The following is a 181,193-nucleotide window of genomic DNA, read 5'->3' as shown; positions in this document are numbered from 1 at the left end:
CGTTCCCAGCGGACCGCGAGGCGGCGGTATTGATGCAGCAGGGCAAGGGACTGTTCGACTATCCACCGCCCGGAGACTTTGTCGCGGGTGCCGCGGCGCGGGATGTAGCCGGTGATCCCTCGTCGGCGCAGCTCGTCGTGGACGCGCGGGTAGTCGTAGCCCTTGTCCGCGATCAGGGTGGTGATCCGTCGGCGCGGCCGGCCGGGGCATCCGCGCAGGGGTCGGACCTTGTCGGGCAACTCGGGCAGCAGCAGGTGGTCGCCCGAGTTGGCGCCCGACAGTGTGATCGCGAGCGGTAATCCGTTGCCGCAGGTCAGGATGTGGTGTTTCGATCCTGTCCTGCGGCGGTCGACTGGACTCGGTCCGGTGTCGGCGCCCCTTTTTTCGCCCGCACATGCGAGCCGTCGGGAATCACCCGGTCGAAATCGATCAACCCGGCGCGGTGGCAGTGAGCGAGCATCGTCTCGTGCAGGGCCTCGAACACCCCCAACTGCTGCCAGTCCCTCACCCTGCGCCAACAGGTCATCCCGGACCCGAAACCGAGCTCCTGGGGCAGGTCCTCCCACCCGATCCCGGTGAACAGGACGAACAGGATGCCCTGTAACATCAACCGATTGTCCATCCGCGTCGGACCCGGTGTCCCAGGCTCGCGGGCGGGCAGTAGCGGCTCGATCACTGCCCACAACTCGTCCTCCACAATCCACGGTGCCGCCACGACGAAACATACTGCCCTGCAAGCAGAGTCGACGCCAACCTTCCGAACCTGTTAGGAGCTCTTACTCAACCGATCCCGCCGATTCCACAACGCCATCTCCAACGCGTCCAGCGCCAGTCCGGTTTTCAGCGAATCCGACACCTGCCAGCCGACGACAGCCCGCGAGAACACGTCGGTCACGAACGCCACGTAACAGAATCCACGCCCAGCGAGCTCCACATACGTGATCGCAACCCACAGCTGGTTCGGCACCGGAGCGCGGAAGTTCCTGTCCACCAAGTCTTTCAGACGCCGGTCTTCGCTCCCTGGCACTGTCGTGCGTGGCTTGCGCCGCGTCGGCACCAAGCCCGCGAGACCATGGGCGCGCATCAATCTCTCCACCCGGCCGCGGCCCACCTCGACACCCGCGCGCACCAACTCCCGCCACATCTTCCGGGCACCGTAATCGCGCCGGCGTCCCCGATCGACCTCCCGCAACCGGTGGATCTCCGCCAGAATCTGGCGCATCACGCACCGCCCGTCGCGACGGCTCCCGCTCCCGCTCCGGCTTCTTCGCGGCGAAATACGTTTGCTGCCGAAATTCCAGCACATCACAGATCTCGGTCACCGTGAACCGGCCCCCGGCCCGATACTCATTGATAAACCTCACCCTTCGGCGGTGGCGGGTCCATCTCCCTGGCGAATAAAGCCGAGGCCGCCTTCAGAATCTGATTTGCCCGCTCCGGCTCACGGTTGCGCGCCTCCAACTCGCGAATCCGCGCATCCTTCGCCTCCGGCGACTCCGGAACCGGAACAGGCTCACCAGCCACGGCTCGCGACACCTTCGCTTGTTTCACCCAGTGCCGCAACGGACCACCCATACCGTTGATCCTCTCCAGATCCAACGGTCTCCAACAAACCCACAGCGCCGATTCGGAATCGGGATTCTGGGCGGACCTCGGGCGCAGCATGCTCACCGGCATACCGCTCGTGATCGCCTGTCTGCCTACGATTCTCATCCTTCTGTTCGCGCATTTGCTGGATTGGCACGACGATATCGTTCACCCCGACGGCTCGATCACCCTCGGCTACACCACAATCATCCTGGTGGTGAACACGGCGTTGCTGTTCGGTTGGGGATTGCTGGCAGCCCGAGCAGGCGGCTATTCCGCGTGGAAAGCGGCGGCGATCGGGCTGGGAAATACGATGCTCGGCTTGGCGGTCTTTGTGGTGAACTCGCTCAACCAGTAGCGGCCGAGGCGGCATACGGCCCCCGATAGACCCGCACTTCGGCTGTCAGACCAGCCGATCGGCGGGGCGGAAACCGGAACTTGCCGGATGTTCCGGCGACGCGGCGGCCGCGACATTGGTTGTATGACCTCGATACAGCACCCGGAGAAGACCTCGTCTCCGCCTGCCGGACCACCGGCGGAAGACGCCGCACCAGCCCCACCCGGTCCATCGACTGCGCGACTGGTGGGCCTCGACGTGGCGAGGGCGCTGGCGGTGTTCGGTATGTACACCGTGCACATTGGCCCCTCACAGACGAGCGGCGTCGGCGGCTGGTTTCGGTATGTGGTCGAAGGGCGCTCTTCGATCCTGTTCGCCACCCTCGCCGGGTTCTCGCTGATGTTGATCGCCGGCCGTCGAGAGCCGAAGACCGGTGTGGCCGGACGACAGGCGAAAGCACGAATCGCGATTCGTGCCCTTGTCCTGTTGGCGATCGGTACCGCGATGGCGATGGTCTACGGCGACGTCGTGATCCTCGCCTTCTACGGCGTCTACTTCCTGCTTGCCCTGCCGTTGGTCAAGATGAGTGCCAAGAAGCTCGCGCTCATCGCGGCCGGGCTCGCACTCGTCACCCCCCAGCTGGCCTTCCTCCTGAAGAAGGTCTTCGCAGGGTCGGTCCTGCAGACCATCAACGCCTACGACCCGCTCGAGAAGCTCAGCAACGTCGGCGTGCTCGATCTGCTGCTCACCGGCATGTACCCGACGATAACGTGGATGCCGTTCGTGATCGCCGGTATGGCGCTGGCTCGCCTCGATCTGGCGACCGGTGCGGTGCGAAGGCGGGTTGCTGCGCTCGGCGCCGCGCTCGTCGTACTCGGCTACGGTCTGTCACGGCTGCTGGGCGGTGCGGACGCGCTGAAGAGCATGGCAGGTTCTATGCCGCCCTCGGACGTGGACATGAGTGCGAAGATGGACTCGAGCATGGGACCGTTCGGTGCACAGGGTCCGGGTTCGTTGCTGTTGGCCGGACCGCACAGCGGTACGACCTTCGACATCGTCGGCAGTCTCGGTGTCGCGATCCTCGTGATCGTCGGCGCGACAGCGGCGCTGGAGCGGTTCGGGTTGCTGAGGCGACTTGCGGTGCCGATCATCGCTGTGGGCAGCATGTCGCTGACCTGCTACGTGGGCCACTTCGTCGTGCAGGGCGCCGTGGGAATGCACATGGGCCCCACCGCCGCGCAGTCGTGGATACCGCTGCTCTGGTTCATCCTCGGGGCAACCGTGTTCGCCACGGTATGGTCGCGCTTCTTCAAGCGCGGACCGCTCGAGTATCTACTCAACGCGGCAACCAAACCAGCGAAATACATCCGCTGAGGTCTTCAGGCCGGGTGGGCTCGTCGACCGGCGTGCCCACCCGGCTTCGCACGTCGTATGGGCCTCTAGCGCAGCCGCGACACCCCTGTCGCCACTGCCGAACCTGCACCGTGGAAGATCACGCTTCCCAACACCACGATCACCATCACCGACAGCGTCGTCTCAGCCGCTTGGCCGTCCAGGACGTTGAATGCCATCAGCCCGAACACGATCGAGGCCGTGCCACGGGGACCCAGCCAGCCGGCGAGCAAACGATCACGCCTCCAACCTCCCGGCCACAGCGCGAGCACCGACGCCACAACGATCAGTACCTGATTCAGCCCGCTACCTCTCCGTGCCGGTCCCGATCACGTCCAACCACCTCGGCGCTGCCTGCGATCTTCGTGGCTGGCAAACCAGGCCGGTCATCACACGACACGCTGACCGGCGACCTGCCCCGAACCGCCCGCGGCACCCGTGCCCGGCTTGCGGACACGGGTGCCGTTCGCCGCATCAACGCGCCGTGGCCCGCTCCTCGATCCGCAGCGCGCTCACCAGCTCGCGGTACAGCTCGTCGGTGTCCACGAGCTCGGCGTGCGAGCCCTGAGCGCGAATGCCGCCGTCCTGCAACACCACGATGTGGTCGGCGTCGACCACGGTCGACAAACGATGGGCGACCGTGACCACCGCGCCGACCCACGACCGCTGCCGCACACACTCGTGGATCGCGGCCTCGGTGATGCCGTCGGCGTGCGCGGTGGCCTCGTCGAGCAACAGCACATCGGGTGCGCCGAGCAGTGCCCGCGCCACCGCGATGCGCTGACGTTGACCGCTCGACACCGAGGACGAACTCAGCGGGGTGTCGAGCCCGTTCGCCTGTGCGGCGATCGTCTCCCGCAACCGGGTCGCCCGGATGACCTCGGCGAGGTCGTCCTCGGACGCGTCGGGGCGGGCGTAGAGCAGGTTCTCCCTGATCGTTCCCGGAACCACCGGAGTGTCCTGTTCCACGTAGGCCAACCTGGCCCGGACCCCGGCGTGGCCGTAGTCGCTGTAGGGCCGTCCGTTCAGCAGCAACTGTCCCTCGCGTGGTTCGAGGAACCGCATGATCAGCGACAGCAGCGTAGTCTTGCCCGATCCGGACGGGCCGACGATCGCCACATGCCCGGTGCGCGGGATGACGAGATCGATGTCGCGCACAGCATCGTCTCGTCCGTAACCTGCTGTGACGCCACGCAATTCGAGTACCGGAAGGGAATCGCCGACCGCGTTGGCGGCGATCTTCGGTGTGTCGATGTCGGATTCGATCTCGAGCTGCTCCATCTCCCGGATGCGCCCGGCCGCGGCGATGCCGCCCTGCAGGGTCATCACATGCTGGCCGAGCCCAGTTACCGGTTCGATCAGCGCGAACGCGTACAGCAGGAAGGCGATCAGGCTCGACAACGCGAGCGAACCCTGGCCGACCCGCCCCGCGCCGACGGCGACGACAACGACGATCGCGATCTCCACACCCGCCCAGGTGATCGCCGACGCGATGGCCTCGCGGCGGACCGCGCGCAGCGCGTGCCCGGTCGAGGCCTCCGCCTCGGCGATGATGCGCCCCGATTGGCGCTGCTCGGCGCGACTGGTCTTCACCGTGCGGATCGCGTGCAGGGAGCCCTCGAGTGCGGCGCCGACAGCGCCGAGGCGCTGCTGAGCCCGCTGCCGTTCGGTGGCCACAGCCGGCATCAGCGCCAGGAACAGCACACCGACCGCACCGATGGCCACCAGCGTGGTGACGAGCAGCATCACATCGAGCACGGCCATCAGCACCAGGGTGCCGACCAGCATGATCACGCCGTTGATCAAGCCGAGCAGGCTGGCGGAGGCGGCCTCCTGCAGCAGAACGGTGTCGGAGGTGACCCGGGTCACCAGTTCACCGATGGGGCGTCGATTCAGCGAAGGAATGGTCGCCTGGAAATATCTGCGCACCAGCGACTTACGGGCGGTGAGCACCACACGTTCGCCGATCGTGCCGAGCAGCATCGTCTCCAGACACAGCACGGTCGCACTGAACACCGACAGTCCGAGCAGCACCGCGACCGGAGTCGTGAGCGTGGCACCGGATCCGACGGCGTCGAGGATCCACTTCGTGATCATGGGGGTGGCCAGGCCGGCTGTCGCGCCCAGGACACCGAGGACCGATCCGACTGCGAGGGCACGACGATGCGGCGCGACGAACGACCACAGGACCCGGAGCCGGGCAAAGGTGGGCGACGTTTTCTTCATGCCATCGAACGTAAGCTCCCGACTGCCGCTCCCACACCCCCGCAGCGAACTCCCAGCCACACGGCGGAGCGAGACCAGCCACCCGGCGGAGACGACTCGGCTACTGGGTCGACCGGCCTGGCGGCACCGGTGCGACGCCTCGCCGGCGGAGACGGGCACCCGCGGCGAGGGGGGGTCTTCCACGGGTGCCCGTCTTCTAACGCGCCCGGTCGGGCGCTGCCTGTCACCGCTCTTGCCGGTAGCGGTGACCGTGCGCCGTGCCTGATTCACAGCGCACCTTCGATTCTGCGATCCAGGTGCCCGGACGGGAACCCGCCGACCGGCGGTATCGCCCCCGGCCGACGTCGGGTGCGCGGCCAGCGAGCGCGACGGCGGCCGTCAGGAACGCGGCAGGCGAAGTTCGACGCGGAAGCCGCCTTCCTCGGTAGAGCCGGTGCGCAACCGGCCCTGCAGCAGTTCAGCGCGCTCGGCCAAGCCGATCAGGCCATGACCGGAGCCGGGCAAGGGAATCGCCGTCCGGGTGGGCGGCGAATTGCTGACGATCACTCCGACGTGATCGGCATCGGAGAACAGCTCGATGCGAGCGTCGGCGCCGGGCGCGTGCTTGCGGACGTTGGTCAGCGCTTCCTGCACCGTGCGGTAGATCGCCCGCTGCGCCGCGCCGGTGATGTCGGCGGGCAGCGTGCCCGCCAGGTCGACGGGCAGTGCGCTGGATTCGATCAGGCTGTGCAGGTCCGCCAGCGTCGGCTGCGGAGTGAGTTCGGAGGTCTTTCCGCCGGAGGCACGCAACAACGTCACCAGATGCCGGAGTTCCTCGAGAGTCGTCACGCTCAGCTGCCGGATCGTGCGTGCCGCGTCCCTGGTATCGGTATCGGGTGCGGCGACCATCAAGGCGCCTGCCCGCACGGCGATCAGGCTGACCTGATGGGAGACGACGTCATGCATCTCGCGTCCTATCTGCGCCCGTTCCCTGGCGAGAACGGCCTGGGCGTGCAACCGGCGCTCGTGGTCGCGCGCCTCCTCGATCTCCATCAGTCGCTGGGCGAGTTCGTCTCGGGCGCGCACCAATTGGCCGAAGAAGACCGGAGCGATGGCGGTCCCGGCCGTATAGGCGAAGTAGGCGATGGCATCGGTACGCGACAACTCGAAGAACGGGCTCGACGACGCGGCGACAAGGCCGGCCACCACCGCGCACCCCACCGGCAGATAGCGATTGGCGGACAGTTTCGCCAGTGTGTAGAGCGCGACCGCGGGGGCGACGACGAGTTCGGTCAGGGCCAGAGCCGGAATCGTCAGCGCGAAGCTGAGCAGCAGCCATCGCCGCCGGAAGACGAGACCGAAGCAAGCGAGCGCGGCGATCGTCAGTTGGTCGGGATCGTATTTTACGCTACCGAACCACGCGTCGGCGGCCGCGAGCAGCACCAGCGCGGTATCGATCACCCACAGCGGCGCACGCGTGCGCGGCATCATCGATCCTCGCGCCGATCGGTCAGCAGCCCGGCCCGTTGGGCGACCAGCGCCGCCTGCACCCGGCTGGCGACGCGTAGCTTGGCCAGGATCGCGCTGACATGATCTTTCACCGTTCCTACGCTCAGAAAGATCCGCTGCCCGATATCGGCGTTCGACAGCCCCTCCGCCAACAGCACGAGGACGTCTCGTTCGCGCTCGGTCAGCCGGTCCAGCCGGGCGACCTCGTCGTCGGTCGCGGCCAGCCGGCTCAGGGCGTTGTCCTGATGCAGCAGTGTCGCAGCGGCTTTCGGAGACATCACCACTCCCCCTGCCGCCAATGTGCGGACCACCTGCGGCAGTTGGTCCGGTTCGGTGTCCTTCAGCAGGAATCCCGCCGCGCCGGAACGCAGCGCGGTGACGACGTACTCATCGGTGTCGAAAGTCGTCAGCATCGCCACCACCGGGGGTGCGCTCATCGCGCGCACCTCGTGCAACACCGTCAACCCGTCCACGTCCGGCATCCGGATATCCAGCAACACCACGTCCGGCGCTTGCGCGGCGATCAGCGCGAGCGCACCGCCGCCGGAACTCGTCCCGACCACCTCGATATCGGGCGCGGCCCCCAGGATGAGCTCGAATCCGGAACGGACCAATGCCTCGTCGTCGACGATGATCACTCGAATCATGAATTGACCTGCTTCGCTGTCGTACCGGATGTGCCGATGGCGCGGCCACCTACGACCGTACCGCTGAGCATCTGTTCACCTTCGGATATGCGTGGCGCCCTCGGCAATGCGTCGAGCAGCGTTCGAATCCAGCCGAAGGACCGGTTGCGTTCCCCCGGTCGACGGATGGCCGGGCCCGTCGAGCGGTGCCTACGCTCGCTGCGATCGCAGGTCCTCACCGCTGGTCACGGCGGCGATCCTGGTCATCCCGGTGTATGTGCGCGCACCGCTTCAGCATCTGATGAGGGTTGGACATGAACAGTTATTCCGGTACCCGCCACCGCATCCGGGCCGCGGGGCTCGGAGCCGCCGCGCTGACAGCGCTCGGCGTACTCGCCACCGGCACCGCGAGCGGTGACACCGTCGTTCCGTTGCCCGACGGTGAGCGTCTCGGTCTGGGTGTCAAGATCACCCGCACTCAGGAGCGCGCGGTGATCTCGCCGTCGCTCGCCGCCAACGGCGCCGGGCGCGTCGCCTGGTTGTCGGGCACCGTCATCGCCGATGTCAGCGCGACTCCGACGGGCAAGGTCGGGCCGAACAACGGCGCTGCGGACAGACCGGGCACCAACAATTCCTCGACACACGGGGCTTCGCGGGTCACCACCGGCTACATCGTCGGCTGCCAGGTCAGCATCGGCGACGAGGCGATCTCAGCGGGTGTGTCGGGTGGCGTCAGCACCGGCGGGGTGAACGCGGGCGGATCGATCGGGGTGAAGCTCGGTCCGGGCGAGGTGGCGTTCGTCGCGGTGGGAGGCAAGGACATCCTAGAGCCGGGCGTCTACGCCGTCGAATACCAGGACGCCGAGTTGCAGATCCAGGGCTGCGCAGGCTACGCCCAGGCCCGCGCGTTCACCGTGGTCGAGATCATCGGTGACCACTACTCCAAAACCTCACTGTACGGAATGCCGTTCAGCATCGGCTGAGCCGAATACGACCTCCGCTCAATAGCATTCAACCCCGAGGGAAAGCAACCATGATCGATCGCAAGACCGCGGTGCGCCTGGCCGGTGCCGGTGCCGCCGCGACCATAGCGCTGGGCCTGTGCTCCACCGGCGCGGCCAACGCCGACACTTTCGTACCGCTGCCCGGCGGCGAGATCTCCCGCACGCTGACCGACGGCACCGTGGTGACCGTTCGCCTGGTCGGCGAATCCGCCACCATCAACCCCTCCATGGGTTCGACTCCGGTGCATCGCAACACCTGGGTCTCCGGCAGCGCCCAGGTGGAACTGTCCGGCCCCGGCGTCAGGAGCGGCGCCATCTTTCCGGGGTATGTCGTCGGGTGCCAGGTGAACATCGGCGGCGGCGGGGTGACCGGCGGCGTCGACGCCAAGTCCGATTGGGAGGGGAAGAAACCCGAGATCGGCGGCAAGACCGGCGGCAACCTGTCACTGGGTCCCGGCCAGGCGAAGGCGATGTACCTGCTCGATCTGGAAGAAGCCGACGACTACGGCGATGAATCGCACAAGACCCGCAACAAATTCAGCGGCACGAGTGGCAGCGTCACCTGGTCCGATTCCACGATCGGATTGTCCGGCTGCGCGGGCTACGCCCAAGCGCGCGCCTTCGTCAAGGTGAAGGTGTCCACCGATGCGGTCAGCTCCGTGGTGACCCTGTGGGGTCAGCCGTTCAGCATCGGCTGAGGCCAGCACACCGATCGCGGGGGTACCAGTGAATTTATACACTGATACCCCCGCTGCTCACAGCTCAACGGTGTCGCCGTACACGGTGACCGTGCTGTCCGCGGTCGAGGTACTGATCGTCGCCGCGGTGACCGAGCGCATCGTGACCGGGCCGAGACAGGCATCGACCTTGATGGTGACCCCTTCGGCGGTGATCGAGCCTCGCGACGCGGTCAGTGGCTTCTTCCCGATCTCGATGGTCGATACCTTGCCGGGCACGAGCGTAGCGGAGATGTTCGGCGTCAACGACGCGCGCGCACCGAGCGTCGCACCCGAAACCGCTACCCCGGCGTTTCCGCCGAGCGAGGCGCCGACACCCAGTCGCAGACCGCTGGAAACATCGACGGCGCAACCGATCTGATAGCTCAGGGTCAAAGTCCCGTTCACCGCATCAGGCAGGTTCACCCCGGCGACCTCGGCAGCGGCCTTCACCGCGACCACGCCTTCACGGCTCAGGGGCGAGTTCGCCCGGTTGGGCCTGCGGTCGAGATTCTCACCCGTCTTGCTGATGGTCAGCGTCCAGCCGTCGTCTGTCACGGTCTGGCGGAAGGTGTCGACCACCGGATCGGCACCGGCTACACCCCCCCCCCCCGCTACCGCGGCGAGTTGAATCGAACCGAGCAGTACACCGGCGCAGAGCGTCGCCGTACGTCGTGTGTGTGTGTTCATCTTGATCACGTCCATGTTTGTCTGCGGCCGACGCTGTCGATAGATGCCTCACAGCTGTCAACGGCGGCTGAATCCTGACCCCTTTCCGGCAGGTGAAAGTTGACCCCTCGGCCGGTGGTTCTTGGTTGGTTGTCAGTCTTCAGTTGTGCCGGCGGGCGGGACGCGGCCGAGGTCGCGGTCCTTGAGCCGGTAGCTGTCGCCCTTGAGGGCGATGACCTCGGCGTGGTGGACGAGGCGGTCGATCATGGCCGCGGCGACGGTGTCGTCGCCGAACCCCGCAAACGCCCAGGACGGGCCGCCGGCTAACCCGAGGAACGGGCTCGCTACGCTCGCAGCGAGGCACGTCTGCTGGAGGAATTCCGTGACGGCAGCCTGGAGGAATTAGCTGACGGTCCACACCAAACCGGCGCGTCCCGGCGATCGCGCGGTTGGGTGACCGATCATGGCTGACCCATGCTGGCGCGGTGACCGTGCGTGTAATCGACGCCGAGATCACCGTGCGCTGCGCGGGCGGACCACGCCGGGTCGAGCGGTACCGGTTGATCACCACACTGACCGACGACAAACGTTACCCCGCAAAGGAATTGGTGGATCTCTACCATCAACGGTGGGAGATCGAAACCAGCTATCTCGAACTGAGATCGACCATCCTCGGTAGGCGGATGCTACGCCCGCACCCCGGCCGGGGGTCACCCAAGAGGTCTACACCCTGCTGATCACCTACCAGGCGCTGCGCACCGCCATCGCCGACACCGCGTGGCCACAACAGGTTTCAGCCCCGACCGGGGTAGTTTCACCATCGCCGTGCATGCCGCCCGCGACGACCAGCTGATCCACGCCGCCGGAGTCCTGGCCACCACCGCGATCGACCTGATCGGCACCATCGGCCGCGCAGTCGCGTCCAGCCCGACCGCCGCGTCCGATGGGAGACGTGATCCGGTAACGGTCGGCGATCTCTTTCACGGGAGGAACCTGCTCTTCTTACCGTGCCAAGAGATCAGCACGGTGTCGCGGGCGCGGGTGGCGGCCACAAACAGCAGGGACCGGGCGCGTTTGAATTCCGCCCGATACCGCACCGGGTCGGCTTGTTTCATCTCGAGTACGCGTTTGGCGGGCACCAGGCTGTCGGCCACCCCAGCCAGGATCATGCGCTGGTATTCGAGACCCTTGAACCTGTGCATGGTGCCCACATGCACAGGGGCGTCGAGGTCCTGCGGTCCATCGGGGCCGATGACTGAAGCATGGATATCGTTGCTTTCCAGGCGTTTTACCACGTCGCCAACCATCCACCGCTCCGGCACAGCGACCGCGACGGAAGTAGTGGGCCAGCCTACGATCACCTCGGTGATCCCGTCGAGCTCGGCTTCCCAGGTCGGGTGGGACCGCAGCACAGGATTCCCGCCGCGGAGCACGGAGCGGAACCCAGCGAGGTCGTCGCTGCCTTCGTCGAGATCATCCCAGTCTTCCTCGCCGAGCAGTACCGAGGCGAGGCCGAGGATTTCGTGGGTGGTGCGGTAGCTCAGGGTGAGTTTGGCTGAACGTCCGCGGATGTTGGTGCCCAATTGCCCGAGCGAGACGTAGTGGCCGTAGAGCCGTTGATGGGTGTCACCGGCGATAAAGAGATCGTTGCGACCTTCGGCGACCATCGCGCGCAGCAGGCGCCAATGCGTGGGGTCGAGGTCTTGGGCCTCGTCGACCACGATGTGCCGATAGCGCCGAGGTGCGTCGCTGTCGTTTCGCACACGTTCGGTTTCCAGCTGGGCAGCCCGTTCGGACACCTGCCGGAAAGTCCACACCTGCTGGGCGTCGAGCCGCTGCACATACAGTTCGACCAGCCGCCAGATCACCGCGCGCGATTCCCGGCCGATACGCCTGCCCCGACCTGAGCGCCGGGCCTTGAAATATTGGGCGCGCGTGGCCACCCCTTGCCCGAGAATCACCTCGGTCCATTCATCGTGCAGGAACTCGGGATCCCATTCGAGGACACCCTCCTCGAGGAGCAGCTGCCGCCACTCCTCGACTGCCTTCGCGTCTGGAATCGCCCGCCGCCGAGACCCGCCGGACGACTCCGAGACGACCTTCCCGGCGAGCTTGTCGACCGGGATGATTTCGACGCGATCGAGGACCTCCGGTCCCCCGAGATCGACGAGCCGCTGGCGCAGATCGGCGGCGAGGTTGGTGTTGAACGTGGTGAGCAGGATGTCTTGTCCGCCGCCCGGCTCGAGTTCACGGGCCAGCCGCACCACTCGGTGCAGCGCGACGATCGTCTTCCCGGTCCCCGGTCCCCCGCTCACCCGCGCGGGCCCCTTGTAATCGCGTTGGACGATCGTGCGCTGCGTAGGGTGCAGGAACGTCTTCCACCGCTGGAAATCGCCACCTTCCAGGACCTCCTGCAGTGCGGTGTCAGCCGTGGTCACCGTCGCAGGCCGGGCCAGCGCGGACTGGTAGTCCTGAGCATCGATCGGTTCGGCAGCCGCCACGGGTGTGGTGACCTGCTCCATCACCTCTTCGGGCGTTTTCCCTACGAACAGCTCGAGCAGGACTTCCCCGGTGAGCTGGGGAGCGTAGGAGATGAGGGCCTGTAGCTCGTCCTCGGTGGTGAGCTTTGCGATCAGTGGCAGCAGCGGCTCTGCCACGCCGAGTTCGAGCAGGGTCTCGTCGGAGTACTTCTCGAACAACCCTGTCACCGTGGGAGTTTCATCCTCGGGCTCGGGCACGACGGTTTCGGCGGAGACCAGGTCGACGAATTCGATACCGCCGCTGACGGGGTTGATCTGGTATCGGTACCGGTCGAGGTTGTCGTAGACCTCCTGCCGCGATTTCACCGCGACGATCACGTAGTCCTGGTTGCCGGCGTGCAGTAGCAGCGCCCGGTAGTCGTCGTTGACTCGCGCCGAGTACAGCGGCGAGTTCACCTTCAACTGTTTGAACCGCAGGCCCGTCGTGGTGGGATCGTGCCGGAACTTGTGCTGGAAGTCGTAAATCGCGCCCTTCACCGGCCGCGGCAGCTTCATGATCTCGTCATACGCTTTGTCGAGCATGCGTAGTGTCGCGCCGCTCATCGTGTCCCTCCCATCCGTTCGGCGAGCTCGGCCGCCGTCCAATCAGCCGCAGTACGTACTTCCCAGCCGGCTTCCTTGAAAGCGGCGGCACATGCGTCCGCTTCCGGGTCACTGGAAAGCACAACTCCGACTTCGCCTGCGGGCCAGGCCAATTCTGCCTGCCAGGCTTGATCGCCGAGTTCGTATCCAACCGTCGGCACCGGCACGCCACGCGCCGCGAGCTCGTGAGCGAGTTCGGCGAGACCTGGTTCATCGGGGTCTATCAGGTCGAGCTGTTCACGCCACTCGTCCGGTATCGCGGTGCTCACCACCGCGGGCTCGGGTTCCGGGGCCTTGTCGTGGGGCCGTGGCGGTGGCGGCAGCGTTCGGTCGACGAGTTCGTCTTCCAACGGCAGCAGGCTCAGTGCGGTGAGGATGCCCGGTCCGCCCGCCGCGGCCAGTGCGTGCGCATCGAACTCGGGCAGCGTCGACAGTGCCAGCTGGCCGCTGTCACCGGCACCGCAGTCGAGGAATTGCAGGAGATTTCCCCAATACAGCCAGTTCGCCCAGCGCTTCTTGTGGCCGGTCTGATCGGTGGTGATCGTGGTGTCTCGGTCGTCGAGGACGGTCATCGCGCTCCAGGCCGGGGTGGTGGTCCGCTGATCCAGGACGATGGCGAGATGCCCGGCCGTCACGGTGGCGATCTTCCCGGCCGCGGGGGCGGGAAGTCGCTCACCGCGTAGCGCGGCCCCGAGCCGTTCGGCGACGCCGTCGGTATCGGAGGTGCTCTGGGCCGTGGCAGTCTTCACGGCCCCCGCGACGACGGCCTCGGCTCGGACGAGCCAACGCTTCTGATCCGGATCTGTCAGATACTCCAGTAGCGTGTCGACCGGATTGGTCCACATGGTCCGTACCAGATCGTCGGGGTCCGCGCCGGTCTTGCCGTAGACCGCACGCGCGACGTTCTGCGCATTGCCCTGATACGGCGCGACCAGAGGTTCCCGTGACGTGTTCGGTGCGAACCGGCGCTCCTCCCACGCCTCGATATCGTTCCATGTGATCTGGAAGACCAACCCCCGATGCGCCCGCAGCCGGGCCCGTTTCCGGGCGTCGTCGGCGATCCGGTTGTGCGTCGGGGAAGCATGGAATTCGTACCCGTCGAGGTAGACCGAGATCTCCTGGGGATGATCGCCGATCAGCCGGAACAGCACATCCGGGCGGGTACCGCGGATAGTGTTCTGCAGCAGCATCTTCCAGTGTCGTGAACTCCCGTCGGGCCCGACAATACGCAGATCGGCGGTACGTTTGCCGTTCACGAGTCCGGCGCGCACGAGAGTGCCCGGAGTGTCCTCACGGGCCGCCCACTTCTCGAGGCCGTCGAGAAAGCGCGCCTCCAGTTCGCTCTCCACCTGATCCCACAGCGAGATGTGATCGGTATCCGATACCGCCGCGACCTGCCAGTCCGTGAGCAGTTCGTCGAGCATCTCGAGCGCCTCGACCCGGCTCACCTTGTCGTACATATCTGGCCGGTCGTCGGGCACATGCGCCAACAGGCACCGGTGGCAGGCCGCCTTGGGCGGGTCCTCGTGCTGGCAGCCGCAGTCGCGCACGATGGTGCGGGCGGCTTCGAGCACCTCCCGGAATTCCGCCGATTCGGAGAGCCGATGCAGATATCCGGTGCCACCGGGCAGGGCGTCGTGCAGTACCAGGAAGCGCCGACGCCGACCGGTGTCGTGATCGGGCATGGTGGCGGTGACGATCCTCAGATGGTCGGGATCACCGCCGTATTTGCGGGCGACCCCGGCCATCAGCGCCGCCTGGAACGTCGCGGTCTTCTCCTCGGCGCGCAACGTCGCCACGGGCAGCAGGATGCGCAGCGCCTCGGTGTCGAGTTCGTGGGCGAGGATCAGCGCGAGGTAGTCGGCGTCCTTGGCCGACCGCCGGTAGGTGCACCAGGGCCGGTGATGTTTGCGGGCCGGATCCCAGATCGACGGCGCGACCAGTGCGTTCGACGAGGCGGGGGGCGGTCCGTCGGTGGTGGTCCCTCCGCACGCCGGACAGGTGTAGAAGGGATTCAACCGCACGCCTTCTCCGGCAAAGGCGTCGGTCGCGGGGCGGTCGTAGCGGGTGGCGCCGAGATTGAAGCGACGGATCATCGCGTGACGGGTGAAGTCGACGCCGAACACCGCGGTGGTATGCCGCCAGGACCCTTCGGCGATATCGGCAGGGTCGATATCGACGGCCGCGACCACCTCGTAGTAGGCGCGTTTGCGATCGTCCTGATCGTCGCGGATCCGGGCGTCGTCGCGGCGATCGTGCGCGGTGACCCGCACCGGCCGCAGCACCTTGTGCAGCACCCCGACCTCCCCGATGTCCTGCGCCCGGCACCGCGGACAGGGCGAGGTGTCGGCCACCGCGCGAGTGGTGCGGACATACCCGCAGTCCGGGCACACCCGCCAGTACTGCCACACCTGCCGGTTCGACGTCCCCACATCGAGTCCGCTGACGAAATGCTCGTAGCCGCGCATGTAGAAGGTATTGCCGGGGGCGAGTTCGGTGAGCGCCACCTGCGCGGGCCTGCGGTATTCCCTGACCTCGCTGTGGTAGTTGCGATCCCCATCGGGCCCGGTGTCATCCCAGGTGATGGTGGCTTCCAGAGTGGTCGATGAATCGATGAGCGAATAGTTCGGCAGTAGCCCGAGTTCGACGAGCGCGCCCTGGGCGTTCTGCGCGCCGATCTCGCCGATCCGCCGGTTCACCGCGCCGCGTTCCTTTTTCAGCGACTGTTTGACGATCCGGTTGTCCGCGTCGTCGAGCGAGTTCGCGATCGCGGTGTCGATGAGTTGGACGCGGTCGCGAAGGTCGGCGAGGCGTTCTTCCCACTGCTCTTCGGCGTGGGCCGTAGCGTCGGCGAGCCCGGCCACCGCGAAGTTGCGCAGGTCGTCGGACGCGGCCGCGAAGGCGGCGGCGTCGCTGTCGGCGGGGCCGCGCACTTCGGCCCCGAACAGGTCGAGGAACGGCTCGACCGCGCCGCAGGCGAGGGCGGCGGGCACGAAGGTCGCCAGCCAGCCCGTGGGACCGAACAGCGCCGAGGCTCGATGCGGCAGCGGCAGCACGCCGGGTATCCGGCCCCGGGCCGCGAGGTCCACCAGATGCGCGAAATACTGCCGGCGCAGGATCTCCACCGCCGCGAGATAACTTCCCGGCGGAACGATTTCGCCGTCGATCATGGACAGCGGCTGATCGAGGAAATACAGATCACGGGCCCGGCGGCCCACCAGCGTCACCAGGAACGCGTTACCCGTGCGCCGACCCGCGCGCCCGACCCGCTGCACATAGTTCGCCGGACCAGGCGGAAGCGAGGCGAGCACCACCGCGGAGAGCTCGCCGATGTCGATACCGAGTTCCAGGGTGGGAGTGCAGGACAGCACGTTCGGATCGTTGTAGCGCCGACCGGATTTGAACTGCTGTTCCACCTGTTCGCGCTGACTGCGTGTGAGCGCGCCGGTGTGCTCGGCGGTCACCACGCGCAACGGCGTCTCACCTTGGTACAGGTTCCGGTAGTAGTCGTTTTTGTCCAGGAGTCCTCGCACCGACAACGTGCCACCGCAGCGGTAGCGCGGGCACGGATGCCCGAGCCAGTCGTCGGCGTTCTCCGGGTGGACGGTCTGCTGCCAGGAGCACCGGTCGCACCCGAGGCCGGCGTCCGCCACCTCGTCGTCGTCGAGATACCGCACGCGGATATGTCCGGGCTGCAGGCCGTACAGCTGCGTGGACCCATCGGCGGCGACCCGCTTGGCCAATACATTCTCGGTGGCAAGCAGCGGGAGCAGCCGGGCCAGGAAATCGCCGGACTGCCCGCGCGCTAACCCGAGACACCGGGCCGCCCAGTCCTGCATCCAGCTCTGATCGGATTCGATACCGTCGAATTCGGAACCCTTCCTCGCCCGATCGCGCACGAACGCTGGCGCGGATAGGCCGTTCGGAAACGCGGGCATCCCGTCGGGCCTGCGGCCCCAGATCGTGCCGAATCGTTTCGTCCCCGCCACCGCGAGCCAGGTGTCCAACCAGCGGTGTTTGATCGCGCCGCGATAGCGCATCCGTTCGAGCAGTCCCCGCACGAACACCAGATACCGTGCAGGCGACTGTGTTTCGATCTGCCCGGAAACCTGCATGTGGGCGTCCCGCGCGAGCCCCGCAATCACCTCGGGATCATCGAGCACCACCTCGGCGGACACCGTGCCGGTGAGTTCAAGGGTGCGGCCCTGCCGGGACCGCAGGCCGAATTCGAGGATGGTCTGGAAGGCCAGCCGTTCTCCGATGAGATCCCAGGCTTGCGGGGTGCCGCTGGTTTCCTCCGCGAGGATGGCGTCGATCTCGGGCTGATCGTGCAGATCGGGCGGCACCACCGCGGGCAGCGATTCGGCTTCGGTGGCCGCGGCGGCGAGTTCGGCGATCAGGTCGTGCAGCAGGATCGGCGCTTCCGGGTCGAGCCTGCTGGTGATGAGGCGGCGAAGCGAGAACGTGTAGGAGCGGTTGGCGACAAATCCCGCCCGATGCGCGGCATCCTGCACGGAATCGTTGAACAGCAGCGTTTTCCGCTGATCCGGCTCGAGTTGCCCGCGCGAGAACAGCTGGGTGATCGCCACCGACGCGAGGCTGGCCAGCCCTGCGCCGAGGAAGCGAATACCCTGATCCATCCCGCAGGCCGGGCAGCGGTCTTGTGCCGCATTGCGGTTGGACTCCACGCTGGTACCGACATCACCCAGCACATATACCGTGGTGTCCCCGGCCGGCGCGGCGGGATCCGCCGGTCGCACGTGACCGTTATCCAGTACCAGCAGCCCGCGCACACCACCAGAAACGCCCGCGGCGACCTCCTCCTCGGTCGCCTTGATGAACGGACGCACCCGCTTGCTCTCGGACCCGACGCTGGAGCGGTAAATCTTGTCCGGAGCCAGCACCAGTTCCGCCGGATCCCGTTCCGGCGAATAGGCCGCCCACCCCGAACGTCCGCAATGCCGACAATAGACGGCAGGCAGCATCAGCCGCCCCATCGAATTCAGCATCGAATCCTCGTCGAGGACCGGCGCTTCCCCTTCCCAAGCGAACGCCGGCACCGCATCGACCATGCGCAGCAGCCGCGACACACCCCGCGCCCACACATGCGTTTCGATGAGCAGCAGTGGCTTCCCTGGATCGTCGGGATCCCGGGCTACCGACAGCAGCGCGATGAACCGGGCCAGCGCCGACGCCGCCTTGCGCGGGTTGTCACGGATCACCGCACCCCAGCTGTAAGCACCGCGTTTGGGCAGCGATTCCAGAATTTCGGGCAGCGTGCGCGGACGCCCGCGCGGCGGCTGCTCGTCGAGGATTTCCAGCACCGCGTGCGTGAGAATATGTTTGCGCAGCCGACTGCCCAGTTCCGGCGGGTTGAGCCCGGACATCCCGGTGACGACCTCGGCAATCTCGTCGATCGCTGTCGGAAAGCGCAGGGGGTCGGCGCAGGAGAGCAAGTCGTCCGGGGAAGGCAGCGGCAGCCCGAGGTCGAGGTCGTCGACGAAATCCGTGACGGCGAGCCGGTTCTCCCCGATCACCGACCCTTCGTCGAATACCACCCCGAACACTTTCCGCGCGACCTCCCGAATCGCCACACTGTCCCCGCCCTCACCGAGCGTGGCGGAGGTAGCGACCGGGCAGATATCGCCCAGCGGTTCCCCGGGCCGGGAGTGCCCCGTGGCGGCGGCCAAGCGCCGCAACAGCATGGCCACATCGGTGGCCTGGGCGCCGTCGTAGGTGTGGAATTCGTCCACCACCACATAGGCAATCCGGGCATCCGCCCACAGCGGCAAATCATCGGCCCGCTGCAACAGCAGGTCGAGCATCTTGTAGTTGGTGATGAGGATATCGGGTGGATTTCGCCGGATCTCCGACCGCATGGTCATCACCTTCGGATAACCGACCTCAGGGGTGTCACCGATATAGAGCGCCGCGGTCACCTCCTCCATCCCCGTCTGCGTGAGCAGTTCGTTGATGCGCTGCGCCTGGTCGGTGGCGAGCGCGTTCATCGGGTACAGGAAAACGGCCTTCACACCGTGATGCCCGGCGGCGCGTTCCCGGCGGCAGTGGTCGAGGACCGGGATGAGGAACGATTCGGTCTTGCCGGACCCGGTGCCAGTGGTGATAAGCGACGGTTCGGCCTTCTTACCGTTGGTGCTCAACCGCTCCCATGCGTTGGCCTGGTGTAGGTGGGGGACGAAGCCGGCGGGGATCCACTGGAGGGGGTTCTGCCACGTCTGCTCGTCGACCTTGCGGAACTTGGTACGGATGCGGAGGTAGGGGCCGCGGAAGATGCCCTGTCGAGGGTGTTCGAGGAAACGCTCCAGCGCCTCGCGGACTGGGGGTTCCGCGAGGGCGAACGTCGTTGTGAGGTACTGGGTGAGACTCTTCCGAAGCTCTTCTGCCGCCAGCGTTGGTTTCATGCAGGGGTCACCTCGCTGTCGGATTCACTCGGGACGGAGTATCCTGCCGCACGGAGACGGTCGGCGAAGTGGGCGTGTGCTTGGCGGTATTCGACCTCGCGATCCGCCCTGTAGAAAGGCGCCTGGTAGCTGTCTGGAGCCGGGCCGTTGGTTTCCAGATCGAGGTGGTCTACAAGCTGCTTGAAATGTTCCTTGGTTTGGCCATGGCCGTAAGCATTGAAATTCTCCGCGATCCGCCTTCCGTCTGCATCGAACCACATCGCGCTTTCGTATGTGACCAACTGAGGGAATCGCGCCTTGTAAGCCGCAAGAAGTTCCTCAACGCCCATTCCCAGCATTAGCGCAACGATTGCATCGATTTCGATCAGCGCGGTGCGTCTCTGATGTTCCGTTCTTAATGGTGTCTCTTCATTCCATGTTGGGCCAACGGATCCGAGAGGCAGGAGTTTGTTCTCGCAGATATTCCAGTGATCACTTTTCCAATCCTCATTATAGAGACGGCTCCACAGGTCTACGTATGCACGGGTTAGGCAATTGAGTCGCATCGTGCGCAAAATAAGTTGCTCGGCGAGCGGATGATCCACCGAGGGTGCAGGCATCCTGCGAGCGCTCGATGCGCTCAGATGTCCTTGTCCAGCGACACGCAGGAGATAGTCAATAGGCAGCCCAGTCCAGAATCCGGCAAACAGTACGGTTTCTCGATCGTGAGGCAACGCCATGCTGCGCACCAGGTTGACATGCGTTGGACCAGGCGGGATAATAACTGGATAGAGGCTACGTTCGGTATTATTGGGAATCATCTCTCGCCATGCAACCCGATAGAAATCGGTGTATACTCCACTCTTTCCTTTGAAAGTCCAGCGATCCTGTGAATTAATATAGGTTTCCCTATCACAAGCACGTGAAAAATCTGTGGAAGGAACAGCGTCAGCTGGCAACACAGTCAGGTCAACAACAGGATCATTTCGACCCATTAGCGGAGGCTGCTTCGAGAACGGTGTGGCAAGATTGAAGTGCGGTCCACGAAGTACGACCTCATCCCAGCTACTTGGATAGGACGTTTTCCAGACTATCAGACCACGTTTTTGGTCCCCCGATTCATCAAGACCCGCGCTGATACGGCTGTCGTAGCTGTCCGCACGAACCCTCACCTGGGAAAGTTGATAAATTGCACCCTGTTCCGATGCGGATACTGGGTAAAGAAGTTTTGCTTGCTCTGGCGGCTCTTCTGTATCACCTGTCAAATCCTGCCATTTCTTAAGCACCTCCTGGTCGACCTGAACCAGGCGGTCTCGGTGAGGACGCAGGTCCCAGTACCCACGATGCTTGATGCCGGGTTGCTCGCCTGTTCCGTCGTGATCAAAGGAGCCGACTAGCGCCGCTGGGTCATAGAGCCAGCTTATATGAATAAATTCAATATCTTTCTCATTGCCATAGACTTGGACTGCATACTCGATATTCCAGTCAATTTCCGAGAATAGAAGGCGTCGATTCTGGAAGTGCGCGTGCATTCGCAAGTGTCGGTAGGCTGCCGCTCGCAGTCTGCCGGTCTGCTTACCGGTGAAATGCGTATCTGGATGGAGCAATCCAGCTATCCCGCCGGCAGACAAGTTCTTCCAGGCTCGAACCATAAATGGTCTGTATAGGTTGGGTGCAGACCCAGAAAGTGTCGGGTAGGTTGTTTCAGACCCAAAGAAGGCAGCAGATCCAGTACTTGCTGTAAGCTCGCGGAGAACATACGACTTGGCTGAATCGCCTTCGAGCACATTACCTTTGCGTATTTCTTGATCACGGATCGGTGGTTTAGTTGTCAAAATGAACCAAGGATCCAGCTCGGCTAGAACTGACAACTCTTGCCAGTTCGGGCGAACCCACGGTGGATTCCCCACCTGTAGATCAAACCCGCTTCGGTTGAATATCTGAGCGAAGGCGAGTTCCCAGTGGAAGAAGCCCTGCTGTTCGGCAATGACCTCAACTGCGGTTAGCCATGGAAACCGTTCGATAAGCTTGAATTCCGAGTCCATGACCATATCGATCAGCAATTGGTCCTCGTAGTCCGACAGTTCCTTTAGGCCGGAAAAACTGCTGATGAGCGAGTCCCTGGGAGCATCGTCCCGACCCAAGACCGCTTCGGCGAAGTCAAGCCAGTCGTCCAGATTTTTCAGGGGAATGACGTCGCGGTTCGATGGAAATTTGCGGGCGCATGGAGATTTAAAATTCTTTGGATTGTCCACCTTCGCTTCGGCAAACTCTGCCAACTCCATCTGCTCACCGTCCAAGCTGAACAGCGATTCCGTGACAAATACCTGCTCAAATCCGCTTGGTCCCTCGGACTTCGCTGGTTCGGTGAGTATCGGCACGATCGACTTCACGAGGGAGCTCGCGTTGAGCTCGCGCTCGTATCGGACATCGCTCCCGTCGAGGAGTCCTGCCTTGTCCAGCGGCCAGAACCAGAGTGCGCACCACGCATCCATGACCTGCTTCAACCGCCAGTGCGGTGTCCCGGGTGCGGTGAGATCCTGATATACCTTCTCCTTGGGCACCGCATTCTCCGGCTGGCTGATCCAGTCCGCACCCCACACGTCGATCTTGCGACTAATCTCCCGTTCGGAGATCGTCAGCCGCTGAACCACCAGGTCCCACAAAAATTCCACCCGGCGGGCCAGCCCTTTAAGGCGCTGCATCTGCTTGGAGGGAGACCCGTTCTTACTCGGCCCGGCGACCCGCTTCTTGATCCCCTTCCGCCAAGCGGCCAGCTGCGCGGCTTCCTCGGGCGCGAGCGCCTTGGCTTCCTTGGCCCCGGCCACCGCACCCCACCCGTCGGCAGGGACCAGGAAGTGATGGATCTTCCCGGCCGGCACCGCCCCGGCGGAGAACGGCAGATCCTCGGGCGCCTGGGTGAGCCATTCCCCCTTGGTCAGCTGGGTCATGTCGTAGACTTTCCGCCCAGCGCCGATCAGCGAATTACCGCGCCGCAGATGCAGTCCGAACCAGGGCGCCTGCAACCCGGGGTGCATGACATTGAGCCACAGCGAGACCTCGGCCAGCTCCACCGCGGTCTCGTTCAAATCGACACCATACGAATTGTGCAGCGCGATATAAGCTTTCGCCTTCTGCAGCTCCTCTTCGTATCGATCGGGGTCGATGTCCTGCCCGAGCTCCCGCTGCCGCCGCTTCAGATACTCGGCCGCCACCTGATTGATGGCCTCATTGAGGAACGCCCCGGACCCGAGTGCGGGTTCGCAGATCTTCCAGCCCAGGATCTCCTCGGCGGAGGTCGTCGTGCCGTCCTGGTCGAGCCGGTATTTCAGGGCGAGCTGGACGGTGACCTTGGTGAGTGATTCGGGGGTGTAGTAGGAGGCGCTGGTTTCCCGGTCGCGGCCCGCGAGGCGGTAGACGAAGCTGCCCTGTGCATACCGCTTGTACTCTTCGGTCTTCGTCCCGTCTTCTTCCGTGCGCTTGACGAAAACATCCGAAGGATAGTCATTTTCCTTCGATGCGGGAATCATCCAGGACCCGTCCTTGTGATTGCCGTCCTTCGCGACTTCCAGAAGGTCCTCAGTGGCGATGAACCCGGTGTAGGACATCAGGCCCTCGTACACCGCGCCGAGCTGGTTGATCCCCAGCTGGGCGTAGGAGATGAATCCGCCACGTTCCCGCCGGCGGCCTTTGGCGAGCATGAGTTTGCGCAGTACCAGGTAGAGGCAGCCGTTGCGGAGGCGGGTGTCGACGGTGCGGCCCTCGTCATCGTCGACGGGGAGATCCTTGCGGATGAGGCGGATCGCCCGCGGCTCGAACAGGTCCGAGCGCATCGGTTCGAACCGCAGGCCCTCCCCGTCGGACACCTCGTCGCCGGTGCGCCGCCGGTGTCCGTCGTTGACCAGGCGGAACAGCAGTTCCAGCGATTCGTACAGGTGCAGGCTGTCGCGGGCTTCCTCGCCGGTGAGGTCGCGGACCACCAGGTCGCCGAGGCGGGCGAGGCTGTAGCCTTTGCCGTAGTCGGGGTCGTCGGTGGGCAGGATGCCGAGTTCGGGGCGCGCTTCGGCATAGAGCAGGAACAAGATTCGATACAGGTAGCGCAGGGCTTCTCGGCCGAGTTCCTTGGCGAAGGCCGCCGGCTCCATCACGTCTTCGGGGCAGGCGCCCTGGGCGCGGATGCGGTCGAGGATTTCGTTGGCGATGAGTTGGACCGATTCCTTGAGCCCATCGCGCAGATCCTTCGACACGCCGACCGCGTGATTGCGGGAGTTGCCGAGCAGATCCGCGAGCGGTTCGGCGCCGCCCTCTTCGGGCGGGAGCAGGGAGTCCGCGCCGAACAGGGCGGCGATCACGGACAGTTCGTCGATATCGTTGCGGCCCAGCGCGATATCGAGGCTCACGCCGAGGAATCGGCCTTCGCCCCAGGTGGCGCGATCGGCGAGGATCACCACGCCGCCTGCGAGGATCAGCACATAGCGGGGCGGGTTGTCGCCGGCGAACAGCCAGCGGGCGAGTTTGCTGGCGGAGGTGATCTCCTCGCGGTTGTCGAGTGGGACCGGGTCCAGGAGCAGGCCGGCCTGGTCGTCGTCGAGGGCGGCGTCCACGTCCACGGCCCAGCCGCACTCGATGGCGATGAGGTGGTCGTCGGCGTAGGCGACGCTGATGGTATGTTCGCGGCCGGCGCGCTCCGTAGCGAGCTCGCGGGGCTGGGCGTCGAAACCGAGGGCGCGCAGCACATCACCGTGCAGTTCGTGCAGTTTCTTGTGGTGTTCGGTGGTTTCGGCGGGGGTGAAGGTGTCGCCATCCCGACGCCGGGTATCGAATTCGGCGAAATAGGGGCGATCGGCGAAATACGGTTTGCCGAGAGCGCGCAGCCCTTGCCGAGGGGTCACCCCGACCGGCTTGCGCTGAGTCCCCTGATCCTCGGCGCCCGTCTCCTGAGTGCCGTGCTCCTGGTCGAGTCGGTGCTGCTTCTCCCTTTCGGTCCAGCGGGACAGCAGGCCGTCTTTCTTCTTCAGATCCTTCGGCAATACCTCGGCCAGATAGTGGGCCGAGAAGTAGTCGCCGCGATTGACGAGTGAATCGAGCCTCATCGCGCTGCCTCCTGCTCCGGAACGAGAACGGCCAACACTCGCAGCAGGGGTGCACCGGTGGTCTGCATGGCGTCGAGCAGCCGCTGCTGGCGTTCGACTGTTTCGTTGACGGACTGCCGTTTCCGCCCCAACTGGGTGGCGTCGAGGCCGTCGAGAGTGAGTTGTTCCCACTCCTGCAACCTGCCGCGATAAGCGTTGAGGGGGGCCACGACCTCGGCGTCGTAGATGTCGCGGCGGCTTTCGAGGTGGGTGCGGGCCAGGTCCACCACCTCGGGGATGCGCTGTTGCAGGGCGGTGAGGTCGCCGGTGCGGCCCGTATTGGTCATACCGGGTCCGACCTTCGCCGCGGCCAGCACCTCGGTCATCGGGGCCGGGAGCACCCCGGCGCTCGTCACCGCCATCCACTCGACCACGGTCGGCTGGCCGAGGGTGTTCGAGTAGATGCCCTGGATGAGGAAGACAGGTTCGCCGACCGCCGCGACGATCACCGGCGCCTTCTGGCGGCCCAGCCGGACCAGGACCTTATCGGTGACCCAGTCCACCAGCGGATGCAGATCCGAGAGGTAGGCGATATCCGGCCACATGGTCTTGGTGTCGCGGGCCTCTGTGAGTTTGCGCTGCGCCAGAGTTCGATCGAAGGTCACCTTCATACGCTTCTCGATCTTGTGCTTGCGCAGGTAGTCGGCAGGAAGTGCCGACAGCCGGTGCACAAGATCCGGGGGCGGGGTAAAGGCCAGCATGTCACCGTCATCCTCGAGATCGCCGAGCAGGCCGAGGGAGGTAATGGCCTCCTGCACGAATTTCTCGGTGCTCTCGAACAGCCGCGGGACATCGGCCGGTTCCGGATCGGCGTCCACTGGATCCACCCCGACCGAACCGAGCAGATCCGAGAGCAGATCGTCCATCGGACGTTCCTCGAGTGATTCCTCCACGGTCTTACCGTCGAGAAGATCCTGGATGAGCCTTTTCTCCTCGCGCTCGGCCCGGTATTCACCGCTCACGGCCTCCGCGGTGCCGATACTGCGATGTGCCGCTTCCTCTTTCGCGAGGAGTTTCTCGGCGACGGTGCGGTCGTCCTTCGCGCCCTCCAGCGCCGACGTGAGGATAAGCGCCTTGAACTGGGGCTGGAAACGCTGACCGTAGCGGTCGATGCGGCCGTTGCGCTGTTCGATCCGGATCAGGCTCCACGGGACGTCGAAGTGGATCAGATGATGGCACTGGCGGTGCAGGTTGACGCCTTCGGAGGTGACATCAGTAGTCACCAGGATCCGCACCGGGCTGTCGGAGAGGCCGAAACGTTCGATGATGTCCTGCTGGGTCTGATCCGACATACCGTTGCCGAGCAGTTTGTCCACGGCGCCCGCGGGGAGTTTCAGCGCGCGGGGCAGGACCTCGTGCAGCCAGTTCACGGTTTCGATGCTTTCGGAGAATACCACCGCCCGGGTGTCGGAGCGGGGGCCGATACCGATCTCGCGCAGTGCACCCAGGAGTGCGGCCAGTTTCGCCGAATCCTCGTCGCCCATTTGGGAGGTCAACTGCCGCAGCACGGTCAGCGCGTCGATCTCGCGCTGCTCGGTGGCGGACTTCAACCTGTTCGCCACGGTTTTGGCCAGCGCGTGGTGGGAGGAGAGGAACTGTTTGAGGAGGGTGTAGGGGAACAGGCGGTTCGAGGTCACCGGGCCGTCGACGCGCTGCTCGCCGGCCATCCACACCTCGGTGAGTTCGGCGAAGATCTTCTCCTCGGCGGGGGTTGCCGCGCAACGCACCGGCACCGACGGGCCGCGATCCGGCCATTTCGTGCCGATCTGGTTACGCACCTCGGAATCGGTCTTCGTGCGGCGGATATAGAGGTGGGCGATATCGGCCGCCTGGTAGTCCGAACTGTCGGCGATCGCCGCCGGATCGAGCATGCGGATGAGCTCGGCGAAGGATTCGCTGTTGCCGTTGTGGGGTGTCGCGCTGGCCAGGAGCAGAGCATCGGTCTGCCGGGACAAGAGCCGGGCGAGCTTGTTACGCAAACTCTTCTCACCGATCAGGTTGTGCGATTCGTCGATGACGACCGCATCCCAGGACATCTTCTCCAGATGCTGGCCGTACTTGCCCTCGTTCTTCAATGTATCGATGGAGACGATGATCCGCTTGTAATAGGTGAACGGATTGCGGCCTGCGGGGATCTCCCGCTGAATGCGTTCGATACCCACCGAATCCAACCGGATCAACGGGATGGCGAACCGGGTCCACAGTTCGTGCTGGAACTGTTCGAGCACCTGCTGCGGGGTGACCACCAGAATCCGCTCACCACGACCCCGGCGGATCAACTCCGCCAGAATGAGGCCGATCTCCAAGGTCTTACCCAGACCCACCACATCGGCGAGCAAGATGCGCGGACGCAACGCCTGCAGGGCTTTCACCGCCGGGCGCTGCTGATACGCCAAGGGATCCAACAGGAATCGATCGGCCAGGGCCAATCGCTTCTCGGTCTGTGGGAGCGGGGTGCGGCGCAGCACGGCTTCGAGGAACAGGCGGCTCTGGGCGAAACGGCGCGTGCTGTCGTGTTCGAGGATGGTGTCCTCGGGGCGCAGCAGGCTGATGTCGCGGTCGATGTCGGTGAAGAACACCGCTTCCTCATCGCGCACGAATTCCGAGGCGCCGACAGCGGTGATCCGGTAGGCGCTCTCCTCGTCGTCACGGTCGAGTTTCGCGCAGGTCCGGACGATCCACTCCGCATCGCGGACCTCGATCCGGGCGCCGGGCGGGTAGGGGGAGGTGGTCAAGACTCCGGTGGCCTTTCAGAATCGGGCGGTGGCGGCGTATTCGCGGCGCAGGTTCTCGGCGAGACGGTGGATCACCGAACCCGGCGGAGCGACAGTGGACAGATCCTTGGGTGCGGGTTTGCGTGGCGGGGACTGCTCAGGGTCAGTATCGCGCTCCACATAGCTACCGACCGCGAGATCGCGAATGGCGGCGATAACGTGGTTGCCGACGAACTGCTCGCACCAGGCGCGAACCTCGGAGACTGTCGGCCGATCCGCCGGTTCATGCGCCAGCATGCGCTGCACAAGTGGTTCGAATCGCGTAGGCAGGCCATCCAAGTCCGGCGGGGAATTCGGATCCGAGATCTTGAGTAACCGCGCCGCGGTCACTTGGTCCCGGTAGGGGTAATGCCCGGTCAGCGCATACAGCAGGGTGGCGCCCAACGAGTAGACATCCGAGGCCGTCGAGATCTGGCGCGGGCTGTTCACCTGCTCCGGCGACATACAGGGGGGCGTACCCAGGTGGGCTGTACTTCCGGTGAGATCACTCGGGCCGTCGGCGAAGGCCGCCAGCCCGAAATCGATCACCTTGGGACCTTCCCGGCTCATCAGGATGTTGCCCGGGGTGAGATCACGGTGCAGCAGATCGGCGGCGTGGATATCGGCCAGGGCTTTCGCCAACAGCAGACCCAGCGTCGCGGCGTGTTCCGCACTCAGGCAACCGCGCGTCTCGACCACTTCCTTGAGGGTAAGACCACGGATGTATTCGATCGCGATCCACGGCTGATCGGCGCTCTCGTCCGAAGCGTCGAGCAGCGCCGCGATATGAGGGCCTTGCACGGACCGCAGTGCGTCCAGCTCGCGGAAGAAACGCGCGCGAACCTCTTCCCTGCCCAGCAGATCTTCCCGTATCACTTTGACCGCCACCGGCTGGGCGTCGTCGGTGACCCCGAAGTAGACCCGGCCCATGCCACCGTAACCGAGCAACCCGCGAATTGTGATCGGGCCGATCTGCTTGGGATCGGTACTCTTCAAAGGCTGCACTGCGCCCTCTCCTCGAAGTAGCTGAGTCGGTCAAGGGCCCCCGTGGATACAACAATTCCTACCTTCCGGAGGTGGTCGGCTCGCCGCCGGGGGTGGGTCGGGTGGATCGAGGACGTCGGCGGTGAGGCCGGTGCGGAGCAGTTCGGCGAGCCAGGTCTCGGAACGGTCGGCGCGGAAGGCCGCATAGCGCTTTCATCGCAGCCTCTGAAAGCGGCGATTCCGTGAACTGCATGCCTCGTTCTCGCAGCTGCTGCCGTACCTCCACCGAATCGCCGCGCCGCATCGGGTCGCCACGAAGCCCGCACGCAGTATCCCCGCCATCCGCGAGGCGCCTGTCGCCTTCAACCTCGACCTGCACTGCGGCGCAACCCATCCTGCAACCCTGGTGTGGTTCCGCGTGTTGTGCGCGTTCGCCGAGCTCGCCTCGCTCGGCCGCTGGACCCCATCGCTCACAGCGCGGGTCAGCGAAGTCCGCTACGCCAAGGAACAGGAAAAACTCCGGGGCAGCGGTAGGAGCAGCGGAAGAAGGCACTCGCCGCGGAGATGCGACGGAAGGTGCAGGAAACCAAGCAGAAGAAATAGGACAGCAGGCGGACCCGGCGCGCTCACGGCAACGCGCCGGGATAGGTGCTCCATGCCGGCGAGATCAAGCTGGCGGCCGACGATCTCGCCGGTGCGACGGCCAACCACCACGCAGCGCTCGTCGGCGTCCGTTCGGACATCAACACCCGGGTGGCGGCGACGCTTGTCGCCGCATCGGTCGTGATCGCTGTGACCGTGGTGTGGATTCGCAATCCCAGAGCCGCAACGGTGGAAGGCCCCGCCCTCGACAGCGCCGCGACATCCACCGCACGTGTGATCGGGACGTTCTTCACGACGGTTGAGCGGAATCAAGTTCAGCGCGGCCGCATTGGCTACGACTGTGCTGGCCAGCGCGGACTCGACCACCTACTTCGTCAACCTGCCCAGCAGCCTGCCCTCACCGGGCGTCCCCACCACAGCGGTCTGCCAAGGCGTTCCGCATTTGTTCGTCACCAGCGCCGGGCATTTCCTGACGCATCCGGAATTGCACGACGAGGTGCTCGGCCCCGCCTCGATCATCGTGCGTGTCGAACGGACCGAACAGTTCCTCGAGTTGGTAGACGCACTGGAGGGCCGGCTCACGGCCACCGTGCACACAGGTTCGGCGACCATGAGCCTGCGCGGGCGCTGAGGCCGAAACTGGAACTTCCCTCCGGCAGAGTACTGTTCGACGGCCGGCCTGCCGCAGTCCAAGTGGGTCATGCGGTGATACACGGTGGACCGTCCCCCACCACAGCGGCACCGGCCGCGACGTCTGTCGGCGGCCTCGCCATCGAGCGGTTCTTGCGTCCGGTGTCGTACCGGAATTTGCCGGATCGATGGTTCCATCACCCGGGAGTAATCACCGATCCGAGATCCCTGCCGCACCGGGCCGCATCTCACGATCCGGTTGAATCATCCAGCCCGACAGTGACTTCAACGGGCCGCCGCGCCCCAGTCGAACTCCGCTTCGCGCACCACGCCTGCTGCGTGAACGGCGGTCCTGGAAATCAGCCGACGGGGTTCAGATCAGCACCGACCGGTGGAAACTGCGATACCCCGCTCCGAAATACTTCGACCCGATCCACGGCTTCGGCCGGTAGCAATGCCGCGGCAAGCGCCTGGGCCTTGAACGCGCGTGCGGCGACACTGAGCCGATGCACTACCGGGTCGACGCGATGCTCGGGAGGCGACGACCAGTTGTCGCCCCAGACGACGACTTCCACACCGCCGTCATGCAACGCCGACACCACGCCGCGATGCGCGCGGGAATCGCGGGAACAGATGTCGCCGGCGATCGCCAACGCGTGCGGCCTGCGCCCTTGGCCGTGACCTGCGAGCACCTTTTCCAGGTCGACGAGTTCAGCACCGAGAATGTGCAGCGGGCGCGCGTCAGAGACCGCGGCGACCAGCACCGAGACCTCCCAACCGGCGACCGCGGCGAGACCACCGGTGCCGCGCTCACCGCCCACCCCGATGTCGACAAGATCTCGTTCACCGGCTCAACCGAGGTCGGCCGTCTGATCGTCAAAGCCGCCGCGGGCAACCTCAAGCGCCTGACCCTCGAGCTCGGTGGCAAATCCCCGCTGATCATGTTCGACGACGCCAATCCGGACAAGGCGATCATGGGCGCGGGTATCGGCCTGCTCGCCGGGTCGGGCCAGAACTGCTCATGCACCTCGCGCATCTATGTCCAGCGCGGAATCTACGACCGGGTAGTTGAAGGGCTCGCCGCCTTCGCGAGGATGCTACCGATGGGTGGCAGCGACGACCCCACCTCGGTCCTCGGCCCGCTGATCAGCGAGAAGCAGCGCCGGCGCGTGACCGCCATCGTCGACGAGGGCGTCGCCGCCGGTGCCCAAGTCATCACTGGCGGCAAGCATCTGGACCGCCGCGGCTACTTCTACGAGGCAACGATCATCACCAACACCACCCCCGACATGCGGCTCATCCGCGAGGAGATCTTCGGTCCCGTCGGCTCGGTGATCCCCTTCGACGACGAGGACGAGGTCATGGCTGCGGCCAACAACACCGAGTACGGGCTCGCCGGATCCATCTGGACCGAGAACTTGGCCCGCGCCCACCGGGTCGTCAACCGGCTCAACGCCGGTCAGATCTGGGTCAACACCGCACTCGCCGCTGACCCGTCCATGCCCATCAGTGGTCATAAGCAGTCCGGCTGGGGCGGCGAACGCGGCCGCAAGGGTATCGAAGCCTACTTCAACACCAAGGCCGTCTACATCGGAATCTGACCAGGGCCTCCCTCCGGCGCCCGCCATATCAGGCGAGGCGCCGGTCAGGGCAGTCGCGCCGCCTTCCAGCCGTCCTCTATGTTGACGACGACCTCGCGTCACCACCAGCCGGTACCCGTTCTCATCGAGCTGATCGGCGCCTCGCGCACGATCTCGTCGATTGGCGACCCTGCCACCGACACGCCGTCCCGATTGGAGTCAGCACCACCGTCGATTACCTCGAGCATGGGATGTACTTCCCGCCCGGCGTTGGCGCGCCGAGACGATCGAAACCCGTTGGCTTTCAGATCATCCGGGAAGGTATTCCTTCCCGGTCATCCACAGGTTCTGATCATTGCTACGAATACGCCGAGCTCCGGGCCCTCGTCACGGCCCTCAACGAAAACCTCACTGCCGCCGGGACCGAAAGCCGGACACTGCGGCGCTCCCTCGATGGCGCACGCGCCAACGTCAAACGCGAGCGGGAACGCAACGTCACCCAAATGTTCTGCCAGTAGGTGTCGCCGGAGTTCCTGCGGAGACAAGGCAATCGGTGCCGTCTTGGGCCGCGCCGAGGCGAGCAGTTTCGTTCCGAGTTGCAGGTGGTCCGGCTCTGTCCGGGTCCACGATCACGACGGCGCCCTCTGTGCCGCCGGTGCCCGGGTTGACCCCGGCGGATGGCGTTCAGCGTGACGACGGGTTCGCCGATGTGTTCTGTCGGTGCGGGGTCGGCAACCGGTCCGCCGGCGGATCCCGCCGCAGGCGGTGCGGCCCGCGCAGCCATTGGTGCTCGGTCGCGACCGATACCGTGATTCGGCACCCTCCTGGGCCTCAGCCGAAATGGGCAGTGCGGGGCCGCTTGGTGTGCGCCGCATGCGGTGTGGTTCCAACTACTTTCCGGCGTAGTAGGGGAGAAGGGCCATTTCGCGGGCGTTCTTCACTGCGATAGCTACCTGTCGTTGCTGTTGTGGGGTGAGTCCGGTGACCCGGCGACTGCGGATCTTGCCGCGATCGGATACGAAGGTCCGCAGCAGCGGCACATTCTTGTAGTCGACCTCGACGATGCCGGCCGCTATCAGCGGATTCTTGCGAACCTTGTGGGGTGCCTCGATTCGCTTGCGCGCGTTGCGGGATCGCGCCCCTTTCATGGGATTCCTCTCCTACCAGCTGGATTTGCTCACGCCGGGCAGCTCGCCCCGATGCGCCATCTCGCGCAGGCGGACCCGGGAGAGCCCGAATTTGCGCAGATGCCCGCGCGGACGGCCGTCGACCGCGTCGCGATTGCGCAGCCGGGTCGGGCTGGCATCGCGCGGTAGCCGCTGCAAGGCGAGTTGCGCCGCGGCCTGATCTTCGGGTGCCGCCTGCGGATCCCGCACGGTCGCACGCAGTTCCGCGCGCCGTTCGGCGTAGCGGGCGACGACCAGCTTGCGCTGTTCGTTCTTGACGATCTTGGATTTCTTCGCCACAGTTCAGCGGTCCTCTCGGAACTCGACGTGCCGCCGGACGAGCGGGTCGTATTTGCGCAGGACCAGCCGATCCGGGTCGTTGCGCCGGTTCTTGCGGGTCACGTACGTGTAGCCGGTGCCCGCCGTCGAGCGCAGCTTGACGATCGGGCGGATGTCGGTGCTCTTGGATGCCATCAGATTCGCTCCCCCCGAGCCCGCAGTCGGGCGACCACGGCGTCGATGCCGTCGCGATCGATGACCTTGATGCCCTTGGCCGACACCCTCAGCGTGATGCGCCGCCCCAGGCTGGGCGCGAAGTAAGTCTTGCGCTGGATGTTCGGATCCCAGCGCCGGTTGGTACGCCGGTGCGAATGCGATACGGACTTGCCGAATCCGGGCGCTCGCCCGGTCACCTGGCAGTGTGCGGACACGGCCACTCTCCTCACTGTTGAAAATCGTTTTCGACAACTGTCGGCCGACACTGTACCCTCGGATCGCGGTTAATGAAAATAATTGTCGAAAGGAGCGGAGTGGACGTCAGGACGCCCGTCATCATGATCGGGGGCTACCCCGACGGGGCGCGACAGCTCGGCGCCGGACTCCTCACCCCGGGAACGGTGCTGGTCCGGCACGACCTCGCCCTGCTGCGCGATGGGGTGGTCACCCGAACACTCACCACGCACGATCGCGAACAGACCTCGGCGCTGGAGCTGGCGCACGGCTGCGTGTCCTGCACGCTGCGCGCCTCGCTGCTGCCGCTGCTGCGCACCCTGTCCGACCGCAGCTCGGTGACGCGCATCGTGTTGCTGCTGGATCCGGCGATGGAACCGATCGAGGTGTGCGAGGCCATCGAGACCGTCGTAGTCACCGGCATTGCCGGCCGGGTCGACGCTCCGGCCGGACACGACGTACGGGTCGCGGCGATGCTGGCCGCCGTCGACGCCGCCACCTGGCTGTCGGACGCGACCGGCGACGAGACCCTCGCCGAACGACTCGGTACCGGCGACGACGATCGCACAGTGGCCCAGGTCGCGCTCGCTCAGGTCGAATACGCCGATGCCATAACGTTTTTCGGGCAACCGGACCCGCTGGACACCGCGGTGATGAACGCCGTCTTCGCCCGGTTGACCCCGAGTGTGCCGCGGCACTGGGTGAGCGGGAGTCCCGATGCTGCCGCCGTGCTGGCGAGCGCCGGTGAGGATTCCCGGACCGGGCGCGGTTTCGATCCGCACGCACCGCTGCTGGCCGGGGCGCCGCCGCTGGAGATGGACGGCGGGGTTTGCTTGGTCGAGTTCACCGCGCAGCGTCCGTTCCAACCCGAGCGGCTGCACGAGGCCATCGACGTGCTGCTCGACGGAGTGATCACCGCGCGGGGACGGATCTGGCTGGCCACGCGCCCCCAGGACGTGCTGTGGCTCGAATCCGCTGGCGCCGGACTGCGGATCGGCCCGGCCGGGCCGTGGCTCGCGGCCCTGTCGCCCACCGATCAACAGGCCGAGAACCCCGAACGGCTGGCCATGGCCGCGCTGCGCTGGCATCCACGGTTCGGCGACCGGCACTGCGCACTGGTCGCCCTGGTGCACGACGCCGACCCCGGCGACATCGACCGCGCCCTGCGCTGGGCCCTGGTCACCGACGACGAACTGCGCCAACCGAATTCGTGGCAGCACTGGCCGGACCCGTTCGGGGACTGGCACGAGGACCCGTGCGCCACTACCGAATCCACCTCCATATCCCCCACCCGCGAAGGAGAACAGTCGTGAAACCCGGCATCCATCCCGACTACCACCCGGTCCTCATCGAGGACTCCAGCACCGCAAAGCGTTTCCTCACCCGCTCCACCGCCACCAGCGACCGCACCGCGACCTGGACCGACGGGCACACCTACCCGCTGCTCGTCATGGACGTGACCTCGGACTCACACCCGTTCTGGACCGGCGCGCACCGCGTGCTGGACACCGCGGGCCGGGTGGAGAAGTTCGAACAGCGCTACGGCCGCCGGGTACGGCCCGGAAAGGATGCCTGAGCATGGCCGTGCCCAAACGCCGCACCTCGCGCGCCAACACCCGCCACCGCCGGTCGCAGTGGAAAGCCACTGCACCCCAGCTGATTCCGATCACAGTGAACGGTGCAGTCCGGTACATCCCGCCCCGGCTCGTAGCCGCGGTGCGCCGGGGCCTGATCGACCTGGACCGTCTGTGAGCGAGCGCAACGAGCCAACCGCAGACACAGCCCGCGACGCCAGGTTCCCGGGTCACGGTGTTGAACCGCCCTGGATCCGGTAGAGACTGGGATTCAAGCCGCCTCGGTCGACATGGTCTGTTGATGGTAGAGGTGTTCGTATTCGACCGGTGGTCGGTATCCGATCGCCGAGTGCCGCTCGGTGTTGTACCAGTGCACCCCATGACGCGGTTTCTCGTCCGAGTTCGGCGCAGCCGGTGAAGGCGGTGTGTCGGTCGATCAGCTCGTTTTTGTAGAGTCCGATCGCCGATTCCATGAGAGCAGTCGAGCGCGTCGCCGACGCTGCCGATGGACCCGGCGATACCCGAATCACGAAATGCCTCGGTGAACGCGCTCGCGGTCCGCAGAATATCGTTGGCCCTTCGCAATTCGGCGACCTCGCGCCGCAACACCTTCAACTCCTCGGATTCGGAAACCGCCGCGGGCTCCTGATCCTCGGCCGGTTGATCGGTCTTCTCGACCCAGTTCCGCAACGTCGCCGGTTTGATGTCGAGCAACGCGCCCACATGCCGCCGCGCCGCGGCCATCGACTCGCCGTGCTCGCGGATCCGGTCCCGGTACATCCGTACTGCTCGCGCCCGAGTCTCCTCGTCGAACGTCCGTGGTGCACCGGTGTTATCGCGTGCGTTCGTAGCGGCTGTCGGGGGCCGGGACCCGCTCGTAGTGGGTGACGATGAGGGTTGGCGTGTGATCCGAATCGTCGAGCGTGGCATCGGTGCGCACGACACCGCGCACCTCGAGCCAGGCGTCGTCCTCGATCACCTCGGTCATGCCCTCGAGGTGGACCCGGACGTAGCGGGCGTCGGCGACGCAGCAGGTGATCACCACGCGAGCCAGGTCGGCTGCGGCAGTGTCGGGTTTTTCCAGTGCGAGATCGTCGGGGCGCATGACGAACCCGCTGATGGTTATCTCGCGACCCTCCAGGGAGTGCGTCGAATCGAGGTAGGCCCGATTCATCAGGTCCACGAACGACAGCCGCGGCGCCGGCTCGTCTGGCAGGGGCGGAAACGGCCGCTGCTGAGGAGGCGCCGCACGCTCGACGCGTGGCACCACCTCGACCGGGGAACTCGTCACGGCCGCCTCCGCGCCCAGCGGGGGCGGAGTGATCACCAGCAGAACCGCCACCGGGATCAGCAGCAGCCACACGGCGCGGCCGGTACCGTGGTCGTGGTCGTGGTCGGAATCCGCGACCGCTGTGCCGCGGCGGACGTCACGCGCGATTGCCACCAGCGCCAGCCCGACGAACCCGATACCGCTGGCCACGAGGAACGGATACAGGCCCGGCTTCACGTAGCGCAGATACACGCCGTCGAGGGTCACCCACAACACCGTGGCGCCAACGAGCAGCAACAGCAGGTTCTGGGCCTCCCGCCTCATCGAGCACCTCCGAGGAAGATCAAGCCGGCGACGGTACCGCACGCCACCGCCACCACGAACGTCAACGGCGCGAACCGCGCGGCGAAACCGCGCCCGAAGCTTCCGGCCTGCATGGCGAACAGCTTCACATCGACTGCGGGACCGACCACCAGGAACACCAGCCGCGGCAGCAGCGGCAGCGTCGACATGCTCGCCGCGACGAAAGCGTCGGCCTCCGAACACAACGCGAGCACGATCGCGAGAATCGCCAGCACCAGCACGGCCAGCACCATCCGGCCCGCGAGGTGTTCGTACCACGACGGCGGCACGAGCACCCGCAGCGCGGCCGCCGCCGCCGCGCCGAGCACGAGAAACGCACCGGCCTGCAACAGATCATGACGTGCGGCCTCGGTGAAGACCTCCCACCGCGAGCGCCCGATCCCCTCGTGGTCGTGCCGGCCGCGGCGCGCGAGCATCCATCCCGGACGCCCGATCCGCGACCAGATCAGGCCCATCACCACCGCGGTGGCCAGCGAACCGGTGAACCGCGCGGCGACCATGCCCGGCTCCCCCGGGAAGGCCACCGCCGTCGCGACCAGGACCACCGGGTTGATCGCGGGCGCGGACAGCATGAACGCCAACGCCGCCGCGCTCGGCGCGCCCTGATCGGCCAGCCGCCGTGCCACCGGGACCACACCGCATTCACAGCCCGGCAGTGCCGCACCCGCGAGACCGGCGACGCCGATCGCCGCGGACCGGTTACGCGGCAACACCTTTCGCAGCAGCTCGGGGGAGACCAGCGCCGCGATCAGACCACTGACGAGCACGCCGAACACGAGGAACGGCACCGCCTGGACGAAGACACCCGCGAAGATAGTCACCGCCGTCTGCCACCGCGGCGACCCCTCCACCGCACGAACCAGCGGACCCCGGAGGGCCAATCCCACCACGACCAGAATCGCCAGCACGTAGGTCGAGGACACCCTCGTCCGTACCGAGTTCACCCCGTTCTGCGCGAGCACTGCCTCCCCTTATCGGTCACCGACAACCATCGAGTCGGCCTCTGTACAAACCCATTCACAGGACCGACCCGATTCCGTTTCGCCGGGATCACCAGGATCAGGACGGCGCCACTGACCGACGCACGTCCACGTTGTTCGCGATAATCCTAGGCTCACCCGCCCTCGTCCGGACAGATGCCGTCGTGGTGAAGGCGGCCACCGAGCCGGATTACTGCCAGATGGTGAGGAGCGCGAACCGTCCGACGAGGCGACGGACCGACCGCGGGACGGCACTCCCCGCTCGGCCGATCTGTCACACCCGATGGTCGAGCAACGGTCTGCGGCTCCGCATATGCGGGCCGGGCACGAAACCCGGATCCACTTGTTGGGCCGCGTCCTCGCCCGCCCATGCCCGTGCGTTGCGCAGATGGAACTCGACGGCCTGTCGCTGGTAGACGACCCAGTCCCGCGTCGTCGCGTCCACGGTCGCGCGGATGGTGGCTAGTGCGGCCAGGTTGCTGGGCTCGAGTTCGGTGATCGGCCGGATCATGCCTCGCTCGGCCGCGCGCACGTGCCCGGAACGGCCGACCCAGCACAATAGATTCTCGCCGACCTGCTCACGCAGGAACGCCAGATCGTCGTCGTCGCAGACCTTGTTTCCGATGACGGCGACGCGGATGCCGAAATCCTTGGCGTAGCCGAGGTATTGACGGTAGACGCCGACACTGCGCAAAGTCGGCTCACATACCAGGACGGTCAGGTCGAAGCGGGTGAACAGCCCGGAAGCGAAGGAATCGGCGCCTGCGGTCATATCGACCACCACGTACTCCCCCGGCCCGTCGACCATATGGTTGAGCAGCAACTCGGCCGCGCCGACCTTGGAGTGATAGCACGCCACGCCCAGGTCCTCCTCGGTGAACGGGCCGGTTACCGCCAGTCGCGCGCCACCGACCTCGCGCACGCACGCGGCATAGATCGGATTGTCCTCCACGACACCGAGCAACCGCGAACCCGAGCCCGGCGGCGTGGTCTTGATCATCGCCTCCGCCGTCGCGATACGCGGGTTGTCGCCGCGCAGATAGTCTTTGATCAACAGCAGATGCGCGCTGAGTGTCGGAAGGGCGAGCGATTCTTCATCACCGGCGCCGAGCGCGGCAGCCAGATGCTGGTTGATGTCGGCGTCGACGGCCAGCGTGGGTAAGCCCTGTTCGACCAGATGGCGGACGAACAGAGACGACAGTGTGGTCTTGCCGCTGCCCCCTTTGCCGACGAAGGCGATCTTCACTGAATGACACCCGCTTTCTTGTCAGAAACGACATTCGTATTCAACACCGAGCAGGGTAACCCACCGGTGCTCGAACACCCGACAGGACCACGCCCAACAGGCACGGCGAATCGAGCTGCGTACTCGTATGCGATCGACCACAGCTCCGACGGCTGACACATGTTGCGGTCTGCGCCTGCCGGGCTGGATGTTCGGCTCGAATCCGTCGTTCATTCCCCGCATCCGAGGTGAATACCGTCCGGCGCCGGAGGTTGACATGAAGTCGACTTCAGCTGGCAAGGTGCGGTCATGAATCCAGTCGGCCAGAATCGGCTGTCGTCCAGCGGTGACAGTATCAGCGGGAAGTCGAGCCGGATCGCCTTCATCGGCTTGACATTCGGGGCGTTCATGGCTCTGCTCGATGCCACCATCGTGGCGGTCGCGCTGCCTTCGATCGGCGGTGATCTCGACGCTTCGACCGGTGATCTTCAATGGGTGGTCAACGCCTACACAGTGGTGTTGTCGGCGCTGTTGCTCGGGGCGGGCAGTTCGGGCGATCGTTTCGGGCGGCGTCGTGTCTATCTTGCCGGGATGGTGTTGTTCGCGATCGCGTCGGCGGGCTGCGCGGTCGCGCCCGGCATCGAGGTTCTGATCGCCGCCCGGGCCATACAGGGTGGTGCGGGCGCTGTCTTGTTCACCGGTTCGCTGTCGCTGCTGGTGCAAGCGTTTCCAGAGGAAGCGTTGCGCGCCAGGATGATCGGCCTCAACGACGCGATCGGCGGCTCGTCCATAGCGCTGGGTCCGGTGCTCGGCGGTGTGCTCGTGGATCAACTCGACTGGCGCGCGATCTTCGTGATCAACGTGCCGATCGCCGCCGTGGCCATCGTGCTGATCCCGCGATCGCTTCCGGAAAGCTTCGATCCGGACACTCGCTCACTCGACCTTCCCGGCCAGCTTCTCGGGCTGGGGGCACTGTCGACTCTCACCTACGGCATGATCGCGGGCGGCGAACGGGGATAGAGGTCGCCGGTGACGATAGCGGCGTCGGTGGGGGCTGTGCGCGCTGATCGCGTTCGTCGTCGTCGAACGCCGCGTCGACCATCCGATGCTGCCGATGGCCTTGTTCGCGGATCCGAAATTCAGTATTCCGAAACGGCGCCTCGTTCGTACTCGGGTTCGGTTCGAGCGCGGCGTTCTTCCTGTTGTCGTTGTACCTGCAACAGGCACGAGGCTATTCGGCGATTTCTACGGGGGTTTCGGCCGCTGACCGTGTCGATCTGTCTCGTCGCGGCCATCGCGGGCAAGGTCGTTAGTCGTCGTGGCCCCACCTTGGAAACCTCCACGCCGAAGCGGCCGGCCACCTCACCGATCGAGAACGTCACCTCTGCATCGAGCTCTCCTGACATGAAGTGGACTCCAAGTCCTGGGGCGCAGGCCGACAGAGATACCGATCGAGGTCGCCGCCAGTGTCACCCCGGACCTCCGACCGAACCCATCGACAACAGCCCGGCGGCCCATTCCACCCGGACCATCCCCTGCTGTTCCCCCGGATGCCTCGCCGCGGTGCACCGCACGATATGGGCGTCTGCCGGACAGCAGTTCGCCACGATCGCGCGATCGGGCCCGATACCTGACGCACATCCCGGAGGTCATTTCAGCGCGGCGGCCAACGCTTGGGCGTTCGAGGTCTGCCACTGAATGAAATCGACGCCGTTCGGCAAGGTTTCGGTCACCTCGACCACCGTGATCCCGCTGGCGCGGGCGACATCGCGCAGATCGCGGGTGATCTTGTCCTCGGTCTGCACGTTGAAGACCAGCGCACGCACCTGCTTGCCTGCCAGCAGGTCGCGGGTGGCCGCGACGTCGGCGGGGGCCGGGTCTGTGTCCTGCTCGATGGCTTCCTGGAACTCGTGCGGGGTGCGGTCCTGGGCCTTCGCCGCTTGCAGCATGTAATGGGCCAGCGGTTCGGTTTGGAGCACAGGGGTGCCGGGATGTTCGGCGGCGATCTTGTCGGTGATCGCCGAGATGCCGTTCAGCCGGGTTTTGAAGGCGGCGGCGCGTTCGGTGTATTCCGGCGCGTGCGCGGTGTCGAGTTCACCGAGGGTGGCGGCGATTCGATCGATGACCACCGAGACGGTCGGCAGGTCGTACCAAAGGTGTTCGTTCTCGTCCGCGGTATCGACGCGCGCGCTGAACGCCTCGACGGCGCGCTTGCCCTTGCCTTCGATCGCCTTCTCCACGAACTCGTCGTAGCCGCCACCGTTGAAGACCACCAGATCGGCATCGCTGATCTTCGCCGATTCGACCGCGGAGGTCTCATGTGAATGAGGATCGGCGGCCGGGTCGGTGATGATCGAGGTCACGGTGGCGTCCGGCCCCGCGATGGCAGCCGTGATGTCGCCCCACACATTGGTTGAGGCGACCACGCTCGGCTTGTCGGAATCCTCGGAGTCACCACAGGAGGACAACGCCGCGACCGTTGCCACCCCAACGGCGAGGCACACGAACTTCAGGACGAAACGGCTATTCACTCGGGAACGCTCCTGGCACAGCGATGATCCGGAGGCCACCCGACGGGCGGAACCTCAGACCAAAATGGGAATCATTACCAATAAATGTAACAGAGCTCCCCGCATCCGCAATCCGGCAGCACCCCGACCGCCCACCTGCCCGGGAATCAGTGGTACCGGGCAGCGATCGTGGCCACACACGGCTGACCGGCCACCCCTGCATACGAACCCCGGACATCGATCGAGGCATCCACCGTGCGTCGATCGCCTGACGCAGGCCGTCCGGTATGAGCGCCCGGGCTGCGCCGCGCAGTTCCGTTCCGTCGCAACGTGGCTGCGCGTGCTGTGCAGTCGGCATGGCCCGCGCCGACGGTAAGGCGCGAGCTCGTCGTTAATGAAAACGGTTATCATTTTGGCATGCAGAAACCTTCCACTCGCATCCCCGTCACCGTCCTGTCCGGCTTCCTCGGCGCGGGCAAGACGACACTGCTCAACCACATCCTGTCCAACCGCGGCGGGATCCGGGTCGCGGTCATCGTCAACGACATGAGCGAGGTGAACATCGACGCCCAGCTGGTGGACGGCCCGCTGGCAGGCGCCGCCACCCTCGACCGCACCGAGGAGAAACTCGTCGAGCTCACCAACGGCTGCATCTGCTGCACGCTGCGCGAGGACCTCATCGAGTCGGTGGCGCGACTCGCCCAGGAGGGCCGCTTCGACTACATCGTGATCGAGTCCACCGGCATCTCCGAACCGATGCCCGTGGCCGCCAGCTTCGAGTGGGAATTCGAGGACGGCTACTCGCTGTCCAGCGTCGCCCGGCTCGACACCATGGTGACCGTCGTCGACGCGGCGACCTTCCTGCCGGAGCTGGCGCGCGGCGAGCTGCTGCGCGACCGCGAGCTGGAGGCGGGCGAGGGCGATACCCGCTCGATCTCGGACCTGCTGGTCGACCAGGTCGAGTTCGCCGACATCATCCTGCTCAGCAAGACCGACCTGGTCTCGGAGAAGACGGCAGGCGCCACCGAGGCGACGCTGCGCCGGCTGAATCCGCACGCCGAGGTCGTCCGGGTGCGCAAAGGGGAAATCGACCTGGACAAGGTGCTCGGCACCGGGAAGTTCGACCCCGCCGCGGCCCACGGGATGCCCGGCTGGGAGGACGAACTGGCAGGCGGGCACACTCCCGAGACCGAGGAGTACGGGATCAGCAGCACGGTCTTCCGCAGCGATCGCCCGTTCCACCCGCAGCGGCTGCAGGCGGCGCTGGACGCGCTGAACGGATTGCTGCGCAGCAAGGGATGCTGCTGGATCGCCAGCAGGCCGGAGATCGCCGCGGTGTGGTCACACGCAGGCCCCAACCTGACCATCGAGCCGGCCGCGGCCTGGGCGGACACCGAGCTCGTTCCCGGCCAGGAGATCGTGCTGATCGGCGTGCAGCTGGAGAAGCGGGCGCCGCGCGCCCTGCTGGAGCAGGCGCTGCTCACCGACGCCGAACTAGCGGCCGGACCCGAGGAATGGGTCGGTTACCCCGACCCGCTGCCGCGCTGGGAGCCCAGCCTGGCGCACGCGCACCCGTGAGCCCGGTGAGCCGAAAGCGCAAGGGGCACAAGCGCAAGGGAAATGGTGACCGAAAGGACCCGATCGAGGGTCACCTCGCCGCCATCGGCCGGACGATGCGGTCGCTGCGCGCCGAATCCGATCCGCTCGGCACCGAGGTGTTCGCCGCCGGGCTCGTCGCGGAGCTGACCGGGCGCGACGACCCCGGCGAAGACGAGGCCGTGGTACTCGGGTTCCTGGAGACGCTCGCCGAGCGCCCTCGACCGGAGTTTCTCGCACTGGCGCGCACACTGGCGACGCTCGCGCCCACTGCGCGGGCGCGGGCCGCGGCCACTCAGGTGGCGGGGCGACTCTCCGCTGCGGGCGCAAGCGAACCGCGCTGGTCCGACCAGCTCGGCCAGGTCCGGATCGAGAGCGCCCATCAGTTCGCCGACATATTCGGCGACGAAGCCGTCCTGGTGTGCACATTCACCGGAAGCACACGACCACACGCCCTGATCGGCTTCGTCGATCTCTCCCATCCCGGCGGGTTCCTCACCGACATCGTGATTACCACGGCGATCGACAAGGCAGTGGCCGGGTTCATGCGCTACGCCGCCGATCGCGACGGCCTGGCCACCTTCGGCCCGACAGCGACGACCGCCGCTTCGGCGCTGCTCGGCTCGGCATTGGCGCAGAGCTACCGCTGTACCGAGGTCCCGGAGGAGGTACTCCGACGGGCTGAACGCCCGCCGCCGTCGCCCGCCCGCAGCGGGGTCACTGCTACCCATCCCGACATTCTCGCCGGCCCTCCGACGCGTCGTACTGCTGGTGGTAGTCATCGTGGTGATCGATCCATCTCTCGCCCTACAACACCGAGTTGCTGTGAACCAGCGGACTCACCTCAGGCTGACACGTAGGGCCAGGCTCATCCCGAAGCACCTGTGACGCCCCGGTTTCGATGTCGTCTTCGTCAATTTCGACACGTCATCAGCGATTCGCTCACGCTCGTCTTCCCGATCCCCACCTGACGCCTCTCACGACGCCTTTTCCCTCATCGTTCACCACGACGGTCTTCAACCAACACAGCATGAGGCGGTTTGAAGCCTCCCCCTTGCAGGGCGACTCCGAAGGGCCAAACCTTCATCTCCCACACAGCACCGCTCCAGTTCGGTCTCCTACACCAACCTCCCCTTCACGTTCAGGACACAACACAGGATTTGACAATATCTCCCGGCGGTGATGCGTTGCCTCAATCCCGTGCGGCGGGTGTCGGTGTCCTCGCTGGGCTGGGCGGCGAGCAGGGCCGCGATCGTGCGGTCCCGGTATTCGCGGCCGAACAAGCTCGACAGCCAGCTATCGACCGGGCCCACCAAGAGGTCCTCACGCAGTTTACCGTGCGGGGATGCTCGGCGAGCAGAGCGCTACCGGGGGCGATGGTCTTCGCGCGGCACCGATAGTAGGGATGTTGATGCACGGTCTCGCCCTGCATCCGCCGACCACAGATCTCGCACCTGATCCGTCCCGCCAACAGATACAGATGCGCGCCCGAACGTGTGCGTTCCAGCTTCGCCCGCGAACGGTTGCTCGTCCCAGCGCGGCGGCGACACAGCAGCTGCGCTTCGGTGAAGTCGGCCACCGACACCATCGCCGGATGAGCGGGCTTGCGCGACCGCACGATCCGATCGTTCGGCGACCGCCGGAACCGAACCACATGCCCAGCGGCGACGTCATCGATATCGAGCATAGCTATGCTACCTGCGCCTTTGTGTGGACAGCCGCATCCCCTGCTCTACCACGGCTACGCCGACCCCACCACCGGCAGGTTCGCCCTCGCCCCCGCCTGACCTCGAGCTGCTCCGATCGTCATCGACTATGACAGCGGCGGCCGGGCTATGGACCGGGGCTGCGACCACTTCGGAGTTCGGCGAACCGTGCGCGCAGTTGGGCTTGTTTCTGCTCGGGAGAAAGCGGGGGGACCTCGATCGCGCGGGAGCTGGTTTGCAGGCGGTACGCGAGCAGTGCCAACGCGCACCCGAATATCCCGAATTCGAATGCGATCGCGTCGGAGTTCCCGTCCCGATCCCGGAACGCCGCGAGCACGCCGAGAACGACGAAGCCCGCCGCGCCGAGCGACAGGATCGTCACTGCCGCATGCCGCAGCCAGGCGGGTGCACGATGGCTGGTGAACAGCAACGGAATCGCGCAGAGCGCCGCTACCGCACCGAGAATCGCGTACGCCGCGAAGATCGCGGAGTCCAACCCGGCGATCCGGTCGGCCTCGCGAATGACGAGGTACCACAACGGAAGAGCCGAGGTGGCGACAAAGAGCGCCGCTCCCGTGCCCTGCACTCGCTGTACTTTTCTGTTCGTGATCATGCGGCTGTCTTCCCGGTCATCGGATGGACCATTCCGCGCTTCCGTCCAGTCGCGTCCCGTTGTCGAACGTCGACGTCGCGGCGTCGGGCCACTTTCCGTGGGGCCACACGGTATTGCCCGTGGCCGTCGCCTCGATGCCTGCCATGGTGGTCACCTGCGCGGTCAGGTTGATGTGCGCTCGCAGGAACTCGTCGCGCGTGCCGACCGTCACCGAGACGCACCTCGTCCGGTCGTGGCCGACGGCTGTGCGCGGTTCGGTGTGCAGCGCCGAATCGAGCAGTCGCCGGGATTGTGCCATGCGGGCGTGAAACTTCAGGGTCTCGGCCAGCAGCTCCTCGGTCGAGGCACGGTCGCGGGCACAGATCGGCGGGGGCGTCCCGGGCTGTGGCGAAGAGACCGCCGCCGGATGCCCCCGGGGCGCCGCGCTGGAGGTCGGAACAGGGGGCGTGGGCGGCGTCGGAGTCGGCAGACGAGAGTCGACCGCAGCTGCAAAGGTTCGTCGTCCCAGAACTCGTCCGGATCGTCGTAATGGTTGAACCACCCACCGTTGGCCATCAACGCACCTCGAGTTCGAGCCCGAGGTGATCGTGCTGACGCAATCAACCACCGCCCCCTGTGTTGGCGACCCATGATCAGCTCGCCGTCGCGTCACATCCTTACCCGCGACTCGATGTCGGTCAAGCCAGGACGGATTCCGGTCACGCGACACCAGCTCTCGAACAAGGCGTTCGCGGTGCGCGCGTCGGCCCAGACCGCGGGGCTGATGCCACGCTTGCGGGTGGCGTAGTAGGTGGACGGGGCGATCGGCAGTCCGTGCTCGGTGAGCACGCGGCAAATCGGGTCGACCCCGAAACGGTGGCGGTGAGTGTCGATGTAGTCGATGATCACCGCAGTCGGCGGTCGACCTCCGCCGCCGCGTAAAACGCGCTCGCTGTATGCAGAATGTCGTTGGCTCTTCGTGATTCGACGACCTCGCGGCGCAGCGCCTTCAGCTCCTCGACTCCGATTCGGCCGCCGGCACCGCATCGGGCGTAGGCCGATCGGTCTTCTCGACCCAGTTCCGCAACGTCGCAGGTTTGATATCGAGCAACGCGCCCACATGCCGCCGCGCGACGGCCATCGACTCGCCGTGCTCGCGGATCCGGTCCCGGTACATCCGTACTGCTCACGCCCGAGTCTCCTCGTCGAACTTCCGTGAGACTGACAGTCTCCTTGCTAAAACGGGAGTCTCCAACCAGTCCAGGACGGTTCGATCACTGCCCATAGCCGGTCGTCCACGATCGACGGTGATGCCACAACGAAACATACTGCACTGCAACAGGAGTCAATACCAACTATCCGAACCCGTTAGGAGCTCTCACTGGACGCCTCCGGCACATGATCGAACCGATCCACGGCGCGCTGAAAGCTCTGCGCGGCGGCGGGCAGAGCGACGGGTACGCGGATCGGGTGATTTCTTGGACGGGAACGCTCGTCGCGCGACGAGGCATTTCACGTGTCGGACGGTATCTCGGAATGGCGGCGATTTGTCCGCCACCGACCCGCCCCTATGCAGTACCACGGTCGTTGGCCTCCATGGCGAGAGTTCGTTAGGTACCGGCCGGCCCGGTGGTGAGTTGACAAGGTTCGGACGGAACGCGAGAGTGGCATGGCATCCGCCGTTGCGGTCGACTGAGGGGTTGGGTTCCAGATGCCAGTTCACCGGACGTTCATGCTCTCGTCACCGTCTGCCGAGCTCGGCCGAAGGCGTGACCTGTGACGGCAGGTGGATTCTACAACCACTACGACGATCCCGACGAATTCTGGGACGAGGAGCCTCTGACCAAACCGTCGGGACCCAGCCCTGGGACCGTGCCGCCCCCCGGACCGGTGGGCACCGTCCCGCAAGACCGGGCTGATTCCCAATCCGGTCGATGGCAGTCCTCCGGTCCCTCCCATTCGTTGTCCGTCTCGACCGGCGCTCCGCTTTCGACCCCCTATCGCGATGACGAGCTATCAGCTTTCCACGAGCAGTCGAACCGCGACGTCGCAGGACCGACGAGCGAGGTCGATCATCTGATCGAAACATGGAACCTGCGGGGATCGTCATTCGTCTCGATGCAGGTCGACGGCGGACTTGTTCCGATGAGCATTGATGTCGACCGACCATGGAGTCGGAGCGCTCGCCATCGCGAGTACGAGGCAGAACTGCTCAAGGCGTATGACTTGGCCGTGCTCAAGGAATATCAGCAGATTCTGTCAACGAAGAGGTTTCTGCCCGATGGGGGCTTCGACTTGGATTGCGGTGTCCCCGACCGGCGGACACAGCTGGCGGTTCTCCTGGAGACCTCCGGGTGGGGCGAATACCAACACAAGCTCGATGCGATGATTGCGAGCACGGGATACAGCGCGAGCGGCCGAACAATGCACCGGAGCGGACCAGCGGTATCCATGGCCGCGGATCGCATCAGGATCACCTCGATAGCCATCGCGGCGAATTGGACCGAGGGTGTGGACCCTCGCACGGTAGTCGACGAGATTCTGTGGTGTGCCGATCAGATCCGGGCTCTGCGACCGCGGTTCGCAGCGTGGGGGGACTACTCGCAGTATTCTGTCGAAGACCTCGAGTTTCAGCACGACCGACACGTCAAATTCTTGCAAGAACAGGCGAGTTACCTGGCATGACAGAGAAATTCAAAGCCTCGACCGATCGTATGAGGTATGCCGCGACGGCGTGGGACCGGGCAGCCTTTTTTCTCGGCGAAGCGCAGGGCATGATCGGCACGGTCGAGATGACGACCACCGAGGCCGGTGTATTCGCGCCGTCACTGAGCAAATACGAACCGGCACCCGGGTATGTCAACGACCGCCTCGCCGAAGCCGTCAAAGCCTGTCAGGATATCGCCGCTATCCTGCTGCACGCAGCGAACACCTACGAGGCCGAAGACACGGCCCGCGCGCAGCAGTTGAACGCTTCCGGTTAGGACCCCCGAATCGATGGCACCAGAACTAGACGCACGCGAAGATCTGGACCGGCAGATCGACGCCATGCGGCTGATGGCGAATGATCTGGAACTACTCCCTTCCGGATACGAAAACGATGTCACCAAGCTGATCAATCTACTGCGGACAGGCGAGATACCCCTGACGGTGTCCACGCTGGGGCTCGGAATGCTCGCAAGCGAATACGTCATCGGCAAGATCGAGGACCACGAGCGCGCCATCGAGCAGACCATCACCTCGGTCCTCAATAAACTGAACGAATTCCATACCGGCGCGAAGACTCCGATCACTTTCATCGACAAAGCCGAGAATTGGCGCAAGATCCGCAACAAGATCACGGAGGCGGGCAACGCGGCCAAGACGACCAATCTCCGAAGCGACTGGGAGGGAGTCGCCTCGGAACGCTACTTCATCGTCTACGGACTCCAGAACGAAGCCTTCGTCTCCATGTCCGGCCTGTGCGAGAAAATCGCAGCACAGCTGGAAACCGTCGCCAAAGCCATACTCGATCTCTACAAGAAGCTAGTGACCGCACTGCTGGAGTTCAAGAATGAAATCGCCGGTAAAATGGCGGGGATATGGATGAAAGGGCCCGCCGCAGTCTTCGTTCTCGACGAGCTCGTGAAGTCCATCGGTACCATGCAGACGAAAATATTCAACATCTTCGGTGAATGCGCGACGATGGCCCAGAACAACATGATCGCGGGTAACAACATCGCAGCAGAGGTCGCCACCCAATCAGGCCTGCCGTTCAACAAATGGCCATCGATCCACCTCGACGCGGTCGGAACCGACAGCGAGGGCAACCCATACAAGTACGACCTGGATTACGCCGACGCCAGCGTGCTGGACGGAGACGGATCGGACTGGAAAGCCAGGTCCACCTCTTGAACAAGAAGCGATCGCGCGCATTCATTTTGACAGCGACAGCTTTCCTCTCAGCAGGCTGCACAGGCACCACGCCCACCCCCGGAACAGCGACGCCCACCTCGACCCGCCCGGCAGCCTCCACCGTACAAGACATGTGCGACACACTGTCAGCGTTCTTCACCGACAACCTGGGCGTACGGGATGTGAACATTCGAACAGTAGACGACCTCGGCTCGGCGATCTACGGCTCCGGGGTATGCTCCCTGGAAACCGATTCCGAAACTCTGGCACATGCGTCTATCTCACGGATCGACGGCGCCAGTACGAATTGGACGCCCGGACCGGCCATGAAGCCGATGAGCGGCACCTCGCAAGCAGCGTGGCTCTTCGACGGGCGCCCCTACGGACTGGTCGAGATCACCACGCTCGGCGACGATCGGCAGTGCGTCATCCAACTCCAAGAACAACAAGCACACACCCTCAGCGGCCCTCTCATCCTGACCGACACCCAACTGCACGACGTCGCCGAGCTCTGCGTCGAGCTGACGCAATACCTCAAAAAATAAGATCCCACCCGGGTTGGGTCACCCCGTGCGACCCAGCATCACCGCAATCGCAAACCCCAAACCGCCTCTACAGGCACCGAACAGCCTCTGCCACCATCCGTCGCATCAGCGAACTCCCCGCCCCGCCCGCATCCGAGAACTCGGCCACCGCTGCGGATTGGCCGGCTCTACAACGCACAGGTACAGCTGAACAGACACTGCCGACCGGCGCCGCCAAGGCCGGCGACGGCAGCCTGCGGAACAGCGTGCCGTAGGCCACCTGCAGCTCCATGCGCGCCAAGGTCCGGCCAAGGCACTGGTGCGGACCGAACGCGAATGCGAGGTGGTTTCTGGCATTTCGGCGGATATCGAGGACATCGGGATCGCCGGGGAACGCTCGCGGATCCCGGTTGGCCGTCTCGATCGCCAGGATCAGCCCCTCGCCCGCCTCGACGCGAACATCGCCGATTTCGATGTCCGCCAACGCGACTCGCCGGCGACCGTGGTGCACCACGGTCAGGAATCTGAGCAGTTCCTCCACGGCGCTGTCGATGACGGCGGGATCGTCGCTATCACGCAGCACCGCAGCAACCGCAGCCTGTTCCGGGTTGGCCAGCAGCAGCGCGGTGGTCACGCCTTTGCCCAACTCCATACGCTCGACACGATAGCATTCACCAGTACCCTGGGCGAGGTGGTGGCTGTGTCAGGACTCAACTCGTTGCCGCATGAACATCTCGCGTCCGGGAAGGGGAGGGCGAATGACGCCGGCACCGAGCTTGCTCTGGGGGGCTGCGTCGAATCGGCCGTCCGCACAGCCCGATCCTGCGATGGTCCGCGACCTGAATCTCGATCGTGTCTTCGCCGCGATCACGGGGCCCGCGACGAGTGACTCGATCGATGATCTGCTGAGAGCGCCGCTGCTGCACAGCGAGGACGTCGAGTATCGGCAAGAAGTCTTCGAGGATCTCTCGTCACCGCCCCTTCGCGCACAACTCGAGGCGTTTTCTCGGTCTATGGGTGACATCCGACGCCAACTCGCCGAGCTGTCGACCGTCCACCATGCGATCCTCCGTAGCCGGCGGCGCTTGGACGTTCTGTATTCGTACTGCCGGACCGTCCGTTCGGTGCACCGGGAGACTCCAGACCGAACTGGTCGCCATCGACAAGACACTTGAACTCGCCACCGACCGGACGCTCATCATTCTCAGCGAGAGCTTCAGTTCAACCACGACCGCCGACGCTCGGCGTATCGGGGAACAGATCTTGCGGAAGATATCGGAAAGAAAATCGATCGCGCTGTTCGTGACGTTCATCGATGAGCTGTCCAGGATGGAGAGCGTGGTCAGCATGGTGGCCGGTGTCGGCGACGATCCGATGCTCCGTACCTTCAGACTGGAGCGGAAGCCGGCGGACGGCCGAGCTTACGCGGTGGCGCTGGCCCATCAATTCGACCTCTCCTACGAGGCCATTGCCCGGAGAGTGCCGCGGTGAAGGTGAATCTACTCGGGCCGGATGGGTGGAACCATGCTCAGGTCGTGGAAAACGGTAAAGCGGTCGCCGACGATCTCGAGCTGTCGATCGTGTACGCGGCGATGGCGGGCGGTGACAAGTTCCTGCGCACCGTGGCCGCCGACCTGGTGACCAGGTCCTTGGTCGATCCGACTGTCATCACCTACCGGCAGCGGGTGGTGATGGACAGTTGCGCGAATCCCGATGTCGTTCGGGAGCTCTACGCCATTGTGAACGAAGCCGCCGAATTGCGGCGCTGGACGGCCGGACGCGACAGAGGCGCACGTGGAAAGCTGTACCTGTCTCTCGAGCCTCTCACCAAGCTGATCGGTTTCTTACGCCTACTGCGCACCAAACTCACGCCGAATCTGTCACGTTTCAAGTCGGAGGGCTTCATCGGATTCACGGAAGCGGTAGCAGGCACATTCGGGGAAGAATATCTGTCGGAAGTCGAGCGGTATATCGACGCCATGGAATTCGAACACGGCTTCGAGATCAGTGCGGAGCTCGGGCCGAACGGTGGGATCGCCAACCCGGTATTGCATGAACCACCGAGCCGATCTCCGCGCCGGAAATCCGTCTTCGCCCCACGGGACCGGCACACCGTAGAGATTTCCGCGACCGACGAGAGTGCGAAGAAGTTCATCTGGCGACTCGTCGGAACAAGCCTCGATCGCGTCGCCGACGTGGTCTCCCATGTGACCGAGGCGCTGGCCGGCTTTTTTCACGCCGCGCGTACCGAACTCGCCTTCCTCGTCGGTTGCGTCAATCTCCACGAGCGCCTGCGCACCGGTGGATATCCCGTGTGCTTTCCGCGACCGCTGCCCTCGGGCAGCCCGGCATCCTACAGTTTTCGCTCCCTGCGGGACCCAGCGCTCTGTTTGTCGGCCCGATCGCCGATCGAGGGGAACTCGATCGAGGGCAAGGGGCGACTCCTGACGGTCATCACTGGCGCCAACAGCGGTGGGAAGTCGACCTTCCTCCGCAGTCTCGGCACGGCCCAGCTGATGATGCAAGCGGGCATGTTCGTTGTCTCGGAAGCCTTCGAGGCCGACATCCGAACGGGAGTCTTCACCCACTTTCGCATCCAAGACGATTCTTCGATGACCTACGGCAGGTTGAAGGAGGAACTGGTGCGGATGCGGGACCTCACCGGCCGGATCGAGTCGGGTTCCATGGTGCTGTGGAACGAACCGTTCGCCTCGACGAGCGAGCGGGAAGCCACCGAGATCCTGACGCCGATCACCGAGGCGCTGGTCGACGCGGGCGTGAAAGTGATTGTGGTGACCCATCTCTACGATTTCGCGTCCATGCGGGCGGAGCGCCGGCGAACGACCGACCTGTTCCTGTGCGCCCAGCGTCGTTCCGACGGTTCGAGAACCTTTCGCCTGGAGGCAGGCCTACCCGGGATGACGAGCCACGCCATGGACATCTATCAGCGCGTCTTCGGCCGCGACCGCGCGTAGCTCACCGCCCGCGAAGTTCGAACCAGCACCCCGCCACTATCTGACCGAGACGACACGGCGGGAGGCGCGGTATCCGCCCCTGACTCAGCCGAACTGCGAGACGAGGCGACGGCAGGGCCGGGGCCGCGAGTTCCCGTCAGCCAGGACGCCCACACCGCGATCACGCTCTGCCCGTGAGTGATACAGAGTTGGACGAGGCATTCGGCACCGCTACCCGGACGGCGATCGAAGCGGCGTGGACGTCGTGGGGTCGCCTCGATCAGGACGTCATCGCACCGTTGATCAATCCGGCCTTCATGGGCGGACCTGCTTGGCCCGGTCTGCGTCAGGCGTATTCGATCACTCGACGCACCGACGCGCTCCTGCTGGCCAGCAGCGGTCTTGCCGACCCGACCACGTGGGACGACGACGACGCCACCAACGGCTTCAAGGTCGAGATGTATGCGATCGCCTCCGATCTGCCCGTCGACAGCGACACGACGACCGTGGCGGGGTTGCTCGGCACGCAGGTCACCACCATGGTCAAAACTCGAGACGAGCGTGACGGACAATTCGACATGGCCGTCGGGGAAGGACCAGAGAACACTGCGACCATTTCCTGCCAGCGCCGGCGCACGACGTCGAGCACTGTCTTGATGCATGGGTACACGCCAGGAATTGACCTTCATCTCGGGAACCGACCGATGCGCGGCTTGGTGGTATCCCGCGCACGGCACCAGACAGCCTGCTCCGGTGATCGTGATGGCACACGGCCTGTCCGGAACGCGCCGTGACCGGCTCGGCGCCTTCGCCGAGCGCTTCGCCGCCGCAGGCTACGCCGCACTCGTGTTCGACCACCGCGGGTTCGGCGACAGCGAGGGCGAACCCGACCTGTTCGTCCCGGCCCGTCAACTCGAGGACTGGTCCGCGGCGATCGCTTACGCTCGCACACGCCCCGACGTCGATCCGTTGCGTGTCGTCACCTTCGGCTCCTCGATGGGTGGCGGCAACGCGTTGGCCGCCGCGGCCGCAGATCCCCGGATCGCTGCGGCGATCAGCCAAGTACCTTTTCTCGATATCGTTTCCCAGGCATACCGCGGGTCGTTCACGGTGCGGATGCGCACATTGCTCACCGCGGTGAAAGGGGGATATCTGCCCGCGGTCGGACAACCACACCAAGCGGCGTTCATCAACGCACCCGACAGCGAGGACGGCTGGCGGCATGTCGTCGCAATTGGCGAAGACTCCCGATGGCGTAACCGGGTCAGCGCCCGCTGGCTACTCGGACGACCGTTTCGCCCCATCCGCGCCGCACGTGGACTGCATTGCCCGTGGCTGGTCTGTGTCGGCGAACAAGACCAAGTCGCCGCACCCGGCCCGGCCATCCGAGCCGCTCGGAATGCGCCGCACGCGGAACTCCACACCTACCCAGGCGTCGATCATTTCGACATCTACGACGGCCCCCAACACGAACTCGTGGTTGCCGACCAGATCGCCTTCCTCCACCGCCATGTGGGCACACAACACAAGCCGTAGGTGGTTTCGGTTCCCAGCGGCGGGCAGGGCGGTCGTGCAGGCCGATCATCTGGTGGATGGCTTCGAGATGTCGCGTGTCGTGCCTGCCCGATACAGTGACAGCCTCGGACGGGCATCAGTGCGCGTCCTTGTCGAAAGAGGATTTCGTGTCTCGCACTTTGGTTTTGGGCGCGTTGTTGACAGCCGGTGCTGCAGCTGCCGTGCTCTCGGCACCGACGGCTGCGGCGTGGCCCGCGGACGACGCCCGGCTCGCCGCCTGCGATTTCGCCCGGGAGGTCGGCACCTACGATCACGCCGCGCTGGACGGCTACTTCGAGCGCGTTCTGGCGCGCAGCACCGGTGCGTTCGCCGAGGAACTCGCCGGAGCGGCGCCGGAACTTCGTCAAGCCATGCAGCAGGCGCAGGTGCGTGCGTGGGTCGAATGGGCCGAATGCGGCTCGGTCCGCGGTGACCTGCTGCGCCAGACGGTTCTGATCACCATGACCCAGGTGCGGGCCAATGCGAACAGCCCCGAGCCCCAGCCCCAGCACATCAGCATGACCGCCACGGTCGACAACGTCCTCGGCCGCTGGCTGGTCAGCGAGCTCGAGTCGCCGCTGCCGTAGCAGTCCATCGCGCGACGCCCGCCCGTTCACCGCGGCGCCGATTCGATCGCGGTGGCGAAGGCCGCCCGCAGCGCCTCGACGTATCGGGCGACGGAGTCGTGGGCGACGGTGGTATCGGGATAGATGGCGCTCAAAGTGGTCGTGCCGGGCAATCGGTTGATCCAGATGAGCACTTCCTCGGAGGCGGCGCGGTTGCCGTATATGCCGCCGCGCACGATGTCGAAGTATTCGTTGCCCGCGAAGTCGCGGGCGTCGACGAACGAGATCATCGGGGCGGACCAGTCGGGCGGTACGTCGAATCCCAGGTCGGGCGGCAGCAATTCGACGACGCGGTGGAACGAGACGGCCGTCAGTTGCAGACCGCTGTCGTAGGCGCGCTGGGCACTGCGCACGAGTCGGGTGAATCCGGTGGACCGGCCGACCGGGAAGGCGACCGGGATGAGGGTGGCGTACCAGCCGACGGAGATCAACTCCGCCACCGATCCGCGAGTGCTGATCGGTGTCATGCCGAAGTAGTAGTCGCGTCCGGCGAGGTCGCGCTCGGCCATCGCCGCCACCGCGAAGACACCGCCGGTGAAGGCGGAACCCGCTTCGGCGCAGACCTTCTCGAATCGCAGCGCCTCGGACTCGTCGAGCAGCGGCACGGTCAGGTGGGCGCTGCGGGTGTAGCCGTCGGCGGCGGTGCCCAATTCCAGCGGGAACGACGGCAGCCGACCGTCGTTGCCGCGCACCAGTTCCACCCATCGCCGCACGCCCGGGGAGTTCAGTGTGAGGCGGGCGGTGGACGCGCGCTCGCGGGCGCAGTAGTCCAGGTGGCTCGCGGGTTTCGGCAGCGCGCCACCGCCGGCGTCGATCTCGGCCAGATACAGGTTTGCGAGCTCGAAACACGAGATATATTGCGCCACACCGTCGGTGTGCAGGTGGTCGACCGCGAGATACACGGTGGCGCTGTCGGCGTGCTCGATCACGCCGAAGGTGAAGCAGTCCCAGTGGAACGGGCCCGGCGTGTGCTCCTGGACGTGTGTGCGGATCGCGGCGGCGTCGTCCATCGGGCCGTGGTCGGTGGGCACGAATTCCACCGCTTCGGCATCGATCACGTGCCGCACGACCCGGCCCGATCCGAGAGCGAACCAACTGCGGAAGGTGTCGTGACGGGTCAGGAAGGTGTTCACCGCGCGCGTCATGGCGGCACGGTCGAGGATCGCGGGTACCTCGGCGGTGACCACGCACAGGCCCGAATACCGGAAATCCGCGTCCGCGTGCCGGTGCGCGGCGGCGAGGTAGATCTCCTGTTGATGCGACGGCGGAGTCGGATGCTCGGGCGCGAGCGCGGCGAGGGCCCGCGAGCGGGCCGAGGCGGACCAGCTCACCAACCGTCCCGGCGCGGGCCGCCATTCCTCGATGAGACCGAAATCGACCACGGTGATGTCCTCTGTTCAGTGCCGGGGTGCGAAGGGCAGCGCGTCGACCCGTCGCGGTTCGGGCAGCGCGAAGGTGGCGATGGCCAGCAGCGCCGCCACCACCGCGATGGCGGCCATCATCGTCACCGTGCCGGTGACCGTGTGCGACCGGAAGAACACCGCGCTCAATGCCGCCAGACCGACCGCGTTGCCGATCTGTTCGACGGTCGGCAGCACCCCGGACGCCTCGGCCATGCGCGTGTCGTCCAATCCGGCGAGCATGATCGGCTGCAACTGCACGCCGAACAGGCCGACGCCGAATCCGCAGGCGAGTACCGGCCCGATCGCCACCCGGGCGTCGACCTGTCCGTCGGTGATCCACAGGTAGCAGGCACCGGCGGCGATACATCCGCCGAACAGCGCCATGCCGAAGGCGACGGCGGCTATTCCCCACCGCCGCAACATCACTGGCGACAGCAGCGCACCGGCCCCCGCCCCGAGCGCGAACGGGGTCATGGCCAGTCCGGTGCGCAACGCCGACCATCTCAGGACGTCCTGCATGGCGATCGACATCGCGAAGACGAAGGCGGTGAACAGTCCGAAGAAGACCGCAACCACGATCGATCCGACGCGGAATGCCCTGTCCGCGAACAGGTCCGTCCGCACCAGCGGTGTTCCGCCGCGCCGCACCAGCGCGCGCTCGTATGCCAGGAACGCCGCGCCGAGTCCGCAGGCCAGGACCATCACCGCGAGCGGTTCGAGTCGCCATCCCCGTTGCTGCACATCGGTGAGGGCGAACAGCAGCAGGAACAGCGCGGCGGTCGACAGCGCCACCCCCACCGGATGCAGACGCTGGTCGGTGGCCGTGCGGCCGATGTGCAGACTGCGCGTCGCCAAGGCCAGAGCCGCCGCGCCCAGCGGCACGTTCATCAGGAAGATCGCGTGCCAACCCCAGCCGAACGGATTCACGCCGATCACCACACCGCCGAGCAGCGGACCGAGCATGCCCGCGAATCCGGCGGTGGCGCCGTAGAGCGCGAACACCAGCGAATGCCGCTGCCGGGGAAAGATCGCGGTGAGGATCGCGATGGTCTGCGCCGCGATCCCCGCGCCCGCGACGCCCTGGACGACGCGGGCGACAACGAGTTCGACCGCCGAGGAGGCGGTACCGCACCACACGGAGGCGGCGGTGAAGGCGAGCACCGCGCCGAGGAACATCGCGCGCCTGCCGAGCAGGGCACCCAGGCGGGCGGCGGGCAGCAGCGCGCAGGCGAAGGCCAGGGAGTACCCGGAGATCACCAGCACCTGCTGCGAACCCGACGCGCCCAGGTCTCGGGTGAGGCTCGGCAGGGCCACATTCACGATTGTCACGTCGATCATCTGCATGAAGACCGCGATGAGGCACCCCGCGAACGCCGACCACGCCGCGCGCTCACCGGTCACGAACTCGCCTCGGCGGGTTCCGGCGCGACCGCGTCGGAGGCCGTCGTGACCGGTGCGGCCACGCGCCGGTCCTCGGTCGCGAGGATCATCTCGGCGACCTTCGGACCCGCCTGCTCCAGACTGAACGAGCGCCCCATCTGCAACGACATCAGGTCGACACCGAGCGATTTGGTCACGCGCGCACCGAGTTCCACCGCCATGAGCGAATCCAGGCCGAGTTCGGGAACCGGCACGGTCAGGTCGATGGAGTCCGCGGCGACCCCCATGACCACCGCCAGTTCCTCGGCCATCATCCGCGCCACGGCCTGTCCGCGTTTGCCTTCCTCCAGTGCGGCCAGTTCGGTCCTGAGTTTGGTCAGCGCCGAATTGTCTCGCACCGACGCCGTGACCAGCGCGCCGAGCCGGCCGGTGCGGGCCAGCTGCGGGAACGCGGCGGTCAGCGCGGACCAGTCGGTGGGGATGATCGCCGCGCGGGTCACACCCAGCCGCAGCGTCTGCTCCAGATAGGCGGTGCCGTCGGCCATGTCGATGGGCGCGAAGCCCGCGACCCGGAGGTATTTCGCGACCTTCTCGTCGGCGGCCATGCCGCCGGTCGCTCCCGACATGTGCCCCCAGCCGATGCACACCGTGCGCAGACCCTCGCGCGACCACTGCTCGGCCAGCGCCTCGACCGCGAGATTGGCCGCGCTGTAGTTGTATTGGCCGAAGATACCGAACATCGACCCGCCGGAGGAGTAGAGCACAAACATGTCCGGATCGATGCCGGCGTCGGCGACCGCGCGCCGCAGCACCCGGGCCCCGTGCACCTTCGGCCGGTAGACCCGGGTCAGCTGGTCGAAGTCCATATCCTCGATGCGGCTGTCCGCCACCGCGCCCGCGGCGTGGAAGACACCGCGCAGGGGATGTCCCTCGGCATGTGCGCGGGCGATGATCGCGGTCATCGCCTCGGCGTCGGCGACATCCGCGCGTTCCTCGACGATCTCGACGCCGGCGGCCCGCCAGGCGTCGAGCCGGCGCCGTGCCGCGATGTCGGCGGCGCCGCCGCGACCGACCAGGACGAGCCTGCGCGCGCCCTTGGCCGTCAGCCAGCGACCGGTCGCCAGTCCGAAGCCGCCGAAGCCGCCGGTGATGAGATAGGTTGCCGCCGAATCGATCTCTACCTCGGGCAGGGTCGGGCGGACCGGCGTGGACGGGGAGCACATGTCGATGGCGACCCGACCGATGCGGGTCGAGCGCACGACCTCGTCGAATGCCTTGGCGACCTCGTGGGTTTCGAACAGTTCGTAGGGCAGTGCGGTGTAGACGCCGTCGCCGATCCTGCCGTATACGCGGGCCAGCAGTTCGGCCAGTTGCTCGGGTCGCACGGCGCACATGCGATCGAGGTCGACCGAGAAGTACGACAGGTTCTTGTCGAAGTTGGCCAGTTCGAGCAGGCCGCCGGTGTAGACGTCGGCCTTGCCGATCTCGACGATGCGCCCGAATTCGGTGACCGCCTTGAAGTTCTGGCGCAGGATCTCCCCCGGCGCGGTGCTCACGATGACGTCGACGCCGCGGCCGTCGGTGAGTCCGAGGACGTCGTCGGCGAAGTTCAGCGACCGGGAGTTCAGGGCGTGATCGGCGCCGAGCGCGAGAATATGCGCCCGGCGTTGCTCGGTGCTCGCGGTGCCGATGATCCGCGCGCCCGCGGCCTTGGCGACCTGGACTGCCGCCGATCCGACGCCGCCCGCCGCGCCGTGGATGAGCACGGTTTCCCCCGGTTGTATTCGCGCCAGGTCGGTGAGCGCGTATTCGGCGGTGCCGAAAGATGTCGTACTGGTGCACTGTCCGGGTTCGATACCGGCGGGCAGCGGGATGAGCCGGTGCCGGTCGACCAGCCGATAGCGGCCCATCATGGCGCGGGTGGCTACGGCGACCAGTGTGCCGACGGCGAGGTCGGTCACGCCCTCGCCGAGCCGCACCACCTCACCGACGCCCTCCATCCCCGGATCGGTGCCGAAGAAGGTCTCCGACAGTTCCCGTTCGCCGAGCAGACCCATCACCTTGAGCGGATCCTTGTAGTTCAAGCCGATGACCCGCATCCTGACCTCGACCTCACCGGGTCCGGGATCGCGGCGTGCGCAGCGCCGCCAGGACAGGCCCGACAGCAGCCGGGTGCGCGGCATCTCGAGTTCGAAGTTCACCTCCGGGTCGGTGATCGATTCCACCGCTTCCAACTGTTCGATGCGTTCACCCAGCGGCGCGGTGACGACCGGCACCCAGCGCTGTCCGCCGCGCAGCAGTACCTCGTCGGCGTTGTCGTGGGAGAAGGCGCCGGGCACCGACAGTTCGGCGACCAGATCCGCCACCGCGGTGTCGGCGTCCACGTCGACCAGCCGCCACCGCAGCCGGGTCTGCTCGTTGAGCAGCACGCGCCGACCGCCCGCCAGTGCCGCCTGGGCGGCGTCGGGAACGATCGCACTGTCGGGCAGGGTGAAAGCGCCTTCGGTGATCAGGCTGACGTGGCACAGTGCCGCCTCCGGGCCGGCGGGGACGGCGGACGCGGTGGCCGATTCCTCGAAGGCGTCCACGGTGACGGCGATGCGTTTGAGGGTCCACAGATCGGCCAGATCGTCTCCGCCGCCGGCCGCGACCACGCAGATGTGCACCCGTTCCCGTCCCGAATCCGCGGCCGCCCGCAAGGATTCGGTCAGCGTCGACTCGAGGTCGTCGTCGCGCCACAGCGTCAGACGCGCGCCCGGTACCGCGGCGGCCAGTTCCCGCGCGCGGTCGAGTCCGGGCGCGCCGAGCGCGACGACGACGGTTGCGGCGGGCGCGGCGGCGGTGAGCGCGACCGGGTCGACCGGGTCGGTCCGCCGCATGGTGTCGGCGTAGTAGAAGTCCGCCATGCGGTGCAGCGGACTCTGGCCCGGTGTGAGCGCGCCGAGTTGGACGCCGACCAGACGAAGCACGAGGAGGCCGTCCGCGTCGAGCAGATCGACGTCCGCGCGCAGACGCGCGGATCGGTCCCGGCGCGCGAGGACCGTGACGGTCGGCGGCAGCGAGCCGAACAGTCGCGTCGAGGCCACCGCGACCGGCACCACCGGACCTTCGGCGACACCGTCGGCGGCGAACAGCAGCGCGACGGTCTGCATGGCGGCGTCCACGACGGCGGGGTGCGCGAGGTGCCCGGAGTCGGCGGCGATCGACGCGTCGACGGTCGCGACCACGGTGTCGGCGTCGGCGCGCACCGAGGTCACGCGCTGGAAGGTCGGTCCGTAGCGCAGTCCGCGCGCGGCCAGCGCGCCGTAGAACAGCTCGGGCTCGAATTCCACGGCCGAATCCAGTTGTGGCACTTCGACCTTCGTCGTCTCGTAACTGCCGGTGAGCAAACGGCCGGTGGCGTGCACGGTCCACACCGATCCGGTGGCGCTACGCGAGCGCAGCAGGAATCGGCCGCTGGCGTCCTCGACGCCGAACACGACGATCGGCACGTCCGGCGCGCCCATCACCAGCGGCGCCACGAACCGGACCTGTTCGAGCGCGACGCGTGTCGAGGCCGTCCGGCTGGCGGCCGCGCTCAGGGCGGCGTCCAGGTATGCCGCGCCCGGCATGATGCGGGCGCCGCCGATCACGTGGTCGACCAGCCACGGCAACGTCTCGGTGCCGACCTGGAGCAGCCATTCCGAGCGACCCTCCCCGTCGGGATCGCCGAGCATGGCGTAGGAATCCGGCGTGCCGAGCCGGGCCTGTTCGAACAGCGGCAGCGGCGCGTGCAGGCGGGTTCGCTGCCAGGGGTAGCGCGGCAGCGGCACGTGCGGGGTCGGCCGGTCGGCCGGAAACAGCGCCGCGATATCCAGGGCGCCCGCGGCGTAGAGGCCGATGATCGTGCGGCACATGCCGACCGCGTCGGGCAGACCGCGATCGAGGGTGGGCACGGTGGTGCCGTTGACATCCGCGCCGAGCAGCAGTTCGCGCACATTGCCCGACAGCACCGGATGGGGGCCGACCTCGAGGAACACCCGGCTGCCCGCGCCGATCAGGGCGCCGATCGTATCGGCGAATCGCACCGGACGGCGCACATTGGCGCACCAGTAGTCGGCGTCCCAGTTCGCCTCGGTCACCAGGTCGCCGGTGACCGTCGACCACAGCGGCAGCGACGGCGTGCGCGGCGCGAGTCCGGCCAGCGCCGTGCGCAATTCGTCCAGAATCGGGTCCATCAGACCGCTGTGATAGGGCACCTCGACACGCAGCCGTCGCGCGAAGACGCCTTCCTCGGTGAGCCTTTCGGCGATCTCGTCGAGTCGGCCCTGCTCGCCCGCGAGGGTGAGCGAGGCGGCGCTGTTGACCGCGGCGATATCCACCGACGGGTCCTCGCCGATCAGTTCACGCGCCCGCGCCACGGTGATACCCGCGGCGAGCATCCCGCCCGATCCCGCGGTGGTCGCCTGCAAGCGGGAACGGTGATAGGCGACCAGCACCGCGTCCTCGAGCGACAGCATTCCCGAGACGTAGGCCGCGGCGACCTCGCCCACGCTGTGTCCGACGACCGCGGCGGCGACGATGCCGCGCTCGGCCAGTTCCGCCGCAAGCGCGACCTGGAGCAGGAAGTTCGCCGGCTGTGCGACCTCGGTCGCGGTGACACGCGACTCGTCCTCGGGCCGCGACATCTCCGCGACGATCGACCACCCGGCGATCTCCCGGAACGCGGCGTCGACCCGTTCGGCGGTGCGCGCGAACGCACCGCCCGCCGCGAGCAGGTCGCGGCCCATGCCCCACCACTGCGGTCCCATACCGGAGAAGACGAACACCGGTTCGGCCATTCGGCCCGCCACCACCCGCACGGCCTCGCGGCCCTCACCGTCGGCGATGGCGCGCAGCGCGGTGAGCGGGTCGCCCTCGAGCGGAACTCCGAGCCGGAACGAGTGGTGCGCGCCGCGGGTCCACAGCGCCCGCGCCAGCGTCGCGGGCTCCGCGCCCCCGTCGAGGAGGTCGGCGATCCGGCCCGCCATCGCCCGCACGGCCGACGCGCTGCGCGCGCTGACCGGCAGCACGCCAAGATGGCGCGGCTCGTCCGTGGACCCGACGGGACGCGACCGGAATTCGGCCAGTACCGCGTGCGCGTTGGTTCCGCCGTAGCCGAAGCCGTTGACCGCGATCGTCATCGGGTCGGCGGCGGGGTCGAGCGGTTCGGCCTCGAGTTGGACGTGCAGGCCGAGATCGTCGAAGGGGATATCCGGATTCGGCCGGTCGAACCATCCCTGCGGCGGAATGGTCCGGTGCCGGATGGCCAATGCCGATTTGATGACGCTCGCGATACCCGCGGCAGCCTCGGTATGTCCGAGAGTCGCCTTCAGCGAGCCGACGCCGAGCGAGTCCGGGCGTCCGCTCGCACGACCGTAGACCGCGCCGAGTGCGCGCAATTCGATCGGGTCGCCGACAAGTGTTCCGGTACCGTGCGCCTCGACGTAGGTGATGTGGCGTCCCTCGGGCAGATCGGCGCGGCGCAGGACCTCGCGCGCCAGCGCCTCCTGCGAGTCGCCGTTGGGCACGGTGATAGCGGTGGTGCGGCCGTCCTGGTTGGCCCCGGTCGCCTTGACCACCGCGTACACCCGGTCGCCGTCGCGTTCGGCGTCGACCAGGCGTTTGAGCGCCACCATGCCGCCGCCCTCACCGCGGCCGTAGCCGTCCCCGGCGGCGTCGAAGGATTTGCAGCGGCCGTCGGCAGCCAGGAAGCCGCCCTTGCACATCATGACGAAGGTCTCGGGCTGGAGCATGACGTTCACCCCGCCCGCGAGGGCGAGTTCGCAGTCGCCCCGGGTCAGCGACTGACAGGCCAGATCGAGGGCGACCAGCGAGGAGGAGCAGGCGGTGTCGACCGTGAGCGCCGGACCGATCAGATCCAGCGCGTAGGCGATGCGATTGGACAGCATCGTGTAGGAGGCGCTGGCCGCGGTGTGCATATCCGCGTAGGCCAGCGCGGGGCCGACGACACCGACGACGGACTGGTCGACAATGAATCCGCCGACGTACACCCCCACCGACCGGCCCGCCGCCGAGCCCGCGACACCGGCGTCCTCGAGCGCCTCCCACGAGACCTCGAGCAGCAGCCGCTGTTGCGGGTCCATGACCGTGGCCTCGCGCGGCGAGATGCCGAAGAAGTCGGGATCGAACTCCCACGGGTCCGCGGTGAGGAACGCACCGCGCTTGGTGTAGCTGCGGCCCGGTGTGCGCTTGTCGGGATCGTAGTAGCGGCGGTAGTCCCACCGGCTCGCCGGAATATCCACCACCGCATCCCTTTTGCCCAGCACGAACTGCCAGAAGGTCTCCGGCGATTCGATTCCCCCGGCGAAACGACAGCCGATTCCGACGATCGCGATGTCAGACATCGAACTCCTCCGAACTCCCATGCGCCCCAGACGCGTTCCTGTGCCGATCCGGTTCGCCACGCGCCCCGGATCGCCCTTCACTGCCCATCCGCCAGGGCCGGGCCGATCACCCGCCACGAGTCGTGCAGATCGTCCTGCCAATAGCGCCACGAATGCGTGCCGGTCGGACGTAGCACGACCGTGGCCGCGATATCGATGGCACGCAATCGATCTCGTAGTTCGCGGGTGCATATCGCGGTCACCGCTTCCAGCGGCGCCCCGAAGAGCAACTGATAGGCGAGCTGCGCCCCGGACCCGCCCGCACCGGCCACCGTGTCGTACGGACCGGGCAGTCCCGAACCCGTCGACACGTAGATCGCGGTGCCGCGCAACATGTCGGCATGCAGATAGGGATCATTGGCCGCCCAGGCCGGATCCGTGGGCGGCCCCCACATGTTCATCACATTGCCGCGTCGTCCGCCCACGACGGCGCCGACGATCGCCTGCCCCTGCGGATCGCTGGTGCGCACACATCCCGAGTACGAACCGATCGCGCGATACAGACCCGGTGCGGCCAAGGCCAATTGGAATACCGAGGTGCCGGCCATGGAGATACCCGCCACCGCATTCGCCCCCGACCCGCCGAACTCCGCGTCGATGATCGGCGGCAGTTCGCGGGTGAGGAAGGTGGTCCAGCGCTGGCGACCCAGCACCGGGTCGTCGACGCGCCAATCGGTGAAATAGCTGCTCGCACCGCCGAAGGGGACCACGATGTTGACCTGCTCGTCGCGGAAGAACTCCGCCACGTCGGTGCGGTCGAGCCAACTCCCGTCGCTGATACCGCCGTTAGCCCCGTTGAGCAGGTACAACGTCGGCGCCCGACGATCCGGGTCGGGTGCGCGCAGCACGCGCACCCGAATCACGGAGTTCATCGCCGCCGAGTAGATTCCCATGTTCAGCGAGCGTTCGGATTCGGCACGCACATCGGCGATTCGGGTGCCGGAACTCGCGGGTTCGGCCATCGCCACACCGCCGCGCCACGGGCCCAGCGCTATCACGAGGACCGCCACCGCGGCGCGCAGAAGTGGGCGAGATGCCGACATCGCACTCCGATCCCGAGAAGGCGCACCGGTCGGTCCGTCGACGCCGACGCCGCCGACCGACACGCTGAGAATGATCGAATTCGATGCGAGTCAACAACATCTACCCGTCGGCGATCCAGGCATGTCACCTGACCTTGTGCCGGCTAACAAAGGCGGCGCAGCCGATTTGGGGCCGCTCGCAGACACCCCGCTACGGTCTGGTTTCCCACCTACCCGGAGTTACCCTGTCCGACAACACATCTCCGGACGGAAGGTGCGCCAGATGGGATCGACCAGCTCACCATGGTGCGGGGGAATTGCCCGAATCATGGTGGCCCTATCGATCTTCGGCGCATGTCCGGGCACGTCGCACGCTGATCCGGCGGTCCCCGTGCCGACGCGGGCCCACCTCATCGACCGCGCGCCCGGCCCGGGGCGCGAGCTGCGGCTGACCCTCCACTCCGCGGCGATGGATCACGAGGTCACCGTGCGCGTCCTGCCCGCGGCCGATCCGAGCGCCCCGGCGCCCACCCTCTATCTGCTCAACGGCGTCGACGGCGGCGCGGACGGGAACTGGCTCAACAGGACCGATGTCGCCGAGTTCTTCCGTGACCGGCAGGTCACCGTCGTGGTTCCCTTCGGCGGGGCAGGCAGCTACTTCACCGACTGGCGCGCCGACGATCCGGTGCTGGGTCGCCAGCGCTGGACCACCTTCCTCACCCGCGAACTGCCCCCGATCGTGGACTCGGCCTTCCACGGCAACGGACACAACGCCGTCGTCGGCATCTCCATGGGCGCGACCGCGGTCCTGCAAACCGCCCTCGCCGCGCCCGGACTGTATCGCGCGGTCGGTTCGCTGTCGGGCTGCGCGCGCGTCAGCGATCCACTCGGCCGCGCGGTGGTCGACGCGATCGTCGCCGGGCACGGCGGCGACCCGGACAATATGTGGGGCGATCCGTCCGATCCCGCGTGGACCGCCAACGATCCCTACGTGCGCGCCGAGAACCTGCGCGGCACCGCGCTCTATCTCTCCGCCGGGACCGGACTGCCCGGCGACCGCGACACTCCCGGCGACCCGACCCTTCCCGACCCCGCCGCCTATGTCGACCGGGTCGCGCTCGGCGGCGGACTGGAGGCCATCGCCGCGCACTGCACCCGGCAATTCGGCGAGCGCCTCGCCGAACTCGGTATACCGGCGACCGTCTCGCTGCGTCCCGCGGGCACCCACTCGTGGCCGTACTGGGAACAGGATCTGCACGCGGCGTGGCGGCTGTTCGAGCCGGTGCTCGACGCGCCGTAACACATGTCCGTCATCACGTTCGCCGGAACATACGACCTCCTCGAACAACCCCTACGGGACAAGCGCCGCGAGCGCCGTTCGTAGCAGCGGGACGGCGTCATCCGCGCCGAGGCGTAGTGCGATATTCGCGCCCTTCAGCAGCGCGTCGATCTGGAAAACCCTCGCGTCGATCTCCGTGCTGCCCGCTACCGGCTCGACCGAGGACGCTCGCAGTTGCCGCGCGAGGGTTGCCAACCAGGCGCGGTGCTGGAGCAGCAGCAGGTCGCGGATCGGACCCGGGTGGCTGTCGAACTCCGGCAGGTTGGCACTCCAGAAACATCCGCCGGGAAACAGCGGCCGCTCGGCGTAGTCGATCCAGCGGTCGATCAGGGCCCGCAGACGGGCCATTCCCTCGGGCGCGTTCACGGCCGGTTCAATGACCTCGTCGACGAATACCTCGCCCGCCGTCCGCGCCGTGGCGAGTTGCAGATTCTCCTTCGTACGGAACAGCGTCTGGATTCCGGCCTTGCTGATCTCGAGTTCGTCGGCGAGGCGACCGAAACTGATTCCGCCGAGTCCGTCCACCGAGGCGATATCTACGGCGTGGCGGGTGATGATGCCGCGCGAGCGCGCACCGCGCCGCAGTCTGCCGTCGCCCGGTCCGGCCGACTCGGCGGTGCTCACAGTACCTGCTCGACATGGTAGGCGACCCCGCCGTCGACCAGGTATCCCGTTCCGACACAGACGATGTCGTTGAGCCAGCCGTAGCGGGTCGAACCGGTCTCGAACAGCGGTGCGGTACGGAAGTATCCGCGCTCCGGGTCGATCGAGCGGACCCACCGGCCCTGATAGGTCATGTGCACCAATTCCTCGTCGTCGGTGCGCAGCGTGAGCCGCACATCGAGCAGCATGGTCCCATCCGGCCGGAACAGCGCCCAATCGCCCCCGCCCGTGACCACCGTGCCGCGCAGTCGCTCCCCCTCGAAGGATCCGCCCGCCGCCCGGAACAGCACCCTGCGCCCGAGGGGTCCCGCACCGAAGTCCAGTCGCGGTTCCAGATCGACGACGATATCGAAAAGTTCTGCGGTGTCGATCTTTTGGGCGGTACGAATTCGAGCGTCCATGTCACGCGGTCCCCCAGCAGACCAAGCTCACACCGTCGTCGGCGTGTCCCGTCAACTCGACCCGGCAGTCCGGGAAGGTCGCCGAGAACAGCCGCAAGGCCCGCTCGTTCTGCTCGATCCCGCACGCGGTGATGCCGAACGCCGGCGTCTCCAGCACCATATCCGAACACATCAACGCCAATGCCGCGGGCACATCCCCCGCGCTCTCGGCCACGGCCAACTCCTGCGCCAACTCGAACATCCGACGACCATCCATCAGTGCACCCCTCGATCACTGGGCAAGTCGGGTGTCATCACCCACCCAAACAATACATACGATCGTATGTAATAACAATCCTCGGTCACCCGGAATTCGCGAACCGCCCCTTCGCCTCCGACGGACCGATCATTCGACTGTCGACCCATAACGCCGTACCAGCTCTTGGACCTCGTCGTATCCGATTGCCGCGGAGGGTTTCCCACCCTCGCGCACGCCGACCGCGCAGCGGACGGCCGCGGCGAGGGCCGCGCGATGCAGCAGCGATCCGGTACTGACGCGCCGGACACCCCACCGCGCCAGTTCGTGGACCGGTCGTTGGGCCAGCACGTTCACCGGCACCGGGACGGCGGCGACCGCCGCCGCTATCTCCCGGTCGGCGACCATATTCGGCACGAAGATGCCGTCCGCCCCCGCGTCGACGTAGCGCGTGGCACGCGCCAGGGTCGTCTCACGGGACACGCCGAGCCAATAGGTGTCGATACGGGCGTTGACGAACAGACCGGGCGCGCCGTCCTTCAATCCGGTGACGATCCGCGCGTGCTCGGCGGGATCACCCGCCGCGTCCTCGACGTTCACCCCGGCGATGCCGATCTCCCATAGTTCGGCCGCCAGCTCGCGCGGGTCGACGCCGAATCCGGATTCGATGTCGACCGTCACCGGAACCGGCAACCGCGCGAGCCGGCGGGCCAGCGCGAGGGTTTCGACGCGAGTCGCCCCCGCGGCGTCGGCGACACCGTGGGAGGCGGCGATGCCGAGACTGGTCGTGCCAATGGCGGGGAATCCGGCGTCGACCAACGCGGCGGCGGTGGCGAAATCCCAGGCATTGGGCAGTACCAGCGGGTCCGGCCCGTCGTGCAGGCGATGGAATCGTCCGCGCGCCAACGCCGTCGCGTGTGCCCGCCCCGGACAGGCGTGTCGTCCCCGGCCGAACGGGCGCCCGGTCAGATCGACATCCACCGTCGAGCCGTCCTCGGCGATCCGGCGGGTCGCCGGAACGGGTGGATTGCGGCCCTCGATGAGCGCAGCGGTCGCGTCGCACGCCTGCACAAGCAGGCCGATACGGTTGGCGGTCGTTTCGTCGGCGACACCGCCGAACGCGGTGACCAGTCGCGCCACGGCCGCGTCGGCGTCGTCGGTGATCGGCAGGTGCGGCTGATAGCAGGCGGCCACGGCCCGAACGTCGGACAGCGATACCGTCACTCCCATCGCCTCGGCCAGCGCGAGGACGTGGTGCCCGTCGGCGCGGCGCAAGCGCTCGAGGTCGATGCGGGACAACTCCGCCTCGACCAGCGCCCGTCGGCGCGTATGGGCTGCGCCCTCACTGAAGCGAACGACGTTGGCGCGCAACCAGGCAACGCCGTGAGCGGCGTCGGGCACCGCCGGAACAGGAAGTTCGAACATGGCGGTGACGGTATCCCCGAAACGGTTCGGCGACGGCCGAAGTGTCGGCGCGCGACAATGACGGCATGTCCGCACGGGAACTGGCCGAGCTGGCGGCGCTGCTGTCCGACCGCAGCCGCGCCCAACTGTGTCTGTGCCTGCTCGACGGTCGCGCCTGGACCGCCGTCGAACTCGCCGCCGCGGCGTCCATCGCGCCGTCCACCGCCAGCGAACACCTGTCCCGTCTCGTGGACGGCGGACTGCTGGTCGAACAGCGCCGGGGCAGACACCGCTACCTCCGCTTGGCTGGCCCGCGGGCCGCAGACCTTCTCGAAGCCATGCTCGGTTACCTCGGACCGACCCGGCCCGCGCCCACACTGCGCGCCGCCACCAGCGCCGCGGCCCACGCCCGCGCGCGGACCTGCTACGACCACCTCGCGGGCCGACTCGGTGTCGCCATCGCCGACGCGATGCGCGCCCGCGATCTGCTCACCGACGACTTCGCGCTCACCGACGCGGGCGCCGAGTGGCTGGCGATCCAGATGCCCGCCGATGCGGCCCACCGATCGGCACGCCCCCTCACCCGTCCGTGTCCGGACTGGACCGAGCGCCGATATCACCTCGCGGGTGCCGCCGGAGCGCGCATCTGCGCGCAGCTCTTCACCCGCGAATGGATCCGCCGCACAGGCAGCGGCCGCGCGGTCGCGGTCACCCCCGCGGGGCACACCGCCCTGCGCGAACTCCTCGGCATGGACACCGAGCTCTGATCATCCACCTGCCGCTCTTCACTGCCTACCGCTTCTCTTCGACGGACACATCGGTAGCACGGTCACGCACCTCACAGTCACCGAACAAGAACGTGTTCTAGCCTGCGGCAGCCGCCTTCGAAGCCCAGCAACGACACACGGCCCAGTCCGACTACCCGCCCCGTGCCGAAGTCCACGTCTTCCCCCGCTGCGGCCACTGGGTCATGCTCGAAGCGAAGAACGCCTTCGAAAGCGTCACTCTCGAATTCCTCCGGCGGCACATCGGGTAGTGACAGTTCCCCCGCTGGATCGCCCCCCGCAGCGGAATCGGATGCACCACCGGCGCATCTTCCGGTCCCGGTCTCGCTCTCATCGAGCAGGTTTCGGGCGACGAGTCCGAGTTCGACTTGCGGTGTCGGCGGGGCCGGCCGGTGCGGGTGCCGCGGAATCGGCACCCGCTACAGTGCCCGCCGGCACGACCATCGCCGCGGAAGCCGCAGCACTTCGGAGTCACCGACCTGGCGGGATTCGCCATTTCGGCTGAAGGCCCCGCGGTCAGGGGTAGGTGTAGGGGACACCGTCGCTGCTGCCCACGGCATTGATGACGGTGACGTCGACTGTGCCGGGGACATGCAGAGGGCTGGTTGTGGTGATTTGCGAGTCGGACACAACGGTGAACGACGGCACTGTCACACCGCCGAAGAACACTCCGGTCGCGCCGGTGAACCCTACGCCTCCCAGCGCTACCGATGTTCCGGGTGGCCCCGAGTTCGGGCTCGAGGAATCCAGCTGCGGGCGATACGAATAGAGCAGCGGGTTGCTGGTCCCACCTGCGGTGATGACACGGACACTGATTGTGATATTTCCGGCGCGAGCAGAAGCGACCGCGGTGATCTGCGTGTCGGAATCGACCGTGAACGACGTTGCCGGGGTGCCGCCGAAGGAAACCGTCGTCGCCCCGGTGAAGTGTGTGCCTGTCAGCACAACCGAATCGCCACCCGCGGCCGAACCCGTTCCCGGGATGAGTAGGAACAGGATCGGCGCCGCGACGAACGTGAACGGGACACTGTTGCTGTCGCCGTTCGGTGTTCTGACGCTGACCTGGACCGTTCCCGCGGACGTTGGCAGCGTGGTCACCGTGATCTGTGTGTCGGAGTCGACCGTGAACGTCGGACGAGCGCTGTTGAAGGAAACCCCGGTCGCCCCGGTGAACCCAGCACCCGTGATTGTCACTGTCGTCCCACCGCTCGTGGGTCCCTGCGCGGGATTGATCGAGGTGATCGATACATAGGTGTAGGTCAACGGGTTACTGCCACCGCCCGGGGTGGTGACCGTGATGGCGACCACGCCTGTGCCGGCGGGAGCCGTGGCCCTGACCTGCGTATCCGACACCACCGTGAACGACGTCGCCGCCGTCGTCCCGAACGACACGGCGGTCGTTCCGGTCAGATTCGTGCCGGTCAAAGTGACGATGTTGCCGCCAGCGGCGCGGCCGACACTCGGGCTCCGCCCGGTCAGGATTGGCGCGGGGACGTAGGTGTAGGGGCGACCGGCTGTGGTGCCGCCGGGGGTCGTGATGGTGACCTGCACCGTCCCGGTACCCGCCGGAGCGATAACCGTGATCTGCGTTGCGGAGACCACCGTGAACGACACCGCCGCAACCCCACCGAAACTCACCACCGACGCACCGGTGAGATCGGTGCCGGTCAGAATGACGGTGTTGCCACCGGTGGCCGGGCCCGCGTTCGGGGTGACGGCGCCCAGCGTGGGCGCTGCGACATAGCTATAGAGGATGCCGTTGCTGGTGCCGCCCGGGCTGGTGACCGTGACACCGACCGACCCGAGACCTCCCGCCGGAGCGATCGCGGTGACCTGCGTATCCGACACCACCGTGAACGAACTCGCCAGGATGCCACCGAAACTGACCGTGGTGACGCGGGTGAATCCGGTTCCGGTCAACGTGACGGTGTTACCACCGGTGATCGGGCCTTGGTTCGGGGTGAGTGCCGTGAGTGTCGGCACCGGCAGATACGTGTAGGGGCGGCCCGCCGAGACACCACCCGGAGTCACCACCGTGACCTGCACCGTGCCCACACCCGCCGGGACTATCGCCGTGATCTGCGTTGCGGAGACCACTGTGAACGACACCGCCGGAGTCCCACCGAAACTGACCGCCGCGCTCAGAGTGAGCTCGTGAGGTCCGTTGTCCCGCACGGCGTGTCATTTGTGGATATGGCGAAGCCCCTGGTAGATCAGCTATCGACCAAAACACCTGAATACCAAGGGCTTCGATGCTGTTCTACCGTGCCGCGCTGTCATTGTCACGCCAGACACTCACCTACCTGTCCGGGATGATCCGCCGGCACCGGGTGCGGATCGGTTCGCCGTGGCGGCGGCTCAACCATGGACGCCAGGCTTTGCTCGTGCTGGTCTACCTGCGCAAAGGCGAAACCTACAGCGAGCTGAGCGCCGGGTTCGATGTCTCGACCAGCACCGCGTGGCGGTATGTCGAGGAGACCGTGGAACTGCCGGCCGAACGGTCTCCGGGACTGCGGAAAGCGTTGGCGCGAGCCAGAGCCGAAGGTCACGAATATCTGATTCTCGACGGCACGTCGATCCCGATCGATCGGGTCGCCGCAGATCGTCCGTTCTACTCCGGCAAACACCGGCGCCACGGCATGAACGTGCAGGTCATCTCCACTCCGGACGGGAACGCGGTGTGGGTGTCGGGTGCGTTGCCCGGCAGTGTGCACGACCTCACCGCCGCCCGGATCCGGCAGATCCTCACCACCTTGCGACGCGATGGCTGGACCACTTTGGGCGACAAGGGATATCAAGGCGCGGAAACGCTGCTCACGCCGTACAAGGGCAAGAACAAGCCGGTCTCGCAGAAGGCCGCCAAACGTGCCCACGCCCGGCTACGCGGCCGCGGCGAACGCGCGATCGCCCAGCTCAATAGCTGGAAGATCCTGCGGAAACTGCGCTGCTGCCCGTACAAGGCCGGTCAACTCGCCAAAGCCATCCACGTTTTGCAAGACCGCGAACTCCGTACCGCCGAACGAGGATGAAAAAGGCTCACTGCTCGTGTCCCGGCCCTGTCCCGGGACCCCGCGGAGCTGAGGGCAACTCGATTGGATCGCGGGTTTTGCCTGCACCGAGAAGTCGTCGGCTAACGGTCGTAGGCTCGCCGGGCGGATTCGGCTTCTTCGGGTGTGGCACGGGGGAGATGCCACCACCAATGGCTGGCGGGCAGGTCTTTCGGGATTGCGGTGTCGGGCAGTGGCTCGATGTCGTCTGCGTGTTCGTGGAACAGATCATCGATCTCATCGATCTGTTCGATGTTGTCGGCGCCGAGTGCTTCTCGCCCGCCGGGATACTCATCGATCAGGATCTGCAAGGCTGAACGACGCAGACCGGCGGTCTCCCAACCGAATCCGACCGGGTCCGTTGCGTAGTAGAAGGTACCGTCGACATAGTTGAATACCGTGAGTATGTTCGGCGTGGCCAGTTCGACGAATCGGGATCGAAACTCTTCGAGTTGTTGCGGGCTTGGTTCTTGGTCGCTGTCGGCCAAGGCGTGCAGAGCAAGGATCGCCGTCATCGCGGTCTCGAAGCTGCGGATTCTGCCGTCATTGTCAGATGAATTAGACTCGGCCAGTTCCAGTGAGTGCTTCAGATCGGCCAATGCGGTTGACATGAGGGTGTCAGGGTTGGGTTTGGTGGACATCACTTTTCGACAACCTTGGCCTTTCCGTATGATGCTATCCGAACTGTGCCGTCAGGGTGAATTGCAACTATCGCCTCCATGCTCCATTCTTTCGCCCCGTCGCTAACGCGACGATAGTAGATCAGTTTGATGAGATCTCTGTCGGGTCGTATCCGCACTCGATCTGCTTCACGGATCGTGCGCCCAGCGCTGTCGTGATAGGCATCGATCAGGGAGTTCTGGGCAAGTTCGTATGCGGGTAGCTCTTCCCGGTGCTTGAGTGCGTGGTAGAAGGCGCCCACCGGGTCGCTGAATCCGAGGTCTCGCAGCGCTCGTACCGCGCGATCCAGGGCGTTTCCTCGCAGTGATGGATCGGTTGCCCGTGCTTTCCATCGACTATTTTCGACTGTGCGTCTGTCTTGCTCGAGTGTTTCAACGAGCTCGCCCATTTTTTCGCCGAATTTTTTTCCGGCGTAGTGCCGAATGCCTGGTGTTTGACCTTTGCCGTCGATCTTGACGCTACTCTGCCAGTCGGTTCCGCCGAGGTTTTCCTTGAATTGTATATATTTTGCGTGCACATACTCGTAGTGGTCGGCAAATTTGAATAAATCGTTTCGCCCTCCTGTTTCGAGTGCGAAGGCCATTGCATTCTCGGTCATCCCGGTATCCTTGTCTGAGAACCGAGTATTGGTGACTACCTTGGCGAGTCTATATCGGCCCGGATGGTTCAGCGGGAGGTCACCATAGATGTCCTTCGGATTAATTTTTCCTTTCGCGATCGTGGAGTCGGCCCCGACGAGCAAAGCGTAGTCCTTGTCGTTCAATGCCGCGTATTCGGTGGATTCGCCCGCCCGGTGTCCTTCTGATGAATGCTCTGCGTCTGGTTCCCGGTGGTGGGGTGATTTGGGCTGCTGTGGTTTCGATGGTGTGTCCGGGCTGATGTTCCGTTTCGCGCCGCCATCGAGCGCCGCGGTATGTGGCTGGTCACCTCTGGCGACTCGAGGGTTCGGGGTGTCTCGGGGTGTGGCGGTGCTTCTTGCGACGAGCGCGACGAGGCCGAATGCGACAACGGCGTTGGGGTCGCGCCAGTCGGGGAAACCGATGGCCATGCCGGTGTGGTTGAGCGCTCCGGGGATGTTGTCGCGGTTGTATTCGGTTTTGGCTGCTCTGATGTTGGTGTCGATGCCGGCGGCGACGTCGTCGCTGGTGGGTAGGTGCCAGTCCTGATGGGATGGACTCGACACACAATCAGTGCAGCCCTGCCAGGACGTGGATCGTGCAGGACTCGACGCGCGGGAACGACATCGATGACGTGAGAGTGCGCCGAGCGCGGATGTGGCACATGCGCGCAGTCGAGTCTCGAATAAGCACTCGAATCGCGATGTGGTGAAACGGAATCGGGGCGACTGGCTGCTGCGGTATCCGCAGGAGGCCTGCGGCTGGTGAACGGTTTGACGGATGCGGTCGCTGTCGGTGCTGAAGCGAGCGCTAGGGGGAGGAAGGTCTGATTCCCGGACTTCGCGATGCAGGTATCGACAGCAAAGGGCTTGGAATCACCGTCAATCGATCAGCGCACAGCAATAGCGCTGTCACAAGCCTCACTTAACGCCCTGCCCCGCGTCAACCCCTCGTTGCGAAACGACCCTGCCAGTTCCCCAGAGGGAGCGGCAGCGGCGACGGTGATAGCTCGTACAGTCGCACGTCGCCCGCGCCCCCCATTCGACGGCATCGGTCGTGCGCGGTTGTCACCGAACCGGGGTATCTGTCACCATGCGTACTCCGTAACCGACCGACGAAACGACCTCCGTGAACGAGCCCACGCCAACCTCTCGCCGTCGCCGCTACCTCCGTCGCGCGGTCCTCGCGGCGATGGTGGTGGTACTGCTCGTCCTGGCCGTCGCCGCGGTGGCTCCCCCGCTGCTGCGCGTCCCCGGCCCGGTGACGCTGCTCCACCTGCTCGCCGACCCGCCCTCCACCCAGGGCGCGCTGTTCGCGAGCCGCACCGTCCCCGCCGCGCGCACCCCGCGTCCGTTCCCCACCGCGTCGAGACCCGCGCCGGAAACAGTGCCATGGAAGGGCTCTCGCGTTTCGTTCACCGAATTCCTCACCGCCACTTCGACGAATTCGCTGTTGGTGGTGCGCGACGGCGAGCTGATCCACGAGTGGTATCGCGAGGGAGTCACCGCGACGACCGCGCAATCCTCCTGGTCGGTGGCGAAATCGGTGGTGTCGCTGCTGGTCGGCCGGGCGATCGAGGCCGGCAGGCTGCGCGAGGACGATCGCTTGGCCGACATCCTGCCCGAACTCGCCACCGGGACCGATTACGATCGGGTGACCGTGCGCGAACTGCTCGACATGACCTCCGGGGTCGACGTCAGCGAGAACTACAACCCGTTGTGGCCCTTCACCGGAACCGCGCGGATGTACCTCACCGAGGATCTGCCGGGCTTCCTCGCCGCCCATCGCCGCACCGCCTTCACCCCCGGGTCGCGAGCCGACTACCGCAGCGTCGACACCCAACTACTCGGCGCGATCCTGGCCCGGGTCGACGGCCGATCGGTGGGAGAACAACTGGCACAGGACATCTGGGATCCGATCGGCGCGCAGGACGAGGCGCGCTGGAACCTGGACCGTGAGGGCGGGGTGGAGAAGGCGTTCTGCTGCCTCAATGCGACGGCCCGCGATTTCGCCAAGATCGGGCAACTCGTGCTCGACGACGGTCTGGTCGGTGAACGGCGCATCGTGCCCTCGGCCTGGCTCACCAGGATCTCGACGCCGGTCTCCGAACCGATAGAAGGCTGGCATTACGCCGCACAGTGGTGGCGGCCACCGGGTGCGCCGCATCCCGAACTCGCCGCGGTCGGGGTGTACGGGCAATACATCTGGATCGATCCGCCCACCCGGACGGTCGTCGTCAAGCTCAGCGATCACGGCACGATGCAGGACGAGATCGACACCGTCGAGGTGTTCCGCGCACTGGCCGCCGAGCGGTGAGACCAGCCGCGGCTGTCGTATTGGTGCCGCTCGGCGCAATTCTGGGCTGGACGACGCTGTAGCGCTCGGCCGCACGCCTTCGGCTCGAATGCGTCGGCATCTACCGAAGGCATCGCAACGGTGTCCCCGTTTGAAACGGGGACACCGTTGTCCGCCTTCACACTTCGCCCTGACCGCGAGTCCGGCACTACCGCAGGAAGTTTCGCGACAACATCCGAAAAGGGCAGCGCGGCGCATCAAGGGTTCATAGCGCACTTCCGGTTCAAGCGCCCTGTACAACTCGATCTTGTCGGCGGCCGCTCACCGGAGGTGTGGCCCACCGAGTCAGCGCGCGCGAAACCCTCACCTACATAGATGATTTCACCGAACTGACGAATTGCCGGCAGTGGTCGACAATGGCAGTGGCCGGCGGCTGCCACCTGGACCGCGATATTCGCGGATTGGTGGAAGCCGCCGACCTGGAGAATTCGCCTCGATGCGTGCTACGCCGAGGGCCCCCGATCCCTCGACTTGCTATCGCTCGGAGTCCGGTCTCACACTACCGCGAGGCTCAGACGATCCTGACGTTCATCGTGTAGGAAGCGTCGTGCTCCGCCGACGTGATGGTCAGGTAGTACGTGCCGGTCGCCGGGAGCCAGACCTGGCTCCAGGTGGTGTCGGTGACCATCTGCCGGCCGCCGGGCGCGGTGAGCGTGTAGACGGCGGTGCCCGACGCGGACGTGTAGTGCGAGATGAGCTCGGTGGTCATCTGCTGACCGGCGCGGGCGTCGAGCACCCAGATGTCGACGTACCCGCGGTTGATGTAGCCGTCCACGGAGCCGTGGTCGGTGCCGGGCGCGAACTTCAGCTCGGAATAGACCCCGCTGGCGTTCGCTGCGCCCGCGCCCGCTGTGACGACGAAGAACGTCGCCGCGATCGCGACCATGGCGAACGCCGCCTTGCGGACGATGGTGAGAAAGACAGTCATGATTCCCCCATTGCTCTGTGTACTGCCGAGTGGTACGCAGTAAGGTTGCCGTCCAACGCTTATGGACTCCTTGCGGTTTCCTGAAGACCATTCCGCGGACCGCCGGATCCGAGGGCCGATCCCAGCGGAATCACGGCGCGGTCGGGTCCGGCAGGTGCCGGGCGTGACCGATCGCCTCGGCCAGCAGATCCGCCGCGGTGACCAACTGCGCCTCGGTGTGCTCGCTGGTGAGGAAGAACCGCAGCCGCTCCTGTCCGGCGGGCACCGCGGGCGCGGAGATATTGCCCGCGTATACCCCGCGTTGCAGCAGGTAAGACGAGACGAAACCGGACCGCACCTCACCCGGCACGATCACCGGACAGATGGGCGTGCCCTCGGAGATCCCCAGATCCGAGCCGCGCTCGGTGAGCAGCGCGGTGAACTGTTTCGCATTGGACCACAGGCGGGTCAGTCGCTCCGGTTCCGCCTCGAGGATGTCGATGGCTGCCAGCGCCGCCCCGACCGCGGCGGGCGCCGGACCGCCGGTCAGCATGGCGACGCCCGGTGCCGCGGCCTTCATCGCGCGGATGAGATCGGCGTCGGCGGCCAGGAAGCCGCCGCAACTGCCCAGCGCCTTGGACAGCGTGCCCATCCAGATGTCCACCGCGTCGGCGGGCATGCGGTAGTGCTCGCGGATGCCGTGGCCGTGGTCGCCGAACACGGCGAACGAATGTGCCTCGTCGACCATAACCGCGCAGTCGTATTCCCTTGCGATGGCGGCCAATTCGTCGACCCGGCCGACCGTGCCGTCCATGCTGTAGTGCCCCTCTAGCACCACCAGCGCGCGGTCGAAGCCCGACCGTGACATCCGCAGCACCGCACGCAGTGATTCGGGATCGTTGTGGCGGAACGTAATTCGTCGGCAGCCCGACCACCGCGTGCCCGAGACCACGCTGCCGTGGATCAGCGCGTCGCACACCGCAACGTCGCCTTCGCGCAGCAGGAAGCCGAGCGCGCCGGCGTTGGTGAGGTAGCCGCTGGTGGTGATCATGACGTCACCGACGCCATAGATCGCGGCCAGTCTCGCCTCCAGCTCACGGTAGAGCGGGATCTCCCCGGCGATGATGCGGCTGGCCGCGGCGGAGGCGCCGTAGCGGTCGAGTGCCGCCTTGGCACCCCGCACCACGCCGGGATGGTTGGCCAGGCCGAGGTAGTTGTAGGCGCTGAAGTTGACGAGCTCGCGCCCGGCGGACCGGATGGTCGCGTCGTTGGGGCCCGACCGCGGCAGGAACAACGGGTTGGGCATGTCGCTGTCGTCGTAGAGCTTGACGATCGCGGCCTGCTTGGCCACGGTCGCGGCCACCTCGGGATGATCGGCGAACTGCTTGCCCGGACCGCGGCGGGGGCGGGCCGACGTGCTCGCCGGCCGGGCCGCGGCGGAGGCGGACACCGGCGAGGGGGGCCGGGATCCCGCCCGGCCGGGTGCCGCGACCGATCCGTTCCCTTCCCCGGAACCGTTCGCGAACAACAACTTTCGTGCCAGGTCGCGCGCGGATTCGCTCATGACCGGTCCCCCGCTCCCGCGATTGTGTCGACCGGCTCGCCGGGCGCGGCTGCCGCCGCCATGGACTCAGTCGCTATGCCGTTCGGATGAACAGCGGCTCTATTCGGATTTTCCAGCATGCCGAACAGACCTGATTCGGTGCCGTACGGATTTCCGGTGGCGTCGACCGGGGCCGCCGCCCGGCCGGGCGAATCGGCAGCCGCGCCGACCTCCCCCGATCCCCCGCCGACCAGGTGTTCGGCTATCCGGGCGCCCGCCTGCCCCAACGTGAAGGTGCGACCCATGCTCAGCGAGGACATGTCGATGCCGAGACTCTTGGTCACCAGTGCGCCGAATTCCACCGCCATCAGCGAGTCGAGGCCGAGTTCGGGTACCGGCACGATCAAGTCGATCGAGTCGGCGGACACGCCCATCACGGTGGCCAGCTGTTCGGCCAGCATGTACGCCACGACCTCGCCGCGCTTGCCCTCGTCCAGTTCACGCAGCGCCGCGGCCAGCCGTGCGGACTCCGAATCGTCCTGCGCCGCGGCGGCGATCAGCGCCGCCACCCGTCCGGTCTGGGCGAAGTGCGGTCCCGAGGCCGCCACCTTGCCCCAGTCGATCGGGATGATGTCGGCGTGGTGGTGCAGGCCGAGTTCGAGCGCCTTCTCCATGTACTCGGTGCCCTCGTCCAGCGGCATCGAGTCGAAGCCGGTGTTCCGCAGGTAACGGGCCATGTTGTCGTCGTGTTCGGCCATGCCGCCGCCGGACATGTGCCCCCAGCCGATCGCCAGCGCCGCGCCGCCTCGGCGCACGATGGCGTCGGCCTGCGCCGTCAGGGCCATGTTGGCGGCGGTGTAGGAGTACTGGCCGACGCCGCCGAAAATGGCGCTGCCGGAGGAGAACAGCACGAACATGTCCATCTCGATGCCCACCTGCGCGAGCGCGCGCACCAGTGCGCGGGTGCCCTCGACCTTCGGCCGGTAGACCGAGGCGAGGCTGTCTCGATCCATCATCGTGATGCGTTTGTCGTCCAGCACACCCGCGGTGTGGAAGACACCGCGCAGCGGATGTTCGGCGGTGTGCAGGTCCCGCAGGATCTCGGTCATCACGGCCGGGTCGGTGACGTCACCGCGCGCGGCGGTCACCTCGACCCCCGTCTCCCGCCAGACCGCCAGCTGCCTGCGCGCCGCCTCGGTGCTCGCGCCGCCCCGGCCGAGCAGCGTCAGCCGGGCGGCGCCCTTGCCCACCAGCCACCGACCGACGGCCAGACCGAAGGCGCCGTAGCCGCCGGTGACCAGATACTGTGCGGCCGGGTCGATCTCGACCTCGGGGATGCGCGGGCGCACCAACGGCGCCCGCTCCTCGAAGCTCAGCGCGACCCGCCCGATCCGCGTGGAGCGCGCGACCTCCTCGAAAGCCCTTGTCACTTCAGCGGTTCCGTACAGCTCGTAGGGCAGCGGCACGTACACGCCGTCGGCGAGCTTGGTATTCACCCGGCGCAGCAGGTCCACCGTGTGGGTGCGGCGGCGCGCGAGCATGCGGTCCAGGTCGAGTGAGTGGTAGGAGACGTTCTTGTCGAAGTGGCGCATGTCGAGCATGCCGCCGGTGTAGATGTCGGCCTTGCCGACCTCGACGATGCGCCCGAATTCCGCGACGGCCTCGAAGTTGCGGCGCAGCATATCGCCGGGCGCGGTGCTGATCACCACGTCGACGCCGTGGCCGCCGGTCAGCGCGAGCACGTCCTCGGCGAAGTTCAGCGACCGGGAGTCCAGCACGTGGTCCGCGCCTCGCGTGCGCGCGTAGGCGCGGCGTTCCTCGGTGCTCGCGGTCCCGATCACGATGGCGCCGTGCAGTTTCGCGATCTGCACGGCCGCCGCGCCGACGCCGCCCGCCGCGCCGTGCACGAGCACCGTCTCGCCCTGCCGCACCCTCGCCAGTTCCAGCAGCGCGTACTCGGCGGTGCCGAATGCGGTCGAATTGGTGCAGTGGCCGGGTTCGACGTCCGGGTCGAGCTTGCTGACCAGGTCGGCGTCCGCGGTGTTGTACCGACGGATCATGTCCTTGCAGCCCAGGCTCACCGTATCGCCGACGGCGACGTGGGTGACGCCTTCGCCGACCCTGGTGACGGTGCCGATGCCTTCCATGCCCGGCGAGCCGCCGAAGAAGGTCTGGGCCAGATCGCGTTCGGTGAGCACGCCGAGGATCTTCAGCGGGTCCTTGTAGTTCAGGCCGACGGCCCGCATCCGCACCTCGACCTCGCCGGATTCCGGTGCGCGACGGCCGCATTCGCGCCAGGCCAAGCGGGAGAGCACCCGCGACTTGGGGATCTCCAGCGCGAAGTTCGCCTCGGGGTCGGTGAGCGGCGCGGCCTGCTCGAGCGCCTCGACGCGCTCGGGCAGGCTCGCGGTCACCACGGTCACCCACCGCAGGCCGTTGCGCAGCGCCACCTCGTCGGCGTGGTCGTAGGTGAACGCGCCGGGAATGTTCAGCTCCGCGGCCAGTTCCGTGTCGGCGGTGTCGACGTCGAGGTCGACCAGTCGCCAGCGCAGCCGCGGCTGTTCGTTGAGCAGCACCCGGCGCGCGCCCGCGACGGCGGCGTGCATCGGATCGGGGGCGGTGTCGCCCGCCGGATGGGCGTAGGCGTGCTCGGTGACGACGGTCGCGTGGATCGAGCCGTCGCCGGTCATCGGCATGTCGACGCCGAGCTGGTCCATGCGGACCTCGAGGAAGCTCTCCAGCGCCACGGCCAGTCTGCGCAGCGTCCACAGGGTGTCCAGGTCGGTGTGGCGCGCGGCGACCACCACCACGTGCAATCGGTGCACGTCGTCGGCTGCGACGGCGGCGTGCAGGCGTTCGACGAACACGTCCTCGAGGTCGGTCCGGTTCGGGTCGGCGACGGTGAGCACCTCGCCACGCGCCACGATCCCGGCGATCCGGCGCGCCCGCGCGGTCGTCTCGGCGGCCAGGTCCACCACAAGGGTGTGCACGGTGTCCGCGGGCGGCAGCGCGGTACGGTCCACCGGATCGCGCATCTCCCAACGGTTCTCGTAGAAGAAATCGGTCATCCGCGCCAGCGCGCCGCGGCCGGGGGCGATGGAGCCGAAGCGCATGCCACGGATCTGGAGCAGTACGGAATCGTCGGCCCCGAGCAGGTCGATGTCGGCGCGCGGCTCGCCCGCGGTGTCGAGCCGGGCGAGCACGGTCACCTGCTCGGGGATGGCCGCGAAGGCGCGCACGGAATCGACTCCGACCGGCACCATCGCGCCGTCGTTGCTCGTGCCGCCGCCGACGAGCAGTGCGGCGATGCTCTGGAGCGCGGCGTCGACGACGCACGGGTGCGCCAGGTGGCCGGAGTCGGTGGCGATCGTGGCGTCCAGGGTGGCGAGCACGGTGGTCTGGCGCACCCGCACCGAGGTGGCGCGCCGGAATGCCGGGCCGTACCGCAGGCCACGCGCGGCCAGGCCCCCGTAGAACTCCTCTGGCACGATCTCGTGCATGTCGGCGATATCGGGCAGTCGCACCTCGGCCGGTTCGAAGATGCCCTCGACCAGCCTTCCGGTGGCATTGACCGTCCACGCCTCGGCCGCCGCGCCGTGCGAGCGGATGACGAAGCGTCGGGTGGATTCCTCCACCCGCAGTTCCACCAGGGGCGCGTCGCCGTCCGCCACGACCAACGGCGCCACGAATCGCACGTCCTCGACCGCCACCCGGGTGGTCTCGCCGCGCAGCGCGGCCGCGCTCAGCGCGGCGTCGAGGTAGGCGGCGCCCGGCAGGATGCGGGTGCCGCCGACGACGTGGTCGGCCAGCCAGGGCATCGCACCGATACTCAGCCGCACCGTCCAGGTGGTGGTGGGGTCGCCGAGGTCGGGATCGCCGAGCATCGGGTAGGCGCCGGGCGTGCCGTGCCTGCGCTGCTCGAAGACGGGCAGGTCGGAGCGCAGTCTCGTACGCTGCCACGGGTAACGCGGGAGGTCGGTGTGCGGGGTGGCGGGCAGGTCGGCGAAGAGCGCGTCGATGTCGAGCACGCCCGCGGTGTAGAGGTCGGCCAGGGTGCGGCGAATGCTGTCGTGGTCGTCCCGCGTGCGGTGCAGGGTGGCGACGGTGGTGCCGGTCTCCCCCGCGCCAAGCAGGATCTCGCGAATGTTGGCGCCCAGCACCGGATGCGGGCCCACCTCGAGGAACACCCGGCTACCGGCGCCGACCAGCGCGGTGACCGCGTCGGCGAAGCGCACGGGGTTTCGTACGTTGCCACACCAGTATTCGGCGTCCCAGTCGCCCGAGGTCACCCGCTGACCGGTGACCGTCGAGTACAGCGGCAGCACCGGATCGGTGAGCTTCAGATCGGCGAGCGCGCCGCGCAGCTCGTCCAGGATCGGCTCCATCAGGTAGCTGTGGTAAGGCACCTCGACGTGCAGCCGCTTGGCGAAAATCCCTTCGGCGGTGAGGCTTTCGGCGATTTCGTCGAGCCGGTGCACCGCGCCCGCGAGGGTGACGGCGTTGGGGCTGTTGACAGCGGCGATGTCGACCTGTGCGTCGCCGTCGATGAATTCGCGCGCCGCCGCGGGCGCGAGGCCCACCGCGAGCATGCCGCCCGAGCCCGCGGTGGTGGCCTGCAACCGGGCCCGGTGATAGCTCACCAGCAGCGCGTCGCGCAGGCACAGCATGCCGGTGACGTAGGCCGCCGACACCTCGCCCACGCTGTGGCCGACCACCGCGGCGGGCCGGATGCCCGATTCGGCGAGCAGCGCCACCAGCGACACCTGGACCAGGAAGTTCGCCGGTTGTGCGATGGCGGTGCCGGTCACCCGCGACTCCGACTCCGAGCGCAGCAGCTCCTCGACGATCGACCAGCCCGCGATCTCGCGGAACTCCGCGTCGACGCGACGGGCCTCGGCGGCGAAGACGCCGTCGGCTTCCAACAACTGCCTGCCCATCCCCCACCACTGCGGGCCCATGCCGGTGAAGACGAACACCGGCTCGTCGGTGTGACGCGGGATCACCTTGGCGGCGCCGCGCGCACTCCCCTCGGCCAGCTCGACGAGGCCGCGAACCAGTTCGGCCTCGTCGCCGAAGGGCACCGCGGTCCGATACGGGTGGTGCCGCCGGCGGGTCCAGGCCGCCTCGGCCAGGCGCTGCGGGTCCGCGCCCGCCGCGATGTGCTCGGCGAAGCCGCGGGCCAGCTCCCGCACGGCGGGTTCGCTGCGGCCCGACAGCGGCAGGACGCCGTGGTGGCGCGGCGGGCGCGAGTCCCGTCGCGGCGCGACGTATTCCTGCAGAATGGCATGCCCGTTGGTGCCGCCGTAGCCGAAACCGTTGACGGCGACGGTCATTCGCTCGACCTCGGGTCCGACCGGTTCCGCCTCCAGCTGTAGTCGGATGCCGAGTTCGTCGAAGGGGATCTCGGGGTTCGGCTCGTCGAGCCAGCCCTGCGGTGCGATGGTGCGGTGCGCGATGGCCAGCGCGGACTTGATGACGCTCGCGATGCCGGACGCCGCCTCGGTGTGCCCGAGCTGCCCCTTCACCGAGCCCACGCCCAGCGGCCCGGTGCGGCCGGGCACCCGGCCGTAGGCGCGGCCGATGGCGCGCAGTTCCAGCGGGTCGCCGACGGGGGTGCCGGTGCCGTGCGCCTCGACGTAGGTGACCTCGTGCGGGGCGATGCCCGCACGCTCGGTCACCGTCTTGGCCAGCGCCTCCTGCAAATCGGCGTTGGGCACGGTGATGGCGGTGGTGCGGCCGTCCTGGTTCGAGCCGGTCGCCTTGACCACCGCGTAGATCCGGTCGCCGTCGCGTTCGGCGTCGGCGAGCCTCTTGAGGACGACCATGCCCGAACCCTCACCGCGGCCGTAGCCGTCGGCGGCGGCGTCGAAGGGCTTGCTGCGCCCGTCGGCGGCCAGGAAGCCGCCCTTGCACATGGACACGAACGGCTCGGGCTGCAACAGCATGGTGACCCCGCCCGCCATCGCCACCTCGCAGTCGCCGTTGTCCAACGCCTGACAGGCCAGGTGCAGCGCGACCAGCGAGGACGAGCAGGCGGTGTCCAGGGTGACCGCGGGTCCGACCAGGTTGAGCGCGTAGGCGATCCGGTTGGACAGCATGGTGTAGGAGGCGCCGACCGCGGTGTGCATGTCCACATGCGGCAGGGCGTCTCCTGCCACGGAGACCGCCAGCTGGTCGAGGGTGAACGCGCCGACGTACACGCCGACCGGTCTTCCGGTGACCCGTCCGGCGATGCCCGCGTCGTCGAGCGCCTCCCAGGCCACCTCGAGGATCAGGCGCTGCTGCGGGTCCATCGAGGCCGCCTCGCGCGGGGAGATGCCGAAGAAGTCGGGGTCGAACTCCCACGGGTCGGCGGTCATGAACGCCGCGCGCTTGGTGTACATGCGGCCCGGGGTGCGCCTGTCCGGGTCGTAGAAGCGCCGGTAGTCCCACCGCTGCGGCGGGATGTCGACCACGCCGTCGCGTTTGTCGATCAGGAAGTCCCAGAACGATTCCGGCGAATCGACACCACCCGCGTACCGGCAACCGATACCGACAACGGCCACATCAGACACAACGACTCCTCGGTGAAACTCGAAAAACCCGGCGCGCGAACCAATCAGGGCGCGGCGACAGAGGCGGGGGGACGCAGGACGAAGTTCATCTGCGGCCCGTCGGATCCGATCCGTACGCGCTCGACCAGGTCGCAGCCGAGCGCGCGGTAGTAGGCGACATTGCCGTCCTTGCAGATGCCGCCGAGGCTCGCGTCCGCGGCGTCGGACGCCTCGGCCAGCGCGCCCCACAGTGCCCGGCCGACCCCGCGACGCCGCATGCGGGGCAGGCAGCCCAGATAGACCAGGAAGGTGTGCGGACGAACCGGCGCTACCTGCGCCATCGCCGTGTCCACCGCCACGCCGCGGCGAGTGCTCGCGGGCCCCATCGCCCACAGCAGTTGCGGGCCTGCCACCGCACGGTGCCGCAGCGGCGTGCGACGCACCGGCGGGTAGTACAGCGCCGCGCCGACCACCCGGTCGTCGAGCAGCGCCACCGACGCACCGCCGACCGGCAGGAAGCGGTGCCGGATCATGGCCCGCAACATGCCCGGCGTCCGCCTGCGCCGTTCCTCGATCGACGGGAAGACGTACTCCTCGATCGGATCGTCGGTCGCGAATGCCTGCGCGAGCACCTTCACGATGTCGCCCACATCCCCGTGGGTGGCTCGGCGAACGACCGGACGAGTCTGTTGATTCACAACTGTCCCTTACGCTTTCGTGCCTGTGCGTCCGCCGTGTACGGACTGCGCCGTCCAACGCTCCGGCGAGCCCAGTGGTGGGCTACTCGACAGTAGGTTACTCACGGGACAACTTTCCATCCGAGGAGTTGTGACAAAGAACAGTCGACGGCACCCTTGCCCGATGGACCGTGGTCACCTACACTCCGCCACCAAATCAGCTGCGCAGCTGCATGTTCGGCGCGCGTTCTCGCGGCTACCCCACGCGCACAGCGACTTCCGGCGACGTCCGCCCGCCATGCTCAGCGCATCGCGCGGCCGTCGGCCACCCGGACATCGATATGCGTTGGCCTGAAGCGATTCTCTTGTCGGGTAAAAAATCATCTATCCCGGACGTCCACCCCAAGCGCACATTCGACACCGAGGGCCGGGAAGCGCCTATCGCTCGGCGTCGCTTCTCTCGACCACCCAGCCGGCCGCCGCGGATACGGAAGCCGCTCTGGTGTGCGGATACAACGACGATACGGAGATCGGCGCGGTCTTCGACAACTGCGGCCCGGATACCGTTCGCCTACTCACCACCGACTTCATCGGCGGCGAGAGCACTCAGTGCGTCGCGCCGTTCAGCATTCTCCGTCTCGGTCCGAGCTGGTTCGTCGCGAATTCTGTCGTCATCGGCCCTCTGCTGACCATGACCCTCGGAACCCGCGACGACTCGGCGACCCGAGCGGCGGCGTGGGAGTACTGCGACGACGTATGCCATTCGCGCGGCTGCGTCGAGGTGCCGTTCACTTGCGGCACCGCCTGGGTGTACACGTGCGACGGCAATTGCTTCCGCGCCGCACCGGGACCGACGGGCGCGGTGAGGGCGACGCCGCCGCGCCCGCCCGGGTTGCGGTCGTAGCGACCCGCGAAATCACCGGGTCGCTACGCGGTTGTCCGTGTCGGCTCACGAGCGCCGTTGACGCTGTTGGCGCTCAGCCAGCAGTCGGCGGCTATTCGAATCGCGACGAATGATGGTTCACTTTCGGCTACTATTCCGGTTCGGATGACCGCTGGAGCGGACACCGCGAGGACCGGGTCGGTTCGGCCGACTCGCGTCGTTCGCTCCGCTATCAGAGGAGCAGCATGTACCCCGGCGCACACGTCGACCGATTCCCGGACAAGCCCGCCATCATCATGGCCGAGACCGGTGAGACGCTGACTTATCGGCAACTCGAGGAGAACTCCGTGCGGCTGGCCCGGCACCTGCACGATGCGGGGCTGCGCAAGGGCGACCACATCGCACTGCTGTCGCGCAACGACCCGAAGGTGTACGAGGTCTATTGGGCCGCGCTGCGGTCCGGGCTCTACATCACCGCCGTGAATTGGCATCTCGCGCCCGCCGAGATCAGCTATATCGTCGAGGACTGCGGTGCGCGCGCACTCGTCGTCGACGCGGCGTTGGCGCAGGCGGCCGAGCAGGTCGTCGAGGACACACCCCGGGTCGAGATCCGGCTGGCATTCGGCGGTGCCGTCACCGGGTACAAGTCCTACGAGGAAGCCCTCGCGGCCGCGTCCCCCGAACCGCTCGCCGATCAACCGCGCGGCACCGACATGCTCTACTCCTCCGGCACCACCGGCCGACCCAAGGGCATCAAGCCACCGCTGTCCGATCGTCAGGTCGGCGACCCGCCCGGGGACACCTACACCGCGATCTTCGGCCCCCTCTACAAGTTCGAGTCGGACAGCGTCTACCTGTCCCCCGCACCGCTCTACCACGCCGCGCCGTTGCGTTTCGGCGGCGTGGTGAACGCGCTCGGTGGCACGCTGGTGGTGATGGAGAAGTTCGACGCCGAGGGCGCGCTGGCGGCCATCGAGCGCTATCGCGTGACCCACAGTCAGTGGGTGCCCACCATGTTCGTGCGGATGCTCAAGCTCGATGAATCGGTGCGGGCCCGTTACGACGTGTCGAGCCTCGAGGTCGCCGTCCACGCCGCCGCGCCCTGTCCGGTCGAGGTGAAGCGGGCCATGATCGACTGGTGGGGACCGATACTGTACGAGTACTACGCCAGCACCGAAGCCAACGGCGCCACATTCATCGACAGTGAGCAGTGGCTACGCAAACCGGGTTCCGTCGGCACCGCCGGACTCGGCGTCATCCGGGTGTGCGGCGAGGACGGCGCAGAACTGCCCTCGGGTGAGATCGGCGCCGTCTACTTCGAACGCGAGGAACAACCCTTCGCCTACCACAACGACCCGGCCAAGACGGCCGAGGCGGTCCACCCCGACCATCCCACCTGGACCACGACCGGCGACATCGGCTACGTCGACGAGGAGGGTTACCTGTTCCTAACCGACCGCAAGGCATTCACGATCATCTCCGGCGGCGTCAACATATATCCGCAGGAAATCGAGGACGCCCTCGCCCTGCATCCCGCGGTGCTCGACGTGGCGGTCATCGGCGTTCCTGACGAGGAGATGGGCGAATCGGTCAAGGCCGTCGTTCAACCCGCGCCGGGCGTCGAACCCGGTACGGAATTGGCGGCGGAATTGCGCGCCTATCTCCGCGAACGGATCGCCGCCTACAAGGTGCCGCGCACCGTCGACTTCTCCGACGACCTGCCCCGCACCCCCACCGGCAAACTCGTCAAGGGCAAGCTCCGCGCCCGCTATCTGTGAACCGATAACGGCGCACAGGCGCAGCGAACCGCTTGGTGGAGAACGGCTTCGACGCGGTCGATACGAGTGGCGGATTCATCCGGCAATCCGCCACCGCACGACTCGTGGCGCGGTCCTGTGACATCGAACCGATGAACGAACCGGTGTCGAAGCCGTGAGAGCGGGCATACCGGCCCTATGGTGACGACGACACGCTCTCTTGCCGCGACGAATCGGCCGTACCCGCGTCCTTACCACAGGGCCGCCACCACGACCGCGCGCGCAACGCCCACCGGTCCCCGGCTCCACGCCCGCCGCGAAGCCGTCCTTGTTCCGGGCATCTGCTCGGCGGCGCTCGGATCGCTCGTGGCGGTGTGGCCGGGCGCGACGATCTCCTCACTCGGCCTGCTTTTCGGCATCGGACTCGCGATCAACGCGGGAACGCAGGTATTCCTCGCCGTCGACGGCCGGTTCGCGATCGCGTTGCGCGCCTTCCTGTTTCTGAGCGGCCTGCTGACGGCGGGATTCGCCGCGCTGAGTCTCAGCGACGGGAATTCGGTGCCGATGCTGTCGATGTGGCTCGGCGCGAGTTGGGCGATCCTCGGTGTCGGCCGGGCGATCGCGGCCGTGTGGGACGACGACGCCGCCGACGCCGTACCGCACGAGGTGGTCGCCGCCGCGACGATGCTGACCGGAATAGTCGTCCTGCTGTCGCCGCTGGAATCCACGACCTCGCTGCGGATCGTCGGCGCACTCGCCTCGATTCTGCTCGGCGCGGCGAACCTGGCGTTGGCCGGTGTCGGACGCGGCCTCGTCGCACTCCGCTCGTCCGAAGCGTGAATGCGGTTGTGCGCCGACTGATCAGTGCGCTGTGGTGAACCGCCGTCCATTCCGCCTATCCGCGATTGCGGATGGTGCGTACGCTCAGGACCCGTGGGGAGAATGAGCCCCCGGTTGCCGCTGCCCGGCGGGCGGCGAGCGCGACCGAGTCTGCGAAACGTCGGTCAGACCGTTCGGCCGCCCAAACGTTGAACCGCGTCCTCCATGTGCTCGACCAGAAGTGCGCGAGCGCGCTGCGGCGGCCCAGCGGCGATCGCCACGTGCAATTCGACATGTTCACGGGCCTGGTCGCGCAGATCAGGGTAGGTCGTCTGGAGCGCTCCCAGGCACATCCGGGTCTCGATCAACAGTGTGCGCGCGGCGCGCACCAGACGCGGACTGCCCGCGCTGTCGACCAGGGCCTCGTGGAACGCCTGATCGGCTTCGGAGACGCCGACGGCGTCACCGCCGTCGGCGGCCTCGCACATGCGGGTGACACACGGGGCGATGGCGGCGTCCGCGCGGTCGCGGCGGCCGTCCAGGATCAATTCCAGTGCGCCGCCTTCGATGGCGGTGCGCGCGCGGTAGATGTCCACCACGTCCTCGAGGGTGAGGTCGATGACGAAGATGCCTCGATTGCGGATGCTGTACAGCAGCCCTTCCGACACCAGTCGCTGCATGGCCTCGCGGATGGGGCCGCGCGAGACCTCGAAACGGGCGGCGAGGTCGGCCTCGCCGAGTTGGGAGCCGGGGGCGAGATTGCCGCGCATGATGGCTTCGCGCAGCCGGTCGGCGATCATCTCCGCGGTCGACTGCCTGTGCACCGGTTCGAAGTCAATGATCGACATGGTCCCGCCTTTCCGCGAACAGGGTACCGAGCGCGGGCGCGGCGGTACTCAGCCCGGCCAGTCGCAGGCCCGACCAGATCGTCACCTGGTTCGCGGTGAGGACCGGTTTGCCCAGTGCCGCTTCGAGTTCCGGGAGCACCGCGAGGGTGTGCATGGCGGTGTCGGGAATGAGCAGGGCCTGCGCGTCGGGGTGATCGTTGGTCACGGCCAACTCACGGACCCGCGCCGCGGTGAGGGTGCCGACCTCGGCCGCGGTGTCGATACCCGCGCTCGACATGGATACGACCTCGACGCCCGCGTCGGCCAGGAACTCGACGAACAGCCCGGCGACATCATCGGGATAGCTCGCGGCGACGGCCACCGTGCGCACGTCCAGGGCGCGCGCGGCATCGGTGAAGGCGAAACTGGTGCTCGTGGCGGGCGCCCCCGCCGCTTCCTCGAGCGCCACGGCCTGATCGCGCGCGCCGCGCGGACCGTAGACGAAACTGCCGGAGGTGCAGGCCCAGACGACGGCGGCGGGCCGGTGCGGGGCGAGCAACTCCGCGCCGCGGCGCAGTTTCTCCGCACTGCCGAGGTCGAGCAGTTCGGGGACGGCGTGCAGGTCGGTGCCGTAGATGTGCGCGACCGGAAGCTCCACGTCCAGACCCGCCTCGGCCAATATCGTCGCGGCGAGTGGGTAGTCGTCCTCGGCGGCGTGGTCGGGGTAGATGAAGCCGATGGTCGGTGCGCGCATGGGGTATCCGTTCAGAAGACGTCGAGTAGCCACTTCCCCGGCCCCATCGTCGGAAGCTTCATCCGGCCGAGACAGGCCCACATGGTGAGCTGGTTGGCGGTGAGCACGGGTTTGCCGAGCAGCTGTTCCAGCGGCTCGATCACGTCGTAGGTGGGCAGGTTGGTACAGCTGACGAAGATGGCCTCGGCGCTCGGGTCGTCGGCGCCGACGATGCGTTCGGCGATGGTGCGGTAGTTGACCTTCCAGATGCCGCCGCCCAATCCGAGGTGGTCCGACCGGACCACCTCGCACCCCGCCTCGCCGAGGAAATCGTGCAGTTTGTGGGTGAGGATCTCGTCGTACGGGGTGATCACCGACATCCTGCTGATGTCGAGATGGCGGATGGCCTCGACCAAGGCGCCGGAGGTGGTGACCGCGTCGAGGGCGCCCGCCGCGCAGATGGTGTCGCGCAGCGAACGCTCGTAGTCGAGCCCTTTGATGAAACTCCCCGAGGTGCACAGGTAGGCGACCACCTCCGGTTCGACGTGCAGCACATTGCGCGTCGCGGCGGTGAGGTGCACCGCGTCGGAGACCAGCTCGGCCATCTCGAGCGACACCGGGACCGGCTCGTACGGGGTGCGCGCGAGGTGCAGGCTCACCTCGAGCGGCGCCCATCGCCACAGCTCTCGTTCGAGCGCCAGGTCGAAAGGCGCGATGATCCCGATGCCCCTTTGTGCGACGGGGCCCTCTATCAGGGGGAAGCTGAGTTCCACTATGGCCCCTCTCGCGCTCAGCCGGGTAGACCTCCGAACACGATCGGATTGTTGACAATCATACGATGCGTTTCTAGTGTGTCAATGTGGAACAGGACCCGATTATCACCGTCCTGCACGGCGAGGCACTACCCGACGCGGATCACATGGCCCGGATCGCCGACCGGGCCGAAGTCCGCTACACCGATGCATCGGGGCTGGCCGAAGCGCTGCGCGGCGCGGATATCCTGTTCGTCTACGACTTCCTCACCCGCGCCGTCCCCGGCGCGTGGCACGCGGCGGACCGGCTGCGCTGGATCCATATGGGCTCCACCGGCGTCGATCCGGTCATGTTCCCCGAGGTGCGCGCCAGTGACGTCGTGGTGACCAATACGCGCGGCCTCTTCGACACCGCCATCGCCGAGTACGTGCTCGGTCAGATCCTGTCCTTCGCCAAGGATCTGCCCGGTTCGCTGCGGCTGCAACAGCACGGCACGTGGCGGCACCGGGAATCCGAGCGCATCGCGGGCACGACCGCACTGATCGTGGGCACCGGCCCCATCGGACGGGCCATCGCCCGGCTGCTGCGCGCCGCGGGCATGTCGGTGCGCGGGGTCGGACGGCGCGCCAGGGCCGATGATCCCGACTTCGGCACGGTCGGCGTCGATCTGCACGCCGAACTGCCACGAGCGGACTATGTGATCGCCATCGCACCGCTCACGCCGCAGACCCGGAACATGTTCGACGCGACGGCGTTCGCGGCGATGAAACCCCATGCGAGGTTTGTCAATGTCGGCCGTGGGGAACTTGTGGTTACCGACGATCTCGTCGCCGCGCTCGGCGACGGGACGATCGCGGGCGCGGCGCTTGACGTGGTCGATCCCGAGCCGCTGCCGAGCGCGCACCCGCTCTGGCGGATGACGAATGTCGTTGTCACCCCGCATAATTCGGGTGATTTCATCGGCTGGCGGCGCGGCATCGTCACCGCGTTCGCCGAGAATTTCGACAATTGGATCGCCGAGCGACCACTGGACAATGTCGTCGACAAGGAGCTGGGGTACGTGCCCGGCTGAAGGAGCCCATGCCATGAGCCACCCCCGGAACAACCTACCCACCGATCCGACCGCCATGACGGCGGTGGAATTGGTGTCCGCGTATGGCGCGGGCACGCTGTCGCCGGTCGAGGTCGCCGAGGCCACCCTGGAGGCCATCGCGGCGCGCGACGGCGCCATCAACGCGTTCTGCCTGGTCGACCCGGATCGTGCGCTGGTGCAGGCCAAGGACTCCGAGGCGCGCTGGCAATCCGGTCACGCCCGCGGACTGCTCGACGGCGTGCCGATCTCCATCAAGGACGTCTTCCTCACCGAGGGCTGGCCGACCCGCCGCGGGTCCGCCGCGATCGATCCGAGCGGTCCGTGGACGGTGGACAGCCCGGTCGCGGCGCGGCTGCGCGCGGACGGCATGGTCTTCCTCGGCAAGACCACGACCCCGGAGATCGCCTGGAAGGCGGTCACCGACAGCCCGCTCACCGGCATCACCCGCAATCCGGTCGATACGACGACCACCGCGGGCGGTTCCTCGGGCGGCAGCGCGGCGGCGGTCGCCGCCGGTATGGGACCGGTATCGGTCGGCACCGACGGCGGCGGCAGTATCCGCATTCCCGCCTCCTTCTGCGGCATCGTGGGCTTCAAACCCACCCACGGAAGGATTCCGCTGTTCCCCGCGAGTCCGTTCGGTCCGCTGGCGCACGCCGGACCGATGACCCGCACGGTCGAGGACGCCGCGCTGCTCATGGATATCCTCTCGCTGCCCGATCCGCGCGATCCCACCGCGCTGGCGCCGACGGTGACCACCTTCCGCGGCCAGATGTCACGCGATGTGCGCGGACTCACCGTGGCGTATTCACCGACCCTCGGTTATGCCCGGGTCGATCCCGAGGTCGCCGCACTTGTCGACGCCGCCGTACGGCGGCTCGCCGATGCCGAATTGCGGGTCACCGCGGCCGACCCCGGCTTCGAGGATCCGCGTGCGGCTTTCGAGCTACTGTGGGCGGCCGGCGCGGCGGCCATGCTGGCGAAGTTCCCGGCCGGTTCGCGTGAACTCGTCGACCCGGGCCTGCGCGCGGTATGGGAACGCGGCGAAGGCATTTCCGCGGTCGACTACCTCGACGCCCGCGATGTCGCGGCCCGGCTCGGTATCACGATGGGTGCGTTCCACGCCGCCCACGACGTGCTCATCACGCCGACCGTGCCGATCACGGCATTCGAGGCGGGACACGATGTGCCGCCGGGCAGCGATATGCGCGGATGGGCGGAATGGACGCCGTTCACCTACCCGTTCAACATGACCCAGCAGCCCGCGATCAGCCTGCCGGTGGGGACCACGGCGGCGGGTATGCCGGTCGGGCTCCAGATCGTCGGCCCCCGTCACTCCGACGATCTGGTGCTGGCGCTCGCCCGTTACGCCGAATACGTTCTGTCCGTATGACGCCCGCCGCGTCCGCCCGCGAACGAGCGGACGCGGCGAATCTCAGGCGCGGGCGAAGGCCAGCGTCTGTCCGCCGACACCGTTGCGCCACAGCGCGTTACAGGCCGCGGCGATATCGGCGAGACCGTCCTCGATGGTGGCGAACACATTGCCGGGCACCCAGCCGACGTCGCCGTTGATCAGCAAGTTGTTGCGGCCGTAGAAGATCGCGAGATCGGTCGCGCCCTGATCGTGATGCGCCGTCGATCCGGGCTCGTAACCGTATGCGGGATTGCCGATCTCCCATGGTTCGAAATCGAACAGGCAGACGTCGCCGGGTATCGGGGTCACGGTCGGGTTCTCCCGGTGCGGGGCCGCGCCGATCCGCGGAACCAACGTGTAGACCTCGTTGCGGGCGTATTTGGCGTGGAAGGCATCACCCTCCTGGGGCAGCGCGTTCCACACCGCCTCGCAGGTGCCGGGCGCTTCGGCGTCGAGCAGTCGGGCGCGGCAGCTCACCGCGGATTCGGTGAGTGTGATGGTGATGAAGCGGGCCATGATCGCGCTCCCTACAACTCGGCCAGAACGTCGGACCAGATGGCGAGGGCGTCGTCGATCTGGCTGTCGGTCACGATGAGCGGCGGAATCATCCGCACCACATTCATGTACGCGCCGCAGGTCAGCAGCAGCAGGCCCTTCGAGACCGCGAGCCGCTGCGCGGCCGCCGCCGTCTCGGTATCGGGTTCTCCCGTCGCCGTGGTGAATTCGGCTCCCGCGAGCAGACCCAGTCCGCGCACGTCACCGATGGCCTTGGATGCGTTCGCGCGCAGACCGGTCAGCAGTTGATCGCCGCGCGCCGCGGCGTTCTCGACCAGCTTCTCCGATTCGATGACCTCGAGGGTCGCCACCGCGGCGGCGCAGGCCACGGCGTTGCCGCCGTAGGTCCCGCCCTGCGAACCCGGCCACGCCCGCGACATCAGCTCCCGCGAGGCCGCGATGCCCGACAACGGGAAACCGCTGGCCAGGCCCTTCGCGATGGTGATGACATCGGGGCGGACGTCGAAGTGCTGGTGGCCGAAGAACTTTCCGGTGCGGCCGAACCCGGTCTGGATCTCGTCGACGACCAGCAGGATGCCGTGCCGGTCGGCGCGTTCGCGCAACCCCTGGAAGAAGGCGGTGTTGCCCGGGATGTAGCCGCCCTCCCCCAACATCGGCTCGACGATGAACGCCGCGGTCTCGGCGGGCGAGGTCAGGGTGGCGAACAGGTAGTCGAGTTCGCGCAGCGCGAAGTCGGTGGCCTCGGCCTCGGACCAGCCGTAGCGGAACGCGGTGGGGAACGGCGCCACGTGCACACCGGACATGAGCGGACTGAATCCGGCCGAGAAACGGGTTCCCGAGGTGGTCATCGTCGCCGCGGCCACGGTCCGGCCGTGGAATCCGCCGTGGAAGACGATCACGTTGGGGCGCGCGGTGGCCTGGCGGACCAGACGTAACGCGGCTTCGACCGCCTCGCTGCCGGAATTGGCGAAGAACAGCGCGTCGAGTCCTTCGGGCAGCACCGTGCCGAGTCGCTCGGTGAGTTCCAGCAGCGGCCGGTGCATGACGGTGGTGTACTGCCCGTGGATCAGCTTGCCGACCTGGGCCTGTGCGGCCGCCACCACGCGCGGGTGGCAGTGGCCGGTGCTTGTGACGCCGATACCGGCCGTGAAGTCGAGGTATCGATTGCCGTCGGTGCCGTAGAGGTAGCAGCCCGAGCCGTGGTCGACGGTCACCGGGGTGGCTTGTCTAAGGACTGGCGATAGTTCGGTCATGTGCTCCGCCCTCCGTGCCTGATGTGCCGTCCACGGCGGATGCCGTACGGTCATTGTCTATTGTCGGATTGTTGACAATATGCATAACATGGTCGCAGGGTTCGCAGCAATGGCCGCCTGCTGCGACAGCGACGGGAAGGACCCTTGCCGATGCGCGCCGAGACAATCTCCACCGCCGAGCGCGATGCTCTCGCCTCGGTCCCCACCGGGCTCTACATCGATGGCCGATGGGTCGAGACGTCCGCGACGATGCCCGTCCACGATCCGGCGACCGGCGCCACCCTGCTCGAGGTCGCCGACGCCTCCCCCGACGACGGACTCGCCGCGCTGGCCGCCGCCGCGCGGGCGCAGGCGGGCTGGGCCGCCACCCCGCCGCGGGAACGCGCCGATCTGCTCATGCGCGCGCACCGGACCATGCTCGACGAGACCGAGCGCTTGGCGCTGATCATGACCATGGAAATGGGCAAGCCGCTGACCGAGGCACGCGGCGAGGTCAGCTACGCCGCCGAATTCTTCCGCTGGTTCGCCGAGGAGGCGGTGCGCTCGGACGGCGGCTATCTTCCCGCCCCCGGCGGTGGCGCGCGATTCCTCGTCGCCAAGCAGCCGGTCGGTCCCAGCCTGCTCATCACACCGTGGAACTTCCCCATGGCCATGGGCACCCGCAAGATCGGCCCGGCCCTGGCGGCGGGTTGCACGTGCGTGATCAAGCCCGCCGAGCAGACACCGCTGTCGATGCTGGCGCTGGCCGACATCCTCGACCGGGTCGGCGTGCCCCCGGGCGTGGTCGACGTCGTCACCACCACCGATCCCGGCGCGGTCATGACACCGCTCATCCTCGACAGCCGTTCGCGCAAACTGTCTTTCACCGGATCGACGGCGGTCGGCAAGCATCTGCTCGAACAGTGCGCCCGCACGGTGATGCGGACCTCGATGGAACTCGGCGGCAACGCGCCGTTCATCGTGTTCGACGACGCCGACCTCGACGAGGCGGTGGAGGGCGCGCTCGCGGCGAAGATGCGCAATGTCGGGCAGGCGTGCACCGCGGCGAACCGGATCTTCGCCCAGCGCGGTATCGCCGGCGAATTCGCCGACCGGCTCGCCGCCCGCATGGCGGCGCTGCCCATGGGGCGCGGCACCGAAGCCGGTGTCGTGGTGGGGCCGCTGATCGACGCCGACGCGGTCGCCAAGGTCGAGCGGCTGGTCACGGACGCGGTCGGGCGCGGCGCGTCCGTGCGCATCGGCGGTGTCGCGGCCGACGGACCCGGCCACTTCTATCCGGCGACCGTCCTCACCGACGTCCCCGACGACGCCGAACTGTGCCACACCGAGATCTTCGGACCGGTCGCGGCGATCCTGCCCTTCGATACCGAGGCCGAGGTGATCGCGCGCGCCAACGACACCCCCTACGGGCTCGTCGGCTACGTGTTCACCGAGAACCTGCGGCGCGGCCTGCGGGTCTGCGAGGCGCTGGAGACCGGAATGGTCGGGTTGAATCAGGGTGTCGTGTCGAATCCGGCGGCGCCCTTCGGCGGGGTGAAGGAATCGGGACTCGGTCGCGAGGGCGGCCTGATCGGAATCGACGAATTCCTCGAGACGAAATACATCGGAGTACGCCTGTGAGCCAGTACCGCATCGCGACCATTCCCGGCGACGGAATCGGTGTCGACGTCACCGCCGCCGCCATCGGCGTCATCGACGCCGTGCTACCGGGAATCGAGTGGACCGAATTCGACTGGTCGTGCGAGAACTATCTGCGCACGGGCGCGATGATGCCGCCGGACGGTCCCGAGCGACTCGCCGGATTCGATGCCATCCTGCTCGGCGCGGTCGGCTTTCCCGGTGTGCCCGACCATATCTCGCTGTGGGGTCTGCTCATTCCGCTGCGGCGCGCCTTCGGCCAGTACGTCAATCTGCGTCCGGTGCGACTGCTACCGGGAACCGAATCGGCCCTGCGCGATCGCACCGCCGAGGACCTCGACATCCTGATCGTGCGCGAGAATTCCGAGGGCGAGTATTCCGAGATCGGCGGCACGCACAACCCGGGCCGCCCGGACGAATTCGTCCTCCAGGAATCGGTGTTCACCCGGACCGGCTGTGAACGCATCATCCGCTACGCGTTCGAGCGCGCCGCCGAACGCGGGGGCAGGCTGTGTTCGGCCACCAAATCCAACGGCCTCATCCATTCGATGCCTTACTGGGACAGCGTCTTCGAGCGGATCGCCGCCGACTACCCGCTGGTCGAGACCCGGAGTATGCACGTCGACGCGCTCGCGGCGGAGATCGTGCTGCATCCGTATCGGCTCGACGTGATCGTCGGATCGAATCTGTTCGGCGACATCCTCTCCGATCTCGCCGCCGCGGTCACCGGCGGACTCGGCCTTGCTCCCTCCGGCAATATCAACCCCGACCGCAGTGCCCCCTCCATGTTCGAGGCGGTCCACGGCAGCGCCCCCGATATCGCCGGCCTCGGCATCGCCAACCCGGTCGCGCAGATACTTGCGGGTGCGATGATGCTCGAACACCTCGGCGAACACGACGCCGCCGCCGCGATCGACCGCGCCGTCTGCGACATCCTCGCCGAAGGCGCCCATCGCACCCCCGACCTCGGCGGTACCGCAACCACCGACCGGCTCGGCCGCGCCATCGCCGACCGCGCCGCCACCCTGGTGACCGCCGGAAACGTCAGCTGAACCGTGCACGCGGAGCACGTCGTCGTCCGCCGCCCGGGCCGGGCTGCAATGATGTCCGGTATGAGCTCTCCCGACGAGCCGAAGACGCCGCGCGTGACGGCCGAGGAGTTCGCCGAGGGGGCGACAGCCGAATTCGGTGATATCGAGATCGTGGACGGGCGTGTCATCCGGCTGACGGCCCAGAGCCCGACTCACAGTCGTGTGGTACGGAGATTGGCCGGGTTACTAGAGTCGGCGCGTCGTAGCGGGGGGCCTTGCCTGGTGGTCGATTCCGATGTGGCCGCACGGTTCGCCGACACGGATTCCCCAATGCCGAACCGCAGGTTGAATATTCGCTATCCGGATATCTGGATCCGTGATTGCGAACCATACGACGTGAACAGGGTTCGTGACCACATTCTGCTGGTGGTCGAGGTGACATCCGAATCGACCATAGACGTCGATATCACCGACAAGCGGATTCAGTACGCGGCCGCGGAGATCCCGCGGTATCTGATCGTTCGGCTGGATCAGAAAGAAGAACGCATCGAGGAGATCGAGGACTACCGCTTGGACTGGTCGGGCCGTCGCTATCTGGTGCACACGGTTCATCGACGGGTGCTGCTGCTCGATGATCCGGTCGAGGCGACGATACCGTTCGACGTCCTTGAACAGCCGTAGCATTCTCGGCGGTACCGCCACCACCGACCGGCTCGGCCGCGCCATCGCCGACCGCGCCGCCACCCTGGTGACCGCCCGAACACGGCGGTCCGTGTGCTCGCGGCGCGGAATTCTCGGAGAGTTCGAGGCGACGTGTGGCGAATAAGACGTGGTGAGAGCTCCGGTTGCCTAGGCTTTGGGGGCCGGTCCTGTTCGTCCGGGGGTCGGTACCCGTCGAGTTTCGAGAGGAGCCGCGTTATGCCGCAGAAGAGCTCGTACGAACCGGGGGTCCCGTGTTGGGTCGATCTGGGGACGACCGATATGGAGGCCGCGAAGGGCTTCTATGGTGATCTGTTCGGGTGGCAGGCCCAGACCTCGCCCGATCCGCAGTACGGCGGCTACACCATGTTCACGGATGCCGAGGGTCACGAGGTGGCCGCGGCCATGCCGACGATGGACCCGGGGCAGCCACCCGCGTGGACGACATATGTGACTGTCTCCGACGCCGACGCCGCGGCCAAGAATGTGCAGGTCGCGGGCGGACAGCTGCTGGTGGAGCCGATGGACATCCCAGGACAGGGTCGCATGGCGATCTTCGCCGATCCGATGGGCGCGGTGGCGGGCATCTGGCAGCCGCGCGGATTCCCGGGCGCGGGATTGGTCAACGAACCGAATACCTACTGCTGGAGCGAACTCGCCTGCCGGGATATCGATGCCGCCGAGACGTTCTATCGCGAGGTGTTCGGCTGGGACGGCACGACCAGTGAGTTCGGTGACAGCACCTACACCGAGTGGAAGGTCGACGGCCGCTCGATCGCGGGCATGGTCGAGATGAACGACCAGTGGCCCGCCGAGGTGCCGCCGCACTGGATGGTCTATTTCGCGGTTGACGACTGCGACGCGTCCGCGCGCCGGACCGCGCAACTGGGCGGCTCGGTCTCGGTCCCGCCGACCGACATTCCGATCGGCCGGTTCGCGGTGCTCGCCGACCCGCAGGGCGCGCACTTCTCGATCATTCGCCTCAACGCCTGAATCAGGGCATCGATGACGATGGGCCGGTCGCCGTGGCGACCGGCCCATCCTCGTCAGCCCTCGGCTCGGCCACGACAGCGCCTCCACCAGCACAGGGAACGCCCCCGAGCCGCGAAGTAGCGTGCACTCACCTGTCCAGCGGATATGGACAGGCACCCTTTACAGACGTATTGACACCTGTAATATCCGACAGGCCGGGTCGGCCATCGACCCGAGCCGATTGCGACAGGGAGCCGAACGTCGACCGATGAGGACCGTGATCACTTCGTGCTTTCCCGCCCGCAACTCCTCCGCCGCCCGGAGGTTCTGAACGCTTCGAACGACGTGCTCATTCGGCACGCAGGCAATCGCACCGAGGGAAAGGGCTCCGATGCTCGCCACAGTCATCACGTCAGGCAGGAGTCGGCGCCGATGAGTAACGAATTGCTGCGGCAACCGGTCCACACCGGTCACCTGACCGCGGCCGCGCTCGAACGCAACAAGGACAAGCCGGTGCTGTTCCTCGGCGACACCACCATGACCGGTGGTGAACTCGCCCAGCGCATCAGCCAGTATGTCCAGGCACTCGAAGCGCTGGGAGCCGGAACCGGGGCCGCGATCGGGCTGCTGGCGTTGAACCGGCCCGAAGTGCTGATGACCATCGGCGCCGGCAGCACCCGAGGCTACCGGCGAACGGCGCTGCATCCCATGGGGTCACTGGACGACCACGCCTACGTGCTCGCCGACGCCGGCGTCACCTCGTTGATCATCGACCCGAATCCCGCGTTCGCCGAGCGCGCGCTGGCGCTGGTCGAGCGGGTCGAGTCGCTCACCCAGGTTCTCACGATAGGACCGGTTCCGGCGATTCTCGCCGATGTCGCGGTCGATCTCGCGGCCGCCGCGCAGAGCTACGAACCCCGCCCGCTGACGGTCACGGAGCTCCCGGCCGACCACATCGGCGGACTGTCCTATACCGGCGGCACCACCGGACGCCCCAAGGGCGTCATGGCGACCGTGGGATCGATCACCGCGATGACGACGATCCAACTGGCGGAATGGGAATGGCCGTCCAATCCGCGATTCCTCATGTGCACCCCGCTCTCGCACGCGGGCGCGGCCTTCTTCACCCCGACCGTCGTCAAGGGCGGCGAGATGATCGTGCTGGCGAAGTTCGATCCGGCCGAGGTGCTGCGCACGATCGAGGAAAAACGCATCACCGCAACAATGTTGGTGCCCTCGATGCTGTACGCCCTGTTGGATCACCCGGATTCGCACACCCGCGACCTGAGTTCGCTCGACACCGTCTACTACGGCGCCTCCGCCATGAACCCCGTCCGGTTGGCCGAGGCCATCCGGCGATTCGGCCCGATATTCGCCCAGTACTACGGCCAGTCCGAGGCGCCGATGGCGATCACATATCTCGCCAAGGGTGACCACGACGAGAAGCGGTTGACCTCCTGCGGCCGCCCGACCCTGCTCGCCCGCACCGCACTGCTGGACGAGAACGGCAAGCAGGTGCCGCGCGGCGAGATCGGCGAGATCTGCGTGAGCGGCCCGCTGGTGTCCGGCGGCTACTGGGGTCTGCCCGAACAGACCGCCGACACCTTCCGCGACGGTTGGCTGCACACCGGCGACCTCGCACGCGAGGACGAGGACGGTTTCTGGTTCATCGTGGACCGCACCAAGGACATGATCGTGACCGGCGGCTTCAATGTGTTTCCCCGTGAGGTCGAGGACGTCATCGCCGAACATCCCTCGGTCTCGCAGGTATGCGTCATCGGCACTCCTGACCCGAAGTGGGGTGAGGCGGTCACCGCAGTGGTGGTGCTGCGCGCCGACGCCGCCCGCGACGAGGCCGCGGTCGCCACCCTGACCGCCGAGATCCAGGCCACGGTGAAGGACCGCAAGGGTTCGATCCAGTCGCCCAAGCGTGTCGAGATCGTCGACTCGGTCCCGGTCACGGCTCTTGGCAAACCGGACAAGAAGTCCATCCGGGCGCGCTTCTGGGAAGGCACGGACCGGGCGATCGGCTGACTCCGCGGCCCGCCGGGCGGTTCGCCACGAACTTGTCGAGTTCGCGGCGAATCGCCCGGCGGGGTCGATCCCACCGAGTGCCCGCCTGTTTCACCAACCAGAACGGTTCCGGCGCAATGGCGTACCGTAGCCGGCCCACGTCGCGGATCTGCCTGGTTGGCGTGGCGCCAGCGCCGCCGGATGCGCCGCGCCGATCGAATTCACCTTCGGATAGGCGTTCCGTCCATGGATGCCACCGGATTCGACGTCAGGTCGCCGAGTGCGGCGTCGTGGTCCAGTCCATCGCGGCGGCACGGGATCTGCTCGGGCCGTGTCCCGGTGGCGTCGAACGGCGCCGAGAGTTAGCGTCGTGGGAAGCCATCGAGACGACCCCGACTTCGGTGCGCGCCGCTATCGTCGATGTGTCCGTAATTTCGCGTTGGGGCCGCGATGCCCGCACCGCACGAGCTCCGCCCGCACCCGCCGGTCGCGCGCACCGACCGGTTCCGTCGCCGACACCACCGTCGTTCACCCCGAAGGCAGTTCGATGACACTCAGCACCGGCGCGAAGCGATCCGATATCGTCGCACTCTCCGATCGAGCGGAGACTTCCCTCTGTCCGTTGCGCCCGCTGGAGCGGGACCTGTGGTTGACACCCCTCGCGGACGGCGTGCGCACCGCGCTGGGCCTCACGGGCGCCGCCGCCCACATCCTGCTCGAGTCGCCCGTCGCGACAGCCGTATTCGGGGTCGCGGTCACGGATCTGAAGGTTCTCGGCATCTCACTGCCGCGGCCCAATCCGCTGCGGCTGTTGGATCCGCGGCCCGGGGTGCGCCAGGTTCGGGTGGGCACACTGTCCGCCGCGCTGCCCGAACTCGCGCGACGGCTCTGCGAGCGCGTCGACACCGACCTCGCCGAGCTGCCGCAGCTGCCGGAGCTCTCCGACGCGGCGCTCGTCACCGTGCTCGACAAGGCCAGGACAACCCTGGCCGCACTACACGGCTACCAGGCACTGACCGGAATGTTCAGCGGCAACGGTGAATCCGCGCCGACGGCGGCGGCGATGGCGCTCGACGCCCTCGGGCACGCGCACCTGCGAGGACTCCCGCCGGAGCGCGTCGTGGCGGAACTACCGGTAGTTCTCGCCTTGGCCGCGCCGCGTATCAGCGCGGCACTCGTACCGCCCACCGTCGAACCGTCGACGGCCGAGGATGTCGAATACGGCTCCGCGCTGGGCGAACTCGCTCTCGCCCGCGACACCCTGCGGCCGCGAGTGCGCCGGGTGCAGGAACTCGGGGGTTGCGCCGCGTGGGAGATCGGAAGCCGGATGAGCGCGGCGGGACTCCTGGACGAACCCGACGATGTGGCGCTGCTGCGGTTCGGAGAACTGCGCCGCATACTCGATCTCAGCGGCGCGGCAGCCGGTCCAGCCGGCGAAATACTTCCGCGTGGAGTGATCACGGTGCCCGGCGCTGGATGCCCGCCGTCCCCTGTAATGATCGAGACGGATCAGGGGCCGGTCGCGTAGAATTCGCGCGGTGACGGCCCTGTCAGGGATGAGAAGTCGGGTTGGTGGCCGTCGGCGTCGGCCGGAGGGGCGCTGCGCGAGCTGATCTCGGGCAAGTACGGAGTGGTCGGGCGTGGGTGATCAGAAGTCTGCCGCGGACGAGCAGAAGCAGAGGCTGGATATCCTGCTGCGTGACTACGACCTGATGCGGGGAGACGAACGGAACCAGACCGCAATATATTTCACCACCTTCAGCATCGCGATCGCCATGCTCGTTCTGCTGGCCGGTCTCCTTTACAAGGTCCTGGATGGTTCCGGTAAGCATCTGCCCGACTTCGTCCTGATCGGTGCGCCGCTCATTCCGCTGTGCTTGTTCGTCCATCTGTTGACCGTCGCGCCGGCGGCCGTGGCGAGGGCCTTCTACGGGCGATTGCTGGAGCGCCGGATCCAGGACCTGGTGGATGTGCGTGGCGCGCATACGGGCCTGCGGTTCCCATCGTTCATGGAACTGAACGTGACCTATAGCAAGTTCACGCGGGTCACCCCCTACCGGACCATCCTCGGCCTGCTCGCGAGCATCATTCTCGTTGTCTTCCTCGGCATCACCGCGGCGCTGATCTCCAACACCGTGCACTGGGTGTCGCGGCTGGTCGCCATACCGTTCTACGCGATCACGACCTGGCTCGTCGTCTCGACGTGGGTGGGCCTGAACAGGCGTGGCCGAGCATTTTTCGCAACAGCGCTGGAGAATTATCACGAGGACCGCTCCGATTCACTGCTGCCGAACTCGAAAGGTGTGAATCACTCGTCGCGTAAATTCATTCTCTACCTTCTGGTGCCGCGTCCCGCCGATCTGTCCAAGGCACTGTTTTTTCCCGCCGGTGTCGGGATAGGCAGTCTGCTCGCCTGGCATGTGTTCCCTCTCGATCTCCGATTCTGGGTCATGTGGCTGACGCTGGAGTTCCTGCTGTATTCCGCGCGTTACCAGCTCAACGACATTCGCGGTGTGAGTGAGGATGGCAAGGCTCCGGAGAAGCAGGCGAGAAACCGTCCGCAGATGACGCCGGCGGAAATGAAGATTTCGGCGGCCGTGTTGGTCCTGCGAATCTATGCCGCCTTCCTCGTCGCCATTGCCCCGCTCGGACTTGGATGGAACCTCGTGTGGGCCCTTCTCGGTGTGGCGGTATCGGCGATCGTGTACGAGGTGGCCCGATCGTATGAGCGGGCATGGTATGCGCGAACCAGCGCCGACCGAACCGAGGGTCGCGAGTTGGTGGTGCCGAGATCGCAGCGTGGGGTGGGGGCATTCGTACTCGTATGGGTCGGCATCGGATACCCGGTCCGTACGGCACTCGGTCTCTTCTTCGTGGCCACCGATATCCGGCCCGCGCAGGTTGTGACCGGCATACTCGTCTTCACGTTCTTCTTCGGTCTGCTGTTCGTGACCATGACCTGGGCGTTGGAGTCGGTCAGCTATCTGGTGGAACTGCCCGGCACAGACGATCGGCCCAGGCTCAACTGGGCGATCGTGGAGAAGCCGCACCTCGTACGTCTGTTCGGATCCTTCCGATGGAATAGGTTGCCGCCCATCGGAACCGATGATCCAGTCGCCGAAGAGCCGCCCGGTTCGCATCTCCCGGCGTTCCGGCGGCTGTACGCGGACGGATCAGCGAGGCGGCGCACCGCGTCGCTTCTCGCGCCGTGGAATATGGCGCTGGCCGGCTGCGCCGTCGGTGTGGGGATCATCCTCGCCGCACCGGCGGCGAGGCTCGATTCGGTAGCGCTCTGGGTAACGATCGGCCTGCTGGCAGGGGCCGTGGTCGTCATCTCGGTACGACGGTTCGATCGGATCTGCGCTGTCATGGCGGCGTTGCTGATTCTGTCCTTGGCTGTCGCCGTTGGCAGTTCGTACGCATTCGACAGCAGGCTCGGAATGGCCACCGAAGCAGATATCGGGGTCTGCTCCGTGGCGGCCACCGGTTGGGCGTTCGCGATCGGGTTCACCGTCCTGTTCGGATTCAACACATACCACGAAGTACTACAGATGGTTCCGAAGTTGCTGAGCGGACTCAGGATCGTCGCGAAGAGGACGTTGTCAGGGATCTTCGGCAAGCATTTCGTCGATTCGACGAGATGGTTCGACAAGTCCGTTGGTTAGCGGCAGAGCTTCCCGAACCGCACGTACTGCTGTCAGCGCGGCCGAGCGCGCATCGGGTGCCTGGATGCACGATACCGCTGAACAATGTCCGTTACAGAGTCATCGCCGGTCCGGTTGTCGTACAGGACAACAAGTCGCAAATGGTTGCGTGCCATCGAATAGGGCGAGCGAAGGTGTTGCCGGCAAGGGCGGACCGACCTGAACGCCTTGCCGGGTAACGCCGGAAACGACCGGCGGGCTCCGGCCCGCCGGTCTTCTCCGTGCCTATTGCGTGGTCACCGGGTGACCAGCGAGCGCAGGGCGACGATCGAGTCGCGGCGCTCGTAGGCGATCCAGGCGAAGATCCCGGACAGCACAAGCGGGAAGGGTGCGTAGGACGGCATGTCCGTCAGGAAGAGGTTGGTGGCCGCGGCCAGCAGGGTGAGGATGGACAGGCCGACCGCGGCAAGTCCGCTCAGGCGCCGCACGACCAGGCCGATGCCGCCCGCGATCTCGCAGATGCCCACGAAGTACATGAACCAGATCGAGCCGAGACCGGCCTCACGCATCGCCGCCAAATTCTCCTCAGGAACCATGTCGAGCACTTTCGGCAGGCCCGAGGCGATGATGAAGAAGAGGGCGAGGAAGATCTGGAGTCCCCACAGGACGCGGTTGCGGATTTTGCCGGGGTGGACGGTGGCGATGGTCGCGGCGGCGATGGTGGTCATTGTTCGTTCCTTCAGGGTCGGTTGCGCTGTTCGGTAGCGCGTTCACCTGATAGGACGGCGGCACTCGCGAGGATTCATCGGTCGCGGCGAGAATTGTTCCGCCGCACCTTCAGCGCACGTCGGGCCTCCGACGACGACAGTTCGGGTGGCCAGTTCCGGCCGTAAACGACGGGCACAGCGGATAGGCGCGGCGACGGTGGCGCATATGGGAACCGCGCCGAAAACCAAGCCCATTGCCGACCAGGCATTTTCGCCCGGCGCTGCGGTGCACCGACGGTGCGCCCGGCTGCACGGCCCCTTGCCTCACACTGGGCATCAGCGCATGATGTCAGACGACTCAACACTGGCACCGTGGGGTGCCACACTTCTCACCCGAGGAAGTTCACCATGCGTACACGTACCACCCGAGCACTCGCCGCCTCCGCTATCGTTCTCGCCATCGGCGCCGTCGCCGCGCCCAGCGCGTCGGCCGCTCCCGCTACCTCCGCGCCCACCGCTTCCACCATCGGCTCGGTCGCGGTATGCGTGAACATCCCGGTCGGGGCGATCAGCTTCAGCATCTGCCTCTGACACGGGGCGATCGAGCGCCGGGTCCGTCCGCGGTGACGGTACGGTCGGCCGGGGCGGTCGCCTCAACGGCGGCCGACGACCGGAACCGTCTCCGCGGTCGGGCCGACGGTGAACACGTCGTCCCAGCGCGCGGTCAGCCGCTGCTTCGCCACATCGGGCGGCACGACATCCAACCCGCCGTGCTCGTCCGCTATCAGCAGATCCAGATCACGCAGTGTGCGCACTCCGCCGCCGACCTCGAAATCGAAGGTCGTCGCCCATCGACGCCGGAAGCACTCCTCCACCCGCCGATCGAGCGCCGCGGCCGTCAGTGGCCCTCGCGCGGTGTGCAGAAAGTAGTAGGCCAGGATCGTCTCCTTGACCTCGGATTCCTCGGCGGCTCCCAGTAGCTGGAGGAACACACCCGCGTCGTTGTCGAGGTTGCGGAAGTAGAGGTGTTCCGAGAGCGTCTTCATCAGTTCGATCTTGCGGTTCTTGAATTTCGAGAACTGCCGTACCAGGTAGCCGCCGAGTGCCGCCATTCCCGCGCCGAGCGTCACCAGCGCCGTCTGGTCCAGGCGCACCGATTCCTCGCGCAATCCGATCCAGAAGGCCAGCAGGAGCACCATCAGGCCCAGCGAGGCAATCAGCTTCGTGACGAGCACGATGAGCCCGGAGATCACCGCGGGCACCCCGATCATCAGCTTGTCCAGCGGTCGCATCCGCACCCGGACGTTCGGGTACAGCATCTCGAGATCGTTCTTCGGCACATTCTGGAACAGCTTCAGCAATACCCCGCCACCGGGCCGCTCGGCGTCGCCCCGCGCCCGCTCGGCGAAGGCGATGTACACCAGAACCTTGGAATAGCTGGTGAATTCGATGGTGCGCCGCCGGAGACCATAGAGCCACTTCACCTTCTCGGTACGCCGGGTGACCCCGCGCCGGAAGAACATGACGGTCTCGATATCGTCGTCGTCGACCTCGAGGCGCACCTTCACCAGGGAGTGTTCGGCGAAGGCGCGTTCGATCTCGGCGGCCTCGATGCGGGTGAAGTCGGCGGCCTCGGCGAGTTCGATCAATTCACGCTCCACGATCGCGCGCGCCGCCGCCCGCCCCTCGGCGGTGGGGGTGCCGATCGTGCGCACGTCCTCAGCGGGGTCTACGAGGTGGTACGCGTCGAGCACGGCGTCGCCGCGAGCATGGAATCCGTGGTGCACCAAGGCCGCCAGCAGCCGCGCGAACTCCAGGAACGCCGCGCGCTCCCCCTCCGGCAACTCGGCCGCGCACAGCGCTGTGACCGCGTTCTTGCGGAACGGCAGAAAGTGTTCGGCGTCCATCAGGCAACTCCTCTCGGCGGGCACACCCGTCGGCCCTCACCCTAGAGGCAGCGTTCGTTTCGCCGGAGTCGGGTTCCGGTCGGGATCGCGAAATATCCTCCCGGACAGTGTCGCCGGTCCGCGACTGGGTCCGTAGTCGGCCCGAATTTCGCCGCCGAACCGCCGGGCTATTGCCGGAACGAGGCCGGTTCGTTCACCGGACCGGGGCCGGTCGCGGTGGAGGGGTTGGAAGTACCGGCAGCCGAGTTGCGCAAGCTGCGATGGTCGGGGCCGATATCACTTCCGGTGGGCGACGACGTCGGCGATTCGCTCGCGGGCCGCCTGGGCCTCGTGATGTTCGTTGGCGTAGAGCAGACCGTAGGTGAAACCGTTCTCCCGCGGCTCGGTGCCCGCGACAGTCGCCATGCGCCAGAGGAATTCCGCCGACACCATGCCGTCGTTGTAATCGCCCAGCACGTTCTGCACCTTCTTGTAGTAGGCGACGTTCGCTCGGGCGCGACGGCGTTTGCGCGCCGGTCCGTGCAGTTCGGCGGCGTATCGGGCGCGTTTCGCCGCCTTGCGGGCGCGGTGCAGGGATTCCGCGCTTTTCGTGCGAAGGGCTGTCGCGAGACGCTTGTCCGCCTTCTTCGCCGCACGGGTCGCGCTGTCGACCAGGTCGTGACCGCCGATCGGGCGCGCGAACGGCGGCGCGGAAATCCAGTCGCGCAGAATTGTCAGCAAATGCGAGTAGCGGGCCGTGTTCATCGCCTCGGCGAGTTCCGTCCTGCGCCGGACCTGTCTGCCGAGCAATTCGGCCTCGATACGTCCGGCGACGGGTCCGAGAACCAGTTCCGGCGGAAGGTCGGCGATCTTGTCCGCGAGCCGTCGGCGCTGCACCTCGCAGTCGCGGACCTCACCGAGCACGCACGCGTACCACTTCAGTTCCCGTTCGACCTCCTCGATGACCGCGGCGTCGAACAATGCGCCGAAGACGCGCAGTGTGCTGCGGAGACGGCGGGAGGCGACACGTGTGTCGTGAATGGGGTCGAGGCCGCGGCGCAGTTCGATATCACCGGTGAAGATCTGATCGATTTGCGCGCGGATGTAGTCGTAGACAGCCTGCTCGGCCGATGAATCGCCGCCCGACCGGCGCGAAGGCGGGGACAGCACGCGTGAGAGCTTGGACGGGTAGGCCGAGCGGCGCGCGCCGGCCGCGACGAATGCCGCGGCCAACGGCTCGGGCAGGGATTCGCTCGCCCGACCGAGTTCGACTTCCACCTCGCGCCACACCACGGTGAAGACCGAGGCGTCGACGCGACGGGCCTGTACCCTGTCGTCGTCCACCTCGACGACGCGTTCGCCGTCCGCGTCGAGGACGAGATGGCGCTCCCGCACGGTGCGGATGACCGCCCGCGCGTCCAGTTCCTTGCCGAGTGCGATGCCCGCGACCAACTCGGCGAGCTCAGCGGGCAGTTTCTCCGTCAGCGGTGCGCTCAACTCCAAGCGGCCCCGGCTCTGCGGGATCTTCAGCTGCCAGCCGGACTCGTCGGCGCCTTCGCGACGGCGCAATGTCACGTTCTGCGCGAGCAGATCCAGGTCGACGGTGTCGTAATACGTGGTCGTCAATTCGACCGTTCGCCTCTCGACGCGACCGTTCGGGACTGCGTCCTCGAGTGTCGGGAGGTGGAAAGCCGAATCGACCTCCCATTTGCTCTCCCGTTCCAGTAGGTCCTCCATCGATACAACGTATCCCGGGCGTCACCGGTCAAACAGCCGACCGCGAATATCGTCCCAGAATTCGATCTGCGCCCCACAAGCCACATCAAGAGCGTCCTTCACAATTTCGAGCAACATACTGGTTAACCTGACTCGGATTTCTGTCCAGTACTACTGTCAAGTGCTACAACTATTGAGTAGGCGCCGCCGATCGCCGATCGAGCGACATCACGGCATCGAACCGAAACGGCGGCATCGTCGTGTGGGAGGTTGAAGCACCAGCCCCCGCGCGGGCGCCGCGCCGCAATCCCGGCCGTCACCACTCGACAGCAATCGTGTAGCTGCCGCGAGGTGGGTCGGCCGTCATCACGGGGAGAACACCAGTCATGACCGTGAAACCGCACCTGACCGCGTCACCATCGCGCTCGCTGTCGTCCTCCGATTGCTGCGCTGAACGTCGCCGAGGCGGCCTCCACTCCCGCACCACCGGTGATTCGGCCGATCGCGATATCGTCGTGAAGGTCGTTGCCGCGCACAAGGATCCGGGCGAGGTACGGGCGGGCGAACTGGCCGAGGGCACACCGGTCACCGTCGATGTCGGCGACGACGCCCGCAAGGTCGTCTCCGTCATGGCCCAACACCAGATCCGCCGCGTCCTGGTCCTCGAGGATCAGCGACTCGTCGGGATGATCGCCCAAGCCGATATCGCCGTCGAACTCGACAACGAGCAAACCGGCGGGACGGTCGAGGCGGTCTCCCTGGACTTCTGAGACCAGTTCGCCGAGCGTTCTCGGGCGGCCGGGCTGTCGATTCGGATACCGCTGTCTATGGTGGTGGACGAATCGGAGAGAGGGCAGTCATGGAGTTGGTCAAGGGTGCGAACGCACCGATCACGGCACGCGAGGTCCGGGTGGCGGTGGCCGCGGCGACACCCGTCGATATCGCCGCGCTGCTGCTGACCGTCGCCGGGAAGGTTCGTTCCGACAGCGACTTCGTCTTCTACAACCAACCCGTCGCGCCCGGTGTGGAAGTGCGGCCGCCGGACGCCATCGGCATCGTCCCGGAGGCGGTGCCCGCCGATATCGACAAGATCGTGGTCACCGCGAGCCTCGACGGATCGGGTCCGGCCGACTGGGGGCAGGCCGGTCCGCTGCGCATCACGGCGACCGACGGCGCGACCGGCGCCGTCCTCGCCACCTTCGCCCCGACCGGACTCGGCACGGAGACCGCGCTCATCGCCTGCGAACTGTATCGGCGCCAGGGCGCATGGAAGATCCGCGCGGTCGGCCAGGGGTACGCCAACGGATTGGCGGGCATCGCGACCGATTTCGGGATCACCGTCGACGACGAACCCGACACGGCGCCACCGACTCCGCCCGCGCCGGTGGTGTCCCAGCCCGCCGCCGCCGAATTCGGTCCGAAGGAGCAGGCCGCCCCGCCGCGCTTCGGACAGCCGACGATCAGTCTGGACAAGGGCCGGGTCTCGCTGCGCAAGAACGAGACCGTCTCGCTCACCAAGCAGGGCGCCCCGCCGCTGACTCGGGTCCGCATGGGGCTCGGGTGGGATCCGGCCGATCACGGCCGCAATGTCGACCTCGACGCCTCGGTCATCGCCTACGACGGCCAGGGCAAGAAACTGGTCAATGTCTGGTTCATGAAACGGGAGGCATTCGACGGCGTCATCCGCCACTCCGGCGACAACCTCACCGGGCACGGCGAGGGCGACGACGAGGTGATCACCGTCGACCTCACCGCGCTCCCGCCGGAGGTCTACGCGCTCGTCTTCACCGTGAATTCGTTCGCCGGGCACAAATTCGACCAGGTCGGCCGCGCGCACTGCCGCTTGGTGGACGACCACACGGGCGAGGAACTCGTCCGGTTCGAACTGTCCAAGGGCGAGTCGACCACCGGTGTGTTCATGTGCATGCTCGCCCGCGGGCACCACGGCTGGAATATGACGGCGCTGGGCGAATATTCGAAGGGTGCGACCGTGCGCAAGATGGTCGATCCCGGAAAGCGATTCGTGCTGTCGACGGTGCAGTGACGGGCTGCCGCATATGCCGACCCGGGACAGGTGGCTATCGCGTGGCGTTCTGCGGTATCGGGCGGGTTCGAGTGTGACCGACCACGAGTCTGCGTAGTCCGGCGGTCTGATCGGAATAGGCGCGAATCGCGATGACCGCGACGAATTCGCGATCGCCCGCGCGCCGGTGCAGATGACGCCAGTGGTGGGCGAAGTACCAGCCGGCGCCCGCCGCACCCCGCGGACCGAGTCCAACGCAGTGGAACCAGTAGCGATCCGGATGCAGGAAGGGACTCGGCCGCAGCCGGGTGATGGCGCCGATGTGGTGTCGGCCGCCGGAATCGAAATGCGTGCCGTCGCGCAATTCCAAGTGGTCGAGACCGTCCGCCGGATCGTTGGCCCGGACCGCGAACAGCGGGTGTTCGATAACGTGCAGACAGCGTTGAACGCCGTATAGTCCGAATCCGACGTGCGCTCGGTCGCCGCGGGCGGCGGCCTCGCGGTCGGCGCAGAATTCGGTTCGAATGCCGGTGTGCCGTTGGAGCAGGGCGGAGACGTACAGCAGTCCGCGCATATCGCCCTCCGGAACCACGGGGATATCGGATTGCGACGGGTACACCAGTGTCACGCCGCGGGTGACCATATCGCCGCCGAGAAAGGTCTCGAGCTCCCCGTCCACCGGCGGATTCGGTTCGGGCGCCGGGTGGCCCGCCGGTGCGGACTCCACCATCTGGAACAGCCCCTCCACCGTCCAGCCCGGGAACATCCGCCGCAGCACCCGGCGGTGACAGTCACGCGGCAGACCGACCATTCGGCCCGACAACCACTGGTAGTACTGCGCTTTCGCCGGCCCGTATCCGGGCGGCACGGGCGGGTCGAGTTGTCCCGCGCACCGATCGTAGGCAGCCAGGAAATTGCCGTACGTATCCAGATTCCGTTCGGCCAGTAGAGCTTTCAATACCGTCGGCACCGAATCCCCCTTTACGCCCGGCCGACTGCCGTTCCGTCCGGACCGGCGGCAAGCCACCGGCCCGGGAGTATCCGATCTCAGCTGTAGGTGTAGGCCGCGCTCGTCCCCGCGCCGCCGGAACCCGTGACACTCACCTGCACAGTCCCCGTCCCCGGCGGTGCGATGGCCGTGATCTGGGTAGCCGAATCGATCACGAACGATGTCGCGGTGTCGCCGAATCGCACGGTGAGCGGACCGGTGAAGTCGGTGCCTGTGATCGTGACGGTCGTGCCACCCGCCTCGGGCCCGGAGGCCGGGGCGACGGCGGTGACATTCGGGACCACCACGTACACATACGGAACCGCGTTGCTGACTCCGCCCGGTGCGGTGACGGTGATAGTAACGATACCCGTTCCGGCAGGCGCCACGGCGGTGATCTGGGTATCGGAGTCGACAATGAACGAGGTCGCCGCCGTCGTCCCGAACTGGACCGCGGTGACATCGCTCAGGCCCGAACCCGTGAGCACGACGGAAGTTCCACCCACGGTCGGGCCTTGGTTCGGTGTGGCGCTCTCGAGTGCAGGAACCGCGAGGTAGGTGTAGGCGACACCATCGCTGACCCCCTCCTCGGTCGTGACGGTCACCTGAACGTCGCCGACCTCGCCGCCCGGTGCGATTGCGGTGATCTGCGTCGCCGAGTCGAGGGTGAAAGTGGTTGCGGTGGCGCCGAAGCGAACCGTCGTGAAGCCGGTGAAACCGGTACCCGTGATGGTGACACTCGTGCCGCCGGTGGCCGGACCCGATGTCGGCGCCAGTGAGGTGATGGTGGGCAAGGCGATGCCTCCTGAATAGGATGACGATGGGTTCCCCGAACCGGGGCGGTAGAGCGTTCGAGCGGCCCCGGTACTTCCATTAACGGCCGCGAACGACGGCCGGTGCAATGCATCCTCGATCCGGTTATGTCCGTTTTCGGATTCGCGTCACGGGGAGCCGGGCGTCCGGTTTTTCCAGGTACGTCAACAGCGTCGGCCGTTGCCGCAGTGACGGTTTCACGCACGCGCGGTAGGCAGCGGGCCACGCCGGACGTTCGCCCGGCCGCGCGGGGAGGCAGTCAGCGTCGGCGTGCGAGGAGTTCCGCGGCGCCGCGGCACAATTCGGTGACGACCTCACCGGCCGGCGATACGGCGGTGAGCCGACCGACGCCCTGTCCGGCATCGATCGGCGCGGTGCGGAAATCGTTCGCCGCGGCCGCGGCGGCCAACTCTTGTCGTGCGGTCGGGTCGTCGCGCAGACCCTCCTCGTTGCCCACCCAGCGGGCCGTGAAGTCGTTGCGCAGGACCCGGGAGGGGAATCGGGTCGGCCACGGCAGGCCCATCGCCACGTCGAATGCCGTGGTGAGGACCGTTTCGGTGCCGTCGGCGGCGATCATGGCCGCTCGGGCGGAATCGGGCAGCAGGGATTCGGCGCACGCGGCCAGGCAGGTTCCCAGCCAGGCGCCGCTCGCACCGGCCGCGAGAACCGCGGCCAGCCCCGACGGGGCGCCGATTCCGCCCGCGGCGAGAACCGGTATCGACACCGCGTCCAGGACCGCCTCGAGCAGCGGCAGCGTCGACAGACCCGCGACGCCGTGACCGCCGCCCTCGGTGCCGCGCGCCACCACGAGGTCGATGCCCGCCCCTTCGGCTCGGCGCGCCTCGTCGGCGGAGTAGATCTGGGTGACCGCGCGGATTCCGGCGTCGTGGACCCGGGCCACCCAGGCGAAGTCGCTGCCGAAGCCGACGGCGACGAGAGTCGGCGACGCGGCGATGGCGACCTCGAGAAGTTCCGGCTCGCGCGCCATCACCTCGACCATGCCGATACCGAACGGTCCCGATCCCGCCGCGACGTAACGGAGTTCGCGGCGCAGCGCCGCCGCCGACCCAGCGCTGCCCATACCGATCATGCCGAGTCCGCCCGCCGCGGTGACCGCGGCGGCGAGCCGCCCGCCCGCCACACCGCCCATCGGCGCGTTCACCACAGGTAGTCGCAGACCCCATTCCCGGGACCACGCGGTGATCGGCGCCCCATTCCCACCCTGCTCGCTCGTTGACATGTCTCCATGACACCAGAACGTTCGGCCCGCATCACACCGCGCGCAACCGCGCCCTGGCCGATCGGCGCGGACCGGCTCGTCTGCCCCGCCCGGTGCGTCGGTTACCGGTGCGCGGACAGGCCGAGGGCGTGTTCGGCGAGATAGTTGAGCGCGAACTCGTTGCTGACCGGGCCCGAGCGCGACAATCGGGCGTCGAGATAGTGGTCGAGCCAACCGTTTCGCTCGTCCCAGGCGTCCGCGCCGAAGACCTGCACGGCGTGATCGGCGGCGTCGAAGGCGAGGTCGGCGGCGAGCACCTTGGCGGCGTTGGCGTCGGCGGCCACGTCGGTGTCGGCGGCGCCCGCGTCCAGTCGGGCCGCGGCGCGATGGACCAGCAATCGGGTCGCGGCGAGTCGGGCGGTGAGTCGGGCCAGCGGGTGCGAGACGGCTTGGTGGACGCCGATCGGCACACCGCCCGCGACGACGCGCTCCTTGGCACGGACGACGGCACTTCGCACGGCGTAGTCGGCGGACCCGACACAGAGCGCGGCGGTGAGGACGCGCTCGACATCGGTGAACGGCCACAGGGCGAACAGGCCGCCGCCCTCGCGGCCGACGAGCGCGTCCTCGGGGACAGCGACATCATCGAGTTCGAGTTGGAACTGCCGCACCCCTTCCCGGAACCGCATGGGAATCTCGGTCACCGTGACACCGGGAGCGCGCGGGTCGACGAGCAGCGTCGTGTATCCGTTGGCCCGGTCGCCCTCGAATGCCCTGCCGAACACGAGCACCCGTTCGACCACGTCCAAGCCGGAGGTCACCCGCTTGAGCCCGCGAACCACGAAACCGCCCTCCACACGACGGATTTCGGTGCGTGCGGCGAAGAGGTTGTGACCGGAATCGGGTTCGGTGGCCGCCATGCCGAGGTGGATCTTCCCGGCAGCGACCAGCGGCAGCCAGGTCGCACGGGCGGAATCCGGCCCCACGACCGCGATGGCGTGCGCGATGGCGGTCGACAGGACCGGCATCCACAGCACGATGCCCTGCTCGGCGAATGCCGCGAGCACAACCGCGGCGGCGAGCAGTCCGCCGTCCTCGGTGGAGCCGGGAGTGTATGCGCACCAACCGTTCTCACGGAACACCCGCCACAGCTGTGGATGCATCTCGCTGTGCTCGATGAGGTGGCGACGGATCTCGTGCGCGCGGGGGGCGAATTCGGCCGCGACGCGGGACGCCTCGTCCCGGATCGCGCGGTGTGCTGCCGACAGGTCGAATAGGGATTCCGCGGGCGGGGCGAGGGACATTGGCACTCCTGCGTGACTCGGCGAACTACCTCGGCGAGCAGAGTAACACTCCGGAGCAATGCTCGGTAGGTTACCGCCGGATGTCGTCCAACGGCGTGGTCGCCTCCGCTTCGCCGATCACCGCCCCGCCCGCATCGAGCAGTTCGACGCGAATGCGACCGGCGACCGGTCGCGGCGTCCGCCGCGAGGGCGGCGACGGCTCGCCGGAGATGCCCGCCACGGCGGCGGCCGCGAGATCGTCGAGGAAGGCCAGCGCCGATCCGGGCAGCTGGCCGGCCAACCACTGCTGCGCGATGGCATGCGCCGGGCCGGTGACCACCGCCACCAGCACCGGCATGGGCAGATCACGCGCCGCGCCGCGCTCGACGAACGGCGTCAACCATGCTCGATAGGCGGCGCCGACCTCGGCGTTCATCGCCCGTAACCGGTCGCCGGATTCGGTGGCCCAGTCGAGTCTGCCCCGCGAGTACACGAATCGCGCCCGAACCGGATTCGCCTCCACCCACGACAGCTGCTGTCGGATCACCCCCGCGACAGCCTCGCCGAGCGTGGTCGGGCGCTGCGCGAGCACGCGCAGGTATCCCTGCTGGACCGAGGCGATCGAGTCCACGTAGAGCGCGCCCGCGATCGCCTCCTTGGTGGGGAAGTGATGGAACAGCGCGCCATTGGACACCTCGCTGCGTTCACGAATGCGCGCGATCGTGGTCCGCTCGTAGCCGTCTTCGGCGAAGCAGTCCAGTGCCGCCGCCAGAACTCGTTCCCGAACGCCCATACCGCGACAGAGTAGTACTCCGAATCAGCGCGTTGTCGTCACGCGCGGCGGATCGAGAAGGATCGACGGGACCGCGGCCGGGAGCAGCGGCAGGCGCACACGCGGCGTGGATATCCGTCCCAGCGCGTGCAATGCCGCCTTGATGACGGTCGGATTCGGTTCGGCCATGAGCGCGCGGGCGGGGCCGACGAGCCGGTTCCCCAGCGATCGGGCGGCCTCCCGTGATCCGCCGCGCCACAACCGATGGAGTTCGACGAACTCTCGCGGATAGACATTGGCGGTGGCGAGAATCGCGCCGGGCGCGCCCATCGCCAACAGTGGACTCACGAGCGTGTCCTCACCGGCGAGAATCGCGAACGACGGTTCCGCCTCGGCGAACAACAGCGCGGTATCGGTGTCGACCGCGCCGACGGCCTGCTTGATGCCGACCACGCGAGGATGCCGCGAGAGTCGCGCGATCGCCTCCCATCCCAGCGTTCGGCCGGTGCGATAGGGCACGTTGTAGAGGATCAGCGGCAGCGGACTGCGATCGGCGACATACTCGAAGTGCGCAACGACACCCGCCTCGGTCGGGCGGACGTAGTACGGGACCACGGTGAGCACGGCGGCGATATCGTCGCGCTCGGCGAGTTCGGTCACGGTACGCACCGTGCCCGCCGTGTCGTTGCCGCCCGCCCCGACGATCAGCGGCACATCGCGTTCGCGACACACCGCGGCGCAGATCCGCACCACGTCACGACGTTCGTCGGCGGTCAGCGTGGACGCCTCGGCGGTGGTGCCGAGTGCGACGATTCCGGCCGCGCCCGCGTCGATCACCTCGTGGGCGAGGCGGGTCAGATCGGCGGCCGCGAGGTCGCCGTCGGCGGCGAAAGGGGTGACGAGGGGGACGAGAATTCCGTACGGCTGGAAGGTCATGCGCCCCAGTGTCATCGGCCACATTACCGAGATCCAGTTACCATTCCTGACGTTATTCGTAAGCTGGACCGATGCTCGACCTCCGCAAACTTCGACTGCTGCGGGAACTGGCCCACCGGGGAACCATCGCGGCGGTCGCCGAAGCGCTCTCCTACACCCCCTCGGCGGTGTCCCAGCAACTGACCGCCCTCGAACGGGAGGCGGGCCGTCCATTGCTGACGCGCACCGGTCGCCGCGTCGCGCTGACCCCCGCAGGCGCGTTGCTCGTCGAGCACACCGAGACGGTCCTCGCCGACCTGGAACGCGCCGAAGCCGCACTCGCCGCGACCGATCCCGAACCGACCGGCTCGGTCCGGCTGGGAGCCTTCCCCACCGCGCTGGCGACGATCGTGTTGCCCGCGATGCGCGCGATCGGCGCGGCCGGACATCCGGTCGAGGTCACGGTCACCGAGGTCGACCCCGCCGACGTCGCGGACCTGCTGCGCGGTGGCGAGCTGGATATGGCGCTGGTGCACGAGTACGACAACGTCCCCACCGCGCTCGGGTCGGGCATCGAACTCGAACCGCTGCTGGACGAGATCGTCTACCTGGCGGCCCCCGAGGCACGGGAGCCGGGCGAGGCCATTCGCGCTCACGCCGAAAGTCGTTGGATCGTCGGCAATCCCGGCACCCTGTGCCACACCATGACCGTGCGCAGTTGCCAGGCCCAGGGATTCGAACCGCGGGTCGCGCACCGCGTCGACGATTTCCCCACGGTCCTGCAACTGGTCGCCGCGGGCGCCGGCGTCGCCCTGATTCCGCAACTCGCGGTGGCCGAAGTCCCGGACGGGGTGATCCTCACCCCGCTGCCCATCGGTCGACGCACCAGGATCGCCTACCGGCGCGGCAGTCGAACCCGGCCGACCTTCGCCATCGTGCGCATCGAACTGCGCCGCGCCGCAGGCCGTTTCGATACCGACCCCTCGCCTCGACGCCCACCGATCCCACCGCGCGTCTCGTGAGCGCCGGGCAGGACGACGAGCACAACGGCACCTACCGGCTCGGCGCCTCGGGTGGCGCGCTTTGTCGGTGGCCGCGCTGACGAGAGTATCGCCGTCCCGCTGCGTTCACCGACCACGAGCTGACATCCGCGCGGTGAACACGCGTATGCCTCGAGCGGCACGACGCCGCAGGCCGCCCACCCGGCCGGACAGAGCGGTAGGCCCCGGCCGGCTCGGGACTGCTCGCACCGGCGGGAGTGGACCGTGACGCCCGCGGCCGAGGGCCTGCCCGCGCGACGTCGGCGGGGTCCGGTCCATCGCCGCGCATTAACATCGGGAAATGCGCGATCGGACACCGCGGGATGCGGGCTCACCGGACACCGTCCGGGATTGGGCCGAGAGCGGCGTGGTCGCGGTGACCGGCTACGCGGACGGTCCGCCGGTGGTTCCTCCCGGTGTCGCCGCGACCCGAGCGCGCGAATTGGCGAGGTGGGTGTCGGCCGCCGCAGGATCGATCGAGATCGATGGGGCGCGGTTGCTGGCCGAACGCGCGGCGCTGACGAAGCACGGACGGCGCGGAACCGTTTCCGTCGGTGGGGGATGCCGCCTGCTGCCCACCGCGGACGGGTGGGCCGCGGTGTCGTGTGTTCGGCCCGATGATCCGCTGTTGCTGGGGGCTTTGATCGGCCAAGATATCGAGTCCGATGATCCGTGGCCTCCGATCGCCGGGTGGCTCGGCGCGCACAGCGGTGCCGAACTCGCCGAACGAGCCGAACTGCTCGGTATCGCGGCGAGACCCGTCGATGACGGGCCGTGCTCGAACCCTGTGAACCCCATCGCGCCGCGTTCGGTCGAAGGATTCTTGGTCGTCGACTTCAGCGCCCTGTGGGCGGGACCGCTCTGCGCGCATCTGCTCGGGCGCGCCGGGGCGCGAATCGTCAAGGTGGAGACCCCGAATCGCCCGGACGGCGCCCGGCGCGGCAATCCCGAGTTCTACGATCTGCTGCATCACGGGCACGAATCCGTGGTGCTCGATCCGTCGGAACCCGGTGGCAGGCGAGCGCTCGGCCGTCTGGTCGAGGCCGCCGATATCGTCATCGAGGCGTCGCGGCCCAGGGCGCTGGCCGGTTTCGGACTCGACGCGCACGCGACGGTCGCGCGCGGTGCGACCTGGGTGTCGATCACGGCGGCGGGCCGGAAGTCCGATCGCGTCGGATTCGGCGACGACATCGCCGCGGGCGCGGGACTCGTCGCCGCGGGCGTGCGCGGTGCGCCGGTCTTCGTGGGCGATGCCATCGCCGACCCGCTCGCCGGCCTCACCGCGGCCGCCCTGGCCATGTCGACACCTCCGTCCGTGGGCGGCGTGCTCTTGGACGTCTCCATGTCCGACGTGGTGGCGGCGACGCTCGGCGACGCACCGGTCGCGGTGCCGCGCCGTGACGGCGATACCTGGATCGTCGATTGCGCCACCGGATCGGTCCCGATCGCCGAACCCACCGCCCGGACACCGGGCGGCACCGCCGCACCCGCGGGCGCGGACACCGCGCGCGTCCTCGCCTCGCTCGGCATACCGGCGCCGTGACCGTCCTGCTGATCCGCGACGCGGAAGTGAACGGGCGACCCGGCATCGATATCCGACTGCGCGACGGTCTGGTCGAGCAGGTCGGTCCCGGCCTGCCGACGGCGGGTGCGGAGGTGCTCGCGGCGCACGGTGGTGCGGTCGTTCCCGGTCTCCATGATCACCACCTGCATCTGCACGCCTCGGCGGCCGACGCGGCTTCGGTTCGTTGCGGGCCGCCTGCGGTCCGGGACCGAGCGGCCCTCGCCGCGGCTCTCGCGACCGCGCCGGCCGACGAATCCGGCTGGGTGCGCGGCGTCGGATATATCGAGACCGTCGCGGGCGACCTCGACGCCACCGCTCTGGACGCGCTGCACGCCGGCCGCCCGGTCCGCATCCAACATCGCAGCGGCGCACTGTGGATGCTGAACTCCGCCGCCCTCGCCGCCGCGGCGCTGTCCGAGGCCACCCACTCCGGACTCGAACGCGACGCCGGGGGAAACCCCACCGGCCGCATCTGGCGCGCCGACACCTGGCTGCGCACCCGACTCCCCCGCACCGCTCCCCCCGACCTGCGCGCCCTCGGACGCACACTCACCCGCTACGGCATCACCGGCGTCACCGATGCCACCCCTGACCTTTCCCCGCGGTCACGATCGGCACTCGTCGCCGCGGCGGACGACGGCATCATCCCCCAGCGTCTGCACCTGCTCGGCGTCCCGTTGGACAGCGCCGCCCCGGACTCCGACCGGGTCACCGTCGGTCCCTACAAGATCGTCATCGCCGATTCGGCCCTCCCCGATCTCGACCACCTGGTACAGCGAATCCAGCACGCTCACCAGCGAAACCGGGCGGTAGCCGTGCACTGCGTCACCCGTGCGGCACTGCTGCTGTTCCTCGCCGCTCTCGACGTCACCGGCGCCCGGCCCGGCGACCGCGTCGAGCACGGCGCACTCATCCCACCCGACGTCGACGACGACATTCGCCGCCACCGACTGTCCGTCGTGACCCAACCGGGTTTCCTCGCCGACCGCGGCGACGACTACCTCCGTGACATCGCCCCCGACGACCTGCCTGATCTCTACCGGTGTCGCTCACTCCTCGACGCCCGCATCCCCCTCGCACTTTCCAGCGACGCGCCCTACGGTCCCCTCGACCCGTGGGCCGTCATCGCCGCCGCCGCCACCCGGATCACCCCGGAGGGCACGGCCCTCAACCCGGCCGAATCCCTGACCCCGCGCCAGGCGCTCGACGCCTACCTGGCACCCGCGCACGCCCCCGGAGGCGCACCCCGCATCGTCCGCCCCGGAGTACCGGCCGATCTCGTCGTCCTCCACACGCCCTCGGCGCTGGCGCTACGACGACCTTCCGCCGATCACGTGCGCTACACGATCATCGACGGAATACCGTTTCCGGCATGAGGTCAGCTGTCTCGGCCGGTCACCGGGACGAGCAGGACGGGGCGATCCGGGTGATGGGTCAGCGTGGTCGACACCGATTCGCCGACCAGTCGCCGCATGAGCGCCGAGGCTCCGCCGCGGGACGCGCCGATGACGATCATGAGCGCGTCGTTCGCGTGCGCCAAATCCTTCAGAACTCGCACCGGATCGCCCGGGCCCGAGTAGTAGGTCCAGTTGCCCGGAGAGTCGGCCAGTGCCGCGCAGGCGGACTCGCGTCGGGAGTCGGCGGCGTCGGCGAGTCGCCGGTCCCAGTCGTGGTCGTCGGGGTCGATGGGGGCGTCCTCGAGGTCGATGACGTGCACGACGTGCAGGTAGGCGTGCAGGCGGTCGGCCAGGTCGATGGCGTGAGCGAGAACCGCGTGCCCCGAGGGATGCCGGTCCACACCGACGACCAGATGACAGACGGCCCTCACGGGACCGGCGGGACCGTCCACCCGCCGCAGCCCCGAGGCGGAACCAATGCCGTCACCCATCGCCTGCCTCCTACCGACCTCGACCGTTCGCGCCGTGTCGAATCCCCCGCTAACCGCCCATCACCGACGATATACCCGGTCCGCGTGAACGAGCCCGCACATCGGCGGGCGCTCGCACGGTCGACCTCGCGGCGGAACTCGGCGCGGCTGCTAGGGTCGCAGTCGTGCTGTCCGGCTGCGCGAGGTCGCTCTGGCGTCCACTGTTGCTGGTCGCCTTGGCGGTGGCCGTGCTCGGCATGCATCACACCCCGTCGTCGGCGCCCGAGTCCCCGGCGCCCGCCCATCGAACCGTAGCGGCGGGGACGCAAGAGGGCTGCTGTGCGCCCGGACCGATGGTGACCGCGGGTGCCCCCGACCACCGCGCACCAACCGGCGGGCACATGGGCGGTCACGATCTGCTGCATCTGTGCCTGGCGATCCTGGCCGCGATCGCGGGAATCGGCCTGGTGCTGTTCGCGGTGGCCGGACCGCCGCCGACGGCGGATCCCGACGCGGGAACGAACCTGCGACGGAGCGGGTTCGCGCGCGCTCCGCCGCTTCCGACGGCTCGCCGCCTGGCTGTTCTGTGTGTGTTGCGGCAGTGATGGACGCCCGCCGGACCCGGTGCCCCGGGTCGCGGCGCGGTTCGGTCCTGCTTTCCACGTCAGACTTCAGGAGCATTCATGTCTCGCACAACCTTCGTTCCGGCCGCGATGGCCGCACTCGCCGCGGTCGCCCTCGTATCCGGCTGCGGCGACAACGATTCCGACGGCGCCGCCGCGTCCACCTCGGCCGCGTCGGCGACACCCGGCGGCGCGGCGGCCGCGGTCCACAACGACGCCGATGTCACCTTCGCCCGGGAGATGATCCCGCACCACGAGCAGGCGGTCGCCATGGCGGCCATGGTCCCGTCGCGTTCCACCGATCCGCGGGTGCTGGAACTGGCGGCACAGATCCAGGCCGCCCAGGATCCCGAGATCGCCACCATGACCGGCTGGCTCCGGGCATGGGGGACGCCGGCGTCGGCCACCACCGTCCCAGGCGACCACGGCGGCATGAACCACGGCGGACCTTCCATGCCGATGTCGTCCGGGGCCATGCCCGGGATGATGACCGACGAACAGATGACGCAGATGCGAGCCGCCTCCGGTGCGGACTTCGACCGCCTGTGGCTGACCTCGATGATCGCGCACCACCGAGGCGCGGTCGAGATGGCCCGCACCGAACTCGCCGCGGGCGCCGACCCCGACGCCAAGGCATTGGCCCAGCGGATCATCGACGCCCAGCAGGCCGAGATCACCCGAATGCAAGCCCTGCTCCAGGGCTGATCGGCCCGACGGTTGCCCTGTTCCGGCTCGGGCAGGGCAACCGCCCGACGGAGATTCGGAATGCGCCTCACCGCGCCGTCACGTCGAGCGGCCCGTGCGCGATGGCGCGCAATTCGGCGACTTCGGCACGCAGAGACCTGATCTCGGTGACCAGTTCGCCGATCTCCCGATCGGCGGTCTCGACATTCGCCTCGACCGACCGCAGCTGGTCCATGACCCAGCTCGTGGTGGTGCCGATCGCGAAACTGATCAGGCCGATGCCGAAGGTCATGAGGACGAGCGAGATGAGCCTGCCCTCGGTGGTCACCGGATACACGTCGCCGTAGCCGACCGTGGTGACCGAGACCATCGACCACCACAACGCGTCACCGAAATTGTGGATCTTGCTGTCGGGCGCGCCGTATTCGACGTCGAAGAACGCGAGGCTGCACAGCAGCAGCACCAGCACCGAACTGACGCCGACGAAGACCGCCAGACGGGCGCGAGTGGCCGTGTTCCGGTTCAGCGTGCCGATCACGAGCATGGCCGCGCGCAGCAACCGCAGCGGGCGGAACGGCGGCAGCACGACGATCAGCAGGTCGACCGGGTGGGTGCGCAGGAATCGCCAACGGTTGTCCGCCAGTGCCAGCCGCACCGCGAAATCCAGGGCGAACGCCACCCAGATCACCACGTCGACCCGCGTGAGCCAGGACTCCAGCTGCGGCGAGGCACCGGTGTCGAGCACCTGTAAGGCGTAGACGCCGAGAAAGATGACGGCCAGCACCATGAGCGGGATACCGGTCACCCGTTCCCAGGACTGTCTGCGGCTCGATTCGGATTGGGTTTCGGACATCGGACTACCTGTGTCGTTCGGCCGCGGCGGCACCGCGGGTCGGTCGCTGACGCTACCGAACGTCAACCGTGCGCGCGCACCGGATCCGGCAACCGCCGGTCCCACAGCAAATCGACAGCGGCCCACGCGGGGACGCGAACCGGGCGAGTCTCAGCGGGCGGAGCGTATCCGGCGCGTGCGCCGGACCTCGCTCGGTGCGATCCCCCACCAGCGGCGGGCCGCGCGCGAGAAAGAGGGCTGCTCCACGAATCCGACGATTCCCGCGATATGACCGAGCGGCAGGTCGGTACCGAGCAGCAATCGCAGGGCGGATTCGCGCCGGGTGTCGTCGAGGAGTTGACCGAAGGTGACCCCCGCCTCGTTCAGGTGCCGTTGCAGTGATCGCGGATGCATCATGAGCAAGCGCGAGATGCCAACCAGCTCGACGGTTCCCGTGCCGAGAGATTCGCGGATGGCGGTGCGGGTGCGGGAGACGATATCGCCACCGCGATTCGCGGACTGCTCGGCGAGGAAGGCGATGGCGAGCTGGCGGATCGTGTCGTCGACGCCCGCGAGTTCGCGATCGGGCAGTTCGGCGGGCAGCCGCAGCACCGCGGCGCGCCGAGGCTGGCGAGTGCGCACGGGCGCGCCGAAGAAGGCGGCGTAGTCGCGCGCCGACACCGGTGATTCGTAGGGCAAGTGCATACCGCGCAGTCCGTAGGGGCCGTTGTCGAGATAGGTGATGACGCGGTGGATGAAACCGATGCCGAGATCGACGGCCTGGACCGGGCCCGCTTCGGTGGCCGGTCCGTAGTAGAGACCGATCACTCCCGGCCGGTGCTGCGGATCGTCGCCGAAACTCAGGGTGAGGAACCGCCCGTGCACGAACAGGTAGCGCGACAGGCACTCGAGCGCGTCACCCATGGTCGGCGAATTCGTGATCGCCACCGCGAGCGTGCCGAGCACCGACACCGATTGCCGCGCCGCGATGCGCAATCCGAGATTCGGGCAGCGCAGTCGCTCCGAGGCGACCTCGAGCAGGGCGGCCGCGGCCAGACCCGGCAGCAGGTCGTCGTCGGTGTCGAGGGATTCCGGCGCCAGGCCGACCGACAGCGCCAAATCGTCCGCGTCGCCGCCGAGTTCGGCGACGACCGTCCTGAAGCCGCGCAGACAGGCGGACCGAATATGACTCACCCCGATATTGTCGCGCACGGATAAATATTGGTCGCGTTCGGACAACAACGACGATCGGCCAACCGGCACACTCCGACACGACCGTCCCGTACCGCGCCGCCATGAACGAAGGATTCGCCCATGACCCTGCCGCCCGCACTGCGTGTTCCGCTCGCGATCCCGGTGGTCGCCTCACCGCTGTTCATCGTCTCCGGTCCCGAACTCGTCGCCGCGCAGTGCCGGGCGGGCGTCATCGGATCCTTCCCGGCGCTCAATGCCCGACCCGCCACGGCCGTACAGGATTGGCTCGCCCAGCTCACCGAGGAACTCGCCGACCACACCGCCGCGAATCCACACGCCCCCGCCGCGCCGTTCGCGGTCAACCAGATCGTGCACAAGTCGAACGACCGGCTCGAGGCCGATCTCCAGGCGTGCGTGGACTACCGGGTTCCGATCGTGATCACCTCCCTCGGCGCGCGGCCCGAGGTCAACGAGGCGGTGCATTCCTACGGCGGCATCGTGCTGCACGATGTGGTCAGCGACGAGTACGCGCACAAGGCGATCGACAAGGGCGCCGACGGACTCATCGCGGTCGCGGCGGGTGCGGGCGGACACGCGGGCACCATCTCCCCGTTCGCGCTCATCCGGGAGATCCGCGAATGGTTCGACGGTCCGCTGCTGCTGTCGGGTGCGCTGTCGCACGGCGCGTCGATTCTGGCCGCCCAGGTCGCGGGCGCGGATCTGGCATATGTCGGGTCGGCGTTCATGGCGACCCACGAGGCGAACGCGGCCGCGGAGTACAAGCAGATGCTCGTCGACAGCAACGCAGCCGATATCGTCTACTCCAATCTGTTCACCGGCGTGCACGGCAACTACCTGCGCGGCAGTATCACCGCGGCGGGCTTGGACCCGGACGCGCTGCCCGTCTCCGATCCCTCCACGATGAACTTCGGTTCCGGCGGCAACACCGCGGCGAAGGCGTGGCGTGATATCTGGGGTTCGGGTCAGGGCGTCGGCGCGATCAAGGAGGTCGCGTTCGTGGCCGATGTCGTGGCGCGGATGCGCGGCGAGTACGAGGCCGCCCTCGGCGCACAGGTGTGGGACGGGCGCTCGGGGCGCCGGATCACCACCGCGCCACTGGGATAGCCGCGCTCGGAACCGAGCGATAGTCGCCACCGGTCGCCGGTCCACATCACGCCGAACGGAAAAGCGGTGACCTTCATCACAATTCGCTATCATTCAGGAGTTATAGCTATGTGATCTGGTTCAGATATTCGAGCCGGATCGCTAGATTGGCTCACGCAATCGACAGTAATCGCGACGCACACGAGTGGAGATGTGACGGCATTGTCGGCCGGAATGTTGGCAGTGGGAACGTATCGTCCCGAACGAATCGTTCCGAATTCCGAACTCGCGCCCGCACTCGGCGTGGACGAAGAATGGATCACCACGCGCACCGGAATTACCGAACGCAGATTCGCGAGCAGTCGTGAAACGGTGATTTCGATGGCGACCGAGGCGGCGCGGGCGGCATTGACGGTCGCGGATATGTCGCCGCGCCAGGTCGACGTCGTCATGCTGGCGACGTCGACCCATCTCAATCAGACCCCGGCCGCCGCGCCGGTCATCGCCTCGGCCCTGGGATGTGAACAGCCCGCCGCCTTCGACATCTCGGCGGGCTGCTCCGGCTACGCGCACGGGATCGGCCAGGCCGCGGCGCTGGTCAATGCGGGCCAATCGGACACGATCCTGGTGATCGGCGCCGAAAAACTCAGCAATGTCATCGATCTCGGGGAACGCTCGGTCGCTCCGATCTTCGGCGACGGTGCGGGTGCGGCGCTGATCACCCGCACCGACTCCGGGCACATCCGGCGCACCGTATGGGGCAGCCTCGGCGAGCAATCGCATCTGATCCGCCAGCAGCCCACCTGGGAACAGCAACGCGCCGACCCCGCCAACACCGCGACGCCCTATCTCACGATGGAGGGCACCGAGGTATTCCGTTGGGCTACCGGCGCGGTCCCCGGAATCGTCACCGAAATCGCCGCCGCGGGCGGTGTGACGCTCGGCGATATCGAAGTCTTCATACCGCATCAGGCCAATTTGCGAATCATCGACGGTGTAGCGCGGAAATTGGGCTGGCACGACGAATCCGTGGTGATCGCCGACGACATCCGGCGGGTCGGAAATACATCCGCGGCCGCCCTGCCGCTCGCCATCGACGATCTCGTCTCCTCCGGCCGCGCCAAACCCGGACAACTCGCATTGCAGGTTTCCTTCGGCGCCGGATTGTCGTACGCGGGACAGGTCTTCGATCTCCCACAGACGAGTTGAGCGACCGGCCGGCGTTTCCGCGCCCGGATGGTTGGTCGGTTTGTGATCGGGCACATAGGCTCCATTTCCGAATACCGCGAAATGGAGGATCGATGTCGGGCGAGAGTACAGCACCCGGTCGGCGTAAAGATGCGACCGCTACCAGAGCGGCACTGCTCACCGCGGCCCGAACCCTGTTCTCCGAACGCGGATACGAGGGCACCACCGTTCGCGCCATCGCGGCGAAGGCCGGCGTCAACCAGGCACTGTTGTTCCGCTACTTCGGCACGAAGGACGATCTGTTCCGCGCCGCGCTCACCGACCGGGGTTGGCAGGTACTCGCCGACGGCGCCGAGGACACGCTGCTCGCCCGGCTCCTCGCCTCCGTACTCGACCCGACCGCCGTTGCCACCCAAGGCAATTGGCTGGTCACCGCATTGCGTTCGGCCAACCACGAGGACGGGGCGCTGCTGATCCAGCGCGAACTGGGCGACGAGTACGTGCGCGCGCTGTCCGCGCTCACCGACGCACCCGACGGCGACCTGCGCGCCGACCTGCTGCTGGCATGGCTGCTCGGGATCGCTCTGGCGCGCTCGGTGCACCGCCGCGATCCCCTGGCACATGCCGATCCGGCGACGGTTGCCGGTCTTGTGCTGAGCAGCGCTCGCGTGCTGCTGGAGAAGGTCGACGTCAACTTCCCACCCGGATAACACATTTCGCCTGTTGACTGGTTCGGCATTCCCGCTTACCGTGATTTTGTAAGCAGATGCTTACATCATCGCCACCGCGAGCCGTAGCGACCGCCGCCCCAGAACGGGAGTGCGAATGACCGTCAATTCCGAGGTGCGTCAGTATCCTTTCGGCGCACCCGTCCGCCTCGACATCGACCCCATGCTCGCCGCGCTGCGCAGGGAGGAGCCCGTCTCCCGGGTGCGGCTCCCCTACGGCGGCGAAGGCTGGCTGGTCACCCGATACGAAGACGTCAGAACGGTTTTGGGCGACCGGCGCTTCAGCCGGTCCGAAGCCACCGAACGCGAGGACGTTCCGCGCGCCACCCCCGAACCCGCCCGCCGCAACGGGCTACTCGGCATGGACCCGCCCGAACACACCAGGCTGCGCAAACTCGTCGTCAGGGCGTTCACCGGCCGCCGCGTCCAGCAGTTGCGCCCCCGTGTCGACTACATCGTGCGAACCTGCCTCACCGAGATGCGGGTCAAGGGCGCGCCGGCCGATCTGGTCGCGTCGTTCGCGCTGCCCATCCCGGTCACGGTCATCTGCGACATGCTCGGCATACCGGCCGCCGATCAGCACCGATTCCGCGATTTCTCCGACATCACACTGTCCACGACCGCCTACAGCCGCGACGAGATCGCCGCCGCGCGAAGCGGTCTGGAGGACTACCTGGCCGAACTCGTCGCCCACCGGCGCGCCGACCCCACCGACGATCTGCTCGGCGCACTGGTCCTTGCCCGCGACGACGGCGATCGGCTCAGCGAGGAAGAGCTGGTCAATCTCGGTATCGGCCTGCTCATCGCGGGCCACGAGACCACCGCGAACCAGATCGCCAACTTCGTCTACCTCCTGCTCACCCGGCCGGCGCTGTGGCAGCGGCTCACCGATGACCCCGACGCCATCCCCGCCGCCGTGGAGGAGCTGCTGCGCTTCACCCAGCTCGGCGCGGGCAGCTCCTTCGCCCGAATCGCCACCGAGGACGTGGAATTGAGCGGAGTCCTGGTGCGCGCGGGCGAAGCGGTGCTGGTCAACACCCAATCGGCCAACCGCGACGAATCCGTGTTCCCCGACGCCGACCGGCTCGTACTCGAGCGAGACTTCAACCCCCACATGGCCTTCGGCCACGGCGCTCACCACTGTCTCGGCGCGCAACTGGCCCGCGTCGAATTACAGGTCGCCCTCGCCGGACTGGTCGACACCTTCCCGACCCTGCGTCTCGCCGTCCCGCTCGAGGACATCCCCTGGAAGACGGGCCTGTTGGTCCGCGGCCCACGGGAACTGCTCGTCGATTGGTGAGGCATTCGAGCGATGCCCGTCGGCGCGGCGGACCTCACCCCCCGTCGATCTGATCCGCGCTGTTGAGCAAGTGGGCGGCGATCCGGCAGGCATCGGCGCCGGTGAGTTCGGTCGCGATCGAGCGCACGACGAGTTCGAGGCAGACCTCGCGGCTGTCCTGTTCATCGATCGCGGTCACGCGCACCGAGACCATCACGCCGCCCGCACGCGACTCCGAGGGCAGCACGGCCATGAACGGCCCGCGATGCTCGACGATGGTGTCGAAACCGTCGCCGGGCGACGCGGTGTGGCCGAGGCACCAGACCGGGCAGGTCCCTTCCGCGGGCGCGAGCCGCAGATCGGCCCCGCGCAGCAGGATAGCGGCGACGTCGCGGGCGTCGGCGGGACTCAGTTCGACGGCCATGCCACAGGGGTCGACCAGGCCGATCAGACCGCGCCGCCTGCCGTCACGGTCGTGCGCGGCGACCTGGATGCGCACTTGGCGCGGCAGGTCGGGTTCCCGGGTGTCGTCGAGGATCAGCATCAGCTCCGGGCCGTAGTGCGCGCCACCGTCACCGGGGTCGCCCGGTACCGGATCTCTATGGTCCACACACCACGATGGACAGGAAAACACCACGGCCACAACGACTCCCCACAAGTCACCCGACAGCGGGTCTCCCCTGGCCAGACCCGCCCCGACACTGTAGCGCCGATTCGCCGCACCGACCGACGCGACGCACCGTACGCGCGTCACCCGGCCGAGATATAGAAACACTCTGTCGCTATCATGCTGACATGATGTTTCCAACCTTGTGCGCGAGGCGGCACACATGTTTCTAGCCATTCGCGAACTGCGCTTCGCCTGGGTGCGATTCACCCTGGTAGGGGCGGTTATCTCACTGATCGCGGTACTCATGGTCATGCTGTCGGGCTTCTCCGAAGGATTGGTCCGCGACGGTATCTCCGGACTGCGACAACTGCCGGTCACCTCTTTCGCCTTCGCGGCCGGCGTGCCCACCGATTCCGCGTTCTCCCGCAGCGTCGTCGACCAGGACGCGGTCGCGACATGGGCCGCCCGACCCGGTGTCGACCACGCCGCGCCCTTCGGCAACACGCTCGTCAACGCCCGCAGTGATGGCGGCGTCGAAATCGATCTCGCGCTGTTCGGCGTGCAACCCGATTCGTTCCTCGCCCCACCGGTCGCGGCCGGAGACCGGTTGGGCGCACCCGACGGCATCGTCGTCAGTGACACGGCGATCGACGCCGGGCTGCGGATCGGCGACACCGTGACCGTCGACCGGGTGGGTACGCGGCTGAAGGTGGTCGGCTCCCTGTCAGGACAGCACACCTACGGTCACGTGGACGTCGCGTACGCGCCGCTACCCGTCTGGCAGGAGATCAGGGCCGGCGTCAAGCCGGGTGATCCCGTACCCCAACACGTCCACCGCGAGATCACCGCGGTCGCCGTGGCGGGCGGTGACGGCGTCGATCTCGCGGCGGGAGACCGCGCCGCGGGCACGAGGAGTCTCTCGCTGTCGGAGTCGTTCGCCGCGTCTCCCGGCTACAGCGCCGAGACACTGACGCTGAGCATGATCCGCATGTTCCTGTACGCCATCTCCGCTCTGGTCGTGGGAGCGTTCTTCACGGTGTGGACCATCCAGCGGCGACACGAACTCGCCGTGCTGCGCGCGATGGGAGCGCCCACGAGCTACCTGCTGCGCGACGGGCTCACCCAGGCGCTGATCATCCTCGTGCTCGCGGTGCTCGCGGGCGTCGGCATCGGCGTCGGCCTCGGCAGCCTGATGGGCGCGGCGGTCCCGTTCTCGATGACCGTCTCCGCGATCGGGTCGGCGGCCGCGCTGCTCGTCGTCCTCGGCGCGGCGGGCGCGGCCGCCGCGATCATACGGATCGCCTCGGTCGATCCCCTCATCGCACTGGGAGGCAGCCGATGACCACCACCGCCCGAATCGAAGACACGAACTCGGCCGACGTCACGGCCGGACTGGTGATGGACGAGGTCAGCTTGCGGTTCGGCGACGGCGAGGACACGATGCTTGCGCTGGATCGCGTCAGCCTCACGGTCGCACCCGGGGAATTCGCCGCGGTGATCGGCCCGTCGGGCTCGGGCAAATCGACATTGCTGGCCGTGGCGGGCGCGCTGACGCGCCCGGATTCCGGGACGGTCACCGTCGCCGGGCACGATATGACCGTTTCGAGTAGCCGCGTGCGCGCCGCGCTTCGTCACGACCTGGTCGGCTTCGTGTTCCAGTCCGGCAATCTCGTCCCGGCCCTGACCGCCGTCGATCAGCTCCGACTGCCGACGAAGTTCGGGAAGCGCCCCCCGGCGCGCGACCCGCTCGCGCTGCTGCGTGAGGTCGGTCTGGCGGAGAAGGCGAACCGCCGACCGCACCAGCTCTCCGGCGGCGAGCGGCAGCGGGTGGGCATCGCTCGGGCCCTGATGACCGCGCCGACACTGCTCCTGGTGGACGAGCCGACCGCGGCACTGGACCGGGCGCGCAGCCGGGAGGTCGTCGAACTGCTCGCCGAGCAGACCCGTACCCATCGCGCGGCGACCGTCATGGTCACCCACGACCACGAGTCGCTCGGCCACTGCGACACGGTGTACGAGATGATCGACGGGAAACTGGCACGAGTCGACTGACGGGAACACGTGCCGCCGTGTCGTGAGAGGAGAAGGCTCGCAGATGCCGAGAATCCAGGCCGCCACCGTCGCTGAGCATCGCGCCGCGCAGCGCCGAGCCATCCTGGACGCAGCTCGCGAACTACTCGCCGAAGGCGGCAACGAAGCGCCGGGCCTGGCCGCCGTCGCGAAGCGGACAGGTCTGGCGCGGCCCAGCGTGTATCGCTACTTCCGCTCGCGTGAGGACCTGTTGGAGGCGGTCATCGCCGACAGCTTCCCGCGCTGGTCGCGCGCGGTCGTGGAGCGGATGGACGGCGTGGAGGACCCGGGCGCGCGGGTACTCGCCTACGTCGACGCGAATCTGTACCTGGTGGCCGCCGGCGAACACGCCGTGGTGCGTGGCCTCGCCGCGGTCGTCCCCGGGGAACGCCTCGCCGAGGACAGCCGAATACTGCATGATCGGCTACGCGTACCGCTCGCCGCGGCCATCGAGGCGCACGGCGCCGACGACCCGGAGGGCATGTCCGATCTGATCCAATCGATCGTCCTCGCCGCGAGTCGCATGATCGAGAACGGCGCCGACGAAGCACACGTCCGAGCGCTCGCGCACCAATTGCTCGAACCGTATCTGCGCGAGTCGGCATCGCCGATGCCGTGACGCCCGACCGTACCGAACGCCGTTGCTGCGGAAAGGATCCACGACATGTCACTTCTCGAGGGCCGTGTGGCGGTCGTCACCGGCGGCGCCCAGGGCATCGGGCTCGCCATCGCGTCGAATTTCCTCGCCGAGGGCGCGCGCGTGGTCGTCGGTGACCTCAATCCCGACGCCGCGCACGCGGCATTCGATACAGCCGCGCACCCCGCCTCGGCTACCGACAGCCTGCGCGCGGTGCACTGCGATGTGACCCGAGGCGAGGACGTCTCCGCCCTGCTCGACACCGCGCTGGCCGAATTCGGTTCGGTGGACGTCATGGTCAACAACGCGGGCATCACCCGCGACGCCACCATGCGCAACATGACCGAGGAGGACTTCGACCAGGTCGTATCGGTGCATCTCAAGGGCACCTGGCACGGCACGCGCCTGGCCGCGGCGATCATGCGGGAACAGCGGCGCGGCAGCATCGTCAACATCTCCTCGCTCTCGGGCAAGGTCGGCATGGTCGGGCAGACCAACTACTCGGCCGCCAAGGCGGGCATCGTCGGACTCACCAAGGCGGCCGCCAAGGAGGTCGCGCGATTCGGCGTGCGGGTCAATGCCATCCAGCCCGGTCTGATCCGCTCGGCCATGACCCTTGCCATGCCGGAGAAGGCATGGCAGCAGAAGATGGCCGAGATACCGATGGAGCGCGCGGGCGAGCCGGCGGAGGTCGCGAATGTCGCACTGTTCCTGGCCTCGGATCTGTCGTCGTACATGACCGGAACGGCGCTGGAAGTGACCGGCGGACGGTTCATGTGAACGACTGGGCAGCCCGCACTTTCGTCATCGAGGATTACGTCGGCCTCGCACCGGGCGCACCGTCCGAATCCGACGGGCCGCCCGCCACGGCCGCGGGCGATCCGCCACCGCCGTGGCGCTCGGCGACGCGGGCCCGGCGTCCGCTGCCGTCCGCGATCGGGTGCGACGGGCATCCGGCGCATCGATCGTTCCCGCCGCCGGTCGACTCGCCGAGACGGATGTTCGCGGGCGGTCGGCGGTGACGGCCGTGCGCGGCTTCGTCTCGATCGAGGACCTGCGATCGGCGATCGGCGAAACCCTCGGTCCCGGACCGTGGGTCGCGATCGACCAGTCCCGCGTCGACGCCTTCGCCCACTGCACCGGTGACGACCAGTGGATCCACGTTGACCCGCGCCGCGCGGCCGACGGGCCCTACGGCGGCACCATCGCCCACGGCTACCTGACCCTGTCCATGATCCCGTTCCTCGGCCGCGACCTGTTCGCCCTCGATTTCGGATCCGCGCGGATCAACTACGGCAGCAACAAGGTCCGCTTCCCCGCCGCGGTCCGGGTCGGCACGCGGGTGCGCGCCCGAGCCACCCCCGCGGATCTCCAGGTGGACGGCGGACGCGCACTGCTGACCGTGCGGTGGAGCGTCGAGGCCGAGGGCGTGGACAAACCGGCGCTCGTCGCCGAGACACTCACGGCGATCCTGCTGTGACACGGTGCACACGACCGGCTGACCGACGCCCGGCCGCCGGTTCGTCATCGCCCTTCCCGAACCAGACATTTAGGCTCCGACCATGACCGTGCTGCGTTCGATACTGCTGTTCGTCCTGGCCGCGCTCGCCGAGATCGGCGGCGCGTGGCTCGTGTGGCAAGGCGTGCGTGAGCACCGGGGATGGGCCTGGATCGGCGCGGGCGTCATCGCGCTCGGGATCTACGGGTTCGTCGCCACCCTGCAACCCGACGCCAACTTCGGGCGCATTCTCGCCGCCTACGGCGGGGTGTTCGTCGCCGGATCGCTGTTGTGGGGCATGGCTTTCGACGGTTTCCGCCCCGACCGCTGGGATATCGCCGGCGCGGTGATCTGCCTCGCAGGCGTCGCCGTCATCATGTACGCGCCGCGCACCGCCTGACCGTCCCGAACCACGCCGATTCCGGGTCGGCGCCGCGCGTCTCGACGGGCGACACCGACCGCGCCGAGGTCGAACTCGCGGTGGGGCAGCTGCCGAAAACTTAGGGAGGACACATGACAACCACGGACACCGGCCCTGCGGACGGTGAGAATTTCGCCAGAATTCTGATCAGTTCCCGCTCGCTGGACGAGTACCGGGCCATGTTCGCGCTCAGCGACACCGACCTCGGGCTGCGCATTCTGGACTGCCCGGCGGGCGCCGCCGGATTCACCGCCGAGGTGTGCGCCCGCGGCGGTGACGCGACCGCGTGCGATATCGCCTACTTCGACGGCGGAATCGCACACATCACCGCGACGGCGGCCGACGAGGCCCGACGCGGCAACGACTATGTACGCGCCCATGCGGAGAAGTTCCGGTGGAGTTACTTCACCGATCCCGACCATCACCTGCGCGTGCGCCGCGCGACCACGCTCCGATTCGCCGCCCACGCTCGCACCGATCCGCACCGCTACGTACCCGGGCGTCTCCCGGAATTGCCGTTCGCCGACCGCGATTTCGAACTCGTGGTGAGTTCGCACCTGCTGTTCAGCTACGCCGAGCATTTCGACTACGACTTCCATCTCGCCGCCGTCACCGACCTGATGCGCGTCACCACCGGCGAATTGCGGGTTTTCCCGCTGACCCCGATCGGCTCGGATATCGTCTACGCCCATCTCGACACGCTGCGCGCAGACCTGCGCTCCCGCGGGATCGTCACCGAGATCACCGACGTGGCATACGAATTCCAAGCGGGCGGTTCCCAGATGCTCGTCTGCCGCCACGCGCCCGGCGTCGAGTGACGACGCCTCCATCTGGGAGAATGCCCGGATGCGGACCCAGTTCCACGACAGCCTCGACCAGCTCGCGACCCTGTTGCGGTTGATGTGTCGTCACGACCTCACCGCCATCGACGCCGCGACCGACGCCGTGCTGCGCGCCGATGTCGGGTCGGCCGAGAGTGTCATAGACACGGCCGCGATCGTCGCGACGCTCGGTGAGGAGTGCGAGAACACGGCCGTGTCGCTACTGGCGTTGCAGGCTCCGGTCGCCGGGGAACTTCGCCAGGTCGTCACCGCCATCCAGCTCGGCGGGGAACTCACGCGCATGGCGGCACTGGCCGAGCACATCGCGCTGACCGCGCGCCGTCGCCACCCGAAGCACGCCGTTCCCGAATCGGTGCGCCCGATCGTGGCGCGCATGGGCTCGGCGGCGGTCGGTATCGTCCGCGGCGCGCTCGAGGTTCTGGACACCCGCGATCCGCACAAGGCCGCCGCGCTCACGGAACTGGACGACGTCATGAACGGCGTGCACCGCGAACTGCTGACCGCGATCCTGTCCAACGACTGGGCCGAGTCGACGACCGCCGTGGTGGATCTGACTCTGCTCGGCCGCTATTACGAGCGGTTCGCCGACCGCGCCGCCGAGGTCGGCCGCCGTACGATTTTCATGACAACCGGTCAGAACCCGGACACCTGGATACCCGACCAGGGCGCGTAGCCGAACCACCGTTCACCCGCCGGAATACCCGCGTGCCCAGATCCCACAGCGTGAAGAAGACGCGCGAGGCGGTGTTCGCGGCGTCGGGCCCGTGGACCATGCGGTGTGAGCGGACCGCTCGGTGGGTATTGCCGTGCACGTATGCGGTTCGACAGCTCCGCGCGGTCTCCCGGGTGCGGCGGGGCGGAAAGGGTCTCGGTGTGAACGACTTCGAGAACACCGCGCGGTCGCCGGTGACTGATCCGGCGACCGCGGCGGCGCGAGCGGCGATCGAACAGGCCAAGGGCGCGATCATGCTGCTCTACGGTGTGGACGCCGATCAGGCTTTCGCGATTCTGCGCACGGCGTCCCAGGACACCAATGTCAAGGTTCGGGAGCTGGCCGCGGCCGTGGTCGCGGACCTGCCCTCGCTCGGCGCACCGCAGTCGCCGGAACTCCTGCGGACCCGGCTGGATCGAGTCCTCTTCGGCGCGGACCGACCGCGCTCGGGAGACCTCACACGCTGATCAGGCCGCACGATCGCCACGTCCCGAGGCAACCGGTTCGGCGAGCGCCTGCTCGCGAATAGCCTTGAAGATGCGGGTCAGTATTCGGGAGACCTGCATCTGCGAGGTGCCGAGACGCCGTGCGATCTCGGCCTGGGTCAGATTGTCGGCGAACCGCCACGTCAGCAGTCGCCGCTGTTCGGCGGGCAGCGCCTGCAACAGCGGGCCCACCGTCATGGCGTCCTCGAGCAGTCCGAAGGCCGCATCCTCGCTGCCGAGACGCGCCGCCACATGATTGCTTGCCTCGCCCTCGTCGCCGTGGGGTGCGTCGAGGGAATCGGTGCTGTAGGCGTTGCCCGCGACAAGGGCCTGGGTGACCTCCACCTGATCGACGCCGAGTTCGGCCGCGATCTCGCTCGGACGCGGCATCCGCCCCAATCGGTGGGTCAGGGTCTCGACCGCGGGCCCGATCTTGCCGTGTACCTCCTTGACCCCGCGGGGCACCCGAACCGCCCACGCCTGGTCGCGGAAATGCCGTCGGACCTCGCCCATGATGGTAGGAACCGCGAACCCGAGAAAACTCGCACCGAACCGCGGATCGAAACGATCGACCGCGCCGAGCAAGCCGACACACGCGACCTGGTAAAGGTCCTCTTCATCGACGCCGCGCCCACTGAACTTGCGGGCGATGTTCCCCGCCAGCGGCAGACACATCCCGATGATCTCCTCCCGCACCACCGCCCGATGGGGGTCGTCGGGCTCGAGCGCGGCGAGTTTGTCGAACCAGGGTTCGATGTTGTCGTAGGAATCACCACGACGGCGGGGCGATACGGAGGCCGACTTCGCGATATCGGTCATCACACTGCTCTCTGTGGATCCGGGAACGACTTCCAGTGCTGACCCGGTAACCCCGCCGGAGCCGACTCAAACATCTCTGCCGATACCCGAAGTCGGCGAGCGTGTTCCACCACACATCGCCCGCCGAATACGGCTACGGTGAGATATGGCGAGCAGGGAAGTCACGGTCACGGTGACCATGAGCGACGAGGAGTGGCGACTACTACAGGACGCCGCCGATTGCGCCGGAATGACCGTGCAGGAATACATCGGCTGGAATACCCGCGTGCTGGCGCAGCAGTCCCGCCCGGGCCCGCCGACGACGATCCGGCACCGGCAGCACCCGGCCCGCCCCAGACGAATCCCGGTCGTGGTCGACGAACCCGCCGAACATGCCTGGGCGCAGTCCTTCACCGAACGTCTCTCACTGCGCGCCGATCTCTACCGCGACGAATAGGCCACGTCACCGCGGCGCCCGTCCGGCGCGCGCAAGCTCACCAACCCGCGTCGAAGTCGTTCGTGGACAGGCTTTTCCATGCATTCGCCCAACCATGCTCCGGTCGCGCGCATCGCCACACCGTCACCCCGCGCGTGATCCCCGGGAACCCGTCCGCGAGGTCGAGGCGGGCGAGTTCCTCGCTGTTGGGGAATAGCGAGTGCCACTGCCGGTCCGGGGTGCCCGCGGTGACGTACAGGACGGTCGCGGCCGATTCCGGGGGTGCGCCGAAAGCCGCGAAGCCGCGGTTGGGGCTGTAGACGGGCGGTAGGTCGGCGACCCGGTCGAGCGCGGCCGCCTGCCAGTAGTTCTCGGCGACCACGACGGCGCCGACACGTTCGGCCGGCGACAAGTCCGAATAGGCGCGCCGCGTGGTGTCGATCAACTGTTGCCACCCCGTCGTGCCCGCCACGCGCATTCGCACGGACAGTTCCCGCTGGTCACGAATGGGACCGTGTGCCGCGGTGTCGGGCATCGGCAGGGCGAACACCAGGGTCAGGGTCACAACCAGCGACAGTGCGCCGATCACCGCCGCGCCGACACGCAGCCGAGGCCGCGCCGGGGCGAGCGACGCCGCGCCCGCGGCGAAGAGGACGGGGAACAGTCCGGCCAGGTAGTAGGGTCTGCCGCCCGAGACGAGGACGAAGACCACCGGCACCGCCGTCGCCACGAGCAAGAACCGGAACTCGCGCAGTGCGCCCGCACGCAGCAGCGCGATCACACCTACGACGAGAAGCACCGTTCCCAGTGGGCCGGTGAGCATCACGAGTTGAATCGGCAATTGCGCGGAACCGCCGGTCGCGGCCCGCTGCTCGGCGCGGATCACCGAACCCATCGCCGCCTGGGGCCATCCGTGCCGGGCCTGCCACAGCACGGCGGGCACCGCGGTGGCCGCCGTGACCGCTACCCCGACCGACAACCATCGCTTGCGCGGCAGCGTCCGTGGCCCGAATATCGCCACTCCCAATACGATTCCCCCAACCAGCACCGGGATCAGCGGCTTCACCTGTATCGCGAGCGCGACGGTCGTCATCGCCGCCACCACCGCCGCGTCCCGGCGGGTGCGAACCCAGTTCACGACACACCAGACGAAGATCGCTCCCAGTGTGGCGTCGAAGGCGAAGGTGGACAACGACGCCGACTGCGTGACCAGGAACGGACTTCCCGCCACACCCATCGCCGCCAACATCTGCGGTAACCGTCCACCTCCGAATTCTCTTGCCAACGCGGCCGTTACGGGAATGCTCGCGACGCTCATCAGGATCGCGGGCAGGCGCAGCGCTGTCGGCGACCCCGGCGCGACCATGTCTGCTAGACGGGCGACGAACGGAACCAGAGGCCCCTGATCGACATAGCTCACCGAAGGCCGGTATCCCGCCGAGACGAAATACAATTCGTCACCGAACCAGTCGTAGCGGCCTGCGCGCACCACCAGGATCACGGCCGCCGCGAGAGTAGTGGAAAGCACTGCGCCCACGGCGAATTCAGGGGTCATCGTTCGGCCCGCCGAGTCCGGAGCAGCCACACCGCGGCACTGTCGGATCATCACGCGTGATTCTGCTCCGGCGTGCGCAGTACCGGGGTGAGCACGGTCAGCGCGAGCGCGACGGCGGCGACGATCCACAGCAGGGTCGTGTAGGCGGCGAGGAAGGTCTGGCCCGTGGCCAGTCGGACCGCCGCGTCGAGTGCGCCGTCCACCGCGGGGTCGCCGATTCGGCACGTGTTCGGGGCGGACACCGGAGTCGGTGAGATCAGGGTGGAACTCACGCAGTCGGCGAAGTCGTCGACGAGGCGGGTTCGGCGCTCGGTGGAGACACCGGCCGCGGCGAGGTTCGAATCGAGGACGGCCGCCGCGTGCCGGACGCCGTCGGCGGCCTGCCCGTCGACGCGGGCGAAGAAGACCACCCCGCCTGCCGCGAGGCCGATCGACGTGCCGAGTTGCTGCATCGTCGGGACCACTCCCGATGCCGCGCCCGCTGCCCGGTGCCCGAGTCCGGCCAGGGCGAAGGCGGGCAGTGGCGCCGCGAACAGGCCCATACCGAGGCCCGCCAGGAATACCGGCGCGGCGAGCAGAACCGGGTCGACGGCACCGGTCTCGGGACGTATGACGACGGCGACCGTGCCGACCGCCAGACCGAACACCGCGAGCCCGGCGGTCAGGGTACGGGAGCGCCACCTCGCCGCCATCGTCGGAGACACGAGTGCGCCGACCGCGCCTCCCAAGGCGAACGGCAGCATGATCAACCCGGTGCGCAGCGCGGAGAATCCCAGACCCGTCTGCGCCGTCACCGAGACGGTGAAAAGGAACGCCGCGAACAGGCCGAAGAACACGAAGGTCAGGGCGATGCCTGCGGCGAGCCGGGATCGGCGAACAGACCGGTGTCGAGCAGCGCGGCCCCACCCGCGCGACACTTGCGCCGCTGATGCGCCACGAAGCAGGCCAGCAGCAGCAACGCGACGGACAGTGTCACCAGAAGCTCTGGGGCCCAGTGCTTCTCATGTCCCACCGCCAACGGGTACAGCAACAGCGACAGCCCAGCGGTCCCGAGTACGACGCCGGTCGGGTCGAGCCCCGTGCCCTCCCCGGACACGTCGACCGCCAGATAGCGGTAGGCCAAAGCGAATCCGATCGCGCCGAGCGGGACGTTGACGAGGAAGATCGCCCGCCAGCCCAGTCCCGCCGGATCGGCGGCCACCAGCACACCCCCGAGCAGCGGACCCGCCATGGCCGCGATGCCTGCCGCGGCCCCGTAGAGCGCGAAGGCGACCGTGCGCCGCGCGGGTTGGAAGCAGGCGATGACGATCGCGATGGTCTGTGCGGACATGGCGGCCGCGAAGACGCCTTGCACGCCGCGCGCCACGATCAGCTCGGTGGCCCGCGTCGCGAGCCCGCACCACAGCGACGCCGCGACGAATCCCGCCGTCGCGAGCAGGAATATGGTTCTGCGCCCGAAGGATTCGCCGAGCCGCGCCGCAGTCAGCAACGAGCACGCGAAGGCCAGGCTGTAGGCCGCGACGACGAGCACCTCCGCGGAGCCGGGAGCGCGCACTTCGGCGGCGATATCGGGCAGCGCGGTATTGACGATGGTGGTGTCGAGCATCTGCATGAACACCGCGATCACGCAGGCACCCAACGACGCCCACGCCGCACGGCCGGTCCGCGCGGCGGCGCCGACAGCGGTGGCGGTGCGGCCGGGAAGGGACGATGTCACGGCAGGACGCCCGCGCGCGGCGCGTATTCGCCCCGGGCCGCCACGGTCGCGAAAACGGCGCGCATCGCCGACAGGTAGCGCTCGATCGCGGCGTGCGCGGCGGGGGTGTCGGGAAACATGACCGACAGTTTGGTGACGTCGGGGAACCGGTTGATCCAGTTGTACACATCGGTGGCGGCACTGCGGTTGCCGTACAGCCCGCCGTCGATCAGGTCGAACATCTCCACGCCGGGAATCCTGCGCACGTCGACGTAGGACAGCATCCGTGCCGACCAGCCCCGCTCGGTGCGGATTCCGTCTTCGGGAGTGGCGAGTTCGAGCGCGCGATGCACCGACGTGTCGATCAGTTCCTTGCCGTCGTCGTAGGCGGCCTGGGCCCGCGGGACCAGCGAGGTGAAGGTCGCGCCGGCATCGACGGGGAAGGCCACGGGGATCAGGTTGGAATACCAGCCGATCGAGGCCGCCTCACCATCGGTGGCGCGAGTGTTGACCGGGGTGAGTCCGAAATGCCAGTCGCCGCCGCCTACTTCGGCTTCGGCCAGTGCCGCGGCCGCGAACATGCCACCGGTGAACCGTCCGCCCGCCGCACGGCAGGTCTCGTCGAAGCGCAGCGCCTCGTCCTCGCTGATCAACTCGATCGTCACGACCGCGCCGCGCACGGGTCGGTCCCGCTCCACACCGAGGTCGGCGGGGAAGCCGGGAACGTGACCATCGTTGCGGCGCAACAGATCCAACCAGGCCCGCACCGCGGGCGAGGACGAGGTCAGCCTGCCGTTGTGTGCTTGTTCGCGGGCGCAGTAGGCGATATGCCCCTCGACGGGCGTGGGTGGCGTCGCACCGTCGGATGCCTCGTCGGCGAACAGCGTGATCAGGTCCACACAGGACAGCGCCTGACCGATGCCGTCGGTGTGCAGGTGGTCGACCACGGCGTAGACGGTGTAGGAGTTCTCGTGTTCGACGACCCCGAATCCGAAGCAGTCCCATTCCAGCGGGCCGGGTGTTCCGTACTCGACATGCGCGCGGATTGCGTCGCTGTCGCGGAATTCGCGATCGGCGGCTCGTGTGAGCCGAATGGCCGAGGCATCGAACACGCGACGGACGAAGCTGCCGTCGGATTCCTCGGCGAACCAACTGGAGAATGTGTCGTGGCGTCGGAGAAAACGGGTGAAGGTGCGCTCCCACACCGCAAGATCCGGTGTGCCCGGAATCGTGAAGGAGATCAGGCACAAGCGGGAGCCGCGAAGTCCGCAATGGGCACTTCGGGCGGCGACACGCAGATATTCCTGTTGCTGATGGGAGGGCAGAACCGGATGAACCGACGCGGACCGCGCCGCCACCGAGGTCTGCGACGACGGCGTCCAGCTGGTCAGCAGGCCGGGGTCGGGCTCCCAATCCTCGATGAATCCGAAATCGACCACGGTGTCCTCGATTCATGTCGGCAGAGAATCTGCGAACGATCGCGAATCGGCGCTTCGGCGCGCGGCATGCGCGCCGGAACAGCCGACTCGACGGCGCCGACAATTCGGCGTTACCCATTCGAGTCAACGACACGAATGCCTCGATATCGATTCGTGGGCGGAAATCTTGTGAGCGTTACCAGTTCGGCCCGACACGAATTGTCCGCGCACCCCAACAAGGCCGAAACCCCTTGTCGGCCGGTGCGGCCGGACCATAGCGTCGGCGCCACCATTTCGCTTTCCGCTAGTTTCGGAGGTGCCCGATGCCCGGCTTTCACCGCGTCCTGGCGCGCTCGGGATGGCTGGCCGCACCGCTGCTGATCGCCGCGGCCATGGCCCCGGCCGGACCCGCCACTCCCGAGCCCCCTTCCGACACGGCGGTCACCGCGGCGGACACCTCACGTCTGGTCGCGATCGCCGAGGCCGCGGGCCGCGCACGCGAGGTGACCGTGCATTCGGCCGCCATGGGCGCCGACCTGCGCCTGACAGTCCTTCCCGCACACGACCCTTCGGCTCCCGCACCCGTCCTCTACCTGCTCAACGGTGCCGCGGGCGGTAGCGCGGGCAGCACATGGACCGACCAGACCGACGTCGCCGAATTCCTCGCCGACCAGCAGGTCACCGTGGTGATTCCGACCGGAGGAGCCGGAAGCTACTTCACCGACTGGCACGCCGACGACCCCGAACTCGGCCGCCAACGCTGGGCCACCTTCCTCACCCGCGAACTCCCGCCGATCATGAACGCGACCTTCCACGGCACCGGCGCCAACGCCATCGCCGGAATCTCCATGGCGGCGACCTCGGTCCTGCAACTGGCCGTCACCGCCCCGGGCCTGTACCGGGCAGTCGGCTCCTACAGCGGGTGCGTGCGGACCTCCGACCCGAGCGGCCAGGCAATGGTCACGGCGGTGGTGTCACGCTGGGGCGGCAACCCGGTCAACATGTGGGGCCCGTTCACCGATCCGACCTGGGCCGCCAACGATGCCTACCTGCACGCGGACAAGCTGCGCGGCCTCGCCCTCTACGTCAGCACCGGCACCGGGATGCCCGGATCGCTGGACGGCCTCGATGACACCGGCGGCGACACCGGCAAACTCGCCGGACAGCTCACCAACGGCGCGATCCTCGAGGCCGTCATCGACCGGTGCACCCACCAACTCCGAGATCGCTTGCGCGAGCTGGATATTCCCGCCACCTTCGACTTCCGCCGCACCGGAACCCATTCCTGGGGCTACTGGCAACAGGATCTGCACAACTCCTGGCCGTTGATCCGCGACGCGCTGGCCCGCTGAGCCGCCCGCTACCGCCACAGCGCCATTTCCGCGCGGAATTTCGGGCAATCGAGGATATCCGGGCGGCTGCACAGCACGGCATGACCGAGGAACTGGCGGGCGTGCTCTAGATCGATGAGCCGCTGTTCGACCTCGGCGAGCTTGGCGGTGATCATCGCCGTGCGATGGGACCGATCCCGTTGCAGCTCAGCCAGATCCGCCAAGGTCAGCCCGGCACGCTGACACTTGCGCAGCAGGATGATCCGCTCCACCGCTTCCGGCGGATAGCGGCGTTGACCGCTATGGCGTTGCGGGGGCCGCAGCAGGCCGTGGCGCTCCCAGAACCGGATGGCCGACGCGGGCACTCCGGTGAGCTCCGCGAGCCGGCCGATCGCTATGAGCATCCGTATCCCTCCAGGTAGACAGCTATTGACTTAAACCCTAGTTGAAGGTGGACGGTTGACGCGGGCAACCGAAGACCACAACGAAGGATCGACATGACGAATACATCGGACATACGGGAATCGGCCGAACGGCTGGTCGCCACCGCGCGACGCCTCTTCGAATCGGGGGTGATGTCGCACTCCGGGCACGCCAACCTCAGCGCTCGCATCGACAGCGAACGATTCCTGCTCACTCCCGGCTTCGTGCGCGATCTGCACGCCGACCAGGTCAGCGTGATCGGGGTCGACGGCCGCGTGATCGAGGGCCGGTTACGGTCGGCGAGTGCGGAGATCGTGAACATGCACGGCGTCGTCTACCGGGCTCGACCGGAGGTCGGCGCGGTCCTGCACACTCATTCGCCCGCCTCGACCGCCTTCGCCGTCGCGCACCGGCCCCTGCCCTGCCGTACCGAACCGATGCTGCGGTTCGGACAGGCCGAAGAGGTGCCGGTCGTGCCGTGGGGACCGCGCGGCTCGGATGTGTCGGTCCGTGGCGTCGCGGAGGTACTCGACAATCGGCCGACGACCTCGGCGGTGCTGCTCGCCAACCACGGCCTGCTGGTATTCGGCCCCGATCTCGACGGAGCCGCCGAACTGCTCATCGCGATCGAGGAAAGCGCCGAAGCCGAACTCGCCGCACGGGCCCTCGGCGGCGCGGTCGATTTCCCCGCCACGGCGCTGGCCGCGGTCCGCGCATCGATGGCTCGGGCGGCATCGTGACCGAACCCGCACGCCTCGACGCCATCCGCGAGCGGTACCTGGCCACCTTCGGCGCCGTCCCGTCCGGCGTCGAGGCCCGCCTGTCCCTCGCCCACGCCACCGGTCGCCTCGCCACCGAGGAGACCTTCGCGGCCCTGCGCCACCTCGTACTGCACGAGAATCCCCTCGGCACGCGGACACAGCAGCTCGTCCACCTCGGCCAGCTACTCGTCCTCGGCCGCGCCGACGCCGCGCGACTGCACACCCGCGGCGCGCTCCACGCCGGAGCGGCGATCACCGACCTCGTCGGCGTCGCCGAGACCGCGCTGATCACCGGCGGCGCACCCGCCTACGCCCTAGGCATCGAGATCATCACCGAACTCCTGCCCGAGGACATTCCATCCACCTGACCGAGACACGGACGGGCCCGGACCGCCGCGACACATCGTGTCGCGGCGGCCCGGCGGTTCCCGGAGCGGCTAACGCCTTCCGCATCGACGGGTGCGGGCCCGGTGCGGAGTGGAAAATCCCCGAACCACGCTAATCACTCTTTCTGGCGCGTAACCAATCGCGCAGTCGCGCGAACTCCTCGGAGACGTTCCCATCGGTAGCCGTCAGAACCGTGGACCGGTCGTTCTCGATGGCGATTTCGTAGGTCTGGGCGTCGCGGAGGCGCTCGGTGTCCACCGACGGCGCGGCGCCGGAATGTGCCGAATCCACCGCGTCACGGACGAGGCGGAGCAGTTCGTCTCGGGCTTCGTCGCCGAGATCGTCGGAATCGATGACCACCGGATTGCCGCCCACTCCGCCCAGCAGTCCGCCATAGGTGTCCAGGGAAACTCTCACCGTGCCTCACATCGCGTTCGCCGGGGCCCGGTTGGCCGCCACCTCGCCATTGCTTCCGCTCACGACATTGGTGAGTACTCGGACCTGCGCGGAGAGGTCCTCGATCTTCCTGGCCATCACCGCGAGCGCGTCCTCCGGCTCGGACACGGTCGCGGGAGCGCGCAGCCCCGCGACCGCGATGCCGACCTGTTGCCACGCGTCATCGACCGCATGCTGTTCGGTGCTGCCCTGACCGTAGAGTTGGGCCGCCTTGAGCGATGTCGTCTCGGCGAATTCCCGGAATTCGGTGGTCCGGGTCGACGCCTTCAACGATTCGTACCAGATGTGGCCGGGCGCTTCCCACGCGTAACCGCCTATCGCGACCGCCGTGAGGTAGAACGCCTTGTTCGGGATTCCCGAGTTGATGTGGACTCCCCCGTTGTCACCCCGGGGCGTGTCCGGCAGCGACACGAAGTCCCGCATGTGTCCGGGTTGGCGATCCCTGCCCATGCTCGGGTTGTCGTAGGCGTTTCCCGGCGACTTCATCGACCGCAACGCGTCTCCCTCGAACCGGGGCGTGAAGACCTCGGCACCGATCAACCAGTCGGCCTCACCGGCCTTCTCGTTCTTCGTGAACTGCTTGACCAGGGAACCGAAGACATCCGACATCGACTCGTTCAGTGCGCCGGGCTGCCGGTGATACACCAGCCCCGCCGTCGTCTCGGTCACCCCGTGTGTGAGTTCGTGCGCGATGACATCGAGCGAGCCGGTCAGGTCACCGAAGACCACGCCGTCACCGTCGCCGAAGACCATCTGCCTGCCATCCCAGAAAGCATTGTTGAAGGCCGTTCCGAAGTGCACATAGCCGTCCAGGCGCATACCGAACCCGTCGATCGAGTCGCGATCGAACACATCCGCGTAGAACTTGCGCGTGCTACCCAGTCCCTCGAACGCCCGGTTGACCGAATCGTCCCGCGACTCGTCAGAGGTCTCGGTTCTCGCCAACTCCGCCGACGACAGGGACTCCTTGTGGCGGACATCGAATATCGTGCGCCGGCCCGACGCGGGTGCCACCATCCCCGCCGACAATGGTCGCATCTCGCGTTCGCCCCGCAATTGCGAACTCACCATCAAAGTGCTGAGAGCAGCCTCTCGGATCGCCGTATCACTCGATTCCATAAGCTTTTCGAGTAGATACGGAGGTATTATACAGTTCAGTCGATCAAATGTGCACATTTCACCACTCCGGCCTATTGTTCTACGATCAACCAATATCCCTTCACGTCGATAATTGTGCCGGTCGCCGACGCGGACAGCGCGGGTAGCGCACTACTCGAAACACTTGTCGGAGGAGGTGGACAATCATTCGTTCGCTCGCGCGATCCGCGATCTCCGTGATTGCGGTGGCCGGACTGTCGTTGTTCGGTACCGCGGTACCCGCGGTCGCTTCGCCGCCTCCCCAGGTGACGGTGACCGGTGGCGCGATCTCCGGCGTCGTCGCCGACGGCGTCATCGAATATCTGGGGATTCCGTTCGCCGCCTCGACCGGCGGTGCGGCCCGGTTCAGCGCGCCGCGTCCGGCGCCGTCGTGGCCGGGCGTCCGGCCCGCGCGCAGCCACGGACCACAATGCCCACAGAACGGGTACCTGCCCGGCCTGTCACCGTCGGGTCCGACCAGCGAAGACTGCCTGAACATCGATGTCTACACGCCGGACGACGCGCGCGAACGCGTCCGGCCGGTCATGGTGTTCCTCTACGGCGGCGGCTACACCACCGGTTCCAACAGCCAATACGACGCCCCCACTCGAATGGTCGCGGACGGCGACGTCATCGTGGCGATACCCAACTATCGCCTCGGACCCTTCGGGTTCCTCTCGCTACCCGAACTCGCCGCCGAATCCGGCGGCCCCACCGGAACGATCGGCATACAGGACCAACAAGCCGCTCTGCGGTGGGTGCGCGAGAACGCCCACGCCTTCGGTGGCGATCCGACCAATGTCACGATCTTCGGTGAGTCGGCGGGCGGCAGCAGCGTCTGCACACACTTCGCCGCCCCCGCCTCCGACGGCTTGTATCACAAGGCCATCGTGCAAAGCGGTTCGTGCACGCAGTCGCCGTTGGTCCCCGGCAGCCGCGAGGATTCCTTCGTCCGCTCGGCGCGCTATGCCGAGAGCGTGGGATGCGGCGATCCCGCGACACGACTACCCTGCCTGCGCGCCCTCCCCGCCGCGACTCTCCTGGACGCGTCGACCGCGCCACCCGAGCAATCCGCGCCGACCTGGGTTCCCAGCATCGACGGCGCCGTCGTCACTCGGACACTGGACGCGGCACTGCGCGCGGACAGTCGCGAGATACCCCTCATTGTCGGCAGCAACAGCAATGAAGGAGCGCAGTTCATCGCCGAGTCCGACTATGCCCGCGGTCATATCCCGGACGCCGCGAGCTACGAGAGCTACCTCCGCCGAACATTCGGCGCCTTCGCCGACCAGATCCTCGCCCGGTACCCGGTCGATCGGTATCCATCGGCCGCGGCCGCCCAATCGGCGGTGATCACCGACGGGTTGTTCGCCTGCCCGGCCGTGTTGACCAGTCGCATCGCCCGTGACACCGGACATCCCGTGTGGCAGTACGAGTTCGACCAGGCGCCGCTGGGCGAGGCCGATCCGCTGTTGCCCGGAGCCTTCCATTCCGCCGAACTGCTCTACCTGTTCACCAAGGTGATGGGTGTGCCGGTGCCCTGGACCGGCGCGTCCGCGGCTTTCGCCGGACAGATGCAGCGGTGGTGGACCACCTTCGCGCACGGCGGCGACCCGAACGGGCCCGGATCGCCGCCGTGGTCGGCCTGGCCCGAGGCGCCCGGACCGGATATCGACGGCCCGGCGCTGACCATGCGGGCGACCGGCAGCACCATGACCGACGATTTCGCCATCCGGCACAACTGCGAATTCTGGTCCCAACGCGAGCGGTGATCGCGGCCGCCGTCGGATTCGGCTCGCACGTGTCGGGCGGGTCGTGATGGCTCGTGAGCCGGTGCGCACACAATCGTCGCGATGCGCACGCTCCTACCGTCCGCACTGTTCGGCGGGACGAATCAGCGGAGTTCGCGGAAGAATTCGCGCAGGTCGCCGATGAGGAGATCGGGCGCCTCCATCGGCGCGAAGTGTCCGCCGCGGTCGAACTCCGACCAGTGCACCACCGTGTTCTGTTTCTCGGCGACGGCGCGAATCGTGTTGTTGCCCGGGAAGACCGCGATGCCGGTCGGCACACCGGAATCCGGCAGATCGGCGCCCCACTGTCGGGATTCCTTGTACAGGCGCATGGATGAACCCGCGGTGTTGGTGAACCACATAATCGAGAGATTGGTGAGCAGCATGTCGCGGTCGATCGCGTCGGAGGGCGTGGCCTTGGCGGGATCGGTGAAGGTGTTCACCACATCCAGCACCCATGCGAGCATGCCCGCGGGCGAGTCGGCGACCGCCGGGGCGAGGGTCTGCGGCCGGGTGGCGTGCATGCCCGCGTAGCCCGAGGTTTCGTTGCCGCTCCAGTCCCGCAATCGCGTCAGCTTCTCCCGATCGGTTGCGCTGTAACCGGATCCGTCGTCATCCCAGGAGGGAATGGTGATCGGATCGTTGAGGTGGACGCCCGCCACATGCTCGGTGTCGATGCGCCCGAGCTGCGGTGCGATGAACGAGCCCGCGTCGCCGCCGTGCGCGCCGTAGCGCCCATACCCCAGCTCCGCCATGAGTTCCGCGACGAGCTCCGCGCCGCGCTCGGTCGAGGCCGCGCCGGCCACGCGGGTCGGGCCGGAGAAGCCGAACCCCGGCAGCGTCGGAATCACCAGGTGGAAGGCATCTTCCGCAGCGCCTCCGTGCGCGATCGGATCGGTGAGCGCGCCGATCATGGCGGTGAAGTCCTCGAAGGGCCAGCCGTGCACAAGGACCAGCGGCAGCGCATCGGACTCCGGCGAGCGGACATGCAGGAAATGCACACGCTGCCCGTCGATTTCGGTGACGAATTGCGGATGCCGATTCCAGGCCGCCTCCTGCGCCCGCCAGTCGAAGCCGCCGCGCCAGTACTCTGCCAGTTCCCGCACGTAGCTGGTCGGAATGCCGTAGGTCCAGCCGACGCCGGGAAATTCCTCGGGCCAGCGGGTGGCGGCCAACCGCCGGTAGGAGGCGTTCAGGACGGATTCGTTCCTCGACTTGCGGCATTCTCGAACAATGCTCGAGACCTCGGCTCGGCTCCCGCGTCCGCTGTCCCTCGCTCGCCGTTGCGCGGCGGCCATCCGGGTCCCGGGCGATTCGGGACCACCGACTGCCCGCGGTGAACCGTATGCGACAGGCCGCTACCGCATGACGCCGGTGTGGCCGGTGGAGTAGCGACCGGGCTGTGGCCAGATCGTGAGGCCGTGCGGTCCGCCGCCGCCGATGGGTATGCGGGCCAGCAGGTTCCAGTTGACGATGTCGATGGCATACACCTCGCCGTGGTAGCGGCCGGAGACCCAGAAGACGCGGCCGTCAGCGGAGAGGTTGCCCATGTCGGGGCTGCCGCCGCCGGGGATGCGCCACTTGTGCACGATCTTGTTCTCGGCGAAATCCCAGACCGATATGCTGCCCTCGTCGCGATTGGTGACGAGCATCCGCTTGGAATCGCGGGTGATGTAGAGCCCGTGTGTGCCCTTGCCGGTCGGGATGTAGCCGGTGTATTCGAAGGTCGCCGCGTCGACGGTGTACATGCCGTCGGCCATCATGTCGGCGATGTAGAACGTGTGCCCGTCCGGGGAGAGTTTCACGTCCTGCGGCATGCCGGAGCGGCCGCCGGGCAGGTCGATCAAGTCGAGCACGGTGCGCTGCGCGACGTCGAAAACCAGCATCCTGCCCATGAATTCGCAACTGGCCAAGGCGAAGCGGCCGTCGGCGGTGAAATCCATATGGTCGACGCCGGGGCAGTCCGGCACGGCCATCGAATGCAACTTCTCCCAGGACTTCGGATCGTAGAAGTCCAGCGATTTGTCCGCCTCCGCGACGACCAGCGCGAACCGACCGTCCGGCGTGTAATACATGTTGTAGGGATCGCGGACCGGGAACGCCTGCCCCGGCTTGCCGGTAACGCGGATCGATCGGCAGCAGGCTTCCCCCGCCGAGCGGCAGGTCGTTGGTGACGTAGAGCGTCTGCATGTCATAGGACGGCACCACATGCTGCGGTTCGAGACCGCCTGCCGGGAATCTGTCGATCACCTCGAAGGTGGCCGGATCGATCACCGTCACCGTATGGGACTGACTGTTCGGCACGTAGACCAGCGGCCGGTGGTCGGCCACCGACGGGCTCAGTTCGCGGTTCGCGGCGTATACGTCGGTCGGCGACAGCGGTGGCGGCATGCCCGGCAGCAGGGTGGCCAGGTGCGGTGGCACCGTTTCGGCCGCCATCACGGTAACCGGGGCCGAGGTCGTCGCCGGGGGCGGCGAATCCGCTCGATCGGAAGAACCGCAACCGGTGGCCGTGGCGAGAACGACGACGGGAACGAAGATCGCGAAGCGCGCACCTGGCCGAAGCCTCCGGTGCGCGTCGGTGGTGTCATCCTGCAATGGAGACGTCAGAGGCACGCGGTCAGATTATTCGCCACCGCACTCCACCGCATCAGCACCGACTCGACATCAATTTCTCCCCGACTCGCCATCGTGTGATCGACTGGTGGTCTCCCGCAACGGCTGGAATTCACCGACGGCGACCCGTCATCGGGATCGGGATCGGGCACAATTCGATCGCCGCGCGCGCTGTCGAATCGGCTGTCGAGCAATCCGACCGTAATGGGACATTCATTCGACCTGCATATTCGCCACGAATGCGCTGTTGTCGTGGCGGAAGTCGAACGCGAGGCCGGCGCGGTCCCCCGACGCCTCTCGGGACTAATTCGGGGATCGGCCGCGTTGGCGACCAGACAGGAACGCCAACAGAACCTCGATCCGTCCGGCGGCCGCGGTCCCGACCAGACCCGCCGCCGGGCGACCGGAAGGAGCACTCTCATGGCCACCGAAACCATCGACCGGCCCGCCGCGGCCTCGGGAACGTTCGCACTCGGCGGTGACATGCCGATCCATCGGCTCGGCTACGGCGCGATGCAGATCACCGGCCCCGGCGTCTGGGGTGACCCGGCCGATCCCGAGGAGGCCGTGCGCGTGCTGCGGCGCGCGGTCGAACTCGGCGTCACCTTCATCGACACCGCGGACTCCTACGGTCCTTTCGTCAGCGAGCAGCTGATCCGCCGGGCTCTGCACCCGTATCGGGACGATCTGGTCATCGCGACCAAGGCCGGTCTGACCCGCTCCGGGCCCGGGGACTGGCGTCCGGTCGGGCGGCCCGAATACCTGCGTCAGCAAATGGAATTGAGCCTGCGGCATCTCGGTGTGGATCGGATCGATCTGTTCCAGTTGCATCGTATCGACAAGAAGGTTCCGCTGGCCGATCAGATCGGGGCGCTGGTCGAGTTCCAGCAGGAGGGCAAGATACGCCACATCGGCGTGTCCGAGGTGACCGTGGAGCAACTCGCGCAGGCGCGTGAGATCGCGAACATCGTCTCGGTGCAGAACCTCTACAATCTCGCCAACCGCGGGTCCGAGGATGTGCTCGACTACGCCGAGGCCAACGATATCGGCTTCATCCCGTGGTTCCCGATCGCGACCGGTGAGCTCGCCCGTCGCGGCGGTCCCCTCGACACCATCTCCGCCCGGCACGGTGCCTCGCCCTCACAACTCGCCCTCGCGTGGTTGCTGCGCCGTTCACCGGTGCTGCTGCCGATTCCCGGCACTTCGTCGGTGGCCCACGTCGAGGAGAACATCGCCGCGGCGACCGTGACCCTCACCGACGAGGAGTTCACCGCCCTGTCCGACGCGGTCTGACAGCCGATCGGGCGGCCCGCAGCCTCCGGCCGTGGAAAGCCAAGGCCAGTCGAGGTCGACCGTCCGGGCGTGACGCGTCGTCGGCGGTCGCGTTCGACAGGTAGAGGAACAGTCGACGGCCGTTGCCGAGGCCGAAGAATCGGACCATCCGTCGTTCGATCGCGCGAGCGGCTACGAGAAAGCCGAACCCGAGGGCGAGCCAGAACAAGAAATTGGCAACGAGATTGGCCACGACATCCGGAACCAGGGACACTGCCGGAGTGTAGAGGACAACGCGTGTGGAGGTCGGCGCCGCGCTACCGATTCGACTGCGGCGGTGTCGATTCCGGGTGGGACGTCGTCGCCACCGGCGTCGACGGCGGCGCAGTGGTCGTGGTCGCGGGCGTGGTGGTCGGGGTTTCGGACGTGTTCGGCACCGTGGTTCCGGTGGGTTTGCGCGAGTCCGTCGTCGGGAGCGTCGGTGTCGTCTCGATCGGGCCGGGATCGGAAATGACGTCCTCGGTCGGGATCGGGAGCCGCGGGTTGGTGTCCGGCGGAATTCGAACCGGGTTCTCCGCCGGAGTGAGCGCGGGTGGGGCGGGAGCCGCATTGGGTGCGGGCGCCTGATCGCCGCGTGGTGGCGCCGCGACCGGCTCCGCTCTCGGTGTGCGGACGACAACCGGTTCGGCCGGGAGGGCGGTCGTCGCGTTCGGAGATCCGCTGACGGTGATCGGTACGGCGGAGGGGGTGGTTGGGCCGTCCGCGGGCGTGTGACCGAGTGTGGTGGTCGCGGCGGCCGCGGCGGCGAGTGCGATCAGACAGGCGGCACCGCCGACGATCAGTCGGCGGCCATGGGCGGCGCGCGGGGTCGAGGGTCGGTAAGGCGGCCCCGTGCGGAGCGGCTTGCCGGAGGACGGCCGATCGGTCCGCGGCGCGCCGTCTTCCTCGCGATCTCGCTCCGACGCGATCGGATCCGACTCGTCCGCCTCGGGCGGCGACGCGTCCGGCCGCACGTGATCGGGTAGCGGTGGGTCACTGTCCGGCAGAGTCGCATCTGGACGAACACGTTCGGGCAGTGTCGTACCCGACCGCGCGGATTCGGGCGCGATCCCATCGGCCCGCCGCGTGTCCGGCACGACCTCGGACTGCGCCGCGATCGACTCGGGCTCATCCGGCACGGTCGACGCCGAACCCGCCTTTCCTGCCGCCGAATCCGCCTCCCGTGCCGCGGAATTTGCCAGCGCTGCCGCCGAATCCGCCTGCGCCGCCGCCGAATCCGTCGATGTCGCAGCACTGTCCGAAGGGCGTCCCGGTCGCGCGGGATCCGACCCTCGACCCGACTCGTCCGCCGCCGACCGCGCCTGACCTGCCACACCGTTCAACTCGGACGATGCAATCAATTCCGATTCGGCGGCCGTCGAATCGGGGGCGTGTTCCAGGTCGGCGGCGGTGACGTCACCCGAACCGATCGTCGCCGGTTCGGGGCCGGGCACCGCCGCATCCGGTCCGATCTTCTCCGTCGACGCCGATTCCGGTCGCCCAGGTGCTTCGGGGTGCCGCCGGTCCGGCGGATCGTCGGGCTGCGACCCGGCCATATCGCGCTCGATGACAGGGAGGGTATTGGTCGGCGGCGCGGGCTTCGGTGCGGCAATCGGACGCGCCGGAACCGACGGCACGGGACTCGCCACGGTGGTGAGCGCTTCGGCAGCGGCCTCGGCCAGTGCGACACAGGTGCCGTAGCGGCGGCCCGGTTTCTTGGCCAGCGCGGTGGCTATGACGCGGTCGAATCCCTCGGGCAGCGCCGGACGCAGGTCGCGCGGCGCGGGCGGCGGTTCGGCGAGGTGGGCGGCGATGACCGCGGCCTGATCGGCGCGCGGGAACGGGTGCACGCCGGTCAGGAGGTGGTAGAGAGTGCAGCCGAGGGAGTATATGTCGGCGCGGTGGTCGGCGACATTGGTGAACCGTTCGGGCGCGGCATAGGCGAAGCTCGCCGAGACCGAGGACAGGGTCACGGTGTCGTCGACGGTCCGGGCGATGCCGAAATCGGTGAGCAACGCGCGCATTCCGGTGCGGGGCCGGTGTTCGATCAGCAGGTTCGCCGGTTTCACGTCGCGGTGCACCACGCCGTGCTCGTGGGCGAAGTCCAATGCCTCGGCGGCGTCGGCGACCAGGCGCACGGCCTGCTCGGGTGGCAGGCCCCGCGGTGCGGATTCCAGCAGTGCGCCCGCGTCGCCGCCGTCGACGTAGCGCATGGTCAGCCAGAGAGCGTCGTCCTCGGGTCCGCTGCGGTCGTAGACGGCGACGATATTGGGATGGTCGAGCCGCGCGGCGAGGGTGACCTCGCGTTCGAACGCGGCCCGCGCCTTCGGGTCGGCGGTGAACGCGTCGGCCAGCAGTTTCAGCGCGACGACCCGTTCCAGCCGCGGGTGCCGAGCGAGGTACACCGATCCCATACCACCGACGCCGAGGCATCGTTCGATCAGGTATCCGGCGAAATTCGCCCCTGCCTGCAACTGCACGCCACTCCAGAGTCCGCTCGCGGTGAGCGCCGCGCACACACCATCCCTCGAAACACGATGGTCCCCGATGTCCGCCCGACATGCATCGGCCCGTGACAGCACGGCTACGGTGGCGTGCGTCCGCCGAGATGCCGAAAAGATTGCGCAGACCTGATAATTCGACAACCGTCGCACAGTATACCGTCTGCCACCAGTCATTTTCGAAACCCCGCGGCAACCCGCGAGGCCGGGCGAACGCCTTACCGCTCGACTCCTATTCCGTCGACGACACCACGCGACTCCGTGTCGTCAGGTCCGGTCGGCCCGACGAAGCGCGCCGTCGACCGCCGTGAACACCGCGGCGGCCAGTATCGCCAGGGCCGAGACCAGCAGGGCGACATCGAGTCCGTGGTGGAAGGCCGTCTTGCCGGTGTCGAGCACCTCGGTGACCTTGGACAGGTATCGCAGATACGGGGTGATGTCGACGCCCTCGGGGATCTTGCCGCGTTCGACCGCGTCGACGGCATCGGCTTGCAGTTCGGTCGGCAGACCCAGTTCGGTCATGCGATTGTTCAGATCCGAGGCGAGGAAGGAGTTCACCAGCGCACCGAGCACGGCGACGCCCACCGCGGAGCCGACCTGGCGCGTCGTATTGGTCACCGCGGCGGCCATACCCGAATGCTCCGCGGGCACTCCCGACATCACGGCCGAGGTCAGCGGTACGACGGCGAGTCCGAATCCCAATCCGGCCACGGCCATCGCGGCCGAGAGCGCGGGGTCGTGGAACGGTCCGTCGAGAACATGCCGGGTCAGCAGAATTCCGCTCGCGCCGAGCGCGCAGCCGACGATCATGGGTGCGCGCGAGACGCGGCGAGCCACCCACGAACCCGCGACCAGTGACCCGACGACGATCGCCACCGCCATCGGCGCGAACACGCCGGCCGTGCACGCGCCCGAATACGACTGCATCACTTGGAGATACAGCGCGGTGAAGAAGAAGATCGAGAAGATGCCGAAGTAGACGGCGAAGGCGACGACCAGCGCACCGCGCACGGCGGGCAGGCGCAGATATCGGAAGTCGAGCATGGGTGCGCGGGCTCGGGCCTCGACAGCGACGAAGCACGCGAACGCGATGCCGCCGAGCACGAACAGCGCGAGCACCGGCCGCGCGGAGTAGCCCTGTTCCGCACCCGCGGTCGCGGCATAGATGACCGATCCGAGGAAGATCGCGCCGAGTACGAATCCGGCCGAGTCGACGGGGCCGGGGTGCGGGTCGGCGCTCTCGGGCACCGACCACACCGCGACGACGAGGGCCACCGCGCCGATCACCAGGTTGAACCAGAAGATCGAACGCCATCCGTAGGCGTCGACCAGCACGGCACCGAGCACCGGACCCGCCGCCAACGCCAGTCCCGACACCGCCGCCCACATGCCGATCGCCCTGGCACGGGCGCGCTCATCGGGGAAGATGTGCCGCAGCAGCGACAGCGTCCCTGGCTCCGACGCGGCCGCCCCGACGCCCATGATCGCGCGTCCGAGGATCAGCAGCGCCACACTGGTCGCCACCGCCGCGACCACCGATCCGGCGCAGAAGATCACCAACCCGACGATCATGACCTTCTTGCGGCCCCATCGGTCCCCGAGCGATCCGCCCGCGAGCATGAGGCCCGCGAAGAACACCGTGTAGGCGTTGACCACCCATTGCAGCAGGGTGACGTCGGTGCTCAGCTCGCGCCGGATATCCCCGAGCGCGACACTGACCACGGTGGTGTCGAGAAAGGTGACGAACAGGACGGTGGTGACCGCCGCCAAGGCGACTCCCGGCCGCGCCGTCGTCACCGTCTTGTCCATCGGCTCCACGCGCACAGGCTACTTGCCGAAGGTCGGCCCCATGAACCTCGCGCGTCGACCCGAACCCGCGAATTCGTTCTCCTGCACGGCGCTCCGCACGCGTTCGCCACGCCCGGACACCTGGCCGCTCATGCCGGCGCACGTCGTAGCCCGGCCACCGCGCCGGGGTGGTCAGCCGCGGCGGTGACTCCCGCGGCGGCGTCGCATCCATCGGTCGGCGGCTATGGAAGCGGCTGGCGGAGTTCTCGGAGAGAGACAGCGTTGCCACCTTGTTCCTTCGCCTGATACATGGCCTGGTCGGCGCAGGCGAGCAGCCGCTCGGACGGGAGGCAGCGCTCGTCAGCCGTCGCGTGCTCGCAGACCGCGACTCCGATGCTGACGGTGACCGGGACGGTGACTTCCGTCGAATCCTCGACGGCGTGCCGCAGCCGCTCGGCCAGCGCGCGGGCGGACGCGGCATCCAGGTGATCGATGATCGTGAACTCTTCGCCGCCGGTGCGCGCGATGGTGGCGGCGGGGCCGACCGTCGCGCGCAATCGGGCGGCCGTTCTGGCCAGCACTCTGTCACCCTCCTGGTGACCGAAGGTGTCGTTGACGACTTTGAACCGATCGAGGTCGATGATCATCGCGCAGGTCGGCGGACCGGACTGGAACAGCCGCGGTAGGTGGTAGTCGAGTCCACGCCGGTTCAGCAGCGTCGTCAACGGATCCGACAACGCGTCGGTGCGCAGTACCCAGAAGACGAATTGCAGCGCGGGCAGCACGAAGACGACCGCGAGCACCATGATCAGCGTGGTGGCCACCGCGAGCGGTATGTTGCGGTCGGAATCGGCGGCGATCATTCGAATCATCACGATGAGCACCGAGAACAGCGCCCACCCCGCGTGTGCGGCGAGGATTTTGGCGCTGTGGAAGACGGTGATATAGCCGCCGGTCAGGATCAGGGTGGTGATGTTGAGCATCGCGACGCGACTGGTCACGAGCAGGCAAACAGTCGTGATGGCGACATCGGCGACAACCATCGATCCGAGTGATGCCGACACTGTCGGCCAGGGCAGCACGAGCCAGCGCAGTGCCATCAGCACCGAGATGATCGCGATGACTCCGATCGCCGCTCGCCCCGGGGCATGCTGTGGGCCTTCGGCCGACAGCAGGAGCATGGTTCCGACCACCGACAGTCCCAGGCCCGACATGCCTATCAAGGACTTCACCAAATTCAGTGCCGAATGGTATCGGAGCGTGCTCAGCAGCCAGTCGTAATCCGTGGGTTCCAGCCACCACATCCGTACCGCACGCCAAGTGCTCATCAATGCCACCTCCTGCGCGGAATCGGGCACTACACGCCATCGGGTCGACGAGAGCCGTGGCCCACCGTGTGCCCGGCCGCGTCGGACGGGTGGACCGTGAACGACGCGGATCGCTGACGGCGGTCCGGTGCGGAGCTTTCCCGATCACCGACCGACTCTAACTCGCCGGCGTAGGACGAACTCATACTCCATCGCCTTCGCGATACCGGCGCCGGTGCTCGACGCCGCAGTGACATCCGATACCCATCAGCGCCGACGTGTCGAAAGCGATGCCTCGAAAACAGCAGGTCAAGGCCATTCTACAGTCCGCTTCGAGAGCTCGTCCCGCGTTCGTGCCAACGCCGCCCGCCTGCCGGCCGGCGCACCACCACGACCGTGGCGGCCGCGGACACCACACAGGGACGCGCAGCGATGCCGATGTCACCCGGAATGGGTGACGAGTCCCGTGTCCGCGCGGAGCACGATTCCCGCAAGACCCGTGCCCGCCACCGATGAGGAGTCGGGACCGCCGCCGCGGCACCCGCGGCGCTGAGCCGCAGCCACCGACGGTCCCGTATATCGACCGGGCCGGCTCGGTGGTTCGCATATCGGCGCGAATCGGCATACGCCGGGAGAGGAGCGCCAGATGTCGTCGCCGAGAGCGCGGTCGAGTTCGCTCGTGCTGGCCGTGTTGGCGTCGGGGCAATTCCTGATGACGCTCGACAGCTCCGTGATGAACGTGTCCATGGCCACCGTCGCCGAGGATCTCGATACCACCATCACCGGCATTCAGACCGCCATCACCCTGTACACGCTGGTCATGGCGTCGCTGATGATCACCGGCGGCAAGGTGGGCGCCATCGTGGGCCGTCGCCGGGCGTTCGGGATCGGTCTCGTCGTCTACGGCACGGGTTCGTTCGTCACGGGGCTGGCGCCGAACCTGACCATCCTCTTGTTGGGCTGGTCGCTGCTGGAGGGAGTAGGCGCCGCGTTGATCATGCCCGCGATCGTCGCCCTCGTCGCAGGCAATTTCGAACCCGAACGCCGGTCCGCGGCCTACGGTCTGATAGCCGCCGCCGGAGCGATGGCGGTGGCCGTCGGCCCATTGCTCGGCGGCGCCGTGACCACGTTCGCCTCGTGGCGGTATGTCTTCTTCGGCGAGGTGGTCATCGTGGTGTTGATCCTGCTGGTGTTACGCCGGGTCGAAGACGCTCCGACCGGGCGTATGCGGTTGGATCTGCTCGGGTCGCTGCTGTCGGCGGCGGGGCTCGGCATGGTCGTCTACGGGGTGCTGCGGTCGAGCGAATGGGGTTGGGTCCGGCCCGAGGCCCGCGGACCTGTCGTCCTGGGTCTGTCGCCGGTCATCTGGCTGTTGATCGGTGGCCTGCTGACGTTGTACGTGTTCCTGCGGCGGCAGACCTATCTGGTGGCGCGGGGCCGCGATCCGCTGGTGGATCCGAGCCTGTTCCGTAACCGGCAACTCGTCGGCGGCTCGAGCATGTTCTTCGCGCAGTTCGCCGTTCAAGCCGGAGTCTTCTTCGCTGTGCCGCTGTATCTGTCGGTCGTGTTGGAACTGAGCGCGCTCGAAACCGGGATGCGGATACTTCCGCTGTCGGTCGCGCTCGTCCTGGCTGCCGCGGGCATTCCCCGGTTCCGGCCGCATGCCGCCCCGCGCCGGGTCGTTCGGCTCGGCCTGGTCGCGATGATCATCGGCGTCCTGATCCTCGCCGCAGGCATGGACCCCGGCGCGAACGCGGCCGTCGTGGCGATACCGATGCTGTTGATGGGGTCGGGTCTCGGCGCGTTGTCCTCGCAGCTCGGCGCGGTCACCGTGTCGGCCGTACCCGATTCCCGAAGTTCGGAGGTCGGGGGACTACAGAACACCGCGACCACCCTCGGCGCGTCCATCGGCACCGCCCTGATCGGGTCGATCCTCATCGCCACACTGACCTCGACGGCGGTCGCGGGCATCGAGAACAACCCGGCGGTTCCCGCATCGGTGCGACAGAAGGCCACCACGGATCTCGTCGCCGGGGTGCCGTTCCTGTCCGACACGCAGTTGTCGACCGCGCTCGACGACGCGGGCGTCGACGACGCCACTGCGAGCGCCGTCCTCGCGGTCAATTCCGACGCTCGGCTCGAGGCGCTGCAAACAGCGTTCGCCGTGACAGCTCTGCTCGCGATCGCGGCCCTGTTCGGCACCGGTCTGTTGCCGCGCCGGCCGGTGGACGCGGACGTCCCAGATGATTAGGCAACCCAATCCCGAGTAGAGGAGCCGACATGGGCGAACAAGTGGCGTTGGGCGAGGTCCAGGAGACACTTCTGATTCCGCTGTACGGTCGGGCCAGGGATGCCGCGGGACGGGCGAGCATTCTCGGGGACCGGCGGGCGATCGAGTTGGTGGAGGCGATCGACTACGACTTCGGTAAGTTCCGCGGGCCCGCGCTCTGGGGTGTCGTGCTACGCACGTCGATTTTCGACGAGTACGTGCGCGGATTCCTGCGTAGGCATCCGTACGGGACGGTGGTGGATCTGGGGTGCGGGTTGTCGACGCGTTTCGATCGGCTCGACAACGGGTCGGTGCGCTGGTTCGATCTCGACGTCGATGACACGATGGTGTTGCGCCGCAAGTTCTTCGCCGACTCCGACCGGTACACGATGATCACCGGTTCGCTGTTCGACACCGAATGGCATGCTCGCGTGACGCAGCGTCCCGGACCTGTCTTCTTGGTCAGCGAGGCGGTGCTGCTGTATTTTCCGGCCGTGCGCGTGCAGAGCTGGTTGCGGGAGGTCGCCACGGCGTTTCCGGCGACAGGGCTGGCGCTGGATACGGGTGGGCGAGCGATGATGAACCATCAGGATCGCAATCCGGTGCTCAAGACGGTGTCGGCGCGGATGAAGTGGACGTGCGACAACCCGGCCGATCTCGAACGGTTCGGTGTGCGGTTGATCGAATCGCGGACCTTCGCCTCTCCGCAGCCCGCCGTGGCCCGGACATGGCCCGCGAGATACCGCTACCTGCTCAAAGGGTTCGGCTGGGCGAGTCCGGTGTCGACCTACAAGATAAATCTGTTCACCACGGACCCGGCCCGGCGATAGCCCGGGCCGCTCGCCCGGTGGACGGGCGGCGATCACCGCTGCCGGGCACGCCGTGATCGGCTACAACTGAGGGCGTTCAGCGGCGGTGGCAGCCGCCCGTACTCGATGCCGGGAGAGTGGCCGTATGCCGACCGTCGACACCGTGACCGGTCCCCTGCCGACTTCGGCGCTCGGCCGCGTCCTCATGCACGAACACGTCTTCGTGCTGAATCACGAGTACGCGCGCAACTATCCCGAGACCTGGGACGATGCCGCTCGCACCGAGGACGCGGTGTCGAAGTTGGATGCCCTCGCCGACGCGGGCATCGACACCATCGTGGACCTGACCGTGCTCGGACTCGGGCGCGATATCGAACGTGTCCGCGCGGTCGCCGAGCGGACCAGGGTGCGCGTCGTCGTCGCCACCGGGTTCTACACCTTCACCGAATTGCCCACATACCTTCGGCTTCGCGGTCCGGGACGGATGATCGGCGGTGACGACCCGATGGAGGACATGTTCGTCCGCGATATCGAGGTCGGCATCGCGGGCACCGGAATCCGTGCGGGAATTCTCAAATGCGCGACCGACGCGCCGGGGGTGACGCCCGATGTCGAGCGGGTGCTGCGGGCGGTGGCGCGCGCCCACCTGCGCACCGGCGCGCCGATTTCCACGCATACCGATCCGCGCACCGCCCGCGGGCTCGATCAGCAGCGGATATTCCGGGAGGAGGGCGTCGACCTCACCGCCGTCGTCATCGGGCACAGCGGAGACACCACCGACCTCGACTACCTCCAGCGCCTGCTCGACGCGGGCTCGTACCTGGGCATGGACCGTTTCGGTCTGGAGCCGCTGCTGTCCTTCGACGATCGCGTACGCACCGTCGCCGAATTGTGCGCACGCGGCTATGCCGAGCGCATGGTGCTCTCGCACGACGCGTCCTGCCACAGCCACAACTTCGATCCCGCCTACCGCGCCGAGCACATGCCCGACTGGCATTTCACCCACATCACCGACGCCGTACTCCCCGCCCTGCGCGAGCGCGGGGTCGGCGACGAGCAGATCGACGCCATGCTCGTGGGGAATCCGCGCCGCATCTTCGAGGCCGCCTCGGACGGCCGGGCACAACGATCAGGAATCGAGAAGCGCTGGTCAGACCTCAGTGGCTAACGTTCTGCGCAACCGGGATCCGGCATTTCCGCCGGATCGTTCGACCGCACAGGAGGGCTGCGATGACAGAGACGACGACGAGTAACAGGCCGGTTCGGCAGATGCACCGGTGGTTCGGGATCCTCTTCACGGCGACACTGGTCGTCACGATGGTGGTCCTGGCGCTGTCGGGGCCGACCTGGGTGTCGTACGTGCCGCTGCTCCCGCTCGCGTTGGTCGCCTTCAGCGGGCTCTACATACTCGTCGCGTACTACGCGCGACGCCGCGCGGCGACCGGTTCGGCGGAACGGGGAGCGCCGCGGGCGCGGCGGGCGCACCGCTGGTCGGCCGTCGCTTTCGTGGTGACGGTGCTCGCGACCTTCGTCGCGCTGGCGCCTTCGGATCCGATCGTGTGGGTGTCGTATCTGCCGCTGTTGCCGCTCGCGGTGTCGCTCGGCACGGGGCTCTACGTGTTCGCGCTCCCCTACCGGCGTGGTTCCGGGCGGAAATCGACCGGCGCTGCGTCCTTGTCGACGCCGTAGCGCGCGGACCGTCCCGAGCGGACCTCGCGCGATTCAGTGCGGCAGGTTGCGGTCGAACAGGGCGAGCAGTTCTCGATAGTGCCGTTCGGCGGCCTCGCGGTCGTAGGCGGAAGTGTCGGCCTGGGTGTAACCGTGTTGGGCGCCTTCGTAGACCTCGGTTCGGTACCGGACCCCGGCGGCGTCCAGCGCCTTGTCGAATTGGGCGATGTGTTCGGGCGTCATGTGCTGATCCTCGCCCGCGTGGGCGAAATACAGCTCCCCCGTGATGTTCGCGACGGTCAGGTGCGCACTGTCCGGGGCGTCGGTGACGAGCGGTCCGCCGTGGAATCCGGCGACCGCCGCCACCCGGTCGGGGAACATGGCCGCGATCAACACCGCGAGCCGCGCGCCCATGCAGTAGCCGGTGACGCCGACCTTGCCCTCGGCGACCCGGGGCGAAGCGGCCAGCCACGCGAGGTAGGCGTCGGCGTCCCCGCGCATGAGCTCCGGGGTCAGCGCGCGAATCATCGGGAAGACCTGCTGGAGGATCTCCGGCCGCTGTGCCGGGTCGATGAACTCCGGCAGGTCTGTCACCGGAGCACGTCCATGCCGGTAGAAGGCGTTCGGCAGCAGGACCGTGTAGCCGTGTGCGGCAATGCGATCGGCCAGCGACCGCAGGCTTGGCCGCGGTCCGAAACCGTCCTGGATCACCAACACTCCCGGACGGGCGACGCCGTCGTCGAGGTAGGCGACGTAGGCGTCAGCGATTCCATCGGGTGTCCGAATGTCGACCGATGTACCACGCACTACCGCCATCGTTGAATTCTCCTGTCGGATCACCTGTTTCGAACATACCGCATTCGGCGCCCGCGTCCTCTCGCGTATACCCGCCGGCGAAATCCCGGTGGTGATGATTCGATCGGATCATGACAGACAACGAGGTAGCTCAGGTCGTGTCGGCGAGCCGGGAGATCACGGCCCCCGCGGAGGTCATCTTCGAGTTGATCGCCGATCCGTCGCAGCAGCCGCGGTGGGACGGCAACGACAATCTCGCCGAAGCCCCGAGCGGACAGCGGGTGCGCGCTGTCGGCGAGGTCTTCGCCATGACGCTGACCAACGGCAGCGTCCGCCACAATCGCGTGGTGGAATTCGAGGAGGTCCGACGCATGGCCTGGCTGCCCTGCGAACCCGACAAGGAACCTCCGGGGCATCTGTGGCGCTGGGAACTCGAGCCCCTCGGCGACACCATCACCCGCGTCACGCACACCTACGACTGGACCGATCTCACCGACCCGAAGCGCCGCGCCCGAGCCGAAGCCACCACCGCCGACGCACTCCGGTCCTCCCTCGACGCACTCGCCGCCCTCGCCGAACAAGGCTGACCACGGAACGCACGGCCCGTCAGGCGGAACGGAAAGCGCCGGGCGGCTTTCCGGTGGTGCGCCGCAGGAGACGGTTGAGAGCCGAGGCGTCGGCGAGGCCGACGGCTCGGGCGACGTCGGCGATACTGCGGTGGGGGTCGCGTAGCAGGTCGAGCGCGGCTTCCACCTTGATTCGCTGGACGAATTGGATCGGCGGCAGTCCGGTCGTCGCGTGGATCCGCCGGGCCAGGGTTCGGCTGGAGAGGTGGGTCGCCGCGGCGAGGTCGGTCAGGCGGATCGGGCTGTCGAGCCGGTCGAGGACATATCGTTCCACGGCGGCGAGATCGGGATCGATGTCGCGATAGGCTTCGCTGCGCCGGAACGGTGTCTGTGAAATACGAGGCGCCACGGCGATTCTCGCGGAAACCGAGCTCGCGACGGCGGACCCGAGGACTTCGTCGACGATCGCGAGGAGTAGATCGACATGCCCGAGCGCGGCGCCCGCGGTGATCACCGGAGGGTCGCGGACGAGCATTCGGTCGGCGTCCACACGACAAGTCGGGTACCGGCGGGCGAAGACGCCGGCGAGCCACCAGGTCGTGGTCACGTTCCGGTCCGCCAGGACGCCCGCCTCGGCGGCGAGGAAGGTGCCCGTGCAGGAGGCCGCGATCCGGGACCCCCGCGCGTCGGCGAGCCATCGCGACGCCGCGCGCACATCGGGCTCGGCGAGGCGGCGTTCGATCTCGGTGGCCGCGGAGCAGCCGATTCCGGGAATCACGATCCACGGGCGGGCAGAACCGGCCTCGGACAACGGGGTGGCTGACACCGAGAGCCCGCCGCGCAGAGCGACCGTACCGCCGTCACCGCCGACGACCCGGATGTCGACCGCGGGCCGGTGTCCCGTGTGGCGGCTGCGGGCCAGCGCCTCGGCGAGGTCGACCGTGGCGGCGACACCGAGGGGCCCGGAGCCGGGCAACACCAGCAGATCCATCGAGAGCACTTGGCTAGATTAGCCAAGTATTTGTCGATTACGCCACTGCTTCGATCGGCCGTCCAGCCCTACGGTGAATCCCATGCCTCTTCTATATATCCGCACCTCGGCGGGCGGTTTCACCGCCGACGCCGGGCGAGCGCTGGTGGCGCGGCTGACCGAAGCGAGTTGGCGCGCGGAATCCATTCCCGACACTCCCGAGGCGAGATTGCGTTCGCTGGCCGTGTACGACGAGATACCGGCAGGCCACACCTTCTGCGGGGGAATTCCCGCCGACGACATGGCGCTGCTCGTACTGGTGAACTTCACCGCGAGCGAAGGTGTCCTCGATCCCGTCCGGCGTCAAGGCTTCGCCGCCGACCTCGAACAGGCCGCCCGCGACACCGCGACCGGCCTCGAAGGCAGGCGGCTGGTCACCTCGGTGACCTTCGACGAGGTACCGGAAGGCCGGTGGGGGCGCGGCGGGAGAATAGTCCGGCTACCCGAAATGGCCGCGGCCGCCGGTTTCGAGCATCTGCGGGAAATCGCCGCCGGGTAGGCGCCCGCTTCGACGCCGGTTGGAACGCCGCGCCTCGTCGAGGCCGATCGAGCTCACTCCCCCGACCCGTCAGTAGTTCTGGCCGGGCGGATATTCGGAGAAGAACTGTTGTAGCAGCGGAGTGGCGGCGTCCAGACCCCATTTGGCGACACCGAGAGCGGCATTACCGAGGTTGATCACGACGAAACCGATGACATCGCGATTCTGTTCCGCCATATCCCGCAGTGGTTCGATGATGTTGGTGAACATTGTCGGTCCTTCGGCATCCCGTTGGATGATCATTCCAGACTGCCACACCCGCCATACGCGGCCAAGCATTCACGCAGTCGACCGGATGCGGGTGACCCGGCCGGGGTGACAAGATGGGCCGCGCTCGGCGCCGACCGGCCTGCGGCGGATCGAAACGCGGGCACGACGGGACAACCGTCACCGATGCCGGGAAATACCCGCTCACGCCCCCTCATGGAGGTACCCCTTGCGTATCGGTATCGGTCTTCCGATCTCCGCGCCCGCTGCCCTGCTCGACTGGGCCCGCCGCGCCGACGCGGGGCCGTTCTCGACCCTGGGACTGCTGGACCGGCTCGTCTACGACAATCCCGAACCGCTCACCGCCCTGGCCGTACTCGCGGGCGCGACCCAGCGAATCGGCTTGCAGACCGAAGTGCTCATCGCACCGCTGCGCGATCCCGTCCTGCTCGCCAAACAGGCCGCGACACTGGATGTGATGTCCGGTGGCCGCTTCGTTCTCGGACTCGGGATCGGCGGCCGGGCCGACGACCACGAGGCTTACGGAACCGAACCATCGGACCTCGGCGCGCGCATGGATCGCCGGATCGCGCTCATGCGCGACATCTGGGCGGGCGCGCCCTACAGCCGGACCTGCGGTCCGATCGGTCCCGCGCCGCTGCGCCCCGAAGGTCCCGAACTCCTCTTCGGCGCGTTCCGCCCGGCCGCCCTCGACCGCGTCGGCCGTTGGGGCGGCGGCTTCCTCTGTGCCGCCGCGCCGTCCTGGGCCGGTGGACTGATCGACACCGCCCGGCGATCCTGGCGCGACCACGGCCGCGAGGGTTCGCCGCGCATAGTCGCCCAGGTCAATGCCGCGCTCGGCCCCCGGGAGGTCGTCGAGGACGCCCGCGAGGCGATGGGCGCGTACTACGCGTTCACCGGACGCGCCGGGGACATGGTCGCCGGAATGCGCACCACCGGAGCCGAGATACTGACCGCCATCGAACAATTCGATGATCTCGGCGTGGAAGAGGTCATCCTCTACTGCTACGGCCGCGACGCCGGCCAAGTCGACCGACTCGCCGATCTCCTCGGCTGAGGGACGATCACCATCGCGCGGACGGGCTTTCGAACGTCCTCGGCAATCCGGTTGCGCTTGTTCCGGTCTCGGCGTTCACACCGGACGGCGTGCACAGACCGGCGACGGTCACGGCCCGGTCACCATGTGATCGAATTCCCCGAACCCGACGGTTGTCCCGGTTAGGGTCGACGCCTGTCGTTGACGCAGGCGGGAGACATCGGAGTGGGCGTGGTGGGTTCCTCGGGGCCGAGGACGACGTGGCGGCGTGTGTTGGCACTCGTACTGATCGCGGTGGCGATACTGACTCCGGGGGTGGCCGCGGCGCAACCCGCGGGGCGCGCGACCACCTGGCTGTGTCATCCGTCGAAGACCGACGACCCGTGTGATCTGCCCTCCGACACCACGGATCTGGCGACCGGGAAGGTGAGCGAGGCCGTCTCGGTGAGCGAGGGCGCGAAGGCCGTGGACTGCTTCTATTTGTATCCGAGGGTCGGCGATCAGATCGCCGCTGATCAGGATCCGGTCGCGCGGCCGGAGGTGCGGTCCATCGCGAGCTTCCAGGCCGCGCGGTTCTCCGGTCTGTGCCGGGTGTTCGCGCCGGTGTACCGCCAGGTGACGCTGCCCGCGCTGCCGGTGGATCTCGCCACCGGACTCGATCTCGCCCAGCAGGGGTACCGGGATGTCGAGAACGCCTGGGACGACTACCTCGCCAACGACAATCACGGCCGGGGCGTGATCATCATCAGCCACTCGCAGGGCACGCTGATGGCGCGCAAGCTCATTCGCGATCACGTCGAGACCGACGCGCGGGCGCGGGCGCGGCTGGTCGGTGCCTTCCTGATGGACGGCAACGTCACGACCGCGCGCGGCAGCACCGTGGGCGGTGACTTCCGTACGATTCCGGTGTGCACCGAACGCGGCGAATACGCTTGTGTGGTCGCCTATTCCCGGGGGCGGAAGGATTCGGCGATGTCCCTGATCGCCGATGCCGATCTCGGCGTGATCTCACAGCGATGGGGGCTGCCCTACGGTCCCGGCTACACGGTGGCGTGCACCGATCCGGGTCCGCTCAGCGGTGACGACGCACCGCAGCCGGTGACCGTGCCGTCCGCACCGTACGCGTCCGGGCTCATCTCGAGCCTGCTCAGTTACACGGTGCTGCCGCACACCTTCCCGCATTCGGACTCGACCTGGACCTCCACGGCATCGCGGGCGACCGGACGCTGCGAACAACGCGATGGCTACGCCTTCTACAACACCACGCTCACCGGGCCGGACCGCCTCAACGAGCGGCCGCTGTTCGAATCGCGTCTGGTCGATATCAATCTCGGATACGACCGGCTCATCTCGATCGCCCAGCAGCAGTCCGACGCCTGGCTCGCCTCGCACTGAGGCGGTCTCCCTCGGTGGTGGGGCAGTCGGTCATCCGATACCGTTGTCGATCGTGATCTCCGTCGCCACCTGGAACGTCCTGCACCGCGTCCACGCGGAGAACTGGTACGAAGAGGTGGCCGACCGGTGGCCGAGCGAACCCGACCGCATCGCCGCGGTGACCGCCCGCCTGACCGATCACAAGGAGCGGGCGATCGCCTTGCAGGAAGTCAGCGGCGATCAACTCGCCGCACTGCGCGAGGCTCTGCCCGACCGCGCCGTGCACGCCATGCGCTATCCGCGCGTGCCGCGCCCCAAGCGGATCGCCACCGCGTTGCGCGACCGCGACGAATACCTGGTGGTGATCGCCGATCCGGGCAGCACACTGGTCACCGCGGCCGCGTTCGCCGACGACCCAGGCAAGGGCGCGATGGTCGTGCGCACCGACGATCTCATCGTGATCGCCACCCACGTGACCGGCGACGGGCGGCGCACGGGCCAACTCGCCCACCTGGCCGACCTTGCCGTCTCGGCCGACGCGCCCACGGTCCTGCTCGGCGATTTCAATGCCGATCGCGAAACGGTCGCCGCCGCACTCGGCCCCGATTTCACCGTCGCTCCCCTACCCGCCGACCCGCCGACCCGGCCGCGCGGCTCGGGAACCAGGTCCCAGTTCATCGACCAAGTGGTCACCCTCGGCGCGACGGCGACGGATGTCGCCGTCGAGGACGTCGAGGGGTTGTCCGATCACAACCTGGTGCGGGCCGACATCACGCCGAACTGAGCGGTCGGACGCCGCCACGACTGCTCTGGATGGGGCACTGCCGAGTCGAGTCCGGTTCGAGACGCTGTGACCTCGCGGTATTCACCGCCTGTTCAAGGGGAACCGCTATTTCTCGACTATGGCGGAGGGCATTGCGGGCGGTACGGGAGTGGTGGCGCCCGCGGGGCGGGGTGGGCGGAACTGGACGCTCGATATCGTTCGGGTGTTCTCCATCGGCGTTGTGGTCTTCGTGCACTGGGTTTCGGTCCGGGTGACGATGTCGGACGGCGCCGTGCGAGGAGATCCGACATTGCACGGGCGGGCGGTATGGGTGGCGACCTGGGTGCTTCAGGTGATGCCGCTGTTCTTCCTGGCGGGCGGGTACGCCAATACCCTGGTCGTGGACAGGTGCCGCGCTCGCGCGATGACCTACGGCGCGTATCTCGGGGCGCGGGCGAAGCGATTGAGTGTGCCGGTGGTGCCGTTGATCGTGTTCGGGATCGTGGCCGGGCTCGCGCTGGGTCTGTATTCGGCGCAGGCGGCGAAGACGGTCGTGGATATCGTCGCGAATCCGCTGTGGTTCCTGGCGATCTACCTGGTGGCGACGGCGGTCGCGCCCGCGGCATTGCGGGTGCACGATCTGGGGGCATGGATAGCCCCGGTAGCGCTGCTGGGGGCGTCGTTCACGGTGGACGCGCTCCGGTTCGGGGGCGAGGGCCGATTCGCGGAGTGGAATCTGCTGTTCGTCTGGCTGTTCTGCCATCAGCTCGGAATCCTCTATGCCCGTGGCACATTCGCGCGGATAGGGGGCGGCGCGGCGGCGGGGGTCGCGGCGGCGGGCGTGGCGGCGCTGGCGGTCATGGTTGGACCAGGTCCCTACCTTCCGACGATGCTCGGCGTGGCCGACGCGCCGGTCTCGAATCTCGCGCCGCCGACCTCGGCGCTGTCGGTGCTGGCCACCGTCCAGACGGCGGTGATCGTGATGGTCGACCGGCGGCTGGTGAACTGGGAGCCACGCGACGGACTGCGGCGCGTCCTCGGGATCCTCGCCGCCACGCTCATGTCGATCTACCTGTGGCACATCCCGGTGATGGTGGTGCTGATCGCGCCGACGCTGTTCATTCCGGCACTGCTGCCCGCGAGCACCACCGCGTGGTGGCTGCTACGGCCGCTGTGGCTGATCCTCGGGGCGGCGGTGCTGATGGGGACGGTGCGCCTGGTCGTCCGCTGGGATCTGTTCTGCGCCGGATTCGCGCCGCGCACCGGCACCGCCGCGGCGGTCACGGGGACCGCGCTGTCGACGGCGGGAATATTCGCGCTGTGGCGGGTGGGGCTCGGCACCGAGACCGCGTCGATGCTCGCGGCCCTCATGCTCGTGACCGGGACCGCGCTACTGACCAGCACCCGCCGCGAGAACGTTCCTACAGCTCGGCGTGCCTGGCCCTGACGAAGTTGTACAGACCGTAGGTGACGATGCCCGCGGCGGCGACGATCAACAGCACCGCGCCGTACGGTTGTGCGCCCAGTGTTTTCAGCGCGCCGTCGAGTCCTGACGCCTTGTCGGGCTCGGACCGCGTGGTGGCCACGATCACGAGTACGCCCACCGCGGCCAGCGCCGAACCCTTCGCGATGTAGCCGGCGATACCGAGCCACCGCGCGAGATCACCCGCCGATGCGTCGAGATCGTCCATGAACTTCGCCCGCGCGCCCTTGTAGACGTAGTAGCCGCCTACGCCGATGATCGCGAGCCCCGCTACGACGAGTACGATGATCCCGCCGCTGTTCTGCAACAGTCGCGCGGTGATTCCCGGACCCCGGCCCCCGCCGCCGGACGCACCGCCCCGCGCGAATTGGAATGCCGAGTAGGTCAGGGCGAGGTAGACCGCGGCCTCACCGATCGATTTCGCGCGGTGCGCGATCGCGGCTCTCGTGTCGTCGCCGGAGTCGCGGCTGCGGCCGAAGATCGCTTCGAACAGCCGCCACATGGCCAGCATGACGAAGCCGATCACGCCCGCCCACAGCATGATTCGCCCGAAGGGCCGTGCGGCCAGTTCCGCCATCGCCCCGGACTGGTCTGCGGTGCCGCCGCCCGCGCCGACGGCGAGGCGAACGGCGATGAGTCCTATGAGAATGTGCACGACACCGGTCATGACGAAGCCGGCGCGGGCGCCCCGTTCCACCACGCGGTTCTTGGCGATGCGCTCGGCACTCGGCGCGCCCGCCGACCCGCCGGTGAATGACACCGCGTGCGAATTCGTTCTCGTCATACCGGATTTCCTCGTTGTCGCGGACCTTCGAACGGTCGGCGGATACCCGGGCCGATGATCGTGAAACCGCGCGGCGGTCGGTGGCGCGGTCATCGTGGTGCAGGCTCCGCGGCTCGAGGCATCCGCCACCCGTAACTGGACCGACCATCCGCGCGGGACCCGAGGCCGAATTCCCGCGCGTGACCCGCGCGGGTACGGATTCCCGTGCGCTACACCGCGGCCGAATACGAGACCGTGTGGCGCGACGAGCCCGCCGATCTCGCGGCCATCGCTGCGCCGTGCACCGCCGCCAGGAGCAGAACCGCCTGAAGGCGCTATCCTTCGTGGAGGAATGCGTCGTCGCCGCCGAGCCCGGGGAATTCAGTGGTCCGACAGCACAATTAGACGGCGGCGGCTACGCGGCCACGGAGGTGAGGTAATGCAGGTCGCCGATATGGCCCCGCTGCTGCTGCGGCTGGTGGTCGGTGTGACGATGATCGCACACGGGGTCAACCACTGGGTCGGCGGCGGGCGCATCGAGGGCACCGCGCGCTGGTTCGGCGGACTGGGACTGCGCCGCCCCGTGCTCCAGGCATGGTTCAGCGTGATCACCGAGATCGGCGCGGGCGTGCTGCTGATCGTCGGCCTGCTCACACCGTTCGCGGCCGGGGCGGTGGTCTCGGTCATGCTGGTCGCGGGTCTGCTCGCGCACCGGCGCAACGGCTTCTTCGTGTTCGCGGAGGGCTACGAGTACGTCCTGGTGCTGGCCGTGGTCGCGGTCGCGCTCGGACTGACCGGGCCCGGATGGCTGTCGCTGGATCACGTCGCCGACATCGAGATCACCGGCTGGGCGGGCGGCGGTATCGCGCTCGGACTCGGCGTGGTCGCCACGGCGGGACTGCTGGCGATGTTCTACCGGCCGACCCCCGCGCGGATCGAAACACCGGAGACGGCAGACGAGCAGGGCCGCTGACGCGCGTCGGATTCATCGGACTCGGCGGTCGGCCCGACGGCGCGTCGGATCATCGAGGCCGGATACCCCACCACGCTGTGGGCGCGCGGGCCCGCGTCGCTCCGGCCCGATGCCGCCACAGCGGAGACGCGAGCTACCCGTTCCGGGGCGGTTGCGTTCGTCCCGTCGACTCGTCGGCCGGTTTCGTCGTCGGGTCGATTCGGTCGGCGCGTTCCCGTTCCCGGTTCACCGCCTCGCGCGAGGAACTCGCGGCACTGCGGTGTTCGGATGCCTTTTGTTCCAGACCCGCGGCACGGGCGGCCTCGGCGTCGGCCTCGGCGGCCGCGGCGCGCGCCTTGGCGGCGGTCTCGTCGGCCAGCGCTTCACGCTGTCGGACCTGCCGGGTCTGTTCGACCGTTTCGGCGCGGATCCGTTTGGCTTCGTCCCGGCGCTGCTGTAGGCGTCGGCGCCGCAGCGCCGCGCCGACCGCCGCCAGGAGCAGAACCACAACGACCGCGATGACGACGATCCAGACGATGGTGCTGGTGGACATCTCTGCCCTCCTCGAGGATGTACGGCCGCGCGCCGCGACCGTCTACGGGTCGCGGACGCGGGCCCCCGTCAGTAGTAGTGCCTACGTCCCCCGACGGCGCGTCCCGTCGACCCCAACAACAGCAGCACCAAACCGATGACCAGTGCGATGATGCCGATGGTCCACAGGATCGGAATGTTGAAAATGAATCCCAAGATTAGCAGGATGAGTCCGATGATGATCATGACGACTTCTCGACTTCCGAGTTCTCGACTTCTGTGGATGGACCGGAGGGCGCCGGGCCGGTGACGCGCGCGCAGGCGCTCATCCGCTTACCAGGCGCCGACCGGTCGATAGTCGCCCACAAGCTGCTCTCGGCGCTGGCACCTCAGCTCGCATCGTCGTGACCAGCGGTTTCACGGTTACCACTCCAGTCAACTCCGGGTGCGGCCCGGCTGTCAATGTCGCCGGGCGTATGCCGTGTTCCGGTGTTCGCCAGCGCGAGGTCACCGCCGTAGTGGTCGAGTACCCGGTGGTCCATGACGGCGCGCCACAGCGGCGGCACCACTGCCAGCAGAACCATGGTGGCGTAGCCACTGGGTAGCTGCGGGGCCTGTTCGCTGCTGCGCAGGGTCTGGTAACGGCGGCCCGGATTGGCGTGGTGATCGCTGTGGCGCTGGAGATGGAACAGGAAGACGTTCGTGACCAGACGATCGCTGTTCCAGCTGTCGCGCGGTGAGCATCGCGCATAACGGCCGTTGGCCCGCCGCGCTCGCAGCAATCCGTAGTGCTCGATGTAGTTGACGGTTTCCAGTAGCGCGATACCGATCAGCGCCTGTATCACCAGATATGGGGCGATGGTGTAGCCGAACAGCAGGATCATGGTCGCGAACAGCGCGATGCTCATCGCCCACGCCTGCACGATGTGATTGTCCATGCTGAACCAGCGTTTGCCCCGGCGTGCGAGCCGGTCGCGTTCCAGCGCGATCGCCGAACGAAACCCTCCGATCACGCTGCGAGGCAGGAATTCCCACAGCGTCTCGCCGAATCGGGCGCTGGCCGGGTCGTCGGGTGTGGCCACGCGGACGTGGTGGCCGCGGTTGTGTTCGACGAAGAAATGCCCGTACCCGGATTGCGCCAACGCGATCTTGGACAACCAGCGCTCGAGATGTTCGGAGCGGTGTCCGAGTTCGTGCGCGGCATTGATGCCGACCCCCGACACGATGCCGAGGGTGACCGCCAATCCCACCTTGTCGATGAGGTCGGGTCCGGTGCCCGCCCAGACCGCGCCCGCGATCGTCAGCCCGGCGAATTGCAGCGGGAGGAACAGATAGGTGCACCACCGGTAGTACCGATCTCCGGCCAGCCGCTCGTAATCCTCGTCGCGCGGGGTACTCCCGTCGTCGCCGACGACGAGTTCGAGCAGTGGAATGATCAGAAAGACGATAATCGGGCCTATCCACCAGAACATCTGCATTCCGGTGCGTCCGACCAGATATACCGGTAGCAGCGCGCACCCCGGCGCGATCAATCCCAGAAGCCACAAATAGCGCTTGGGATCTCGATACCCTGAGTTCGCGAAAACGGCCACTGGCACCCCAAAAGGATCGAAACCGTACGCGGCAACTCCTCGAGAGCCGCGGCACCCCTGCCCATTCATGTACCGACGGCGACGCCACCGGAGGTCTTCGATGATTTCCGTGTCCGCCGGAGCATACGCGCTCGGCACCGACACGATGAATACGCGGGAGGCGACGGCCCATTCCGAATCACACTCGCCTCGGGTCCAAAGCTACCTGCGAACCGAGGAGGGTGTCAACGAAGGCGGCGCCGTTTCGCCTCCCACGTGCACCGGGAGCGAACGCGCAGGCTCGGTATGCCCCGGGAATTCGCCGCCGACCGCGACGTTCGGTTCAACCGGGTGAAACACGGCCGGTGAGTGGGCGTTTCATTTTCCATTCCCTCGAGATCGCCGCCGATGACGGTACCGCGTCGCACGATCCGGTCGTCGTCCCCATGGACCGGGTGGACCAGATGCGCGCGCCGAGTTCCCAGGTGTGCCCGTGGTATTCGACGCCGCCCATCCCGATCATGACCACCGTATCGAAGAACTGCGCGTTCTCGGCGACGACGAGGTCGCACGGCCGGCACAGCGGCAATCCGCCTGCTATCCAGCGTCCCCGCACCGCGGCAATGGCGGGTTCGGGTGTGGAGAATAATATTACCGCGTCTGAAAAGGCAATTTCGGAAAGGCCGCCACCAGGTGGCGAATTCCGTCGCCAGGTCCATTCCGGTACAGTTCACTCATGTTCTCTTCGGATGACCTGGGGTCGAGGCGTCGGTGACCAGCCTGAGCGAGAAGCCGGCCTGGAAGGAACGTGCCGTCGAGCGCTCGCTGCGCAGTGCCAAACTGCGCGCGGAGGAACGCGTCCAGCGATTCCTCGATGCCGCCCAGGCGATCATCACCGAGAAGGGCACTACCGACTTCACGGTGCAGGAGGTCGTCGACCGTTCGCGGCAATCGTTACGCAGCTTCTACCTGCAATTCGACGGTAAGCACGAACTGCTGCTCGCCCTGTTCGAGGACGCCGTCGGCCGCATCGCCGAACAGCTTCGCGCCGCCGCCGACGGCCCCACCGACCCGCTGGACAAACTCCAGGTCGCCGTCGAACTGCTCTTCGAGCTGTGCCGCCCCGATCCGGCCGCCCGACGCCCGCTGTTCACCGACTTCGCGCCGCAACTGCTGATGACACACCCCGATCAGGTCAAGGTCGCGCACGCGCCGATGCTGAACCTGTTCACCGAACTCGTGGGGCAGGCCGAGGCGGCCGAACAGCTTCGCGCCGACGTGAATCCGCGCCGGATGGCGGCGATGGTCATGCAGACGGTCATGTTCACCGCCCAGTCCTCGGCGGTCACCGAGGACGAGACCCACCACGCGATCACCGCTTCCGAGGTGTGGAACTTCTGCGCGCACGGCTTCGCGCGCGGATAGTCCCGACGTTCGGCCCGCCTCGGCGGCCTGAACCGCGTCTCCCGGGACCTCGGCCTCTCGCGATCATCTCCCCGGTGTCTCCGGTGGGCAGCAGCCGCACGGGAGCGCAGTTGCCGGAATGCCCGGTTGCCGTAGGGTGTAGTCCACGAAGGTGGTATACGGAACCCACCGCGGGAGCTCGGACAATGGCCGGGCTGAGAGGGCGGCCCCGAGGTCGCCGACCGCATGAACCTGTCCGGGTAATGCCGGCGTAGGGAGTGAAGAGCGGCATGTCCTCACCGACCGTCCACAGCGGCGCGCAAGAGGCGCCGCTCACCCTCGACCAGCCCGCCCCGCGCGTGCTGTCGTTCTGGGATCAGAGCGCGTTCTGGGCGAATCTGGGCGTGAGCCTGTTCGCCTTCTCCGGCGCGTACACCGTCCTGGCCCCGAATGCCGATGGCACGGCGCAGATCTCGATCGCGGCGGGGATCCTCGCCATGATCGTCGGCACCGCCGTCGGCGGGCTCATGCTCGGGCTGGCCGCGGTGCCGGGCGCACGGACCGGCAAACCCGCGATGATGCTGCTGCGCGGACTGTTCGGCGCGAAACCCAGCTACGTGCCGACGGTGCTCAACATCGCGCAGCTCATCGGTTGGGGCACCTTCGAACTCATCGTCATCGGCAACGCCGCCGAGGAACTGTTCGGCGGCGGCCCGCACTGGCTCTACGTGATCGCCGCGGGCGTCCTCACGACCCTGCTCACGATCTGGCCGCTCGGATCGGTGCGGCTGCTTCGCCGTTTCGTCACCGTCGGCGTCGCCATCGCCCTGATCTGGTTCTACATCCAGTTCTTCCGTGTGGGCCTGCCCGATCTGACCGCCGATCCCGGGCCCGAGGGCTCGGGGCCGTTCGGCGTCGACTGGAATCTGTTCTGGATCGCCACCGACGCCGCGCTTGCCGTGTCGATCTCCTGGATGCCGGTGGCGGCCGACTACACCCGCCATTCCCGCGGCGCCGGTTCGGCATTCGCCGCCGCGGGCGGGGCATACGCGTTCACCCAGATCGTGGCCTACATCCTCGGCCTGTTCGCGCTGGCGCTGGCGACCGGCTCGGGCACCTACGGACCGTTCCTCGAAGTCACCCTCGGTGCGGCGTTCTTCCTGATACTGGTGGTGCGCGAAGCCGATCAGTCCTTCGCCAACGTCTACTCCACCGCGGTCTCGATCCAGAACCTCGCCCCGCGGGCCGACCGGCGCGTGCTGTCGATCGGACTCGGCACGCTCATCACCGTACTCGCGCTGTGGTTGCACATGGACGACTACTTCGGCTTCCTCGGCCTCATCGGCTCGGTCTTCGTTCCGCTGCTCGGCGTGCTGGTCGCCGACTTCTTCCTGAACTCCGGCGGCGAGTGGAACACCGCCGAGGACGCGCCGTCGCGGTGGGGCATGATCGCGGCCTGGCTGATCGGCCTGTCGGTGTACCAGTTGATCAATCCGGGCGACGCCGGGGTGTGGACCGAGTTCTGGGTGCGCGCGCAGCAGTGGCTGGATTTCACCAAACAGCCGTGGATGAGCGCCTCATTGCTGTCGTTCCTCACCGCGATCGCGGCGGGCTGGGCGGTCGGGCGGGTCACCCGCCCGCGCACGCGCGCCCGATGAGCCCGCGCGGCTCACTCGGCCTCCGACTCGACCTCGTGCCGCGTGTCCGCGACGGAATCCGGTGCGGTCGCCATATCGATCTGCTCGCTGACGTAGCGGATCACCACCGCGACCATCGCGACCACCGGCACCGCGAGGAACGCGCCGACGATCCCATACAGCGATGCGCCGCCGGTCACCGCGAGCAGCACCACCACGGCATGCAGTTTCATGCTGCGACTCTGGAGAACCGGTTGCAGCACATTGCCTTCCAGCTGCTGCACCGCGACGCAGATGGCGAGCACGATCAGCGCCGTGGTGAACCCGTTGCCGACCAACGCCACCAGCACCGCCAGCGCGCCCGCCACGAAGGCGCCGACCATGGGGATGAAGCCGCCGATGAAGGTGACGACCGCGAGCACGCCCCACAGCGGCACACCGAGTATGACCAGACCGGCCCCGATGAATACCGCGTCGATCAGGCTCACCAGCGCCTGGGTGCGGATGAATCCGCCGAGGGTGGACCAGATCCGGGCCGCAACCTCCTCGAGGTGGCGGCCGTTGCGGGTGCCGAGCGCCGCGTGCAGCCAGGGCAGGAAGCGGGGTCCGTCCTTGATGAAGAAGAACGTCAGCACCAGCACCAGCACCAGGGTGATCAGCATGGATGTCGCCGTGGTGACGCCGCTGAACACGCCGCCCGCGATCTGATCGGCGCTGGACTGCAATCGCGACACGATGGCGTCGACCGCCGAGTCCAACTGCTCGTCGCGAATCCGCAGCGGCGGACCCTGCAACCAGTCGCGAACCTGCTGGATGCCGGTGCCCGCCTTGTCGGCCAGTTCCGGTGACTGTTCCACCACCGACGGGACGATGAGCGCGATCACACCGGACAGGACGGCGAGGAATCCGAGCAGCGTGACCGAGGCCGCCGCCGCGGGCGGGAAGCGGTGCTCGGTCAGCCACCGGGTCGGCGGCCAGAGCACCGTCGCCACCACGACCGCCAGCGCGACCGGCAGGATGACCACCCACAGCCGCGCGGTGAGGTAGCCGAGCACCCAGGCCCCTGCCGCGATGGCCACCAGACACAGCGACCACTTCGCCATCCACATGAGTCCCCGGCCGATGACGGCCCCGCGCTCCGGTGTCGACTTCGCGGCCTTCGGCCCTCTGCTGTCGATTTCGTTCGCCCCGCTCACGCCGCCAGTCTTACACGGCGGGGCGCTCGGCGTGTCGGCCACCGTGTCATCGGTCCGCCTGCACCGCCGCCGTCGCCTTGCGCGCGGCCACCAGAACCGGATCCCAGACCGGGGAGAACGGCGGCGCGTAACCGAGGTCGAGTGCGGTCATCTGTTCCACGGTCATGCGCGCGGTCAGCGCGACCGCCGCCACGTCGACCCGTTTGGCCGCGCCCTCGCGCCCGACGATCTGCACGCCGAGCAGCCGTCCGGTGCGACGTTCGGCGATCATCTTCACCGTCATCGGCGTGGCTCCCGGGAAATATCCGGCGCGGGTGGTCGATTCGATGGTGGCGGTCACGAATTGCAGTCCGACCTCGCGTGCCTGTTCCTCCAGCAGTCCGGTCCGCGCGACCTCGATATCGCACACCTTGCTGACCGCGGTGCCGACCACGCCCGGAAAGGTGGCATAGCCGCCGCCCACGCCGGAGCCGATGACCTGCCCGTGCTTGTTGGCGTGCGTGCCGAGCGGTATGTGGCGTTCGCGACCGGACACCAGATCCAGCACCTCGACGCAGTCGCCGCCCGCCCAGATGTCGTGGTGTCCGCGCACCCGCATGGCGAGATCGGTGCGCAGCCCGCCGGAGTCGCCCAGCGGAAGTCCGGCCGCACGGGCCAGTGTCGTCTCAGGACGCACACCGATACCGAGAATCACCACGTCGGCGGGGTATTCCGCGTCCGAGGTCACCACCGCGCGTACCCGGCCGGATTCGTCGGCGCGGATCGCGGTGACCTCGGCCTCGCAGACCAGCGCTATGCCGAGGCCGCCCATGGCGGTCGCCACCAGCGCGCCCATGTCGGGGTCGAGGGTGGACATGGGTTGCGCGCCACGGTGCACCACGGTGACCTCGTAGCCGCGCCCGATCATGGCCTCGGCCATCTCCACGCCGATATAGCCCGCACCGACGACCACCGCGCGCTTGCCCTCGGTGCGGTCCAGGGTGTCGAGCAGCGCCTGACCGTCGTCGAGTGTCTGCACCCCGTGCACGCCCTCGGCGTCGATGCCGGGCAGCTCGGGGCGGATCGGCACCGCGCCGGTGGCCAGGACCAGCTTGTCGTAGGGATGCCAATAGCACGCACCGGATACCGCATCGGACACCCGCACACGGCGGCCGCGCACATCGAGTTCGACCACCTCGGTGCGCATCCGCAGAT

General features: G+C 67.5%; 159 protein-coding genes, 9 pseudogenes, 1 riboswitch and 1 other annotated feature (1 of these 170 only partly in view). Of the genes and pseudogenes, 80 read left to right on the top strand and 88 right to left on the bottom strand.

Features of this window, described 5'->3' with window-relative positions:
- The 4 genes and pseudogenes from APZ21_RS36145 to APZ21_RS33710 form a co-directional block, all read right to left on the bottom strand.
- On the bottom strand, positions 1-566 hold a 566-nt coding region (locus APZ21_RS36145; RefSeq protein ID WP_156370680.1), incomplete at its 3' end, for a transposase.
- Positions 479-697, bottom strand: a pseudogene (locus APZ21_RS36140) (transposase); the annotation flags it as partial. The pseudogene APZ21_RS36140 and the gene APZ21_RS36145, both read right to left, overlap by 88 nt.
- A gap of 69 nt (positions 698-766) precedes the next feature.
- Positions 767-1,222, bottom strand: a complete 456-nt coding sequence (locus tag APZ21_RS05055) for an IS3 family transposase (RefSeq protein ID WP_054812018.1) — start codon at positions 1,220-1,222, stop codon at positions 767-769.
- 125 nt (positions 1,223-1,347) lie between these two features.
- Positions 1,348-1,575, bottom strand: coding sequence for a hypothetical protein (locus tag APZ21_RS33710; protein ID WP_156370677.1), 228 nt, complete (start codon positions 1,573-1,575; stop codon positions 1,348-1,350).
- Between the two features lie 4 nt (positions 1,576-1,579).
- On the opposite strand from APZ21_RS33710, the gene APZ21_RS05050 reads away from it, so the two are divergent.
- Positions 1,580-1,945, top strand: a complete 366-nt coding sequence (locus APZ21_RS05050) for a hypothetical protein (RefSeq protein ID WP_054812017.1) — start codon at positions 1,580-1,582, stop codon at positions 1,943-1,945.
- Positions 1,946-2,170: 225 nt separating this feature from the next.
- Positions 2,171-3,298, top strand: a complete 1,128-nt coding sequence (locus APZ21_RS05045; RefSeq protein WP_204249036.1) for a DUF418 domain-containing protein — start codon at positions 2,171-2,173, stop codon at positions 3,296-3,298.
- A gap of 65 nt (positions 3,299-3,363) precedes the next feature.
- On the opposite strand, the pseudogene APZ21_RS05040 reads toward APZ21_RS05045, so the two are convergent.
- The 4 genes and pseudogenes from APZ21_RS05040 to APZ21_RS05025 all read right to left on the bottom strand — a co-directional run.
- A pseudogene (locus tag APZ21_RS05040) lies at positions 3,364-3,558 on the bottom strand (cation:proton antiporter); the annotation flags it as partial.
- A gap of 232 nt (positions 3,559-3,790) precedes the next feature.
- On the bottom strand, positions 3,791-5,542 hold the full coding sequence (locus tag APZ21_RS05035) for an ABC transporter ATP-binding protein (protein ID WP_054812015.1): 1,752 nt from the start codon (positions 5,540-5,542) through the stop codon (positions 3,791-3,793).
- A gap of 378 nt (positions 5,543-5,920) precedes the next feature.
- The gene (locus APZ21_RS05030) at positions 5,921-7,009 is read right to left on the bottom strand and encodes a sensor histidine kinase (protein WP_204249035.1); all 1,089 of its coding nucleotides are present in this window, start codon (positions 7,007-7,009) and stop codon (positions 5,921-5,923) included.
- Entirely contained in the window at positions 7,009-7,677 is a 669-nt protein-coding gene (locus tag APZ21_RS05025) for a response regulator (RefSeq protein ID WP_054812013.1), read from the bottom strand. The genes APZ21_RS05030 and APZ21_RS05025 overlap by 1 nt, the downstream gene beginning before the upstream one ends.
- A gap of 293 nt (positions 7,678-7,970) precedes the next feature.
- Here APZ21_RS05025 and APZ21_RS05020 point away from each other — a divergent pair, with 293 nt between their 5' ends.
- Positions 7,971-8,639: an MspA family porin gene (locus APZ21_RS05020; protein ID WP_054812012.1), complete on the top strand. Its 669-nt coding sequence runs from the start codon at positions 7,971-7,973 to the stop codon at positions 8,637-8,639.
- Between the two features lie 50 nt (positions 8,640-8,689).
- The gene (locus APZ21_RS05015) at positions 8,690-9,358 is read left to right on the top strand and encodes an MspA family porin (protein WP_054812011.1); all 669 of its coding nucleotides are present in this window, start codon (positions 8,690-8,692) and stop codon (positions 9,356-9,358) included.
- A gap of 57 nt (positions 9,359-9,415) precedes the next feature.
- Here the strand turns inward: APZ21_RS05015 and APZ21_RS05010 are convergent, their stop codons facing one another.
- Both APZ21_RS05010 and APZ21_RS32745 read right to left on the bottom strand, forming a co-directional pair.
- The gene (locus APZ21_RS05010; RefSeq protein ID WP_054812010.1) at positions 9,416-10,081 is read right to left on the bottom strand and encodes an MspA family porin; all 666 of its coding nucleotides are present in this window, start codon (positions 10,079-10,081) and stop codon (positions 9,416-9,418) included.
- Positions 10,082-10,198: 117 nt separating this feature from the next.
- Positions 10,199-10,339 (bottom strand): annotated as a pseudogene (locus APZ21_RS32745) (ATP-binding protein); the annotation flags it as partial.
- A 191-nt stretch (positions 10,340-10,530) separates the two neighbouring features.
- Here APZ21_RS32745 and APZ21_RS05005 point away from each other — a divergent pair.
- Entirely contained in the window at positions 10,531-10,782 is a 252-nt protein-coding gene (locus APZ21_RS05005; protein ID WP_054812009.1) for a transposase, read from the top strand.
- A 4-nt stretch (positions 10,783-10,786) separates the two neighbouring features.
- On the opposite strand, the gene APZ21_RS05000 is transcribed toward APZ21_RS05005, so the two are convergent.
- The 6 genes from APZ21_RS05000 to APZ21_RS04975 are packed head-to-tail and all read right to left on the bottom strand — an operon-like array spanning position 10,787 to position 28,458.
- On the bottom strand, positions 10,787-11,029 hold the full coding sequence (locus tag APZ21_RS05000) for a hypothetical protein (protein WP_054812008.1): 243 nt from the start codon (positions 11,027-11,029) through the stop codon (positions 10,787-10,789).
- Complete coding sequence (locus APZ21_RS04995) at positions 11,026-13,128, bottom strand: UvrD-helicase domain-containing protein (RefSeq protein ID WP_054812007.1); 2,103 nt, start codon at positions 13,126-13,128, stop codon at positions 11,026-11,028. The genes APZ21_RS05000 and APZ21_RS04995 overlap by 4 nt, the downstream gene beginning before the upstream one ends.
- Positions 13,125-19,589: a DEAD/DEAH box helicase gene (locus APZ21_RS04990; RefSeq protein WP_054812006.1), complete on the bottom strand. Its 6,465-nt coding sequence runs from the start codon at positions 19,587-19,589 to the stop codon at positions 13,125-13,127. Before APZ21_RS04990 ends, APZ21_RS04995 begins: the two co-directional genes overlap by 4 nt.
- Positions 19,586-24,661, bottom strand: a complete 5,076-nt coding sequence (locus APZ21_RS04985; protein WP_054812005.1) for a hypothetical protein — start codon at positions 24,659-24,661, stop codon at positions 19,586-19,588. The genes APZ21_RS04990 and APZ21_RS04985 overlap by 4 nt, the downstream gene beginning before the upstream one ends.
- Positions 24,658-27,435 (bottom strand): DEAD/DEAH box helicase, encoded by a 2,778-nt coding sequence (locus APZ21_RS04980; RefSeq protein ID WP_054812004.1) that lies wholly within the window; start codon positions 27,433-27,435, stop codon positions 24,658-24,660. The genes APZ21_RS04985 and APZ21_RS04980 overlap by 4 nt, the downstream gene beginning before the upstream one ends.
- A gap of 15 nt (positions 27,436-27,450) precedes the next feature.
- Positions 27,451-28,458, bottom strand: coding sequence for a serine/threonine-protein kinase (locus APZ21_RS04975; protein ID WP_156370675.1), 1,008 nt, complete (start codon positions 28,456-28,458; stop codon positions 27,451-27,453).
- A gap of 880 nt (positions 28,459-29,338) precedes the next feature.
- Here APZ21_RS04975 and APZ21_RS04965 point away from each other — a divergent pair.
- The gene (locus APZ21_RS04965; protein ID WP_054812001.1) at positions 29,339-29,671 is read left to right on the top strand and encodes a hypothetical protein; all 333 of its coding nucleotides are present in this window, start codon (positions 29,339-29,341) and stop codon (positions 29,669-29,671) included.
- Between the two features lie 358 nt (positions 29,672-30,029).
- On the opposite strand, the gene APZ21_RS33705 is transcribed toward APZ21_RS04965, so the two are convergent.
- Complete coding sequence (locus APZ21_RS33705; RefSeq protein WP_239476490.1) at positions 30,030-30,434, bottom strand: hypothetical protein; 405 nt, start codon at positions 30,432-30,434, stop codon at positions 30,030-30,032.
- Positions 30,435-30,458: 24 nt separating this feature from the next.
- Here APZ21_RS33705 and APZ21_RS04955 point away from each other — a divergent pair.
- Positions 30,459-31,271 (top strand): annotated as a pseudogene (locus APZ21_RS04955) (aldehyde dehydrogenase family protein); the annotation flags it as partial.
- Positions 31,272-32,140: 869 nt separating this feature from the next.
- Here APZ21_RS04955 and rpsR read toward each other — a convergent pair.
- From rpsR to rpmB, 4 genes are read right to left on the bottom strand one after another with little or no spacing between them, the layout of a single operon-like run.
- The gene (gene rpsR / locus APZ21_RS04950; RefSeq protein ID WP_054811999.1) at positions 32,141-32,398 is read right to left on the bottom strand and encodes a 30S ribosomal protein S18; all 258 of its coding nucleotides are present in this window, start codon (positions 32,396-32,398) and stop codon (positions 32,141-32,143) included.
- Between the two features lie 12 nt (positions 32,399-32,410).
- Complete coding sequence (gene rpsN / locus APZ21_RS04945; protein WP_054811998.1) at positions 32,411-32,716, bottom strand: 30S ribosomal protein S14; 306 nt, start codon at positions 32,714-32,716, stop codon at positions 32,411-32,413.
- Positions 32,717-32,719: 3 nt separating this feature from the next.
- A complete protein-coding gene (rpmG, locus tag APZ21_RS04940) occupies positions 32,720-32,890 on the bottom strand; it encodes a 50S ribosomal protein L33 (RefSeq protein WP_054811997.1) in 171 nt (56 codons plus the stop codon).
- Positions 32,890-33,126 carry a 50S ribosomal protein L28 gene (rpmB, locus tag APZ21_RS04935; protein WP_054812046.1) on the bottom strand — a complete coding sequence of 79 codons (237 nt, stop codon included), beginning with the start codon at positions 33,124-33,126 and terminating at the stop codon, positions 32,890-32,892. Before rpmB ends, rpmG begins: the two co-directional genes overlap by 1 nt.
- 99 nt (positions 33,127-33,225) lie before the next feature.
- On the opposite strand from rpmB, the gene mrf reads away from it, so the two are divergent.
- Genes mrf through rpmF form a run of 3 tightly spaced genes read left to right on the top strand, consistent with a single transcriptional unit; the run spans position 33,226 to position 34,897 of the window.
- Positions 33,226-34,458: a ribosome hibernation factor-recruiting GTPase MRF gene (gene mrf, locus APZ21_RS04930; RefSeq protein ID WP_054811996.1), complete on the top strand. Its 1,233-nt coding sequence runs from the start codon at positions 33,226-33,228 to the stop codon at positions 34,456-34,458.
- Positions 34,455-34,721 (top strand): type B 50S ribosomal protein L31, encoded by a 267-nt coding sequence (locus APZ21_RS04925; RefSeq protein ID WP_054811995.1) that lies wholly within the window; start codon positions 34,455-34,457, stop codon positions 34,719-34,721. Before mrf ends, APZ21_RS04925 begins: the two co-directional genes overlap by 4 nt.
- 2 nt (positions 34,722-34,723) lie before the next feature.
- Positions 34,724-34,897 carry a 50S ribosomal protein L32 gene (rpmF, locus tag APZ21_RS04920; RefSeq protein WP_054811994.1) on the top strand — a complete coding sequence of 58 codons (174 nt, stop codon included), beginning with the start codon at positions 34,724-34,726 and terminating at the stop codon, positions 34,895-34,897.
- A gap of 93 nt (positions 34,898-34,990) precedes the next feature.
- Here the strand turns inward: rpmF and APZ21_RS36255 are convergent.
- The 5 genes and pseudogenes from APZ21_RS36255 to APZ21_RS04905 all read right to left on the bottom strand — a co-directional run.
- Positions 34,991-35,277 (bottom strand): annotated as a pseudogene (locus APZ21_RS36255) (integrase core domain-containing protein); the annotation flags it as partial.
- Between the two features lie 42 nt (positions 35,278-35,319).
- A pseudogene (locus APZ21_RS36535) lies at positions 35,320-35,649 on the bottom strand (transposase); the annotation flags it as partial.
- Complete coding sequence (locus APZ21_RS04915; protein WP_054811993.1) at positions 35,552-36,313, bottom strand: TIGR03943 family putative permease subunit; 762 nt, start codon at positions 36,311-36,313, stop codon at positions 35,552-35,554. The gene APZ21_RS04915 and the pseudogene APZ21_RS36535, both read right to left, overlap by 98 nt.
- Entirely contained in the window at positions 36,310-37,314 is a 1,005-nt protein-coding gene (locus APZ21_RS04910; protein ID WP_054811992.1) for a permease, read from the bottom strand. Before APZ21_RS04910 ends, APZ21_RS04915 begins: the two co-directional genes overlap by 4 nt.
- 292 nt (positions 37,315-37,606) lie before the next feature.
- On the bottom strand, positions 37,607-38,578 hold the full coding sequence (locus APZ21_RS04905; protein ID WP_054811991.1) for an ATP-binding protein: 972 nt from the start codon (positions 38,576-38,578) through the stop codon (positions 37,607-37,609).
- Between the two features lie 288 nt (positions 38,579-38,866).
- Here APZ21_RS04905 and APZ21_RS04900 point away from each other — a divergent pair, with 288 nt between their 5' ends.
- Positions 38,867-39,577 (top strand): MFS transporter, encoded by a 711-nt coding sequence (locus APZ21_RS04900; protein WP_054811990.1) that lies wholly within the window; start codon positions 38,867-38,869, stop codon positions 39,575-39,577.
- A gap of 629 nt (positions 39,578-40,206) precedes the next feature.
- Here APZ21_RS04900 and APZ21_RS04895 read toward each other — a convergent pair.
- The gene (locus APZ21_RS04895) at positions 40,207-41,088 is read right to left on the bottom strand and encodes a metal ABC transporter solute-binding protein, Zn/Mn family (protein WP_054811989.1); all 882 of its coding nucleotides are present in this window, start codon (positions 41,086-41,088) and stop codon (positions 40,207-40,209) included.
- A 396-nt stretch (positions 41,089-41,484) separates the two neighbouring features.
- Between APZ21_RS04895 and APZ21_RS04890 the strand changes: the two genes are divergently transcribed.
- Positions 41,485-42,645, top strand: coding sequence for a GTP-binding protein (locus APZ21_RS04890; protein WP_054811988.1), 1,161 nt, complete (start codon positions 41,485-41,487; stop codon positions 42,643-42,645).
- 5 nt (positions 42,646-42,650) lie between these two features.
- Complete coding sequence (locus tag APZ21_RS04885; protein WP_156370672.1) at positions 42,651-43,523, top strand: hypothetical protein; 873 nt, start codon at positions 42,651-42,653, stop codon at positions 43,521-43,523.
- Between the two features lie 332 nt (positions 43,524-43,855).
- On the opposite strand, the gene APZ21_RS36245 is transcribed toward APZ21_RS04885, so the two are convergent.
- From APZ21_RS36245 to APZ21_RS35430, 4 genes and pseudogenes are all read right to left on the bottom strand, one after another.
- A complete protein-coding gene (locus tag APZ21_RS36245; protein WP_169812049.1) occupies positions 43,856-44,251 on the bottom strand; it encodes a recombinase zinc ribbon domain-containing protein in 396 nt (131 codons plus the stop codon).
- Positions 44,252-44,496: 245 nt separating this feature from the next.
- A complete protein-coding gene (locus APZ21_RS04875) occupies positions 44,497-44,982 on the bottom strand; it encodes a hypothetical protein (RefSeq protein WP_054811985.1) in 486 nt (161 codons plus the stop codon).
- A gap of 16 nt (positions 44,983-44,998) precedes the next feature.
- Positions 44,999-45,280, bottom strand: a complete 282-nt coding sequence (locus APZ21_RS04870; protein ID WP_054811984.1) for a hypothetical protein — start codon at positions 45,278-45,280, stop codon at positions 44,999-45,001.
- Between the two features lie 422 nt (positions 45,281-45,702).
- Positions 45,703-46,138, bottom strand: a pseudogene (locus tag APZ21_RS35430) (transposase); the annotation flags it as partial.
- Positions 45,778-45,909 (bottom strand) — a sequence feature (AL1L pseudoknot). It overlaps the preceding pseudogene by 132 nt.
- Positions 46,139-46,737: 599 nt before the next feature.
- On the opposite strand from APZ21_RS35430, the gene APZ21_RS33695 reads away from it, so the two are divergent.
- The 4 genes from APZ21_RS33695 to APZ21_RS04840 all read left to right on the top strand — a co-directional run bounded on the left by APZ21_RS33695 (position 46,738) and on the right by APZ21_RS04840 (position 49,400).
- Positions 46,738-47,646: a hypothetical protein gene (locus APZ21_RS33695; protein ID WP_156370668.1), complete on the top strand. Its 909-nt coding sequence runs from the start codon at positions 46,738-46,740 to the stop codon at positions 47,644-47,646.
- Positions 47,643-47,945: a type VII secretion target gene (locus tag APZ21_RS04850; RefSeq protein WP_156370666.1), complete on the top strand. Its 303-nt coding sequence runs from the start codon at positions 47,643-47,645 to the stop codon at positions 47,943-47,945. The genes APZ21_RS33695 and APZ21_RS04850 overlap by 4 nt, the downstream gene beginning before the upstream one ends.
- Positions 47,946-47,958: 13 nt before the next feature.
- The gene (locus APZ21_RS04845) at positions 47,959-48,855 is read left to right on the top strand and encodes a hypothetical protein (protein WP_054811980.1); all 897 of its coding nucleotides are present in this window, start codon (positions 47,959-47,961) and stop codon (positions 48,853-48,855) included.
- 131 nt (positions 48,856-48,986) lie between these two features.
- Positions 48,987-49,400 carry a hypothetical protein gene (locus APZ21_RS04840; RefSeq protein ID WP_054811979.1) on the top strand — a complete coding sequence of 138 codons (414 nt, stop codon included), beginning with the start codon at positions 48,987-48,989 and terminating at the stop codon, positions 49,398-49,400.
- Positions 49,401-49,467: 67 nt separating this feature from the next.
- Here APZ21_RS04840 and APZ21_RS04835 read toward each other — a convergent pair whose 3' ends face one another.
- Positions 49,468-50,031 carry a cytochrome P450 gene (locus APZ21_RS04835; RefSeq protein WP_054811978.1) on the bottom strand — a complete coding sequence of 188 codons (564 nt, stop codon included), beginning with the start codon at positions 50,029-50,031 and terminating at the stop codon, positions 49,468-49,470.
- Between the two features lie 365 nt (positions 50,032-50,396).
- Here APZ21_RS04835 and APZ21_RS04830 point away from each other — a divergent pair, with 365 nt between their 5' ends.
- The 5 genes from APZ21_RS04830 to APZ21_RS04810 all read left to right on the top strand — a co-directional run bounded on the left by APZ21_RS04830 (position 50,397) and on the right by APZ21_RS04810 (position 54,474).
- Complete coding sequence (locus tag APZ21_RS04830; RefSeq protein WP_156370664.1) at positions 50,397-50,870, top strand: P-loop NTPase family protein; 474 nt, start codon at positions 50,397-50,399, stop codon at positions 50,868-50,870.
- A gap of 131 nt (positions 50,871-51,001) precedes the next feature.
- Positions 51,002-52,354 (top strand): MutS-related protein, encoded by a 1,353-nt coding sequence (locus APZ21_RS04825; RefSeq protein WP_169812050.1) that lies wholly within the window; start codon positions 51,002-51,004, stop codon positions 52,352-52,354.
- Positions 52,355-52,527: 173 nt separating this feature from the next.
- The gene (locus APZ21_RS35425) at positions 52,528-53,127 is read left to right on the top strand and encodes a hypothetical protein (protein WP_239476489.1); all 600 of its coding nucleotides are present in this window, start codon (positions 52,528-52,530) and stop codon (positions 53,125-53,127) included.
- Positions 53,096-53,869 (top strand): alpha/beta hydrolase, encoded by a 774-nt coding sequence (locus tag APZ21_RS04815; protein ID WP_054811974.1) that lies wholly within the window; start codon positions 53,096-53,098, stop codon positions 53,867-53,869. The genes APZ21_RS35425 and APZ21_RS04815 overlap by 32 nt, the downstream gene beginning before the upstream one ends.
- A 200-nt stretch (positions 53,870-54,069) precedes the next feature.
- Positions 54,070-54,474: a hypothetical protein gene (locus APZ21_RS04810; protein ID WP_054811973.1), complete on the top strand. Its 405-nt coding sequence runs from the start codon at positions 54,070-54,072 to the stop codon at positions 54,472-54,474.
- A 26-nt stretch (positions 54,475-54,500) separates the two neighbouring features.
- Here APZ21_RS04810 and APZ21_RS04805 read toward each other — a convergent pair whose 3' ends face one another.
- The 4 genes from APZ21_RS04805 to APZ21_RS04790 form a co-directional block, all read right to left on the bottom strand.
- On the bottom strand, positions 54,501-55,895 hold the full coding sequence (locus APZ21_RS04805; RefSeq protein WP_054811972.1) for a condensation domain-containing protein: 1,395 nt from the start codon (positions 55,893-55,895) through the stop codon (positions 54,501-54,503).
- A 15-nt stretch (positions 55,896-55,910) separates the two neighbouring features.
- The gene (locus APZ21_RS04800; RefSeq protein ID WP_054811971.1) at positions 55,911-57,317 is read right to left on the bottom strand and encodes an MFS transporter; all 1,407 of its coding nucleotides are present in this window, start codon (positions 57,315-57,317) and stop codon (positions 55,911-55,913) included.
- Positions 57,314-63,682 carry a type I polyketide synthase gene (locus tag APZ21_RS04795; protein ID WP_054811970.1) on the bottom strand — a complete coding sequence of 2,123 codons (6,369 nt, stop codon included), beginning with the start codon at positions 63,680-63,682 and terminating at the stop codon, positions 57,314-57,316. The genes APZ21_RS04800 and APZ21_RS04795 overlap by 4 nt, the downstream gene beginning before the upstream one ends.
- Positions 63,683-63,759: 77 nt before the next feature.
- On the bottom strand, positions 63,760-64,764 hold the full coding sequence (locus APZ21_RS04790) for an alpha/beta hydrolase (protein WP_054812045.1): 1,005 nt from the start codon (positions 64,762-64,764) through the stop codon (positions 63,760-63,762).
- 307 nt (positions 64,765-65,071) lie between these two features.
- On the opposite strand from APZ21_RS04790, the gene APZ21_RS04785 reads away from it, so the two are divergent.
- Entirely contained in the window at positions 65,072-66,043 is a 972-nt protein-coding gene (locus APZ21_RS04785; protein WP_239476488.1) for an alpha/beta hydrolase, read from the top strand.
- 51 nt (positions 66,044-66,094) lie between these two features.
- Here APZ21_RS04785 and APZ21_RS33690 read toward each other — a convergent pair whose 3' ends face one another.
- The 4 genes from APZ21_RS33690 to APZ21_RS04765 form a co-directional block, all read right to left on the bottom strand.
- Positions 66,095-66,706, bottom strand: coding sequence for a TetR/AcrR family transcriptional regulator (locus APZ21_RS33690; protein ID WP_054811968.1), 612 nt, complete (start codon positions 66,704-66,706; stop codon positions 66,095-66,097).
- Positions 66,703-67,146: a DUF3237 domain-containing protein gene (locus APZ21_RS04775; protein WP_054811967.1), complete on the bottom strand. Its 444-nt coding sequence runs from the start codon at positions 67,144-67,146 to the stop codon at positions 66,703-66,705. Before APZ21_RS04775 ends, APZ21_RS33690 begins: the two co-directional genes overlap by 4 nt.
- 1 nt (position 67,147) lies before the next feature.
- A complete protein-coding gene (locus APZ21_RS04770) occupies positions 67,148-67,387 on the bottom strand; it encodes a nuclear transport factor 2-like protein (protein WP_054811966.1) in 240 nt (79 codons plus the stop codon).
- Positions 67,388-67,531: 144 nt separating this feature from the next.
- Positions 67,532-68,806, bottom strand: coding sequence for an isocitrate lyase/PEP mutase family protein (locus APZ21_RS04765; RefSeq protein WP_054811965.1), 1,275 nt, complete (start codon positions 68,804-68,806; stop codon positions 67,532-67,534).
- Between the two features lie 65 nt (positions 68,807-68,871).
- Here APZ21_RS04765 and APZ21_RS04760 point away from each other — a divergent pair, with 65 nt between their 5' ends.
- Positions 68,872-69,552 (top strand): ArsR/SmtB family transcription factor, encoded by a 681-nt coding sequence (locus APZ21_RS04760; protein WP_054812044.1) that lies wholly within the window; start codon positions 68,872-68,874, stop codon positions 69,550-69,552.
- 534 nt (positions 69,553-70,086) lie between these two features.
- Here APZ21_RS04760 and APZ21_RS04755 read toward each other — a convergent pair.
- Positions 70,087-71,679, bottom strand: coding sequence for a beta strand repeat-containing protein (locus tag APZ21_RS04755; RefSeq protein WP_156516411.1), 1,593 nt, complete (start codon positions 71,677-71,679; stop codon positions 70,087-70,089).
- A gap of 143 nt (positions 71,680-71,822) precedes the next feature.
- On the opposite strand from APZ21_RS04755, the gene APZ21_RS04750 reads away from it, so the two are divergent.
- Entirely contained in the window at positions 71,823-72,599 is a 777-nt protein-coding gene (locus tag APZ21_RS04750) for an IS5/IS1182 family transposase (RefSeq protein ID WP_054811964.1), read from the top strand.
- A gap of 101 nt (positions 72,600-72,700) precedes the next feature.
- Here APZ21_RS04750 and APZ21_RS04745 read toward each other — a convergent pair whose 3' ends face one another.
- Together APZ21_RS04745 and APZ21_RS33685 are read right to left on the bottom strand one after the other, a co-directional pair.
- Entirely contained in the window at positions 72,701-73,258 is a 558-nt protein-coding gene (locus APZ21_RS04745; protein WP_054811963.1) for a hypothetical protein, read from the bottom strand.
- Entirely contained in the window at positions 73,258-74,481 is a 1,224-nt protein-coding gene (locus APZ21_RS33685; protein ID WP_156370661.1) for a hypothetical protein, read from the bottom strand. The genes APZ21_RS04745 and APZ21_RS33685 overlap by 1 nt, the downstream gene beginning before the upstream one ends.
- A gap of 562 nt (positions 74,482-75,043) precedes the next feature.
- Here APZ21_RS33685 and APZ21_RS04730 point away from each other — a divergent pair.
- Entirely contained in the window at positions 75,044-76,231 is a 1,188-nt protein-coding gene (locus tag APZ21_RS04730; RefSeq protein ID WP_054811960.1) for a serine hydrolase domain-containing protein, read from the top strand.
- Between the two features lie 550 nt (positions 76,232-76,781).
- On the opposite strand, the gene APZ21_RS04725 is transcribed toward APZ21_RS04730, so the two are convergent.
- The 4 genes from APZ21_RS04725 to APZ21_RS04710 form a co-directional block, all read right to left on the bottom strand.
- Positions 76,782-77,198 carry a hypothetical protein gene (locus APZ21_RS04725; protein WP_054811959.1) on the bottom strand — a complete coding sequence of 139 codons (417 nt, stop codon included), beginning with the start codon at positions 77,196-77,198 and terminating at the stop codon, positions 76,782-76,784.
- A gap of 130 nt (positions 77,199-77,328) precedes the next feature.
- The gene (locus APZ21_RS04720; protein ID WP_054811958.1) at positions 77,329-78,741 is read right to left on the bottom strand and encodes an aminotransferase class I/II-fold pyridoxal phosphate-dependent enzyme; all 1,413 of its coding nucleotides are present in this window, start codon (positions 78,739-78,741) and stop codon (positions 77,329-77,331) included.
- Positions 78,738-85,274 carry a type I polyketide synthase gene (locus APZ21_RS04715; protein WP_054811957.1) on the bottom strand — a complete coding sequence of 2,179 codons (6,537 nt, stop codon included), beginning with the start codon at positions 85,272-85,274 and terminating at the stop codon, positions 78,738-78,740. Before APZ21_RS04715 ends, APZ21_RS04720 begins: the two co-directional genes overlap by 4 nt.
- A 44-nt stretch (positions 85,275-85,318) precedes the next feature.
- A complete protein-coding gene (locus APZ21_RS04710) occupies positions 85,319-85,903 on the bottom strand; it encodes a GNAT family N-acetyltransferase (protein ID WP_054811956.1) in 585 nt (194 codons plus the stop codon).
- Between the two features lie 529 nt (positions 85,904-86,432).
- Here APZ21_RS04710 and APZ21_RS04705 point away from each other — a divergent pair.
- The 3 genes from APZ21_RS04705 (at position 86,433) to APZ21_RS04695 (ending at position 89,410) form a co-directional block, all read left to right on the top strand.
- On the top strand, positions 86,433-86,834 hold the full coding sequence (locus APZ21_RS04705; RefSeq protein WP_054811955.1) for a hypothetical protein: 402 nt from the start codon (positions 86,433-86,435) through the stop codon (positions 86,832-86,834).
- Positions 86,835-87,058: 224 nt separating this feature from the next.
- Positions 87,059-88,591, top strand: coding sequence for an acyl-CoA synthetase (locus tag APZ21_RS04700; protein WP_054811954.1), 1,533 nt, complete (start codon positions 87,059-87,061; stop codon positions 88,589-88,591).
- 345 nt (positions 88,592-88,936) lie between these two features.
- Positions 88,937-89,410, top strand: coding sequence for a DUF308 domain-containing protein (locus tag APZ21_RS04695; protein WP_174553549.1), 474 nt, complete (start codon positions 88,937-88,939; stop codon positions 89,408-89,410).
- Between the two features lie 164 nt (positions 89,411-89,574).
- On the opposite strand, the gene APZ21_RS04690 is transcribed toward APZ21_RS04695, so the two are convergent.
- The 3 genes from APZ21_RS04690 to APZ21_RS04680 are packed head-to-tail and all read right to left on the bottom strand — an operon-like array spanning position 89,575 to position 91,725.
- Positions 89,575-90,237, bottom strand: coding sequence for a GntR family transcriptional regulator (locus tag APZ21_RS04690; protein ID WP_054811953.1), 663 nt, complete (start codon positions 90,235-90,237; stop codon positions 89,575-89,577).
- Positions 90,224-90,970 carry a maleate cis-trans isomerase family protein gene (locus APZ21_RS04685; RefSeq protein WP_054811952.1) on the bottom strand — a complete coding sequence of 249 codons (747 nt, stop codon included), beginning with the start codon at positions 90,968-90,970 and terminating at the stop codon, positions 90,224-90,226. Before APZ21_RS04685 ends, APZ21_RS04690 begins: the two co-directional genes overlap by 14 nt.
- Positions 90,971-90,981: 11 nt before the next feature.
- On the bottom strand, positions 90,982-91,725 hold the full coding sequence (locus APZ21_RS04680) for a maleate cis-trans isomerase family protein (protein ID WP_239476492.1): 744 nt from the start codon (positions 91,723-91,725) through the stop codon (positions 90,982-90,984).
- Between the two features lie 83 nt (positions 91,726-91,808).
- Between APZ21_RS04680 and APZ21_RS04675 the strand changes: the two genes are divergently transcribed.
- Entirely contained in the window at positions 91,809-92,774 is a 966-nt protein-coding gene (locus tag APZ21_RS04675) for a D-2-hydroxyacid dehydrogenase (protein WP_054811950.1), read from the top strand.
- Between the two features lie 13 nt (positions 92,775-92,787).
- Complete coding sequence (locus APZ21_RS04670) at positions 92,788-94,188, top strand: amidase (RefSeq protein ID WP_082392839.1); 1,401 nt, start codon at positions 92,788-92,790, stop codon at positions 94,186-94,188.
- A gap of 42 nt (positions 94,189-94,230) precedes the next feature.
- Here the strand turns inward: APZ21_RS04670 and APZ21_RS04665 are convergent, their stop codons facing one another.
- Positions 94,231-94,725, bottom strand: coding sequence for a DUF3830 family protein (locus APZ21_RS04665; RefSeq protein ID WP_054811948.1), 495 nt, complete (start codon positions 94,723-94,725; stop codon positions 94,231-94,233).
- 11 nt (positions 94,726-94,736) lie between these two features.
- Positions 94,737-95,978 (bottom strand): aspartate aminotransferase family protein, encoded by a 1,242-nt coding sequence (locus APZ21_RS04660; RefSeq protein ID WP_054811947.1) that lies wholly within the window; start codon positions 95,976-95,978, stop codon positions 94,737-94,739.
- Between the two features lie 150 nt (positions 95,979-96,128).
- Here APZ21_RS04660 and APZ21_RS04655 point away from each other — a divergent pair, with 150 nt between their 5' ends.
- The 7 genes from APZ21_RS04655 (at position 96,129) to APZ21_RS04625 (ending at position 105,996) form a co-directional block, all read left to right on the top strand.
- Positions 96,129-97,598, top strand: coding sequence for an NAD-dependent succinate-semialdehyde dehydrogenase (locus APZ21_RS04655; protein WP_054811946.1), 1,470 nt, complete (start codon positions 96,129-96,131; stop codon positions 97,596-97,598).
- Positions 97,595-98,668, top strand: coding sequence for a tartrate dehydrogenase (locus tag APZ21_RS04650; RefSeq protein ID WP_054811945.1), 1,074 nt, complete (start codon positions 97,595-97,597; stop codon positions 98,666-98,668). The genes APZ21_RS04655 and APZ21_RS04650 overlap by 4 nt, the downstream gene beginning before the upstream one ends.
- Positions 98,669-98,818: 150 nt before the next feature.
- Positions 98,819-99,328, top strand: coding sequence for a Uma2 family endonuclease (locus APZ21_RS04645; RefSeq protein ID WP_239476487.1), 510 nt, complete (start codon positions 98,819-98,821; stop codon positions 99,326-99,328).
- A 237-nt stretch (positions 99,329-99,565) separates the two neighbouring features.
- Positions 99,566-100,339: a VOC family protein gene (locus APZ21_RS04640; protein WP_054811944.1), complete on the top strand. Its 774-nt coding sequence runs from the start codon at positions 99,566-99,568 to the stop codon at positions 100,337-100,339.
- Positions 100,340-100,750: 411 nt separating this feature from the next.
- Positions 100,751-102,352 (top strand): fatty-acid--CoA ligase FadD8, encoded by a 1,602-nt coding sequence (fadD8, locus tag APZ21_RS04635; protein WP_054812042.1) that lies wholly within the window; start codon positions 100,751-100,753, stop codon positions 102,350-102,352.
- 526 nt (positions 102,353-102,878) lie between these two features.
- Positions 102,879-103,859: a hypothetical protein gene (locus APZ21_RS04630; protein WP_156370659.1), complete on the top strand. Its 981-nt coding sequence runs from the start codon at positions 102,879-102,881 to the stop codon at positions 103,857-103,859.
- A 112-nt stretch (positions 103,860-103,971) separates the two neighbouring features.
- Positions 103,972-105,996 carry a hypothetical protein gene (locus tag APZ21_RS04625; RefSeq protein ID WP_054811942.1) on the top strand — a complete coding sequence of 675 codons (2,025 nt, stop codon included), beginning with the start codon at positions 103,972-103,974 and terminating at the stop codon, positions 105,994-105,996.
- A gap of 275 nt (positions 105,997-106,271) precedes the next feature.
- Here APZ21_RS04625 and APZ21_RS04620 read toward each other — a convergent pair whose 3' ends face one another.
- Positions 106,272-106,703, bottom strand: a complete 432-nt coding sequence (locus APZ21_RS04620; protein ID WP_054811941.1) for a DoxX family protein — start codon at positions 106,701-106,703, stop codon at positions 106,272-106,274.
- A gap of 387 nt (positions 106,704-107,090) precedes the next feature.
- On the opposite strand from APZ21_RS04620, the gene APZ21_RS32715 reads away from it, so the two are divergent.
- A complete protein-coding gene (locus APZ21_RS32715) occupies positions 107,091-107,273 on the top strand; it encodes a hypothetical protein (RefSeq protein ID WP_082392838.1) in 183 nt (60 codons plus the stop codon).
- A gap of 62 nt (positions 107,274-107,335) precedes the next feature.
- Here APZ21_RS32715 and APZ21_RS04610 read toward each other — a convergent pair whose 3' ends face one another.
- Both APZ21_RS04610 and APZ21_RS04605 read right to left on the bottom strand, forming a co-directional pair.
- Positions 107,336-108,589 carry a TMEM143 family protein gene (locus APZ21_RS04610; RefSeq protein WP_054811939.1) on the bottom strand — a complete coding sequence of 418 codons (1,254 nt, stop codon included), beginning with the start codon at positions 108,587-108,589 and terminating at the stop codon, positions 107,336-107,338.
- Between the two features lie 276 nt (positions 108,590-108,865).
- Positions 108,866-110,305: a CYTH and CHAD domain-containing protein gene (locus APZ21_RS04605; RefSeq protein WP_054811938.1), complete on the bottom strand. Its 1,440-nt coding sequence runs from the start codon at positions 110,303-110,305 to the stop codon at positions 108,866-108,868.
- 365 nt (positions 110,306-110,670) lie between these two features.
- On the opposite strand from APZ21_RS04605, the gene APZ21_RS04600 reads away from it, so the two are divergent.
- A complete protein-coding gene (locus tag APZ21_RS04600; RefSeq protein WP_054811937.1) occupies positions 110,671-111,054 on the top strand; it encodes a CBS domain-containing protein in 384 nt (127 codons plus the stop codon).
- An 89-nt stretch (positions 111,055-111,143) separates the two neighbouring features.
- Entirely contained in the window at positions 111,144-112,328 is a 1,185-nt protein-coding gene (locus tag APZ21_RS04595; RefSeq protein WP_054811936.1) for a TerD family protein, read from the top strand.
- A gap of 34 nt (positions 112,329-112,362) precedes the next feature.
- Here APZ21_RS04595 and APZ21_RS04590 read toward each other — a convergent pair whose 3' ends face one another.
- The 6 genes from APZ21_RS04590 to dapA form a co-directional block, all read right to left on the bottom strand.
- Positions 112,363-113,277, bottom strand: coding sequence for a hypothetical protein (locus tag APZ21_RS04590; RefSeq protein WP_063125066.1), 915 nt, complete (start codon positions 113,275-113,277; stop codon positions 112,363-112,365).
- 77 nt (positions 113,278-113,354) lie between these two features.
- A complete protein-coding gene (locus tag APZ21_RS04585) occupies positions 113,355-114,089 on the bottom strand; it encodes an IPT/TIG domain-containing protein (RefSeq protein ID WP_054811934.1) in 735 nt (244 codons plus the stop codon).
- Positions 114,090-114,367: 278 nt separating this feature from the next.
- Positions 114,368-115,348, bottom strand: coding sequence for an NAD(P)H-dependent flavin oxidoreductase (locus APZ21_RS04580; RefSeq protein ID WP_054811933.1), 981 nt, complete (start codon positions 115,346-115,348; stop codon positions 114,368-114,370).
- 101 nt (positions 115,349-115,449) lie between these two features.
- Positions 115,450-116,631, bottom strand: coding sequence for an acyl-CoA dehydrogenase family protein (locus tag APZ21_RS04575; RefSeq protein WP_054811932.1), 1,182 nt, complete (start codon positions 116,629-116,631; stop codon positions 115,450-115,452).
- Positions 116,632-116,701: 70 nt separating this feature from the next.
- Positions 116,702-117,403: a TetR/AcrR family transcriptional regulator gene (locus APZ21_RS04570; RefSeq protein WP_054811931.1), complete on the bottom strand. Its 702-nt coding sequence runs from the start codon at positions 117,401-117,403 to the stop codon at positions 116,702-116,704.
- A gap of 24 nt (positions 117,404-117,427) precedes the next feature.
- On the bottom strand, positions 117,428-118,318 hold the full coding sequence (gene dapA, locus APZ21_RS04565) for a 4-hydroxy-tetrahydrodipicolinate synthase (protein WP_054812041.1): 891 nt from the start codon (positions 118,316-118,318) through the stop codon (positions 117,428-117,430).
- Between the two features lie 71 nt (positions 118,319-118,389).
- Between dapA and APZ21_RS04560 the strand changes: the two genes are divergently transcribed.
- From APZ21_RS04560 to APZ21_RS04550, 3 genes are all read left to right on the top strand, one after another.
- Positions 118,390-119,319, top strand: a complete 930-nt coding sequence (locus tag APZ21_RS04560; RefSeq protein WP_054811930.1) for a LysR family transcriptional regulator — start codon at positions 118,390-118,392, stop codon at positions 119,317-119,319.
- 319 nt (positions 119,320-119,638) lie between these two features.
- Entirely contained in the window at positions 119,639-120,880 is a 1,242-nt protein-coding gene (locus APZ21_RS04555) for a CoA transferase (RefSeq protein ID WP_054811929.1), read from the top strand.
- Complete coding sequence (locus APZ21_RS04550; protein ID WP_054812040.1) at positions 120,877-122,277, top strand: amidohydrolase family protein; 1,401 nt, start codon at positions 120,877-120,879, stop codon at positions 122,275-122,277. Before APZ21_RS04555 ends, APZ21_RS04550 begins: the two co-directional genes overlap by 4 nt.
- 2 nt (positions 122,278-122,279) lie before the next feature.
- Here APZ21_RS04550 and APZ21_RS04545 read toward each other — a convergent pair whose 3' ends face one another.
- The gene (locus tag APZ21_RS04545; protein WP_054811928.1) at positions 122,280-122,789 is read right to left on the bottom strand and encodes a universal stress protein; all 510 of its coding nucleotides are present in this window, start codon (positions 122,787-122,789) and stop codon (positions 122,280-122,282) included.
- 164 nt (positions 122,790-122,953) lie between these two features.
- Here APZ21_RS04545 and APZ21_RS04540 point away from each other — a divergent pair, with 164 nt between their 5' ends.
- Together APZ21_RS04540 and APZ21_RS04535 are read left to right on the top strand one after the other, a co-directional pair.
- A complete protein-coding gene (locus APZ21_RS04540; RefSeq protein WP_054811927.1) occupies positions 122,954-123,373 on the top strand; it encodes a hypothetical protein in 420 nt (139 codons plus the stop codon).
- Positions 123,374-123,451: 78 nt separating this feature from the next.
- Entirely contained in the window at positions 123,452-124,096 is a 645-nt protein-coding gene (locus tag APZ21_RS04535) for a DUF305 domain-containing protein (protein WP_054811926.1), read from the top strand.
- Positions 124,097-124,163: 67 nt separating this feature from the next.
- On the opposite strand, the gene APZ21_RS04530 is transcribed toward APZ21_RS04535, so the two are convergent.
- On the bottom strand, positions 124,164-124,928 hold the full coding sequence (locus tag APZ21_RS04530) for a potassium channel family protein (protein ID WP_054812039.1): 765 nt from the start codon (positions 124,926-124,928) through the stop codon (positions 124,164-124,166).
- Between the two features lie 150 nt (positions 124,929-125,078).
- Positions 125,079-126,101, bottom strand: coding sequence for an AraC family transcriptional regulator (locus APZ21_RS04525; protein WP_054812038.1), 1,023 nt, complete (start codon positions 126,099-126,101; stop codon positions 125,079-125,081).
- Positions 126,102-126,221: 120 nt separating this feature from the next.
- Between APZ21_RS04525 and APZ21_RS04520 the strand changes: the two genes are divergently transcribed.
- The 4 genes from APZ21_RS04520 to APZ21_RS04505 all read left to right on the top strand — a co-directional run bounded on the left by APZ21_RS04520 (position 126,222) and on the right by APZ21_RS04505 (position 130,421).
- The gene (locus tag APZ21_RS04520) at positions 126,222-127,226 is read left to right on the top strand and encodes an NAD(P)H-dependent flavin oxidoreductase (RefSeq protein WP_063125067.1); all 1,005 of its coding nucleotides are present in this window, start codon (positions 126,222-126,224) and stop codon (positions 127,224-127,226) included.
- Positions 127,227-127,439: 213 nt separating this feature from the next.
- Complete coding sequence (locus APZ21_RS04515; protein WP_054812037.1) at positions 127,440-128,414, top strand: beta-ketoacyl-ACP synthase 3; 975 nt, start codon at positions 127,440-127,442, stop codon at positions 128,412-128,414.
- Between the two features lie 92 nt (positions 128,415-128,506).
- Positions 128,507-129,103 carry a TetR/AcrR family transcriptional regulator gene (locus APZ21_RS04510; RefSeq protein ID WP_054811925.1) on the top strand — a complete coding sequence of 199 codons (597 nt, stop codon included), beginning with the start codon at positions 128,507-128,509 and terminating at the stop codon, positions 129,101-129,103.
- 115 nt (positions 129,104-129,218) lie between these two features.
- A complete protein-coding gene (locus APZ21_RS04505; RefSeq protein WP_054811924.1) occupies positions 129,219-130,421 on the top strand; it encodes a cytochrome P450 in 1,203 nt (400 codons plus the stop codon).
- Positions 130,422-130,455: 34 nt separating this feature from the next.
- On the opposite strand, the gene APZ21_RS04500 is transcribed toward APZ21_RS04505, so the two are convergent.
- Complete coding sequence (locus tag APZ21_RS04500; RefSeq protein ID WP_420845270.1) at positions 130,456-131,232, bottom strand: DUF6907 domain-containing protein; 777 nt, start codon at positions 131,230-131,232, stop codon at positions 130,456-130,458.
- Here APZ21_RS04500 and APZ21_RS04495 point away from each other — a divergent pair.
- From APZ21_RS04495 to APZ21_RS04450, 10 genes are all read left to right on the top strand, one after another.
- Entirely contained in the window at positions 131,231-132,352 is a 1,122-nt protein-coding gene (locus tag APZ21_RS04495) for an ABC transporter permease (RefSeq protein ID WP_054812036.1), read from the top strand. The two genes, APZ21_RS04500 and APZ21_RS04495, sit on opposite strands and share 2 nt — an antisense overlap.
- Positions 132,349-133,062 (top strand): ABC transporter ATP-binding protein, encoded by a 714-nt coding sequence (locus APZ21_RS04490; RefSeq protein ID WP_054811922.1) that lies wholly within the window; start codon positions 132,349-132,351, stop codon positions 133,060-133,062. Before APZ21_RS04495 ends, APZ21_RS04490 begins: the two co-directional genes overlap by 4 nt.
- A 43-nt stretch (positions 133,063-133,105) precedes the next feature.
- Complete coding sequence (locus APZ21_RS04485; RefSeq protein ID WP_054811921.1) at positions 133,106-133,699, top strand: TetR/AcrR family transcriptional regulator; 594 nt, start codon at positions 133,106-133,108, stop codon at positions 133,697-133,699.
- 45 nt (positions 133,700-133,744) lie between these two features.
- Positions 133,745-134,497, top strand: coding sequence for a 3-oxoacyl-ACP reductase FabG (gene fabG / locus APZ21_RS04480; protein WP_054811920.1), 753 nt, complete (start codon positions 133,745-133,747; stop codon positions 134,495-134,497).
- Positions 134,494-134,739: an HTD2 family dehydratase gene (locus tag APZ21_RS04475; RefSeq protein ID WP_054811919.1), complete on the top strand. Its 246-nt coding sequence runs from the start codon at positions 134,494-134,496 to the stop codon at positions 134,737-134,739. Before fabG ends, APZ21_RS04475 begins: the two co-directional genes overlap by 4 nt.
- Before the next feature lie 5 nt (positions 134,740-134,744).
- Entirely contained in the window at positions 134,745-135,197 is a 453-nt protein-coding gene (locus APZ21_RS04470) for a MaoC family dehydratase (protein WP_054812035.1), read from the top strand.
- Between the two features lie 82 nt (positions 135,198-135,279).
- The gene (locus APZ21_RS04465; protein ID WP_054811918.1) at positions 135,280-135,615 is read left to right on the top strand and encodes a YnfA family protein; all 336 of its coding nucleotides are present in this window, start codon (positions 135,280-135,282) and stop codon (positions 135,613-135,615) included.
- A gap of 113 nt (positions 135,616-135,728) precedes the next feature.
- Positions 135,729-136,454, top strand: a complete 726-nt coding sequence (locus APZ21_RS04460) for a class I SAM-dependent methyltransferase (RefSeq protein ID WP_054811917.1) — start codon at positions 135,729-135,731, stop codon at positions 136,452-136,454.
- A 28-nt stretch (positions 136,455-136,482) separates the two neighbouring features.
- Complete coding sequence (phoU, locus tag APZ21_RS04455) at positions 136,483-137,151, top strand: phosphate signaling complex protein PhoU (RefSeq protein WP_054811916.1); 669 nt, start codon at positions 136,483-136,485, stop codon at positions 137,149-137,151.
- A gap of 200 nt (positions 137,152-137,351) precedes the next feature.
- On the top strand, positions 137,352-137,657 hold the full coding sequence (locus APZ21_RS04450) for an ANTAR domain-containing protein (protein WP_239476486.1): 306 nt from the start codon (positions 137,352-137,354) through the stop codon (positions 137,655-137,657).
- Here APZ21_RS04450 and APZ21_RS04445 read toward each other — a convergent pair whose 3' ends face one another.
- The gene (locus APZ21_RS04445; protein ID WP_054811914.1) at positions 137,658-138,494 is read right to left on the bottom strand and encodes a SigB/SigF/SigG family RNA polymerase sigma factor; all 837 of its coding nucleotides are present in this window, start codon (positions 138,492-138,494) and stop codon (positions 137,658-137,660) included. It lies immediately after the preceding gene.
- A 145-nt stretch (positions 138,495-138,639) separates the two neighbouring features.
- Between APZ21_RS04445 and APZ21_RS04440 the strand changes: the two genes are divergently transcribed.
- The gene (locus APZ21_RS04440) at positions 138,640-138,930 is read left to right on the top strand and encodes a hypothetical protein (protein WP_054811913.1); all 291 of its coding nucleotides are present in this window, start codon (positions 138,640-138,642) and stop codon (positions 138,928-138,930) included.
- A gap of 37 nt (positions 138,931-138,967) precedes the next feature.
- Here the strand turns inward: APZ21_RS04440 and APZ21_RS04435 are convergent, their stop codons facing one another.
- From APZ21_RS04435 to APZ21_RS04420, 4 genes are read right to left on the bottom strand one after another with little or no spacing between them, the layout of a single operon-like run.
- Positions 138,968-140,494, bottom strand: a complete 1,527-nt coding sequence (locus APZ21_RS04435) for an ArnT family glycosyltransferase (RefSeq protein ID WP_162240296.1) — start codon at positions 140,492-140,494, stop codon at positions 138,968-138,970.
- Between the two features lie 20 nt (positions 140,495-140,514).
- Positions 140,515-141,300, bottom strand: coding sequence for an MFS transporter (locus tag APZ21_RS04430; protein WP_054811911.1), 786 nt, complete (start codon positions 141,298-141,300; stop codon positions 140,515-140,517).
- Positions 141,301-141,305: 5 nt separating this feature from the next.
- Entirely contained in the window at positions 141,306-142,181 is an 876-nt protein-coding gene (locus APZ21_RS04425; protein ID WP_054811910.1) for an MFS transporter, read from the bottom strand.
- On the bottom strand, positions 142,178-143,599 hold the full coding sequence (locus APZ21_RS04420) for a condensation domain-containing protein (RefSeq protein WP_054811909.1): 1,422 nt from the start codon (positions 143,597-143,599) through the stop codon (positions 142,178-142,180). Before APZ21_RS04420 ends, APZ21_RS04425 begins: the two co-directional genes overlap by 4 nt.
- A 302-nt stretch (positions 143,600-143,901) precedes the next feature.
- Here APZ21_RS04420 and APZ21_RS04415 point away from each other — a divergent pair, with 302 nt between their 5' ends.
- The gene (locus tag APZ21_RS04415) at positions 143,902-144,930 is read left to right on the top strand and encodes an alpha/beta hydrolase (protein WP_054811908.1); all 1,029 of its coding nucleotides are present in this window, start codon (positions 143,902-143,904) and stop codon (positions 144,928-144,930) included.
- 8 nt (positions 144,931-144,938) lie between these two features.
- Here APZ21_RS04415 and APZ21_RS04410 read toward each other — a convergent pair whose 3' ends face one another.
- The gene (locus APZ21_RS04410) at positions 144,939-145,313 is read right to left on the bottom strand and encodes a MerR family transcriptional regulator (RefSeq protein ID WP_054811907.1); all 375 of its coding nucleotides are present in this window, start codon (positions 145,311-145,313) and stop codon (positions 144,939-144,941) included.
- Between the two features lie 93 nt (positions 145,314-145,406).
- Between APZ21_RS04410 and APZ21_RS04405 the strand changes: the two genes are divergently transcribed.
- Entirely contained in the window at positions 145,407-146,072 is a 666-nt protein-coding gene (locus APZ21_RS04405) for a class II aldolase/adducin family protein (RefSeq protein WP_054811906.1), read from the top strand.
- Positions 146,069-146,461 (top strand): carboxymuconolactone decarboxylase family protein, encoded by a 393-nt coding sequence (locus tag APZ21_RS04400; RefSeq protein ID WP_204249034.1) that lies wholly within the window; start codon positions 146,069-146,071, stop codon positions 146,459-146,461. The genes APZ21_RS04405 and APZ21_RS04400 overlap by 4 nt, the downstream gene beginning before the upstream one ends.
- A 130-nt stretch (positions 146,462-146,591) precedes the next feature.
- On the opposite strand, the gene APZ21_RS04395 is transcribed toward APZ21_RS04400, so the two are convergent.
- Positions 146,592-146,897, bottom strand: a complete 306-nt coding sequence (locus tag APZ21_RS04395) for a protealysin inhibitor emfourin (protein WP_054811905.1) — start codon at positions 146,895-146,897, stop codon at positions 146,592-146,594.
- Positions 146,898-146,903: 6 nt separating this feature from the next.
- Positions 146,904-148,112 carry a M4 family metallopeptidase gene (locus tag APZ21_RS04390; RefSeq protein ID WP_054811904.1) on the bottom strand — a complete coding sequence of 403 codons (1,209 nt, stop codon included), beginning with the start codon at positions 148,110-148,112 and terminating at the stop codon, positions 146,904-146,906.
- A gap of 227 nt (positions 148,113-148,339) precedes the next feature.
- On the opposite strand from APZ21_RS04390, the gene APZ21_RS04385 reads away from it, so the two are divergent.
- The gene (locus tag APZ21_RS04385; RefSeq protein WP_169812051.1) at positions 148,340-149,845 is read left to right on the top strand and encodes a carboxylesterase/lipase family protein; all 1,506 of its coding nucleotides are present in this window, start codon (positions 148,340-148,342) and stop codon (positions 149,843-149,845) included.
- Between the two features lie 122 nt (positions 149,846-149,967).
- Here the strand turns inward: APZ21_RS04385 and APZ21_RS04380 are convergent, their stop codons facing one another.
- A complete protein-coding gene (locus APZ21_RS04380; protein WP_054812033.1) occupies positions 149,968-151,098 on the bottom strand; it encodes an epoxide hydrolase N-terminal domain-containing protein in 1,131 nt (376 codons plus the stop codon).
- Between the two features lie 123 nt (positions 151,099-151,221).
- Positions 151,222-151,938, bottom strand: coding sequence for a YncE family protein (locus APZ21_RS04375; RefSeq protein WP_239476484.1), 717 nt, complete (start codon positions 151,936-151,938; stop codon positions 151,222-151,224).
- 961 nt (positions 151,939-152,899) lie between these two features.
- Between APZ21_RS04375 and APZ21_RS04365 the strand changes: the two genes are divergently transcribed.
- The gene (locus tag APZ21_RS04365) at positions 152,900-153,772 is read left to right on the top strand and encodes an aldo/keto reductase (protein ID WP_054812032.1); all 873 of its coding nucleotides are present in this window, start codon (positions 152,900-152,902) and stop codon (positions 153,770-153,772) included.
- Between the two features lie 296 nt (positions 153,773-154,068).
- Here the strand turns inward: APZ21_RS04365 and APZ21_RS34975 are convergent, their stop codons facing one another.
- The 3 genes from APZ21_RS34975 to APZ21_RS04345 all read right to left on the bottom strand — a co-directional run bounded on the left by APZ21_RS34975 (position 154,069) and on the right by APZ21_RS04345 (position 159,407).
- The gene (locus APZ21_RS34975) at positions 154,069-156,270 is read right to left on the bottom strand and encodes a serine/threonine-protein kinase (RefSeq protein WP_174553550.1); all 2,202 of its coding nucleotides are present in this window, start codon (positions 156,268-156,270) and stop codon (positions 154,069-154,071) included.
- Between the two features lie 288 nt (positions 156,271-156,558).
- Positions 156,559-158,100, bottom strand: coding sequence for an MFS transporter (locus tag APZ21_RS04350; protein WP_082392829.1), 1,542 nt, complete (start codon positions 158,098-158,100; stop codon positions 156,559-156,561).
- Between the two features lie 221 nt (positions 158,101-158,321).
- Positions 158,322-159,407, bottom strand: coding sequence for a GGDEF domain-containing protein (locus tag APZ21_RS04345; protein ID WP_156370655.1), 1,086 nt, complete (start codon positions 159,405-159,407; stop codon positions 158,322-158,324).
- Positions 159,408-160,032: 625 nt separating this feature from the next.
- Between APZ21_RS04345 and APZ21_RS04340 the strand changes: the two genes are divergently transcribed.
- The 4 genes from APZ21_RS04340 (at position 160,033) to APZ21_RS34970 (ending at position 164,153) form a co-directional block, all read left to right on the top strand.
- Positions 160,033-161,637, top strand: coding sequence for an MFS transporter (locus tag APZ21_RS04340; protein ID WP_054811898.1), 1,605 nt, complete (start codon positions 160,033-160,035; stop codon positions 161,635-161,637).
- 29 nt (positions 161,638-161,666) lie between these two features.
- Positions 161,667-162,485: a class I SAM-dependent methyltransferase gene (locus APZ21_RS04335; protein WP_054811897.1), complete on the top strand. Its 819-nt coding sequence runs from the start codon at positions 161,667-161,669 to the stop codon at positions 162,483-162,485.
- 124 nt (positions 162,486-162,609) lie between these two features.
- Entirely contained in the window at positions 162,610-163,632 is a 1,023-nt protein-coding gene (locus APZ21_RS04330; RefSeq protein ID WP_054811896.1) for a phosphotriesterase family protein, read from the top strand.
- A gap of 62 nt (positions 163,633-163,694) precedes the next feature.
- Positions 163,695-164,153: a hypothetical protein gene (locus APZ21_RS34970; RefSeq protein WP_204249033.1), complete on the top strand. Its 459-nt coding sequence runs from the start codon at positions 163,695-163,697 to the stop codon at positions 164,151-164,153.
- 33 nt (positions 164,154-164,186) lie between these two features.
- On the opposite strand, the gene APZ21_RS04315 is transcribed toward APZ21_RS34970, so the two are convergent.
- Positions 164,187-164,948, bottom strand: coding sequence for a dienelactone hydrolase family protein (locus tag APZ21_RS04315; RefSeq protein ID WP_054811895.1), 762 nt, complete (start codon positions 164,946-164,948; stop codon positions 164,187-164,189).
- 110 nt (positions 164,949-165,058) lie between these two features.
- Here APZ21_RS04315 and APZ21_RS04310 point away from each other — a divergent pair, with 110 nt between their 5' ends.
- Positions 165,059-165,514 (top strand): SRPBCC family protein, encoded by a 456-nt coding sequence (locus APZ21_RS04310; RefSeq protein WP_054811894.1) that lies wholly within the window; start codon positions 165,059-165,061, stop codon positions 165,512-165,514.
- Between the two features lie 19 nt (positions 165,515-165,533).
- Here the strand turns inward: APZ21_RS04310 and APZ21_RS04305 are convergent, their stop codons facing one another.
- Positions 165,534-166,484, bottom strand: coding sequence for a GlxA family transcriptional regulator (locus APZ21_RS04305; protein WP_054812029.1), 951 nt, complete (start codon positions 166,482-166,484; stop codon positions 165,534-165,536).
- 82 nt (positions 166,485-166,566) lie between these two features.
- Here APZ21_RS04305 and APZ21_RS04300 point away from each other — a divergent pair, with 82 nt between their 5' ends.
- Entirely contained in the window at positions 166,567-167,022 is a 456-nt protein-coding gene (locus APZ21_RS04300) for a hypothetical protein (protein WP_063125070.1), read from the top strand.
- 69 nt (positions 167,023-167,091) lie between these two features.
- Here APZ21_RS04300 and APZ21_RS04295 read toward each other — a convergent pair whose 3' ends face one another.
- The gene (locus tag APZ21_RS04295) at positions 167,092-167,271 is read right to left on the bottom strand and encodes a hypothetical protein (protein WP_054811892.1); all 180 of its coding nucleotides are present in this window, start codon (positions 167,269-167,271) and stop codon (positions 167,092-167,094) included.
- Between the two features lie 226 nt (positions 167,272-167,497).
- On the opposite strand from APZ21_RS04295, the gene APZ21_RS04290 reads away from it, so the two are divergent.
- From APZ21_RS04290 to APZ21_RS04275, 4 genes are all read left to right on the top strand, one after another.
- Complete coding sequence (locus APZ21_RS04290) at positions 167,498-168,346, top strand: LLM class flavin-dependent oxidoreductase (RefSeq protein WP_054811891.1); 849 nt, start codon at positions 167,498-167,500, stop codon at positions 168,344-168,346.
- A gap of 249 nt (positions 168,347-168,595) precedes the next feature.
- Positions 168,596-169,720: a DUF3089 domain-containing protein gene (locus APZ21_RS04285; protein WP_054811890.1), complete on the top strand. Its 1,125-nt coding sequence runs from the start codon at positions 168,596-168,598 to the stop codon at positions 169,718-169,720.
- A 52-nt stretch (positions 169,721-169,772) separates the two neighbouring features.
- On the top strand, positions 169,773-170,483 hold the full coding sequence (locus APZ21_RS04280; protein WP_054811889.1) for an endonuclease/exonuclease/phosphatase family protein: 711 nt from the start codon (positions 169,773-169,775) through the stop codon (positions 170,481-170,483).
- A 118-nt stretch (positions 170,484-170,601) separates the two neighbouring features.
- Positions 170,602-171,909 (top strand): acyltransferase family protein, encoded by a 1,308-nt coding sequence (locus APZ21_RS04275; protein WP_082392828.1) that lies wholly within the window; start codon positions 170,602-170,604, stop codon positions 171,907-171,909.
- Here APZ21_RS04275 and APZ21_RS04270 read toward each other — a convergent pair.
- Positions 171,884-172,729 (bottom strand): DUF1206 domain-containing protein, encoded by an 846-nt coding sequence (locus APZ21_RS04270; protein ID WP_054811887.1) that lies wholly within the window; start codon positions 172,727-172,729, stop codon positions 171,884-171,886. The two genes, APZ21_RS04275 and APZ21_RS04270, sit on opposite strands and share 26 nt — an antisense overlap.
- Positions 172,730-173,147: 418 nt before the next feature.
- Between APZ21_RS04270 and APZ21_RS04265 the strand changes: the two genes are divergently transcribed.
- Together APZ21_RS04265 and APZ21_RS35415 are read left to right on the top strand one after the other, a co-directional pair.
- Positions 173,148-173,681: a DoxX family protein gene (locus APZ21_RS04265; protein ID WP_054811886.1), complete on the top strand. Its 534-nt coding sequence runs from the start codon at positions 173,148-173,150 to the stop codon at positions 173,679-173,681.
- Positions 173,678-173,837, top strand: a pseudogene (locus APZ21_RS35415) (NAD(P)-dependent oxidoreductase); the annotation flags it as partial. The gene APZ21_RS04265 and the pseudogene APZ21_RS35415, both read left to right, overlap by 4 nt.
- Here APZ21_RS35415 and APZ21_RS04260 read toward each other — a convergent pair.
- The 4 genes and pseudogenes from APZ21_RS04260 to APZ21_RS35410 all read right to left on the bottom strand — a co-directional run.
- On the bottom strand, positions 173,815-174,213 hold the full coding sequence (locus tag APZ21_RS04260) for a hypothetical protein (protein ID WP_054811885.1): 399 nt from the start codon (positions 174,211-174,213) through the stop codon (positions 173,815-173,817). The pseudogene APZ21_RS35415 and the gene APZ21_RS04260 overlap by 23 nt on opposite strands.
- 68 nt (positions 174,214-174,281) lie before the next feature.
- Positions 174,282-174,437: a DUF6131 family protein gene (locus tag APZ21_RS33675; protein WP_239476483.1), complete on the bottom strand. Its 156-nt coding sequence runs from the start codon at positions 174,435-174,437 to the stop codon at positions 174,282-174,284.
- Between the two features lie 143 nt (positions 174,438-174,580).
- Entirely contained in the window at positions 174,581-175,723 is a 1,143-nt protein-coding gene (locus APZ21_RS04255) for an alkane 1-monooxygenase (RefSeq protein WP_239476482.1), read from the bottom strand.
- Positions 175,724-176,228: 505 nt separating this feature from the next.
- Positions 176,229-176,405: pseudogene (locus APZ21_RS35410) on the bottom strand (enoyl-CoA hydratase); the annotation flags it as partial.
- 128 nt (positions 176,406-176,533) lie between these two features.
- On the opposite strand from APZ21_RS35410, the gene APZ21_RS04245 reads away from it, so the two are divergent.
- Together APZ21_RS04245 and APZ21_RS04240 are read left to right on the top strand one after the other, a co-directional pair.
- The gene (locus APZ21_RS04245) at positions 176,534-177,187 is read left to right on the top strand and encodes a TetR/AcrR family transcriptional regulator (protein ID WP_054811882.1); all 654 of its coding nucleotides are present in this window, start codon (positions 176,534-176,536) and stop codon (positions 177,185-177,187) included.
- 160 nt (positions 177,188-177,347) lie between these two features.
- Positions 177,348-177,462, top strand: a riboswitch (TPP riboswitch).
- Positions 177,457-178,824 (top strand): purine-cytosine permease family protein, encoded by a 1,368-nt coding sequence (locus APZ21_RS04240; RefSeq protein WP_054811881.1) that lies wholly within the window; start codon positions 177,457-177,459, stop codon positions 178,822-178,824. (Overlaps the previous riboswitch by 6 nt.)
- An 11-nt stretch (positions 178,825-178,835) precedes the next feature.
- On the opposite strand, the gene APZ21_RS04235 is transcribed toward APZ21_RS04240, so the two are convergent.
- A complete protein-coding gene (locus tag APZ21_RS04235; RefSeq protein ID WP_082392851.1) occupies positions 178,836-179,912 on the bottom strand; it encodes an AI-2E family transporter in 1,077 nt (358 codons plus the stop codon).
- A 133-nt stretch (positions 179,913-180,045) separates the two neighbouring features.
- Positions 180,046-181,193, bottom strand: the 3' portion of a protein-coding gene (locus APZ21_RS04230) for an FAD-dependent oxidoreductase (protein ID WP_054812027.1). It continues 226 nt past the right edge of the window; only the last 1,148 of its 1,374 coding nucleotides appear in the window; its start codon lies beyond the right edge, outside the window; it ends in the stop codon at positions 180,046-180,048.

The organism is Nocardia arizonensis (genome assembly GCF_001310275.1).
Classification (GTDB): Bacteria; Actinomycetota; Actinomycetes; order Mycobacteriales; family Mycobacteriaceae; genus Nocardia; species Nocardia arizonensis.
The sequence above is the reverse complement of the archived record's forward strand: the minus strand, read 5'-3'. Positions and strand labels throughout refer to the sequence as shown.

Excerpts from the sequence above, each read along its gene's own strand:
- APZ21_RS05055 (WP_054812018.1), bottom strand. The coding sequence starts at position 1,222 with ATGCGCCAGATTCTGGCGGAGATCCACCGGTTGCGGGAGGTCGATCGG.
- APZ21_RS33710 (WP_156370677.1), bottom strand. The coding sequence starts at position 1,575 with ATGGGTGGTCCGTTGCGGCACTGGGTGAAACAAGCGAAGGTGTCGCGA.
- APZ21_RS05035 (WP_054812015.1), bottom strand. The coding sequence starts at position 5,542 with ATGAAGAAAACGTCGCCCACCTTTGCCCGGCTCCGGGTCCTGTGGTCG.
- APZ21_RS05030 (WP_204249035.1), bottom strand. The coding sequence starts at position 7,009 with ATGCCGCGCACGCGTGCGCCGCTGTGGGTGATCGATACCGCGCTGGTG.
- APZ21_RS05025 (WP_054812013.1), bottom strand. The coding sequence starts at position 7,677 with ATGATTCGAGTGATCATCGTCGACGACGAGGCATTGGTCCGTTCCGGA.
- APZ21_RS05020 (WP_054812012.1), top strand. The coding sequence starts at position 7,971 with ATGAACAGTTATTCCGGTACCCGCCACCGCATCCGGGCCGCGGGGCTC.
- APZ21_RS05015 (WP_054812011.1), top strand. The coding sequence starts at position 8,690 with ATGATCGATCGCAAGACCGCGGTGCGCCTGGCCGGTGCCGGTGCCGCC.
- APZ21_RS05010 (WP_054812010.1), bottom strand. The coding sequence starts at position 10,081 with ATGGACGTGATCAAGATGAACACACACACACGACGTACGGCGACGCTC.
- APZ21_RS04995 (WP_054812007.1), bottom strand. The coding sequence starts at position 13,128 with ATGAGCGGCGCGACACTACGCATGCTCGACAAAGCGTATGACGAGATC.
- APZ21_RS04990 (WP_054812006.1), bottom strand. The coding sequence starts at position 19,589 with ATGAAACCAACGCTGGCGGCAGAAGAGCTTCGGAAGAGTCTCACCCAG.
- APZ21_RS04985 (WP_054812005.1), bottom strand. The coding sequence starts at position 24,661 with ATGAGGCTCGATTCACTCGTCAATCGCGGCGACTACTTCTCGGCCCAC.
- rpsR (WP_054811999.1), bottom strand. The coding sequence starts at position 32,398 with ATGAAAGGGGCGCGATCCCGCAACGCGCGCAAGCGAATCGAGGCACCC.
- rpmG (WP_054811997.1), bottom strand. The coding sequence starts at position 32,890 with ATGGCATCCAAGAGCACCGACATCCGCCCGATCGTCAAGCTGCGCTCG.
- rpmF (WP_054811994.1), top strand. The coding sequence starts at position 34,724 with ATGGCCGTGCCCAAACGCCGCACCTCGCGCGCCAACACCCGCCACCGC.
- APZ21_RS04915 (WP_054811993.1), bottom strand. The coding sequence starts at position 36,313 with ATGAGGCGGGAGGCCCAGAACCTGCTGTTGCTGCTCGTTGGCGCCACG.
- APZ21_RS04900 (WP_054811990.1), top strand. The coding sequence starts at position 38,867 with ATGAATCCAGTCGGCCAGAATCGGCTGTCGTCCAGCGGTGACAGTATC.
- APZ21_RS04890 (WP_054811988.1), top strand. The coding sequence starts at position 41,485 with ATGCAGAAACCTTCCACTCGCATCCCCGTCACCGTCCTGTCCGGCTTC.
- APZ21_RS36245 (WP_169812049.1), bottom strand. The coding sequence starts at position 44,251 with ATGGTGTCGGTGGCCGACTTCACCGAAGCGCAGCTGCTGTGTCGCCGC.
- APZ21_RS04875 (WP_054811985.1), bottom strand. The coding sequence starts at position 44,982 with ATGATCACGAACAGAAAAGTACAGCGAGTGCAGGGCACGGGAGCGGCG.
- APZ21_RS04870 (WP_054811984.1), bottom strand. The coding sequence starts at position 45,280 with ATGGCACAATCCCGGCGACTGCTCGATTCGGCGCTGCACACCGAACCG.
- APZ21_RS04850 (WP_156370666.1), top strand. The coding sequence starts at position 47,643 with ATGACAGAGAAATTCAAAGCCTCGACCGATCGTATGAGGTATGCCGCG.
- APZ21_RS04845 (WP_054811980.1), top strand. The coding sequence starts at position 47,959 with ATGGCACCAGAACTAGACGCACGCGAAGATCTGGACCGGCAGATCGAC.
- APZ21_RS04840 (WP_054811979.1), top strand. The coding sequence starts at position 48,987 with ATGTGCGACACACTGTCAGCGTTCTTCACCGACAACCTGGGCGTACGG.
- APZ21_RS04835 (WP_054811978.1), bottom strand. The coding sequence starts at position 50,031 with ATGGAGTTGGGCAAAGGCGTGACCACCGCGCTGCTGCTGGCCAACCCG.
- APZ21_RS04815 (WP_054811974.1), top strand. The coding sequence starts at position 53,096 with ATGGCACACGGCCTGTCCGGAACGCGCCGTGACCGGCTCGGCGCCTTC.
- APZ21_RS04795 (WP_054811970.1), bottom strand. The coding sequence starts at position 63,682 with ATGTCTGACATCGCGATCGTCGGAATCGGCTGTCGTTTCGCCGGGGGA.
- APZ21_RS04790 (WP_054812045.1), bottom strand. The coding sequence starts at position 64,764 with ATGTCGGCATCTCGCCCACTTCTGCGCGCCGCGGTGGCGGTCCTCGTG.
- APZ21_RS04785 (WP_239476488.1), top strand. The coding sequence starts at position 65,072 with ATGGTGGCCCTATCGATCTTCGGCGCATGTCCGGGCACGTCGCACGCT.
- APZ21_RS04775 (WP_054811967.1), bottom strand. The coding sequence starts at position 67,146 with ATGGACGCTCGAATTCGTACCGCCCAAAAGATCGACACCGCAGAACTT.
- APZ21_RS04770 (WP_054811966.1), bottom strand. The coding sequence starts at position 67,387 with ATGTTCGAGTTGGCGCAGGAGTTGGCCGTGGCCGAGAGCGCGGGGGAT.
- APZ21_RS04765 (WP_054811965.1), bottom strand. The coding sequence starts at position 68,806 with ATGTTCGAACTTCCTGTTCCGGCGGTGCCCGACGCCGCTCACGGCGTT.
- APZ21_RS04760 (WP_054812044.1), top strand. The coding sequence starts at position 68,872 with ATGTCCGCACGGGAACTGGCCGAGCTGGCGGCGCTGCTGTCCGACCGC.
- APZ21_RS04750 (WP_054811964.1), top strand. The coding sequence starts at position 71,823 with ATGCTGTTCTACCGTGCCGCGCTGTCATTGTCACGCCAGACACTCACC.
- APZ21_RS04745 (WP_054811963.1), bottom strand. The coding sequence starts at position 73,258 with ATGTCCACCAAACCCAACCCTGACACCCTCATGTCAACCGCATTGGCC.
- APZ21_RS04725 (WP_054811959.1), bottom strand. The coding sequence starts at position 77,198 with ATGACTGTCTTTCTCACCATCGTCCGCAAGGCGGCGTTCGCCATGGTC.
- APZ21_RS04720 (WP_054811958.1), bottom strand. The coding sequence starts at position 78,741 with ATGAGCGAATCCGCGCGCGACCTGGCACGAAAGTTGTTGTTCGCGAAC.
- APZ21_RS04700 (WP_054811954.1), top strand. The coding sequence starts at position 87,059 with ATGTACCCCGGCGCACACGTCGACCGATTCCCGGACAAGCCCGCCATC.
- APZ21_RS04690 (WP_054811953.1), bottom strand. The coding sequence starts at position 90,237 with ATGTCGATCATTGACTTCGAACCGGTGCACAGGCAGTCGACCGCGGAG.
- APZ21_RS04685 (WP_054811952.1), bottom strand. The coding sequence starts at position 90,970 with ATGCGCGCACCGACCATCGGCTTCATCTACCCCGACCACGCCGCCGAG.
- APZ21_RS04670 (WP_082392839.1), top strand. The coding sequence starts at position 92,788 with ATGAGCCACCCCCGGAACAACCTACCCACCGATCCGACCGCCATGACG.
- APZ21_RS04665 (WP_054811948.1), bottom strand. The coding sequence starts at position 94,725 with ATGGCCCGCTTCATCACCATCACACTCACCGAATCCGCGGTGAGCTGC.
- APZ21_RS04660 (WP_054811947.1), bottom strand. The coding sequence starts at position 95,978 with ATGACCGAACTATCGCCAGTCCTTAGACAAGCCACCCCGGTGACCGTC.
- APZ21_RS04655 (WP_054811946.1), top strand. The coding sequence starts at position 96,129 with ATGCGCGCCGAGACAATCTCCACCGCCGAGCGCGATGCTCTCGCCTCG.
- APZ21_RS04640 (WP_054811944.1), top strand. The coding sequence starts at position 99,566 with ATGCCGCAGAAGAGCTCGTACGAACCGGGGGTCCCGTGTTGGGTCGAT.
- fadD8 (WP_054812042.1), top strand. The coding sequence starts at position 100,751 with ATGAGTAACGAATTGCTGCGGCAACCGGTCCACACCGGTCACCTGACC.
- APZ21_RS04630 (WP_156370659.1), top strand. The coding sequence starts at position 102,879 with ATGACACTCAGCACCGGCGCGAAGCGATCCGATATCGTCGCACTCTCC.
- APZ21_RS04620 (WP_054811941.1), bottom strand. The coding sequence starts at position 106,703 with ATGACCACCATCGCCGCCGCGACCATCGCCACCGTCCACCCCGGCAAA.
- APZ21_RS32715 (WP_082392838.1), top strand. The coding sequence starts at position 107,091 with ATGCGTACACGTACCACCCGAGCACTCGCCGCCTCCGCTATCGTTCTC.
- APZ21_RS04610 (WP_054811939.1), bottom strand. The coding sequence starts at position 108,589 with ATGGACGCCGAACACTTTCTGCCGTTCCGCAAGAACGCGGTCACAGCG.
- APZ21_RS04605 (WP_054811938.1), bottom strand. The coding sequence starts at position 110,305 with ATGGAGGACCTACTGGAACGGGAGAGCAAATGGGAGGTCGATTCGGCT.
- APZ21_RS04600 (WP_054811937.1), top strand. The coding sequence starts at position 110,671 with ATGACCGTGAAACCGCACCTGACCGCGTCACCATCGCGCTCGCTGTCG.
- APZ21_RS04595 (WP_054811936.1), top strand. The coding sequence starts at position 111,144 with ATGGAGTTGGTCAAGGGTGCGAACGCACCGATCACGGCACGCGAGGTC.
- APZ21_RS04580 (WP_054811933.1), bottom strand. The coding sequence starts at position 115,348 with ATGTCAACGAGCGAGCAGGGTGGGAATGGGGCGCCGATCACCGCGTGG.
- APZ21_RS04575 (WP_054811932.1), bottom strand. The coding sequence starts at position 116,631 with ATGTCCCTCGCCCCGCCCGCGGAATCCCTATTCGACCTGTCGGCAGCA.
- APZ21_RS04570 (WP_054811931.1), bottom strand. The coding sequence starts at position 117,403 with ATGGGCGTTCGGGAACGAGTTCTGGCGGCGGCACTGGACTGCTTCGCC.
- dapA (WP_054812041.1), bottom strand. The coding sequence starts at position 118,318 with ATGACCTTCCAGCCGTACGGAATTCTCGTCCCCCTCGTCACCCCTTTC.
- APZ21_RS04560 (WP_054811930.1), top strand. The coding sequence starts at position 118,390 with ATGCTCGACCTCCGCAAACTTCGACTGCTGCGGGAACTGGCCCACCGG.
- APZ21_RS04555 (WP_054811929.1), top strand. The coding sequence starts at position 119,639 with ATGCGCGATCGGACACCGCGGGATGCGGGCTCACCGGACACCGTCCGG.
- APZ21_RS04545 (WP_054811928.1), bottom strand. The coding sequence starts at position 122,789 with ATGGGTGACGGCATTGGTTCCGCCTCGGGGCTGCGGCGGGTGGACGGT.
- APZ21_RS04535 (WP_054811926.1), top strand. The coding sequence starts at position 123,452 with ATGTCTCGCACAACCTTCGTTCCGGCCGCGATGGCCGCACTCGCCGCG.
- APZ21_RS04530 (WP_054812039.1), bottom strand. The coding sequence starts at position 124,928 with ATGTCCGAAACCCAATCCGAATCGAGCCGCAGACAGTCCTGGGAACGG.
- APZ21_RS04520 (WP_063125067.1), top strand. The coding sequence starts at position 126,222 with ATGACCCTGCCGCCCGCACTGCGTGTTCCGCTCGCGATCCCGGTGGTC.
- APZ21_RS04515 (WP_054812037.1), top strand. The coding sequence starts at position 127,440 with ATGTTGGCAGTGGGAACGTATCGTCCCGAACGAATCGTTCCGAATTCC.
- APZ21_RS04510 (WP_054811925.1), top strand. The coding sequence starts at position 128,507 with ATGTCGGGCGAGAGTACAGCACCCGGTCGGCGTAAAGATGCGACCGCT.
- APZ21_RS04505 (WP_054811924.1), top strand. The coding sequence starts at position 129,219 with ATGACCGTCAATTCCGAGGTGCGTCAGTATCCTTTCGGCGCACCCGTC.
- APZ21_RS04495 (WP_054812036.1), top strand. The coding sequence starts at position 131,231 with ATGTTTCTAGCCATTCGCGAACTGCGCTTCGCCTGGGTGCGATTCACC.
- APZ21_RS04500 (WP_420845270.1), bottom strand. The coding sequence starts at position 131,232 with ATGTGTGCCGCCTCGCGCACAAGGTTGGAAACATCATGTCAGCATGAT.
- APZ21_RS04490 (WP_054811922.1), top strand. The coding sequence starts at position 132,349 with ATGACCACCACCGCCCGAATCGAAGACACGAACTCGGCCGACGTCACG.
- APZ21_RS04485 (WP_054811921.1), top strand. The coding sequence starts at position 133,106 with ATGCCGAGAATCCAGGCCGCCACCGTCGCTGAGCATCGCGCCGCGCAG.
- fabG (WP_054811920.1), top strand. The coding sequence starts at position 133,745 with ATGTCACTTCTCGAGGGCCGTGTGGCGGTCGTCACCGGCGGCGCCCAG.
- APZ21_RS04465 (WP_054811918.1), top strand. The coding sequence starts at position 135,280 with ATGACCGTGCTGCGTTCGATACTGCTGTTCGTCCTGGCCGCGCTCGCC.
- APZ21_RS04460 (WP_054811917.1), top strand. The coding sequence starts at position 135,729 with ATGACAACCACGGACACCGGCCCTGCGGACGGTGAGAATTTCGCCAGA.
- phoU (WP_054811916.1), top strand. The coding sequence starts at position 136,483 with ATGCGGACCCAGTTCCACGACAGCCTCGACCAGCTCGCGACCCTGTTG.
- APZ21_RS04445 (WP_054811914.1), bottom strand. The coding sequence starts at position 138,494 with ATGACCGATATCGCGAAGTCGGCCTCCGTATCGCCCCGCCGTCGTGGT.
- APZ21_RS04440 (WP_054811913.1), top strand. The coding sequence starts at position 138,640 with ATGGCGAGCAGGGAAGTCACGGTCACGGTGACCATGAGCGACGAGGAG.
- APZ21_RS04415 (WP_054811908.1), top strand. The coding sequence starts at position 143,902 with ATGCCCGGCTTTCACCGCGTCCTGGCGCGCTCGGGATGGCTGGCCGCA.
- APZ21_RS04410 (WP_054811907.1), bottom strand. The coding sequence starts at position 145,313 with ATGCTCATAGCGATCGGCCGGCTCGCGGAGCTCACCGGAGTGCCCGCG.
- APZ21_RS04405 (WP_054811906.1), top strand. The coding sequence starts at position 145,407 with ATGACGAATACATCGGACATACGGGAATCGGCCGAACGGCTGGTCGCC.
- APZ21_RS04390 (WP_054811904.1), bottom strand. The coding sequence starts at position 148,112 with ATGTGCACATTTGATCGACTGAACTGTATAATACCTCCGTATCTACTC.
- APZ21_RS04375 (WP_239476484.1), bottom strand. The coding sequence starts at position 151,938 with ATGTATTACACGCCGGACGGTCGGTTCGCGCTGGTCGTCGCGGAGGCG.
- APZ21_RS04365 (WP_054812032.1), top strand. The coding sequence starts at position 152,900 with ATGGCCACCGAAACCATCGACCGGCCCGCCGCGGCCTCGGGAACGTTC.
- APZ21_RS04350 (WP_082392829.1), bottom strand. The coding sequence starts at position 158,100 with ATGGACAAGACGGTGACGACGGCGCGGCCGGGAGTCGCCTTGGCGGCG.
- APZ21_RS04345 (WP_156370655.1), bottom strand. The coding sequence starts at position 159,407 with ATGAGCACTTGGCGTGCGGTACGGATGTGGTGGCTGGAACCCACGGAT.
- APZ21_RS04340 (WP_054811898.1), top strand. The coding sequence starts at position 160,033 with ATGTCGTCGCCGAGAGCGCGGTCGAGTTCGCTCGTGCTGGCCGTGTTG.
- APZ21_RS04335 (WP_054811897.1), top strand. The coding sequence starts at position 161,667 with ATGGGCGAACAAGTGGCGTTGGGCGAGGTCCAGGAGACACTTCTGATT.
- APZ21_RS04330 (WP_054811896.1), top strand. The coding sequence starts at position 162,610 with ATGCCGACCGTCGACACCGTGACCGGTCCCCTGCCGACTTCGGCGCTC.
- APZ21_RS34970 (WP_204249033.1), top strand. The coding sequence starts at position 163,695 with ATGACAGAGACGACGACGAGTAACAGGCCGGTTCGGCAGATGCACCGG.
- APZ21_RS04315 (WP_054811895.1), bottom strand. The coding sequence starts at position 164,948 with ATGGCGGTAGTGCGTGGTACATCGGTCGACATTCGGACACCCGATGGA.
- APZ21_RS04310 (WP_054811894.1), top strand. The coding sequence starts at position 165,059 with ATGACAGACAACGAGGTAGCTCAGGTCGTGTCGGCGAGCCGGGAGATC.
- APZ21_RS04305 (WP_054812029.1), bottom strand. The coding sequence starts at position 166,484 with ATGGATCTGCTGGTGTTGCCCGGCTCCGGGCCCCTCGGTGTCGCCGCC.
- APZ21_RS04300 (WP_063125070.1), top strand. The coding sequence starts at position 166,567 with ATGCCTCTTCTATATATCCGCACCTCGGCGGGCGGTTTCACCGCCGAC.
- APZ21_RS04295 (WP_054811892.1), bottom strand. The coding sequence starts at position 167,271 with ATGTTCACCAACATCATCGAACCACTGCGGGATATGGCGGAACAGAAT.
- APZ21_RS04275 (WP_082392828.1), top strand. The coding sequence starts at position 170,602 with ATGGCGGAGGGCATTGCGGGCGGTACGGGAGTGGTGGCGCCCGCGGGG.
- APZ21_RS04270 (WP_054811887.1), bottom strand. The coding sequence starts at position 172,729 with ATGACGAGAACGAATTCGCACGCGGTGTCATTCACCGGCGGGTCGGCG.
- APZ21_RS04265 (WP_054811886.1), top strand. The coding sequence starts at position 173,148 with ATGCAGGTCGCCGATATGGCCCCGCTGCTGCTGCGGCTGGTGGTCGGT.
- APZ21_RS04260 (WP_054811885.1), bottom strand. The coding sequence starts at position 174,213 with ATGTCCACCAGCACCATCGTCTGGATCGTCGTCATCGCGGTCGTTGTG.
- APZ21_RS33675 (WP_239476483.1), bottom strand. The coding sequence starts at position 174,437 with ATGATCATCATCGGACTCATCCTGCTAATCTTGGGATTCATTTTCAAC.
- APZ21_RS04240 (WP_054811881.1), top strand. The coding sequence starts at position 177,457 with ATGTCCTCACCGACCGTCCACAGCGGCGCGCAAGAGGCGCCGCTCACC.
- APZ21_RS04235 (WP_082392851.1), bottom strand. The coding sequence starts at position 179,912 with ATGTGGATGGCGAAGTGGTCGCTGTGTCTGGTGGCCATCGCGGCAGGG.